The sequence below is a fragment of the Streptomyces sp. NPDC091682 genome (genome assembly GCF_044756625.1).
GTDB lineage: Bacteria > Actinomycetota > Actinomycetes > Streptomycetales > Streptomycetaceae > Streptomyces.
In genome coordinates, this window is sequence record NZ_JBIVTH010000012.1 from 1 (window position 1) to 226,619 (window position 226,619).

Annotated in this window: 199 protein-coding genes and 3 pseudogenes (1 of these 202 running past the window's edge); 90 read left to right on the top strand and 112 right to left on the bottom strand. The window is 72.7% G+C overall.

The features are described from left to right. Positions 1-89 precede the first annotated feature (89 nt). On the bottom strand, positions 90-4,856 hold the full coding sequence (locus tag ACIQK6_RS25900) for a hypothetical protein (protein ID WP_402695560.1): 4,767 nt from the start codon (positions 4,854-4,856) through the stop codon (positions 90-92). A gap of 342 nt (positions 4,857-5,198) precedes the next feature. Here ACIQK6_RS25900 and nadE point away from each other — a divergent pair, with 342 nt between their 5' ends. From nadE to ACIQK6_RS25915, 3 genes are all read left to right on the top strand, one after another. Further along, entirely contained in the window at positions 5,199-6,029 is an 831-nt protein-coding gene (nadE, locus tag ACIQK6_RS25905; protein WP_329106190.1) for an ammonia-dependent NAD(+) synthetase, read from the top strand. Positions 6,030-6,158: 129 nt separating this feature from the next. Continuing rightward, entirely contained in the window at positions 6,159-7,382 is a 1,224-nt protein-coding gene (locus ACIQK6_RS25910; protein WP_329108232.1) for a SpoIIE family protein phosphatase, read from the top strand. A 56-nt stretch (positions 7,383-7,438) separates the two neighbouring features. Then, positions 7,439-8,200 carry a GNAT family N-acetyltransferase gene (locus tag ACIQK6_RS25915; protein WP_329106192.1) on the top strand — a complete coding sequence of 254 codons (762 nt, stop codon included), beginning with the start codon at positions 7,439-7,441 and terminating at the stop codon, positions 8,198-8,200. Between the two features lie 54 nt (positions 8,201-8,254). On the opposite strand, the gene ACIQK6_RS25920 is transcribed toward ACIQK6_RS25915, so the two are convergent. Both ACIQK6_RS25920 and ACIQK6_RS25925 read right to left on the bottom strand, forming a co-directional pair. Further along, complete coding sequence (locus ACIQK6_RS25920) at positions 8,255-9,055, bottom strand: arylamine N-acetyltransferase (RefSeq protein WP_402695561.1); 801 nt, start codon at positions 9,053-9,055, stop codon at positions 8,255-8,257. Positions 9,056-9,103: 48 nt separating this feature from the next. After that, complete coding sequence (locus tag ACIQK6_RS25925; RefSeq protein ID WP_329106196.1) at positions 9,104-10,312, bottom strand: MFS transporter; 1,209 nt, start codon at positions 10,310-10,312, stop codon at positions 9,104-9,106. 144 nt (positions 10,313-10,456) lie between these two features. Here ACIQK6_RS25925 and ACIQK6_RS25930 point away from each other — a divergent pair, with 144 nt between their 5' ends. After that, positions 10,457-11,392: a LysR family transcriptional regulator gene (locus ACIQK6_RS25930; protein ID WP_329106198.1), complete on the top strand. Its 936-nt coding sequence runs from the start codon at positions 10,457-10,459 to the stop codon at positions 11,390-11,392. Positions 11,393-11,417: 25 nt separating this feature from the next. Here ACIQK6_RS25930 and ACIQK6_RS25935 read toward each other — a convergent pair whose 3' ends face one another. Together ACIQK6_RS25935 and ACIQK6_RS25940 are read right to left on the bottom strand one after the other, a co-directional pair. Further along, positions 11,418-11,930, bottom strand: coding sequence for a hypothetical protein (locus ACIQK6_RS25935; RefSeq protein ID WP_402695562.1), 513 nt, complete (start codon positions 11,928-11,930; stop codon positions 11,418-11,420). Between the two features lie 223 nt (positions 11,931-12,153). Continuing rightward, a complete protein-coding gene (locus ACIQK6_RS25940) occupies positions 12,154-13,098 on the bottom strand; it encodes a methionyl-tRNA formyltransferase (protein ID WP_329106200.1) in 945 nt (314 codons plus the stop codon). Positions 13,099-13,350: 252 nt separating this feature from the next. On the opposite strand from ACIQK6_RS25940, the gene ACIQK6_RS25945 reads away from it, so the two are divergent. After that, positions 13,351-14,685 carry a lysine N(6)-hydroxylase/L-ornithine N(5)-oxygenase family protein gene (locus ACIQK6_RS25945; protein WP_329106202.1) on the top strand — a complete coding sequence of 445 codons (1,335 nt, stop codon included), beginning with the start codon at positions 13,351-13,353 and terminating at the stop codon, positions 14,683-14,685. Positions 14,686-14,697: 12 nt separating this feature from the next. Then, a complete protein-coding gene (locus tag ACIQK6_RS25950; protein ID WP_402695563.1) occupies positions 14,698-16,257 on the top strand; it encodes an amidohydrolase in 1,560 nt (519 codons plus the stop codon). 17 nt (positions 16,258-16,274) lie between these two features. Here ACIQK6_RS25950 and ACIQK6_RS25955 read toward each other — a convergent pair whose 3' ends face one another. Next, positions 16,275-16,421: a hypothetical protein gene (locus ACIQK6_RS25955; RefSeq protein ID WP_329106206.1), complete on the bottom strand. Its 147-nt coding sequence runs from the start codon at positions 16,419-16,421 to the stop codon at positions 16,275-16,277. A 73-nt stretch (positions 16,422-16,494) separates the two neighbouring features. Beyond that, on the bottom strand, positions 16,495-17,763 hold the full coding sequence (locus tag ACIQK6_RS25960) for a YhgE/Pip domain-containing protein (protein WP_402695564.1): 1,269 nt from the start codon (positions 17,761-17,763) through the stop codon (positions 16,495-16,497). 243 nt (positions 17,764-18,006) lie between these two features. Between ACIQK6_RS25960 and ACIQK6_RS25965 the strand changes: the two genes are divergently transcribed. Continuing rightward, positions 18,007-18,507 (top strand): MarR family winged helix-turn-helix transcriptional regulator, encoded by a 501-nt coding sequence (locus ACIQK6_RS25965; protein ID WP_329106210.1) that lies wholly within the window; start codon positions 18,007-18,009, stop codon positions 18,505-18,507. Positions 18,508-18,546: 39 nt separating this feature from the next. Here ACIQK6_RS25965 and ACIQK6_RS25970 read toward each other — a convergent pair whose 3' ends face one another. Next, a complete protein-coding gene (locus ACIQK6_RS25970) occupies positions 18,547-19,890 on the bottom strand; it encodes a serine/threonine-protein kinase (RefSeq protein ID WP_402695628.1) in 1,344 nt (447 codons plus the stop codon). A 252-nt stretch (positions 19,891-20,142) separates the two neighbouring features. Between ACIQK6_RS25970 and ACIQK6_RS25975 the strand changes: the two genes are divergently transcribed. Next, positions 20,143-22,047 (top strand): FHA domain-containing protein, encoded by a 1,905-nt coding sequence (locus ACIQK6_RS25975; RefSeq protein WP_402695565.1) that lies wholly within the window; start codon positions 20,143-20,145, stop codon positions 22,045-22,047. A 23-nt stretch (positions 22,048-22,070) separates the two neighbouring features. After that, entirely contained in the window at positions 22,071-23,030 is a 960-nt protein-coding gene (locus ACIQK6_RS25980; RefSeq protein ID WP_329106214.1) for a hypothetical protein, read from the top strand. A gap of 67 nt (positions 23,031-23,097) precedes the next feature. Here the strand turns inward: ACIQK6_RS25980 and ACIQK6_RS25985 are convergent, their stop codons facing one another. After that, a complete protein-coding gene (locus tag ACIQK6_RS25985) occupies positions 23,098-23,634 on the bottom strand; it encodes a hypothetical protein (protein ID WP_402695566.1) in 537 nt (178 codons plus the stop codon). A 166-nt stretch (positions 23,635-23,800) separates the two neighbouring features. On the opposite strand from ACIQK6_RS25985, the gene ACIQK6_RS25990 reads away from it, so the two are divergent. Both ACIQK6_RS25990 and ACIQK6_RS25995 read left to right on the top strand, forming a co-directional pair. Then, on the top strand, positions 23,801-25,330 hold the full coding sequence (locus ACIQK6_RS25990) for a hypothetical protein (protein WP_329106218.1): 1,530 nt from the start codon (positions 23,801-23,803) through the stop codon (positions 25,328-25,330). Positions 25,331-25,752: 422 nt separating this feature from the next. Beyond that, positions 25,753-26,178, top strand: a complete 426-nt coding sequence (locus ACIQK6_RS25995) for an SSI family serine proteinase inhibitor (protein WP_329106222.1) — start codon at positions 25,753-25,755, stop codon at positions 26,176-26,178. Between the two features lie 59 nt (positions 26,179-26,237). Here ACIQK6_RS25995 and ACIQK6_RS26000 read toward each other — a convergent pair whose 3' ends face one another. After that, the gene (locus tag ACIQK6_RS26000) at positions 26,238-26,744 is read right to left on the bottom strand and encodes a TspO/MBR family protein (protein WP_329106224.1); all 507 of its coding nucleotides are present in this window, start codon (positions 26,742-26,744) and stop codon (positions 26,238-26,240) included. 323 nt (positions 26,745-27,067) lie between these two features. Continuing rightward, the gene (locus ACIQK6_RS26005; RefSeq protein WP_402695567.1) at positions 27,068-27,493 is read right to left on the bottom strand and encodes a hypothetical protein; all 426 of its coding nucleotides are present in this window, start codon (positions 27,491-27,493) and stop codon (positions 27,068-27,070) included. A 351-nt stretch (positions 27,494-27,844) separates the two neighbouring features. Between ACIQK6_RS26005 and ACIQK6_RS26010 the strand changes: the two genes are divergently transcribed. The 3 genes from ACIQK6_RS26010 (at position 27,845) to ACIQK6_RS26020 (ending at position 34,057) form a co-directional block, all read left to right on the top strand. Continuing rightward, positions 27,845-30,580, top strand: coding sequence for a BTAD domain-containing putative transcriptional regulator (locus tag ACIQK6_RS26010; RefSeq protein ID WP_402695568.1), 2,736 nt, complete (start codon positions 27,845-27,847; stop codon positions 30,578-30,580). A 356-nt stretch (positions 30,581-30,936) separates the two neighbouring features. Next, positions 30,937-32,109, top strand: a complete 1,173-nt coding sequence (locus tag ACIQK6_RS26015) for a 4-hydroxybenzoate 3-monooxygenase (protein WP_329106227.1) — start codon at positions 30,937-30,939, stop codon at positions 32,107-32,109. 130 nt (positions 32,110-32,239) lie between these two features. Beyond that, complete coding sequence (locus ACIQK6_RS26020; protein ID WP_402695569.1) at positions 32,240-34,057, top strand: methyltransferase; 1,818 nt, start codon at positions 32,240-32,242, stop codon at positions 34,055-34,057. A gap of 19 nt (positions 34,058-34,076) precedes the next feature. On the opposite strand, the gene ACIQK6_RS26025 is transcribed toward ACIQK6_RS26020, so the two are convergent. Then, the gene (locus ACIQK6_RS26025; RefSeq protein ID WP_329106232.1) at positions 34,077-34,961 is read right to left on the bottom strand and encodes a hypothetical protein; all 885 of its coding nucleotides are present in this window, start codon (positions 34,959-34,961) and stop codon (positions 34,077-34,079) included. Positions 34,962-35,034: 73 nt separating this feature from the next. Beyond that, on the bottom strand, positions 35,035-36,879 hold the full coding sequence (locus ACIQK6_RS26030) for an SIP domain-containing protein (RefSeq protein ID WP_402695570.1): 1,845 nt from the start codon (positions 36,877-36,879) through the stop codon (positions 35,035-35,037). A gap of 264 nt (positions 36,880-37,143) precedes the next feature. Here ACIQK6_RS26030 and ACIQK6_RS26035 point away from each other — a divergent pair, with 264 nt between their 5' ends. From ACIQK6_RS26035 to ACIQK6_RS26045, 3 genes are all read left to right on the top strand, one after another. Beyond that, the gene (locus ACIQK6_RS26035; RefSeq protein ID WP_402695571.1) at positions 37,144-37,725 is read left to right on the top strand and encodes a dihydrofolate reductase family protein; all 582 of its coding nucleotides are present in this window, start codon (positions 37,144-37,146) and stop codon (positions 37,723-37,725) included. Positions 37,726-37,824: 99 nt separating this feature from the next. After that, entirely contained in the window at positions 37,825-38,283 is a 459-nt protein-coding gene (locus ACIQK6_RS26040; RefSeq protein ID WP_402695572.1) for a MarR family transcriptional regulator, read from the top strand. Between the two features lie 137 nt (positions 38,284-38,420). Then, positions 38,421-38,885, top strand: coding sequence for a hypothetical protein (locus tag ACIQK6_RS26045; RefSeq protein WP_329106238.1), 465 nt, complete (start codon positions 38,421-38,423; stop codon positions 38,883-38,885). 142 nt (positions 38,886-39,027) lie between these two features. Here ACIQK6_RS26045 and ACIQK6_RS26050 read toward each other — a convergent pair whose 3' ends face one another. The 4 genes from ACIQK6_RS26050 to ACIQK6_RS26065 are packed head-to-tail and all read right to left on the bottom strand — an operon-like array spanning position 39,028 to position 43,086. Next, a complete protein-coding gene (locus ACIQK6_RS26050) occupies positions 39,028-40,080 on the bottom strand; it encodes an ABC transporter substrate-binding protein (protein WP_329106239.1) in 1,053 nt (350 codons plus the stop codon). Positions 40,081-40,094: 14 nt separating this feature from the next. After that, on the bottom strand, positions 40,095-40,922 hold the full coding sequence (locus ACIQK6_RS26055) for an ABC transporter ATP-binding protein (RefSeq protein WP_329106241.1): 828 nt from the start codon (positions 40,920-40,922) through the stop codon (positions 40,095-40,097). After that, positions 40,919-42,031, bottom strand: coding sequence for an iron ABC transporter permease (locus ACIQK6_RS26060; protein WP_329106243.1), 1,113 nt, complete (start codon positions 42,029-42,031; stop codon positions 40,919-40,921). Before ACIQK6_RS26060 ends, ACIQK6_RS26055 begins: the two co-directional genes overlap by 4 nt. Positions 42,032-42,036: 5 nt before the next feature. Next, the gene (locus ACIQK6_RS26065; RefSeq protein ID WP_329106245.1) at positions 42,037-43,086 is read right to left on the bottom strand and encodes an iron ABC transporter permease; all 1,050 of its coding nucleotides are present in this window, start codon (positions 43,084-43,086) and stop codon (positions 42,037-42,039) included. Positions 43,087-43,223: 137 nt separating this feature from the next. On the opposite strand from ACIQK6_RS26065, the gene ACIQK6_RS26070 reads away from it, so the two are divergent. Together ACIQK6_RS26070 and ACIQK6_RS26075 are read left to right on the top strand one after the other, a co-directional pair. Continuing rightward, complete coding sequence (locus ACIQK6_RS26070; protein WP_329106247.1) at positions 43,224-43,997, top strand: AraC family transcriptional regulator; 774 nt, start codon at positions 43,224-43,226, stop codon at positions 43,995-43,997. Between the two features lie 334 nt (positions 43,998-44,331). Then, positions 44,332-44,826, top strand: coding sequence for a hypothetical protein (locus ACIQK6_RS26075; RefSeq protein ID WP_402695573.1), 495 nt, complete (start codon positions 44,332-44,334; stop codon positions 44,824-44,826). A gap of 21 nt (positions 44,827-44,847) precedes the next feature. On the opposite strand, the gene ACIQK6_RS26080 is transcribed toward ACIQK6_RS26075, so the two are convergent. Next, positions 44,848-45,420 carry an NAD(P)H-dependent oxidoreductase gene (locus ACIQK6_RS26080; RefSeq protein WP_329106251.1) on the bottom strand — a complete coding sequence of 191 codons (573 nt, stop codon included), beginning with the start codon at positions 45,418-45,420 and terminating at the stop codon, positions 44,848-44,850. Between the two features lie 110 nt (positions 45,421-45,530). Here ACIQK6_RS26080 and ACIQK6_RS26085 point away from each other — a divergent pair, with 110 nt between their 5' ends. Next, positions 45,531-45,875 (top strand): MerR family transcriptional regulator, encoded by a 345-nt coding sequence (locus ACIQK6_RS26085; protein ID WP_329106254.1) that lies wholly within the window; start codon positions 45,531-45,533, stop codon positions 45,873-45,875. Positions 45,876-45,948: 73 nt separating this feature from the next. Here ACIQK6_RS26085 and ACIQK6_RS26090 read toward each other — a convergent pair whose 3' ends face one another. The 11 genes from ACIQK6_RS26090 to ACIQK6_RS26140 all read right to left on the bottom strand — a co-directional run bounded on the left by ACIQK6_RS26090 (position 45,949) and on the right by ACIQK6_RS26140 (position 75,961). Beyond that, complete coding sequence (locus ACIQK6_RS26090) at positions 45,949-46,398, bottom strand: DoxX family protein (protein WP_329106255.1); 450 nt, start codon at positions 46,396-46,398, stop codon at positions 45,949-45,951. Between the two features lie 58 nt (positions 46,399-46,456). Next, positions 46,457-47,113 carry a 4'-phosphopantetheinyl transferase family protein gene (locus ACIQK6_RS26095; protein WP_402695574.1) on the bottom strand — a complete coding sequence of 219 codons (657 nt, stop codon included), beginning with the start codon at positions 47,111-47,113 and terminating at the stop codon, positions 46,457-46,459. A gap of 53 nt (positions 47,114-47,166) precedes the next feature. After that, the gene (locus tag ACIQK6_RS26100; RefSeq protein ID WP_329106258.1) at positions 47,167-47,799 is read right to left on the bottom strand and encodes an isochorismatase family protein; all 633 of its coding nucleotides are present in this window, start codon (positions 47,797-47,799) and stop codon (positions 47,167-47,169) included. Between the two features lie 12 nt (positions 47,800-47,811). Continuing rightward, positions 47,812-49,539, bottom strand: coding sequence for a (2,3-dihydroxybenzoyl)adenylate synthase (locus ACIQK6_RS26105; protein ID WP_329106260.1), 1,728 nt, complete (start codon positions 49,537-49,539; stop codon positions 47,812-47,814). After that, positions 49,536-50,741 carry an isochorismate synthase DhbC gene (gene dhbC / locus ACIQK6_RS26110; RefSeq protein WP_329106262.1) on the bottom strand — a complete coding sequence of 402 codons (1,206 nt, stop codon included), beginning with the start codon at positions 50,739-50,741 and terminating at the stop codon, positions 49,536-49,538. The genes ACIQK6_RS26105 and dhbC overlap by 4 nt, the downstream gene beginning before the upstream one ends. 174 nt (positions 50,742-50,915) lie before the next feature. Then, positions 50,916-51,749, bottom strand: a complete 834-nt coding sequence (locus tag ACIQK6_RS26115) for a 2,3-dihydro-2,3-dihydroxybenzoate dehydrogenase (protein ID WP_329106264.1) — start codon at positions 51,747-51,749, stop codon at positions 50,916-50,918. A gap of 55 nt (positions 51,750-51,804) precedes the next feature. Next, entirely contained in the window at positions 51,805-52,683 is an 879-nt protein-coding gene (locus tag ACIQK6_RS26120) for a siderophore-interacting protein (RefSeq protein ID WP_329106267.1), read from the bottom strand. Positions 52,684-52,772: 89 nt separating this feature from the next. Continuing rightward, positions 52,773-59,927 carry an amino acid adenylation domain-containing protein gene (locus ACIQK6_RS26125; RefSeq protein WP_402695629.1) on the bottom strand — a complete coding sequence of 2,385 codons (7,155 nt, stop codon included), beginning with the start codon at positions 59,925-59,927 and terminating at the stop codon, positions 52,773-52,775. Between the two features lie 20 nt (positions 59,928-59,947). After that, positions 59,948-74,233 (bottom strand): amino acid adenylation domain-containing protein, encoded by a 14,286-nt coding sequence (locus ACIQK6_RS26130; protein WP_402695575.1) that lies wholly within the window; start codon positions 74,231-74,233, stop codon positions 59,948-59,950. A gap of 102 nt (positions 74,234-74,335) precedes the next feature. Further along, positions 74,336-75,682: an enterobactin transporter EntS gene (gene entS / locus ACIQK6_RS26135; RefSeq protein ID WP_329106274.1), complete on the bottom strand. Its 1,347-nt coding sequence runs from the start codon at positions 75,680-75,682 to the stop codon at positions 74,336-74,338. 39 nt (positions 75,683-75,721) lie between these two features. Next, positions 75,722-75,961 carry a phosphopantetheine-binding protein gene (locus tag ACIQK6_RS26140; protein ID WP_329106276.1) on the bottom strand — a complete coding sequence of 80 codons (240 nt, stop codon included), beginning with the start codon at positions 75,959-75,961 and terminating at the stop codon, positions 75,722-75,724. A gap of 215 nt (positions 75,962-76,176) precedes the next feature. On the opposite strand from ACIQK6_RS26140, the gene ACIQK6_RS26145 reads away from it, so the two are divergent. Then, positions 76,177-76,677, top strand: coding sequence for a GNAT family N-acetyltransferase (locus ACIQK6_RS26145; protein ID WP_329106278.1), 501 nt, complete (start codon positions 76,177-76,179; stop codon positions 76,675-76,677). A gap of 156 nt (positions 76,678-76,833) precedes the next feature. Here the strand turns inward: ACIQK6_RS26145 and ACIQK6_RS26150 are convergent, their stop codons facing one another. From ACIQK6_RS26150 to ACIQK6_RS26175, 6 genes are all read right to left on the bottom strand, one after another. Then, the gene (locus ACIQK6_RS26150; RefSeq protein WP_030386649.1) at positions 76,834-77,040 is read right to left on the bottom strand and encodes an MbtH family protein; all 207 of its coding nucleotides are present in this window, start codon (positions 77,038-77,040) and stop codon (positions 76,834-76,836) included. 53 nt (positions 77,041-77,093) lie between these two features. After that, on the bottom strand, positions 77,094-78,413 hold the full coding sequence (locus ACIQK6_RS26155) for a condensation domain-containing protein (protein ID WP_329106282.1): 1,320 nt from the start codon (positions 78,411-78,413) through the stop codon (positions 77,094-77,096). A 6-nt stretch (positions 78,414-78,419) separates the two neighbouring features. Then, positions 78,420-79,817 (bottom strand): SidA/IucD/PvdA family monooxygenase, encoded by a 1,398-nt coding sequence (locus tag ACIQK6_RS26160; RefSeq protein ID WP_329106284.1) that lies wholly within the window; start codon positions 79,815-79,817, stop codon positions 78,420-78,422. A 211-nt stretch (positions 79,818-80,028) separates the two neighbouring features. After that, entirely contained in the window at positions 80,029-80,982 is a 954-nt protein-coding gene (argB, locus tag ACIQK6_RS26165) for an acetylglutamate kinase (protein ID WP_329106286.1), read from the bottom strand. Positions 80,983-81,005: 23 nt separating this feature from the next. Next, positions 81,006-81,638 (bottom strand): isochorismatase family protein, encoded by a 633-nt coding sequence (locus tag ACIQK6_RS26170; protein WP_402695576.1) that lies wholly within the window; start codon positions 81,636-81,638, stop codon positions 81,006-81,008. A 178-nt stretch (positions 81,639-81,816) separates the two neighbouring features. Further along, positions 81,817-82,464 (bottom strand): hypothetical protein, encoded by a 648-nt coding sequence (locus ACIQK6_RS26175; RefSeq protein ID WP_402695577.1) that lies wholly within the window; start codon positions 82,462-82,464, stop codon positions 81,817-81,819. A gap of 304 nt (positions 82,465-82,768) precedes the next feature. Between ACIQK6_RS26175 and ACIQK6_RS26180 the strand changes: the two are divergent. Continuing rightward, positions 82,769-83,162 (top strand): annotated as a pseudogene (locus ACIQK6_RS26180) (GNAT family N-acetyltransferase); the annotation flags it as partial. 30 nt (positions 83,163-83,192) lie between these two features. Here the strand turns inward: ACIQK6_RS26180 and ACIQK6_RS26185 are convergent. Further along, the gene (locus tag ACIQK6_RS26185) at positions 83,193-83,588 is read right to left on the bottom strand and encodes a RidA family protein (protein WP_329108240.1); all 396 of its coding nucleotides are present in this window, start codon (positions 83,586-83,588) and stop codon (positions 83,193-83,195) included. Between the two features lie 137 nt (positions 83,589-83,725). On the opposite strand from ACIQK6_RS26185, the gene ACIQK6_RS26190 reads away from it, so the two are divergent. From ACIQK6_RS26190 to ACIQK6_RS26200, 3 genes and pseudogenes are all read left to right on the top strand, one after another. Then, positions 83,726-84,697 carry a WYL domain-containing protein gene (locus ACIQK6_RS26190; protein WP_329106292.1) on the top strand — a complete coding sequence of 324 codons (972 nt, stop codon included), beginning with the start codon at positions 83,726-83,728 and terminating at the stop codon, positions 84,695-84,697. An 80-nt stretch (positions 84,698-84,777) separates the two neighbouring features. Then, positions 84,778-85,161 carry a hypothetical protein gene (locus ACIQK6_RS26195; protein WP_329106294.1) on the top strand — a complete coding sequence of 128 codons (384 nt, stop codon included), beginning with the start codon at positions 84,778-84,780 and terminating at the stop codon, positions 85,159-85,161. A 34-nt stretch (positions 85,162-85,195) separates the two neighbouring features. Continuing rightward, positions 85,196-86,278: pseudogene (locus tag ACIQK6_RS26200) on the top strand (IS630 family transposase). Between the two features lie 7 nt (positions 86,279-86,285). Here the strand turns inward: ACIQK6_RS26200 and ACIQK6_RS26205 are convergent. Together ACIQK6_RS26205 and ACIQK6_RS26210 are read right to left on the bottom strand one after the other, a co-directional pair. Then, positions 86,286-87,071: a class I SAM-dependent methyltransferase gene (locus ACIQK6_RS26205; protein WP_329106296.1), complete on the bottom strand. Its 786-nt coding sequence runs from the start codon at positions 87,069-87,071 to the stop codon at positions 86,286-86,288. Between the two features lie 182 nt (positions 87,072-87,253). Then, positions 87,254-88,423, bottom strand: a complete 1,170-nt coding sequence (locus ACIQK6_RS26210; RefSeq protein WP_402695578.1) for an alpha/beta hydrolase family protein — start codon at positions 88,421-88,423, stop codon at positions 87,254-87,256. 397 nt (positions 88,424-88,820) lie between these two features. On the opposite strand from ACIQK6_RS26210, the gene ACIQK6_RS26215 reads away from it, so the two are divergent. Beyond that, positions 88,821-89,246 (top strand): subtilase-type protease inhibitor, encoded by a 426-nt coding sequence (locus ACIQK6_RS26215; protein ID WP_329106301.1) that lies wholly within the window; start codon positions 88,821-88,823, stop codon positions 89,244-89,246. A 132-nt stretch (positions 89,247-89,378) separates the two neighbouring features. Here ACIQK6_RS26215 and ACIQK6_RS26220 read toward each other — a convergent pair whose 3' ends face one another. From ACIQK6_RS26220 to ACIQK6_RS26230, 3 genes are all read right to left on the bottom strand, one after another. Continuing rightward, positions 89,379-92,402 carry an acyltransferase family protein gene (locus ACIQK6_RS26220; protein ID WP_402695579.1) on the bottom strand — a complete coding sequence of 1,008 codons (3,024 nt, stop codon included), beginning with the start codon at positions 92,400-92,402 and terminating at the stop codon, positions 89,379-89,381. Positions 92,403-92,416: 14 nt separating this feature from the next. Further along, positions 92,417-94,099 (bottom strand): glycosyltransferase family 2 protein, encoded by a 1,683-nt coding sequence (locus ACIQK6_RS26225; RefSeq protein ID WP_402695580.1) that lies wholly within the window; start codon positions 94,097-94,099, stop codon positions 92,417-92,419. A 242-nt stretch (positions 94,100-94,341) separates the two neighbouring features. Beyond that, positions 94,342-94,947, bottom strand: a complete 606-nt coding sequence (locus ACIQK6_RS26230) for a TetR/AcrR family transcriptional regulator (protein WP_402695581.1) — start codon at positions 94,945-94,947, stop codon at positions 94,342-94,344. A gap of 135 nt (positions 94,948-95,082) precedes the next feature. On the opposite strand from ACIQK6_RS26230, the gene ACIQK6_RS26235 reads away from it, so the two are divergent. Further along, entirely contained in the window at positions 95,083-96,021 is a 939-nt protein-coding gene (locus ACIQK6_RS26235; RefSeq protein WP_402695582.1) for an alpha/beta fold hydrolase, read from the top strand. A gap of 214 nt (positions 96,022-96,235) precedes the next feature. Next, on the top strand, positions 96,236-97,372 hold the full coding sequence (locus ACIQK6_RS26240) for a hypothetical protein (protein WP_329106310.1): 1,137 nt from the start codon (positions 96,236-96,238) through the stop codon (positions 97,370-97,372). Between the two features lie 98 nt (positions 97,373-97,470). On the opposite strand, the gene ACIQK6_RS26245 is transcribed toward ACIQK6_RS26240, so the two are convergent. Both ACIQK6_RS26245 and ACIQK6_RS26250 read right to left on the bottom strand, forming a co-directional pair. Continuing rightward, positions 97,471-98,115, bottom strand: coding sequence for a ScbR family autoregulator-binding transcription factor (locus tag ACIQK6_RS26245; RefSeq protein ID WP_329106312.1), 645 nt, complete (start codon positions 98,113-98,115; stop codon positions 97,471-97,473). Positions 98,116-98,294: 179 nt separating this feature from the next. Then, complete coding sequence (locus ACIQK6_RS26250; protein ID WP_402695583.1) at positions 98,295-99,557, bottom strand: FAD-dependent monooxygenase; 1,263 nt, start codon at positions 99,555-99,557, stop codon at positions 98,295-98,297. A gap of 98 nt (positions 99,558-99,655) precedes the next feature. On the opposite strand from ACIQK6_RS26250, the gene ACIQK6_RS26255 reads away from it, so the two are divergent. After that, complete coding sequence (locus ACIQK6_RS26255) at positions 99,656-100,393, top strand: TetR/AcrR family transcriptional regulator C-terminal domain-containing protein (RefSeq protein WP_329106316.1); 738 nt, start codon at positions 99,656-99,658, stop codon at positions 100,391-100,393. A gap of 258 nt (positions 100,394-100,651) precedes the next feature. On the opposite strand, the gene ACIQK6_RS26260 is transcribed toward ACIQK6_RS26255, so the two are convergent. Together ACIQK6_RS26260 and ACIQK6_RS26265 are read right to left on the bottom strand one after the other, a co-directional pair. Continuing rightward, positions 100,652-101,404: a restriction endonuclease gene (locus tag ACIQK6_RS26260; protein WP_329106317.1), complete on the bottom strand. Its 753-nt coding sequence runs from the start codon at positions 101,402-101,404 to the stop codon at positions 100,652-100,654. A 4-nt stretch (positions 101,405-101,408) separates the two neighbouring features. Next, positions 101,409-101,603: a hypothetical protein gene (locus ACIQK6_RS26265; RefSeq protein ID WP_329106320.1), complete on the bottom strand. Its 195-nt coding sequence runs from the start codon at positions 101,601-101,603 to the stop codon at positions 101,409-101,411. Positions 101,604-101,795: 192 nt separating this feature from the next. On the opposite strand from ACIQK6_RS26265, the gene ACIQK6_RS26270 reads away from it, so the two are divergent. Next, complete coding sequence (locus tag ACIQK6_RS26270; protein WP_329106321.1) at positions 101,796-102,164, top strand: PRC-barrel domain-containing protein; 369 nt, start codon at positions 101,796-101,798, stop codon at positions 102,162-102,164. 87 nt (positions 102,165-102,251) lie between these two features. Here ACIQK6_RS26270 and ACIQK6_RS26275 read toward each other — a convergent pair whose 3' ends face one another. Next, positions 102,252-103,151, bottom strand: a complete 900-nt coding sequence (locus ACIQK6_RS26275) for an NAD-dependent protein deacetylase (protein WP_329106323.1) — start codon at positions 103,149-103,151, stop codon at positions 102,252-102,254. Between the two features lie 116 nt (positions 103,152-103,267). Then, positions 103,268-103,693 (bottom strand): ATP-binding protein, encoded by a 426-nt coding sequence (locus ACIQK6_RS26280; RefSeq protein ID WP_329108242.1) that lies wholly within the window; start codon positions 103,691-103,693, stop codon positions 103,268-103,270. Positions 103,694-103,985: 292 nt separating this feature from the next. On the opposite strand from ACIQK6_RS26280, the gene ACIQK6_RS26285 reads away from it, so the two are divergent. The 3 genes from ACIQK6_RS26285 to ACIQK6_RS26295 all read left to right on the top strand — a co-directional run bounded on the left by ACIQK6_RS26285 (position 103,986) and on the right by ACIQK6_RS26295 (position 107,198). Further along, positions 103,986-105,158, top strand: coding sequence for an epoxide hydrolase family protein (locus ACIQK6_RS26285; RefSeq protein WP_329106325.1), 1,173 nt, complete (start codon positions 103,986-103,988; stop codon positions 105,156-105,158). Between the two features lie 87 nt (positions 105,159-105,245). Then, positions 105,246-105,842, top strand: coding sequence for an MBL fold metallo-hydrolase (locus ACIQK6_RS26290; protein WP_329106327.1), 597 nt, complete (start codon positions 105,246-105,248; stop codon positions 105,840-105,842). A 57-nt stretch (positions 105,843-105,899) separates the two neighbouring features. Next, positions 105,900-107,198: an MFS transporter gene (locus ACIQK6_RS26295; RefSeq protein ID WP_329106329.1), complete on the top strand. Its 1,299-nt coding sequence runs from the start codon at positions 105,900-105,902 to the stop codon at positions 107,196-107,198. Here the strand turns inward: ACIQK6_RS26295 and ACIQK6_RS26300 are convergent. Further along, positions 107,180-107,677: a C40 family peptidase gene (locus ACIQK6_RS26300; RefSeq protein ID WP_329106331.1), complete on the bottom strand. Its 498-nt coding sequence runs from the start codon at positions 107,675-107,677 to the stop codon at positions 107,180-107,182. The genes ACIQK6_RS26295 and ACIQK6_RS26300 overlap by 19 nt on opposite strands. A 287-nt stretch (positions 107,678-107,964) precedes the next feature. Between ACIQK6_RS26300 and ACIQK6_RS26305 the strand changes: the two genes are divergently transcribed. Beyond that, positions 107,965-109,008 (top strand): S66 peptidase family protein, encoded by a 1,044-nt coding sequence (locus ACIQK6_RS26305; protein WP_402695584.1) that lies wholly within the window; start codon positions 107,965-107,967, stop codon positions 109,006-109,008. Between the two features lie 159 nt (positions 109,009-109,167). Here the strand turns inward: ACIQK6_RS26305 and ACIQK6_RS26310 are convergent, their stop codons facing one another. The 3 genes from ACIQK6_RS26310 to ACIQK6_RS26320 all read right to left on the bottom strand — a co-directional run bounded on the left by ACIQK6_RS26310 (position 109,168) and on the right by ACIQK6_RS26320 (position 111,405). Then, positions 109,168-109,443, bottom strand: a complete 276-nt coding sequence (locus ACIQK6_RS26310; RefSeq protein ID WP_402695585.1) for a hypothetical protein — start codon at positions 109,441-109,443, stop codon at positions 109,168-109,170. Between the two features lie 140 nt (positions 109,444-109,583). Next, positions 109,584-110,075, bottom strand: a complete 492-nt coding sequence (locus ACIQK6_RS26315) for a lamin tail domain-containing protein (protein WP_402695586.1) — start codon at positions 110,073-110,075, stop codon at positions 109,584-109,586. Positions 110,076-110,505: 430 nt separating this feature from the next. Then, on the bottom strand, positions 110,506-111,405 hold the full coding sequence (locus ACIQK6_RS26320) for an aldo/keto reductase (protein WP_329106339.1): 900 nt from the start codon (positions 111,403-111,405) through the stop codon (positions 110,506-110,508). A gap of 261 nt (positions 111,406-111,666) precedes the next feature. Here ACIQK6_RS26320 and ACIQK6_RS26325 point away from each other — a divergent pair, with 261 nt between their 5' ends. Continuing rightward, positions 111,667-111,912 carry a DUF6296 family protein gene (locus ACIQK6_RS26325; RefSeq protein WP_329106341.1) on the top strand — a complete coding sequence of 82 codons (246 nt, stop codon included), beginning with the start codon at positions 111,667-111,669 and terminating at the stop codon, positions 111,910-111,912. Positions 111,913-111,957: 45 nt separating this feature from the next. On the opposite strand, the gene ACIQK6_RS26330 is transcribed toward ACIQK6_RS26325, so the two are convergent. The 7 genes from ACIQK6_RS26330 to ACIQK6_RS26360 all read right to left on the bottom strand — a co-directional run bounded on the left by ACIQK6_RS26330 (position 111,958) and on the right by ACIQK6_RS26360 (position 117,477). Then, positions 111,958-112,407, bottom strand: coding sequence for an ATP-binding protein (locus ACIQK6_RS26330; protein ID WP_329106343.1), 450 nt, complete (start codon positions 112,405-112,407; stop codon positions 111,958-111,960). Positions 112,408-112,412: 5 nt separating this feature from the next. Beyond that, positions 112,413-112,784, bottom strand: a complete 372-nt coding sequence (locus ACIQK6_RS26335) for an STAS domain-containing protein (protein WP_329106345.1) — start codon at positions 112,782-112,784, stop codon at positions 112,413-112,415. Positions 112,785-112,868: 84 nt separating this feature from the next. After that, positions 112,869-113,732: a SigB/SigF/SigG family RNA polymerase sigma factor gene (locus ACIQK6_RS26340; RefSeq protein WP_329106347.1), complete on the bottom strand. Its 864-nt coding sequence runs from the start codon at positions 113,730-113,732 to the stop codon at positions 112,869-112,871. 77 nt (positions 113,733-113,809) lie between these two features. Continuing rightward, entirely contained in the window at positions 113,810-114,319 is a 510-nt protein-coding gene (locus ACIQK6_RS26345; protein ID WP_329106349.1) for an NUDIX domain-containing protein, read from the bottom strand. Between the two features lie 85 nt (positions 114,320-114,404). Next, positions 114,405-114,935 carry a copper chaperone PCu(A)C gene (locus ACIQK6_RS26350; protein WP_329106351.1) on the bottom strand — a complete coding sequence of 177 codons (531 nt, stop codon included), beginning with the start codon at positions 114,933-114,935 and terminating at the stop codon, positions 114,405-114,407. Next, positions 114,932-117,181 (bottom strand): heavy metal translocating P-type ATPase, encoded by a 2,250-nt coding sequence (locus ACIQK6_RS26355; protein WP_402695630.1) that lies wholly within the window; start codon positions 117,179-117,181, stop codon positions 114,932-114,934. The genes ACIQK6_RS26350 and ACIQK6_RS26355 overlap by 4 nt, the downstream gene beginning before the upstream one ends. Before the next feature lie 53 nt (positions 117,182-117,234). Further along, complete coding sequence (locus ACIQK6_RS26360) at positions 117,235-117,477, bottom strand: hypothetical protein (RefSeq protein WP_329106356.1); 243 nt, start codon at positions 117,475-117,477, stop codon at positions 117,235-117,237. 281 nt (positions 117,478-117,758) lie between these two features. On the opposite strand from ACIQK6_RS26360, the gene ACIQK6_RS26365 reads away from it, so the two are divergent. Beyond that, positions 117,759-118,451 (top strand): sortase domain-bontaining protein, encoded by a 693-nt coding sequence (locus ACIQK6_RS26365; RefSeq protein WP_329106358.1) that lies wholly within the window; start codon positions 117,759-117,761, stop codon positions 118,449-118,451. A 27-nt stretch (positions 118,452-118,478) separates the two neighbouring features. On the opposite strand, the gene ACIQK6_RS26370 is transcribed toward ACIQK6_RS26365, so the two are convergent. Then, a complete protein-coding gene (locus ACIQK6_RS26370; protein ID WP_329106359.1) occupies positions 118,479-118,874 on the bottom strand; it encodes a DUF4118 domain-containing protein in 396 nt (131 codons plus the stop codon). A gap of 133 nt (positions 118,875-119,007) precedes the next feature. On the opposite strand from ACIQK6_RS26370, the gene ACIQK6_RS26375 reads away from it, so the two are divergent. Further along, positions 119,008-119,775 carry a DUF2071 domain-containing protein gene (locus tag ACIQK6_RS26375; RefSeq protein WP_329106361.1) on the top strand — a complete coding sequence of 256 codons (768 nt, stop codon included), beginning with the start codon at positions 119,008-119,010 and terminating at the stop codon, positions 119,773-119,775. Positions 119,776-119,818: 43 nt separating this feature from the next. Here the strand turns inward: ACIQK6_RS26375 and ACIQK6_RS26380 are convergent, their stop codons facing one another. Beyond that, positions 119,819-120,196: a helix-turn-helix domain-containing protein gene (locus ACIQK6_RS26380; protein WP_329106363.1), complete on the bottom strand. Its 378-nt coding sequence runs from the start codon at positions 120,194-120,196 to the stop codon at positions 119,819-119,821. Positions 120,197-120,375: 179 nt separating this feature from the next. Between ACIQK6_RS26380 and ACIQK6_RS26385 the strand changes: the two genes are divergently transcribed. Then, a complete protein-coding gene (locus ACIQK6_RS26385; RefSeq protein WP_402695587.1) occupies positions 120,376-121,290 on the top strand; it encodes a SigB/SigF/SigG family RNA polymerase sigma factor in 915 nt (304 codons plus the stop codon). A 58-nt stretch (positions 121,291-121,348) separates the two neighbouring features. On the opposite strand, the gene ACIQK6_RS26390 is transcribed toward ACIQK6_RS26385, so the two are convergent. Beyond that, positions 121,349-121,825 (bottom strand): ATP-binding protein, encoded by a 477-nt coding sequence (locus ACIQK6_RS26390; RefSeq protein ID WP_329106367.1) that lies wholly within the window; start codon positions 121,823-121,825, stop codon positions 121,349-121,351. A 135-nt stretch (positions 121,826-121,960) separates the two neighbouring features. On the opposite strand from ACIQK6_RS26390, the gene ACIQK6_RS26395 reads away from it, so the two are divergent. Further along, positions 121,961-123,049, top strand: coding sequence for a mechanosensitive ion channel family protein (locus tag ACIQK6_RS26395; protein ID WP_402695588.1), 1,089 nt, complete (start codon positions 121,961-121,963; stop codon positions 123,047-123,049). 47 nt (positions 123,050-123,096) lie between these two features. After that, positions 123,097-123,378: a WhiB family transcriptional regulator gene (locus tag ACIQK6_RS26400; protein ID WP_329106371.1), complete on the top strand. Its 282-nt coding sequence runs from the start codon at positions 123,097-123,099 to the stop codon at positions 123,376-123,378. 62 nt (positions 123,379-123,440) lie between these two features. On the opposite strand, the gene ACIQK6_RS26405 is transcribed toward ACIQK6_RS26400, so the two are convergent. Next, complete coding sequence (locus ACIQK6_RS26405) at positions 123,441-124,532, bottom strand: PI-PLC domain-containing protein (protein WP_402695589.1); 1,092 nt, start codon at positions 124,530-124,532, stop codon at positions 123,441-123,443. Positions 124,533-124,778: 246 nt separating this feature from the next. On the opposite strand from ACIQK6_RS26405, the gene ACIQK6_RS26410 reads away from it, so the two are divergent. Then, entirely contained in the window at positions 124,779-126,332 is a 1,554-nt protein-coding gene (locus ACIQK6_RS26410) for an alpha/beta fold hydrolase (RefSeq protein ID WP_329106376.1), read from the top strand. Between the two features lie 17 nt (positions 126,333-126,349). Here the strand turns inward: ACIQK6_RS26410 and ACIQK6_RS26415 are convergent, their stop codons facing one another. Beyond that, positions 126,350-127,384 carry a medium chain dehydrogenase/reductase family protein gene (locus ACIQK6_RS26415; RefSeq protein WP_329106378.1) on the bottom strand — a complete coding sequence of 345 codons (1,035 nt, stop codon included), beginning with the start codon at positions 127,382-127,384 and terminating at the stop codon, positions 126,350-126,352. 172 nt (positions 127,385-127,556) lie between these two features. On the opposite strand from ACIQK6_RS26415, the gene ACIQK6_RS26420 reads away from it, so the two are divergent. Then, complete coding sequence (locus ACIQK6_RS26420) at positions 127,557-128,225, top strand: TetR/AcrR family transcriptional regulator (RefSeq protein ID WP_329106380.1); 669 nt, start codon at positions 127,557-127,559, stop codon at positions 128,223-128,225. 208 nt (positions 128,226-128,433) lie between these two features. Here the strand turns inward: ACIQK6_RS26420 and ACIQK6_RS26425 are convergent, their stop codons facing one another. Further along, entirely contained in the window at positions 128,434-129,999 is a 1,566-nt protein-coding gene (locus tag ACIQK6_RS26425; RefSeq protein ID WP_402695590.1) for a DUF4139 domain-containing protein, read from the bottom strand. 8 nt (positions 130,000-130,007) lie between these two features. Then, positions 130,008-132,134, bottom strand: a complete 2,127-nt coding sequence (locus tag ACIQK6_RS26430) for a DUF4139 domain-containing protein (RefSeq protein WP_402695591.1) — start codon at positions 132,132-132,134, stop codon at positions 130,008-130,010. Positions 132,135-132,238: 104 nt separating this feature from the next. Between ACIQK6_RS26430 and ACIQK6_RS26435 the strand changes: the two genes are divergently transcribed. Then, a complete protein-coding gene (locus ACIQK6_RS26435; protein ID WP_329106386.1) occupies positions 132,239-132,598 on the top strand; it encodes an MmcQ/YjbR family DNA-binding protein in 360 nt (119 codons plus the stop codon). Between the two features lie 108 nt (positions 132,599-132,706). After that, positions 132,707-134,884 carry a SpoIIE family protein phosphatase gene (locus ACIQK6_RS26440; RefSeq protein ID WP_402695592.1) on the top strand — a complete coding sequence of 726 codons (2,178 nt, stop codon included), beginning with the start codon at positions 132,707-132,709 and terminating at the stop codon, positions 134,882-134,884. A gap of 71 nt (positions 134,885-134,955) precedes the next feature. On the opposite strand, the gene ACIQK6_RS26445 is transcribed toward ACIQK6_RS26440, so the two are convergent. Next, positions 134,956-135,969, bottom strand: coding sequence for an NADP-dependent oxidoreductase (locus ACIQK6_RS26445; protein ID WP_402695593.1), 1,014 nt, complete (start codon positions 135,967-135,969; stop codon positions 134,956-134,958). A 184-nt stretch (positions 135,970-136,153) separates the two neighbouring features. Between ACIQK6_RS26445 and ACIQK6_RS26450 the strand changes: the two genes are divergently transcribed. Then, positions 136,154-139,492, top strand: coding sequence for a BTAD domain-containing putative transcriptional regulator (locus ACIQK6_RS26450; RefSeq protein ID WP_402695594.1), 3,339 nt, complete (start codon positions 136,154-136,156; stop codon positions 139,490-139,492). 5 nt (positions 139,493-139,497) lie between these two features. On the opposite strand, the gene ACIQK6_RS26455 is transcribed toward ACIQK6_RS26450, so the two are convergent. Then, on the bottom strand, positions 139,498-140,046 hold the full coding sequence (locus ACIQK6_RS26455; protein ID WP_329106395.1) for a DUF4262 domain-containing protein: 549 nt from the start codon (positions 140,044-140,046) through the stop codon (positions 139,498-139,500). A gap of 200 nt (positions 140,047-140,246) precedes the next feature. On the opposite strand from ACIQK6_RS26455, the gene ACIQK6_RS26460 reads away from it, so the two are divergent. After that, positions 140,247-140,777, top strand: a complete 531-nt coding sequence (locus ACIQK6_RS26460) for a hypothetical protein (RefSeq protein ID WP_329106398.1) — start codon at positions 140,247-140,249, stop codon at positions 140,775-140,777. Positions 140,778-140,863: 86 nt separating this feature from the next. Continuing rightward, positions 140,864-141,262 carry a contact-dependent growth inhibition system immunity protein gene (locus ACIQK6_RS26465; RefSeq protein ID WP_329106400.1) on the top strand — a complete coding sequence of 133 codons (399 nt, stop codon included), beginning with the start codon at positions 140,864-140,866 and terminating at the stop codon, positions 141,260-141,262. A 10-nt stretch (positions 141,263-141,272) separates the two neighbouring features. Here ACIQK6_RS26465 and ACIQK6_RS26470 read toward each other — a convergent pair whose 3' ends face one another. Then, positions 141,273-142,262 (bottom strand): DUF1648 domain-containing protein, encoded by a 990-nt coding sequence (locus tag ACIQK6_RS26470; protein ID WP_329106402.1) that lies wholly within the window; start codon positions 142,260-142,262, stop codon positions 141,273-141,275. Beyond that, on the bottom strand, positions 142,259-142,606 hold the full coding sequence (locus ACIQK6_RS26475) for a GntR family transcriptional regulator (RefSeq protein WP_329106405.1): 348 nt from the start codon (positions 142,604-142,606) through the stop codon (positions 142,259-142,261). The genes ACIQK6_RS26470 and ACIQK6_RS26475 overlap by 4 nt, the downstream gene beginning before the upstream one ends. A 133-nt stretch (positions 142,607-142,739) precedes the next feature. Between ACIQK6_RS26475 and ACIQK6_RS26480 the strand changes: the two are divergent. Continuing rightward, positions 142,740-143,207, top strand: a pseudogene (locus ACIQK6_RS26480) (DoxX family protein); the annotation flags it as partial. A gap of 204 nt (positions 143,208-143,411) precedes the next feature. On the opposite strand, the gene ACIQK6_RS26485 reads toward ACIQK6_RS26480, so the two are convergent. Beyond that, entirely contained in the window at positions 143,412-143,945 is a 534-nt protein-coding gene (locus ACIQK6_RS26485) for a hypothetical protein (protein WP_329106409.1), read from the bottom strand. 399 nt (positions 143,946-144,344) lie between these two features. Further along, positions 144,345-145,133, bottom strand: a complete 789-nt coding sequence (locus ACIQK6_RS26490; protein ID WP_402695595.1) for a VOC family protein — start codon at positions 145,131-145,133, stop codon at positions 144,345-144,347. Positions 145,134-145,421: 288 nt separating this feature from the next. On the opposite strand from ACIQK6_RS26490, the gene ACIQK6_RS26495 reads away from it, so the two are divergent. From ACIQK6_RS26495 to ACIQK6_RS26510, 4 genes are all read left to right on the top strand, one after another. Then, positions 145,422-145,805 (top strand): PRC-barrel domain-containing protein, encoded by a 384-nt coding sequence (locus tag ACIQK6_RS26495; protein ID WP_329106411.1) that lies wholly within the window; start codon positions 145,422-145,424, stop codon positions 145,803-145,805. A gap of 150 nt (positions 145,806-145,955) precedes the next feature. Further along, a complete protein-coding gene (locus ACIQK6_RS26500; RefSeq protein WP_329106413.1) occupies positions 145,956-146,111 on the top strand; it encodes a DUF6131 family protein in 156 nt (51 codons plus the stop codon). Between the two features lie 121 nt (positions 146,112-146,232). Beyond that, positions 146,233-146,406 (top strand): CsbD family protein, encoded by a 174-nt coding sequence (locus tag ACIQK6_RS26505; RefSeq protein WP_329106415.1) that lies wholly within the window; start codon positions 146,233-146,235, stop codon positions 146,404-146,406. Positions 146,407-146,622: 216 nt separating this feature from the next. Next, the gene (locus tag ACIQK6_RS26510; protein ID WP_329106417.1) at positions 146,623-147,747 is read left to right on the top strand and encodes a glutamate--cysteine ligase; all 1,125 of its coding nucleotides are present in this window, start codon (positions 146,623-146,625) and stop codon (positions 147,745-147,747) included. 24 nt (positions 147,748-147,771) lie between these two features. Here ACIQK6_RS26510 and ACIQK6_RS26515 read toward each other — a convergent pair whose 3' ends face one another. From ACIQK6_RS26515 to ACIQK6_RS26545, 7 genes are all read right to left on the bottom strand, one after another. Continuing rightward, positions 147,772-148,596: a DUF1206 domain-containing protein gene (locus ACIQK6_RS26515; RefSeq protein ID WP_329106419.1), complete on the bottom strand. Its 825-nt coding sequence runs from the start codon at positions 148,594-148,596 to the stop codon at positions 147,772-147,774. Between the two features lie 5 nt (positions 148,597-148,601). Next, positions 148,602-149,039, bottom strand: coding sequence for an SRPBCC family protein (locus tag ACIQK6_RS26520; RefSeq protein WP_329106421.1), 438 nt, complete (start codon positions 149,037-149,039; stop codon positions 148,602-148,604). A 232-nt stretch (positions 149,040-149,271) separates the two neighbouring features. Continuing rightward, positions 149,272-149,394 carry a hypothetical protein gene (locus ACIQK6_RS26525; protein WP_329106423.1) on the bottom strand — a complete coding sequence of 41 codons (123 nt, stop codon included), beginning with the start codon at positions 149,392-149,394 and terminating at the stop codon, positions 149,272-149,274. 98 nt (positions 149,395-149,492) lie between these two features. Continuing rightward, positions 149,493-149,957 (bottom strand): ATP-binding protein, encoded by a 465-nt coding sequence (locus tag ACIQK6_RS26530; protein WP_329106425.1) that lies wholly within the window; start codon positions 149,955-149,957, stop codon positions 149,493-149,495. A 115-nt stretch (positions 149,958-150,072) separates the two neighbouring features. Next, on the bottom strand, positions 150,073-151,053 hold the full coding sequence (locus ACIQK6_RS26535; protein ID WP_329106427.1) for a sensor histidine kinase: 981 nt from the start codon (positions 151,051-151,053) through the stop codon (positions 150,073-150,075). Then, positions 151,050-151,496, bottom strand: coding sequence for an STAS domain-containing protein (locus ACIQK6_RS26540; RefSeq protein WP_329106429.1), 447 nt, complete (start codon positions 151,494-151,496; stop codon positions 151,050-151,052). Before ACIQK6_RS26540 ends, ACIQK6_RS26535 begins: the two co-directional genes overlap by 4 nt. 9 nt (positions 151,497-151,505) lie before the next feature. Continuing rightward, positions 151,506-152,432: a SigB/SigF/SigG family RNA polymerase sigma factor gene (locus ACIQK6_RS26545; RefSeq protein ID WP_329106431.1), complete on the bottom strand. Its 927-nt coding sequence runs from the start codon at positions 152,430-152,432 to the stop codon at positions 151,506-151,508. 222 nt (positions 152,433-152,654) lie between these two features. On the opposite strand from ACIQK6_RS26545, the gene ACIQK6_RS26550 reads away from it, so the two are divergent. The 4 genes from ACIQK6_RS26550 (at position 152,655) to ACIQK6_RS26565 (ending at position 160,371) form a co-directional block, all read left to right on the top strand. Next, positions 152,655-153,002 carry an STAS domain-containing protein gene (locus ACIQK6_RS26550; RefSeq protein WP_329106433.1) on the top strand — a complete coding sequence of 116 codons (348 nt, stop codon included), beginning with the start codon at positions 152,655-152,657 and terminating at the stop codon, positions 153,000-153,002. A gap of 214 nt (positions 153,003-153,216) precedes the next feature. Then, positions 153,217-157,245, top strand: a complete 4,029-nt coding sequence (locus ACIQK6_RS26555) for a HAMP domain-containing protein (protein ID WP_402695596.1) — start codon at positions 153,217-153,219, stop codon at positions 157,243-157,245. Between the two features lie 134 nt (positions 157,246-157,379). Beyond that, positions 157,380-159,746, top strand: coding sequence for a SpoIIE family protein phosphatase (locus tag ACIQK6_RS26560; RefSeq protein WP_402695597.1), 2,367 nt, complete (start codon positions 157,380-157,382; stop codon positions 159,744-159,746). A gap of 67 nt (positions 159,747-159,813) precedes the next feature. Beyond that, a complete protein-coding gene (locus tag ACIQK6_RS26565) occupies positions 159,814-160,371 on the top strand; it encodes a YbaK/EbsC family protein (RefSeq protein WP_329106440.1) in 558 nt (185 codons plus the stop codon). A gap of 3 nt (positions 160,372-160,374) precedes the next feature. Here the strand turns inward: ACIQK6_RS26565 and ACIQK6_RS26570 are convergent, their stop codons facing one another. Further along, a complete protein-coding gene (locus ACIQK6_RS26570; RefSeq protein WP_402695598.1) occupies positions 160,375-161,082 on the bottom strand; it encodes an intradiol ring-cleavage dioxygenase in 708 nt (235 codons plus the stop codon). A 228-nt stretch (positions 161,083-161,310) separates the two neighbouring features. Between ACIQK6_RS26570 and ACIQK6_RS26575 the strand changes: the two genes are divergently transcribed. After that, positions 161,311-161,835 carry a VOC family protein gene (locus ACIQK6_RS26575; protein ID WP_329106444.1) on the top strand — a complete coding sequence of 175 codons (525 nt, stop codon included), beginning with the start codon at positions 161,311-161,313 and terminating at the stop codon, positions 161,833-161,835. 101 nt (positions 161,836-161,936) lie between these two features. Here ACIQK6_RS26575 and ACIQK6_RS26580 read toward each other — a convergent pair whose 3' ends face one another. Beyond that, on the bottom strand, positions 161,937-162,920 hold the full coding sequence (locus tag ACIQK6_RS26580) for a hypothetical protein (RefSeq protein WP_329106446.1): 984 nt from the start codon (positions 162,918-162,920) through the stop codon (positions 161,937-161,939). Positions 162,921-163,708: 788 nt separating this feature from the next. Between ACIQK6_RS26580 and ACIQK6_RS26585 the strand changes: the two genes are divergently transcribed. The 5 genes from ACIQK6_RS26585 to ACIQK6_RS26605 all read left to right on the top strand — a co-directional run bounded on the left by ACIQK6_RS26585 (position 163,709) and on the right by ACIQK6_RS26605 (position 169,450). Beyond that, the gene (locus ACIQK6_RS26585; protein ID WP_329106449.1) at positions 163,709-165,280 is read left to right on the top strand and encodes a S8 family peptidase; all 1,572 of its coding nucleotides are present in this window, start codon (positions 163,709-163,711) and stop codon (positions 165,278-165,280) included. Between the two features lie 328 nt (positions 165,281-165,608). Next, positions 165,609-167,036 (top strand): rifampin monooxygenase, encoded by a 1,428-nt coding sequence (rox, locus tag ACIQK6_RS26590; RefSeq protein WP_329106451.1) that lies wholly within the window; start codon positions 165,609-165,611, stop codon positions 167,034-167,036. 103 nt (positions 167,037-167,139) lie between these two features. Further along, positions 167,140-167,505: a hypothetical protein gene (locus ACIQK6_RS26595; protein ID WP_402695599.1), complete on the top strand. Its 366-nt coding sequence runs from the start codon at positions 167,140-167,142 to the stop codon at positions 167,503-167,505. A 125-nt stretch (positions 167,506-167,630) separates the two neighbouring features. Next, positions 167,631-168,545 (top strand): AraC family transcriptional regulator N-terminal domain-containing protein, encoded by a 915-nt coding sequence (locus ACIQK6_RS26600; protein ID WP_402695600.1) that lies wholly within the window; start codon positions 167,631-167,633, stop codon positions 168,543-168,545. A gap of 155 nt (positions 168,546-168,700) precedes the next feature. Continuing rightward, positions 168,701-169,450, top strand: a complete 750-nt coding sequence (locus ACIQK6_RS26605) for an SDR family oxidoreductase (protein WP_402695601.1) — start codon at positions 168,701-168,703, stop codon at positions 169,448-169,450. A gap of 51 nt (positions 169,451-169,501) precedes the next feature. On the opposite strand, the gene ACIQK6_RS26610 is transcribed toward ACIQK6_RS26605, so the two are convergent. The 3 genes from ACIQK6_RS26610 to hemC all read right to left on the bottom strand — a co-directional run bounded on the left by ACIQK6_RS26610 (position 169,502) and on the right by hemC (position 171,819). Continuing rightward, positions 169,502-169,819 (bottom strand): hypothetical protein, encoded by a 318-nt coding sequence (locus tag ACIQK6_RS26610; RefSeq protein WP_327387663.1) that lies wholly within the window; start codon positions 169,817-169,819, stop codon positions 169,502-169,504. Between the two features lie 113 nt (positions 169,820-169,932). Further along, positions 169,933-170,496 carry a hypothetical protein gene (locus tag ACIQK6_RS26615; protein WP_329106460.1) on the bottom strand — a complete coding sequence of 188 codons (564 nt, stop codon included), beginning with the start codon at positions 170,494-170,496 and terminating at the stop codon, positions 169,933-169,935. A gap of 390 nt (positions 170,497-170,886) precedes the next feature. Continuing rightward, on the bottom strand, positions 170,887-171,819 hold the full coding sequence (gene hemC, locus ACIQK6_RS26620; protein WP_329106463.1) for a hydroxymethylbilane synthase: 933 nt from the start codon (positions 171,817-171,819) through the stop codon (positions 170,887-170,889). 261 nt (positions 171,820-172,080) lie between these two features. On the opposite strand from hemC, the gene ACIQK6_RS26625 reads away from it, so the two are divergent. Continuing rightward, complete coding sequence (locus tag ACIQK6_RS26625; protein WP_329106465.1) at positions 172,081-173,349, top strand: PP2C family protein-serine/threonine phosphatase; 1,269 nt, start codon at positions 172,081-172,083, stop codon at positions 173,347-173,349. A gap of 68 nt (positions 173,350-173,417) precedes the next feature. Beyond that, a complete protein-coding gene (locus ACIQK6_RS26630) occupies positions 173,418-174,026 on the top strand; it encodes a M15 family metallopeptidase (protein ID WP_329106466.1) in 609 nt (202 codons plus the stop codon). A gap of 21 nt (positions 174,027-174,047) precedes the next feature. Here ACIQK6_RS26630 and ACIQK6_RS26635 read toward each other — a convergent pair whose 3' ends face one another. From ACIQK6_RS26635 to ACIQK6_RS26660, 6 genes are all read right to left on the bottom strand, one after another. Next, positions 174,048-175,271, bottom strand: coding sequence for a cytochrome P450 (locus ACIQK6_RS26635; RefSeq protein ID WP_329106468.1), 1,224 nt, complete (start codon positions 175,269-175,271; stop codon positions 174,048-174,050). A 126-nt stretch (positions 175,272-175,397) separates the two neighbouring features. After that, positions 175,398-176,630, bottom strand: a complete 1,233-nt coding sequence (locus ACIQK6_RS26640) for an FAD-dependent oxidoreductase (protein WP_329106470.1) — start codon at positions 176,628-176,630, stop codon at positions 175,398-175,400. A 145-nt stretch (positions 176,631-176,775) separates the two neighbouring features. After that, positions 176,776-177,288, bottom strand: a complete 513-nt coding sequence (locus ACIQK6_RS26645; RefSeq protein ID WP_329106472.1) for a hypothetical protein — start codon at positions 177,286-177,288, stop codon at positions 176,776-176,778. Positions 177,289-177,409: 121 nt separating this feature from the next. After that, complete coding sequence (locus ACIQK6_RS26650) at positions 177,410-178,339, bottom strand: 2-dehydropantoate 2-reductase (RefSeq protein WP_329106474.1); 930 nt, start codon at positions 178,337-178,339, stop codon at positions 177,410-177,412. 44 nt (positions 178,340-178,383) lie between these two features. Beyond that, the gene (locus ACIQK6_RS26655; RefSeq protein ID WP_329106476.1) at positions 178,384-179,325 is read right to left on the bottom strand and encodes a DMT family transporter; all 942 of its coding nucleotides are present in this window, start codon (positions 179,323-179,325) and stop codon (positions 178,384-178,386) included. 70 nt (positions 179,326-179,395) lie between these two features. After that, positions 179,396-180,133, bottom strand: coding sequence for a helix-turn-helix domain-containing protein (locus ACIQK6_RS26660; RefSeq protein WP_329106478.1), 738 nt, complete (start codon positions 180,131-180,133; stop codon positions 179,396-179,398). 134 nt (positions 180,134-180,267) lie between these two features. Here ACIQK6_RS26660 and ACIQK6_RS26665 point away from each other — a divergent pair, with 134 nt between their 5' ends. After that, a complete protein-coding gene (locus tag ACIQK6_RS26665) occupies positions 180,268-181,122 on the top strand; it encodes a class I SAM-dependent methyltransferase (RefSeq protein WP_329106480.1) in 855 nt (284 codons plus the stop codon). 43 nt (positions 181,123-181,165) lie between these two features. Then, positions 181,166-181,474 carry a hypothetical protein gene (locus tag ACIQK6_RS26670; protein ID WP_329106482.1) on the top strand — a complete coding sequence of 103 codons (309 nt, stop codon included), beginning with the start codon at positions 181,166-181,168 and terminating at the stop codon, positions 181,472-181,474. Here ACIQK6_RS26670 and ACIQK6_RS26675 read toward each other — a convergent pair. Both ACIQK6_RS26675 and ACIQK6_RS26680 read right to left on the bottom strand, forming a co-directional pair. Continuing rightward, positions 181,453-182,379, bottom strand: a complete 927-nt coding sequence (locus ACIQK6_RS26675) for an oxygenase MpaB family protein (protein WP_329106484.1) — start codon at positions 182,377-182,379, stop codon at positions 181,453-181,455. The genes ACIQK6_RS26670 and ACIQK6_RS26675 overlap by 22 nt on opposite strands. A gap of 137 nt (positions 182,380-182,516) precedes the next feature. Continuing rightward, positions 182,517-182,876 carry a PRC-barrel domain-containing protein gene (locus ACIQK6_RS26680; protein WP_329106486.1) on the bottom strand — a complete coding sequence of 120 codons (360 nt, stop codon included), beginning with the start codon at positions 182,874-182,876 and terminating at the stop codon, positions 182,517-182,519. Between the two features lie 173 nt (positions 182,877-183,049). On the opposite strand from ACIQK6_RS26680, the gene ACIQK6_RS26685 reads away from it, so the two are divergent. Next, entirely contained in the window at positions 183,050-183,469 is a 420-nt protein-coding gene (locus tag ACIQK6_RS26685) for a hypothetical protein (protein ID WP_329106487.1), read from the top strand. A gap of 62 nt (positions 183,470-183,531) precedes the next feature. Here the strand turns inward: ACIQK6_RS26685 and ACIQK6_RS26690 are convergent, their stop codons facing one another. Then, the gene (locus ACIQK6_RS26690; protein WP_329106489.1) at positions 183,532-183,717 is read right to left on the bottom strand and encodes a hypothetical protein; all 186 of its coding nucleotides are present in this window, start codon (positions 183,715-183,717) and stop codon (positions 183,532-183,534) included. Between the two features lie 170 nt (positions 183,718-183,887). On the opposite strand from ACIQK6_RS26690, the gene ACIQK6_RS26695 reads away from it, so the two are divergent. Further along, positions 183,888-185,084 (top strand): aromatic acid exporter family protein, encoded by a 1,197-nt coding sequence (locus ACIQK6_RS26695; protein ID WP_329106491.1) that lies wholly within the window; start codon positions 183,888-183,890, stop codon positions 185,082-185,084. A 15-nt stretch (positions 185,085-185,099) separates the two neighbouring features. Further along, the gene (locus tag ACIQK6_RS26700; protein ID WP_329106493.1) at positions 185,100-185,486 is read left to right on the top strand and encodes a glyoxalase superfamily protein; all 387 of its coding nucleotides are present in this window, start codon (positions 185,100-185,102) and stop codon (positions 185,484-185,486) included. Positions 185,487-185,567: 81 nt separating this feature from the next. Here the strand turns inward: ACIQK6_RS26700 and ACIQK6_RS26705 are convergent, their stop codons facing one another. Further along, a complete protein-coding gene (locus ACIQK6_RS26705; RefSeq protein ID WP_329106495.1) occupies positions 185,568-185,960 on the bottom strand; it encodes a nuclear transport factor 2 family protein in 393 nt (130 codons plus the stop codon). A gap of 123 nt (positions 185,961-186,083) precedes the next feature. Between ACIQK6_RS26705 and ACIQK6_RS26710 the strand changes: the two genes are divergently transcribed. From ACIQK6_RS26710 to lgt, 6 genes are all read left to right on the top strand, one after another. Then, positions 186,084-186,527: a MarR family transcriptional regulator gene (locus tag ACIQK6_RS26710; RefSeq protein ID WP_329106497.1), complete on the top strand. Its 444-nt coding sequence runs from the start codon at positions 186,084-186,086 to the stop codon at positions 186,525-186,527. Between the two features lie 41 nt (positions 186,528-186,568). After that, positions 186,569-186,970 (top strand): hypothetical protein, encoded by a 402-nt coding sequence (locus ACIQK6_RS26715; protein ID WP_329106499.1) that lies wholly within the window; start codon positions 186,569-186,571, stop codon positions 186,968-186,970. Between the two features lie 89 nt (positions 186,971-187,059). Beyond that, complete coding sequence (locus tag ACIQK6_RS26720; RefSeq protein ID WP_402695602.1) at positions 187,060-187,410, top strand: hypothetical protein; 351 nt, start codon at positions 187,060-187,062, stop codon at positions 187,408-187,410. 394 nt (positions 187,411-187,804) lie between these two features. Beyond that, a complete protein-coding gene (locus ACIQK6_RS26725) occupies positions 187,805-188,353 on the top strand; it encodes a TetR/AcrR family transcriptional regulator (RefSeq protein WP_329106503.1) in 549 nt (182 codons plus the stop codon). Further along, positions 188,350-188,493, top strand: a complete 144-nt coding sequence (locus ACIQK6_RS26730; RefSeq protein WP_402695603.1) for a hypothetical protein — start codon at positions 188,350-188,352, stop codon at positions 188,491-188,493. The genes ACIQK6_RS26725 and ACIQK6_RS26730 overlap by 4 nt, the downstream gene beginning before the upstream one ends. A 2-nt stretch (positions 188,494-188,495) precedes the next feature. Next, positions 188,496-189,401 (top strand): prolipoprotein diacylglyceryl transferase, encoded by a 906-nt coding sequence (gene lgt / locus ACIQK6_RS26735; RefSeq protein WP_329106506.1) that lies wholly within the window; start codon positions 188,496-188,498, stop codon positions 189,399-189,401. Positions 189,402-189,672: 271 nt separating this feature from the next. On the opposite strand, the gene ACIQK6_RS26740 is transcribed toward lgt, so the two are convergent. Beyond that, positions 189,673-190,545: a helix-turn-helix transcriptional regulator gene (locus tag ACIQK6_RS26740; RefSeq protein WP_329106508.1), complete on the bottom strand. Its 873-nt coding sequence runs from the start codon at positions 190,543-190,545 to the stop codon at positions 189,673-189,675. Positions 190,546-190,705: 160 nt separating this feature from the next. Here ACIQK6_RS26740 and ACIQK6_RS26745 point away from each other — a divergent pair, with 160 nt between their 5' ends. After that, positions 190,706-192,124, top strand: coding sequence for an MFS transporter (locus ACIQK6_RS26745; RefSeq protein WP_329108246.1), 1,419 nt, complete (start codon positions 190,706-190,708; stop codon positions 192,122-192,124). Between the two features lie 146 nt (positions 192,125-192,270). Here ACIQK6_RS26745 and gap read toward each other — a convergent pair whose 3' ends face one another. The 3 genes from gap to ACIQK6_RS26760 form a co-directional block, all read right to left on the bottom strand. Then, a complete protein-coding gene (gene gap / locus ACIQK6_RS26750) occupies positions 192,271-193,269 on the bottom strand; it encodes a type I glyceraldehyde-3-phosphate dehydrogenase (RefSeq protein WP_327733177.1) in 999 nt (332 codons plus the stop codon). Positions 193,270-193,409: 140 nt separating this feature from the next. Continuing rightward, the gene (locus ACIQK6_RS26755; RefSeq protein ID WP_329106513.1) at positions 193,410-194,366 is read right to left on the bottom strand and encodes a helix-turn-helix domain-containing protein; all 957 of its coding nucleotides are present in this window, start codon (positions 194,364-194,366) and stop codon (positions 193,410-193,412) included. 53 nt (positions 194,367-194,419) lie between these two features. Next, positions 194,420-195,682: a hypothetical protein gene (locus ACIQK6_RS26760; protein WP_329106515.1), complete on the bottom strand. Its 1,263-nt coding sequence runs from the start codon at positions 195,680-195,682 to the stop codon at positions 194,420-194,422. Positions 195,683-195,911: 229 nt separating this feature from the next. Between ACIQK6_RS26760 and ACIQK6_RS26765 the strand changes: the two genes are divergently transcribed. After that, complete coding sequence (locus ACIQK6_RS26765; protein WP_402695604.1) at positions 195,912-196,871, top strand: MBL fold metallo-hydrolase; 960 nt, start codon at positions 195,912-195,914, stop codon at positions 196,869-196,871. Positions 196,872-196,903: 32 nt separating this feature from the next. Here the strand turns inward: ACIQK6_RS26765 and ACIQK6_RS26770 are convergent, their stop codons facing one another. The 3 genes from ACIQK6_RS26770 to ACIQK6_RS26780 form a co-directional block, all read right to left on the bottom strand. Next, positions 196,904-198,301, bottom strand: coding sequence for a DUF6493 family protein (locus ACIQK6_RS26770; RefSeq protein WP_329106519.1), 1,398 nt, complete (start codon positions 198,299-198,301; stop codon positions 196,904-196,906). Positions 198,302-198,402: 101 nt separating this feature from the next. Then, a complete protein-coding gene (locus ACIQK6_RS26775) occupies positions 198,403-199,314 on the bottom strand; it encodes an SDR family oxidoreductase (protein WP_329106521.1) in 912 nt (303 codons plus the stop codon). A gap of 26 nt (positions 199,315-199,340) precedes the next feature. Next, entirely contained in the window at positions 199,341-199,967 is a 627-nt protein-coding gene (locus ACIQK6_RS26780; RefSeq protein WP_329106523.1) for a helix-turn-helix domain-containing protein, read from the bottom strand. 187 nt (positions 199,968-200,154) lie between these two features. Here ACIQK6_RS26780 and ACIQK6_RS26785 point away from each other — a divergent pair, with 187 nt between their 5' ends. Together ACIQK6_RS26785 and ACIQK6_RS26790 are read left to right on the top strand one after the other, a co-directional pair. After that, positions 200,155-200,796 carry a hypothetical protein gene (locus ACIQK6_RS26785; protein ID WP_329106526.1) on the top strand — a complete coding sequence of 214 codons (642 nt, stop codon included), beginning with the start codon at positions 200,155-200,157 and terminating at the stop codon, positions 200,794-200,796. Between the two features lie 88 nt (positions 200,797-200,884). After that, positions 200,885-201,424: a GNAT family N-acetyltransferase gene (locus ACIQK6_RS26790; protein WP_329108248.1), complete on the top strand. Its 540-nt coding sequence runs from the start codon at positions 200,885-200,887 to the stop codon at positions 201,422-201,424. Between the two features lie 98 nt (positions 201,425-201,522). On the opposite strand, the gene ACIQK6_RS26795 is transcribed toward ACIQK6_RS26790, so the two are convergent. After that, positions 201,523-201,699, bottom strand: coding sequence for a hypothetical protein (locus ACIQK6_RS26795; protein ID WP_329106528.1), 177 nt, complete (start codon positions 201,697-201,699; stop codon positions 201,523-201,525). Positions 201,700-201,746: 47 nt separating this feature from the next. Continuing rightward, on the bottom strand, positions 201,747-203,192 hold the full coding sequence (locus ACIQK6_RS26800) for a tyrosinase family protein (protein WP_329106530.1): 1,446 nt from the start codon (positions 203,190-203,192) through the stop codon (positions 201,747-201,749). Positions 203,193-203,443: 251 nt separating this feature from the next. Between ACIQK6_RS26800 and ACIQK6_RS26805 the strand changes: the two genes are divergently transcribed. After that, positions 203,444-203,761 (top strand): ASCH domain-containing protein, encoded by a 318-nt coding sequence (locus ACIQK6_RS26805; protein WP_329106532.1) that lies wholly within the window; start codon positions 203,444-203,446, stop codon positions 203,759-203,761. A gap of 126 nt (positions 203,762-203,887) precedes the next feature. Here ACIQK6_RS26805 and ACIQK6_RS26810 read toward each other — a convergent pair whose 3' ends face one another. Continuing rightward, entirely contained in the window at positions 203,888-205,771 is a 1,884-nt protein-coding gene (locus tag ACIQK6_RS26810; protein WP_329106534.1) for an ABC transporter ATP-binding protein, read from the bottom strand. Positions 205,772-206,136: 365 nt separating this feature from the next. Continuing rightward, complete coding sequence (locus ACIQK6_RS26815; RefSeq protein WP_329106536.1) at positions 206,137-206,682, bottom strand: flavoprotein; 546 nt, start codon at positions 206,680-206,682, stop codon at positions 206,137-206,139. Positions 206,683-206,843: 161 nt separating this feature from the next. On the opposite strand from ACIQK6_RS26815, the gene ACIQK6_RS26820 reads away from it, so the two are divergent. After that, on the top strand, positions 206,844-207,344 hold the full coding sequence (locus ACIQK6_RS26820) for a hypothetical protein (protein ID WP_329106537.1): 501 nt from the start codon (positions 206,844-206,846) through the stop codon (positions 207,342-207,344). Between the two features lie 42 nt (positions 207,345-207,386). Here the strand turns inward: ACIQK6_RS26820 and ACIQK6_RS26825 are convergent, their stop codons facing one another. Further along, entirely contained in the window at positions 207,387-208,019 is a 633-nt protein-coding gene (locus ACIQK6_RS26825; RefSeq protein ID WP_329106540.1) for a GNAT family N-acetyltransferase, read from the bottom strand. Between the two features lie 155 nt (positions 208,020-208,174). Between ACIQK6_RS26825 and ACIQK6_RS26830 the strand changes: the two genes are divergently transcribed. Both ACIQK6_RS26830 and ACIQK6_RS26835 read left to right on the top strand, forming a co-directional pair. Beyond that, positions 208,175-209,068 carry an NAD(P)H-binding protein gene (locus tag ACIQK6_RS26830; RefSeq protein WP_329106542.1) on the top strand — a complete coding sequence of 298 codons (894 nt, stop codon included), beginning with the start codon at positions 208,175-208,177 and terminating at the stop codon, positions 209,066-209,068. Positions 209,069-209,148: 80 nt separating this feature from the next. After that, on the top strand, positions 209,149-210,159 hold the full coding sequence (locus ACIQK6_RS26835) for an AraC family transcriptional regulator (protein ID WP_329106544.1): 1,011 nt from the start codon (positions 209,149-209,151) through the stop codon (positions 210,157-210,159). A 23-nt stretch (positions 210,160-210,182) separates the two neighbouring features. Here ACIQK6_RS26835 and ACIQK6_RS26840 read toward each other — a convergent pair whose 3' ends face one another. Next, complete coding sequence (locus ACIQK6_RS26840; RefSeq protein WP_329106546.1) at positions 210,183-210,677, bottom strand: GNAT family N-acetyltransferase; 495 nt, start codon at positions 210,675-210,677, stop codon at positions 210,183-210,185. Positions 210,678-210,871: 194 nt separating this feature from the next. Here ACIQK6_RS26840 and ACIQK6_RS26845 point away from each other — a divergent pair, with 194 nt between their 5' ends. After that, a complete protein-coding gene (locus ACIQK6_RS26845; protein ID WP_402695605.1) occupies positions 210,872-211,444 on the top strand; it encodes a DUF1772 domain-containing protein in 573 nt (190 codons plus the stop codon). 54 nt (positions 211,445-211,498) lie between these two features. Here the strand turns inward: ACIQK6_RS26845 and cpt are convergent, their stop codons facing one another. Continuing rightward, complete coding sequence (cpt, locus tag ACIQK6_RS26850; protein WP_329108250.1) at positions 211,499-212,020, bottom strand: chloramphenicol phosphotransferase CPT; 522 nt, start codon at positions 212,018-212,020, stop codon at positions 211,499-211,501. Positions 212,021-212,140: 120 nt separating this feature from the next. Between cpt and ACIQK6_RS26855 the strand changes: the two genes are divergently transcribed. After that, entirely contained in the window at positions 212,141-214,312 is a 2,172-nt protein-coding gene (locus ACIQK6_RS26855; protein ID WP_402695606.1) for a TerD family protein, read from the top strand. A 179-nt stretch (positions 214,313-214,491) separates the two neighbouring features. Here ACIQK6_RS26855 and ligA read toward each other — a convergent pair whose 3' ends face one another. The 3 genes from ligA to ACIQK6_RS26870 all read right to left on the bottom strand — a co-directional run bounded on the left by ligA (position 214,492) and on the right by ACIQK6_RS26870 (position 219,055). Further along, on the bottom strand, positions 214,492-216,555 hold the full coding sequence (gene ligA / locus ACIQK6_RS26860) for an NAD-dependent DNA ligase LigA (protein WP_402695607.1): 2,064 nt from the start codon (positions 216,553-216,555) through the stop codon (positions 214,492-214,494). Positions 216,556-216,670: 115 nt separating this feature from the next. Next, positions 216,671-218,212 carry an APC family permease gene (locus ACIQK6_RS26865; protein ID WP_329106554.1) on the bottom strand — a complete coding sequence of 514 codons (1,542 nt, stop codon included), beginning with the start codon at positions 218,210-218,212 and terminating at the stop codon, positions 216,671-216,673. A gap of 105 nt (positions 218,213-218,317) precedes the next feature. After that, positions 218,318-219,055, bottom strand: coding sequence for a TetR/AcrR family transcriptional regulator (locus tag ACIQK6_RS26870; protein ID WP_402695608.1), 738 nt, complete (start codon positions 219,053-219,055; stop codon positions 218,318-218,320). 102 nt (positions 219,056-219,157) lie between these two features. Here ACIQK6_RS26870 and ACIQK6_RS26875 point away from each other — a divergent pair, with 102 nt between their 5' ends. The 5 genes from ACIQK6_RS26875 to fabV all read left to right on the top strand — a co-directional run bounded on the left by ACIQK6_RS26875 (position 219,158) and on the right by fabV (position 224,746). Then, positions 219,158-220,408 (top strand): saccharopine dehydrogenase C-terminal domain-containing protein, encoded by a 1,251-nt coding sequence (locus ACIQK6_RS26875; protein WP_329106559.1) that lies wholly within the window; start codon positions 219,158-219,160, stop codon positions 220,406-220,408. An 88-nt stretch (positions 220,409-220,496) separates the two neighbouring features. Continuing rightward, on the top strand, positions 220,497-221,624 hold the full coding sequence (locus ACIQK6_RS26880; RefSeq protein WP_329106562.1) for a saccharopine dehydrogenase: 1,128 nt from the start codon (positions 220,497-220,499) through the stop codon (positions 221,622-221,624). Next, a complete protein-coding gene (locus ACIQK6_RS26885; RefSeq protein ID WP_329106565.1) occupies positions 221,621-222,226 on the top strand; it encodes a TetR/AcrR family transcriptional regulator in 606 nt (201 codons plus the stop codon). Before ACIQK6_RS26880 ends, ACIQK6_RS26885 begins: the two co-directional genes overlap by 4 nt. An 89-nt stretch (positions 222,227-222,315) precedes the next feature. Next, positions 222,316-223,314 (top strand): helix-turn-helix domain-containing protein, encoded by a 999-nt coding sequence (locus ACIQK6_RS26890; RefSeq protein WP_402695609.1) that lies wholly within the window; start codon positions 222,316-222,318, stop codon positions 223,312-223,314. 217 nt (positions 223,315-223,531) lie between these two features. Next, positions 223,532-224,746: an enoyl-[acyl-carrier-protein] reductase FabV gene (gene fabV, locus ACIQK6_RS26895; RefSeq protein WP_329108252.1), complete on the top strand. Its 1,215-nt coding sequence runs from the start codon at positions 223,532-223,534 to the stop codon at positions 224,744-224,746. A gap of 69 nt (positions 224,747-224,815) precedes the next feature. On the opposite strand, the gene ACIQK6_RS26900 is transcribed toward fabV, so the two are convergent. Further along, positions 224,816-225,766 (bottom strand): carbohydrate ABC transporter permease, encoded by a 951-nt coding sequence (locus tag ACIQK6_RS26900; protein ID WP_329106569.1) that lies wholly within the window; start codon positions 225,764-225,766, stop codon positions 224,816-224,818. Next, a protein-coding gene (locus ACIQK6_RS26905; protein ID WP_402695610.1) for an ABC transporter permease subunit crosses the window boundary here: on the bottom strand, positions 225,763-226,619 show its 3' portion. 478 nt of this gene lie beyond the right edge of the window; only the last 857 of its 1,335 coding nucleotides appear in the window; its start codon lies beyond the right edge, outside the window — the gene reads right to left on this strand; its stop codon occupies positions 225,763-225,765. The genes ACIQK6_RS26900 and ACIQK6_RS26905 overlap by 4 nt, the downstream gene beginning before the upstream one ends.

The following is a 226,619-nucleotide window of genomic DNA, read 5'->3' on the forward strand; positions in this document are numbered from 1 at the left end:
CCGACAACGCGGCGAGGTGCGGTGCCGGGCGTCGCGGGCCCGGGGGCACCTCCCAGCGGTAGCTGGGGGAGGGACTTTGACGACAGGGCCTAGGCAGGCCTCCGCTCCCAGGCCCGCGCGAACACCTCGTGCAGGGGCTCCGTCGGCAGCACCCGGCCGAAGGGGGCGCGGACCGAGTTGCTCCACAGCGGGCGCACCTGGTGGGTCGCCAGCTTCACCGTCTCCAGCGGCAGGTTCGGGGCCTTCAGCTCGGTCCATTCCCCGGGCAGGAACACGGTCCGGCCCGCCCGTGCCCGCTTGGCCTCCATGACCGCGCCGGTGGCGAGGAGCTCCGCCTGGACCTCCTTGTGCCGCTTGGCGGACCAGCCGTTCCACCGCCGTACGTTCCGGTCGGTGGGGGCGGCCAGCGCCGCCACCTGGAGGTACAGCGCCGCCGCGTCCGCGCCGACGCCGAGCTCATCCGCTGCCCGCGTGACCAGCTCCGGGCAGGACCGCCGCGGATCCGCCTCGTACGCACCGGCGGGCACCGGTCCGGAGCGGGCCCGCAGCATCATCCGCTCCAGCCCGCCACCGGCCACCAGCGGTGCCACCCGGTCCAACTCCTCCGTGAGGTCGGTGACCTCGCGGACCCGCCGCCACACCTCGGGGTCGGTGACCGCGGCGGGCCGCAGGAACGAGGCGCCGCCCGGCGCGCACACCACCAGGGGTCCGGAGTCGTACGCGGTCACCGGGACCGGGCCCTCCTCCTTGCGGTCGTCCATCGCCACCGGCAGCAGCCCGGGCCCGAAGCGCTCCGCGATCCGCGCCGAGGCGTCCTGGACCCGGCCGCCGGGCAGCGCCAGCAGCAGCTCCGGACGGGCCAGTTCGGCGCGCAGCCGCTCGTACACGTCCATCGCGCCGGCCACCGCGGGATCCCCGACGGGCCGGTCCGTCCAGGCCCACACCAGCGCGCTCGCCATCCCGAGGAGGTCGAGTCCCACCGGTGTGCCGTACGGCAGCTCGGGTTCGGCCGGGGGTACGGCCCGGACCTCCACCCCGATGCCGTACGGGGTCGCAGCCAGCTCCCAGCCGGCCGCCTCCACGGGCGCGTTCACGGTCGTGTCCGAGGCGGCCTGCCAGCCACCCGCCAACCGCCGGGCCCATACCTCGCCGAGTCCCAGGTCGGTCTCCAGGGCGTCCGCCGCCTCGTCGTGTACGGCGGGCAGCGCGCCGAGCAGTTCCCGCCACACCCCGGCCATCCGCTCCGCGGCCGCATCGACCCCGCCCGGCCGCCACAGCTCGGCCGGGTCCTCGGGCAGGGCCGCGGCCAGGACGGCCCGCTGACCGACGCCCCCGAGCCGCGCACGCAGTTCCTCGTACGCCCCGGCCGTCAGCGCGGTCGCCCGGTACGGGGCCTTGCACGCCAGGGCGCGGTCCTCGTCCCGATGGGCCCGGCCGACCAGACCGGCCACCACGAGCCGGGCCACGGCCCGCCGGACACCGGTCAGTTCCGCGAAGCGTGCCGCTGCCGACTCGGGCACCGGGACCGGCCCTTGCGCCTCGACCGCCGCCACCAGGGCCCGCAGCCGGGCGGCGTCGTCCCGCCGCACCCGGACCGGGCGGGCCTGCGGGAGCGCCGCCGGCACCGGGTCGCCGTCCGGATCCCCGATGGCGGGCGCCACGAACCAGCACGCCGACCCGCCGGACCGCAGTGCGGCGGACGCCACGGCCGTCCCGCCCGCCCGCAGCCCGTCCAGGTCCGCGGAGCCGGGCGTCCGGCCCACCCACCAGCGGCTGCCCGCACGGGCGAACGGCTGGTCGGCCCAGGTGTCCAACAGTGCCAGCAGGGCGGCCCGATCCGCGTCCGGGGTGGGTGCCACCGCCGCCCGCCACGCCACGGCGTCGATCGAGCCCAGCAGCTGCGACCAGTCGTGCGGCGGCGCGGGCGGCGACAGCCGCCGCACTTCCTCCACGATCGTCCCGGCCAGGCAGGCGCCGTCGGCGGCCAGCGCGCCGAGCGTCGCCGGCAGGGCCACGTCCCGGGTCCGACCGCGCGCGTCCTCCTCCCCGCCCGGGACCAGCCCGAACAGCGCGGGCAGCAGCTCGGTGTCCCGCGCGGACCTGCGCAGCACGACCGGCGGGGCCTCGGCGAGCAGGGACACGCGCCGGTGCAGGGCCCGCCGTCGCTCCTCCACCCGGGCCGCCCGCCCGGCCACCGCCACGACCGCCCCGGCCAGGACCGGGTCGGTGACCTCCGGCAACTCCCGGGCCACGACCGCGCGCAGCGCCTCCTCGCCGGTGAGGGCGGCCGCCAGCAGCGCCTGCGCCGTCTGCCCGTCCACGCTCCGCAGCGCCCGGGACCCGGCCGCGTCACGCGTGCGCAGCAGGTACCAGAAGGCGGGCGGCAGGGCCACGCCCGCCGACACCGTGACCTGCCGGGCCGGCTTCACCCGCGGGTGCTTGGGGGAGTGGTGCCCGTCCAGCTCCCACAGCAGGACGCCGTCGGCGGTGTACGCGCGCACACCCGTAGGGGTCTGCGCCTCGGCCAGGACCACGTCTTCCACCGCGCCCTCCGGCGCGGCCCACAGGCCCCACGGCTCCTGCCCCGGCCGGTCGATGTCGAAGCGGGCCGTACGCCCGTCCACGCTCTCCACCAGGTAGTGGTCGGGCGCGTGGTCGCGGTGCCGGGTGCGGAACAGCACCCGGGTCCCGACCAATCCGTCCCGGCTGCCCAGCGGGGAGTCGGACAACCCGGCGGGCAGCGGTGCCAGCTGCAGCGCCTCCGAGTCCAGGCTCATTCCCGCCTCGGACGGCTCCGCGGCGGGATCGGTGCCCGGTGCGCGGCCGGGGAAGTGCGGCAGCGCAACGGCTCCCCGCCGTTCCCCGGTGACCGGGTCGACCACCTCCCACGGCTTCCGCCCGTAGATCGTGTTGGTCCAGATCCGGGAGCCGTCGCCCAGCAATAGTTCCTCGCCGTCGATGCCTTCGGTGTCCCCCGGGCGCAGCACGCGCAGGCCGCTGTGGCGACCGCCCCCGTCGGCGCTCTCGAACTGGAAGCCGTACGCCCCGTCCAGGCTGCCGCCGAACGGCACCATCCCGCCCAACTCCGCGGGCTCGAAAGGTTCCTCGGGGCGGTCCGCCCAGACTGCGGTGTCGCAGAAGTACGGGTTCGGCTTGAGGGTCCAGCTCACGAGGAAGGAGCCGCCCACGTAGTGCACGGCGAACAGGGTCGCGTCCTCGGGAACCGCGAACCGGCAGGAGCCCCGCTCCCCGTCCGGGGCGACGGCGACCGCCCGGTCCCGCCCGAACACCGTCAGCACCGGCCAGGTGCAGGTCACCCCGGCGACGCCCGGCAGCGGCGGGGTCGCCGCGGACTCGACGGAAGCGGCCGGCACGGCTGGCTCCGCGAACCCCGCGTACACCGACTCCAGGGCCGGCCAGGCCAGTTCCTCCGGCAGGCCGGCCGCCAGCGAACGCCGCAGCGTGCCCGCCGCCCCCGCCCCGGCGAGGGCGTCGACGATCCCGCCGAGGGCCGTCACCGTCGGCCGGTCCAGCAGGGTCTCCAGCTCGGCCACGGCCTCCTCGGCCCCCGCCATGCCGCCGCCCCCGACCGCGGAGACGAGCTTGCCGACCCGCCCGGCCACCTCGTGGGCGATGCCCTCGTTGCCCGGCAGCAGCGTCACCGCGGACCCGGTACGGCGCCCGCGCGCGGTCCAGTGGTCCGGGAGCAGATCGGCGTGGACCGTCCCCTCCAGGCGGGGGCCGAACACCGGGTCCGCGGCCAGCGCGACGAGGTCCCGTCGGGACCGCTCCCCCCAGAACCGCATCCGGACCTCCGGGCCCGGGTCGACCACCGCGGCCCCGGCCGCCAGGCAGGCGTCCAGCACGTCCGCGTCGAAGCCCTGGTAGTGGTACCGGGTGGTGTGCACCGCGACGGGGGTGCCCGCCGCCCGCAGCTGCGGGCCCAGCCGGACGACCAGGTCGAGGAGTTCCGCCGGCAGCGGCTGCCGGGAGACCCCGCCGCCGGACTGCAGCGCGTACTGGTACATGCGGACGAACTGTCCGACCCAGTGCGCCAGCCCGCCCTGCGGCACCAACCGCCCGGCCGCCATCGCTTCCGTCGCTCCGCAGCCGATCAGCATCCGCAGCCAGGCCCCGCCGTCGGTGACCCCGGCCGGGAAGACCTCGACCAGTCCGGCCAGGATGGCGTCCGCCGGCGGATGCGCCGTCAGGACGGCCTCGGCGGCGGTCAGCAGTGCTTCGGGCACCGACTTCCCGCGGGTGACCGACAGGATCGCGCCCACCATCCGCGCGGCCTCGTCGTCACCGTGCCCGGCCGCCTTGGCCGACGCCCGTACCCGGCGCACCAGATCCGCCGGCAGGTCCGCCCGCGAGCCGGCCCACGCGGTCAGGAACGCCTCCAGGGCCGTGTGCGCCGCCGCCGGATCGAGGGTCTCGGCGAGGAAGCGCTGATGGGCCCCGAACTCCTTGGCCGGCATGGCTCCACCCGCCGCGAACAGCAGGGCGTTGGCCCGGCGGTAGCCGGGATCCACCGGCAGCCCGTGCTCCGCCTCGGCGGCGCGCGCCGCCGCGTAGGCCCGCCCGCCCGGCCGGCTCCCGTACCCGATCAGGCGATGGCCCACCGTGTCCCAGAACCACGGCAGGTGCGCCGGCGGCAGCCGCCGCGCCCGCGCCGTCATCGTGTCGACGAACCGGCCGGGCTTCTCGTGGGACCGGCCGAGCTCGGTGTACATGTCGTCGATCAGGTCCCGCGCGACCCCGGCCGCACCCGGGTCGTGGGCGGCGACCCAGTCGGCGTACGTGGTGGAGGCGTGCGGACCGGAGGCGGGCAACAGGGCATCGAGCGAGACGATCATGCTTCGCATCGTCGCACGGACCACTGACACCACCCGGCCGAGGCGGAGCGGCCCCGGCCCGGCTTCCCGGCCCCGGCCCCAGCCCGGCTTCCCGGCTGCGGCCCCGGGCCCTGGCCTCCCGGCCCCGGCTCAGGTTCCGGCTTCCCGGCCCCAGCTTCCCGGCCTTGGCCCCCGGTTTCCCGGCCTTGGCCCCCGGTTTCCCGGCCCCGGCCCCCGGCCTCCCGGGCCACGGGCTTTCGTCTCCCGGCCTTCCTCTAGAGTGCTTCCGTCCCGTACACGTGACTGTGACCCCGGCCGGGCGGCGCGTGCCGACCCGCGCACGGGCCCGAGCGAGGAGCAACCGTGACCGACCTGGCGTCCATATCCCTGCAGCAGGAGATCGCGCGCGATCTCCAGGTGAGCGCGTCCTTCGACGTCCGGCAGGAGATCGAGCGCCGAGTGGCCTTCCTCGCCGAGCGGCTGACCTCCACGGGTCTGCGCGCACTGGTCCTGGGCATCAGCGGCGGCGTGGATTCCACGACCGCGGGCCGCCTGTGCCAGCTCGCCGTCGAGCGGGTGCGCGCCGCCGGGCACGAGGCGACGTTCTTCGCGATGCGACTGCCCTACGGGACCCAGGCCGACGAGAAGGACGCGCAGCTGGCGCTGGACTTCATCCGGGCCGACCGGGTCATGACCGTGGACGTGAAGTCCGCGAGCGACGCCGCCCTGGAAGCGGCGCTGGCCGGCGGCACGGTCTTCCGCGACGCGCACCACCAGGACTTCGTGCACGGCAACATCAAGGCCCGGCAGCGCATGATCGCCCAGTACGCGGTGGCGGGCGCGCACGAGGGCCTGGTGGTCGGCACCGACCACGCCGCCGAGGCGGTCTCCGGCTTCTTCACCAAGTTCGGCGACGGTGCGGCCGACGTCGTCCCGCTCACCGGCCTCACCAAGCGCCGGGTGCGCGCCCTCGCGCAGGAGCTCGGCGCGCCCGCCGAGCTGGTGCACAAGACCCCGACCGCGGACCTGGAGACGCTCGACCCGGGCAAGCCCGACGAGGACGCCCTCGGCGTCACCTACGACGACATCGACGACCTCCTCGAGGGCAAGCCCGTCGCGGGGACCGCCTTCGCGGCCATCGTCACCCGCTACCGCCTCACCGAGCACAAGCGACAGCTGCCGATCGCCCCCTGAGCCGCCCCGCGCCGGCCCGGCACTGAGCCGAACGGCTCAATGCCGGGCCGACGACGGGACCGCCCCGCACGCCCCCACCTATCGTGGAAGCGACCTCATGACCCGGCGGTGGCGCGCGGACAGGTGGATGTGGACGGATCAGGGATCGACTATCACGCGGTCTTCCACGCCCTTCCGGGCGCGGTCGCACTGCTGACCCCTGACCTGGTGTACCTGGACGTCAACGAGTCGTTCGTGGAGACGTCCGGCCGTACCCGCGAGCAGCTCATCGACCGCTACCTCTTCGACGTCTTCCCCGACAACCCCAACGATCCGGCGGCGAACGGCATGCGCAACCTGCGCGCCTCCCTGGAACGGGTCGTGGCCACCGGGGAGCCCGACACCATGGCCGTCCAGCGCTACGACGTCGAGTACCCCGACCGGTCCGGGGTCTGGCACGAGCGCTACTGGAGCCCCGTCAACGTCCCCGTCCTCGCCCCCGACGGCACCGTGGCACTGCTCCTGCACCGCGTGGAAGAAGTCACCGAGCTCATCCGGGCCGGCTCCCGCAACGGCGGTGACCACGCCCAAGTGCTGGAGGCCGAGATCTACACCCGTGGCCGGGAGCTCCAGGAGGTCAACGAACGCCTGCGCCGGGCGCACGCCCACGAGCGCGAGGTGGCCCTCCACCTCCAGGAGGCCCTGCTGCCCGCGCCGCGCCCGCTCGGCCACCACCACGCCGCCGTCCGCTACCGGCCCGCCACCATGGCCCTGAACGTGTGCGGCGACTGGTACGACCTCGTCGACCGGCCCGGTCGCACCGCCGTGTCCGTCGGCGACGTCGTCGGCCACGGACTCGGGGCGGCCGGCGTCATGGGCCAGCTGCGCAGCGCCCTGTCGGCCGCCTCCCACGTCGCCGAGGGCCCGGCCCAGGCCCTGGAGGTCCTCGGCCTGTACGCCCGCTCCGTCGACGGCGCCGAGTCCACCACCGCCGTGTCCGTCTTCATCGACTGGAACAGCCGCACCCTCACCTACAGCAGTGCCGGCCACCCACCGCCCCTGCTCTGCCACCCCGACGGCACGGTCACCTTCCTCGACCGGGCCACCGACCCCCCGCTCGGCGCCCGGCCCGAACACGCCCCCCGTCCCCAGGAACAGCTCGCCTTCGCCGAAGGCTCCACCCTCGTCCTGTACACCGACGGGCTCATCGAACGCCGCCGCGAGGACATCGACGTCGGTCTGGGCAGGCTGGCCGACGCCCTCGTACGGCACCGCACCGCCGAGCCCGACGCCCTCGCGGACGCGCTGCTGGCCGATCTCATTCCCGCCGTCGGCATCACCGACGACACCGCGCTGGTCGTCCTGCGCCTGTGACGGCCGCCCCGGGGAATTCGCAGGCGCCCACGGCCCCGGCTGCATAGGCTCGGCCCATGCCGAGCCCCGCACTCCAGCGCGTCAATGCCTTCCTTTCGGACTTCGCCCGCCGCCAGGCCGCGCGCACGAGGGTCCTTCCCGGAGGGTTCGCCGTGTACGACGACGCGTACGCGCAGTCCTACGCGAACAACCAGCTCGTCATCGACGCGGCCGTCGACCCCGAGGCGCTGCCCGCCCTCGCGGAGGAAGCCCTGGCGCACCTGCCGCACCGGCTGATCTCCGTACTCGACGACGAGACCGGCCGGGCGTGCGCGGGGCCGCTGGTCCGGGCCGGATACACCCACTCCACCTACCTGGTCATGCTGCACACGGGCCCGGTGCCGGACGCCGGACCCGCGCAGGAGGTGGACCTCGACGCACTGCGCGTACCGCTGACCCGCCGCTGGCGGGGGTTCCTCCCGGACGCCGACGACGAGGTCCTGCGCCAGCTCGTCGACCGGCGCGAGGCCCGCCGGCGCGGGGCGGACGTCGTCCGGTTCATCGGTGCCCGTACGGAGGCGGGCGAGGTCGCCTCATGGGCCGACCTCTACGTCGACCGGGCGACCGGCACGGCCCAGATCGAGGACCTGATCACCTCGGAGGCCCACCTCGGTCGCGGCTACGCCGACGCCGTCCTGGCGGGCGCCCTGCGCCTGGCCGCCGCCCACGGCAGCGAGTTCCGCTTCCTGACCGCCGACGCCGCGGATTGGCCGCGCCACTGGTACGAGCGCCGCGGCTTCGCCGTCATAGGCCACTCGCACGGCTTCGAACGCAGCTGACGCCGTGAGCGCCGTCCGCGCCCTCCGTGCCGTGCGCCGTCCGTGCCCGGCCTTTCAGGGGCGGGGGTGCAGGGGGACCGGGACGCGGGGCAGGTCGATGCCGAAGTGCGTGCGGTAGGCCGCCAGGACCTCGGCGTCGTCGGCCAGGGTCCGCTCGGTCCGTTCCCCGTCGGCCGTGACCGTCAGCACGCGGTCGCTGAGGGTGGTCCGGCCGGTCTCTGTCAGCAGCGAGCACACCGGCTTGCGGGTGAAACCGGACGCGGGCGAGGTGCTGTGCCACCACGCACCGGTCACGAAGTCGGACAGGACCCGGGGGCGCGTTTCCAGCCGGTACTGCGGCACGCCGTTCTGAAGGACGTCGAGGTCCCCCTCCGGGCCACCGGCCGCCGCGATCCGGAACACCCCGCCCGGGTCGGTCTGCTCGCCGCGCTCGTCGAAGGCCAGCGGGAAGTGGCTGTGGTCGCCGAAGCCCACGTCCACCAGCCACGGGCGGCCGTCCTCGCACTCCACGCGCAGCGCCAGGTGGTCGTAGGGCACGCCCTGCCCGCCGTCGGCGGAAAGCACCCGGGCCTGCAGCAGCTCCACCCGGTAGCCCAGGGAGTGCAGCAGCAGCGCGAACGCGCCGTTCAGCTCGTAACAGAATCCGCCGCGGCCGCCGTGCAGCAGCTTGTCGAGCAGTGCCGCCCCCTCCAGCACGATCTCCTGTCCCAGGTGGATGGACAGGCTCTCGAAGGGGACGGTCCGCAGGTGCCGCAGGTGCAGGTCGCGCAGGGCAGCCGCACTCGCCGCCCCGGGCCGCTGCGCCCCGATCCGCCGCAGGTACGCGTCAACGCGTGACGCGGGAAGCTCTTCCATCCCGGCAGTCTCGCAACCTGCCTCCGCCCCTGCCATACGCGGATGGACCTAGGTCCATCGGCCAGCCGTTTCACGGGCGGCCGCCGGAAGCAGGAACGGGGTGGTCAGGGCGAGCAGTCCCGCGGCCGCGAGGGCGGTGCGCGGGCCGGTGACGTCGGCGAGCAGGCCGGCGAGCGCCGTGAGGACGGCGACGGACGCTTGCTGGCCGATCGACCAGGCCGAAAGGGTGCGGGCGACGAGATGCGCGGGGGTGTGTTCGAGCCGGTAGGTGGCGAGCACCGGGGTGTACAGACTCATGTTGATGACGATCGCCAGCTGGACCGCCATCACCGTGAGGAGGCCGACGACGCCGGGGCGGACGAAGACCAGGCCGATCAGCCAGACGGCGCGCAGGGTGCCGACGGTCCGGATGACCCGGTCCCGGCCGTGTCGGGCCACGGTACGGCGGGCCAACCGCGACCCGATGAGTCCGCCGATGCAGGGAGCGGCGAAGGCGAGGGCGTACTGCCAGGGCGGGAAGCCGAGCCGGCGCAGCAAGAGCACGGCCAGCAGCGGCTCGGTGGCCATGACCAGGCCGGAGACGAGCACGTGGTTGAGGTAGAGCGCCCGCAGACCGGGATGCCCCATGATGTGCCGCCAGCCGTCCAGCAGCCCGCCGGCCCGGACCGCGCCCTTGCCGGTGGGGTGCGGCGCCCCTTCCCGGCCTCGGACCGCGGTGAGGCACAGCGCCGAGAACAGGTAGCTGAGCGCGTCGGCCACCACCGTGGTGACCGGCCCGAACAGGCCGATCGCCGCCCCGCCCAGTGGCGGCCCGACCGCGAGCGAGCTCCAGTTCGTGGACTCGAAGCGTGCGTTGGCCACGAGCAGGTCGTCCGGCGGGACGAGGGCCTTGAGGTAGGCGCCGCCGGCCGCGCTGAAAGCGATCTTGGCCGCCGCGACCACGGCCGAGACCACGAGCAGCTGGACGAAACCCAGCCATCCGAAGAAGTAGGCGACCGGGACCGTCGCCATGACCGCGAACCGCGTCAGGTCCATCGCGATCATGACCGGACGCTTGTGCCGGAACTCCACCCACGGCGCGAGCGGCACCGCGATCAGCGCGCCCACCGCGGGCCCCACCGCGGACAGCGCGGATACCTCGGCGGGACCGGCGTGCAACGCCAGCACGGCGATCAGCGGCAATGCGCCGAACCCCAGCCCGGACCCGTAGGCGCTCACCGCATACGCCGTCCACAGCCAGCCGAACCGCCGGCCCAACCGTCTCCTGCCCACCCTGCGCAGCGCTCCCACCCGAACAAACCGACGTTGACCGGGAGAGCTAACCGAGCAGCGCAGCAGCAGGTCAAACAACTGCACGGCCCCCTGCCCACAACCATCCGTTGTTCACTAAGGTGGATCGACGTGGACCTCGAAGCAGTACGCACCTTCGTCGCCGTTGCGGAAGCGGGCCAGTTCCAGAAGGCCGCTGTCGACCTGTCGATCACCCAGCAGGCCGTCTCCAAACGCATCGCCGCACTGGAGCGCAGCCTCGGCGTGCGGCTGTTCACCCGCGCACCCCGTGGCGCGGAGCCCACCATCGACGGTCAGGCGTTCCTGCCCCATGCGCGCGAGCTGCTGCGCGTTGCCGAGCGCGCGGTCACGTCCGTGCGCCCCGACCGCCGTCCGCTACGCGTCGACGTGATCGCTTCGCGCGGCGCGCAGGCGGGCCTGATGCGGGGCTTCCACCGCGCGTACCCGGAGGTCGACCTCGACGTGGTGATGCTGTTCGAGATCGAGACGGCCCTCGCCGCGATCCGGTCCGGTGCGATCGACGCGTCGTTCCGCGCCGTCGCCGCTCCCGGCCGGCCCCTTCCCGAGGACATCGAGTCCGTCCGGGTGCTCGACGAGCCGCTCCAGCTGCTCACCGGCCCCGCCCATGCGTTGGCCGGCGCCCGGTCGGTGACCGTCGCCCAGCTCGCCGGGCACCGGATCTGGATGCCCGGCATCGTCCCCGGCACCGAATGGGGCGCCTACTACGACGACCTCGTCGCCGAGTTCGGCCTCACCATCGAGGCGACCGGCCCCAACTTCGGCTCCGACGCGCTCCTGGACACCATCGCCGACACCCCGGCCCTGGCCACCTTCATGGGCGAGCACACCCGCCTCATCTGGCCCGCCGACCACGGCCTGCGCCGCATCCCGGTGACCGACCCGACGCCCGTCTACCCGCACTCGTTCCTGTGGCACCGCGACAACCCCCACCCGGCCCTGGTCACCCTCCGCGCCCATCTGGCCGCCACGGCGGCCGGCCGTGCCGCCGCCGGGACCTGGGCGCCGGGCTGGGTGATCCCGCGCTGAACGGCCCCCGCCCGCGCGCCGATCCTCAGGGGAGTGCGCTGGTCACGCCGTCGACGATCACCATCCACATGGGCTGGGCGCCCGTGCCGAACGCCGAGGCCAGGGCGTAGCCGATCGCCGCGTCCGCCGGCCGGACCTCGCGGTCCTCCCGCCATTCGGCGATGACCGTCTCGTCGCCGTCCGAGGAGAAGTCGCCCAGGTGCACGCCGTCGCGGGTCAGGCGGCTGCTGGGGACGGAGTCCGGGACCAGGCGGTACTCCGCCCCGTCGTACGTGACGTCCACCCGGTAGGAGTGCCTGGTCAGGCGGCCCTTGGCCGGCAGCAGCCCGACCACCGCGCCGTCGACCCGCAGGGTGAGGTGTGCCGGGTCGCGGGTGCCGATGGCGATCTGCGGGTCGGCTTCGGTCGCCGGGTCGCGCTCCAGGCTCACGCGGGGGATCGCCGCGCCGTCGACCTCGAGGCGGTCCTGGCCGTCCTGGCGGACGGTGATCGCGCCGAAGCGGGTGTCCTCGATGGGGGCTCGGTCTGTTTCGTTCACGGGTGTGCGTCGCTTCGGTGTGTGGGGTGTCGCATGTGCGGTGAACCGATGGATGGCATAAGGGAGTTTCCGTATCACCATACCGGTATTGATCATGATGCGGGCCGGGGCGGATCGATCGCGCCGACACCGTGGCGACGGGTTCCGAGCGATCGACGGCCGAGCGTGTCTAGCACTACGTCCCCCTCGCGAGGAGGGGGACGGAGCGGATCGACGTCGAGGATCAGCGGCTCGTCAGGTAGCCGCCCATGGTCGTGAAGTAGTCGGCTGCGGGCATCTCTTCGCCCTCCTCGGTCCGGACCCGGGTGATGGCGAGGCCGTGGTTGCGGCCGGTGCGGGCGTCGGCTCCGGCCACGATCACGACGCCTTCGCCCTCGCGGTAGAACACGCGGCCGGGCGTGCCCCCGTAGCGGCCCTCGGAGACGACGGCGGCCAGTACCTCCAGACGCTTGCCGCGGTGGAAGGTGAACGCTGCCGGATAGGGGGTCGACTGGGCGCGGACGAGGCGCTCGAGGTCCTCGGCCGGCCAGTTCCAGTCGATGCGGATGTCCTCGGCCGACCGCTTGTGGAAGAAGCTGGCCTGCGACCGGTCCTGGCGGGTGAAGTCGGTCTCACCGGCCGCGATCCGGCCCAGGGCGCCCACGGTGACCGGCGCGATCAGGTCGACCGTCTTGTGGAACAGGTCGGTGGCGGTGTCCGTCGGGCCGACCGGTACGGCGCGCTGAACCACGATGTCGCCCGCGTCGAGCTCGTCGTTCATCAGGTGGGCGGTGACGCCCACTTCGGGCTCGTTGTTGATCAGCGCCCAGATCAGTGGTGAGAAGCCGGCGTACTTCGGCAGCAGGGAGTCGTGCACGTTGAGGGTGCCGTGGCGGGGCAGGTTGAAGATGCGCGGGGGGATCCACGTGCGCCAGTTGTTCGCCACGATGATGTCCGGTTCCGCCTCCCTCAGCCGGGTGAACAGCTCCTCGTCGTCGGGGCGGTTGCGGATGAGCACCGGGACACCGTGGGCGTCGGCGAGGTCGGCGACCGAGTCGCTCCAGATCTTCTCGTACGCGTGCTCGCTCTTCGGGTGCGTCACGACCAGAACGACATCGTGTTCGGACTCCAGCAGAGCCTGCAGGGTGCGGTGCCCCCACGTCTGATAGCCGAACATGACGACCCGCATGGGGTTCCTCCTTGGAGCGGCGACAGATTTCAGAACGAGTAAAGCAAGCCTTACCTAACTGTGCAACATCCCCTATTTTGAAGAGAGTTCAGCTCGAGGTTGATGGAGGCTCGATCTGATTTGCCCATCGACAGCACCACATTGTCAGGTTAGCCTTCCCTAAGTTCTCCTCGGGCTCTGCTCCTTCGGCGTGCCCTGCCCCGGTTCCCCCCATGCATGGCAATCGGCTGCCCCCGCACGATTGGGAGTGACATGTCACAGGATCTGTCCGATGATGCGCCACTGATCCACGACCTCATCGGCATCGGCTTCGGCCCCTCGAACGTGGCCATGGCGATCGCGCTCAGCGAACACAACGCCGGCGTCGGACCGCAGGAAGCGGTCACCGCCCACTTCTTCGAGCAGCAGCCCTGCTTCGGCTGGCACCGCGGCATGCTCATCGACGACGCCACGATGCAGGTGTCCTTCCTCAAGGACCTGGTGACACTGCGCAATCCGGCGAGCGAGTACAGCTTCCTCTGCTACCTCCAGAGCAGGGGCCGCCTGATCGACTTCGTCAACCACAAGAGCCTGTTCCCCCTGCGCGTGGAGTTCCACGACTACTTCGAGTGGGCCGCGGCCAAGGTCGACGACATGGTCTCCTACGGGTCCGAGGTCGTCGCCGTACGTCCCGTCCTGCGCGACGGGGCGATCGAGTACGTGGACGTGACCGCCCGCTCCGGCTCCGAACTCGTGGTCCACCGGGCGCGCAACCTGGTGATCGGCACCGGCCTGCGGCCGCAGATGCCGGAGGGCGTGGACCGCACCGAGCGGATCTGGCACACCTCGGAACTGCTCACGCGGGTCGCCGCGTTGGGAGGCGCGGATCCCACCCGGTTCGTCGTCGTCGGCGCCGGCCAGAGCGCCGCCGAGAACGTGGCCTTCCTGCACCGCACCTTCCCCCGGGCCGAGGTGTGCGCCGTCTTCTCCCGCTACGGCTACAGCCCCGCCGACGACAGCGGATTCGCCAACCGGATCTTCGACCCTGCGGCGGTCGACGAGTACTTCACCGCCCCCGAGGAGATCAAGCGCAAGCTGATCGAGTACCACGCCAACACCAACTACTCCGTGGTGGACATCGACCTCATCGACGACCTCTACCGGCAGGAGTACCAGGAGAAGGTCCTCGGCACCGAACGGCTGCGCTTCCTGAAGGTGTCACGGCTCGCGGAGGTCACCGAGACCCCCGACCACGTGCGCGTCACCGTCGAGTCGCTGGTCACGGGGGAGAAGGAGGCCCTGGCGGCCGACGCACTGGTCTACGCGACCGGATACCGCTCGGCGGACGGCCTCGGACTGCTCGGGGACGTCGAGAGGTACTGCCGGCGCGACGGCCTCGGCCGGGTCCGCGTGGCGCGCGACTACCGTGTCGAGAGCGAGTCCGAACTGCGCTGCGGCATCTACCTCCAGGGAGGAACGGAGCACACGCACGGCATCACGTCCTCCCTGCTGTCGAACACCGCCGTCAGGGTCGGCGAGATCCTCCAGTCCATCGTCGCCCACGGCCGCGTACCGGTACCGGCCTCCCGTACGGCGCCCACCCCCTGAGGACCAGCACCCATGCTCTGCACCAGGCTGACGAACGCCACCTTCCTCACCATGGACCCCGACCACCCCGTCGCCCACGACCTGGGCATCTGGCACGGCCGGATCGTCGGCCTGGACGGGGCCGTCACCTCGCTGCCCGCCCGTGAGGTCGTCGACCTCCAGGGCGCCACCGTGCTGCCCGGATTCATCGACTCACACGTGCACCTGGCCTGGACCGGACTCAAGGCGACCACCCCCAGCGTGGCACCCTGCGAACGCGTCGAGGACGTGCTCGCCGTCGTCGCGCAGGCGGTCGCCCGGAAGCCGCACGGTGCCTGGGTGGACATCGGGGGCTACGACCAGCGGCCCCTCGGCCGCCACCTCACCGCCGCCGAGCTGGACAAGGTCAGCGACGGCCGCAAGGTGTTCATGCTGCACGACTCGGGACACGGCTGCGTCGTCAACACCACCGTCCTCGACCTGCTCCCCGGCGAACTCGCCCACGGCGAGGGCTTCCTCGCCGAGAGCGCCATGACCACCGCCCGCCGGCTGCGCCTGCCCTACGCGCAGGAGGAGATCGCCGACGCCATCGAGCACGCCGGCCGCACCTGCCTCGCCGAAGGCGTCACCGCCTGCGCCGAGGCGGGCATCGGCGGCGGCCTGCTCGGCCACAGCCCGGTCGAGCTCGGCGCCTACCAACTCCTGCGCGACCAGGGGCGGCTGCCGCTGCGGGTCCAGCTCATGGCGGCCGCCGACACCCTGCGGCCCGTGGCCGCACACGGCGCGGACGGGATCCCCCGCGCGCTCTCCCTCGGCCTGCGCACCGGTTTCGGCGACGACTGGCTCTCCCTCGGCGCGCTCAAGGTCTACACCGACGGCGGCATGATGGCGCGCACCGCCGCACTCACCCGCCCCTACGAAGGGAGCGACCGCGCGGGGGAGTTCCAGGACGACCCCGAGCGGATCGCCGACACCATCGTCGACGGTCACCTGGCCGGCTGGCAGCTCGCCGTGCACGCCATCGGGGACCGCGCCGCCGACCTGGCCCTGGACGCCATCGAACGCGCCCAGCGGCTGCGCCCCCGCCCCACCGCCCGGCACCGCATCGAACACGCCGGCCTGATCCGGCCCGACCAACTGCCGCGCTTCGCCCGCCTCGGCGTGAGCGCGGTGGTCCAGCCGCACTTCCTGCGCTCCTTCGGCGACGACTACGCGGCCGTGCTCGGCCCGGACCGGGCTCCCTGGATGTACCGGGGTCGGGGCTTCCTGGACCACGGGGTCACCCTGGTGGGCAGCTCCGACCGCCCCGTCACCGACGGATCACCGCTGCGAGCCATTCAGTTCATGGTGGAACGGGCCTCCGCCTCGGGGGCCCTCATCGGCCCGGACGAGGGCATCACCGTGGACGAGGCCCTGCACGCCTACACCGTGGCGGGCGCCCACGCCTCCCACTGGGACGACAGCGCGGGCACCCTCGCCCCGGGTCGGCGCGCGGACCTGGCCGTACTGGGCGACGACCCGAGGCGGGTCGAGCCCTCGCGGATCGGAGCCATCGAGGTCGTCGCCACGTACGTCGACGGCCGGCCCGCCTGAAAGGGGTGCGCCGTCCCTCACCGTCGCCCGCGCAGGCGGTTCAGTAGCCGTCCGGCCTGCGCGCGCTTGCGGGGGTCGGCGGCGGCCCGCCGGACCGACGCGACCGCCCGCTGCCCCTGCGGGCCGCGCGCGAACTGCTTGATTCGGGTCAACAACGCCGACATGTCGCCTCCTCGGGGTTCTCACGACCTCGTGTACCCCGGGGCGGGACGGACATGTGCACGGCAAGCTGGCGGCTCAGGCGGGCTGCGGCGTGAGCCGCTTGAGGCCCTTGCGGTCGTAGTAGGCGGTCATGGCGAAACCGAACAGCAGGGCCAGCACCGTGCCGACCACGATCATGATCCAGGAGCGGGTGAGCCCCGCGTCGCCGCGGGCGTCGAAGTAGAGGATCGCGCGCACGCCGTCGCTGAGCTGACGCATCGGTTCGAAGTGGGAGAGGAAACGGTAGAAGCCGGGGACCGCTTGCAGCGGGACGGTCGCACCCGACGACGGCAGACCCAACACGATGAACACGAACATCGACACGAGCTGGCCGATCCCGCCGAACGCGGCGTTGATGGCCTGCACGCCCAGGCCGACGGCGAGGGCCGCACAGTAGGAGTAGATCCACAGGAGCGGCAGGTGGGACGCGTCCATCCCCAGGATGCCGACGCAGGCCAGCATCACCAGGGAAACGCTGATCAGCGTGATGCCCGCGGTCATCAGCATCTTGAGGAGCAGCGTCTGGGTCCGGTCGATCGGCACCGTCGGGCGGCGGGTGTGCCAGGGGCCGATCTCGTTGTCGGCGTAGCCGAGGGCGGTGTCGACGCCGTTGCTGATGACGTTGCCGCCCATGAACCCGGCCAGCACCAGCAGCAGGGTGTAGTAGAACGCCGTCAGACCGAGGCCGCTGTGCGCGCCGATCGGGTAGCCGACCCGTGTGACGACGCCGACCGGGTCGGCCAGCAGCAGCTTCGCGGTGGCGCTCGCCCGGCCGCCGGCCGCAGCCGTGAGCTGTTCGCCGACGGTGCCCGACGCGCGGTGGGCGGCTTGCGTCGTGATCTGACTCGCCAACGAGGACCCGAGGCTGCCCTTGCCGGGGTTGGTGAGCACCGTGATGGTCGGCCGCTTCGTGGCGCCGGACGTGGGGAGCGCAGTGACGGACTCCGTGAAGCCGGCCGGGACCACCAGCGCGCCGTAGACCTGGCCGGAGTCGAGCTGGTCCTGGGCCTGGGCGAGGCTCAGTTCCCGCCAGTCCGCCTTGCGGCCCGCGGGGTCCGAGGCGATGGCGGCGGTGATCTGGGTGCCCAGGTTCTGCCGCTGCCCCGGCGGCGGCTGGCCCGTGTCCTCGTTGACCAGGGCGATGGGCAGGTCGCGCAGTTCCGCGTTGGGATTGACGATGCTGCCCATGTAGAGCAGCGACAGCAGCAGGGCGAGCAGTCCCGTCAGGATCGTGGGGACCAACCACAGCTGGGGGCGGCGCACCAGGGCCGCAGCAGTGGCTTCGGGGGCGACGGTCGGGGACATCGGTCTCCGTAGCTTCCCGGCGGGCCGGGATCGAGGGGCGGTGGCAGTATCGGGGCCGCACGGCATCCCCAGGATGGTCTCCGCACCCGGGAAGGCCGCCGTACCCCTCGCGCTCCGGCGGCGAACCCGCGTACGGGACCACCGGAACGGCCCACCCGGGGTTCGGTTACCGGGTCCGGCGGAAGCCGGCGTCCGCGTGTGCCAGCACGGGGACGGCGCCCGGGGGTGTGTAGCGTCGGGATCATGAAACCTGTGACCGGTACGACCACCACCGACCAGGCGCCGGCCGATCCGGCCGCCACCGACGACGTGCTGGCCACCCAGCCCATCGGCTACTGGAGCGGCCTGGTCCACACAGCGGTCACCCGCCAGTTGCGGGACGCCATGGCCAGGATCGACGTGACCCAGCCGCAGTACTGGGTGCTCAACCGGGTGAACAGCGGACTTCCCGCGCCCAGCCGCGAGGAAGTGGTCGCCCAGTTGACCCCTCTCGCGGAAGGACCGCACGAGATCGCCCGCGTCGTGGACCAGCTGCTCCACCGCGGCTGGCTCGCGACCGACGACAGACGGCTCCTGCACCTCACCGAGGCCGGGGAGGGCGCCCGGGCGCGACTGCGGCAGCTGGTGACCGAGCAGCGCGCCGTGGTGCACCAGGGCATCGGGGACGAGGAGTACGTGGCCGCCCTCAAGGTGCTGCGCAGGATGGTCGCCAACGTCGAGGCGGCCGGGACGGGGGCCGCTTGACGGCCCCGAACGCCCCCGCCGGCCGGGCCCGTGCGGGGTTCAGCTGGTGCAGGTGATCGAGAAGGGGACCGGGTCGGAGGTGAAGGGGGCGGGGCTCTGGAGTTCCACGGCCATGCCGGTCGTGAGGGTGCCGGTCCTCGCGTAGGTCGTCAGGCTCACGGTGTCGCGTCCCGTCGGGTTGGCCTTGTCCCCGATCGACAGGGTGCGCCAGTGCGGATCCACCACCGAGCCGTCGCCGGACACCCAGCGGTAGGAGATCAGCGTCGGCTCGGACGCGGTGAAGGTCGCGGTGAACGACGGGGCCCGGCCATCGGGGATCGGGCACCTGCCGGTGTAGGCCGTGTTCGCGCCCGCCACCGACACGCGTACGCCCGGACCGGACGCGGTGTTCCAGCCGTTGACGGTGAGCGCGTAGGCGATCCCGCCGCCGATCAGCACGCAGGCGGCCGTGCCGGCCGTGACGAAGGCCGCCGTACGTCGCTTGCGGCGCGGGGCGGCGACCGCCGAGCCCTCGGCGGTCGCCCCGGCCGCGGCGGCTTCCGCCGGGGTCGGCAGGACGCGGGACGCGGCCGGGGTGGCGTCCGGATCGTGTGCGATGCCCCGTAGGGCTTCGAAGGCTTCGGCGGCAGGGGTCCGCTCGGCGGGCTCCTTGCGGAGCAGCCCGGCGATCACCGGGGTGAGCGGGCCGGCGCGCGTCGGTACCGGCGGTTCTTCCTCCACGACGGACCGCAGGGTGTTCAGCGCGCTGTCCTGCCGGAACGGGGAGATCCCCTCGACGGCTGCGTACAGCATCACACCGAGGGACCACAGGTCCGACTCGGGGCCCGAGGAGCGGCCCAGTGCGCGCTCCGGCGGCAGGTACTCGGGGGAGCCGACCACCTCGCCGGTCATCGTGAGATGGGTGCTGCCCTCGACCATCGCGATGCCGAAGTCGCTGAGCACCACCCGTCCGTCGTCGGCGATCAGTACGTTCGCCGGCTTGACGTCCCGGTGCTCCACCCCGACGGCATGGGCGGCACGCAGCGCGCCCAAGACCTCCGCGCCGATGTGCGCGGCGTACCGGGGGGAGAGCGCCCCCTCCTCCCGCAGCAGATCGGCCAGTGACTGCCCGCGGACCAGCTCCATCACGATCCACGGTCGGCCGTCCTCCATGACCACGTCGTGGACCGTGACCACGTTGCGGTCGGGTATCCGGGCCGCCGCCCACGCCTCCCGCTGCAGGCGGCCGTACATGCGGGCGATGTCATCGCCCCCCAGGCCCGCCGGGGCCCGCACCTCCTTGACGGCGACCTCCCGGTGCAGGGTTTCGTCCAGGGCCCGCCACACGGTGCCCATGCCGCCTTCGCCCAGCCTGGACAACAGCCGGTAGCGGCCCGCGATCAGCGGTTCCCCGCCCACCGGACCCGCTGCCGGGGTGGTGGCCGCGAGCGCGGCCTCCGTCACGGTCTCGGTTTCCTCGTTGTACATGGGGGTGGTTCTCCTCTTATCGCCGGCCGACGCGAGCATCACGTACGGACCGGGCCCCCGGTTCATCAGGACTCAAAAGATTCCAAGAATTGGTTGAACCGAACACGTTCTCGACGGCGTGTTTCTGTCGTACGAGTCGTCAGCAGTGTCGTTCACAAGGGGTGTGCAGTGCCATCGGTCATCGTCGGGCGCACGGGTCCGTTCACCGGACAGAGCGTGGTTCTGGGCAGCGAGCCCCTCAGTTTCGGGCGCAAGAGCGACAACGGCGTCGTGATCGTGAGTCCCAGCGCCTCCCGGCTGCACGCCGAGATCCTCACGGAGGAACCGGGGTTCGTCCTCTACGACCGGGACAGTCGCAACGGTACGTTCGTCAACGATCAGCGGGTCACCCGGCACGTGCTGCGCCCGAACGACTGCATCCGGATCGGTGACGAAACGTTCCTCTATGAGGCGCAGGACGCCATGGAGACGGTCATGGACCTCTCCCTCCTGGACGTCCCCCGGGTCAGTGCCGCGGACCCCGGCACGCTTCGGATCACCATCACCGGCGGCGGCCCGGTGGGCCTCGCCTTCGCCCTTGCGCTCGACGAGATGCTGCCCGGCAGGACCGCCATCACCGTCTACGACGGGCGCTGGACGAGAAGGGGCTCCGCGGTCGTCTGGAAGGACGAGACCCAGGGCAACTTCCGCCGCCAGCAGGTGGTGACCGTCCAGAGCCGGCAGTACCTGGCCCTGTCCGAGGAGGTCCTCGGCGCGCTGTTCGACGACGGCGGCTCCTATTCCGAGATGTGGCCCGTCGGCCCCGACTCGGTCGACGGCCGCCCGCCCCGCAACATCCGGATCGCCCACATCGAGGACCGACTGCTGGACCTGGCGAACCGGCGGCCCGCGATCCGCCTCGTCCCCAGACGCTTCGACGTGACGGAACAGCAGAACAGGCTCACCCAGGAACACGTCCTCGTCGTCAGCGAAGGCGGCCGCTCCCGCACCCGCGAGCACTACGCCGACCGCTTCGGCGCGGCCGACGCCTCCATCTACTCCCTCGACGGCGAACACCTTCAGGACGTCGTGCTCGGGCTGCGGGTCAGGTCGAAGCTGCCGGACCCGATGAGCGTGCTGCTCACCGTGTCGCAGAACCGCTTCCTGCTCAACTCGCTGCGCAGCGAAGGCTTCTTGAACATGCGGCTCACCCGGGAGGAGGCCAAGAACGTCATCGGCATCGACCCGGTGCGCCACGTCTTCGAGGAGTGCATCGCCGCCCGCCCCTGCCTGATGAGCCGACAGGAGGAGGACAACGAGTTCCGCTGCCCCACCCACGGCACCCTCTTCCTGCCTGCCCTGCTGCGCAGTTCCCCGCTGTGGAAGGAGATCCGCCAGGGCCTGCGGCTGTTCGGCGTGGCCGAGGACGACCTGTCGGCGATCACCTCGTTCCGGCTGGACATGGTGCAGCGCCCGCGGTTCACGGCGCAGCTGCACCGACCGACCGCGACCAGCCCCGGCACCTTCGGCTTCCTGCTGGGCGACGCGGCCAACGCCATCCACTTCTGGCCGGGTCGCGGCCTCAACAGCGGCCTGGCATCGGCCACTTCGCTGGCCCGTTCGCTCAGCCGCGCCTGGCAGGGCAAACCGCTGCGGGACGCCGACTTCATCCGCCACGAGGCCGCCATGTCCATGCTCCAGTACCGGCACAAGAGCCGGGCCTGGAACGCCATGGTGACCACCGACGACCAGGGCGTCACCTGCGCCATCAGGGACGTCATCGCGCGCAGCACGGAGGCCGGCGCGGGCGCCGCCGCGGACGGAAGCGACCTGGACGCGCTGCTGGACCGGATGGCCGGCATCCGCGACCGGCTGGGATCCCGGCTGCCCGGGCTGCCCACGGACGGGGAACTCCGCTCCCACCTCGCCCCGATCGCCCCCGCGACCCTGCGCACCCTGCGGGAGAGCGGCGCCTGGGACACCCTGATCGTCGGCGGGGAGGAGGCCGACATCGACCTCTTCTACCAGTCGGACTCCCCGGTCTTCGTACCCCGCCCGGCCGACCCCCGGAGCCTCCCGCTCACGAAGGTCTAGAGCCGGGGCGTTAGCCTCGTTGGATGACTCCTGAGCAGCCTCCGAAGGTCATCACGCGACACCGCGACGGGGAGATCCACGGCTACGCGGTGGGCCCCGGCGCCTTCGGGGCGCTGGAGCCCACCGCGGTCTTCCGGCCGCGCGCCGGCGACGAGGTCGTGGAGTCCGTGGTCCGGGCCGACCTGGAGCGGGTCGTGTACGCGACGCCGAACGGAGTCGTCTGCCTCACGCGCGCCGGTGACCCGGTGTGGGCGTCGGCCTTCGAGCCGCACTCCGACGACGTCCGCCGCGGCCACCGTACGGGCGTTTCGCTGTCCCTGGACGGCCGCACGGTGTGGGTCTACCGGCCGGACGTGATGGCGGGACGCGGGCGTGCGGACCGGTGGGTCGTGTACGACGCCGACACCGGGGAGCTCCTCGCCGATTGGGAGCTGCAGACCGTCGGGCACGGCGGTTCCCACTCCGTGCACCCGGTGGACGGCAGCGTGTACCTCGACATCGGCGAGGGTCAGGACGGGTCCGTCATCCTCAGGGGCGTGATCGGCGCTGACGGCGCACCGCAGTGCGTGACGTACCCGTGGCCGGACCGCCGCCTCATCGACCTGGCGCCGGGCGGGCAGCAGTTCATGACCGTCGACCACGGGCAGGAGGACGTCGCCTTCCACCACCACCCCGGCGGGGAGGTGTTGTTCACCCTGTCCGTCGATGCCTTCGGGTACGACCCGGAGGACACCTACGTGGAATGGAGCGGCGGCTACCTGACCCCGGACACAGCCGTCGTCACCCTTGCCGGTGAACGCCCGGACGAGGAGGAGTGGTTCCGCCACCACCTCGTCGACGTGCACACGGGCGAGGTCGGCGGCGAGATCGACCTCGGCGCGGCCCACCCGTACGACGTGGTACCCCTGGGCGACGGCTCCTGGCTCACCGGATTTCCCGACGGCCACCCCGTCCGCCGCTCCCGCACCGACGGGCGGCGGTGAGGGGAGGGGAGCGGAGGGGCCGCCCACGGGCCGGAAGGGCGCCGGGCACGCGCGAAGGCGGCGCCGGTCAGTCCTGGTTCGAGCGGGACAGGGCTTCGGTGACCATGCGGGTGGCGAAGTCGTGGTCTCCGGTGAGTCGGTTGATGTGCTCCGCGAGCAACAGGGCCGTGGCTTCCAGGGGGTTCATCTCGTCGCCGGTCCAGTCCCCGTACTGCTTGCGCCACAGGTTGGGGCTGAGGCCGGTGGCGGCCGCGACGACCAGGCCGACCATGGTGGGGATGACCTCGGGGCGGACGCTCTTGGGCATCATGCGCAGCGAGGCCACGAAGCTGGGCACCACGTACTCGATGACGTCGCTGTCCTGGTCCTCGTGGGCCATCCGCAGCCACTGCACGAACATGTAGATGAGCGTGCACGCGCCGTCCACCAGGTCTTCGGCCTCCTCGGGGCCCAGTGACGCGGTGAACTGGTCGATCAGCTGCTGCTGTTCGGGGTCGGTCCCGGCCTTGCCGGAGTAGATGGACTTGAGCCGTGAGTCGATCATCATGAGCGCCGCACCCACATCGCCGACGGCAGCGTGCTTGGAGTCACAGGGCGATGGCACAGGATTCCTCCTCGGGTGACCGTGTGCAACTCTTCGTGCTCGTACAGTAGCCCCCCGGGAGGCGGGCGGTCAGCGGAATCCCGTGCGTCCCTGCAAGCCGGTGACATGCTCCGGTCCGGGGTGGAGAATCGGACGCACTGGGGTGGGCCGAGGGGCGGGGGCGCTGATGGGTCGGGCACTGCGCGTGGGGATCGTGGTTCTGCCGGTGGGGTTCGTGCTGTGGTACGCCTCGTACTACACCACGATCGTGGTGTGGGAGTTGCGCAAGCTCTTCGCCTGGTTCGCCCTGCCCCTGCTGGCCGCGACGGCCGTCGTGGTGGGCCTGCTGGTGGTCCGTGGGCTGCGCCGGCGTGCGGGGCGCACGGTGGTCGCCGAGAACGCGGCAGTCGCGCTCGGCTGCCTGGGAGCCGTGGTCGGGCTGGGGCTGACCGTCGGCTGGCTGGTGTACGGCTCGTACCTGCAGGACCGTGCCTACATGGCCACGGCGCAGGTCGTGACCGAGCCCGTTCCCGCGCTGTCGGCGCGGGTGCCGTACGTGGCCGGCAAGGCGCAGGCCGCCCCGCACCTGGGCGATGTCACCGGCGAGATCTCCGACATCACCTACCTGCCGGACTCGGACCGGTTCGCCACCCTGGTCGAGCGGCGCGGCTGGCTGGCCGGGTACGAGGTCGGCCTCGTGCAGGACGTCCCCCTCGGCGGCGAGAGCCGCAGCCAGGAGCGCTGCCCCTTCGACGTGTCCGAGGCGGACGCGAGGATCAGCGGCTGGTTCACCCACAACCTCGGCAGGAAGATCTCGGCCGCGAAGCGGTGGGTCCGGTTCGAGGCGGACGACGCCTACGTGACCTGTTCGCAGGGCACACCGGTCGTGGTCGTCCCGCTCAAGCGGCAGACCGGGCTCCTCGTGGTGACCGAGCGCCCCGCCGGTGTCGCGCTCTACGACGGGCGGACCGGGAAGCTCACCGTCACCACCGACACCTCCGCGGTTCCCGGTCCGTCCTATCCGATCAGCCTGGCGGCCCGCCAGCGGGAAGGGACGGCCGCGGTGGGCGGCTTCAGCGACTGGTGGTTCGAGCGCAGCGGGTGGGACGCCTCCGAGGACGGCGCCAACGAGGGCAACGAGTCCGAGTTCACCATGCGGTACGCCGCGGAGGCCGGGCGCAGTGCGTACGTCACCCCGCTGACCCCGCAGGGGGAGGCCAGTTCGGTCGTGGCCGTGTCGACGGTGCCCACCCGACACCAGGGCGGCGGGCTCGCGCCGATGACCGTCCACCGCCTCGATCCGGCGTGGTCGTCCCCGAAAGCGCTCGTCGCCCTGATCAAGGCGGAGTACCGGGACGTCTGCTGCTACAACGACGACCAGGTGTTCGAGGTCGTGCCCACCGGGGGCGGAACGTGGACGGCCACCGTCGGTAGTGAGCAGAACGTCCGCTACCGGGTGGAGGGGAAGGGCCAGGTGGGCGGTCGTGAGGCGACCTGTCTGAAGGCCGCCGACGGCGGGCTCATCCGGTGCGCGTACGCGGTGCCCGGATCGCCCGAGGAACAGGAGCTCAAACGCCGGGAGCAGCAGAAACAGCAGCAGGAGGGTGCGAAGCACCCTGGGGACCCCGGCGACCTGACGGGTTACACGAACGAGCAGTTGGCCGAACTCCAGCGCCGCATGACCGAGGAGATCGGCCGCCGTCTGAAGGCCGGATGACCCGGTGGCCGCGGTGGCCCCGGTGGCCCCGGTGGCCCCGGTGGCCCCGGTGGCCGGGTGGCCGGACCGGGCGCGCGGAAGCCGCCGCGCCGTCCGGGCCGGCGTGCGGGCTCGTCACCGCACCGATCCGGTCACCCTGGTCGGTTGTTCGGCGCACCGTGCGGGCCCGCGACCTGGGCCGCAGGTGCGGGAGGTCGCGTCACACCGGTCGACGCGCCGCGCTTCAGCGCGGTGCGGGCCTTGCGGACACCCGGCGGGAGCTGCGCGAACGCCCCTCGGGTTTCCGACATGCGAACGGACTGTCCGTAATTCGACCGCCCGTGTGCGACGGGCCTTCACACCTGGCAGGCTCTGGCTCGCTTGAGCGCTACATGGAAGTTCTAGCGCGCTAATCAGCCTTCGATCCGAAAGTGGGCCTTGTCATGCGCCATCGCTTAGCCGCCGTTTCCGCCGCCACTCTCCTGTGCCTCGCCGGCACCGCGGGCCTGGCGGAGGCGAGCCCCGCGAGCTCGAGCACACCCTCCGCCATGGTCCTCGCCGTCGCCCAGGGGGACGACGCCGCCACGGGCGCGGTCCTGCGGGCGGTCGTCCTCAGCTGCGGTTACGCCGCCGAGGGCACGCACCCCGACCCCCGGGCCGCGTGCGACGCCCTCAATGCCACCGAGGGCGAGTTCGACCGCCTGCTGGCCGCTCAGGATGCCGGCCGGGCGTGCCCGAGGCGCTACGCCCCCGTCACCGTCACCGCGGACGGCGTATGGGGCGGGGGTCGCATCGAGTGGAAACACACCTTCCGCAACGCGTGCGTGATGTCCGCGACCCTGAACGGCAACGCCCTCTACGCGTTCTGACGCCCCTGACCCCGCCTCCCCTCCCCTCCCCTCCCCGCCTCCCGATTCCCGCCCCCGGTCTACGGGTTGAGGTGCCAGATGGCGGCGCTGAGCGCCGTCGCGTAGGCCACCCACAGCAGGTACGGCAGGAGCAGTGCGGCGGCGGTGCGGTGCAGGGGCCGGAAGAGGGCCGCCGTGACGCCGATGGCGGCCAGGAGCAGGACGATGTCGGCCAGGGCGAATCCGTACCGGCGGGCACCGAAGAACAGCGGTGTCCACAGGAGGTTCAGGAGGAGCTGGGCGGACCACCAGGTGAGCGCCCGCCGTACGCCCGGGCGGTCCGGACAGCGCCAGACCAGCCAGCCGGCGATCGCGATCGTGGCGTACAGCACGGTCCAGACCGGGCCGAAGACCCAGGCGGGTGGTGCCCACGGCGGCCGCTCCAGCGAGCGGTAGACCTCGCCCGCGTCGGCCGAGGCGAGGGCGCCGGCGAACGCGACGCCGTACGTCGCCACGAGGAACGCGGCGAGAGCCCGTCGGCTTCCGGCCCCGTGCGGCGGTGGTGCAGGTGTTGCGGAAGATGTCACGTTCGGCCTCCCCGTGGTCTTGACGTCACCCGGCACGGGGAGGCCCCGGTGCTCGGGATCGACCGGCTGCTCGCCACGCCCCCTCTTCCGCCCGCGTGCGGCATCCGGATGCGGGCGGCGCCGATCGGAACCGGCGGGCGCGGCACGGGACCGGCGGCCACCTCGGGTGGCGGCCGGCCCCGGCGGGCCGGAGGTCGGGCAGGGGGGCGGCGGTCGGGCACGGGAGGTCGGGGTGGGGCCGCCGCGCCAGGGACACCCCCGTCACGGGCGTACCGCTCTCTCCCTGGGCGCGGCGGGTGGCGGCCCGCCGGGCGGCGTGCGGGTCAGTTCTGCCAGGGGGTCCAGCTGCCGCTGTTCAGGCGGTGCCGGGACCAGCGCTCACCGTCCATGCCGACGATCGAGATGGTCGGGTTCCAGGTGTTGTTGCCTTCGATGCGGACCCCACTGCGCACGGTCCCGCCCATGGACGTCCAGTCGCTCCACGAGCCCCCGGCGTACTGCCAGCGGGTCCACACCGCGAAGTCGGTGCCGACGATGAAGACCTGACGGTTTCCGGCCGGGTACGTCATCCAGGCCTCGCCGTACTCGCAGATGTAGTCACCGCCGAGCCCGGACACATGACAGAAACCGCCAGCGGCGGCGGGCGCCGCAGCCTGCGCCGGGGCGGCGGTGACACCGGCGAGGGCGGCCCCGGAGAGCGCGAGCGTGGTGACAGCGAGGGCGGAGCGGCGGAGGATGGCCAAGGTCATGTGGGTACTCCCCAATCGGGATGACGGAACGACTTGACGCTCCGAACACTTCCACCCGCCGCAAACGATGCTCTAACGGCCCGCTAACGCTCCGCCGATGCCGCATCGCCCCCCTGTGTTCGAGAGCGGAACGTGCGTTCCGTGTTTGGCCGAGGGTGTACTCATGCCGCCGGAACAATCCGACTTATCCTCGGGCAGGGGCCGTCACTACATGAACAGAACGGCACGAAGCAGTACGGATCGACAAGGGTGGGGTCTGTGCAGTTCCGTGTGTTGGGGCCGGTCTCCGTAACGACGGCGAACGGAGGTCCGCTCCCGCTCGGCCCTGCCAAACGACGGAGCCTGCTGGCCATGTTGCTGGCCCACCCGAACACGCCCGTCGGTGTCGAGCGGCTCACCGAGGCGCTGTGGGACGAGGAGCCGCCGCGGCACGCGCGCACCGTGCTGCAGGGACACGTCTCCCGACTCCGTGCGGTTTTCGCACAGTACGACGCGGCCGCGCACGGTGTGGAGCTCCTCACCCAGGGGCCGGCGTACCGGCTGCGCCTGCCCGAGGCGCTCGTGGACGCCCACCGCTTCGAGGAGTCCCTCCGGTTCGTCCGGCGGAGCGTGGACCCGGGGGAGGTCGTGGCGGTCCTCCGCGAAGCGCTGGGGCTGTGGCAGGGGCCGGCGTTCGCCGGGACCGTGCACCGCGCTCCGCTGGAGGCCCCGGCGCAGGCGCTGGAGGAGCTGCGGCTGACGGCGGTGGAAGCGTTGGCGCGCGCGTACGGGCAGTTGGGTGACCACGGAACGGCTGCATCCGTGCTGCGCGCCGAGGCCGCTGCGCACCCCCTGCGCGAGCCGCTCGTGGCGCAACTCATGCTGGCCCTGGCCCGGGCGGGCCGGCAGGCGGACGCGCTGGACCGGTTCCACCACACGCGGAAACTGCTCGCCGATGAGATCGGTGTCGACCCCGCACCGGTGCTCATCGACGCTTACCACACCCTCCTGCGCACGGACGCACCCGCCCGGGCCCACCCGGACGCCGACGCGTGTGCGGACGCCGGCGACCGCGCACGTGCCCACGCCCACGCGGACGCCGACAACGGGACCGCCCGCCCGCCCGCCGCCCTGGCGCACGCGGCGCACGCGGCCCCCGCCGAGCCCGCCGTCACGCCCCAGCTGCTGCCCCGCCGACCACGGGGCTTCATCGCACGGCGGGACGAACTCGCCGCCCTCGACCGCATCACGACCGCGGTGCCCGGCTCCCTCATCACCCTCACGGGCAGTGCCGGCGTCGGCAAGACCGCGCTCGCCGTCCACTGGTCGCACCGACGTCGCGCCGACTTCCCCGACGGCACGCTCTTCGTCGACCTGTGCGGCTTCAGTCCCACCCCGGGCCGTGAAACCCCCGCCGTGCTGCGCGAGTTCCTGCTCGCACTCGGCGTCCCGGTCGAGCGGATGCCCGGGTCGCCCGCCGCCCTCGGAGCCCGCTACCGCGAACTGACCGCCGGGCGGCGACTGCTGGTCGTCCTGGACAATGCCGTCGACTCCGAGCAGATCCGCCCGTTGCTGCCCGGCGGGGACGAGTGCGTCACCCTCGTCACCAGTCGCGACCGGCTCGACGGGCTGGTGGCCACCGACGCCGCCCGCCCGGTGACGGTCGGCGCGTTGCCCGCCGCCGACTCGACGGCGCTGTTGGCCGCCGTGCTGGGCCCGGAACCGGTGGCCGCCGAACCGGAAGCGGCCGCGCGATTGGCCGGCCTGTGCGACGGACTGCCGCTCGCGCTGCGCGTCGCCGCGGCCCGGCTCGCCACCCGTCCGCACCGGGGACTGGCCTCCTTCGTCGGTGAACTTGCCGACGAGCAGCACCGGCTGGACCTGCTCCGGGCGGAAGACGCCGGCGTCGCCGCGGCGCTCGGCCTCAGCCTTCGGCATCTACCCGAACCGGCGCGGTGGTTGTTCCACCACCTGGGCCCGCACATCGGTGCCACGCTCGACACCGGCACCGCGGCCGCCCTCGCCGACTGTCCGCCGCCCCGGGCCGCCCGGGCGCTGGACCAGTTGGCCGCGGCCCAGTTGGTCGTGGAGACGGGCCCGCAGTCCTACGTGCTGCACGATCTGGTGCGCCTCTTCGCCCGCAGCCTGGCACCCGATGACGAACCCGCCGGGCTGCTCCGATTGCTCGACCACTGGGTGCAGACCCTGCTCGCGGCGTGCGCGGCCGCGGAACCCGGTGGCGAGCCGTGCTGCGCCCTCCCGCCCGGCGCCCGGCGCTCGGCCGAGATCCGCCGGTTCGCCGACCGAACGGCAGCCCTCGCCTGGTACTCCGCCGAACGCGGCACTCTGCGGGCAACGGTCGACGCCGCGATCGCGGCGGGCCTTCACGACCGGGCCTGGCGGCTCGTCCTGCTCCAGTGGCCGCTCATCGTGTGGCAGGTCCGCGACGGCTGGGTGCCGCTGCTCGAACAGGGCCTGGCATCCGCGGAACTCGACGGTGATCCGGCGGCCCAGTCCCGTGCGTCGGCGCTGCTCGGCTGGGTGCTGTCCGAGGAGGGCCGGCCGGAGGAAGCCCTGGCGCGATTGGAGCGGGCCCCTGATCTGGCCGTCCGGGCGGGGGACTTCGAGGGCGAGGCGGTCGCGCGGATCAACCTGGCCGTCGCGCTGATGCGGCACGGGGACCGCCAGCGGCCCGGCGGCCTGTTGGCCGACGCGCTCGCCCTGGCCGAGCGGGAGGGGCTCACCGAGACCGTCACGCTGGCACACCAACACCTCGCCCAGCACCTGATCTCGGTCGGCGCTGCGGCCGAAGCCGCCGAACACGCGGCCCGGGGGCTGGCTCTCGCCGAGCCCCTGCTGGCGGCGCCGCGGCGGGTGGTCCTGCGCACCCTTCACGGTGAGGCGCTGGCCGCCGTCGGTCGGACCGGCGAGGCCGCACGACAGCTCCACGAGGCCATCCGGGAGGCCCGGGCCAACGCCTACGAGGAGGGGGAGGTCGCCGCGCGGTTGGCACTGGACGGGCTTCCGGAGCCGGAGCGGGGGCCGGATCCGGCTCCGGTGCCGGTGTGGAGCGCGGGCGCGCGCGGGCGTTCCCCCCTCAGCGAATAGCGCTCCGGACCGCGCCCCGGCGGATGGCGCCGAGTCGGCCGGAGGTGCCTTCCCGGACGTCCGGAGCGCTACCCCTTCCGCGATGTGCCGACGGCGCACCGTCGACGGCCCGACGGTCTCGTGCGCGCCGGAGCGTGGGGGAGAGTGCGGCCGCCTTCGTACGCCCGGAGCGCACCACCGGCCGGCTGCGGGAACCGGTCCCGGCCCCGTACCTCCGGGGCCGAAACGTCCATGGCGATTGTCACTCTATTCCCGCCTAGGGATGGTTCAGGTAGGTGTGTGGATCTTCGCATGCTTATGCTTCACCAGCTATGACGGAAAGTAACGCTCCATGCACGTTACGTGAATCGACCGACGTGGTCGTTCTCGGCGCCGGCCCTGCCGGGCTCGTCCTCGGAATCCTGCTGCACGCCGCCGGGATCGACTGCGTCATCTTGGAACGCGCCTCCCGCACTCAGGTCCAGACGCGGGCCCGCGCGGGTTTCCTCGCCCCGAACACCGTGCGGATCCTGGACCGCCACGGCCTCGCCGACGGCCTGCACCGATACGGCCGACGCCACGGCACGTGCGAGTTCCGCACGGAGGACGGCCGGTTCCGCCTCGACTACGGGGCCCTCGGCCAGGGCGGGCAGCATCACGTCTACCCGCAGCAGGACCTGGTCAAGGACCTCCTCAGCCACTACCTCGACCTCGGCGGACGCATCTGCTTCCGTACCGAGGCGCTCGTCGTGCAGGACACCGACGGCACCCGGCCGTCCGTCACGACGAGCACGCCCGAAGGCCGTCCCACCCGGTGGACTGCCCGGTACGTCGCCGGCTGCGACGGTCGGTACGGGGCGGCCCGCGGCTCACTGCCGCCGGGCGCCGTCCGTCACCACCGGTACGACCACGGAGTGACCTGGCTCGGCCTGCTCGCCGAGACCCCTGCGAGCTTGGATGCCGTCGGCTACGCCGTCCACGACCGCGGCTTCGCCGGACACATGGCCCGCACGTCGCACGTCACCCGCTACTACCTCCAGTGGCAGCGCGGCACACCCGCCGATGCCTGGCCCGAGCAGCGGATCTGGGACGAGCTCGACGTCCGGATGCGCGCCGTGGACCACGGCCCCCTCCGACGGGGCAGACTCCTGGAACGCGGGGTCTTCGACCTCGCGTGCGACGTCGTCGAACCACTGCGCCACGGCTCGCTCTTCTTGGCGGGCGACGCGGCGAGCCTGCTCGCCCCGGCCGCCGCGAAGGGCGCCAACCTCGCGGTCCTGGAGGCCGAGATCCTGGCCGAAGCCCTCGTCGACGCCCTCGCCCGGGGCGACACCGCAGGACTCGACGGGTACTCGGACCGGTGCCTGGCGCACATCTGGCGGGCGCAGGAGTTCACCGGGTGGATGACCCGGCTCCTGCACGCGGTTCCCGACCGGGACCAGGGTTCCGGAGCGCTGTTCCAGGCCGCCCTGCGGCGTTCCCGGCTCGCTTCGCTGCGCACCTCGCGCATCCACCAGGACTGGTTCGCCGAGAACTACGTCGGCGTGTGACCGGCGCGGCACCCCGCTCCCGCACCGCTCCCGCACCGCTCGCTCCACCCCGCACCACCCGGCCCGCCCGCCCACCGCTTCGCCCTGCCCGCCCTGCTCCGCCCCGCACCGGCCCGAGGACACTTCCGCGATGATGACGACCCTCCCCGATGAAACGTTGCTCCTGGACGACGTCGACGACACCGCCCGCCTGCGCGCGGCAGCCCGGTTCGTCCGCGAGCACGACAGCGCCGCCCTGCTCCCCCTCCTCCTGCCCGGCCTCGACGGTCCGGACCTGCGGGCGCTGGCCGCGCACTGCCGGTTCGCCCACGCGGGGTTGCTGCTCTTCCCGCCGGACGCGGACGGCCTGCGGTCCCAACTCGCCGACTGCGGACTGGCCGTGGACACCCCCTCCCACCCCAGCGTGGTGGTCCGGGAACGCCTCGCCCGGCGCCACCGGCGCGACCCGGCCGAGCTCGACGTCCAGATCTTGCGCCCGCACGTGCACGGCTCCATCGGCGAACGGCGTGCGGTCGAAGTGTTCGCCCTGATCGTGCCCCCATACTCCGACCTGGAACCGATCGCCGCCCACGAACGCACCCGCCGGCACGAGGCGCACCTCGCCTTCGAGATCGAGCGCCCCGAACCACTGGTCCTGCGCGGCCTGTGCGCGATCCTCGGCCGCCACGGCGCACGGCCCGACGGCGGCGGGTACAACCCGCACGAGGACGGCACGGTCCTCTACTTCACCCTGCCCGCCGACGCGGCCTGCGACTACCAGCGGCTGGAGCTCTACGCGCGGGGCGACCACCGGGACACCCTCGCCGCCCACCTGGACCACGCCGAACTGCACCACCGACCCGGCCACGACGCGCGGCAGTGCGCCGAAACGCTCCTCCACCTCCTCACCGGTGCATGGACGACACAGGCGCTCGCCGCCTTCGCCCGGCTCGGCCTGCCCGACGCCATGGACACCCGTACTGCACACCGCACCGAGGACCTCGCCCGGCTCACCGGCACCCACCCCCGCGGTCTCGCCACGCTCCTGCGCTATCTCGTCATGCTCGGCGTCGTCACACCGGGTTCCGTTCCGGCCCCGGCCCTGTCCCCGGCCTCGGATCCGGCACCGGCCCCGGAGCCCGCCGGGTTCCGCCTGACCGAACTCGGCGCCCTGCTGCGCGCGGACGCGCCCGGGTCGATGCGACCGCTGGCCCTGATGTACGGAGGCCCGTTCTACCGTTCCTTCGACGGCCTCGACCACGCGGTACGGACCGGCCGGCCGGCCTTCGACCACCTCTTCGGCGAGAACCACTTCGACCACTTCGCCGGCGATCCCGAACTCGCCGCCCTCTTCGACCAGTCCATGGCGGCGAGCTCACGGATGTTCCTTCCGCTCCCCGATCACCCGGTCATCACCGCCGCGGCCCAGGCGCCCGCGGACGCGACCGTCGTGGACGTGGCCGGAGGCAATGGAGAGCTCCTCCGCCGCATCCTCACCGCGCACCCGCGGCTGCGCGGCGTCCTCCTCGAACGGCCGCACGTCGTCGAGGCCGCCCGCCGGCTGCTCGATGCCGCGGGCTGCGGGGTGCGCTGCGACTACCGCACGGGCGACTTCGCCGACGTACCGCCCGACGCCGACGTCTACGTACTGTCCCGCGTCCTGCACGACTGGGACGACGACCGCTGCCGCGAGATCCTGCGCCACTGCGTCCGCGCGATGCCCGCCCACGCGGACCTGCTCGTCGTGGAACGCCTCCTGCCCGTCGACGGTTCCCCCTCGCTGGCCACCGCCTGGGACCTGCACATGCTGTGCAACGTCGGTGGCCGCGAACGCCGGGCCGACCACTACGCGCGCCTGTTCGCCGACGCGGGCCTCCAGCTCGTCGGCCACCGGCCGCTGCCTCTGGACGCGCACGTGCTGCACGCCCGTAGGGCGGGCGCACCGGACCCGGCCACCGGACGGAGCTGAACCGGAGCCCAGTCGTCCGTCATCGGTACGGGGCGCGCGGGGAAGGCGGGAGCGCCCGGTGGATCACGCGCAGGACGAAGGAATCCGGGGGCTGCCACACGTTCCGGTCGGCGAACGCCCAGGCGTAGACCGGGGATCCGTCGCGGACGCAGTCGAGCAGTCCGGGCGCCGCGAGTTCGTGGGCCGACCACTCGTACAGCTGCTGCAGTCTCGGCGCGATCACACCGAAGTCGAGGAGGCGGCCGAAGCCGATCTCCCGGTCGAGATGGGCCCGCACCGAATCGTGGAGCGGGTACTCGGCGGGGAGCACGCGGGACAGCTGCAAGAAGATCCCGGTCATCTCCACCCTCGGATCGCCGAGGAACGGGGCGAGCGGATGCAGCCGGCCGAGGGCGATACGGGGCGCCGCGACGAGGGCGTGGGCGTACAGGACGCGGCAGAGGACGACGTTCATGAAGAACCGCTCGGTCTCGTTCTCCGCCTCCGCGAGGTCGCGGTGCTCGAGGTAGGCGGCGACCACGCTCCCGTTGTGCGCCCGGTACCAGGCCCGGGCCGTGGGGTGGTCGGCGAAGGACAGCCAGTGGTCGACGGTGCGCGCGGAGGCGGGCCCGCCGAGCCCGCCGCTCAGGCCCACCGCCTCGCAGCCGTCACGCAGGATCCGTTCGTTCACCGCCCGCCACCACGGACTGCCGGGCCGGTCGGCGAACGCCGGCTGCAGCACGCCCCGCCGCACCTGCCAGCGCATGAACGACATCGCCGCCCGGCGGAACGGCAGGTGCCGGGGCGCCTTGCCGAACGGGCCGGAGTAGCAACGCTCCATCAGGGCCATCCGCCCGGCGGGGTCATCGCGGACCGCGGCGACCTGCTGCCCGGCCCAGGCTGCGGCCGTGACCTCAGACATCATGAGCACAGAGTGGCACAAACCGGATGGAGCGCTACGGTGCCCGGCCGGGCGGCACTCCGCGTCCGCGTCCGGGTCAGGCACTCGGCGCGAGCACCCACAGCCGGTGGTCCCAGCCGACGTCACGGCAGTCGCGCACCGCGAGCCCGGCCCGCTCCGCCAGCGCGGTCACGTCCTCCACCGAACGCAGCCCGGAGCCGAACGCCGCCGTGAGCCGCAGGTGGTGCAAGGCCGCGTCGATGTCCTCCGGGTCGGCCGCCTCGACCTGCTCGACCAGCACCAGAACGCCGTCGGCCTCCAGCGCGGCCGCGGCCTCGGTCAGGGTCAGTACCGCGTCCTCGTCAGGCAGCCACTCCAGCAGCCGGCACAGCAGGAGCGTCCCCGCACCCGACGGCACCGGGTGGGTCTGCGCTACGAGTTCCACCCGGGGCAGCACCTCCGGATCGAGGATCTCCCCGCCCAGGACCCCCAGCACCGACGGCAGGGCGGCGAGCCGAACCCGCAGCCCGGGAAACTCCTTGACCAGCGCGTTCACGACCGTGCCGGCGCCGTTGCCCGTGGCACCGAGGACGTTCACCGCCGACCAGTCGAAGGCACCGGCCACCCCGGTCGAGACCCAGCGCGCCTCGTCCTCGATCGCGGTGCGGGCCGAACCGCCGAGGCGCACATCGGTGCGCAGCGCCTCCGCCAGGGACTCACCGGAAGCGGTCCGGCAGCCGTTCGCGCCCGAGCGCAGCCGCTCGGCGAGCCCCGCCAACGACAGGTCGAAGGCGGCCTGGGCACCGCGCAGGTCGTACTCCTCCAACGAGTGGTCGTCCTCGACCAGTTCCTCACCCACCGGCGTCAGCCGGTAGCCGTCCTCGGCCTGCTCGAGCACCTCGATCTCCACGAGGTACTTCAGCAGCGCACCGAGCGAGCGCGGCTCGGTCCCGCTGCGCCGCGCCAGCTCCGCGGGCTCCCGTACGCCTTGGTAGACCAGGTCGACCAGGCCCAGGGTGACGGCCACGCGGATCGCCAGCCCCGGTGCCAGGTCGGTCAGTTCGTGGAGCCGGCCGTGCGCGTCCTCGCCCTCCAGGACATCGGGGTCGGCGGGCTCGGTGTGGCCGGGCGCGACCTCGGCCCGCCGCCAGTAGCCGGTGATGTGCGTCTGCTCGCGCGGAACGCCCCGCTCCACCGACAGGTGCCGCCGGATGCCCTTGAGGGTGACGGCCTCCCCGGCCGCCCAGACGAACACCGTGCCCGGCAGCCACTCCATGTCGCGCACCGCGCGCTCCAGCAGATCGCTGCGCCCGGCCGGCGTGCCCGCGCGCACCAGCCAGGTGACCTCGGCCTCCGCGCGCGTCGGCAGTTCCTGACGGTGGCTCTCCTCGCCGACCTCGATGAACACCCGGGCCCGGGTCCCGTCGGGCATTTCGTCGAGCCAGCGGCCGATCGCGGGCAGCGCCGTCTCGTCGCCGATCACCAGCAGCCAGTCGGCGCCCTCGGGGTGGCCGTGCGACATCTTCGGCCCGGCGATCCAGGTCACCTGGCCCGGAGCGGCCTGCTGCGCCCACGACGAGGCGATCCCGCCGTCGTGCCGGACGAAGTCGAAGTCGATCTCCCCGGCCGCCGGGTCGAACCGCACCGGCGTGTAGTCCTTGGAGATCGGCCGTCCGTCCGAGGGCCAGTCCAGGCTGCTGACGTTCTGCCGGGGCAGCACCGGATCCCGGCCTTCCTCCGCGAAGAAGAACTTCACGTGGTCGTCGAAGCCCTCCGTGCGCAGCGGCGGTAGGGTCAGGCCCGCGTGCTCGAAGGCGTGCAGCTGAGGTCCGCCCAGGGTCACCCGCCGCATCCCGGGCGTGACGTCCGAGACGCGCAACACCGTCAGCTCCCTGAGCACGATGGGGAAGGTGACGACCGGGCGGGGACTACGGGTGGACATCCGACTTGCTCCTTCACATCCGTCCGGCAGATCCGGCATGCGGCCACGCTACGGCGCCCCGGGCGCCCCGCATCCAACCCGCGGGCCACGACACTGGCACCCCGCGCGCAATCCGGACGGCCGCGTTCCCGGCACGCCTCGCGGGCCTCGAGGCCCACCTACGGCCAGCGTCCTCGGCGACCGTCCACAGCGGCCGGCCTGGTGACGAGAGCGACAGCTCACGACACGCTAATTTGGGGCACCCCCAGAGCAGAGGAGGGCCCCGTGGGCAAGGTGGTCATGTACGGCTCGGTGTCGGTGGACGGCTTCATCGCGGACGAGAGTGACCAGCCCGGGCCGCTGTTCGACTGGTTGTCCAGCGGTGACGTCCCGTTGGACGGGAGCGGCGAGCTGAAGGTTTCGCAGACGTCCTACGACCACACCCGGCCGTACTGGGACCAGATCGGGGCGACGATCGTCGGCCGCCACGTCTTCGACATGACGGACGGCTGGGACGGGAAGCCTCCGGGCGGTATCGACCACGTGGTCGTCGTGACGCACCGGCCGGAGCCCGAGGGCTGGGACCCCGAGGCGCCGTTTCACTTCGTCGACGGCGTCGAGGCAGCCGTGGCCAAGGCGCAGGAGCTCGCGGGTGACCGCATCGTCGAGGTCGCCGCCGGCGACGTCGGTGGCCAGCTGCTTGCCGAGGGTCTGATCGACGAGGTGCGCATGGACGTCGTGCCCGTCGTGTTCGGGTCGGGCAAGCGCTATTTCGGGTCGGTCCACGCGCAGCACCTGTTGGAGGATCCTGACGTGGTGATCCAGGGCAACCGGGTGCTTCACCTGAGTTATCGGGTGCGCCGTTGACCGATCCGAGCGGGGCTCGAGGGCTGGACCTCAACCGTGCTTGAGTTCCTACGGTGGTGCGCAGACGATCTCGAAGAGAGCGAACGGAGCGGATGCGCCATGGAGTACTCGCACGACGACGCCGAGTTGGTGCGGCAGCCCATCGGTTACTGGAGCTGGGCCGCCTCAGATGCGGTGGTCACCCGTATCAGGGCCGTCCTCGCCGGAATCGGCACCACCCAGCCGCAGGCGTGGATCCTGGCGCAGATCGCGAAGGCCGAGGTGCCGCCGACCCGGGACGGCGTGACCGGCGTGCTGAGCGGCTACGCGGCCGAGGGCATCGATGACCTCGACGAGGAGATCGACGCCACCATCGGCCGCGGATGGGTCACGCAGGACGCGGGCGGACGCCTCGAACTCACGGCCGCAGGAGCGGACTTCTACGCCCGGGTGGCCGCGACGCAGGCGGAGCTGTGGCAGGAACGGCACCGGGGGATCCCGGACGAGGAGTACGTGATCACGCTCAAGGTCCTCCAGCGGTTCATCCGCAACACCGGAGGCGACGCCTGGCACCACTGAAGCCGGGCGGACCGGTGGAGCGATCTGGCGCCCGCGGCGACCGTGCTGTGTAATCGACGACTGTGGACGGGAGCCTGGCAGCCATCGTCGGTGCGGCCATAGGGGCGGTCGGAGGGCTAACTGGTGGTTGGCTGTCCGTGGTCGGGCAGTCGAGGCAGCGCCGCGAGCAGCAGAGTGCCGATCACCAGCAATGGCGTGCCGAGATGAGACGCGACGCCTATGCCTCGTACCTGGCCGCCACACGCGAGTTGAACGCGGCGTGCTGGAAGGTTGCCGACCAACTGGCTGCGCAGGAGGCCACGTCGGCCGACTGGAAGGCTGCACTCGCCGAAACGCACGATGCCTGGGCCAGGTTCAGTACGGGTTCGTCGGCAGTGGCTGTCGCCGGACCGCGGGCCGCGGCGGACAGGGCAGCGGACCTGCACCGGGCGATGCGGAGGTGCGAAATGATCGTCGTGGACTGGGCGCGTGCGGCGATCAGGGACGGCGTGTCCCCCGCGGACGACCATCGGGCGCGGTTCGCGTCCGCCGCCGACGCCAAGCAGGCCCCCCTTGCCGCCTTTCAGCAGGCCGCGCGCGAGGCTCTGGGGACGGAGCGATGAGGGCCGCGTTCGTGTCTCCCATCGGCGGTGTCAGCGCGTCGTCCACCCCCGTGCGCACGATGCCGTGCTCAGCCGGAACCGCCCGGGCGGGCCCGGCTCCCGGAGGAACCGGGCCCGCCCTCGGGCCGCGCGGGCGCGGGCGTCACTGGCCGGCGGCGGCCTTCGCGAGGAGCGGGGTGAGCTGCTCGACGACCCACGGGGCGCTCAGCGCGTCCGGGTAGGCGATGGCCGAGGACAGCGAGTTGTCCGACGGGATGACCGTGAAGTGCTTGGTCTTCACCGCGTTCAGCGACTGGAACAGCTTGTTGGACTCCAGCTCGGTCGCGCTGATCACACCGCGGTCACCGAAGGGGTAGGTCACGAGGAGGACGTCGGCGTCGAGCTGGTCCAGGTTCTCCATGCTCACGGCGTTCTTGTCCGGCGCGTAGTTTTTCGCCTTGTCGGTCTTGGTGAAGCCGAGCTTCTCGAAGACGCCCGGGTCCTGGTCGGCGTAGGACATGAAGCTGACCTGCTCGGGGTGGACGACCGTGTAGGTGTACGTCTTGCCCTTGAACTCGGGGTGCGCGGCCGCGGCTTCCGACGTGGCCTTCTCGTTCGCCGCGATGACCTCGTCGGCCTTGGCACTCATGCCGAGGGCCTTCGCGGCCGTCTTCAGCCGGTCCTGCCAGGTCATGGTGTCGGCCTGTGCCTTGTCGGTGAAGGTGACCACCGGGGCGATCGGCTGCAGCTTGGCGTAGTCCGCGTCCATCTCCCAGGTGTTCATGCCGAGGATGATGTCGGGGGCCTCGGCCGCGATGGCCTCGTAGGCGGTGCCGTCGGCGTCGTCGTACGTCTTCAGCTTGCCGGCGCCGAGCTTGTCGATGGCGCGCTGTTTGTACTCGGGAACCTTGGCGCCGTCCTCGACGTCCGGGGTGATCACCGGGACGATGCCGAGGGCCAGCGCGATGGCGGTGTCTCCGTCGGAGACCGTCGCGACCTTCACCGGCTTCTTCTTGACCTCGGTCTTGCCCCACGCGTTGGTGAGGGAGACGGGGAAGGCGGCGGACGCGTCGGCTCCGGCAGCGGCCGGCTTGTCCTTGGCGGCGGTCGAGTCCTCGCCGCCGCACGCGGTGAGCAGGCCGAGACAGGCGGCGGCCGCGGTGAGGGCGGCGAGGGCTCGGGCCGGGCGACGGTGCGTTCTGTGCAGGACGGACATGATGATGGTGTCTCCTATGCGGGGATTCGACGGCCCAGGGGGAAGATCTGGGGCCGCTCTGAGCGGGGATGGGGGACGACGAGACAGTCCAGGCCGAACACTTCGGCCACGGTCTCCTCGGTGAGCACCTCTTCCGGAGTGCCCCGGCGCACGATCCGGCCGTCGCGCATGGCGACGATCGTCGAGGCGTACAGGGCTGCCTGGTTGAGGTCGTGGGACACCAGCACGATCGTCTTTCCGGCCTGCTCGTTGAGGTCGGCGAGGAGGTCCATGACCTCGATCTGGTGGGCGATGTCCAAGTAGGTGGTGGGCTCGTCCAGGAGCAGCGTCGGCGTGTCCTGGGCGAGCGCGAGGGCGATCCACACGCGTTGGCGCTGGCCGCCGGAGAGCTGGTCCACCGGGCGATCGATCAGCTCGGCGGTACCGGTTGCCAGCAGGGCGTCCGCGATGACCTCGTCATCGGCGGCGGTGCGCCGCTGTCCGAACCGGCGGTGCGGATGGCGGCCGCGCCAGACGAGGTCGCCGACGGTGATGGACTCGGGGGCGATCGGCGACTGCGGCAGGATGCCCAGGCGGCGGGCCACCTCGCGGGTGGACAGGGCGTGGATGTCCTGGCCTTCGAGGAGGACCGAGCCGGCCGCGACGGGCAGCAGCCGGGCGACGGACTTCAACAGGGTTGACTTGCCGCAGGCGTTCGGGCCGACCAGCGCGGTGATCTTGCCCGGCTCGATCCCGAGGGTGAGTTCCTCGATGATCGGCTTGCGCTCGTACCCGGCGCTGATGCCGCGGGCTTCGATCCGGAAGCCGGCGTCGGGGGAGGAGGGTACGGGTCGTGCGCTCATGTGGTGGCTCCTTGCCTGCGCCGGAGGATCAGCCAGACGAAGTAGGGGGCGCCGAGCAGTGCCGTGAGGACGCCCGTCGGAACCGGGCTGATCACGGGGCCGTGCTGGGCGAGGACATCGGCGCCGAGGACGATGACGGCGCCGATCGGAACGGCCAGGGCGACGGACCGGTCGGCGCCGACCAGCCGGACCGCGATGGGCCCGCTGATCAGCGAGACGAATCCGATCGGGCCCGTGACGCTGGTGGCGAGCGCGGCGGCCGCTGCCCCGACCAGCAGGGTCGCGATCCGGACGGCGCCCACCCGGGTCCCGAGCCCGAGGGCGAGTTGGTCGCCGAGGGACATGCTGCCCAGGGACCGGCCCAGCAGCGCGGTGCAGAGCCCGCACACGGCGAGCGCACCCGCCAGCGTGGACACCCCCTCCCAGGTGGCGTCGTTGACGCTGCCGACCAACCAGCGCATCACCTGCGCGATCCCGTGCTGACCGGCCACCGTGAACAGGTAGTTCACGTACGCGGTGCACACGGCGCTGAGGCCGATGCCCACGAGGACCAGGCGGTAGGTGTCCACGCTCCCGCCGTGCCTGCTCAGCGCGAGCACCGTCGCCACGAGGGCGAATGCCCCAGCGATACCGGCCAGGGAAGTCCCGAAGGGAACGGCCGGGGCGAACAGCAGCACCGTGGTGGCGCCGGCTCCGGCGCCCGCCGAGATGCCGACCATGTCCGGGGTGGCCAGCGGGTTGCGGATGAGCCGCTGGTACAGGGCGCCGGAGAGGCCGAAGAGGGCTCCGGCGAGCAGCGCCGCCAAGGCGCGCGGCAGCCGGATGCGGAAGATCACGTAGTCGGCCAGTCCGGTGCGCAGCCCGAAGGCGGCGGGCAGGACGTCGCCCGCCGGGATCTTCTTGACCCCGCCGAGCAGGATCGAGGCGACGAGCAGCGCGAGCAGCATCAGGACGAGTACGCAGGCGACGAGGCGGGCCCGGCGGATGCCCGCCCGGTGGGCACCGCGCAGCCGGGCCGCGGTGGCGGCCCTGAGTTCGGCCGCCGTGTCCCGGGAGGCCTGTCCGAGGCTGCGCGCCCCGTCCGCCCGTGGCGCGTGTGTCTGTGGCATGTCATTCACATCCGGACCAGGTCGCGGCGGCGCGCGAGCCACACGAAGAAGGGGGTGCCGACGAAGGCGGTCATCACCGACACCTGGACCTCGACGTGGTCGATCACCAGCCGTCCGGCGGTGTCGGCGCCGACGAGCAGGACGGCTCCGCAGGCCATGGACAGCGGCAGCGACCAGCGGTGGTCCGCGCCCACCAGCATCCGGGCGGTGTGCGCGGCGACCAGTCCGACGAAGGCCACCGGCCCCACGGCCGCGGTGGCGGCGGCGCACAGCAGCACCGCCACGGCCGCACTCGCCAGCCGGTCCCGCTCCACCCGGATGCCGAGTCCGCGGGCAGTCTCGTCTCCGAGGCTCAGCAGGTTCAGGGTGCGCCCCAGGGGCAGCGCCAGCACCAGGCCGGTGAGCGCGAACGGGAGCACCTGGCCCAGGAACTGGCCCCGGCCGGTGAGTTGGCCGACGGACCAGAAGCGCAGGTGGGCGTAGACGGCCTCGTCGCGCACCACGAGCAGGGTGATGAGCGAGGACATCACCGCGGCGACGGCGACGCCCGCGAGGACGAGGCCGATCGTACTGCTGCCCGCGTTGGTACGGGTCCCGATCAGGAAGACGAGGACCGCGGTCACCGCCGAGCCCGTCAGCGCCATCCAGAAGTACCCCTGCACGCTTGACGCGTCGAGGAAGAGGATGCCGAGGACGACGAACACCGCCGCGCCCTGCTGCACGCCGAGGACGCCCGGCTCCGCCAGCGGGTTCATCGTCAGTGCCTGCATGATGAGCCCGGAGGCGCCGAGGGCGGCCCCGACGGTCAGGCCGAGCAGCGTGCGCGGTATCCGCTCCGTCCACAGGACGTCGCCGTTGTAGCCCTCCGCGCCGGGGTGCAGCAGGATCCGCACGATTTCCAGCGGGGATATGTCACGCGCGCCGAGGCCGATGCTCGCGATGGTCACGGCGGCCAGCATCAGGCCGGCGAGCACCACGACCACGGCTGTGCGCGGGGCACGGGGCCGCGCGGGCGTCGGGGTCGGTGGTGCGGCCGGCGAAGCCGATTGCTTCATGGGTCTTCGGGTACTCCTCACCTGCTCAAGCTCGAAGTTAGGTTAGCCTTACCGAAGCGGGGTCCGGTCCAATGCCGGAGTCGAACCGCTCACAATCAGGGGTCAAGAACGCTGACCCTGCGGTAGGGGAGGATGTTGTGGCCGAGACGGGACTGCGCAGCGTGTGGTTCGAGGAGACCCGCGCGGAGGACGTGATCATGGCCGATGACGACTTCATCGCCGAAGGCGGACACCCGCTCCACGTCCACGAGTTCCACCAGTTCCTGCACGTTCCGGTCGGCCGGATCGTGGTCACCGCCCTCGGTCGGGACTACGAGCTGTCCGCCTCGGTGGCCCTGTGGATCCCGGCGGGCATCGCGCACAGCGCACGGTTCGGAGCCGACTCCGTCATCGCGGTCGAGTCCTTCGATGCGGATCGGTTCGAGCTGCCGTACGAGGACGTCACCACCATCAACATCACCGACGCCCAGCGCAGACTGGTCCTCGGGCGGATGCGCAGCACCTGCGCCCAGGAGGAGGACCCGGAGGTCTTCGCGGCGCTGTCCGCGGGGCACCGCAACTGCCTGCCGCTGCCCCAGCCCACCAGCCACACCGCCGGCGCCGTGGCGCGCGAGCTGGCCCGGACGCCGAGCGACCCGCGCACCGCGACGGAGTGGGCGGAGAACCTCTACACGAGCTCGACCAGCCTGCGTCGGGCCTTCCGCGCGGAGACCGGGATGGCGTTCTCCGAATGGCGCACCCGGCTCCGCCTCAACCATTCGCTGGGCCTGCTGGAGCAGGGCCAGTTGGTGAGTTCCGTGGCCGCCCGGGTGGGCTTCGTCAGCACCAACGGCTACATCCTGGCCTTCCGACGCCACTTCGGGCAGACCCCGGGCGCGTACGTGCGCAGCTCGCTGGACCGGTCCGCGTAGGGCCTAGAGGCGGCCGCCGGCCGACGGATCGCCACGGTCCTGGCGGGCGGAAACGGACCTGCCCCGTACCCGGGGGTCACGACCCGGGTGCGGGGCAGTCGGGTGTCTGGGTCAGCCGCCCCGGCCGGCGTTTCCCACCGGGCCGAGCGACCAACCGGTACGGCGGCCGAATCGCTCTCGGACACCCGTACGAGGTCATCGTGCGCCGGGACGGACTCGTGCCCCGGCAGATCTTGACCTCGACCCCGGCGGTTGGTGCGGACACCTGCCGAAGTGATCTCATGGGCGGTCACGAGGTTCGGCGGAGCGGCCGAACGCGCGGGAAGGACATGTGGTGGTCGAGCGGGAAGCCGTGGGTGTCACGGTGACGGGATTGGTCGAGGCGGCCACGGACGACCAGAGCGGCGCCCTGTGGCGACTACGGAACAAGGGCCGACAACTCGACGCGAATCTGGTGCGCCTGCTGCCCGGCGGCGAGATCGCCGTACACCGGGAGCCCGAGGTGGACGTCCTCCTCACCGTCGTGCAGGGCGGCGGTTCGCTGACCCTGGACGGTGCCGGGATCGAGGTCGTGCCCGGCTCCCTCACCCTGCTGCCGCGCGGCTCCGCCCGCTCGCTCCGAGCCGGCCCCGAGGGACTGGTCTTCCTCACCGCCCACCGCAGGCGGGCCGGCATGGCCATCGGCCGGCCGCCCCGCACCGAACCCCGCACACCGCAGTGCCCGCTCCACCTCGTCTGCGAGCAGTGCCACCGGCACGCCATCGAGGCCGACGCCCGCTACTGCAGCCGCTGCGGTACCCGCCTCGTCCCCCGGTCCACCACGGGCTGACACCGAGGAGCGACGGACCCCCTACGGGAACCGGGCGAGGGGGGCGTCCTGCGCGAAGAAGGTCTTGGCCCGGACCATTGCCCGCTCGTCGTCACGCACCTGGCCCGGTCGGGAGCCGTTGCCGAGCAGCACCCCGCCGAACCCCATCTGCAGGTAGGCCGCGGTGTGGTGAAGGCTGGTCACCAGCCCCTCGGCACGGACCTCGTCGTGGTCCGCCATGGCCGTCACGCCCCACAGGGTCCGGCCCGCCATCCGCTGCTTGAAGTCCGAGCCGGGGGTCGTGAGCCACCCCGACCAGTAGTCGAGGTAGCGCTTGGTGTGCGCGGAGAGCGCGTACCAGTACAAGGGCGAGGCGATCACGACGTCGGTCGCCTCCAGCGTGGCCAGCCGCAGGGCCTCCTCGCCCTCCGAGGGCGTCCAGCCCTCGGCCTCGTGCCGCCCGTCCTGGAAGTCGGGCAACGCCGCCCCGGCCAGGTCGACCCACCGCTGCTGGACACCGGCGGGCAACTGCTCTGCGGCCGCCCTCGCGAGCAGCTCGGTGTTCCCGTCCGCACGGGAGCTGCCGAGGACGAAGAGGAACGAGCGGTCGGACATGAACATCACTCCAGCGGTGCGCGGTTCGAGCCGGCGGAATGCCCGCCGGTGGGGCCGACGTTAGACGTTGACATCAATGTGAAGGTCAACCGGATGCAGAGGTACGGCACATGCTGATCGGCGAACTGTCCCGGCGCACCGGCGTCAGCTCCCGGCTGCTGCGCTACTACGAGGCGCAGGGGCTCCTCGACGCGGAGCGCGGCCCGAACGGATACCGCGACTACACGGCGGATTCCGTGGCCGCCGTGCGCAAGGTGCGCGCCCTGCTCGCGGCCGGCCTGTCCACCGAGGTGATCCGCGCGGTGCTGCCGTGCGTGCGGGGCGAGGGGGTGCGCTTCGCCTGGTGCGAGGAGATCCGGGCCGTCCTCGACGGGGAACTGGCCGCCATGGACGCGCGCATCGAGGGCCTGCGGCACAGTCGAGCCGCCCTGGCCGGCTACCTGGAGCAGCCCTGAGCGCCCCTGAGCAGCCCTGAGCCCCGCCCCCGGGGAAGTGGGGCGGGGCTCAGGGGGAGCGGGGGGCACGGCCTCAGGCGGCGGCTGGCCGGGGTCGCTGCTCGTTCTCCGCGGTCCGGTTCCCCCGGGCGGGCAGGAGCCGGTCCAGGGCGAAGGCACCCGGGCCGGTGAAGACGAGCAGGAGGAAGGCCCAGCAGTACATCGCGGAGGACTCGCCGCTGTTCTGGATCGGGAAGAGGGCGTCCGGCTGGTGGGCCGTGAAGTAGGCGTACGCCATCGAGCCGGAGGCGAGGAAGGCCGCGCTGCGGGTCCCGGCGCCGAGCAGCACCAGGGCGCCGGCGACGAGCTGGATCACCGCCGCGTACCAGCCCGGCCAGGTCCCGAAGGGGACCGTACCGCCGCCGTGCGCGCCGCCGAGGACGCCGAAGAGGGAAGCGGCGCCGTGGCAGGCGAACAGGAGGCCGGTGACGATCCGGAAGAGGCCCAGGGCGTAGGGCCGGGCGGCGTTCAGACGTTCCGTCATGGGGAGACCCTTCTCAGGTAACGGGGACGTGGGGCGGGGAGCGAGCGGGAGAGGACCGTCAGCCGGTCCACAGGGCCAGGGCGGCGGCCTCGCCGGTGGACACCGGCAGGTCGTACACCTGGGGTTTGGCGGTGGGCGCCGGTTCCGCGGCCGTGCCCACGTGGGGCTGGCGCGTGCCGTGCGCCGGGCCCTGCCCGGTGGACTTCAGCACGGCCTCCTTGCGCGTCCAGCAGCGGGCGAAGGCGGCCGCCCGGGCGGGCCGGGGCAGGGCCAGCAGTGCGGCGCGTTCGTCCTCGTGCAGGTCGGCCATGGTCTCGTGCACCAGGGCGTCCGAGGGCAGGCCCTCCACGTCGACGCCCACGGGTACGGGAGCGACCGCGACCAGGTCGCCCGCGCGCGCCAGGGAGAAGTGGACGGGGCGGCCCGGCAGGTAGGGGCGCCCGTGCGGACCGCCGCACGTGGCGCACGGTTCCCGGTCGATGATGAGGCGCGCCGGCGGAGTTCCGAGCACGGCGCCCAGGACGTCCCGCAGGCAGACGTGCGCGACCAAGAAGCGGTCCACGTCCGCGAACCGCCGGAAACGGTCCGCCCGCAGGGACTCGGTACGGTCGAGCTCGCCCCGCCGGGCCGTGGCGGCCGCCGCTTTCTCCGCCACCGAAGCCGCCCACACGCGGGTCTGCCCGGGCAGGGCCACCGGCAGCGGCACGGGATACACGGGCGGTACGTGCGCGGCGGCCACCCGCGGTCGGGCCCGGAGCGGGGCCGGTCTCACAGCTGCGCGCAGACCCGGTCGGCCGTGGTGACCACGGCGCAGCGGCCCGCCGCCCACTCCAGGGCCATCCGGTGCTCGCGTTCGGAGAAGTCGGCGACGGCGTCGGCGACCACGAAGGCCTGGACGTCCTGCATCCAGGCGTCGCAGGCCGTCATCAGCACGCCGATGTGGGCGTACACGCCGGTGATCACCAGCTGGTCCCGGCCCGTCGCGCGCAGCCGTTCCAGGAGGTCGGTCCGGACGAAGGCGCTGTACTTCCACTTCGTGAGCACCGTGTCGTCCGGCCCCGGCGCCACGGCGGCGGGGATCGCGGCGGCCGTCGGGTCGGCGGGCAGACCGGGTCCCCAGAAGTCCTGCTGCAGCCCGCGCTCGGCCGGGCTCTGACCGCCGGGCTGCGCGGTGTACAACACGGGCACCCCGGCCCGGCCCGCCTCCTTCTTCAGCCGCGCGACCTGCTGGAGCATGCCGGTGACGGGCTGTGCGTCCGTGTCGAAGGCCGACAGGAAGTAGTTCTGCAGGTCGTGGACGAGCAGGACCGCACGGTCCGGATGCACCGTCCAGTCGACGCGGTTGGCCGGCAGCTCCTCGGCGGTCGGCAGCGGGTAGGGGGCGATGGCGGGCAGGGCCATGGGTTCATCCGTTCAGTGCTGGTGGGGCGGTACGGGGACGGGGGCGGCGGCGGCCGGGGTGGCGGGTGCGGCGGTGCGCAGGTCCCGTTTGGAGACCTTGCCCACGCCGGTCTTGGGGAAGGCGGCGACGAACTCCACCCGGTCCGGCACCTTGTACGCCGCGAGGCCGCGCTCCCGAACGAACTTCTTCACTGCGGCGGGCCGCAGTTCTCCTGCGCCCTCGCGCAGGATCACGTAGGCACAGGTGCGTTCGCCGAGATAGGGGTCCGGTTCGCCGACCACGTTGGCGTCGTGGACGGCCGGATGCGCCAGGATGTGGTTCTCCACCTCCTCCGCCGCGATCTTCTCCCCGCCCCGGTTGATCTGGTCCTTGGCGCGTCCCTCGACGACCAGGTGCCCGGTGGGCGTCATCCGGACGATGTCTCCGGTCCGGTAGAAACCGTCCGCGGTGAACGACCGGGCGTTGTGCTCGGGCGCGTTCCAGTACCCGCGGATGGTGTAGGGGCCGCGGGTCAGCAGGTGGCCGGACTCGCCGGGGAGCACCTCGCGGTCCTCGTCGTCGACGATCCGGATCTCGTCGTCGGGGGAGATCGGCCTGCCCTGGGTGGTGACGACGGTCTCCTCGGGGTCGTCGAGGCGGGTGTAGTTCACCAGCCCCTCCGCCATCCCGAACACCTGCTGGAGGGTGCAGCCCAGGCCCGGCCGGACCCGGCGGGCGGCCTCCTCGCTGAACTTTGCGCCGCCCACCAGCAGGACGTCCAGGCTGCCGAGGTCCCGGTCGGTGCGCGCGGCCGCCTCCGTCCAGAGCAGGGCCAGCGGAGGTACCAGGCCGGTGATCGTCACGCCCTCGGACTCGATCAGCGGGAAGGCGACGTCGGGTACCGGCTGCGGGCACAGCACCACCCGGCCCCCCGCGTACAGGGCGCCCAGTGAACCGGGCGAGGACAGCGGAAAGTTGTGGGCGGCGGGCAGGGCCACCAAGTACACCGAGTCGGCGTCCACCGCGCAGATCTCGTTCGAGGCCCACAGCGAGTAGATGTAGTCGTCGTGGGTGCGCGGGATCAGCTTGGGCACACCGGTGCTGCCGCCGGAGAGCTGGAGGAAGGCGAGGTCGTGCGGGGCGGGTCCGGGGCCGAGCCCTCCGGCGGGTACGTCCAGCGGGACCTCGGACAGCGCCGTGAAGTCACCCGGGTCGGCGGCCGCGACGAACACCTCGCGCAGTCCGGGGACTTCGGCGCGGACGGCGGCGGCGAGCTCGCGGTAGTCGTAGCCGCCGTGCACCGCGGGGATCACGTACGCCGCCGCCCCGGTGAAGGAGCAGAAGTAGGAGATCTCGGTGCGGCGGTGCGCCGGCAGGGCGAAGACGGGCAGGGCGCCGATCCGGAAGAGCGCGAAGACGACCTCGAAGAACTCGGCGGTGTTGGGTAGTTGTACGACCACCTTGTCGCCGGGGGCGATGCCGCGCGCGGTGAGGCCCGCGGCCATCCGGTCGGCCCGCGCGTCGAGTTCGCCGTAGCTCCAGGTGCGCCGGCCGCCGTCCGGGCCGCCGTCCGGGCCGCCGGCCGGGTCCACGAGGGCGATCCGGTCGGGGTGGGCCGCGGCCCGCTCCCGCAGTACGGATCCGAAGGTCTCGCCCCGCCACCAGCCGGCCGCCCGGTAGCGCTCGGCGAACTCGGCGGGCCAGGGCCGCCACGCGGCGGCCGCTGCTGCGGAGCCGTGGTCGTCGTGGGGGTGGCTCACAGTTCGGCTCCGACGGCCTGCAGGAAGGTGCGGAACTTCGCCGCGGTCTCCGCGGTCTCGGCATCGGGATCGGAAGCGGAGACGATCCCCGCCCCGGCGTACAGGCGCAGCCGGTTGTCCTCGGCCTCGGCGCAGCGGATCGTGACGACCCACTCGCCGTCGCCGGTGCCGTCCTCCCAGCCGATCATGCCGGTGAAGAAGCCGCGGTCGAAGGGCTCGGTCTCTTCGATGACCTTGCGGGCCACGTCGGTCGGACTGCCGCAGACGGCCGGGGTCGGGTGGAGGCTGGAGGCGATCTCCAGAGCGGAGACGTCGGGCTGGGCGAGCACTCCGGTCACGGTGGTGGACAGGTGCCACATGGTGGCCGTACGGAGCAGGGTGGGGCGCTCCGGGACGTCGAGGGAGCTGCAGTACGGGGCCATGGCCTGGTGCACCGCGTCGACGACGACGGCGTGCTCGTGCAGGTCCTTGGCGGACTGGAGCAGGGCGGCGGCCCGGCGGACGTCCTCGGCGAGGTCCGCGCTGCGCGGGGTCGACCCGGCCAGCGGATTGGAGATGAGCCGGTCGCCCCGGCGGGACAGCAGCAGTTCGGGGCTGGCGCCGAGCAGGTTGCGGCCGGGGCCGGTGGGGAGCGCGAAGGTGTAGCCGGAGGGGTCACGGCGGGCGAGCCGCTGGACCATGGCGGGTATGTCCAGTGGTCTGTCGGAGGCGAGTTCCAGGGTCCGGGCCAGTACGACCTTGCTGAACTCCCCCTGCCACATCCGGTCGACGGCCGCGGACACGCCCTTGGCGTAGACGTCCGGCTCGGGGACGGAGGCGATGGCCCAGTCGGCGGGCGCCGGCCCGGCGGCGGGCAGGGCGATCAAGGGGTCCGAGGCCAGCGGCGGGCCGCTGCGCAGGGACTCCGGCACGACGAGGGCGGCGCGCGCGTCCGGGGCGAAGGGGATCGCGCCGATCACCACGGGGTAGGGGTGCCCGGCCCGCCGGGCCTCGGCCAGGGCCTGGGCGACGCGGTGCGGCAGGGGTTCGGCGGAGTGGGCGACCTCCTGACGGATGCCCTGGGCCAGCAGCGTCCGGGTGGGCGTCGCGAGGAACCGGGCTCCGCCGCGGTAGGCGTCGAGCAGCGTGGTGGCGGCGCCGACGGAGGGGTGTACCGGATCGGCCGGTGCGGGGGGCGTGGCGACTTGGTGGACCGTCGGCACGGTGACTCCTCTTCAGGGTGGGGGCAGGTGCGGGGCAGGTGGGTGCGGCCGGGCGGTCGCCGGCTGCGGGGAAGTGCGCAGGTGCGGGGCGGTGCGCGTGGCGCGGGTGGTGCGGGTGGTGTGCGTGGCGCGGGGATCGTGCGTGGTGCGCGGGCCGGAGGGGCTGCCGCGGGGTCAGCGCAGCGTGGCTCCGCCGTCCACGTAGAGGTCCTGCATGGTGATGTGGCGCGCTTGGTCCGAGGCGAGGAACACGACGGCGTCGGCGATGTCCTGCGGGTCGGCGATCCGGCCCAGCGGGATTCCCGTCCGGTAGCTGGCGAGGTCCCCGTCCAGCACCCGGGCGGGCGCCTGCGGGTCGGTCCAGAGCCCCCACTGCATGGGGGTGTCGGTGGAGCCGGGTGCCACGATGTTGCAGCGCACCCCGCTGCGGGCGTACTCCAGCCCCAGACACTTGGTGAACATGACGGCCGCGGCCTTCGAGGCGGCGTACGCTGCCATGCCGGTGCGCGGGATCCCGGCGGCGTTGGAGGCGACGGTGACCACGCTGCCGCAGCCGCGGGCCGCCATGGCGGGGACGACGGCGCGGGAGGTGAAGAAGACGCCCTGGACGTTGACCGCGAAGGTGGCCGCCCAGTCGTCGTCCGTCAGTTCCGCGACCGGTGCGGTGCGCAGGACCCCGGCCACGTTCACCAGGATGTCGATCGGGCCGAGTTCCCGCCCGATCTGCCCGACGGTCCGGTCGACGGCCGCCGGGTCGGTGACGTCGAGTTCGTAGGCGCGGACGGCCCCGTCGCCGGAGGCCGGCGCCAGCCCGGCCTCCGGGTCCAGTTCAGCCGCCAGTGCGATGACGGCCTTCGCCGAGACGTCCGTCGCCGCGACGGTGGCGCCGAGGCGGAACAACGTACGGACGACGGCCTCGCCGATGCCCTGGCCCGCACCGGTGACGAGCGCGACCTTGCCGGTGAATCCGCTGGTCCCGGAAATGCCGGGCGCACGGTGGTCGGACATGCCGCCCCCTCCTCAATTCTTAGGTAAGCCTAACCTAATTAAATGCTGAACGGCACTACGTGGCGGCTGCGTTGTCCGCGGGGGCCGCGTCCTCGTCCTCGTCGTCCAGCGGCTCGTGGTGGTCGAGGCCCGCGACACCGCGCTTCCAGAAGCCGTCCACGTCCGTGTACTGACGGTTCAGGCCCAGTTCCCGGTGCAGGTAGCGGCGGATCGGCCGCAGCTCCCCGGCCTCCCCGGCGATCCAGACGAAGGGCAGGCCCGGCAGGAAGTCCACGCCCCGTACGGCCTCGTCCAGGAAGTCGCCCTCGCCGTGCGCGAGGCCGTCCCGGTGCAGCCAGACGATCTCGGCGTCGGCCCGGGTCGGCAGTTCCTCCTCCTCGCCCGCGTCGTCGACGAGGAGGAAGACCTTGGCGGGAACCCCTTGCGGCAGGTCCTCCAGCATCCGGGCGACGGCCGGCAGGGCCGTCTCGTCGCCCGCGAACAGGTACCAGTCGAACTCCCACGGAACCACGATCGAACCGCGCGGCCCCGCCACACCGAGCCGCATCCCCGGCTCCGCCCGCTCCGCCCACCGCGCTGCCACGCCGTGGCAGTGCAGGACGAAGTCCAGGTCCAGCTCACCGGCCACGGGGTCGAAGCAACGGGTGGTGTAGTCGCGGGAGATCGCGAACGGCGGCTCCGCCGGGAACTCCAGCCCGTCGCCGTCGTCCGCCACCCGTGGCAGTACGAGCCGTCCAGTGCCCGGCTCGGGGAAGAACACCTTCACGTGATCGGCGGGGGAGCGGTCGACGAAGCCGTCGAGCTCCGGTCCGCCGAGGGTGACGCGGACCATCCGCGCCGTCACCCGGCGCACGCGCAGCACCTCCAGGGTGCGCACCGCGATGTCGTGGTGGACGACGTCTATGCGGGGCCCGGGGCGGGGGCCGTTGGTCATGATGACGCTCTCTCTTCCTCGAAGGGGACGTGGAGGGGAGGGGTGCGGGTGGGGGCGTCGCACAGCGCCCCCACCCGCACCCCGGCGGGTCAGTCCCGGGCGGTCGGACCGGCCGACGCCAGCGCACGCGCCAGCACCGGGCCGATCTGCGCCAGGACCGCGGGCGACATCAGGTCGTCGTGCGAGCAGTCCAGGACGTGCTCCTCGATCCGCCCGTCCAGGTACGCGGGCCACACCAACCCCGGTGCCTCCGCCGCCGGAGTGGACCGGGACGCGGTGAAGAACAGCACGTCACCCCGGTAGCGCAGGGTCCGGCTGCGCGACAGCAGCCGTACGCAGTGCACGTTCGTGTCGACGATCGCCCCCAGCAGCGCCTCGTCGAAGCCGGCCAACAGGCCCTGGCTGTCGCGGATCGCGCCGACCGCCTGCGCCCGGTCCACCGGAGCGTCTGCCTCCGGCGGGTTGAGCCCGGCCACCGAGAGCAGGAAGCCGCTCTCCTCGCGCTCGAGGCGCTCGCGCCAGTCCGGGGCGTCGATGTACGACCAGTCCTCGATCTCCGGCGGGTAGGCGTCCAGCAGACCCAGGAAGGCCACCTCCTCACCGCGCTCCTGGAGCAGCGCGGCCAGTGTCTGCGCCACGGTCCCGCCGAAGGAGTAGCCGAGGAAGTGGTAGGGACCCTCGGGCTGCACCGTTCGGATCTCCTCCAGGTACAGCTCCGCCAGGGCGGCCACGTCGGCCACCTCGGGCTGCTCTCCCGCCAGCCCCGGCGACTGGAGCCCGTACACCGGTCGGTCCGCGTCCAGGTGGCGCAGCAGGCCCGTGTACTGCCAGGCGAAACCGGACGCCGGGTGGAAGCAGAACAGCGGCGCGGCCGTGCCCCGTTCGCGCAGCGGCATCAGCACCCGCAGCGCGTCCCGGCGGGCGTCCGAGCCGATCCGGGCGGCCAGGTCGGCCACCGTGGGTGCGGCCATCACGGCCCCGACCTGGACCGGGGTGCCCAGTTCCGTGCGGATCCGGCCGACCAGCCGCATCGCCAGCAGCGAATGGCCGCCGAGCTCGAAGAAGTTGTCCTCGGCGCCGACCCGCTCCAGGCCCAGCACGTCCGCGAAGATCGCGCACAGCAGCTCCTCGCGCGCGTCCTTCGGCGCGCGGCCGCCGCCCGCGTCCCCGAAGTCCGGGGCGGGCAGCGCCGCCCGGTCCACCTTGCCGTTCACCGTCAGCGGCAGCGCCGACAGCTCCACGAAGGCCGACGGAACCATGTACTCCGGGAGCGCGGCCGACAGCCGGGCCCGCAGGGCGGCCGGCTCGGGGGCCTCCGCGGCCGACGCCACCGTGTAGGCGACCAGCCGCTTGACCCCGGTCGGCCCGGTGTGGACGACCACGGCCGCCGCCGCGATGCCCGGCTCGGCCGCGACGGCCGACTCGACCTCGCCGAGCTCGATGCGGAAGCCGCGGATCTTGACCTGGTCGTCGGCGCGTCCGAGATAGTCGATCTGCGCGTCCCCGCGCCAGCGCACCAGGTCGCCCGTGCGGTACATCAGCGTCCCCGGCTCGCCGAACGGGTCGGCGACGAACCGCTCCGCCGTCAGCGACGGCCGGTCGAAGTAGCCGCGGGCCAGACCCGCGCCCGCGAGGTACAGCTCACCGGCCACACCCACCGGGACCGGCCGCAGCGCGCCGTCGAGCACGTAGGCCCGGGTGTTGTAGATCGGCCGTCCGACGCACGAGCTGATGCTGTCGTCGACGTCGGCGCCCAGTGCGTTGATCGTGTATTCGGTCGGGCCGTACAGGTTGTAGCCCATGGTGCCCTCGGTGTGCTTCAGCAGTTCCCAGAGCCCGTCCGGCACCGCTTCGCCGCCCAGCAGGAACAGTGCGGGCCGGTGCCGGTCCGCGTCCAGCAGACCCGCCTCGACCAGCTGGAGACCGTACGAGGGCGTCACGTTGACGACGTCGATGCCCACCCGGTCGTAGTGCGCCGTCAGGGCCGCCGGGTCCAGCCGCAGTTCCTCGCCGATGACGTGCACCTCGTGCCCGTCGACCAGCCAGAAGAACTCCTCCCACGACATGTCGAAGGCGAAGGACACGGTGTGCGCCACCTTCATCCGGCGCCCGCCCGCGAGCGCCACCGCCGGAGCGAAGATCCGCTCGCGGTGGTTGAGGAGCATGTTGGTCAGACCCGAGTAGGGGACCACGACCCCCTTGGGCCGCCCGGTGGAGCCGGAGGTGTAGATGACGTACGCCGGGTGCCGGCCGTCCCTTACCCCCGTCAGCTCCGACTCGCCCAGGGGCCCGTCCGGCAGTGCCGCCAGCTCGGCCAGCACCGCCGGATCGTCCAGCAGCAGCGCCGGTACGCCCTCCACCACCGGCACCCGGTCCGTCACCGGGGCCGTCGTGACCAGGCACAGCGGAGCCGCGTCCGCCACCATCGCGCCGAGGCGGTCCACCGGGTGGTCCAGGTCCAGCGGCAGATAGGCCGCGCCGGTCTTCAGTACGGCGAACAGCGCGACCACGAAGTCGGCCGACCGGGGCAGACCGAGGGCCACCACGGTCTCCGGCCCGGCACCGCGCGCCACCAGGGCCCGGGCCAGCCGGTTCGCCCGGGCGTCGAGCTCCGCGTAGCTGAGCCGCTGGTCCTCGAAGACCAGGGCCGTCTCCCCGGGGGTCCGGGCGGCCTGTTCGGCGAACAGGTCGATCACCGTGGTGTCCGGGACCGCGTGGCCGGTGTCGTCACCGGTCGCCAGCAGTTCGGCCCGCTCCACCGGGTCCAGGGTGACCAGCCGGCCCACCGGGACCGACCCGCCGTCGGCGAGCTGTTCCACCAGCAGCGCGAGCCGGCCCGCCAGGTGCCGGGCGGTGGGCTCGTCGTACAGGTCGGGCTGGTAGCCGAGGCTCAGCTCCAGGGCCGGGCCGGGGGTGACGGCGAGGGTCAGCGGGTAATGGGTGCCGTCGACGCTGTGCGTCCAGCCGATCGCGTGGGTCGCCACCGCCTCCTCGCGGGCGGCATCGTTCAGCGGCGTGTTGCGGAACACGTACAGGGTGTCGAAGAGCTGGCCGAGACCGGTCAGCTGCTGGATCGGGCCGAGTCCCACGTAGTGGTGCGGCAGCAGCGCCGCGTGCTCGCCCTGCACCCGCACCATCAGCTCGCGCAGCGGCTCGTCGGGGCGCAGCGCGACCCGGAACGGCAGCGTGTTCATGAACATGCCGATCATCTGGTCGACGCCGGCGAGGTCAGCGGGACGGCCGGAGACGGTGGCACCGAACACCACGTCGTCCCGGCCCGTCATCCCGGCCAGCGCCATCGCCCAGGCCGTGCTGAGCACGGTGTTCAAGGTGACCCCGCAGCCGCGCGCGAAGGACCGCAGCCGGTCGCTGGTCGCCTCGTCCAGCGACAGGTCCACCACCTCGGCGGTCACCGGCTGCCGGTCCGGATCGGCCCGCGCCACCAGTGTCGCCTGGTCCAACCCGGACAAGTGGGTGCACCAGGCCTGCTCGGCGGCCTCCCGGTCCACGGCCGACAGCCAGCGCAGGTAGTCCCGGTAGGGGGTGACGGGCGCCAGCACGTCACCCGAGCCGCCGTGCCCGTACAGGGCGAACAGCTCCTCGAAGAACAACGACTCCGACCAGCCGTCGGTCAGGATGTGGTGCTGCGTCACGCACAGCATCCAGCGCTCCGCCGAGAAGCGGATCAGCGCCACGCGCAGCAGCGGCGGGGCCGCGAGGTCGAACCGGGCCGCCGCGTCGGCGAGGGAGAACTCCCGCAGCGCCTCGTCCTGCGCCGCCCGGTCGAGGTGGCTGAGGTCGATCTCCCGCCACGGCAGCTCCCACTCGCCCGGGACCACCTGCACCGGGCCGTCCAGGCCCTCGTGCCAGAAGCCGGACCGCAGGTTGGGGTGGCGGCGCAGCAGCGTGTCGAAGGCGGCGCGCAGGGCGGGCCCGTCGACGGCGTGCAGCAGCTCGACGAAGTTCTGCATCAGGTAGACGTCGAGGGCCCGGTCGTCGTAGACGGCGTGGAAGTACAGGCCCTCCTGCAACGGCGCCAGCGGCAGCACCTCCTCGACGTGCGGGAACACCGAGGCCAGCGCGGCCTCCTGCCCGGCGTCGAGGGTGACGAGCGGACCGGACGACGCCAGGAAACCGCCCTCCTGGTCGCCGGCGTTGCGGGCCGCCGCGGCCATCCGCTCCACGGTCCGCTGCTCGAAGACGTCGCGCGGGGTGAGGACCAGACCCGCCTTGCGGGCCCGGGTCACCAGCTGGATGGAGACGATGCTGTCCCCGCCCAGCGCGAAGAAGTCGTCGTCGATCCCTGCCGAGGCGAGCCCCAGCACCTCCGCGAAGACGGCGCACAGCGCCTCCTCGCGGGCGTCGCGCGGCGGCCGCGACAGCTCCGCGCCGCCCAGCTCGGGCGCGGGCAGGGCGCCCCGGTCCAGCTTGCCGCTGACGTTCGTCGGGAGCGAGTCCAGGGCCACCACGGCCGCCGGGACCATGTAGTCGGGCAGTACGGCGGTCAGCGCCTCGCGCAGCGCCGCCGGTTCGACGGAGCCGGTCACGTAGCCGACGAGCCGCTTGACCCCGGGGGTGTCCTCGCGGACCACCACGGCGGCGGACCCGACACCGGGCAGCGCGGCCAGGGCCGACTCCACCTCACCGAGCTCGATCCGGTAGCCGCGGACCTTCACCTGGTCGTCGGCCCGCCCCAGGAACTCCAGCTGCCCGTCGGTGCGCAGCCGTACGAGGTCGCCCGTGCGGTACATCCGCGAGCCCGCGGGCCCGTACGGGTCGGCCACGAACCGCTCGGCGGTCAGCGCGAACCGGCCCAGGTAGCCGCGGGCCAGTCCGTGACCCGCCAGGTACAGCTCACCGGGGGTCCCGGCCGGCGCGGGCCGCAGGGCGGAGTCCAGTACGCGGGCGCAGGTGTTGCCGATGGGCCGGCCCACGATCGGGGTGGCCGAGTCGGCCAGGTCGGCGCCGAGGGCGTCCACCGTGTACTCGGTGGGCCCGTACAGGTTCACCGACATGACCCCGGGGGCCGCGCGGACCTCGGTCCACAGCGCCTCGGGGACCGCCTCGCCGCCCAGCAGCAGCAGCCCCGGCCGGTGGTGCGAGCGGCTCAGCAGCCCCCACTCCAGCAGGGCGCCGGCGTAGGTGGGCGTCACGTCCATGGCGTCGATCCGGTGCTCGCGGACGTAGCCGACGGTGAATTCGGCGTCGCGGCGGCCGATCTCGTCCAGGACGTGCAGCTCGTGGCCCGAGACCAGCCAGAACAGCTGCTCCCACGAGGTGTCGAAGCTGAAGGAGGCGGTGTGCAGGGCCCGCAGCGGCCGCCCGCCGGCCGCCGCGACGGCGGGGGCGAAGACGTCCGCGATGTGGTTGGCGTACAGGTTCGACAGACCGCCGTGGGTCAGGACGACACCCTTGGGGCGGCCCGTGGATCCGGAGGTGTAGATCACGTAGGCCGGGTGCCCGGACTCCGTGCGCGGCGGCCGGAAACCCCCATCGAGCGAGGCGAGTTCCGCGGTGGTCCGCGCCGAGTCCAAGACGATCCGGGCCGGTCCGCCCGCCGCCCCGGCGGGCAGCAGCGCGAGCGCCGCCTCCGTGGTCAGCACGCACACCGGCGCCGCGTCGTCCAGCATCAGGGCGATCCGGTCGGCGGGGTAGTCCAGGTCCAGCGGCAGGTAGGCGGCCCCCGACTTCAGGACGGCCAGGATGGCCACCACCGATGCGGCCGAGCGCGGCACGGCCAGCGCCACCACCGATTCGGGTCCGGCGCCGTGCGCGGCCAGCAGCGCGGCCAGCCGGTGCGCGCGGTCGTCGAGTTCCGCGAAGGTCAGCCGGTCGGGTCCCGCGACCACGGCGCACGCGTCCGGCGCCTGGGCGGCCCGCTCGGCGAACCGGTCGGCGACCGTACCGTCGGCCACGTCCCGCGCGGCGCCCGCCTCCGCGGTGCGCAGCTCCGCGCGGTCGGCGGCGGTCAGCGGCTCCAGCGTGCCCACCGGGCGGCCCGGGTTGCCGGCGACCTGGTCCAGCAGGGCGGTGAACCGCTCGGCCACCCGGGCGGCGGTCCGGGCGTCGAAGAGGTCCGGCCGGTACTCCAGGGCCAGTTCGGCCCGCTCGTCCAGGGACACGGACAGGGTGAGCGGGTAGTGCGTGCCGTCCCGGGCCTCGACCCCCGTCACCCGCACCCCGTCGGAGAGCGGCGCACGGGCGGAGGGGTCCACCAGATAGTTCTCGATGACGACGAGGGTGTCGAACAGCTCGCCGCCGCCCGCCCGCTTCTGGATCAGGCGCAGGCCCAGGTGGTGGTGGGCGAGCAGGGCGTTCTGTTCGTCCCGGAACCGCCTCAGCAGGTCCCGGGCGCTCTCCCACGGCCGCGCGGTGAGCCGCACCGGCACGGTGGTGATGAACAGCCCGACCATCGACTCGACGCCGGGGATCTCCTCGGGCCGCCCCGCGACCGTCAGGCCGAAGACCACGTCCCGGCGGCCCGTCAGGCTGCCCAGCAGCAGCCCCCAGGCCGCCTGGATCACCGTACTGGGCGTGGTGCCGAGCGAGCGTGCCGCGGCCGTCAGCCGGGCGGTGGCCGCCTCGGACAGCTCCACGCGGTGCACGCCCGGCCGCACCGCCGTGCGGGAGGCGTCGGCCGGGGCCACCAGCACGGCCTCGTCCAGCCCGGCCAGCGAGGTCCGCCAGGCGCCCTCGGCGCCCGGGACGTCCTGCGCCTTCAGCCACTTGAGGTAGTCGCGGTAGGGGCGCACCGGCTGCTGGGCCGAGGGGTCGCCGTCGCTCTCGTAGAGCGCGAGGAGGTCCCCGACGAGCAGCGGCATCGACCAGCCGTCGACCAGGATGTGGTGCACGGTGACCACCAGGAGGTGGTCGCCCTCGCCCCGGCGCACGAGCAGCAGCCGCAGCAGCGGCGGCCGGTGCAGCTCGAACCGACGGTTCAGCTCGGCTCGTTCCACCCGCCCCACCGCGGCCTGCGAGGGGTCCGCCGACAGGTCCGCGCGGCCGAGCACGAAGGTCACCTCGGCCGGCACGAACTGCACCGGCTGCGGTACGCCCTCGTGCCAGAAGCCGGCCCGCAGGTTGGGGTGGCGGCGCAGCAGTGCCGCGCCCGCCCGCTCCATCCGGTCCGCGTCGACGGGGCCGGCCAGCGACACGGAGACCTGCACCGTGTACACGTCCGGCGCGCCCGCGTCGTAGACGGAATGGAACAGCATGCCCTGCTGCAAGGGGGACAGCGGAAGCATGTCCTCGATTCGAGCCTGCGTCACTGCTGGGCCCTCCACATTTCTTCGAGCATGGTGATCTGGTCCTGGTCGAGATCGACCAGGTCGAGGTCCGAGGGGGTGTGCCCCGCGGACGTGCCGCCGTCGGCCCAGGCGGCGAGGGCGTCCACGGCGGCCGTCCAGCCGTCCGCGAGCTGCCCCACGGTGTCCTGGGAGAGCGCCCCGCCCGCCCAGGTGAAGTGGGCGGTGAGCTCCGGCCCGCCGTCCCCGTCGGTGATCTCCGCGGTGATCTCCAGTACGTGGGAGAGCGGCATCGCCGGGTCGGGGCGGGCGGACAGGGCGTCCGCCTCCGGGGCCGGGCCCCAGGCGGAATCGGCCCGGCCGGTCTGCCGGCCCAGGTAGTTCCACAGGATCTCGGCCCGGGCCGCCGGGTCGAACAGGCGTGCCGTGGCCGGGTTGTTGTACCGGAGCAGGCCGGCGCCGAGCCCGCCGTCGGGCACGGCCCGCAGCAGCTCCTTGACCTCCTTGAGCAGCGCCCCGGCGTCCGCGCGGCCGGCGGCGACCGCCGCCGGGTCGTAGGTGCCCACCGGCAGCCGCAGCGGGTGGATGCTGGTCAGCCAGCCCACCGTGCGGGTCAGGTCGGCGCCCGGCAGCAGTTCCTGCTCCCGGCCGTGACCCTCCAGGTCCACCGTGAACCCGTCCGGCCGGGGCCGGCCCGAGCGGGCCGCCCAGTCACCGACCGCCAGCGCCAGCGCGCTCAGCAGGGTGTCCCCGACCGTGCCGTGGAAGGCCGCCGGAACGGCCTGGAGCAGCGGGGCCGTGCGCTCCGCGGAGATCCGTACGGACAGGCGGCGCGCGGTGGCCGCCGTGTCGGTGGCCGGGTCCAGCGGACGTTCAGCGAGCAGCGGCCCACCCGGGGCGGCTGCCAGCCAGCGGTCCAGCTCGGCGGTGCGGCGCGGGCTCTGCGCCTCGGCCAGCAGGTGCGTGGTCCAGGCCCGCAGCGGGGTGCCGACCGGCTCCAGGACGGGCGTCCGGCCCGCGGCGGCGGCCTCGTGCGCCGCCTGGAGGTCGGGCAGCAGGATCTGCCAGGACACCTCGTCCACCGCGAGGTGGTGGGCGACCAGCAGCAGCCGGCCCGGCTCGGCCGGACCCCGGTCGAGGTGCACGGCGCGCACCAGCGCCCCCGATTCGGGATCCAGCAGCCGCCAGACGCGCTCGGACTCGGCGGTGACCAGCTCGCGCAGGGCGGCCTCCGACAGGCCCGCCGCGTCCACGCCCTCCAGGACGGCGGCGGCGTCCACCGCACCCGCCGGCCGGATCTCCGCGCTCCACACCCCGGGGCGGGGCACGGTCAGCAGTTGGCGCAGCCCGTCGTGGTGGTCCAGTACGGCCTGCAGCGCGGCGGCCAGGTGCGGGCGCCGGGCCCCGGCGGGCAGTCGGACCAGCCGGGCCTGCGCGAACGAGGCGAACGGGCCGCCCCGTTCGGCCAGCCAGGAGGCGACCGGGGGCAGGGGCAGCGGGCCGGGACCGGCATCGGTCGTGCGGGCGGCGGGCGCGGCCGCGCCCTCGGGCACCGTGGCGACCGAGGCCAGCGCCGCCGGGGTCGGGTGCGTGAAGACCTGACGCGCGGAGACGGTCAGCCCGGCCTTGCGGGCCAGCCCCACCAGCCGGATGGAGACGATGCTGTCGCCGCCGAGCTCGAAGAAGTTGGCGTCGGGGCCGACCCCGGGCAGGCCCAGCACCTCACCCATCAGGGCGCTCAGGATCTGCTCGGGGGTCCCGGCGGGGACCTGAGCGGCTTGCGGGAGCGGTGCGGCCGGTACGGCGATCACCGGCGCGGGCAGCGCCCGCCGGTCCAGCTTGCCGTTGGCCGACAGCGGCAGCTGCTCCAGCACCGTGAACACGGCCGGGACCATGTACTCGGGCAGCCGGGCGGCGGCCAGGGCGCGCAGGGCGGCCGGGTCGACGGTGGCGCCGGGTACGGGGACCGCATAGGCCACCAGGCGGCGCACGCCGGGCTGGTCCTCGCGGACGACGACCGCGGCCCGGTCCACCTCGGGCGCGCCGGTCAGGACCGCCTCGATCTCGCCGAGTTCGATGCGGAACCCGCGCAGCTTGACCTGGTCGTCGGTGCGGCCGAGGTAGTCGAGCCGGCCGTCCGCGAGGCGGCGTACGAGGTCGCCGGTGCGGTACATCCGGGTGCCGGGGGCGCCGTGCGGGTCGGCGACGAAGCGTTCGCCGGTGAGCGCGGGGCGGCCGAGGTAGCCGCGGGCCAGCTGGACGCCGGCCAGGTACAGCTCGCCGGGTACCCCGACGGGTACCGGCCGCAGCCGCTCGTCGAGCACGTACACGCGGGTGTTCCACACCGGCAGGCCGATGGAGGCCGAGGCCCGTCCTTCGGCGGCGGTGAGCGCCGTGCAGGCACCGGAGGTGACGTCGACGGCCGCCTCCGTGGGGCCGTAGAGGTTCTCCAGCGCCACCGGGGCGCCGGCGGCCGAGGCGTGGAAGCGGGTGACGAGCTCGCTGGGCAGGGCCTCGCCGCTGCACACGACCAGGCGCAGGGACGAGCAGTCGGCCACGGCGCTCTCCCCGAGGAAGGCGGCGAGCATGGACGGGACGAAGTGCAGGACCGATACGCGCTGTTCGCGGATCAGCTCGGCGAGGTACAGCGGGTCCTTGTGCCCGTCCGGACGGGCGATGACCAGCGGGACGCCCTCGGCGAGCGGCCAGAAGAACTCCCACACCGACACGTCGAAGCTCGCCGGGGTCTTCTGCAGCACCCGGTCTCCCGGGCGCAGGGCGTAGGCGCCCTGCATCCACTGCAGCCGGTTGACGATCGCCTCGTGCTCGACCAGCACGCCCTTGGGCATGCCGGTGGAGCCGGAGGTGAAGATCACGTAGGCGGGATGGCGGGGCAGCAGGGGCTCGCGCCGCTCGGCCTCGGCCAGGTCCGAGCCGTCCAGCTCGGTCAGGCGTGACCGGACGCGGGGGGAGTCCAACAGGACCCGCTCCCTGCCCACTTCGGGGGAGAGCAAGGTTCCCGACAGTGTGTCGGTAAGTATCAGGACGGGCTCGGCGGTACGGGTCATGTACGCGAGGCGGTCGGTCGGCAGGCCGAGGTCGAGCGGCAGGTAGGCACCGCCCGCCCGGACCACCGCGTGCAGGGCGACCACCAGGTCGAAGGAGCGCGGCAGGGCCACTGCCACCACCGACTCCGGGCCGACCCCGGAGCCGATCAGCAGCCGCGCCAGCCGGTTCACCCGCTCCTCGAAGTCGGCGCGCGACAGCTCGCGCCCCTCGAAGACCAGCGCGGGGCCGGTCTCCTCCTTCGAGCCCGCCGCCACCAGGGCGGCCAGCGTCCGCGGTCCGCACGGGGCGCGGTCGGTGTCGTTCCAGCCGTTCAGCGCGAGCTCCCGCTCCGCCGGGTCGAGCACCTCGACCGCCGAGACCGGCCGGTCCGGCGCCGCCACGACCGCGTCCAGCAGCAACAGCAGCCGCCGGGCCAGCAGTTCGACGGTCGCACGGTCGAAGAGGTCGGTCGCGAAGCGGATGCCGCCCGCGATCGCCCCGTGCTCCTGGGAGGCCCCGAAGGCGATCTCCAGATCGAACTTGGCGCCGCCGGTCTCCACCGTGAACTCCCGCGCCGGCAGCCCGAACAGCTCCGGAACGGCACTGTCGGTGGAGTGGTAGGTCACCATCGTCTGGAACAGCGGGTTGCGCGAACGGGAGCGCTCCGGATCCACCGCCTCGACCACCGCCTCCAGCGGCAGATCGGCGTGGGCGAAGGCCGCCAGCCCGGTGTCCCGCACCCTCGCCACCAGCTCGGCGAAGCTCGGGTCCCCGGACAGATCGGCGCGCAGCACCAGCGTGTTGAGGAAGAAGCCGACGAGCCCGTCGACCTCCTCGCCCTCCCGCGCCGACACTGGACTGCCGAGCGGGATGTCCGTACCCGCACCCAATCGGTGCAGCAGCGCCGCGACGGCCGCGTGCGCCACCATGAACAGCGTCGCCCCACCCTCCCGGGCGATCCTCGCCAGCCCGGCCCCGGTCCGCGCCGGGACCTCGAAGGTCACCACGCCGCCCCCGTACGAGGGGACCGCCGGCCGCGGCCGGTCGGCGGGCAGTGCCAACTCCGCGGGGGCGCCGGCCAGCGCCCGCTGCCAGTACGCGGCCTGCCGGCCCGCCACCGACTCCGGGTCGCCGGCGTCACCGAGCAACTCCCGCTGCCACAGCGCGAAGTCGGCGTACTGCACCGGCAGCGGGGCGAAATCAGGCTCAGCGCCCGCCGACCGGGCGGCGTACGCCCGGTCCAGGTCCGCCAGCAGGGGGCCGGCCGAACCCTCGTCCGTGATGATGTGGTGCACCAGCACCACCAGCAGGTGGTCGTCGGGCGCGGCCCGCAGCAGCGTGACCCGCACCGGGGGCTCGGCGGCCAGGTCGAAGACGTGCCCGCCGGCGCGGACCGCCTCCTCCTCCAGCCGGTCCGCCGGCACGTCGCGCACGGTCAGCGCCACACCGGACCGCTCGGCCGGCAGGACCACCTGGTACGGCTCGCCCTCGTGCTCACGGAACACGGTCCGCAGGCTCTCGTGGCGGGCGACCAGATCGCCCACCGCCGCCTCCAGGGCCTCCGCGTCCACCGGACCGTGCAACCGCACCGCGAGCGGCACGTTGTAGGTGGTGTCCGGACCGCGCACGCTGTCCAGCAGCCACAGCCTGCGCTGCGCGAAGGACAACGGCAGTCGCTCGGGCCGCGTGGCGGCCGCCGCGAGGCGCGGGCGCCCCGCGCCGGTGCGCTCCGCGAGGAGGGCGGACAGCGCGGCGACCGTCCGCGTCTCGAAGAGGTCGCGGACGGCGCAGTCCACGTCCAGGGCGGCCCGGAAGCGACTCACGGCGCGGGCGGCGAGCAGCGAGTGGCCGCCGAGGGCGAAGAAGTCGTCCTCCACGCCGACCGGGTCCAGGCCCAGCACGTCGCCCAGGATCCCCGCGAGGATCTCCTCGCGGGCGTTGCGCGGCGCCCGCGAGGCACCCGCGACCGGCGCGGCGGGCGCCGGCAGCGCCCGCCGGTCCAACTTGCCGTTGGCCGTCGTCGGGAGCACCGCCAGCGGCACCACCACGGCCGGGACCATGTACTCGGGCAGGCGGGCGGCGGCCAGGGCGCGCAGGGCGGCCGGGTCGACGACGGCTCCGGGTACGGGGACCGCATAGGCCACGAGGCGCTGCACGCCGGACTGGTCCTCGCGGACCACGACGGCGGCCTGCGCCACGTCCGGCGCGCCGGTCAGCACGGCCTGGATCTCGCCGAGTTCGATGCGGAACCCGCGCAGCTTGACCTGGTCGTCGGTGCGGCCGAGGTAATCCAGCCGCCCGTTCCGGCTCCAGCGCACCACGTCGCCGGTGCGGTACATCCGGGTGCCGGGGGCGCCGTGCGGGTCGGCGACGAAGCGTTCGCCGGTGAGCGCGGGGCGGCCCAGGTAGCCGCGAGCCAGCTGGACGCCGGCCAGGTACAGCTCGCCGGGGACCCCGACGGGCACCGGCCGCAGCCGCTCGTCGAGCACGTACACGCGGGTGTTCCACACGGGGCTGCCGATGGAGGCGGAAGCGGTACCCGCCCCCGCTCCGGGCGTCGGGCAGTCCGCGGCGGTGACGTCGACGGCCGCCTCGGTGGGGCCGTACAGGTTGGCCAGGCGGGTCGCGCCGCCGGGAGCGGAAGCGTGGAAGCGGGTGACGAGCTCGCTCGGCAGCGCCTCGCCGCTGCACACGACCAGACGCAGGGACGGGCAGTCCGCGACGGCGGCCTCACCCAAGAAGGCGGCGAGCATGGATGGGACGAAGTGGAGCACGGACACGCGCTGTTCGCGGATCAGCTCGGCGAGGTAGCGCGGGTCCTTGTGGCCCTCGGGGCGGGCGATGACCAGCGGGACGCCCTCGGCGAGCGGCCAGAAGAACTCCCACACCGACACGTCGAAGCTCGCCGGGGTCTTCTGGAGCACCCGGTCGGTGGAGTCGAGACCGTACGCGTCCTGCATCCAGCGCAGCCGGTTGACGATCGCCTCGTGCTCGACCAGCACGCCCTTGGGCATGCCCGTGGAGCCGGAAGTGAAGATCACGTAGGCGGGGTGGCGGGGTAGCAGCGGCGCGCGCCGCTCCGCGTCCGCGACCGGACCGCCCGGCAGCGCGGCCAGCTCGGCCGCCCGCTCGGGAGCGTCCAGGACGAGGATCTCGGTGTCGGGCAGCTCCGGCAGCGCCCCCAGCGAGGGCAGGTCAGTCAGCAGGCAGACCGGCGCGGCGGTTTCCGCCATGTACGCGAGGCGGTCGGTCGGCAGGCCGAGGTCGAGCGGCAGGTAGGCACCGCCCGCCCGGACCACCGCGTGCAGGGCGACCACCAGGTCGAAGGAGCGCGGCAGGGCCACTGCCACCACCGACTCCGGGCCGACCCCGGAGCCGATCAGCAGCCGCGCCAGCCGGTTCACCCGCTCCTCGAAGTCGGCGCGCGACAGCTCGCGCCCCTCGAAGACCAGGGCCGGGGCCAGCGGATCGCGCCGGGAGCCGGCCGCGGCCAGGGAGTCCAGGGTCTGCGGCGCCACCGGCCGGACGGTGTCGTTCCACCCGTCCAGCACCCGGGCCCGCTCGGCGGGGTCCAGCAGCTCCAGCTCGGCCAGCGGGACCTCCGGGGCCGCCGCGGCCGCGCCGAGCAGCCGCAGCAGCCGGGCCAGCAGGGAGCGTACGGTCTCCGCGTCGAACAGGTCGGTCGCGTACCGCACCCCGCAGTTCATCGCAGCGGGCGCGCCGGCCGTGCCCGGAGTGCGGCGGAACAGGATCTCCAGGTCGAACTTGGCGTCTCCCGCGGCGACCGGGAACTCCTCGGCCGCCAGGGAGCCGAGGGCGCGCAGCGGCTCGGCTCCGCCGTCCTCGTAGGCCACCATCGTCTGGAACAGCGGATGGCGCGACAGCGAGCGCTCCGGGTTGACCGCCTCGACGACCGCGTCGAAGGGCAGCTCGGCGTGGGCGAGGGCGGCCGCTCCGAAGGCGGCGGTCCGGCGCAGCAGTTCGGCGAAGGACGGCCCGCCCGCCAGGTCGGCCCGGATGACCAGGGTGTTCACGAAGAACCCGACCAGCTCGTCCAGGGCCTCCTCGCCGCGCCCCGCCACCGGACTGCCCAGCGGGATGTCCGTGCCGGCGCCGAGCCGGTGCAGCAGCGCCGCCACGGCCGCGGTCACCACCGTGTACATCGTGGTGCCCCGCTCCCCGGCCAGGGCCTCCAGCTCCGCCACGAGTTCGGGCGGCAGGGCCGCGCTCACGGTCCGGCCCTCGTGCGTGGGGCGGGCCGGGCGCGGGCGGTCGGCCGGCAGCTCCAGCTCCTGCGGCAGCCCCGCCAGGGCCTCGCGCCAGAACTCCGCCTGGCGGTGCGCCACCGAACCGGGGACCGCGGGGTCGCCCAGCAGATCGCGCTGCCACAGCGCGTAGTCCGCGTACTGGACCGCGGGCGGTGCGGTCTGAAGGATCCCGCCCGCGCACCGGGCCGCGTAGGCGGCGGCCAGGTCGGCGAGCAACGGGCCGGCCGACCACTCGTCGCCGGCGACGTGGTGCAGCAGCAGGAGCAGCACCTGCTCGTCGGCGGCGGTGCGCAGCACGGTCACCCGCAGCGGAGCCTCGGTCGCCAGGTCGAAGGCGTGCCCGGCCGCCGCGTCGATGCTCCGGCCCAGATCGGCCGGTTCGACGTCGGCCACCTCGAAGGGCACGACCGCCTCCGAAGGCTCCAGCACCTGCTGGTACGGACCCTCGGAGTCCTCCGCGAACACGGTGCGCAGCGCCTCGTGCCGGGCCGTCACCTCCCGCACGGCCGCCTCCAGCGCGGCCGGGTCCAGCTCCCCGCGCAGCCGCAGGGCCAACGGGATGTTGTACGTCGCGTTCGGGCCCTCCATCCGGTGCAGGAACCACAGCCGGGCCTGGGCGTACGACAGCGGCAACCGCACCGGGCGCGGACCCGCCGCGAGCACCGGACGGACCGCCGCACGGCGGTCGGCCAGTCGCTCGGCGAGCGCCGCGACCGTGCGCAGCTCGAACACGTCCCGCACCGAGCACTCGATGCCCAGCGCCGTCCGGATCCGGGCCACCACGCGGGTGGCCAGCAGGGAATGCCCGCCGAGCCGGAAGAAGTCCTCGTCGGCGCCGACCCGGGAGACGTCCAGCACCTGGGCGAAGACCTCGGCGATCCGCTCTTCGGCGGCCCCGCGCGGGGCCCGCCCGGAGGCATCGGCCGCCACGACCGGAACCGGTAGCGCCGCCTTGTCGAGCTTGCCGTTCACGTTCGTCGGCAGCACCGGCAGCACCATCACGGCGGCCGGGACCAGGTGTTCGGGCAGCCGCTCGGCCAGTTCCGCCCGCAGCCGGACCGGATCGGCCGGGCCCGTGACGTAGCCGACCAGTCGCGGCAGACCCGGGGTGTCCTCGCGGACCACCACGGCGGCGGAGGTCACCCCGTCCAGGGCGGCCAGCTCGGCCTCCACCTCGGCCGGCTCCACCCGGAAGCCGCGGATCTTGACCTGGTCGTCGACCCGGCCGAGGAACTCCAGCAGGCCGTCGGCCCGCCACCGTACGAGGTCACCGGTGCGGTACATCCGGAACCCGGAGGCATCGAACGGATCTGCGACGAAACGTTCCGCCGTGAGCGCGGGCCGGCCCAGGTAACCGCGGGCGCTCTGCTCGCCCGCCAGGTACAGCTCACCCGGCACGCCCACCGGCACCGGCCGCAGCCGCCCGTCCAGCACGTGCGCCCGGCTGTTGTCGAGCGGCCGACCGACCACCGGCGTGACGCAGTCGTCCACCCGCGCCACCAGGGCGTCCACGGTGAACTCGGTGGGCCCGTAGTAGTTGACGACCTCCACCCCGGGGACGGTGCGCAGCTCCTCCCACAGCGCGGGCGGCACGGCCTCGCCGCCCAACAGGAACAGCGGCGGGCACCACTCGCCCGCCAGCAACCCGGCGTCCACCAGCTGCCGGCCGTACGAGGGGGTGACGTCGAGCGTGTCGATCCGCTGCGCGCGCACGTACGCCACGACCGCGTCGGCGTCCCGGCGCCCGTACTCGTCCAGGACGTGCAGCTCGTGACCGGCCACCAGCCACAGCAGCTGCTCCCACGAGGAGTCGAAGGAGAAGGAGGCGGTGTGCAGCGCCCGCACCCGGCGCCCCAGCCGCTGGGCGACCGGCAGGTACAGCTCCCGCTCGTGGTCGCGGAAGAGCCGGGTCAGACCGGCGTGCCGCAGCACGACCCCCTTGGGTCGGCCGGTGGAACCGGAGGTGTAGATGACGTACGCGGCGTGCTCGGGGTCCACGGCGACGTCCGCCCCGGGCACGGCGGCGGCCAGCGCCTCCACCGTCGCCGGGTCGTCCAGGACCACCAGGTCCGTGCCGGGCAGCCGATCGGCGACCGCCCGGGTGGTCACCGCGCACACGGGCGAGGCGTCGCCGAGCATGAACGCGATCCGCTCGGCGGGGTGGTCCAGGTCCAGCGGCAGGTAGGCGCCGCCCGCCTTCAGTACGGCGAGCGTGGCCACCACGGAGTCGGCGGAGCGCGGAACGGCCAGGGCCACCACCGCGTCCGGTCCGACACCGTGTTCGGCCAGCACGGCCGCCAACCGGCCCGCGCGGTCCTCCAGTTCCGCGAAGGTGAGGCGCTGCTCCCCGGCGACCACGGCCACCGCTTCCGGAGCCGCGGCCGCCCGGGCCGCGAACACCTCGGTGACCGCACCCGGCTCCACCGGCCGGTCCGTGTCGTTCCAGCGGGCCAGCCGGGCCCGCTCGGCCTCGTCCCGCAGCTCCCACCAGGACACCGGGTCCGCCGGGGCCGCCACCGCCGCGGCGAGCGCGCGCAGCAGCCGCCGGACGAAGGTCTCCACGGTCGCGCGGTCGAACAGCGCGGTCGCGTAGAACACTTCCAGTTCGAGGTCCTCGCTGTGGGCCGCGTCCGAGAAGGTGATGTCGAGGTCGAACTTGGTGACCCCGGGGTCCACCCGGTCCACCCGGGCCGGCTGCCCGAACAGGTTCGCCACGTCCTGGGTCACCGTGCTGTGCGAGACCATCGTCTGGAACAGCGGATGGCGGGAGAGCGAGCGCTGCGGGTTGACCTCCTCCACGACCGTGTCGAAGGGCAGGTCGGCGTGGTCGAGCGCGGCCAGGTCGGCCGTGCGCACCCGCTCCAGCAGATCCCTGAAGGACGGGTCGCCGGACAGGTCCGTGCGCAGCACCACCGTGTTGACGAAGAAGCCGACGAGCTCGTCGAGCGCGCTGTCGCTCCGCCCGGCGACCGGGCTGCCGAGCACGATGTCCTCGCCGGCACCGAGCCGATGCAGCACCGCGGCCACGGCCGCGTGCACCACCATGAACACGCTGGTGCCGGTTTCGCGGGCCAGCGAGCGCACCGCGGTCGCCAGTTCGCGCGGCACCGCCTTGAAGACCATGGCACCGGCGGGGTCGGCCACCGCCGGGCGCGGCCGGTCGGCCGGCAGCCCGGCCTCCGGAGGCAGCTCCGCCAGGGCCCCGCGCCAGTACGCCGCCTGCGTCGCGGCGAGCGAACCGTCGGTCCGCGCCTCGCCCAGCAGCTCCCGCTGCCACAGCGCGAAGTCGGCGTACTGCACGGTCGGAACCCCGAGCTGCGGGTCCTCGCCGGCGCACCGGGCCGCGTACGCCCGCTCCAGGTCGTGCAGGAACGGCCCCATCGACCACTCGTCGCTCGCGATGTGGTGCAGCAGCACCACCAGCGCGTGCTCCCCGCGCGCCCCGTCGCGCACCAGCGTCACCCGCAGCGGGGCCTCCCCGGACAGGTCGAAGAGGTGCCCCAGCGCCGCCGCGACCGCAGCCTCGAACGCGTCGGCGGCCACGTCGTGGACGTGCAGCCGCACTCCGGCCTCCGCCAGGTCCAGCACCCGCTGGTACGGCTCCCCGGCCCGCTCCCCGAACACGGTGCGCAGGGTCTCGTGGCGGCCCGCCACGTCGCGCAGGGCAGCGTCCAGGGCGTCCGCGTCGAGCGCCGTGTCGAACCGCACCACGAACGGGATGTTGTAGGTGGCGCTCGGCCCCTCCACCTGGTGCACGAACCACAGGCGCTGCTGGGCGTACGAGAGCGGCAGCGGGTCGGGGCGCGGACCCGCGACGGGCGCCGGACGGGCGGCGGCCGTGCGTCCGGCCAGCCGCACGGCGAGCGCGGCCACCGTGCGCGCCTCGAACACGTCCCGGATCCCGCACTCGGTGCCCAGGGCCGTCCGCACCCGGGCGATCACCCGCGCGGCGAGCAGCGAATGGCCGCCGAGGGTGAAGAAGTCGTCGTCGGGGCCCACGGTTTCCAGGCCGAGCACGTCGGCGAAGACCCCGCAGAGGATCTCCTCGCGGGCGCCGCGCGGCGCCCGCGCCCCGCTGCCCGCCAGCGCCGCGAGATCGGGGGCGGGCAGGGAGCGGCGGTCGATCTTCCCGTTGGCGGTCAGCGGGAAGGCGTCGAGGACGACCACGGCGGACGGGACCATGTACTCGGGCAGCCGCTCGGCCAGCGCCCGGCGCAGGCCCGCCGCGTCGGGGGCGGGGCCCTGGGCGGCCGGGGTGACGTAGCCGACGAGGTGCGGGAAGCCGGGAAGGTCCTCGCGGACCAGCGCGACTGCCCGGTCCACGCCCTCACCGGCGGTCAGCGCGCTCTCGATCTCGCCGAGTTCGATGCGGAAGCCGCGCAGCTTGACCTGGTCGTCGACGCGGCCGAGGAAGGCGATCCGGCCGTCCGCGTGGCGGCGCACGAGGTCGCCGGTGCGGTACATCCGGCTGCCGGCCGGGCCGTACGGGTCGGCGACGAAACGTTCCGCCGTCAGCGCGTGCCGGCCGAGGTAGCCGCGGGCCAGCTGGTCCCCGGCGAGGTACAGCTCCCCGGGACGGTCGACGCCGACCGGGCGCAGGGCCCCGTCGAGGACATGGGCGCGGGTGTTCCAGAAGGGCACCCCGATGTCCGGGACCCCGGTGTGGGCGGGGTCGAGCCGGCGGGAGGTCGCCCAGACGGTGACCTCGGTCGGGCCGTACACGTTGGTGACCGAGCGCGCGGTGCCCGCGAGGCGTTCGGCGAGCGCGGCGGGCAGCGCCTCCCCGCCGACGAGCACCCGGGTGCCGCCGAGCGAGGCCGGACGGCCGTCCTCCAGGAGGGCGTGCCACAGCGACGGCGTGGCCTGCATGACGGTGGGGCGGTGGGCATCGACGAGCGTGGCCAGCGCGGCCGGGTCCCGTACGGTGTCGCGGTCGGCCAGGACCACCGTGGCGCCGCTGATCAGCGGGGTGTGGATCTCCAGGGCGGCGATGTCGAAGGAGATGGTGGTGACCGCGACGAGCCGCTGTCCGGCGGCCAGTTCGAGCTCGTGGGCCTGCATGCGCAGGAAGTTGGCCAGGGCCGCGTGCGGGACGACGACCCCCTTGGGGCGGCCCGTGGAGCCGGAGGTGTAGATCACGTACGCGGGGTGGTCGCCGGTCAGCGACGCGGTCCGGTCGGCGTCCGCGGGGGCGTCGGCGGCGGCGTCGGCGAGCTCGGTGAGGGCGTCGGGGGCGTCGAGGACGACGGTCTCGACCCCGTCCACGACCGGGGCCGCGGCCGCGTGGTCCAAGGTGGTCAGGACGCACAGCGGGCGGGCGTCCTCGACCATGAACTCCAGCCGGTCGGCCGGGTAGTCGAGGTCGAGCGGCAGATAGGCGGCGCCCGACTTCAACACGGCGAGCAGGGCCACCACGAGGTCGGCGGTACGGGGCAGCGCCAGGCCGATGATGCTCTCCGGGCCGGCGCCGCGGCCGATGAGCAGCCGGGCGAGCCGGTTGGCGCGCTCGTCCAGGGCGGCGTAGTCCAGGGTGTCGGCGCCCGCGATCACGGCGGGCACCTCGGGGTGCAGCCGGGCGGCGTGCTCGAAGGCGTCGACGACGGTGCCGGCCGGTACCGGGTGGTCGGTGTCGTTCCAGTCGAGCAGCAGCGCGTCACGGGCGGCCGGTGCGATCAGGTCCGGGCGCCCGACGGGCGCCTGCGGCCCGGCCGCCGCGGCCTCGTGCAGGAAGTGCGCGAACTCGGCGCGGCGCGCGGCCAGCGCCCGGGCGTCGTACGCCTGCGGGTTGGCGTCGAGCTCGAAGCGGATCCTGCCCTCGGCGGCGTCGTGGTAGACACCGAGCGTCAGGTCGTCCACCGGGCCGGCGGCGACGTTGTGCACCGAGCCGGCCGATCCGGCGAAGTCGAGGGAGTTGTCGAAGGCCTTGATGTTGACCATGGGCCCCAGCAGGCCCTGCTCGCGACCGGACAGTCCGAGGTCGCGGCGGATGTCCTCGGCGCGGTAGCGCTGGTGGCGGCGCAGGTCGCGGACGTCGGCGGCGACCGCGGCGACCAGCTCCGCCAAGGGGGTCTGCGGGCGGACGGCCACGCGCAGCGGCAGCACGTTGACGACCATGGACGGCACCTTGAGGGCCGCCGAGCCGAGCCGCGCCATGGCGGGCACGGACAGCAGCACGTCCCGGCTGCCGGTGGCCCGGTGCAGGTAGGCGGCGAACGCGGCGGTCATCACATCGGCCCAACTGGCCCTGGCCGCACGGGCGATGGCGAGCAGGCCCGCCGTCTCCTCTTGGGTCAGCGCGGCGCCGTCGCGCAGGAAGGCGTGCGCCGCGGGGAAGCGGGCACCGCTCAGCGGCTCCGGCTCGGGGTGGTCCGCGAGCCGCTCCAGCCAGTAGGCGCGGTCCTCGGCGAACCGCGGCGAGGCGCGGTAGGCGCGCTCCTCGGCCAGGATCACCTCGAGCCCGCCGAACGGGTCGGGCGTCGGCTCCTCGTCCGCGACGAGGGCCGTGTAGATCTCGGCGGTGCGGCGCGAGAGCAGGGAGAAGCCGAAGGCGTCCAGCACGATGTGATGGGCCCGCTGGTACCAGAGGGTGCGGTCCGGGCCGACCTTGTGCAGCGTGAACACGTACAGGGAGTCCCGGACAGGGTCCACCGGGCGGGCCATGTCGGCGCGCATGAGGGACAGTGCGGTGCCGTACGGGTCGTCCTGGCCGGTGTGGTCGAGCACGGCGACCAGCGGTCCGGCGGCCGGGCCGCTCCAGGCGACCTGGTACGGCTCGCCGTCGGGGTCCTCCGCGAAGCGCGCCGTGAGCGCCTCGCTCTCGGCGACCGTCTGCCGCAGCGCGCTCACGAACAGACCGGCGTCCAGCGGGCCGTCGATCTCGACGTACTGGCCGACGTTGTAGACCGGGGAGTCGGGATCGAGCCGCTGGCCGTACCAGACACCGGTCTGGGCCCCGGTGAGGGGGAGGCGCTGGGAGGGACGCTCGGTCATGGACATCGTGCTCCAGATTCGCTGCGGGTCCCCGTCCGGTGGCGGGACCGGCGGGGGAGGTCGACGGGATGCGGGGGCCTGCGGGCAGGCGGGGGAGCCCCGTTAGACGGCGGGGGCGGCGGGGGCTGCGGGCTTCAGACCGGCGGTTCCGGTGTCGGTGCCGGTTCCGGGCCCGCCGTCGTGACCGCCCTCCTCCTCCTGCTCCTCGCGGGGAAGGGTGGCCCTGCGCAGGCCGGGTACGGCGATCGCCACGGCGACGGCGGCCACGGCGCAGATCGCGCCGTTGACGACGGCCGCCCCGCCGGGGCTGAACCAACGGGCGAGGGCGGCGACCTCGACGTCGCCGACGACGCCTCCGGTGGTGCCCTGCGTGGTGATGACGCTGACGATGCGGCCGCGCAGCCGGTCGGGGGTGCTGTGCTGGACGAGCGCGTACTCGAGGATCTCGTACACCGTGCCGGCGGCGCCGCCCAGGGCGAGCAGCGCGAAGGCGACCCAGATGTTGCCGCTGAGTCCGAAGCCCACGGCGGACAGGCCGCCCGTGAAGGCCGCGATGATCAGCAGTCGGCCGGGCCGGGCGGCCCGGGTCAGCCAGCCGCTCGTGGCGGAGACGGCGACCGCGCCGACGGCGGGGGCGGTGTAGAGGAGCCCGAGCATGACCTCGCCGCCGTGGAACTGACGGTCGACCATCTCGGGGAAGAGCACCACCGGGAGGTTGAAGAGGGCCATCACGCCGCCGAGGGCGAGCAGGCCGCCGACGACGCGGTTGCGCACGGCGTACCTGAAGGCCACCAGCAGCGATCCGCTGTCAGCGCCGTACTCCTCGTCGTCCTCGTCGTCCTTGACCGGGGGCAGGGGCCGGATCCGGGAGATCAGGAGGGTGGTGACGGCCGTGGTGACGGCCGTGAAGGCGAAGACCGGGCCGGGCCCCCACAGTGCGAGGAGCAGGCCGCCCAGGAACGGCGCGCTGACGGAGCCGATCTCACCGGTCAGCGAGATGAGGGCACCCGCGGCGGGAAGTTGGTCGGGGCGCACGAGCGTCGGGGCGACGGCCATCAGGGCCGTTACGCTGACGCCCGTGGCGAGGCCGTCCCAGGCGACGCACACGTAGATGCCCCACAGGGTCGGGTCCGGCAGCATCGCGTTCACGGCGAGGCCGGCGAAGGCGAGGGCGGCGGCGCCGCGGGCGCACACGATCAGCCGCCGGCGGTCGGTCCGGTCGGCCATGACGCCGCCCCAGAGCGAGCCGAGCAGCACGGTGACGCTCATGATCATGCTGACGACGGCGACGTTGAAGGTGGACCGTGTCAGTCCGTACACCTGGGCGGACAGGGCCACCGTCGCCATGCCGAGGCCGAACAAGGACACCACGCGGGCGATGAAGATGGCGCGGAAGTCCCCACTGGCGCGCAGGGGTTCGATGTCTATGACGAAGTCACGCAGAGGCACGGCAGGCTCCGGGGCGGGCAGGTGCGGGGGAGGGTGGGGTCAGGGCGCTGCGGTGAGCAACTCGGCCCACCGGCGCAGCGTCGGCCGTTCGGCGAGGTCCACGAAGCTGATGCGGGCGCCTTCGGCCCGCCATTTCTCGACGAGTGACATCAGGCGGATGGAGTCGAGTCCCTGGTCCAGCAGGTCCTCTTCCAGGGAGACGTCGGCGGGCTCCGTGTAGAGCACGTCGGCGACGTCGCGGACCAGTCGGTCGAGCGTGAAGGGCGGGGAAGCGGACATGGCGGGACTCTTTCCTCGGGATCGGCGGAAGGGCGGGCGACGGCAGCACGTCAGCGTTCCATTAGGTAAGGCTTACCTAACTAAATGCAAAGGTGCACGTCAAGCCGGGTGTGACGAAGAGGCGGCCGCCGCTTTGATGAACTGGCCTCTGGGTGTGATGCGTTGGGTCGAGAGGCGGAATTGTGGCTCAATTTAGGGAAGGCTAACCTAAGTTCGTGATTACTGCCGCCACCCCCCGTCCCCCGCTGTACGTCACGGACGGCCTCCCGCCGCTGGTCCGGCGCGCGCGTCTGCACGACGCTCCCGCCCTGCACGCCCTCTCACTGGCCTTCATCCGCTCCGGCGCCCTGCGGCCCCGCAGCATCGACCACTACCTGGCGCACGCCGGGGAGTTCCTCCTCGCGACCGGTCGCGGTCGCACCTCGGTCCTGGGCTGCCTCGCCCTGAGCGACGAGGGGGAGGGCGCCGCCGTGCTCTACAACTTCTGCGTCGCCCGGGGGAACCAGGGCCAGGGGCTGGGTGCCGCGCTGCTGCGCGCCGCGCTCGCCGACGCCCGGAGCCGCCTCGTGCGGGAGGTCTTCACGGCGACCACGAGTGGTGCAGCCTTCTTCCGGCGGCACGGCTTCGTGCCGGCCGGCCCGGGGCGGGCGCCCGCCGCCTGGGCCGGGGCGCTGGACCCCGCACGCGGCTCGGAGGTGCTCTCCAGGAGGCTGTGACCCCCATGGGGGTGTCGTGACGATGAGGCCGGGCTCGCCGATCCGGCCTCATCGACAAGGCGCCTCCTACGGCCCGCACGCGCGCGGGGCCGGACCGGAGGACGTGCTCCGGTCCGGCCCCGCCCACGGGTCTACGGGGCCGGGCGGCCCCGGGGATCAGCTCCTGGCGACCAGGCTGGCGGGCCGCATGTCGGTCCAGTGCGTCTCCGTGTACGCGGCGCAGCCCTCTCGGCTGTCCTCGCCGTGCACGACGGTCCAGCCCGCGGGAACCTCCGCGAAGGCGGGCCAGAGCGAGTGCTGGTTCTCGGCGTTCACGAGCACGAAGTAGCGGGCGTCGTCGTCCTCGAACGGGTTGGTGGCCATGGTGTCTCTCCTTTGGATGATGACCGGGACGGTCGTTTCGGGGATGGGATGGATCAGGGGTGGACGGGCGAGGCCAACAGGGAGGCGACCGGTACGTCGGGGGCGCGGCAGAGGGCTGCGAGGTCCTCGGTGAACAGACGGGCGAACCGGGCCGGTTCGGCCTCCTCGTAGAGTGCCGGGTTCGCGTCGAAGTCCAGGCGCAGCCGCCCGTCGGGGTTCGCCGCGGCGGACACCGACAGGTCGTCCACCGGCCCCGAGGCGAGGCTGACGACCCGGCCGCGGATCGCGGCGAAGGCCAGCTCCGTCTCGAACGGCCGCAGGTTGACCAGCGGCCCGGGGACGCGGCCGCCCCCGTACTCCGGCCACACCTCGCGCGCCAGTTCCTCGCCGCGCAGCCGCTGGTGCCGGCGGAGCAGGGCCAGCTCGCCGGCCGCCGTGCCCAGCAGTGACCGGAAGGTGTCCGCCCCTCGGACGGGCAGCCGCACCGGCAGGACGTTCACGGCCGTCGCGGGCACCCGTAGCGTCCCCGGGGCGGTCCGTGCCGCCGCGTACACGGCGAGGACCGCCTCGCGCGCGCCGACCTGCGCGGTCACCCGCACCGCGGTCGCGGCGAGCACGACCTCGGCCCAGGTGACGCGCGCGGAACGGGCGACGGCCCGTACGGCCGCGCCGTCCGCCGCGTCGAGGTGGACGGTGTGGCGCCGCGCGGTGTCCTGGGCCGGTGCCGCCCGTCCGGCGGGGGACGCGGGGGCGGGGCGGTCGGCGTACCGCCCCGTCCAGTACCGCCGGTCCGCGGCCTGCGCCGCCGAGCCGGTGTAGGCGCGGTCCGCGTCGGTCAGTACGGAGACCGGTGCGAAGGGAGTCGGGCCGGGCGGGCGGCCCTGCACCAGGGCCGTGTAGACCTCGGCGATCCGCCGGCTCAGCAGCGCCACCCCGTACCCGTCGACCGCCAGCAGGTGGAAGTACTGCACCAGCAGGTGGTGTTCGGGGCCGACCGTGACGAGCAGGGTCCCGGTGAGGTCGGGCGCGAGGCCGGTGCCCGACGGGGCGGTGAGCAACTCGGGCCGGGGTGGACAGGCCAGCTGGCCCCGTACCAGGTCGACGGCGGCACCCACCGGGTCGGCCGCCGCGGAGGTGTCCAGGCGCGGCAGGCCGCTCCGGGTCATCAGGTGCGAGCGGAGCCAGGGGGCCTCGTCGAGGGTGCGCAGCACGGCCTCGTCGAGCGCCGACGTGTCGAGCGGGCCCACGAGCTCGATGTACTGGCCCACGTTGTGGCCGGCGTACGAGGGATCCGCGTTCTGCGCCGCCAGGACGTGCGCCTGCGCCGCCGTGAGTCCGGCCGGCCCGGCAGCCGGGGGATCGGTGCGCGGCACGGCCGCTCAGCCCCGGTGGGCGGGGACGCCGTCGGCGACGGCCGCCGCCCTGGTCGCCCGTGCGGCCCGCACCTCGCGCTCGGCGACGCGCAGCAGCAGGGAGTCGCAGATCTCGCCCGAGCGCACGGCCAGCGTGGACAGCAGCGAGGCGGTGATGCCGTGGGAGTGCTCGGCGGCGGCGCCCTGGACGTAGATGCCGGCGCGGACGCGGTCGGTGGTCTCCACCCGGTGGTCGCGTCCCACGCGCAGCCTGCCCTGTCCGTCCGTGAGGCACTCCCCGGCCAGGTCGCCGAGCAGCTCGGCCGGCTCGGTGGGCCGGTAGCCGGTGGCCAGCACCACCGCGTCGCAGTCGAGGGCGAGGGTCTCTCCCGTGGTGAGGGAGCGCACCACGGCCCGCGCCCCGTCGGGGAGTTCCTCCACGGCGGTCAGGGCGGTCGCGTTCAGTATGCGCAGCCGTTCGGTGCCGGCGACCTTCTCCTGGTAGACGGTCCGGTACAGCTGCTCGATCAGTTCGCCGTCCACCACCGCGTAGTTGGTGTTGGCGTGGTAGCCGATGAGCTGCTGCTTGACCTCCTCCGGGGCGCTGAAGAACTCGTCGACGGCGGCCGGGTCGAAGATCCGGTTGGCGAACGGGCTGTCGTCGGCCGGGCTGTACCCGTACCGGGTGAACACGGCGCACACCTCGGCGTCCGGGAACGTGCGGTGCAGGTGGTCGGCGGTCTCGGCGGCGGACTGTCCGGCGCCGACGACGACGAACCGGCGGTGGGGACGGACCGTCAGTAGCGGTGCGCGGTGCAGCAGGTCGCGGTTGTGCCAGACGTGCGGGCCGGTGCTGATCCCGTCCGGGACGCGGGGGCGCAGCCCGGTCCCGAGCACGAGGTTGCGGGTGCGGGTGGTGCGCGGCGTCCCGGCGCCGGCCGTGGGCCGGGTGATGACGTCCAGCAGGTCTGCGGCGCCGTCCGGACCTGCCGGGCGTACCTCCACGGCCTCGGTGGCGTAGTCGACCAGCCCGCCGAAGGAGGCGGCGCACCACCGGAAGTAGTCGTGGAATTCGAGGCGGGTGGGGAAGAAGGACTTCTGGTTGATGAAGTCGGCCAGCCGGTCCCGGTCCTGCAGGTAGTGCAGGAAGCTGAAGGAGCTTCCCGGATTGCGCATCGTCACCAGGTCCTTCAGGAAGGAGACCTGCATGGTGGCCCCTTCGAGGAGCATGCCCCGGTGCCATCCGAAGTCGTCCTGGCGCTCGATGAACGAGGACCGGATCGCCTCGCCGGGGGCGCATCGGCCGTTGTGCTCCCGGATCGCTATCGCCAGGGCCAGGTTGGCCGGCCCGAAGCCGATGCCCACCAGGTCCCTGATGTCCGGGAGAGCGTCCCCGGGTGTGGAGCTCGCGTGCGGTGCGGACATGCCCATCCTTCCTCGGTCCTACCCTATTTAGTTAGGTAAGGCTGGCCTAACATCTCTGACGGGCCGGAAGCTGTCAAGTTGGACCCGGGGCTCTCTCGATCCGCACCAACCCGGTTTGCTGCCGGCGGATTTGGGCACGCAGAGGGCCCCGGAGCCGCAGTGGCTCCGGGGTGGGGCGGGAGGGGGCCGGGCAGGTCGACCTCCTCCCGGTTCAGTGGGGGCGGTGCTCCCTGTGCGGTGCGCCGCGCGTCGAACCGTGCGTCGAACCGTGCGGCCAACCGTCCCGAGGCGCGTCGGGCACGACCGTGGTGCCGGTGTGCTCGTCGGCGAAGACCTCCAGGACCAGGGCGTGCGGAACTCTGCCGTCCAGTACGTGCGCCATCCGTACCCCGGAGCGCACCGCACGCAGGCAGCCCTCCATCTTGGGCACCATGCCGCCCGCCATCGAGGGCAGCAGTTCCGCCAGCTCGCCGGCCGTGAGCCGGTCGATGATCTCCGTGCTGTGCGGCCAGTCCGCATAGAGGCCCGCGACGTCGGTGAGCATCACCAGCTTCTCGGCGTCCAGGGCCTCGGCGAGGGCGGCGGCCGCGAGGTCCGCGTTGATGTTGTAGACGTCGTCGTCGTGGGCTCCCCGGGCGATGGGGGAGATCACGGGGATGCGCCCCCGCTCCAGGAGCCCCCGTACGGTGTCGGGGTCGACGTGCACGATGTCGCCCACCAGGCCGATGTCCACCTCGACGCCGTCCACCACGGCCGGCCGCCGGACGGCGGACAGGGTGCGGGCGTCCTCGCCGGTCATCCCCACGGCAAAGGCTCCGTGACGGTTGATCAGCCCGACGATGTCCCGTTGGACCTGCCCGGCCAGCACCATGCGGACGACTTCCATCACGGCGGGGGTCGTCACCCGTAGCCCCGCCGCGAACCGGACCTCCAGCGAGAGCTGTTCGAGCATCGCGCTGATCTGGGGGCCGCCGCCATGCACGACGACCGGCCGGAGCCCCGCGTAGCGCAGGGAGACCACGTCCTGGGCGAAGGCCGCCTTCAGCTCCTCGTTCACCATGGCGTTGCCGCCGAACTTGACCACGACGGTGCGTCCTTGGAACCGCTCCAGCCACGGCAGGGCCTCGATGAGTGTGCGCGCCCGTGGCGCCGCCCGTCCGCTCATGGGGTGGGGTGTGCGGTCGTCATTCAAGCTTCCAGTTCGTCGATGAGGGTCGTGGTGGTGTGTACGACGGCGCCCCGTGCGGCCGTCCAGCGCAGGGCCAGCGCGTGTTCCTCCGCGGAGGTGTCCGCGACCGCGTCGGCGACGACGAACGGCTGGATGTCGTTCATGAACGCGTCCGCGGCGGTGAGCAGCACGCCGGCGTGCGCGAACACGCCGCACAGGATCAGCTGGTCCCGGCCCGTGGTGCGCAGGATGCGCTCCAAGTGGCTGCGCAGGAAGGCGTTGTGCCGCACGTTGGTGATCACGTGCTCTCCCCGGTGCGGGGTTAGCTCCTCGATGATGGCCGCGTCGGGGTCGGCCACCGGTTCGGTCTCCATCTCGGCCGCGAGACCCCGCTGTTCGGGGCGCTCGCCCGCCGGTACGGTGCTGAAGACGACCGGGAGGCCGAGCCGCCGTGCGGACCTGCGCAGGTCGGTGATGTTGCCGATCAGGTCCACGAGGGGTGAGTGATCGCGGGGGAAGGGCCGCAGCAGATGGTTCTGCATGTTGTGTATCAACAGGGCGGCCCGGTCGGGGTCGACGGACCAAGGTGCCACGGAGTGCGGCACGAGGTCCGGGGTGGGCATGGGGTAGGGGTCGATGGTCACAGGGCCCACGGCTGGATCTCCTTGTCACCGGCGCTGCGCGGAGCGTCGGTGGTGAACGGGCGCGCGGAGCTCGACGGGGGTGGAGGACACCCCGACCCCCATCGTCTAGTTAGCTTAGCCTAACCTAAATTTGTCGTGGGGAGGGTGGGCGGGGCCCTCCGAATTCGTTCCTCGTGCGATCGGGTGTTCAGTCCTGTCGCGTCGCACGGTCGCCCAATCCGCCCGAGGCGGCGTCCGATTGGCTGTCCGGGGACAGGAGGGGGTCGTCGAGCTGCACGATCCGGTACCCGACCCGCCGGCTCGCTGCTTTGGGGGGTCTGTGCCGCCGACCCGCGCCGGCCTGCATCGAGCGTGCCCGCTGGGCCGCCGCGATCAGGGCGCCCACCGGCGGCGCCTCGGCGCGCAGGCGGTTGAACCCGCGCACGGAGATGCCCACGAGGGTCGCCGCGGCCGGCCAGGCGGCCCCTTTGCGGATCGCGTTCAGCATCAGCTGTAACGCGGCCGGGGTGGGCGTCGCCCCCGGGTTCAGCCCGTGCGCCTCGGCCAGTGCGTGCGCGGCGCGGAGCGCCGTGGTGAAGCTGGCGTCGATCTCCAGCCACTCGCGCAGGATGCGCTCGGGGACGCCGGCCGCCGCCGCGCATCCGGGGATGGTCAGTCCCTGTGCCGCCCCGCGGAGGGCGTCCGCCATTCGGGCGATCGTTTCCTCCCGCTGACTGGGCGTGCGACGCAGTGCGTCGCGCAGTGCCCGGTCCATCTCCTCCTGGGAGCTCATCCACGCCAGTACTTCATCGGCCCACTCGTCCTGCTGCGCTTGGTCGCGCGCTTTGTCCTGCATCCCCACACCCCCAGTCTTAGGTAAGCCTAACCTAATAGTGAAGTGCAAGGGGAGATGTGCGACCGTAGTCGTGGGATTCCCGGGACGCGTAGGCCCCGCCCCAACTCGGCCAGGCAGTAAGGTGGTTGAACATTGAACCGACCCCGTCGACCGGTAGGTGCATCACTCATGGCCGAACAGTGTGCCGTAGGCGACGGTCGACGGTGCGCGGATCGTCTATCTCGCCTGATAAGAGGCTGAAACCGGCCAAAGGTCGCGGCGCGGATCGCCGCAGCGGAGACGCTCGCCGACGGTGGCTGCCGGGGCGTTCCCGGAAGTACCCGGGCGACGCCCCCGGCCTCTTCGTGGTCGCCGTCGACGGAGCGATGATCGGCATGATCACACTTGATCGGCGCGCCGCGGAGCGTTCGGGGCACGTCCGCCCCGAGGCCGGGGAGACCGAACTCGGCTACATGTTCCTCCCGGAGGCGTGGGGACACGGGTACGCCACCGAGGCGTGTGCGGCGGCACTCGACTGGTTCGCCGACGCCCATCCGCGCGAGCCGTTGGTCCTCTGCACCCAGAGCGCCAACGACGGCTCGATGCGCCTCGCGGCGAAGCTGGGTTTCACCGAGGTGGAGGGGTTCGAGGACTACGGCGCCGAGCAGTGGTTCGGCGTGCGGTCCCCGCTCCCGCCGTCCGGCCACCGCAGGGGCTGAGCCGCGGCGCACGCCCCCGCGCCGGTCGGATCAGGCGACGGCGGTCCCTTCGAGCTCGACCAGCTGGCCGGGGACGGCCAGTCGGGTCACCCCGAGCATCGTGGTGGTCGGCGCCACGCCGGCGGCTCCCAACCGGGCCGCCAGCCCGCCGTAGTGCGGGAAGAGCCGGTCGACGTCGGTCGTGTACACGTTGAGCCGCACGAGGTTCGCGAGGGACATGCCGGCTTCACCGAGCACGGCCTCCAGGTTGTCGATGCTCAGCGCCAACTGCGCCGCCATGTCACCTTCGTGCCGGGGCGTGCCGTCGTCGCCCATCGCCGTCTGCCCTGAGACGTACAGGGTCCGCGCGTGCCCGGAGACCACCTCGCCCTGGTTGAACCCCAGCTCCACCGACCAGGTCACCGGGTTGATCGCCGTTCGTTCCATCGCCACGTCAGCTCCATTCGATCCATCGGGAGTACGTACGCCCACCGGCTCGGCAGCAACCGGTCCTCGACGTCGTGTGGACGACCCTTCCAAGAAATCACGACACCCTTGGTCAGGTATTCCGTTACGGTTCCCGCATGCGCGCCGACCGATTGGTCTCCCTGGTGCTGCTCCTGCGCCGGCGCGGTCGGTTGACCGCGGACACGCTGGCCCGCGAGCTGCAGGTATCCACCCGCACCGTGTTGCGCGACATCGAGGCACTGTCGGCAGCCGGCGTCCCGGTCTACGCCGAACGCGGTCGGCACGGCGGATTCGAGTTGTTGCCCGGTTTCCGGACCGAACTCACCGGACTGAACCACGACGAGGCCCTGGCCCTGCTGGCCGCCGGACCGGGGCGCGGCGAGCAGGCGTTCGGCCTCGGCTCGGCGCTCGCTTCGGCCCTGCGCAAGGTGGTCGACGCGCTGCCCGAAAGCCACCAGGCCACCGCCAGCGACGCGGCCCGCCGCCTTCTCGTCGAGCCCGAGACCGACCTGCTCTCACGCAGACGGGTCGCGGAGGAGGTGCCCGGCGCCACCATGATCGAGGTACGGCGCGCGGTGCTCGCCGGACACAAGCTGCGCATCCACTACGCGGCCGCCGGCCAGCCCCCGCAGTGGCGCACGGTGGACCCGATCGGCCTGGTCACCGTACGCGACCGGGCCTACCTGCTGGCCACGCGATCCGGCGCGGACCGTACCTACCGGCTGTCGCGGGTCCTGGCCGCCGAGGAACTCCCCGAAACCGCCCAGCGCCCCAACCGGGTCGATCTGGACCGGATCTGGCGGGAACGCGCCGCGCGGTTCCTGAGCGACGACCACATCACCGTGCTGGTACGGGTGAACGCGGCGCGGCGGGAGGACCTGCTGGACACCGCGCTGACCGTGCGCGCCGAAGAACCCGACCCGGACGGCCGGCTGCGGCTGGAGCTGACCTTCCAGGATCCACGACACGCCGAATGGGCCGTGTGGCAGCTCGGCACGGACGCGGAAGCCCTGGCCCCGCAGTCGTTGCGCACCGCCCTGCGCGAGCGTGCCGCCGCCCTCGCCGCCCGCTACGAAGACCCTTCCTGAGCGCTAGTGCCACATCAGGCAACGTTTGCCTCGGTCTTGCCGGTCGCGTGCGGATCACATGGGGCACGTAGTCTCGCGGGATGCACTCTCATCTGAGCTTTGAGAACCCTCCCGCGCTGCCTCACGAGGTGGTGGTTGAGGTGTTGGAGCGGGCCCTGCGTGACCGCTCGGCAGAGGGCGAGGCGGCGAGCGTTCTGGTCGGGAGCGCGTTGAACGACGACGATCGGGAGTTCATCGAGCACTGGTGCATGGAGGTCGGAACGCGGGCTGTGCCGGGCAGTCCTCTGCTCGGGCTGGCGGGCCTGTGCCTGGGGCATACGGCTCGGCGCTTCGGGCGTCTGAGCAATGAGGCCCTTGCGCTGGCGGAGTCGCTGACGGTGCGGGCCGAGGCGGATGCCTCGGATGTGGACGGGCGGGCTCTGGACGGCTTTGACGACATCCGGAGTTTCCTGCACCTGTGGTGAGGCTGGTCGCTGCGGCGATGACGAGGGGCGGCGACTGCTGCGGATCATCCGCAGGGGCACCGGGTCGGTGGTGACCTGGCGGCGGGCCCAGATGGTGCTGCTGTCCGCGCAGGGCATGCCGGTGGCGAGGATCGCCGAGGTGTCGTTCACCAGTGACGATCGTGTCAGAGGCGTGATCCACAACTTCAACACGGACGGCTTCGACTCGCTGTATCCGAAGTACAAGGGCGGCCGACCGAAGACGTTCACACTGCCTGAACGCCGCGAGATCAAGAAGATCGCCAAGTCCAAGCCGACCGAGCATGACCTGCCGTTTTCGACCTGGAGCCTGACCAAACTGGCGGACTTCCTGGTCTCCGAGGGGGTGGTCGACGACATCAGCCACGAAGGCCTGCGCATCCTGCTCCGCGAGGAAGGCGTCTCCTTTCAACGCCTGAAGACCTGGAAGACCTCCCGCGACCCGGACTAAGCGGCCAAGAAGGCCCGCGTCGAGCACCTCTATGCGATCGCCGGCGGCGAAGTCATACCAGAGGACAGCGAGCCCGAAGTCATCTTCTGCATGAACGAGTTCGGACCTCTCCATCTGATGCCGCACCCGGGCCGGCAGTGGGCCGAACGCGGAGGCAAGCACAAGGATTCCGACCGTGAGCCCCGCAGACGGCGCCGGGCGACCTACAACCGCTACGGCGGAGTGCGGCATCTGTACGCCGCCCTGGACCTGGCCAAGGACAAGCTCTACGGCCACATCAAGCCGGTCAAGAAGCGGACACAGTTCCTGGAGTTCTGCCGCTACCTGCGGACGCTCTACCCGCGAGAGGTCCGGATCGCGATCGTCAGTGACAACTTCTCCCCGCACTTGACCACGAAGAGGGGTCAGCGGGTCGGCACCTGGGCTACGGCGAACAACGTCGAGATCGCCTACACCCCGACCAACAGCTCCTGGCTCAACCGCATCGAGGCCCAGTTCACGGCCTTGCGCTACTTCACCCTCGACGGCACAGACCACGCCGACCACAAAGAACAGGGCAGCATGATCCGCCGCTACATCATCTGGCGAAACCGCCACGCCGACGACCGACGCCTACGCGCCGTCGTCGACAGGGCAAACGTTGCCTGAGACGGCACTAGCTCGTGGCGCGCAGCCGGGCCGCGGAGTAGGCCGGGGCGCCGAGCGCCAGCAGACGGAAGAGGCCCGCGGCCGCACGGTGGCCGATGCTGATGCGTTCCATCACCCGGTGGTCACCGATCCACTCCCAGCCGGGTGCCACGGCGGCGAGCCCGCGGCCGCCCCGGGCGCCGGAGCGGAACTGCGCCCCCGTCGCCTTGACGATGGGATGCCGGCCGCTGAGCGCGACCTTCGGGTGGAAGAAGTCCGCCACCAGCTCGGCGGCGGGGAAGGCGGACCGGCAGGAGGTCAGGAAGGCCTTCAGGCCGGCCGGGTCCAGGTACATCAGGACGCCCTCGGCCAGGACCAGTACGTTGCGCCGCTCCCCGACGAGGGGCAGCAGCTGATCCGCCCAGCCGGGCTCGGTGACCGAGGCGGCGAACACGCGGGAGTGGTCCCCGGGCAGCAGTTCCGCCCGCAACCGCACGACCTCGGGCACGTCGACGCCGAGCCAGGTGACGGAGGCCGGCAAGGCGCCCGCGAGCCGCTCGGCGCGGGTGTCGAGACCGATGCCCACCGAGACGACCACCGCGTCGGGGTGTTCCCGACAGAAGGCGGCGGTCAACTCGTCGAAGACGATGGCCCGGTGGACGGAGCCGAGCGCATTGCTCCGGTCGGTCAGGACCTCGGGCGCGCGGTATCCGGTCGAGGCCAGTACGGAGGCGGCGGCCGGGTCGCGGAACGCCGTGCCAGGGAGGAGCTCGGCCGCGTGGGCACGGCCGTAGAGGGGGGTCAGCAGGGTCATGGCCACCCCGCTCAGGCATGGGCGGCGCCGCCGCCCTCGGAGGTGTTCGACATGCGCGTGGACTCCTCGGTTCGACTCGGTTCAACTCGGTTCAACTCGGTTGTACGGTTGGACGGTTCGACTCAGAACGGTGCGGGTGCGGGGGCGCCCGCCGGGGCGGGCGGGCGCCCCCGCACAGGGCGTCAGCTGCGGTGGAACACGACTTCAGGGTCGGCCGCCGTCGGACCGTCCAGGCGCGGCGCCGGCTTCCCGCGCAGGTGCAGGTCGAAGAAGTCGCCGACGTACGCCCGGGTGATCTGCTGGGAGCGGGTGCCCGACAGCGGTGTCTCCGGGTGCGGGTACCCGACCTGGTCACCCAGTACGGGCCAGTCGGTGAAACCGGGATGTCCCGCCCCCGTGACGGTCAGCCAGCGCTTCCAGCCGTTCAGCCGGGGCCAGGTGTCCTCCCAGGAGGTGTCGGGGAAGTCGGGCGACAGCAGGGCGGGGTCACCGGCGAGCATCAGGAAGGGGCGCCCGCCGAGCCCGGTCTGGGGTACGGGCGTGAAGAAGGTGCCGTCCATGTTGACCCCGGCGTCCACGCGCGGGTCGACGGCCATGGTGGCCGATGCGGCCGCACCGCCGATCGAATGCCCGGCCATGCCGATGTGCCGGGGGTCGATCAGCCAGGAGTACCGCCACGCCGGGTGCGGGCCGGTCAACCGGTCCAGGACGAACGGGACGTCACGGGCCCGGCCGTCGGAGACCCGGTGCAGCGACCCGTCGGGGAACACCTGCTCGCACGCCTTGCAGGTGAGTATCCGGCCGCCGGGGAAGACGGTGCCGTCCGACTCGTAGGCGTGGTCCACCGCCGCGACGACGTACCCGCGACTGGCGAGCTCCTCCGCCAGGGTGGTCAGCGAGGAACGGGGCATGGTGAAGCCGGAGGAGAGCATGATCAGGGGGTAGCGGTTCGCGGCGGGCCGGGGCAGCGCGTCCGTCCGCGCGTTCGTGCGGGTGGCCGCGACGCGTTCGGGGGTGACGTACTCACCCAGTTGCCCCCGGTCGGTCAGCAGTGCCTTGGCCTCGGGAGCGCTCATGTAGGGAGCCGGACTTCCGGTGTTCGCGAGCGCCGGGTAGTAGAGCGACAGGAGTAATTCCCGATCGGCCGTGGGAACCCAGGGGTCCTTGCGCTCCCGGTCCACCAGGTGGAGGGTGTCGCGTCCCACGGCGAAGCCGCCGGTGGGGCGCGGGAGTTCGAGTCTGGAGACGCCGGCCGGGGCGGACGCGGCCGCGGCCGGCGTGACGAGTGTGCCGGGCGCGGCGAGGACCAGGCCGGTCGCCACCGCCGTCAGCACGCGGATGATCTTCTTCATGCCGGCATCGTAAGGCATTTTTAGGCAAGGCTTACCTAACTTTTCCGAGATGTCGTCGAGTTGGTTCGCCGGACTGCGACGCTCTGGGTGTTCGAGCGTGCACATTCGGTCAAGCTGAGTGGCCGTCGGGTGAACCGTGCGCGGCCGGTAGCAGGTCAGAGAGGGGTGGGGCCGCACGTCGCGGGCGGCGTGACCGGGGTCGGGGTGTGGTGGTGGAGCGGACGGGATGCCCGTGAGCAGCCCGAACGGCCATTCGCTCGCCGATATGCGGACGCCATGTCCGTAAATCGGTGGTGGATGTGCGACTTGGCTTCACGTCAGACAGTCTGAACCCGCAACGGCGCGATATCGAAACCAAATATCGCGTTCAACCTTTGAATCGAAAGAGAGTTTTGTCGTGCGCCACCGCATCGCAGCTGCCTCCGCCGCCACGCTCCTTTGTCTGGTCGGCACCACTGGCATGGCAGCCGCCCAGCCCTCCAGCCTGTACGCCCCGTCCGCCCTGGTGTTCACCGTCGCGCAGGGCGACGACGTAGCCACCTCCACCATCCTCCGGGCCTCCACCCTCAGCTGCGCCCCGACCGCGCAGGGCACCCACCCGGACCCGCAGGCCGCCTGCGCCGCCCTCAACTCCACCGGCGGAGCGCTGGACCGTCTGCTGGCTTCACCGAACCCGGACCGCGCCTGCCCGATGCACTACGCCCCGGTCACCGTCACCGCCGACGGCGTGTGGAAGGGCAGCCGTGTCGCCTGGAAGCACACCTTCTCCAACACCTGCGTGATGTCCGCGACCCTGGGCGGGAACTCCGTCTTCGCGTTCTGATCCCACATCCGACCTGTGCCGCGCAGGCGCCGGGCGTGCTCCGGGTCTCCCGTGGAGCGCGCCCCGCTCACGGACCGTCAACCGGACCGGAGCGAGGCGCTCCCCCCTCTACAGGTCTGTACCCCGACGCGTCTACGCGGTCCGCTCCCGGGTGGAGACGGTGACGTGGTCCACCCGCATCGCACGGCCCGGCTCGGTGGCCGGACCTGGGCTCGCGCCGTCGGCGAGCGGCAGGTTGCCACCGATCGCCACGTTGAGGATCAGGAACAGTCCGTGGTCCACGGCCGCCTGCCACGTCGCGGGGTCCATCCGGTCGGCGGTCACCCGGTGGTGCGCGCGCCCGTCCAGGTACCAGCGCACCTCCTGCGCGCCGGGCGCGAGGTCGACCTCGACGGCGTACGAATGGAACGCCGTACGGCAGCCGGCGCACGGCTGCGGACCGGAGGTCAGGCCGGCGGGCTCCCGGCACGGACCCCCTTCCAGGACACCGCAGTGCATCGTGGCGAAGACGGTGTCCCGCCCGTTCACGGACTCCATGACGTCGAGCTCCCCGACGCCCGGCCACCCCGTGTACCCGTCGCGCAGCGGCGCCCCCAGGGTCCAGAAGGCCGGCCAGTATCCCGCCCCCTTCTCCCCGGTCACGTCCGGCAGGGCGATCGACGCCTCGATCCGCAGGACCCCGCCGGGCGGGGGCGCGAAGTCGGAGCGCCGCGTCTCGATCCGCCCCGAACTCCACCGCCCGTCCTTGCGGGTGGGCACGATCTCCAGCGCGCCCTTCCCGTCGAGGCGGACGTTGTCGGTCGAGTCGGTCATGGTCTCGATCTCGCCGGTGCCCCATTGCGGCGCGGGGCAGCCCGGGTAGCAGGTGCCGATGTCGTGGATCCAGTCGGCGGCGGACGGAGGGGTACCCGCCGGGCCGTCGAAGTCGTCGCGCAGCAGCCGCGTCCACCCGTCCGCTCCCGGCGCCGTCCCCGGTGTCGCTCCACCCGTTGCGGGCAGCAACCCGGCCTCCGCGAGCAGCCGTTCCAGCCGGTCGGTCAGGACCACGGCCGCCGCGTTGGTTAGGTGGGCGTCGTCCCGGTAGAGCAGGATCCGGTCGAGCACGGCCGGGCAGGTCGGCCCGTCGCCCGGGCACAGGACCTGGTTCACGCCGACGCTCCGTACGCCGGGCAGGGCTCCGGACGCGATCCGCTGCGCCAGCGGATCCGGCAGCTGGGCGTCCGCGCGGCTGAACGCGCAGTCGGCCGGCGATCCCGGACTGCCGGACACACACGCCGGGATGTCCCGGCCGGGTACGGGCGTGTCCTCGACGTAGACGATCGGCGCCCCCAGGGCCCGGAGCGGCGTCAGCGTCTTCTCCCAGGCCTCGGCCAGCAGCTCTGCGTCGGCGGTGTACCGGTTGAGCGAAGAGATCACGATCAGGCGCGGCTTGGGCTGCTGCCGCAGCCGCTCCAGGGAGTCCGCCCGCCAGGTGTCGCACTCTCGGTAGGCACGCCCGAGCTGCGGGCTGTCCACCGTCAGTTCCGGCAGCGGGCACCCCTGCTTCACCAACTCCTGCAGCGCCCAGCCCCGTTCGGCGGCCAGCGCGAGCATCGGGGAGAACCACTGCCCCGCGTGCGAGTCCCCGAGCAGCACGATCCGGTCCGGGCTGTCCACCGCGCCGAACAGGCAGTCGGGGCTGCGCGTCTCGGCCGGGGCGACCTCGCAGGCCCCGTCCGGCGGGAAGTCCCCCCGTGCCTGGGCGGGACTGGGCACCACCGGTCCGTCGGCGAGCGGCGCACCGGCCGTGCGGGCGAGCAGGGTGGGGCCCGAGGCGGCGCCCGGGGGCAACCCCCGGGTGTCGACCGGGCCGGCCGGACCCAGCACGCGCAGGGTCGTCGTACCCACCACCAGCGCGAGGGCCACCGGCAGCACGATCGCCGACACGCCCACCGACAGTCCGCGGCGGGGGAGTTCGGAGACCGTGCGGCTGCGGCGCAGCGGCTGCTCCACCCAGCGCATGGTGGCGAGGGCGGGCAGTACGGCCGCCAGTGTCAGCGCGGTCTTCGCGGGCCAGCCGAGCGTGCCGAGCCGGGCCTCGGCGAGGACCAGCACCGGCCAGTGCCACAGGTACAGGGTGTAGGAGAGCCGCCCGACGGCCCGGGGCGCCCGCCCCGCCAGCAGCCGCCCCACGTCCCACGGCCCTTGCGCGTGCCGTTCGCCCCGGCCGGGTATCGCGGCGAGGATCACGGCGGCGGTGGCCAGGGTCGGTACGAGCGCCGCGTAGCCCGGGTACGGGGTCCCGGCGTCGTACGACACGACGCACCAGCCGATCGCCGCGGCCCCGGCCCAGCCGCACAGCAGCCGCAACGGGCGCGGACCGCGCATCAGGTGCCAGGGCAGCAGGGCGAGCAGCGCCCCGACACCGAACTGCCAGACCCGCGAGGCAGTTCCGAGGTACGCGAGCGATACGGAGTGCTCGGTCCAGAACACCGCCAGCGCGAACGAGGCCAGGGTGAGCGGGGCGGCGGCCAGCACCACGAGGAGCCGGACCGCCCGGCCCCGGCGGACCGCCCGGGCCGCGCTCAGCACCAGCACCGCCAGCAGCGGGGCCCAGAACAGGTAGAACTGTTCCTCGACGGCGAGGGACCAGAAGTGCAGCAGCGGGCTCTGGTCGTGCCCGGCGGCGAGGTAGTCGGTCTGCTGCGCCACGAACCGCCAGTTGGCGAAGGACAGGGCCGCCGCGACGACGTCGTGCTCCATGTCGGTGCGGCGCAGCGGTACGGTCAACCAGGCGCCGGCGACGGCCACCACGGCGAGCACCACGGCGGCGGAGGGCAGCAGCCGACGGGCCCGCCGGGAGAAGAAGTCACCGAGGTGGATCCGGCCGGTGGTGATCGCCTCCCGGACCAGCAGGCCGGTGATGAGGTAGCCGGAGATGACGAAGAAGACGTCCACGCCGACGAAGCCACCGGTCGCCCCGGGAATGCCGGCATGGAAGGCCAGCACCGCGAGGACGGCGACCGCGCGCAGACCCTCGATGTCGGGCCGGAAGGCGGATCGGTGCGGGCTCGGCCCGGACTCGTTGCCCGAGCGGGATCCGGACGGCATCTCTGCGGCCCCGGGAGCGACGCTCCCGCGGGGCCTGCGCCGGCCGGGTGTCACGAGGAAGGACATGCGGACGGTGCCTTTCAACTCAGCCAGGGGAGCATCGGGTCGACCCACCCCGAAGCCAGCAGTCCGGTCAGGAGGAGGACCGCGGAAGCGGCGACGGTCTCGGGCCAGCGGCGCGGCAGCACGCCGCCGCGCGGGCGCAGCGCGGCACGCACCCGGGCGCGCACCGGCCCCGCCTCCGGGTACAGCTCGGCCACCAGGTCCCGGATCAGCGGGACGTTGATCTGGCACTGCACCAGGAGGTAGAGGAGCAGCCCCCAGTTGGGCTCCCAGCCGCCCCGGGCCACGGCCAGCGCGAGGCCGATGGCCGCGGCGCCGTTGGAGAGGACGAGCCAGACGAGCGAGACGGTCACCACCCGGCGGGCCATCCCGCCCGGAGCTCCCGCACTCCGCGCGCCGGTGGGCACCCAGGCGGCGGTCCGCCCCCGCAGCGTGTGCACGAACGCGGTCGCGGCGGCCACGCTGGTCAGGACGTTCGCCCGGATGACCTCCACCCGCCAGCGGGTACGGCTGATCCGCGGCAGCAGCACGTGCCACAGCCACAGCGGGGCGAGCAGGGGCAGTACGTGCCAGGGCCGGATCTGGTCCGGGAACCAGAACATCATCACCAGCGGCGGCAACGGCGCAGCGAAGGTGTTCACGGCGGTGGTCAGATAGCCGACGATGCCCTCGTAGAAGCACAGCCGCATCCGCCAGGGCGCGCCCATCCGCCGCAGCACGGGCGTGCCGAGCAGGTGGAGGTTGCCCATCGCCCACCGGTACTGCTGGTTGACGAAGGAAGTGACCCGGTCGGGCGAGGTGCCCTTGGCGACCAGCACCGGTACGTACAGGGTGCGGAACCCCTGCTCGTGCAGGGCGAGCCCGGTGTACAGGTCCTCGCTGTGGTCGAGCCGGGCGAAGCCGCCGGCCAGGTCGATCGCGCTGCGCCGGTACACGGCGTTGCTGCCGCAGCAGATGGCGGCGTCGCTCGCGTCCCGGGACGGCTGGATCCAGCGGAAGAACCACTCCTGCGCGGAGCCGGCGGCCCGCTGGATCCACCCCATGTTCTCGTCGGTGTCGAAGCACTGCGGGCTCTGCACGATGCCGACGGCCGGGTCGGCCAGGTAGGGCACGAGGTGGCGCAGGAAGTCCGGCCGCGGGGCGAAGTCCGCGTCCAGGATCGCGATGAACTCGGCGCTGCTCAGGGTGAGCGCGTGGTTGAGGTTGCCGGCCTTCTTCAGGTGCCCCCGGTCGGGCCGTACGACGTACTCGTAGCCGTACGAGGCGGCCAGCGCAGCGACTTCGGGCCGGTCGGCGTCGTCCAGGACCCAGACGGTCAGCGCGCCGGGCCAGTCGACGGCCGCAACCGCGCGGTAGGCGTTGCCCAGGACGTCGAGCGGCTCGCCGCAGGTGGGCAGGTACAGATCGACGTCCGGCAGGCTCGCGGGCTGCCAGGCGTGGACGAGCACCTCGTGCGACTGCCGGGTGAGCCGGCGCTGGCGCAGGCTGTTGACGCTGGACAGGGCGAGGGCGACGAGGTTGAGCCCGAGGACGGCGAGGAACGCCCATAGGGCCGGTGTCCGCAGGGCGAAGGTGAACATGGTCACCGCCGTGAACACGAAGGCGAGCGAGGTACTCACGAGGACCCAGCGGCGCTGCGGACCGAAATACCAGAAGAGTTCTTCGTCGGATGGTGGTTGCGGAAGATGATGAAAGGTCATAAAGCCCCCCACGGCCGTGCATGTACCCGTTTCAGGTGGCCCATCCTAATGCCAAAGGTATAGACCAGTTGTTGCGAGAGTGTGGCACCGGAGTCAATGCGCCACGGTTTGGCGCGACTTCAATGGTCCAGACCTCTCGGTCCACCATTCGACCGGCCGTGTCCGGCGGCTCCGGGAAGGCGCGGGTCACGTAGGGGTGAACAGTCCTGGAACTCGCCGGGGCGGGCCGCGGCCGGTCGGGGTCAGGTGGTGGTGAAGATCCGGTCGAGGTGGTGGTGGAGCACCGCGACGGCCGACTCGGGCTCCCGTTGGCCCACCAGGATGCTGGTGCCCATGGTCGCCGTCATGGCGAGCAGGCTGATCGCCTCCGTGCGCGCGTCGACGCCCGGGTCGGCCGCGCCGCTCTCCTGAGCCTGCCGGAGCAGGCCGGCGACGGCGTTCTCCGCGGCGTCGGGGTTGTCGATGAACGGCTGGGCGGCGAGCGCCTCGTCGGTCACGGACAGGATCGAGTACGAGCTGTAGAGGAGGTGGAAGGTGCGGCCCTCCTCGTCGGTGGGGAGGGAGGCCAGGAGCAGTGCCTCGATGGTCGCGCGGGGGCCCGGGTTCGGGCCGACGGCGCGCAGGCGCTCGCCCACGCGTGCGGTGAAGCGGTCCGTGAGGTGCTGGAGTCCGTAGAAGAGCAGCTTCTCCTTGGTCTCGAAGTAGTACTGCACGAGTCGCAGCGACACCCCCGCCTCCGCTGCGACGTCGCGCATGCCGACGGCGTGCAGTCCGCGCCGCCCGGCCACCCGGATGAGCGCCTCGGCGATCTGGGCCCGCCGTTCCTCGTGGTCCACGCGCTTCGGCATGTCCTGTCTCCGCCCGTCCGTGTGCGCTCGCGTTCGCGGTCCGGACCGCCCGGACCCTTTCATGGTACCGCTGTACCATCTTTATGGTACGTTCGTATTACGAAGAATGGATCTTCGAAGAACCGGAGGTGCCCCGTGCCTGAGAACCCCACCCGAACCCGTCCGCGCCGCGACGTCGGCCGCTACGTGAGCGACGAGCTGCGCGACCGGTACTTCGCCGCGGGCGACGCGCTCTACGCGATGGGTGCACCCGCCCGCTACGAGACGGACGTCGAGACCAGCTTCGGCACCACGCACGTCTACCGCTACGGCCCCGACGACCCGGCCGCGGAGTCCCGTACTCCGGTCGTTCTGATCCACGGCGCCGGCTACTCCTCGGCCATGTGGTACCCCAACACCCCCGCGCTCAGCGCCGAACGCCCCGTCTACGCGCTCGACACCCCCGGTGACGCCGGCCGCAGCATCCACCGCGAACCCATGTGGCAGCCCGAGCGCGCGGCCCAGTGGCTCGACGAGGCGCTGGAGGGACTGGGCCTCGACCGCGTACACGTCGTCGGCTCCTCCTACGGGGGCTGGCTCGTGCTCAACCAGGCGCACCGCCGGAGCGGTCGACTCGCCTCCGTCACGCTCCTCGACCCGGGCGGCCTGGAGAAGGTGGGCCTGCGCTTCTTCGCCTGGGTCTTCGTCAGCCTCTTCGCCAGCTTCGCGCCCAAGGCGCTGCGCCCGCGCCTCGCCGCCTGGCTTGAGCAGCCGGTCATCGTCGTGCCCGAGCTGCGCAAGTGGGTCCAGCTGGGTGCCCGGGCCTTCCGGATCCGGCGCCCGGCGCCCCTGCCGCTGGCCGAGGACGCGCTGCGCTCCATCCGCACCCCCCTCTACCTCGTCCTGGGCAAGCGCAGCCTGCTCGTCCACCCCAAGCGCCAGCTGGAACGCGTACCGCGCCTGATACCCGGCGCTCGCGCCGAGATCGTCGCCGCGACCGGCCACGGACCGCAGATCGACCACCCCGACCTGGTCAACGCGCGGATGCTGAGCTTCATGGAGGACGTCGACTCCCTCGCCCCGGCCGGCGCCTGAGCCGGGCCCGGCGGCTCCGGATCGCGTGGGCAGGTCCGGAAGTGACGTGCCGCTTGTCCGGATCGTCGCTGTTCATCCCGGTCCGGCGGGGCAAGGATGTCTCCCTGCGGTTCGGCTTTCCACGTGACGTGATCCGGGGGGATCCATGGCGACGAGAACGCGACGCACCAGGAACACGAGGGGCCCAGGACGTACGAGGCGTACGGGCTTCGCCGTGGCGGGCAGTTTCCTCGCCGCCCTCGGCATGACGGCTCCCGCGCAGGCGGCCGCGGGGTCAACGGCCGCATCCTGCACGCCGTCCATCCAGGTCCTGCAGAAGCTGCCCGCCACCGACGATCCGCATCCGAGCCCCTGGGTGCGCCACACCCAGGTCTCGGCCATCGCACCGGGGCACTCGCGCCTGGCGGTCGGCATGTCCGGCATGAAGCCGGTGTACTGGATCGGGGAACAGGTGTACGCGGTCCCGGTGCCCGAGGGCTCCAGCACGGGCCGGGTCAAGGACGTCAACCGGTCCGGCCTCATGGTCGGGCAGGTGACCACCCGCGACGGCAGCCTGGCGTTCAGCTACCGGCACGGCGACGCCGCCATCACCGTACTGCCCGGCGGGGACGAGGCGAGCGGGGTCAACGACCGCGGCGTCATCATCGGCAGCCTCTGGGACGCCGCCCAGAACCGGATCATCGGCGTGGAGTGGTCGCACGGCAGGCCGCGCCGCGAACTGCCCCGGCCCGCCGGTTACATGCTCTCCCAGATGTCCGGCCTCAACAACGCCGGGCAGGTATCGGGCAACGCCTGGGAGCTGGAACGGCGCCCCGGCCGCCAGTTCCAAGCCGTCCCGGGGCTCTACTGGCCCGCGTACCCGGACTCGACGCCCGTGGTGCTGGCGCCCTTCGACGACACGGGGGACCAGCACGTCACCCGGGGGATCGACGACTCGGGCCGGATCGTCGGCTACGCGCGGCGGGGCAGCGGGCCCGACAGCGCGGAGTACGCCGTGGTGTGGAACCGACCCGACGGCCCTGCGGTGTACGCACCTTGGGCGCCCGGAGCGATCGGCGGAACGTTTGACGCGATCAGCCCGAACACCGGAGTCGCGGTCGGCCTGGCCGAGTTCAGGTACCCGTCGCCGCCCCCGCCGGACAGCCCGCCGGCCCGGGCGCAGTACTGGACCGGCAAGGGGCCGATGCGCGTCCTGCCGGGGCTGGGTCCGTCCCTGTTCACCGCCGCGTTCGCCGTCACCGACGACGACCGGGTCGGCGGAGCCGCGCTGGACGCGCAGAACCGGGTCCTGCCGGTGATCTGGACCTGTGCGTCCAAGCAGGCGTACGTCTTGAAGGGCTCCCGGCCCTAGGGCCGGTTCGGTTCCGTTCGTTCGGGGCAGGGCGGTCTCGGGCACGCCGTGGCGAGCACCCCCGTGGATCGCCACGGCGTGTGCGGGGCCGTCCTGCGTCAGTGGGTGGGGGCGGGCGGGGCCGCCTCCGGCGTGCCCGTGGGGTGGAAGCGGGTGAGGTGTTGCGGGGGGACGATCGCGGGGAGGAGGAATTTCCACAGGTCGGTGACGCGCGTGTGGAGGTCTTCGCGGCGGGTGCGGACGTGCGAGGTGACCTGGATGCCGGTGAAGGCTCCTACCAGCAGGGTCGAGAGGTCCCGGACGTCGAGCGACGGGTGTATGTCACCGCGCTGCTGAGCGGGGGTCAGGCAGCTGCGGCAGGTGTCGATCCAGGCGTCGTAGGGGGTCGGGTCGGGGTGGGAGAAGGAGCCGAACTCGATGACCAGACGGATGCCGGCCCGGATGCGGACGTCGGTGCGCAGGCCGTGGGCCATCTGGTGGGTGAGGTCGATGACGGTCTGCAGGCCCGGGTTCTGGATGGCGGGGACGTGCTCGGAGACCTGGAACTGCTCGTCCATCAGGGTGCGGGCGAGGGCTTCCTTGGACGGGAAGTGGAAGTAGAGGGCGCCCTTGGTGACTCCGGCGTGCTTGACGACGTCGCTGAGGCTGGTGCCCTCGAACCCGCTGAGGTCGAAGGCGGTCGCCGCGCCGTTGAGTATGGCTTGGCGGGTGATCTCGGCCCGCCCCTGTCTGGCCCTCGCCACGTTCTGCTCGTCCCCTTGATCACTGCCCGAGCGGTGTTCGCCGCGGTGTCCCGTCAATCTAGTCGGGCCGCGCGAATGGAAACCAGTCGGCAGGTACTTTCTTGCGGCGGCGGGGAGCGGTTCGGGGAGTTGTGTGGTTCTTTGCGTGATTCTTTTTCGGTGGCGAGCCCGCTCGGAGGTCAATCAGCTTGCCTCGAAGGGAAGTTGACCGGTCGCTCCGGATAGTCCGGGAGCGCGAGTGCGGTGGCGTCCTTCGCCGCGTTGAGCATCCAGGCGAGGATGCGGGGTCTGCTGAGCATGGTGTTGCGCAGGTGCAGGCCCCATTTCGACGCGGGGGCGAGGAAGCGGCCCGTGCGGTCCCCGCCCTTCTGGCGGTCCTGGGCGTAGGTGCGCAGTAGGGATTCGTAGCGGGTGAAGGCGGCCCGATGGTCCCCGGGCGAGCGGGAGAGTTCGCCGGCCAGGACGGACGCGCCCAGGACCGCGGTACCGGTGCCCATCCCGCCGATCGTCGCGCCGCAGGCGGCGTCACCGAGGAGGGCGATCCGGCCGGCGGACCAGGCGGGGGCGTCGGCGCGGCTGATCGAGTCGAAGTAGAGGTCGTCGGCCGTGTCGAGGGAGTCGAGGAGGCGGTTCACCTTCCAGGGCAGGCCCGCGAACGCCCGGCGCAGGAGGCGTTTGTGGGCCTCGGGGTCATGGCGGTCGTACGCGAGCTCGGGGGAGGCGAAGACGAAGAGCGCGCGGGCCCGGGCGGGGTCGGTGTGGTCCACGGCGACACTGGCGAGGCGCCCGGGGGTGTTGTGGCCGATGGAGCCGGCGCCCGGCCGCAGGTCCAGGCCCAGGCCCGAGTGGTGGGGCAGGCTCCAGGTGGCGGCGTAGTGGCCGAGGTGGGTGACGTGATCGGCATCCGGGCCGAAGGCGAGGCGCCGGACGTTGGAGTGGAGGCCGTCGGCGCCGATGACGAGGTCGAAGGTGCGGGGCGGGGCGTGGCGGAAGGTGACGTCGACGCCGGTGGCCGTTTCGGTCAGGGAGGTGAGGGAGTCCCCGAAGGCGTACTCGGCGCCGGCGGCGAGCGAGGCCTCGTAGAGGATCCGGGAGAGGTCGCCGCGCAGGACCTCGATGTCGCCGCCCGCGAACTCGGCGGGCAGGCGCAGGAGCGTGCGGCCGCCGGCGTCGACGAAGGTCATCGGGCTGCCGCCGGTCCGGACGCGGTGGAGCGCGTCGAAGATCCCCATCTGCCGCAGGACGTCGAGCTGGGTCCCGCCACGGAAGTCGACGGCCTGGCCGCCCGGGCGCAGGGCGGGGGCGACCTCGACGACGGTGGGCCGCAGGCCGTGGTGGGCGAGCCGGTGGGCGAGGGCCGGGCCCGCGATGCCGGCGCCCGAGATGAGGACGGTGCGGGCGGCGGGGCGCGGGCGGTCGGCCCGCGCGAACGATGCGGTCATGGAGGACTCCTGGCCTGAGGATTAACTGTGTCCGTCGGACACTGATTCGATACCGTGTACGGTAGACGCAGTTTTGGGGCGAGCGCAAGGTGAGGGCGATGACGAGCGATCAATGGGGCCCGGCCGTGCGGTTGTTGTGGGGGCCGCCGCCGGCCGGGCCCGCGCGCGGACCGAAGCGGGGGCTCACGCTGGAGGGGATCGCCCGGGCCGGTATCGAGATCGCCGACGCGGAGGGCCTGGGCGGCGCGTCGATGCAGCGGGTGGCCGCGGAGCTGGCCGTTACCAAGATGGCCCTGTACCGGTACGTGCCGGGCAAGGCCGAACTGGTCGCGCTGATGGTGGAGGGCGCGCTGCCCGCGGCGGCGCAGTCGCCGGGCGGCCCGTGGCGCCAGCGGCTCGAAGAGTGGGCTCGGGGGCTGCTGGAGGGCCTTCGGCTCCACCCGTGGCTGGTGGAAGCGACCGTCGGCGTACGGGTCATGGGCCCGCGGGAGCTGGAGTGGATGGAGCGGGCGCTCGCCGCGCTGGACGGGTGCGGACTGACCGGGGCCGAGGCGATGGACGCGGTGGTGCTGCTCGCCGGACACGTACGCGGCATCGCCGAGCAAGAGCGGGCCGCAGGCGCGGGACCCGGGTCCGGGGCGGCCGGCCCGGACGCCCAGCTCGCGGCGGTGCTGGGCGAGGTGATGCGCGAGCACGGGGAACGGTTCCCCGCACTCGGGGCGGCGCTGGCCTCGGCAGCGGCGCACGGCGGGCGGGACCAGGCCCTGGAGTTCGGGCTGAGCCGGATCCTGGACGGGCTCGAACTGCTGATGGCCCACCGCGCGGACGGGAACTGACGTCACGCGCGGGCCGCTCGGGGCGGTGCGGTGACGCCCGGAGGTTCGAGGGCGTCAACCGGCGGTTCGGGACGGGCGTGCAGTGGTGGGGGCGCCGGGGAGTCCGGCGGTTGGTCGACCGTTCACCACCTCCGCACCCGCACCCGCGCCCGGAGGCTTCGAGCATCCCACCCGGTGGCGTCGCTCAGCCGGATGCGCCCCACGGCCGGAGGACCATGAGCGAGCATGCCCGACCCGAGGGCGCCCGAAGTCGGAGACTCACCGCAGCGCCCGGCCGCCGGGCGCTGCGGTCAGGCCGGAGCAGGTCGTGTCGGACGCCCACGGCGGCGGCCGTACGCCCGGCTCGGTCCAGGCGGCCAAGGCCTCGCCGTCGACACAGACGATTCCGCACGCCGCGGCGTACTCGAGGGCGGGCGCCGTGAACTGACTCGTCGTGACGACGATCGCGACATCGGCGTCGTGGACGGCGAAGCAGGTCCCGCCGAAACGCTGCAGGTCCTGCGAGCCGACCCGGTTGTCCTCGGCATAGTGCTTGCACTGCACGACGACGCGCAGCCCGTCCGGGGTCGTGGCGATCACGTCGGCGCCCAGATCACCCGCGCCGCCCACCACCTCCACCGGGGTGCAGCCGTCGCGTACGCAGAGAGCGGCGATGGTGTGTTCAAAGCCGTCGGCATCGACCGCGGCATGGTCGAGCGCCTCGGCTCCGACATCCGGCAGTTCCGTCGCGGGCCGCACGCCCGTCGCGGAGTACGCGCCCGGGTCGGGCGGTGCCGGGGAGCGGCGCCTCACGGGGGACGCGCTCCACGCGGCGAACGCCACGCCGATCAGCAGCACCACCGCCGCGACCACCGGTAGGGCCGGCAGCCGTGTCCCGGCCGCCGAGGTGGCCCTGACGAAGGCGGCCAGGCCGCCCATGACGGCCCCGGCCAGCCCCACGGCGAGCACCAGATCGCGCCCGAGCGTCGCGCCGCTCCGCGGGACCCCGCTCCTGTTTCCCCTCCGTGTCATGGGGTCAGCTCCTCCGGCCCCGGCCCCGGCCCCGCCCGCGGGCCGCCCACCCGTGGCCGACGCCGGCGACGTGGAGCGCGAGAGCGGCGAGGCCGAGCAGCGTGAAGTTGGTGGAGCTGAACACTTCGTTCGTGCTGATGGTGGCGGCGTTGATCAGGAACGCGACGAAGAACAGCACTGCGGCGGTGATGCCGAGCATGTCCATGCCCCTTTCGTTCGGTGACCGCCGTGTTCCCCGTGGGGGCCGGATCATGAGCGGCCCCTTCCGCAGGATCGTCCGCCGGTGGGCCGGGCCGAGGGGGAAGCGTGCGTTCACAACGGGAAAGCCGGGGCAGACGCCGTTCAAGAGGTTGGTCGATCCTTTCACTCGAACCGGAGGAGTTGTTCTCACGTGACCGAGCATGCGTGGAGTTACAAGTCGACGTCGGGCCACCTGGCCGGTACCGATCTCACCGGCTACAAGGTCGAGGCGGTCGACGGAAGCATCGGCAAGGTCGACAAGCACTCCGACGAGGTCGGTGACGCCTACCTGGTCGTCGACACAGGGGTGTGGATCTTCGGGAGGGAAGTGCTCCTGCCGGCCGCCACCGTGATTTCGATCGACCCGGAGGAGCGGACGATCCACGTGGAGCGCACCAAGGAACAGATCAAGGGATCCCCGGAGTTCCACCGGGACGAGCACCTCGGCGACGCGGGCTACCGCGAGCAGTTGGCCTTCTACTACGGTCCCGCCGGTCCGTTCGGCGGCCCGTTCGTCTGACCCGCGAGGGGGGAGGGGCTCGGACTCGTCGAGTCCGGGCCCCTCCCGGCTGCCCTCGTCGGTGCTCGGTCCGGGCAGCTCACCGGTTCAGTCCGCCGTCCGGCCGTCGACGGGGACGTCCAGTCCGTCGGCGAGGGCGGCGAGGGTCGCCCCCAGGGGGAGCGCGACGCGGGCGGCGGCGTGCCGGTCGCCCCGGGTCGGATCCCTGTTGACGATCAGTACGGGTTTTCCCGCCTGGGCTGCTTGGCGGACGAACCGGAGTCCGGACATCACCGTGAGCGAGGATCCCAGGACCAGGAGCGAGGTCGCCGCATCGACCAGTTCGCGGCAGTGCTCGACCCGGTGCGGGGGAACGTTTTCGCCGAAGAACACCACGTTCGGTTTGAGGATGCCGCCGCACTCCGCGCAGGGCATGACGGTGAAGTCTCCGACCTGTTCGTCGGTGAGGTCCGCGTCACCGTCCGGATTCAGCCGGGCTGACGCGGGCGCGAAGCCCGCATTGGCCCCTTCCAGCCGCTGGGCGAGCTCCTGGCGCGTGCTGAAGGCGCCGCAGGAAAGGCAGACGACCCGGTTCAGACCTCCATGGAGTTCCACCACGTCCTTGCTGCCGGCGGCCTGGTGCAGGCCGTCGACGTTCTGCGTGATCACCGCCGAGAGCAGACCGTGCTGCCCGAAGGCGGCCACGGCCCGGTGCCCGGCATTGGGCCGGGCACGGCCGAAGGTGTGCCAGCCCAGGTGGCTGCGCGCCCAGTAGCGGCGCCGGGCGTGGATGCTCGTGGTGAATTCCTGGTAGGTCATCGGGGTGTGCCGGCGCAGGCTGCCGGCCTCGCCACGGTAGTCGGGGATGCCCGACTCCGTGGAAAGGCCCGCCCCGCTGAGCACCAGCACGCCTCCGGTCCTCAGCGCGTCGGCGACCGGCTCCGGATCCGTGGTGCCCGGCCGTAGGTCCCCGGTGGGGGTCCAGCTCAGAGTGGGGCGCGTACGCATGCAGCCAGCGTACGGAACGGGCCCGAGCGCGGCACGGGGGGTGGCACAGGGCCGTGCCCCGGTACCGCCCCCGCCCCCCGCCCCACCGAGCCGTAGCCCGACGAACCGCCGGGCCGTCACGCGTCGGGTGCTTCGTCGACGTGCGGGGCGGGTGTCATCCGGGGACGGAAACACGCGGTGATCGTCTTGCCGCCGTGGAAGGAATGGGCGTCCCAGGCATCGGCGAGGGCGTCAATGATGGCGAGTCCCCGCCCGGAGGTCGCCCCGCGTGAGGGGGCGCGCGGGGCCGGCAGCTGCGGGTCCGCGTCGGCAACACTGACGTGCAGGCACCGGCCGTCCCAGGTGAGGACCAGCCCGGCGCCGCTGCGGGCGTGGATGTGCGCGTTGGTGACGAGCTCCGACACCGTCAGCAGGACGGAGTGCGCGGTGTCGGGGGCGTCCGTCGTCCACTGGAGGGAGTCCAGGCGTTCCGCGGTCCACCGGCGGGCCTCGCGCACGCCTCGGTGGACGGGGAAGGAAGTGGCCCAACCCTTGGCACGCATGGACACCGCGTTCACCTCGCTCGCGCTCTCGTGTGACGCCGGACCGGACGGGCCGAGACGCTCGTCAGAAACGGCTCGCCCGGTGCCGGGCACGGTGTCCGCCCCTGCGGTGGACGAGCAGCAGGGCCAACGCCATCGGCGCGATCAGCAGGACCATCGTCGTCATGGGAGCGATCCTTCCGTCGTAGTCGCGTTCCTCCTGCGCGTGTGGCCGCTATGAGGCCCTTGAAACCCCGTCCGGTCCCGCCTCCCTCGAGATTCCCTCCCGCAGGTGACCCTTAGCATGCGCGGCATGAGTGATCTTGACGAGCGGTTGCACCGGTTCCGGATCGATGTGGGTCAGGGGGAGCTGGACGACCTGCGCGAGCGGCTGGGCCGGGTGCGGTGGCCCGACGAGCTGCCCGGGGTCGGCCGGGCGTACGGGATGCCGCTCGCCCCGATGCGGGAGCTGGTCGACTACTGGCGCGAGGAGTACGACTGGCGGGCGGCCGAGGCCCGGCTGAACGAGTGGCCGCAGTTCACCACGGTCATCGACGGCGCGCAGGTGCACTTCGCACACCTCCGCTCGCCCGAGCCGGACGCGACCGTGCTGCTGATGACCCACGGCTGGCCGGGCTCACCGGTGGAGTTCCAGCGCGTCGTGGGCCCGCTCACGGATCCCCGGGCGCACGGCGGCGACCCGGCGGACGCCTTCCACCTGGTGCTGCCGAGCATCCCCGGCTTCGGCCTCTCGGGACCCACGACCGACACGGGCTGGGAGTTCAAACGGGTGGCCCGGGCCTTCGGCGTGCTGATGGACCGCCTCGGCCACCGGTCGTACGGGGTGCAGGGCGGCGACTGGGGCGCCGCGATCTCGCGGGAACTCGGGCTGATCCGGCCGGACCACGTGATCGGAGTGCACCTGAACCTGCTGCCCGGCGGCGGGGCCACCGCCGAACCCCGGCCCCAAGAGCTGGCCGCACTGTCCCCCGCCGAACGTGAGCGGACGCTGGCCTCCTGGGAGCGGTACCGGATCTGGGCGCGCGAGCGACAGGGGTACGCCGACATCCAGGCGACCCGGCCGCAGACCCTCGCGTACGGGCTCAACGACTCGCCGGTCGGTCTGCTCGCCTGGATCGCGGAGAAGTTCACCGAGTGGAGCGACCCCGCGTGCCCGGTCGACCGGGACCAGATGCTGACCAACGTGACGCTGTACTGGCTCACCGGAACGGCCGGCAGCGCGGCCCGCCTCTACTACGAGCGGGCCCACGCCGCGTACGCCGGCCGGCCGCCCGAGGTGTCGCGGACCCCGACCGCACTGGCCGACTTCCCCCGGGACAACTTCATCCCGCTGCGCCACGTCGCCGCGCGCACCGACTCCATCGTCCGCTGGACCTCGTACGACCGGGGCGGCCACTTCCCCGCCATGGAGGTGCCCGAGCTGCTGGTGGGGGACATCCGCGCCTTCTTCCGGCAACTGCGCTGACCAGCACGTGAAAACGCGTGGCCGGGTCCCGACACGATCCGGAAATGACGGGGCCGTGGCGGGTCCCGCACGGTACGGTCCGGAGCCATGAAGATCACGAAGTACACCCATGCATGTGTGCGGATCGAGCAGGACGACCGGGTTCTCGTCATCGATCCCGGTACGTGGAGCGAACCGGCCGCCCTGGCCGGGGCGGACGCCGTGCTGGTGACCCACGAGCACGTCGACCACGTCGACGTACTGCGTCTGGCGGGGCTCGGCGTACCGGTCTACGCCCCCGCCGAGGCGGACATTCCGCAGCTGGACGTCATCGGAGTGTCCTCCGGTGCGGAGTTCACCGCCGCGGGCTTCCACATACGGGCGGTCGGTGGCCGCCATGCCTTCATCTACGGCGGGCAACCCGACTGCGCGAACCTCGGGTACGTCGTCGACGACGCGGTGTACCACCCGGGAGACTCGCTGCACGTGCCCGAGCAGGGGATCGAGACGCTGCTCGTGCCGGCGCAGGGGTCGTGGCTGAAAATGGCGGAGGTGATCGATTTCGTCAAGGCCGTGGGGCCGCGGCGGGCGTTCGCCATTCACGACGCGCAGATCAACGACCGCGGTCTCAGCAGCGTCAACGGCTGGCTCGGTGAGGAGACTTCGCACGGCTACCGCTATCTGAGGCCCGGCGAATCGCTCTAAGGCGCCCGCCCCCTCCCGGCTCCGCCACCTGCGCAGGGGCAGGTTAGTGTCCCTCGAATGGTTCGACACGGATCCCTCTCCACACTGCGGCACAAGCCGTTCAGATTATTCCTCCTGGCGCGTCTGACCTCGATGAGCGGAACGGCGATGGCCCCCGTGGCCCTGGCCTTCGCCGTGTTCGGATTCGACAGCAGCCCGGCGTCCCTGGCGATCGTCCTCGCCGCCAACACCGCCCCGCAGCTCGTCCTGCTCCTCGTCGGAGGAGTGATCGCGGACCGGTTCTCCCGCCAACGCGTCATCGTCATCGGCAATGTGCTGCCTGCGGCCACCCAGGGCTGCGTCGCACTGCTCGTGGCGACGGGAACGGCCACCACCGGGCGGATCGCCCTGTTCGCGGCACTGGCGGGCTGTGCGTCGGCACTGACCCAGCCCGCCATGAACAGTGTGCTGCCGCAGCTCGTCGAGCCCGGCGAGCTGCAGCAGGCGAACGCGCTGATGCGGTTGCCCATCAACATCGTCCGCGTCCTCGCGCCGGCGGTCGGCGGCGTCCTCGTCGCCTTCGTCGGACCGGAACTGACCCTGGGCTGGGACGCCGCCAGTTTCGCGGTCGCGGCCTTCCTCTGCAGCCGTCTTGGCGTGTCCGGACCCGCCAAGACCACGGCCTCAGTCTTCCGCGACTTCAAGGACGGCTGGAAAGAGTTCTCCCGTCTCTCCTGGATCTGGTCCTATACGTTGTCCGGCACCGTGGTCGTCGCCCTCTGGCTCGGCGGCTATCAGCTCCTCGGTCCGGTGATGGCCCAGAACAGTCATCTGGGTGCCGCTTCCTGGGGAATCGTCCAGGGGGCATTCGCGGCGGGCCTGCTCCTGGGTGGAATCGTTTCACTCAAATGGAAGCCGTCCAGGATCATGGTCGTGTGTGTATGCGCCAACCTGCCCCTGGCGCTTCCCTTCCTCGCACTCGCCTGGGGCGCGCCGCTGGCGGTGCTGGCCGGGGCGAGCGTCATGGCGGGCATCGGCCTCGACATCGCGATCGTGTGTTGGAACACCGCCGTGCAGGAACAGCTCCCGTCGGAGGTGCTCGGGCGGGTCAGCTCCTTCAATTCGGTCGGTGAGCTCATGTCCGTGCCGCTGGGCTACCTCGTCGTGGGCGCTGCGGCGACCTCCCTCGGTACGGAATCCGTCCTTCTCTGGAGTGCCGTACTGATGGTCCTGACGAGCCTGGTGCTGCTGCTCGCCCCGAGCATGTGGGCGGTGCGCAGGCTGCCCGCGGACCCGGGTCCGGCCGCCGTCGCGGCGGGGGACCTGGACCGAGGGGCCCGGACCGGCCGGGTGCCCGATCAGGTGGCCCGCCCGTAACGGACCGCTGTGCTCCAGATCCGCTCCAGGCGCACCCGGGTGCCGGGACGTGGAGCGTGCCAGATGCGGTCGTCGCCGGCGTAGATCCCGACGTGGGTCATGGTCGCGCCGCTGGGGAAGAAGACCAGGTCCCCGGCCGCGCGATCGGCCTCGGGAATGTGGACGGTGTGCTCGTACTGCTGCTCGGCGGTGCGCGGGAGCCGTTTGCCCGCCTTCTTGAAGGCGTAGAGGGTCAGGCCCGAGCAGTCGAAGCGTTTGGGACCGGTGGCGCCGTAGGCGTACGGCGAGCCCTGTTTGGAGGCGGCCACCGCGACGGCTCTGGCGCCGTACGGGGCGGCGGCGTGCGCCGGGGCCGCCGGGCCGGTCGTTACGGCGGCCGTCAGGAGCAGCAGGGAGAGTATGGCGCGGGCCCTGGGGCAACAACACGTGGGGAGAAGGCCCTTGGGGGCCTTTCGGAAGTCGGTCCTGGGGCAGGACATCGTGATACCTCCGCAGTCGGTTGGCGGGTAACAGTCAGATCAGTGGAAGGAGTCCTGTTCTCGGTCGGATGCGTCGGGGCTCTGACGGCGGACCAGTTTTCTCCGACGGGATCCACCGAACAGCGCGGGACACAGTCTCATTTGTCTCGATTTTGCATTCGATTCGAGATCATATGCCTGAATGATTGCCGGATGGGCACGCCCGGCACGCCGGCCCGCGGCGCCATCGCGGGCTCGCCCCGGATAATTGACGGGAGGTCGGGGCCGCCGACTTTTAAGATCATCGGATGGAGTATCCCCGCTATCCCGCGAAGCCCCGCCCCGGTGACCAGGTCGCCGTGATTTCACCCTCTTCCGGCCTCCCCGGCCTGTTCCCGCGCCCCTACGAGTTGGGGCTGAGCAGGCTCCGGGACGACTTCGGACTGAAGGCGGTGGAATACCCGACGACCCGGACGATGGGTGCGACGCCCGAGGCGCGCGCCGCGGACATCCACGCGGCCTTCGCGGACCCCGACATCAAGGCGGTGATCGCCAGCATCGGCGGCGACGACCAGATCACCGTCCTTCCCCACCTCGACCGCGACCTCCTGCGCGCCAACCCCAAGCCGTTCTTCGGCTACAGCGACAACACCAACCTGTTGCTGTTCCTGCGGGGCTTGGGCATCGTCGGCTACCACGGCGGTTCGGTCATGGTCGGGTTGGGACGGCCCGGCGCGATGCACCCGTCGACCGCCGACTCCCTCCGGGCCGCGCTGTTCACCTCGGGCGCGTACGAACTCACCGCGGCGAGCGCCTGCGGGGACACCGACAGGCCCTGGGACGACCCGCTGACCTTCGATTCCGAGCCGGACATGGAACCCGCAGACGGCTGGTCCTGGCACAACGCCGACCGGGTCGTCGAAGGCATCAGCTGGGGCGGCAACCTGGAGATCATCTCCTGGCTGCTGATGGCCGACCGCGTGGCGGGGCCGGTCGACGCCTACGCCGGCAACGTGCTGTTCCTGGAGACCTCCGAGGAAATGCCGGCTGCCGAAGAGGTCTACCGGATCCTGCGCGGCATGGGCGAACGCGGGCTGCTGCGGCAGTTCCCCGCGCTGCTCATGGGCAGGGCGAAGAGCTGGTCGTTCGAGAACCGGCTCGATGCCGGGGCGAAGGCCGAGTTCCGCCGGCAACAGCGCGAGGCCGTCCTCCGGGCCCTGCGCCAGTACGCCCCCGACACCATGGCGGTGTTCGACGTCGACTTCGGCCACACCGACCCGCAGGTCGTGATCCCGGTCGGAGGCCGCATCCGGGTGGACGGCCCGGCACGCCGGATCGTCGTCACGTACTGAGTCCGGCCCGGCGGTCGTCGGAGCAGTGGGCGCGCATCGCCGGGGGCCATGAAGGCCGCGGTGATGCCCGCCGCCCGGAGAGCGCCCCCGGCGGGCGCTCTCCGGGCGACCGGGGAACCCCTGCCCGCGGGCCCGCCCGTTGACCGGGGGAGGACGGTCCTACGGCGCTCCGCAGGCGACCGGGACCGCGGCCCGGGGAGCGATCCGCATCCGGTCCCGCGCGTACTCCACGGTCTCGCCCGGCAGGATCAGCAGCCCGGGCTCCCCGTCCTGACCCGCCCCGCCGATCGGCTGCACCTGGACGGCCGGGCCGAGCCCGCCGGCCATGAACACCGTCGGGTCGACCTCCCAGCCACGTGCGGCGAGCCACAACTCCAGCGCCGCCGTGTCCCGTTCCCCCGCGCCGCGCGGCCACTCGAACGTCGTGCTCCCCATCCCTGCCCCCTGTAGGTGGTCGGATCACCGCCGACGATCCTGCCACCCCCCTCTGACAGTTGCAGCCCGATATCGGCGCGCGCCCGCACCCCCGCCGGGCGGGGAGTGCGGGCGCGCGTCAGGCCGGTGACCCGTCGGGGTCAGCCGTTGCGGTGGTGCCGGCGGCCGTCCCAGGAGTCGGTGTCGAGGACGTTGCCGCGGTTGTCGCGCAGGGTGGCGGTGTCGCGCTCGTCCCAGATCTGGTGGCGGCGGTCCTGGTAGATGTCGCGGCGGGTGTCGCGGCCCTGACCGGTGTGGACCCGCACGGTCGACCGGCCGTCCAGGCGGAAGTCGCCGAAGCGGTAGCGGTTGCCCTGCCGGTCGGTGAGGGTGAAGCCGCGCAGGTTGACGCTCCTGCGCCCGGTGTTCTCGACCTCGACCCACTCCCGGTTCAGTGCCCGGTCGGAGCGTTCGCGGTCGCGGCCGCCGGTGCCGTACTGGACGTCGCTGATGACGATCGAGGAGTGCGGAGCCCGGTGGTCGCGGTCGCGCCAGTGGTCGTCGGCGGAGGCCGGGAGGGCGGCGGCGCCGACGAGGGCGCCCGCGGCCAGGAACGCGGCGACGAACCGGCGGGTGGCGAGAGAAGCAGACATGAAATGACCCCTTCAACAGACAGCAGCCCGGTCCCGCCTCGTGTGCGGCGGATGGGCCTGGAACGTTCCCGGCGTCCTGCCGAGGAGCCACACTCTGACCCCCAACCACCATCAAAAGCCACCAATTCGGGGCGTGTTGCAAAATGCGGATGTATCGGTGACTCTCCCGTGTATCGGGCACATATCAATGCCGTGCTGATGTGAACGGCCGGAGCGCGCCGAACAAGCCTTGGCAGGCCCGGAGACGGAGGCGTTCGCGTACCGACACGCCGCCCTCGCGACCCCCCCCGCTCTGCGCCGAACGGGTTCAGGCTCCTGTAACGACTGCTCCGACCGTTTCTTCGGACACCCTCTCGTCGATGGTTCTGGTGTTCTGTCCTTCGGAGCCGCCGGCGGGCGTCAAGGTGCTCTCAGGCGGCGTCGGGCAGCGTCAGGCCGCGGAGCCGCCGATCGAATCGAGGAGCTTCAGCTCGTCCGCCGTCAGTCGCAGTGCGCCCGCCGCCACGTTGTCGGCGAGGTGATCCGGGTTGCCGGTCCCGGGGATGGCCAGCACATGGGCGCCCTGCCCCAAGATCCAGGCGAGCCGCACTTGTGCCGGTGACGCTCCGTGGGCCCGGGCGACGGCGAGGACCTCGTCGTGCTCGGTCCGGACGGCGCCGGACTCGCGCCCCTCTCCGGCTATGGAGAAGAAGGGCACGAAGGCGATGCCGCGCACCGCGCAGGCGTGGAGCATCCCCGTCCGGTCGGGCGCGTCGATGCCGAAGCGGTTCTGAACGCACACCACCGGTGCGATCGCCTCGGCCTGGGCCAGGTGGTCCGGGCGGGCGTTGGAGATGCCGAGGTGACGGACCAGTCCGGCGTCGCGCACCTCGGACAGGGCCCCGAAGTGCTCGCTGACGGACTCCTGGCCCATGATGCGGAGGTTCACCACGTCGAGGTGGTCCCGGCCGAGTTGGCGCAGGTTCTCCTCGACCTGGCCGCGCAACTGGTCGGGCCGGGCCGACTCGGCCCACCCGCCGCAGGCGTCCCGGGCGGGGCCGACCTTGGTGGAGATGACGAGGTCGTCCGCGTAGGGCGCCAGCGCCGAGTTGATCAGCTCATTGGCCGAACGCAGCCGCGAGAAGTAGAACGCGGCGGTGTCGATGTGGTCGACGCCGAGTTCGACCGCCCGGCGCAGGACGGCGATCGCCCGGCCGCGGTCGCTGGGAGTGCCCTCGTGGAAGGCCGCGCTGCTGGTCAGGCGCATGGCGCCGAAACCGATCCGGTTGACCGCGAGGTCACCGAGCACCCATGTGCCCGAAGCTGCTGCGGCAACCGTGTGCGACGTCATCTGATTGATCAACTCCATCCGATGGGCCATCGTCCCCCGATGGTTCGGGGCGAGGCGGGTCCTGGAGTATGCGCAGGTGGACGCCGTGCCGGAAAGGCGTGCAGGGGCGCGGGAAGATCACATCGCGAGTCGGAATCCTGAGGGTGCGCGGGGCGTTATTCCTACTGAAGCTTCCTGCCCCCGCCCGTGCCCGGGAGCGTGCAGTCGAGTCGCTCTACCCGATAATGGTGGTGACGGTGCATTTGTGCGGAGGAGGCCGGAATGGGACGAGACAGCAGGTACGAACTGGTATTCGCCGGCCCTGACCACGTGGTACCGGGCGGCGAGGAATCGGTCCTCGTGCACCGCACCGACCGGACCGGCCCCGGCGGCCATCCGATCTACGCCGACGAGACGGGAATCGTGCAGGCGGAGATCAGCGATCAGGGCGACGTACGCATGATCGCGAGCGGCGGTCACCAGGAACCGGCATCGCGGGTGAGCGTGCGGGCCGTGCCCAGCGCGTGACACGGAGTGGTCCGCCGGCGCGGGTGCGCCACTGGTCAGCCACCGTCATCCGGAAACGTCGATCCCGGGTGGGCACGGAACCTCGCACCAGACGCGCTTGCCGTCCACCCCCGGTTCGGAGCCCCATTCCCGGGCCAGACGTTCCACGATCAGCAGTCCGTGACCCACCGGCCCGCCCCGGTCGCCCGGCCCGCGCGCAGGCACCCGCACCGGCGGGGCCGGGTTGGAGTCCGTGACCTCGATCCGCAGCCGCTCGGCCGAGCAGTCGAGGACGAGCGCGCGGGGTCCGCCACCGTGCAGGCAGGCGTTGGCCACCACCTCCGACACCAGCAGGAGCACGTCCTCGGCGCTCTCGCGGTCGTTCTCCCCCGTCCCCGGGAGCCAGCGCCAAGCGGTCAGTGCCTGGCGGGCGAAGTCACGGCTGCGCGAGACGACATCGGTGGTTCCGGACAGCACCAGGCTCCAGATCCGGTCGGACGGCCCGCGCTGCTCCATGACGCTCAGGCTCCCCCGCCGCGCGGCGTCCTCAGGGCTTCCGTCACATCGGAGTGGACGGGGAACACCCCGTCCGCACCGGTGATCCGGAACATGCGGGCGACAGGTCCGTGCAGACCGGCGAGTTCGAGGCCGGCTCCGGCCTCCTGTGCCGCGAGGCGCGTGTTCAGCAGCACGTTCAGCCCGGTGGAATCGCAGAATCCCAGGCCCGCCATGTCGACCAGCAGTCGACGGCCCGGGGCGAGTGCCCCGTCGAGCGCGTCCCGCAGCGGCTGCGCCGTGTCGTGGTCCAGTTCTCCCGCGAGCGTGAGGACAACCGCTGCGTCCACCGTCCTCACCGCGACGGTGAAGCGTTCACTCCCCGCTTCCGGCGCCATCCGGCATCACCCTTCCTCATGCACTTCTGCACCTGCCCGGGTTCCGGCGCGATATGCCCGTCCGTCCCGTGCGGAAGGGGCGCCTCAGGCCGCCCCGGCCCCCGGTTCTTCCGCGAGCAGTCCCTCCCGCAGCCGGCCCAGGATGCGGCCCAGCAGCCGGGAGACGTGCATTTGCGACATGCCCAGGCGTTCGCCGATCTCGGCCTGGGTCAGCTCCTCCCCGAAGCGCAGGGCAAGGATCGTCCGGTCCCGTTCGGACAGTTCTCCCAGCAACGGCCGCAGCGATTCCAGGTCCTCGACCGTCTCGAAGCGACCCTCCTCGATGCCGAGGCTCCGGGGCGACACGCCGGGGGTGTCGTCGTCCTCCGCCGTTACGGGGGCGTCGAGGGACAGGCTGGCGAAGCCGTTGGCCGCGAGCCGCCCCTCGTGGACCTCCGCCACCGTGATGTCCAGCCGCTCGGCGAGCTCCCGCGCACCCGGAGCGTGGCCCAGCTCCTGCTCCAGGGCGTCGTTCGCCTTGGCCAGATCGATGCGCAGCTCCTGTAGCCGGCGCGGTACGCGGACGGCCCAGGCCGTGTCACGGAAGTAGCGCTTGATCTCTCCCACGATGGTGGGCAGGGCGAACGACATGAACTCGAACCCGCGCTCCGGATCGAACCTGTTGATGGCCTTGATCAAGCCGATGGTGCCGACCTGCAGGACGTCCTCCCACGGCGCGCCGACGTGACGGACGCGCGTGGCCGCGTACTTCACCATGCTCAGGTTCAGCTCGACCAGGGTGTTGCGCACGTACGAGTACGCTGCGGTCCCCTCGTCCAGTTCGAGCAGCCGTCGGAAGAGCGTGACCGACAGGTCGTGGGCGTCGGCGGTGCTCACGGACCGCGGATCGCGCACCTCGCGGGGATCCTGCGGCGCGGAGCCGGCCCGGCTACGGAGAGTGGCAAGCATGAGGCCTCCTCGGGGAGTTCCCTCAAGCCCCATACCCGCTCACGAGGGGTTGAAGCTGTGCGCGCCGTGGCCGTGCGTCACTCTTCGTGAGCGGGTGCGCGGCCCAGGGCGCGGTACCGGTCGAACGCCTCGCGGGCGTCCGGTACGAACGCGGGGCTGCGGACGAGCTCGTCGAGTTCGGGCTCGGTCAGCCAGTCGTACCAGGCGACTTCCGTGGGGTCGGGCCGGACCGGCTCTGTGATCACGACTTCGTGGAGGCCCAGCCAGTAGGGGCTGATCGCCCCGTCGCACGGGAACTTGAGCACGAAGCGGGGAACGCCGTGGACCCCGAGCTCCTCCGCCAGCTCCCTGGCCGCGGCCTCCCCGTACGACTCGCCGACGTCGACGGCGCCACCGAGCATCCAGTTGAACTGCCCGGGGAACCGCGACGCGTCGTCCGGGCGACGGTGCACGAGGATCCGGCCGTGTTCGTCGCGGCACACGATCGTCGCGACGCGGTGCGGCCAGCGCTCCCGGATCGCCTCCGCCCGGTCCACGACGGCCACGACGTGATCCCGCTCATCGACCCGCTCGACCAGTTCGCCCATGGGACAGATGATCGCAGGGTCCTCGCCCCCGGTCCCGTACGGGTGTCCGCCCGGCCGCGGGGCCGGGCGGACACCCGACAGCGGGTCAGCTGCCGGGCCGGACCACCACCGCCACCACCTCGACCGGCGCGCTGTAGCGGAAGTGGAGGACGAACGGCACCATGTCGCCGGCCTCCCAGCGGGTCTCCTTCGCCCGCGTCGTGATGCTCAGGTCCAGCGGGGACATGGTGACGGTGCCGCCCGCGGGCACCCGCACTGGAGCCGCCGTCCGTACGAGGTCGGGCCCGAGCCCGGAGCTCTCCCGCCTGCTGAGCAGCGTCTTCTCGACGCCGGACGACGTCACCTCGATCAACTGGTCGTCCGCGCCACCGATGTTGGTGATGTCGAAGAAGGCGGCCGTGTCCCGGCCGCTGCCGTCGGGCAGCAGCACGCGGCCGTTCCCGGCGGCGATCTGCGGCGGGCTGCCCGCGGCGCCGGTCGAGGTCCATGCCGTCAGACCGGCCAGCGCGAGCGCACAGGCCACCACCGGGACGATCGCGGCGCGCAGACCCTCGCGCACGCGTCGATCGATCGGGAGGCGGCCGCTCGGGATCCACTTCGAAAGCGAACGCGTCATCGCCCCGTACCTCCCGTCCGGCTGCCCGTCCCCGCCCGACGTACGTGCGGCGCCGGCCGCCAGCTGCGCAACCGGAGGCTGTGGGCCACCACCATCAGGGAACTCACCGACATCGCCGCGGCCGCGACCATGGGGTTGAGCAGCCCCACCGCGGCGAGCGGCACGGTGACGACGTTGTACCCGAAGGCCCAGACGAGGTTGGCCCGGATCGTCCCGAGGGTCCGCCTGGCCAGCTCGACGGCGTCGGCGACCGCCTCGATGTCGCCGCGCACCAGCGTGACGTCGGCCGCGCCGATGGCCACGTCCGTTCCGCTCCCCATGGCGATGCCGAGGTCGGCCCCGGCCAGGGCGCCGGCGTCGTTCACCCCGTCGCCGATCACGGCGACCCGTCGCCCCTGACCGCGTAACTCCCTGACGAGCCGCGCCTTGTCCTCGGGCGAGCAGTGCGCGTGCACGTCCCGGATCCCGAGCGTGGCGGCGACCCGGTCCGCGGTGGCCCCGCGGTCACCGGTGGCCAGCACCGGCTCCACCCCCAGCCGTCGCAGTCGGTCGACGGCCCGGTAGCTGCCGGGGCGCAGGACGTCCCCGAGGGCGATCAGGGCCTGGTCGGCGCCGTCCACCCGGACCAGGACCGGCGTGTGCGCGGCCGCCTCCGCCTCGGCCAGGGCCCGGTCCAGCGACGGATGGAGGTCCGCACCGGCGGCGCAGACCTCCACGCGGTGCCCCTCCACCATCCCGGTCACACCGATGCCCGCGGTGGCCCGGAACTCGGTCACCTCGGGCGGCGGCAGCGGGCTACGGTGCGGCTCCTGCCGGGAGTACGCGACCACGGCGCGGCCCAGCGGGTGCTCGGAACCCTGCTCCACCGCCGCGGCCAGCCACAGGGCCCGCTCCCGGCCCATCCCGGCGGGCACGGCCGTCACGTGCGCGACGGTCATCCGGCCGGTCGTCAGCGTCCCGGTCTTGTCCAGGACCACGGTGTCGACGTGCCGCAGGGTTTCCAGCGCCCGGGGGCCGCTGACCAGCAGACCCAGCTGCGCGCCGCGGCCGGTCGCCGCCAGCAGGGCGGTGGGGGTGGCCAGCCCCAGCGCGCAGGGACAAGCCACCACCAGGACGGCCACACAGGCCGTGACGGCTGCCTGCGGCTCGGCCCCGGCACCGAGCCAGAAGCCGAGAACGGTGACGGCCAGGGCCAGCACCACCGGTACGAACACCCCCGCCACCGCATCGGCCAGGCGCTGGGCCCGGGCCTTGCCGGACTGCGCCTCGGTCACCAGGCGGGTGATCCGGGCGAGCTGGGTGTCCGCGCCCACAGCGGTGGCCCGGACGGTCAGCAGACCGCCCGCGTTGACCGCACCGCCGACCACCGCCCGGCCAGGGCCCACCTCGACGGGTTCGCTCTCGCCGGTGACCAGGGAAAGGTCAACGGCCGAACCACCGGAGGACACCACCCCGTCCGTCGCCACCCGCTCGCCCGGCCGGACGACGAATTCCTGCCCCACCCGCAACTGCCCGATCGGGACGAGCCGCTCGCGGCCGTCCTCCCGTACGGTCACGTCCTTGGCGGCCAGACCGGCGAGCGAGCGCAGTGCCTCACCCGTACCACGGCGGGCCCGGGACTCGAGGAATCGCCCGGTCAGCACGAACAGCGGGACCCCGACCGCGGCCTCCAGGTAGATGTGTGCCACATCGCCGCCGGCCGAAGGCAGCAGGCTGAACGGCATCCGCATCCCCGGATCGCCCGCCCCGCCCAGGAACAGCGCGTACGCCGACCAGGAGAAGGATGCGATGACGCCCAGCGACACCAGGGTGTCCATGGTCGCCGCCGCGTGCCGCAGCCCCCGTGCCGCCCGGGTGTGGAACGGCAGCGAGCTCCAGACGGCGACCGGCGCGGCCAGGACGAAGCACAGCCACTGCCAGTTGCGGAACTGAAGGGCGGGCGCCATCGACAGTGCCAGAACCGGAACGGACAGCAGGGCGGTGATCAGCAGCCGCTGCACCTCCGCGCCGCCCGCGGAACCCTCCGTTCCCGCTGGCGGCGGCGTCCGGTCCGCCACGGGCTCGGGCGGCGCCGGCACCTCGGCGCTGTAGCCCGCCCGCTCCACCGCCGATACGAGGTCCTGCGCCGTCACGTGCGACGGATGCAGGACCCGGGCCCGCCCGGTGGCGAGGTTGACCGTGGCGCTCACGCCCTCGATCCTGGCCAGCCGCTTCTCCACGCGGTTCACGCAGGCCGCGCAGGTCATCCCGCCGACGATCAGATCGGTGGTGCCCACCACCACCTCCGTCCGCTCGGCCGTCACCGCGTGCCACCCGTAGCGCTGCCGTGCCCGTGCGGTCGTCCCAGGTCCCCGACGAAGGCCGGACCCTCGACTTCGGTGGACCGCATGCCGGGGGCCACCGGTCCGGCGCCCGCCCCCACCGCGTACGCCGCGCCGAACATCACTATGAGCAGCGCCACGAAGCCGGCGAGGGCGGGCGGGGGCGCCCACCGCTTCAGCGCGGTGATCGCCGGGGTCGGGTACTCAAGCCGGTCCGTCATCGTCACTCCGGAGTCTTGTACTCGGTTCCAGACGGACGAGGTGCCGATCGGGCCGTGCCGGAGCCGGGACGGCACTTCCTCCGGCGAGGTAGTCGCAGAGGAGCGGACGGTAGTTCCCGCGACGTCCGATTCCGTGGTTCCGCCCCCGCGAGCGTCGGGAGCGAGGTCACAGGGCCGGACCCTTATGGACCTCTTGCTCCGTATGTCAGGCTGGCCGGGCGCGTCGGGTCACCCGCCCGGCGCACGCCCGGCCGCCCGATCGACCGACAGGGAAAACGCCCATGTCCTTGCCGTTCCCGTACCGAGCCGCCCCGGTCGTGCTGGTCGGTGCCGTGACCGCCCTGCTCGCGGCGTGCACCCCCTCGACCGCCGCAGGCGCCGCGGTATCGGCTTCCGTCCCGGCCGCCGCGCCCCAGGCGGTCGTCACCCCCGCCGCTGCTCCTGCACCCGCACCCGGGGCCTCCACGCTGTCCATACCCGCCGCAGGTATCACCGGGCTGCGCGTGGTTCCGTACGAGGGCACCACCGACGACGTGGCGGGAACCCGTATCCAGGACCTGGGCGTGGCGGCCAGCCCTCATGGGAAGCGGGGCGGGGTCGGGCCGGGCCAGGTGGGCAACTTCCTCGTCACCGCGCACCGCCTGTCGGCCGGTGGCCCGCTGGGGAGACTGCCCGCCGTCGGACCGGGCGACACGGTCCTCGTGACCGTGGGCGAGGTGGTGTACACCTACGAGATCACCACGACCCGCAAGACGTCCTTCCGGTCGGAGCGCTCGCTGAGCGAACAGCGCGCCGCCGTGCCCGGGGCGCCCGGGGCGGCCCCCACCCAGGCGATGATCACGATCTCGACCTGCGCCACGCCGGAGGACCACGCCGAAGGCAACTTCTGGAGCGACGCCCAGGGCAATCCCGAGCACCGCATCGACAAAATAGGCGTGCTGCGCAAGACCTCCGCGGCCACGCCCGCCGGCTGACGCACGGCAGCGGGCGCCGCCGCACCGCTACGGCGTGATCCGCCGGTGCGCGGCGCGCGCGTGGAGGAGACGGGCGATGACGGTTCCGGTGCCTGCCGAGGCGAGGAGGCAGACGAGGCGCAGCAGGTCGTAGGGGGTCTCCCAGCTGAGCTCGCCCACGGGCGCGGTCGCGAAGACGTTGAGCACGAGCCAGCAGAGCAGGGCGGTCCCCGGGGCGGCGGTGAGGCGGGCTCCGGTGCTCACCACGGCCACGGCGAGGGAGAGCGCCATGAGGTCGACGGTGGGGTCGTCGGGTCCGTCCAGGAGGTTGAGCACGGCGATCAGGGTGATGGCTGCGACGGCCGCCGCGGCCCAGACCGAGGTGGTCGCGGCAGGGCTGGGTATGGGACGAACGCCCGAGCTGATCCGTTTCCACTCGACCATGCGACGCCTCCTTCGCGTGATGCCCCGCCGTCGGGGCTCTCGGAGATGATGCACCACCGGGGGAGGGCACCCGGCGCCGTGAGCGGGGCCGTTCGGCGGCGTCGGCGTTCCGCGCGCGGGGAATACTGGCCGAATGCGCCAGACGCCGCCGCCCGCCGCCGCCGTGGTTCCGGAGCCGGTCACGGCCGACCCGCCGCACCCGGTGCGCCGCCCCCTGCTCACCCAGTCCTGGCTCGACCTGGCGTTCCTGCACTGGGCCGTCGACCCGGCCCGGGTCGCCCCGCTGCTGCCGGCCGGCACCGTGCCGGACACCCTGGACGGGGTCACGTACGTCGGGCTGGTGGCCTTCCGCATGCACGAGGTCGGCTGGTTCCGCCTTCCCGGCGTCCCCTACCTCGGTTCCTTCCCCGAGACCAACGTCCGCCTCTACTCGGTCGACGCCCGGGGCCGTCGGGCCGTGGTCTTCCGCTCGCTGGACGCCTCCCGGCTGATCCCGGTGGCCGTCGGTCGGGCCGCGTTCCGACTGCCGTACGTCTGGTCCCGGATGACGGTCCGCCATGACGGTGACACGGTCACGTACACCAGTGGCCGGCGCCTGCCCGGCCCGCGCGGCGCGCACAGCCGGATCGCCGTACGCGTGGGCGGGCGCATCGCGGAGCCGACGGCCCTGGAGCACTTCCTGACCGCCCGCTGGGGCATGCACACGGAGTTCTTCGGCCGACCGCTGTACGTCCCGAACGCGCACCCGCGCTGGCCGCTGCACCGTGCGGAGCTCCTCGACTGCGACGAGGACCTGGTGGCCGCGGCAGGCCTGCCGGCCCCGGCCGGGCCACCCGTGAGCGTGCTCTACTCGCCCGGGGTCCCCGTGCGGTTCGGGCGACCGTCCCTGGGGCGCCCCTGACGCCGCTGCGGCGGCCTCGAGGAGCGACCCGGCGATGGGTGGTCTAGACCGCGGTGCGGGGCTCGTCGTGGCCGGGTGCGTCGTCCGCCACCTCGGCGGTCGGCGTCGTCGGCGCGGCCAGCGGGGCGGTGAGGTAGGCCAGCAGTCCGGCGATCTCGTGACCGGCCTCCGCCGGGTGCCGGAAGCGGGCGCCGGGGGCGACGACGTAGCGGTTGCGCCGCCCGTCCCGGGTCTTGTTGAGGTACCCGTCCGTCTGCAGGTCCGTGACGATCGCCTGTACGGTGCGCTCGGTCAGACCGCACTCCACCGCGATGTCGCGCAGCCGGATGCCCGGGTCGCGCGCGATGGCGATCAGCACCCGGGCGTGGTTCGTCAGGAAGGTCCAGCCGTTGCGTCGGGGGCCTGTGTGCTCGCTCTCCACAGCGTCATTCTTGAGGGATGACTCACGAAATGCAATTCCAGAACCAGTTTTCCGGTATTACTTGACGTGTGTCCCCGGCCCCGACAGGGTTCAGGGGAAGCGGAAGCAGAGTTCCGCATGACCACAGCCAACGAGCGACGCACCGCACCGCAAGCAGACGTGCCCAAGGAGCGAAGACGATGACCTTCACGGACACGGCCGAGGCCATGACCCCGACGACGGACACCCCCGGCGGTGGCACCGGCGGAGCCCCCGCACCCGGCGGGCTGCCGGACGTCCCCTGCCCACGGGAACTGTCGACCGGCGACGCCCGGGAGCTCACCCGGGTCTTCTTCGAACGGCTGCAGGGCCTCGAAGAGGGGACCCGCGAGTACCAGTACGTGCGCAACACACTGATCGAGATGAACATCTCACTGGTGCAGTTCGCCGCCCGCCCGTTCCGCGACCGCCCCGGCGGCCCCGAGAACGAGGACATCGTCCAGGTCGGCATCATCGGACTGATCAAGGCGATCGACCGCTACGACCCGGAGCGCAACACGCAGCTCACCACGCTCGCCCTGCCGTACATCACGGGCGAGATCAAGCGCCACTTCCGGGACACCACCTGGGCCGTACGGGTGCCGCGCCGCCTCCAGGAGCTGCGCCTGGAGCTCGCGAAGGCCACGGAGGAGCTGACCGCCGAGACGGACCACGCGCCCACCCCCGCGGAACTCGCCGAGCGGCTGGACCTCACCGAGGACGAGGTCCGCCAGGGCCTGGTCGCGGCCAACGGCTACTCCACGCAGTCCCTCGACGTCCCCCAGGACGGTGCGGCCGGCGGCACCCAGGTGTCCGCCGCCGCACGGACCACGCGCAGCCTCGCCGAGACCATGGGCGACATCGACCCCGCCCTGGAGGCGGTCGAGGACCGGCACGCCCTCGCGCCCCTGCTCGCCGACCTCGACGAGCGCTCCATCCAGATCCTGGAGCTGCGCTTCGGCCAGGAGATGACCCAGGCGGAGATCGGCGAGGAGATCGGCCTCTCCCAGATGCAGGTCTCCCGCCTGCTCACCCGCACGCTGGGCTCCCTGCGCGAGGAGCTGCTGCACGCCTGAACGGCGCGCCCGACCCGGGCAGACCCGAAACCGAACCCGCCGGGCCGGCCCGGCGGGTTCAGGCACACCCGGGTCGGCCCGTCCGTAGGCGCTCGGCGTCGAACTCGGCCCAGACGACCTTGCCCCGTCCGATCGCCTGGACGCCCCAGCGGTCGGCGAGCAGGTGCACCAGGCGCAGACCGTGCCCGCCTGGTCGGCCCGGTCGGCCCGGACGCAAGGCGGGCAACGGCCGCGGGAGCTCACCGCGCCCGTCGTACACCTCGACGCGGAAGACGTCCCCGGCGCGGAGCATGAGCTCGTGGCAGCCGCCGGCGTGCAGCTTGGCGTTGGTGACGAGTTCGGACACGACCAGGACCGCGTCCTCGGCGGTGTCCCGACCGTCCCACCCCCAGTCCTCCAGCGCCTCGCGGGTGAACTGGCGGCCGCGCGCCACCTGCCGGAAGGCGTCGCGCAGGGCGAGCCGGCGGAGCTGGGGGAAGGCCGGCCCCCGCGCGTCCGGTACGGGCCCGCCGGTGTCCGGTCCGATGGTCTGCACTGCGCACTCACCTCGTCCTCGGCTGTCGTGTCGTGGTCGCTTGTACCCGCCTTTGCGAAACGGACGCCCCGTTTGTCCGGGCGAGGGCCGGGCACGCGCGACGGGACCCGTCCCCGAGACCCATCCAGAGGAGTCATGAACAGCCTCGTGCACGTACTGGCCGTCATCGGCGGCTCGATCCTGCTGACCTTCGCCGCGGGCAGGCTGACCGACCTGCTGCTGCGGCGCGCGGATGCCCGGCACCCCGAGACACCGCTCTGGAACATGCTGCGCCGCTGCCGTACCTCGGTACGGGTGCTGCTGTTCGCGGCGGTGCTGCGCGCCGTGTACCGGCAGATCGCCTGGGAGCCGCTGCAGGAGCACGAGGCGGCCGTGGGCAGGGCCCTGACACTGGTGCTCATCGGGGCGAGCGCGTGGTGCGTCGTCCTCGTCACCTCCGCCGTGGTCGAGTCCTCCTACGCCCGCTACGCGCTCGGCACGCGCGACCCGTCACGCGTGCGCAGGGTCCGTACCCAGGTGACGCTGATCATGAGGATCGTCACCGCCGTGGTCGCCGTGGTGGCCGCGGCGGCGATGCTGCTGACCTTCCCCGACCTCCGCGCCGTCGGGACCTCGCTGCTGGCCTCGGCCGGGATCATCGGCATCGTCGCGGGCGTGGCCGCCCAGTCCACCCTCGGCAACCTCTTCGCCGGATTCCAGATCGCCTTCGGCGACATGGTGCGGATCGGGGACACGGTCGTGGTGGCCGGCGAGTGGGGTGTGGTCGAGGAGGTCACGCTCACCTTCCTCGCCGTGCGCACCTGGGACGAACGCCGGATCACCATGCCCGTCTCGTACTTCACCGGGCGCCCCTTCGAGAACTGGTCGCGCGGCGGGGTCCAGATGACCGGCACGGTCTTCCTGCACTGCGACCACACCACCCCCGTCGCGCTGATGCGCGAGAAGCTCCGGGAGATCCTGGACGGCTGCGAGGCGTGGGACGGCAGGGGCTGGGACCTGGCCGTCACCGACACGACGCCCAGCGCCATCGTGGTGCGGGCGATCGTCACCGCGAAGGACGCGGACGATCTGTGGACCGCCCGCTGCACGGTGCGCGAACATCTCGTCGCCTGGCTGACCGAGAAGCACCCGTACGCCCTGCCGCGGGTCTCCACGTCCGCGGCCGCCGTCCCGTCGGCGTACGCGGACGGCGTTTCGAAACGCGCACCCGGGTCAGACGCGTGAGCAAGGAGTCGAAAGACATCAGCAAGGCGGATGAGAGGAGTCGGGACATGTCGAAGGTGGCACGCCTGCCGGGCCGTGCGGAGCACCGGTGGGAGTGGCAGGAGGCGGCGGCGTGCCGGGAGCTCGGTACGGACCGGTTCTTCCACCCGGCGGGGGAGCGCGGTGAGGAGCGCTCCGTGCGGGAGCAGGAGGCCAAAGAGGTCTGCGCGTTCTGCCCGGTACGGACGGAATGCCTGAGCCACGCGCTGCGCGTGCAGGAGCCGTACGGGGTGTGGGGCGGACTGACCGAGGACGAGCGGAGGGCGCTGGGTGCGCGCAAGGCGGGCTGACCGACCGGGAGACCCCGCGCCGTACGCGGCGATCCCCCCGGCCGGCGGCCCGACGGGCGCGTTCAGCGACGCGCGCCCAGTTCCGCGACGATCGAGGCGGGCGTATGGCCGCTTCCGTCCGACAGGCGGTGGAAGTCGACGGAGACGTAGTTCGGGTCGCGGCCCCCGGTGGCCGACCTGCACTGCTGGGCGATGCGGTCCCGCAGCCTGGCGCCGTTGTCCAGGGCCGCCGTGAGGACGGTGGGTACGTTGCGGTGGTGGCTCATGGTGAACAGGCGCCGGAATCCGGGCTCCTGGCGGTCGAGCGGCACGTCCGGCCAGCGGCTGACGCAGGAGAGGTCGTTGCCCAGGTCTCCGAGGCTCCAGAAGTTGCTCACGGTCCAGGACTTGTCGTACATGACGCCCAGGTGTTCCCGGTCGGAGCGGTCGGAGAAGATCAGCAACCGCTTGCCGGAGGTGACGAGGTCGGCCACCTTGGGCCAGCCCTGCTGCCGGACGCCCCACTGGTCGGGCCGGAACACCATGTCCTGGAGCCCCCTGACCCGGCCGAGGGACGCCTGCAGCTGATCGGCGCCGACGTAGTCCTCGAGGAAGACGGTCACGACCTCCTGCGGATGGGCGGCGAGGAAGTCCACCACGGTCTGCATCGTGCCGTGGAAGGTCTGCCGCGGCAGGGCGTACGTGGCTCCGGCGAAGGTCTTGCAGTCGCCGTGGCACAGGTACACGTCGCTCGGGTAGCAGTCGCTGCCGAAGCTGATGATGCACAGCCAGGTGCTGCGTTCGTACCAGTGCGTGTCCAGGCTCAGGCCGCGCACGCCGCCTTCGAGCTGGGCGCGCACGGACTCGGACTGGTTCACCGAGCTCCAGCGGGAGTCCTCGTAGTTGGTGAAGGCGTTGTGGGTGGTCAGGAAGGCAACCTCGTCGAGCCGCCGGTCGCCCCAGCGGGCGGTTGCGGCCGCGGCGGCCGTGCTCGCGGTGGCCGGAGAGGACTTCTCGGCCGTGGCCGTGGCCGTGGTGGCGGCCGTGGCGGGAGCAGGGGCCGCGGCCCGCGGCGAGGCGGCCGCTGTGGTCACCGTGCCCAGAAGGGCCAGCAGGAGGAGGCACACCAGGGCCCGCGACCGCATCCGTAAGCGCATGTCCATGTCAATCAACATGGCGCGGAGGATAGCGCGCGGGCCGTGGATCCGCCCCCTGTGAACGGCAGCGGTCGTGGTCCGACGCGCCCGGCTCGCGCGCGTCGGCGAATGGGGGTTTGGTTGAACCATGAGCAGGCGGCGCGTGCCGGTGCGAGCGCACCGGTCGCCGCACCACGCCCCCGACGTGCCGGAGGAGGGCGGAGCATGCCCGGACCTGGAGCGGTACCTGGACCCGCACCTGTACCTCGACCCGCACCCGGACGGATGCCCGGCCGCCGCCGGTGCGCAGCAGCGATCGCCGTCGCGGCGGTCTGCTCCTCGATGCTGGTCGCCCCGGAACTGGCCGCGGCGCGCGCACAGCCGTCGCCCTCGCAGACCGTCCCCCGGCTGGACTGGAGCCCCTGCAAACCCGGCAGCCCGTACGACTGCGCGACGGCCCGGGTGCCGCTGGACCACGCGGCCCCCGCCGGCCGCACCATCGACCTGGCCGTCGTCCGCCACAAGGCGGGCGACCCTGCCAAACGCCTGGGCACGCTGTTCGTCAACCCCGGTGGCCCCGGCGGCCCCGGGACGGTGCAGGTGCCGCAGAACTACGACTCCTTCCCCAAGGACCTGCGCGAACGGTTCGACATCGTCAGCTGGGACCCCAGGGGCATCGGCAACAGCACCGCGGTGAACTGCTTCGACAGCCCCGAAGAGGCCCGGGCCTGGGGTGCGTCCAAGCCGGGCGGATTCCCCGTGGGCGAGAAGGAGCGCACGACCTGGATCGACGCGTACGAGGACCTGGGCCGCCGCTGCGAGAAGCGCGACCCCGACCTCCTGCGCCACGTGTCGACCGCCGACACCGCCCAGGACCTCGACCTGCTCCGCCGGGCGGTGGGGGAGCCGCAGCTCAACTACCTCGGCGTCTCCTACGGCACGATCCTCGGCGCCACCTACGCCAACCTGTTCCCCGACAAGGTCCGCGCCATGGTCCTCGACAGCAACATCGACCCGCTGGCCTGGACGAACAACGCCTCGACGGGCGAACCGCGGACCACGACCCTGCTGCGCATGGGCTCGGACCGCACTGCGGCGACGACCCTGAACAAGTTCCTCGACCTCTGCGGATCGGCCACCACCGCCCGCTGCGCCTTCTCGGCCGGCAGCCCGCAAGCCACCCGCGACAAGTTCGACCGACTGATGGGGCGCCTGCGCGAGCACCCGGTGGGCCCGTGGACGTACGCCAACACCGTTGCCGACACGGTCAGCAGCCTCTACATCGTCCGCCCGGGCTGGACCGCTCTCGCCGCCCGGCTCCAGGACCTCTGGCAGGGCCGCACCCCGAAGCCGCCCCAGTACCCGCCCCCGCCCCCGGTCGCGAACCCGAATCCGTACCTGGGCGAGGAACAGGCGGGAGCCGTGTGGTGCGGCGACAGCCCCAACCCGCGCGACCCGGCCGTCTACCACGGTCTGGAGGAGGACAGCGCCCAGCGGGCCGGCGACGCCGGACGCTACTGGACCTGGTCCGGTGAACCGTGCGCCACCTGGCCGGCCCGGGCCGCCAACCGGTACGAGGGCCCCTGGAACAAGCCCACGGCCAACCCCGTCCTGGTGGTCGGCACCACGTACGACCCCTCGACGCCCCACTCGGACGCCCAGGCCATGGCCGAGGAACTGGCCGACGCCCGGCTGCTCACGAACAACGGGTTCGGCCACACCGCACTGTTCAACAACAACAGCACCTGCATCAACACCCACGAGAGCCGCTACTTCATCGACGGCACGCTCCCGCCGCCCGGCACGACCTGCCAACCGGACCGGCTGCCCTTCTCCTGAAGTGACCGGCGACCGGGTCACGGGACGAGGACGACCTTCCCGGCGACCGTGCCGGACTCGGCGAGGCGCATCGCCTCCGCGGCGCGCGCCAGCGGGATCTCGGCCGCGACCTTGGCGGTGATCTCGCCGCGCTGGAGGGCGGTGAACACCTGGGTGAGGTCGGCGCGCAGGCGTGCCCGGAAGCGGTCCTTGGCGTAGGCGCGCCCGGCCCACACGTTGAAGAAGTACGCGCGGCGGCCGTTGGGCAGCGCGTTCCACACCCACACCCGGCCGAGCAGCTCCAGCACCGGCCACGAGCCGGAGCCCTCGTCGTCGCGGGTGGCGGCGCTGCCGTAGGAGACGAGCGTGCCGCCGGGAGCCAGGAGCCGCCAGGACTCGACGATGCCGTCGCCGCCCACGTGGTCGAACACCGCGTCCACTCCGCCGGGCGCGAGGGCCCGTACCCGTGCGTGGACGTTCCCGGAGCGGTAGTCGACGGGGGTCACCCCGAGAGCGAGCAGTGCGTCGTGGTGGCGGGTGGAGGCGGTGCCGATCACGTGGGCGCCCGCGGCCAGCGCCAGTTGGACCAGGATCGAGCCGACCCCGCCGTTGGCGCCGTGGACCAGGACGGTCTGGCCGGCGCGCACCCGGGCCTTGCGGTGGAGCATCTGCCAGGCGGTGATGCCGTTGACCACGGCGGTCTCGGCGTCCACCGGGCTGACGCCCTCGGGCACCTCCACCACGTCGGCGGCGGTGAGCGCGACATGGCTCGCCCAGCCTCCGGTCTTGGTCAAGGCGGCGACCCGCTTGCCGAGCAGCGCCGGGCCGACGCCCTCGCCCACCGCCAGCACCGTGCCGACCAGGTCGTACCCGGGGACGAAGGGGAACGGCGGCTGGTCGTAGTACCGGCCGCGCCGCATCTGCTGCTCGGCGAAGGACACGCCCGTCGCCTCCATGGCGACGACCACCTGGCCGGCCGTCGGCACGGGGACGGGGCCGCGGTGGAACTGCAGGCCCTCCGGCTCGACCTTGCCCGGCAGAACGACCTCGACCCGCTCGACGGTGTTCGTCATGATGACCTCCAGTGAGTTCCTGCTTCTCGTGTTCGTTAGAAGCTATAACAAGAGTGATCGGCTATCTCGGCAATGTCAAGGGAGTGGCACGTCCGATCGAGAGTGGTTGTGTCGATGGTGATAGCCTCTAACTGATCTGGTGGTGTTGGGCGAGCGGTGAGAGGCGGCGGGCATGACCGGCCATACGAAATCCCCCCGGGAGCGGTACCGGCAGCAGGTGCGCGAGGAGGTCAAGGAGAAGGCCTGGCAGCAGATCGCCGGCTCCGGCGCCTCGGCGCTCTCCCTCAACGCGATCGCCAAGCAGATGGGCATGAGCGGACCGGCGCTGTACCGGTATTTCGCCAACCGCGACGAGCTGATCACCGAACTCATCCGTGACGCCTACCGCAGCCTCGCCGACGCCTTTGTCGCCGCCGCCGGCGGGGGAGCGGGCCGGCCCGACCCCGCCGGGCTGGCGCAGGTGCTGCGCACCTGGGCCCTCGCGGACCCGCACCGCTACTTCCTCGTATACGGCACCCCGGTGCCCGGCTACCACGCACCGCCGGACGTCACGGTGATCGCCTCGGAACTGATGTCGGTCCTGCTGGACGCCTGCGTCGCAGCCCTACCGGCCGTGCACCCGGGCGCGGAGCCGGACGCCTTCGAGGAGCACCTCGACGCGCACCGCGCATGGGCGGGCAGCCACCCGGACGCCCCGCCGTCGGCGCTGCACCTGGCCCTGACCTTCTGGAGCCGTCTGCACGGCGTGCTGTCCCTGGAACTGGCGGGCCACTTCACCGGCATGGGCCTCGACCCGGCCCTGCTCTTCGCCGCCGAGGTCGACCGCCTCGTGACGCCCTGAGCCGCGTCAGATCCAGAAGAAGAACCGGTCGAGCGAACACCTAGCGTGGGAGCGGAGGTTCAGCACGCCGTCGTACTCCGCCCACAACAGGTGCTCGGGAACGGTGACGTAGCGGAGCCTGTCGAGGATGCCGCTGATACGTGCCAGATCGGTGGCGTCCAGCAGGTACTCGACCGCCGGTGGCCGTCGGGCGCCGCCGCCGCTCCGCTCACAGGCCGGTGACCTTGGCGCTCGCCGACAGCTCGTAGACCAGCGTGACCGTCCGTCGGCCGCCCGGCGCGAGCGGGACGTCCCAGCGGGCGATGCCTTCGGCATCGACCGAGTCCGGGGCCGGCGCGCAGGCCTCCTTGCGCAGGCGCACCTCCACTGCAGAGACCTCGGAGACCGGGATCCGCTCCCGGACGACGACCACCCGTTCGCCGTGGTCCCCGGGGGCGGAGAACCGGGACAGGTGCAGCCGGACCGTGCGGGTGACCACCGTCCGCTGGCTGAAGCCGGCCGAGTCCCGGGACTCCTCGGCGGACCGGACCACCCGGTGGTCGTCGCAGCTGCCGAAGGCCAGCTCGACCGGGGCGCCCGGGGCGGTGAAGTCCAGCGTGCCGCGGCCGCTGAACCCGCTGCCGCGGACCAGGTCCACGGGACCGGCCAGCAGCGCGTGACCGGACCGGTTGTCGAAGGACACCACCCGGGTGACCAGCGGGGACAGCTCGGGCGAGCAGGCGTATTCGCTGCTGGCGGCCGTGCTGAAGGCGGAGAGCGGCACCCGGTGGGCGCGGCCGTCCCCGCGTACGGAGACCGGTACGGGGGAGTGCAGCACCCGCGCCTCGCCCCCGTCGTCCACCCCGGGCAGGCCGAGCACCGGGGCCGCCGGACCGAGGTCCCCGATCTCCTCCTCGCGCAGTTCGACGTCGACCGTGCGGCGCTCCGCCGGCGTGCGCTCACCCAGCGTGAGGCGGTCCTCGCCCAGCCGGGGCGGCTCGGTGGCCAGCGCCGACCGGGCCGTCGACAGGGTCAGGCGCACGTCGGACCAGTCCTCGCCGGTGCGCTGCCAGACCATCGCGTCGGACTCCAGCGTCAGCGCGTCCCCGTCCAGGACGGCCCGGTAGGCGGGCCGCCACAGCGCGCACGGGGTGAGGTGGCCCAGGCGCAGCCGGACCGGACCGGCGGCCGCGCTGTCCACGGTCAGCTCGATGTGACCGACCAGTTCGGCGGGCTCGGTCTCGGAGCGTTCCATGGCCTGCCGGGTCTCCCCGAGTTCGACGGCGAGGGCGGCCAACCGGGCGTCCACGGAACGCAGTCGCTCACCGTACGCATCGCGCTCGCCGTCCACCCGGTCCATCTCGCGGGCCCAGCGGGGCCCGTCGGTCTCCCCGGAGCCGGCGCCCTCGCCGATCTCCCGCAGCAGATCGGCGGCGAGGCGGCCGAGCACGTCGAGCCGGCCGTGCAGCCGGTCGCGCCGCTGCCCCAGGGCGAGTTGCTCCTCCTCGAGGGCGTGCACGCGAGTGCGCAGGGCGGAGTCCTCGTCGGCGGACGGCAGCGGTCCGCGCGGCTCCCAGCTGCGGACGATCCGTACGTCGAGCACGGTGGCCCGGTGTTCGGCGGCCAGCTCTGCGTGCAGGGTGCGGTCGACGGCCAGCGCGCTGACCGGACCGAGCCGCAGCCGCTGGACCCCCGCCTCCAGGTCCAGTACGGCGGCGCGTTCGACGTGGGCGCGGTCCTCCAGGCAGGTGACGGCGGTGACGGGAAGGGCGATCGGCTTCGGGGCCGTGGACATGATGGGTGTCAGCTCCTGCGGTTGCCGCCGACCAGGGCCTTGCCGGCCGGGATGCGGATCTCGTAGCCGCCGTCGAGGGCGGTGGTCCCCCCGGCGGGCAGGTCCACCCGCCAGATGCGGGTGCCCGGGGCGTGGTGTTCCGGCCCGGCGCCGTCCTCGGGCGTCGTCCAGCCGGCGCGTTCCTCGATCCGGACATCCGGATCGGAGGTGACGGGCACCCGCTCGTGGACCTCGACGGTGACGGGTCCGGCGAGCCGGTTGGCCAGTTCCACGTGGACCTGGTGGTCGAGCACCGTGATGTTGTTGCGCAGGCCCGCGGTCGACTCGCGCAGGTTCGTACGACGGGTGACCCGGACGCCCTCGGCGGGTCCGAGCCCCACCCGGCGCACCCCACCGGGTGCGAGCGTGGGCAGGGCGGCGGTCAGTAGGAAGTCCTCACCCATGGTGACCTCCACCGGGCCGGCCAGCAGTGCCTGGTCGGTGGCGTTGGAGAGCACCAGCGTCGCGTACACGGTCTGCTCCACGGACGGCACGCAGACGTACTCGGTGCGCAGACCGACCGGGATCTCCCCGACGGTGACGGTGTGCCAGGTGCCGTCCGACGGAATGTCGGCCCGGGCGGCGGCGTCGAAGCGGTGGTCGAAGGAACCCGCCGATTCCCGGGGCCGCACGGCGTGTCCGGGCAGCGGCAGCCCGTCCACCCGCTCGGCGAGGCGGCGGTGCTTCGCCGCCACCGGGTCGGCGGGGGAGTCGGCGAACAGCCGGCCCCGGCGACCACCCTGCTCGTCGGGGCCGCACAGGACGAGCGCGGCGTAGTCGAGCTCGGCGCCGCTCGGCTGCGGCGGACCGGCCACCGGCTGCGGAGCCGGCGCGGGCGCAGGCGGAGCCGCCCGGCCGGGAGCAGCAGGAGCCGCGGGAGCGGGGGCCCCGCCGAAGGCCGCGCCGCCGCCCCGCGGCCTGCCGGCCGGCCGCGGGCGGGCCGGCTGGGCGAGGGCGGGCATCGCGCCGGCGACGTCCCGGGAGGCGTCGAACGCGCCGCCGGGCACCGGGAGGGCGCCGTACGCCTGTGGCGCGGGCGCGGGCGCGGCCGCGGCTGCCGGGGCGGGTGGCGGCGGAGGGGGCGGAGGGGGCGGCGGTACGGGACCGGCCGCGGAGCCGACCCGGACGGCCGGCGGCAGCACGGTCGGGGCCGGGCGGCGGGCGCCGGCCGCCTCGTAGCCGGCGAACAGGTCGGAGAGGCCCACCGGAGGCTCGCGCCAGCCGGACGGCGCCAGGGCGGGCTGCCGGCGCCCGATCCGGACCGAACGGAGCTTCGGCAGGTCGGTGCGGCGCCGGAGGTCGGCGGTGGCCAGGGCGATGTGCACACCGGTCCAGTCCTCGCCGGTGCGCTGGGCGACCGAGGCGCGCAGCACTAGCTGGCCGTCGCCGTCGCCCTGACGGTGCGTGAGCCGGTACGCCGGTACCCAGACGGCTCCCGGAACCCCGTACTCCAACTCCAGCTCGACCTCCCCGTCGGCGCCCTCCGCGTCCGCCGCGGCGTCGAGGGTCAGGAGCGCGGAGACCGTGGTCTCCACGTGCGCCTGCGGAGCGTCGGTGGAGGCGCGGGCGAGCCGGTCCGCGGCGACACCGAGCTCGTGCCCGGCGAGACGCAGCGCGTCCTCCAGCTCGACGAGGCGGGCGTGCAGCCGCGTCAGCCGCTCCTCGGCGAAGTCGGCGAGCTCCAGCCACGCGTCGACCGGGGTGCGGCGGTGCGGCGCCTCGGGGTCGGGAGCCGGGGGCACCGGCCGCAGGGCCCTGACCTCGTCGATCAGCACCCGTTGCCGGTCCCGGCGGCCCTGCGCCGCAGCGTATGCGTCGCGCAGCCGCTCGACCTCGCGCCGCAGGGCATCGGGCGCGCCGGTGGTGCGCGGTTCGGCCCCGACCTCCACCCGGGCCTCGGTCACGCGGACCCCGGGGGCACCCAGCACGTTCGCCCGGAGCGACCCCGGGTCCAGCGAGCGGGGCAGCCCCGTCACGCGCACCCGTCCGTCCGCCGGCAGGCTGCCCCGGACCAGCCGGCGGCAGACCGCGCCCTGCGCGTACACCACGACCGAATCGAGCGTCGAATTCCACCGTCGTACCGTCTGCGCCGTCATGTGCTCCGCCCCCCGATGCGTCCGTGCCGGTCGAAGCCTACGCCCGAGCGGTCCGCGCATCCGTGCCGAGCCCCGATGTCAGTGGCCTGTCGTACGGTCAGGGTGTGTGCACGTCCGACGAAGTCCGTGAAATCGCCCTCGCCCTCCCGGAGACGACCGAGAAGGAAGCCTGGGCCATGCCCACCTTCCGGGTCGCCGGGAAGATGTTCCTGACGCTGCCCGACGACGAGACGTCACTGGCCGTCCGCTGCCCCAAGGAGGAACGCGACGAGCTCGTCCGCGCCGAGCCCGAGAAGTTCTGGGTCGCGGACCACGAGGCGTCCTTCGCCTGGGTACGGGCGCGCCTGGCGGCCCTCGACGACACGGACGAGCTGCGCGCCATCGTCGTGGACTCCTGGCGCCAGGCCGCTCCGCCCGGCCTGCTCAAGGACCACCCCGACCTCGGGCCCCCGGGACCGGCCTGAGGCCCGGGGCGGGGCCGCCGCCGGCCCGTACGGGTCCGCCGGCCCGTACGGGCTCGCCGGGACGGGCGGGTACCGACGGGAGGGGGGATATGGAGAGACCATGGTCAGGTGCGAAACGTTCCGGGGCGTGATCAGCAAGCCGACCAGCGTGCGCTGAGAGAGGCACTGGTCAGGGCCTGTGCCGACGCGGGAGCGTCCATCGGCATGCTCTACCTGCCCGACCCCGACCCCACCCGGCGCGTACTGCACCTGACATTGGTCTCCGGACTTTCCCGCGAGTTCGCGGGCCCGTGGTCGCGGGTCGCCCTGGACGATCCCATTCCGGTGGCCGACGCGGTCCGTGAAGGCCGGCTCGTCTGGCTCGGCGGCCAGGAGGACACGGCCCGCCGCTATCCGCGCCTCGGTCTCGTCCTCCCGTACGACTTCGCGCTCGCCGCCACCCCTCTGACCGGGGAAGCCGCCGGGCGGGCCGCCGAGCCCACCGGGGCCGGCCTGGTGTTCCTGTGGCCGGGCTCGCACGGGCCCGACCTCGACGAGCGGGAACTCAAGGCCCTGGAATCGGCCCGAGGCCTGCTGGCGCGCATCCTGCTGCGAGCCGCCGGCGACGGCCTGCCACTGCGGCCACCACCGCGTCCGATCGTCCTGCGACCGCTCCCCTCACCCACGCCGGGCCCGGCCGAGGCGGCGGCCACCATGGCCTTCGTCCGGCGCCTCCCCGGGGGCAACTGCGCGCTCGACCTGAACGGCACCATCACCTTCATCACCCAGGAGGCGGCCGACCTGCTCGGCGCGCCCGTTTCCGGGCTGCTCGGGGCCCTGCCCTGGGAGGCCCTTCCCTGGATGGACACCCCCGCCATCGAGAACCACTACCGGGCCACCGCGATGAGCCGGCTGCCCCGGAGCTTCACCGCCGGACGCCCCACCGGACAGCAGCTGTGCTTCGACCTCTACCCGGACAACACGGGCATCAGCGTCCGCATCACCCCGGTCGGCTACCGGGCCGGCTCACCGGTCCCCCTGCCGCCCGCGGACCCCGAGCAGGCTGCACCGAGCCGGGCCACCGCGCTCTACCCGCTCATGATGCTGGCCGTCACCCTCACCGAGGCCGCGCACGCGCAGGACGTCGTGGAGAAGGCCGCGGACCAGATCGTTCCCTCCCTAGGAGCCCACGCCCTGGCCCTGCTGGCCGAACAGGACGGGCGGGTGCGGATCGTCGGCCACCGCGGGTACTCCGCCGATCACCTGGCGGAGCTCGATGGCACCCCCGTCTCGGCCGACACCGCCATCACCCACATCCTGCACACCTCCACCCCGCTGTTCTTCGGCGACGTGGGCGAGCTCCTGGCCGCCCACCCCGACGCGGTGGTCGAGGAGGGCATGGCCGCCTGGGCGTTCCTGCCCCTGATCGCCTCCAACCGCCCCATCGGCTCCCTCGTCCTCGCCTATGCACACCCCCGCGTCTTCGCCCCCGGCGAGCGCGCCGTCCTGACCTCGATCGCCGGGCTCATCGCGCAGGCCCTGGACCGCGCCCGCCTCTACGACGCCACCCACCAGCTGGCCCGCAGCCTGCAGACCGGCCTCCTGCCCCACACCCTGCCCCGCGTCCCCCGTCTCGACGTGGCCGCCCGGTACCTGCCCGCCGCACACGGCCTCGACATCGGTGGCGACTTCTACGACCTCATCCGCATCGACGACACCACCGTCGCGGCTGCCATCGGCGACGTACAGGGCCACAACGTGAATGCCGCCGCCCTCATGGGCCAGGTCCGCACCGCCGTCCACGCGGGCGCCGGCGCGCCACCGGAGGAGGTCCTCGCCCGCACCAACCGGCTCCTGACCGACCTCGAACCCGGACTGTTCACCAGCTGCCTGTACGCCCACATCGACCTCGTCGGCCATACCGTCCGCCTGGCCTCCGCCGGCCACCCGCCACCCCTGCTGCGCCACCCCGGCGGGACGACCGAGATGCTGGAGCCGCCGGCCGGCCTCCTCCTGGGCATCGAGCCCGGGGCCTCGTACACGGCCGTCGAGATCCCCTTCAGCCCCGGAACCCTCCTCGCCCTCTACACCGACGGGCTCGTCGAGGCCCCCGGCCGGGACATCGAGGACGCCATCGGCGCGGTCGCGGGCCTGATCGCAGACGCACCCGAGCACCACCCGCTCGATGACCTGGCGGACGAACTCATCGAGCACGCCCACCGCGACGGCCCCCGCCCCGACGACATCGCCCTCCTACTGCTGCGCACCGAGGGCCGGGTCCCCTCCACGGGCGCGCACCGCACCTGAACCGTCCCCGAGCACGCCCGGGGGCTGCCCGGGACGACGGCGTCCGGCGGTCCGCGCTCAGCGGTCCGCGCTCAACGGTCCGTGCCCAGGCGGACCAGCATCTTGCCGGTGTTGGCACCGGCCAGTACCCCGAGCAAGGCGTCGGCCGCCCGCTCGATCCCGTCGGCGACGGTCTCCTCCGTACGCAGGGTCCCGCCGGCCAGCCAGCCGGCCGCCTTGCCGATCCACTCGGGGAACAGGTGGAAGTGGTGGGAGACCAGCATTCCCCGCAGGGTCACTTCGTGGGCTGCGGCCCGGAAGAGGTTGTCGGGACCCGGCGCCGGCCGCAGGGCGTTGTAGCCGCTGATCGCACCGACCATGGCGATCCGCCCACCGGGACGGATCGCGCCGATGGCGGCCTGGAGGTGGTCGCCGCCGACGGCGTCCAGGTAGACGTCGATGCCCTCGGGGGCGGCCTCCGCGAGCTGGCCGGGGAGATCCCCCCGGCGGTGGTCGAGAGCCGCGTCGTAGCCGAACACGTCCAGCAGCTTCTTGGTCTTGTCCGGACCGCCGGCCGAGCCGATGACCCGGGACGCGCCCAACTGGCGTGCCAGCTGCCCGGCGATGCTGCCCACCGCCCCGGCCGCTGCGGAGACGAGGACGACATCGCCCTCCTTGACCGGCGCGGTCCGGGTCAGCGCGGTGTACGCGGTCAGGCCCGTGGCGCCGAGCGCCCCGAGGTAGGCGGTCGGCGGGGCGATCGAGGTGTCGACGACGGTGGCGGCACCGGCGTCCAAGACCGCGTACTCCCGCCAGCCGAGGAAGTGCGAGACGGTCGCCCCGACCGGAACGGACGCGGCACGGGAGGCGACCACCTCGCCGATCGCGCTGCCTTCGAGGGCGGCGCCGAGGGCGAACGGCGGCATGTAGGAGGGAACGTCGTCCATCCGGCCCCGCATGTACGGGTCCACCGACATCCATGTGTTGCGCACCAGGATCTGGTCCTCGCCGAGCTCCGGCAGCGGGACGGCAACGAGCTCGAAGTCCTCGGGCTTCGGGGTACCGGTGGGGCGGGAGGCGAGGTGGACCTCACGGGAAACGGTCATGGCGTCTTCCTTCGGTGTGGACGGGGACCGCTCGGTCGCGGTCACAGGAACACCCTGCAAGGGGCGACGCACGGGCCACGCACGGGCGGCGCACGGTCCGCGCACGCGCTGTGGACCTGCGGGGTCCGGAGACCACCGGCGCTCTGCTCACGGCCTGTTGACGAGGAAGAAGTAACGTTGCGGCATGCGTTTCGAGGTGCTGGGACCCCTGACCGTGCGAACCGACGAGGGGATCCCCGTCCCCGTGCCCGAGGCGAAGGTCCGGGCGCTGCTGGGCGCCTTGCTCGTGCGCTACGGGCGGCCCGTGCCCGCGGACCGGCTGATCGACGAACTGTGGGGCGAGGACCTGCCGGGCAACCCGGGGAACACCCTGCAGACCAAGGTCTCCCAGCTGCGGCGCATCCTGGCACGGGCCGAGGAGGGCGGCAGAACCCTGGTCGGGTTCGGTCCGGCGGGCTATGCGCTGCGGGTGGCCGACGAAGCGGTGGACGCCGGCCGGTTCGCCGAACTGACCGCGCTCGCCCGCAAGGAGGCCGGAGCGCGGGCGCGGACCGCGCTGCTGTCGGAGGCACTCGGGCTGTGGCGGGGTCCCGCATACGCGGACTTCCCGGACGCCGCCTTCGCGCGGACGGAGGCAGTCCGGCTGGAGGAGCGGCGGATCACCGCGCAGGAGGACCTCGCCGAGGCACGGTTGGAGTTGGGCGAACACGTCGTACTGGCCGATGAACTGGGCGCCCTGATCGCGGAGCATCCGCTCCGGCAGAGGCTGTACGCGGCCCGGATGCGGGCGCTCTACGGCGCGGGGCGGCAGAACGAGGCGCTCGCGGCCTACCGGGAGCTGACGGCACGGTTCGTGGAGGAGCTGGGCATTGACCCGGGCCCCGAACTCGGCGCGCTGTACGGGGCGATCCTGCGACAGGATCCGGAACTGACGGCCGGGCCGGTGCCGGTGCCGGAACCAGCGACGGCAACGGAGCCGGAGCCGGAGCCGGAGCCGGAGCCGGAGTCGATGCCGGTGCCCGCCGTGGGGGAGGCGCGGCCGTTCCCGCCCGGGACGAACCTCCCCACCCCGGTCAGCTCGCTCGTCGGGCGCGAGGAAGCCGTCGCCCGGGTGTGCGCGGCGGTCGGGGCCGGCCGCCTGGTGACGCTCACCGGGCCCGGTGGCGTCGGCAAGACCCGCCTCGCGCTCGCCGCCGCGGCCCGCCTCGCCGATGCCGGGCCCGGCCCGTGCCCCGACGGAGTCCGTTTCGTCGAACTCGCGGGCGCGCGGGGCGACGTGGCCTCGGTGATCGCGGCCGCCCTCGGGGTGCGCGAGGACGCCGACGGCGGCGCCGGCCCCGGTTCGGGGGGCGGGGCCGCAGCCCGGGACCGGTTGGCCGCGGCGCTCGGAACGCGACGGCTGCTCCTCGTACTCGACAACTGCGAACACGTCGTCGCATCCGTGGCCGCTCTGACCGGGCAGCTCTTGCAGCGGGCCCCCGGGCTGCGCGTCCTTGCCACCAGTCAGGAGCCGCTCGCCCTCGCCGGCGAGACACTGGAGGCGGTGGCCCCGCTCGACGGGGCCGAGGCGATGGAGCTCTTCGCCGCCCGCGCCGCTGCCGGCACACCCGGCTTCACCCTGGGCCCGCACAACACCGAGGCCGTGGCCCTGGTGTGCCGCCGCCTCGACGGACTCCCGCTCGCCCTGGAACTCGCCGCCACCCGGGTCAGGGCGCTCGGCGTGCACGCGCTCGCCGAGCGGCTGCACGACCGGTTCCGGCTGCTCAACCAGGTGCGGCGGGACGCGCCGGCCCGGCAGCGCACCCTGCGGGCGATGATCGACTGGAGCTGGGACCTGCTGGCCCCGGCCGAGCAGGCGGTGTTGCGCCGACTGGCCGTGTTCTCGGGCGGGTTCACCCTGGAGTCGGCGGAGGCGGTGTGCGCCACCGGGGACACGGCTGCCGAAGACGTGCTGGACCTGGTTACACGCCTGGTGGATTGTTCACTGGTCGTCGCTCCCTACGGTGGTGGTGGCGATGCGGAGCCGCCGCGCTACCGGATGCTGGAGTCGGTGACCGCGTACGGCCTGGAACGGATCGAGGAGGCGGGCGAGGCCGCGGCCGCACGGCTACGGCACGCCGAGCACTTCGCCGACTTCGCCGAGCGGGCCGCGCCCCACCTGCACGGTCCCGAACAGCGTGCTTGGCTGCGCCGTTTGGACTCCGAGGGCCTCAACCTGCGTGCCGCGCTGGACGGGGCGGTCGCGGCGGGAGCGGCCGGTGCCGCACTGCGGCTGGTCAATGCGTCGGCCTGGTACTGGTGCCTGCGCGGCCGGATCGGCGAGGCGCGTACGGCGTTGGGGTCCGCACTTGCGTGCGCGTCCGCCGCGTCCGCCGAGTCCGAACAGGCCGGACCGGCCGTCACCGGTGCGCGGGCCCGGCTGGCCGCCTTCGCCGTGTTCGCCGGGGACGACAGCCTGCTCGGTGGCGACTTCGACGGCGCCGACCCGCGGGGCAGGTGGCTGCTGGAGTTCGCCCGCCTCGGCTTCGCGAACGGGCCCGCTGCCGATGCCGCTGCCGATGCGTGCGTTGCCGTCACCGCCGCGGACGACGGTGTCCTCGAAGGACTGCCGGCGGTGTTCCGGGACCTCGGCGACCGCTGGGGCGAGGCGGCCGCGCTCAGCGGCCTCGCCACCCGGGCCCTGTACCGCGGCGACCTCGTAGAGCTGCGCCGCAACGCCGAGGCCGGGGCGGGGCTGTTCGCGGAACTCGGCGACCAGTGGGGCCGGCTGCAGTCCTCGGAACAGTTGGGCGTCCTCGCCGAGATCAGCGGCGACTACGCGCAGGCCGCCCGGCTCCACGAGGACGGCGTACGGAGCGCGCGGGAACTGGAGCTCTTCACCCAGGTCTCCTTCCGCCTGGCCCAGCAAGGCCGCATCGCCTTGTTGACGGGGGACACCGCGCGGGCCGCGGACCTCCACGAGCAGGCCCGGCGGCTGGCCGACGAGCAGTCGCACCGGCCGGCCCAGCAGTTCGCGGAGATCGGCCTGGCCCTCGGTGCCCGCCGGGACGGCGACCTGGACGCCGCCGAGGCCCGGCTGCTGCCGTGGCTCGACTGGAGCCGCAGGCTCGGCGTGGACATCAGCGTCGCACTGATCCTGGCGCAGCTGGGGTACGTGGCCGAATTGCGCGGTGACGCCCCGCTCGCGCGAACCCTGCACCGGGACGGCCTCGCAGCGGCCCGCCGGTCGGGTGATCCGCGCGCCCTCGCCCTGGCGTTCGAAGGGCTGGCGGGCGCCGGGTCGGTGGCCGACGTCTCGGGTGACCGGGCCGCCGGGGCGGTGGAGCTCCTCGGTACGGCCGCCGCACTGCGGGAGTCCCTCGGTACCCCGCTGCCGCCGGCGGAACGGCACGACGTGGACCGGGCGACGGCCCGACTTCGCGCGCGGCTGGGCGAGGAGGCCTTCGCCACCGCGTTCGCGCGCGGCCGCGCCCTGTCGCCGCAGGAGCAGGCCGCCGCCCTGCTCGAGTGCGCCGGGCCGTGACCGCGTCAGAGTTCGGCGGTCCAGACTCCCGCGGGGTGGTCGTCGGGCCGCAGCCACAGCCGGGGCTGAGACTCCCGGTGGTCCTCGCCGGCCTGCTCATGCCAGTGGAAGCGCCCCTCCGCATCGGGCCACGTGACCTGGAGGAAGGGGAGCGGGGGCCGCCGGTAGAACCCGATGGCCCGGCCGAAGAAGGTCCGGAACCAGCGCATGTCGACGCTCCGGAGTCGTACCGGCCCACCGTCCCACACGCCCCCGTGCTCCTGCCCGTCCGCCGGTACGGCGGGGGTGGCGGCCAGATCGCCGAGCGCGTTGAGCACGCGGTGCATCTCGTGGACATCACGTCCGAACGTGCACAGTTCGGGGGCGCCGTACGTGTGGGCGAGGCCGATCGTGTAGGCGAACCCGGGCCCGATCTCGTCCTCGGGGACCATGACCACGTGCCAGCCGTGCCGTCGCACGTCGCCGACGATGCGACCGTGTATCTGGTCCGCCTCGGCGCGGTCGCCGTAGTCGTGGCAGAGGACGCAGCGGCATTCGAAAGGATCACGGTGCATGCGGCGAGGCTACGGGGCCCGCGGGGCGTGCGACGCGGCGGGCCGCCGGCTCGGCATTTTCGGCCATTTCTGCGCAGCAGACTGACATGCTCCTGACAGTTCAGGGCGGCTGTGGGACTCTCCGGGCACGCACTCCGCACACTCTGTGAGGCCCCACGCCTCGCCCACCCCCACCAGTACGTGGCATGGAGGAGCGAACCATGAGGCACATCACGCACGGCACCCGCATCTCACGCTTCGCCGGTATCGCAACGCTGGTCGTCGCGGCCGCGTTCACCGGCACCGGTACCGCCCTCGCGCACGGCACCGGCCCCTCCGCCGTCGACCAGAAGGTCGACGGGGTGATGGTGGTCGCCGGCAACAGCTGTAGCTGGACCAATGCGAGCACCAGCGCAGTTCCCCCGAACGCCCTCACCGTCGACCGTACGACGATCAACACCCCGGGTGGCAACCTGGCCTGTGGCGGCGGCATCGCCGCCACGCTCAACAACAACCCCGCCTTCACCTTCGACGACGCCGCCGGCACGGCACGGACCGACCTGATCGACATCACCGGCAAGCAGAGCTTCATCTCCTGCCGCTACAAGGCGACGGCCATCGTGTGGGACCGCGACGCGACGAGCCGGAAGTACGTCAACCGGGCCTTCACCGCCACCAAGACCTCGGGCAGCTTCCTGTGTCCGGGATCGGTCACCACCCCGGCCGGGGACGCCTCCATGCTGTTCCACTGAACCGCAGTCCGGCTCCAGGTCGGACCGGGCCGGGCGGACGCGTACCGTCCGCCCGGCCCGCTCGCTCGATCCACGAGGATGGGCACATGACCCGTCTCCTCCACCTGGACCGCACCCTCGACGAGCTCGACGGACCTCCATGGCCCCCGCCCCCCTCGCCCACCACCAACCTGGTCACCAAGGTGTACGCCCTGCGCCGCAAACGCCTCGGTGACCTGACCCCGGCCGACCTGCGCGCGCTGATCACCCAAGAGGTGGGCCTGCCTTACGTATTGCCCCTCGCGGTGCGCCTGCTCCTCAACGACCCTTTGCTGGACGCGTACTTCTATCCGGGAGACCTGCTGCTCGCCGCCTTCGGCCGACCCGAACCGGCCTGGGCGCTCTTCCCGGACCTGCGGGAGCAGCTGGTGGCCGTCGTCGCGGATCTGCCGGAGGAGGAACTGGCTCGGCTCAGGGCCTACGGGCTGGCCGGGCAGTGGGGCTGAGCGGCCGGTTTCAGGGCTGCTCGACGTGCGCCCCTGCCAGGGAGTTCAGCAGGGCCGCGCCCCGCTCGGCGTCGTCCACGCTGACCGCGAAGTCCTTGCCCTTGGCCCGGATCACCAGGCACGCACCGCTCCGCAGCATCACCGTCGTGCCCAGCCCGCTGAGCCGGTAGCCCCAGCCGCCGACCTGGGCCGGTGACCGGTTCTCGGCCCGCGCCCACTCGATGTCCGCCGCCTTCCAGCGCCGCACCGGCCACCCGAGGGGCCCGAAGGCCACGTCCATACCGCGCTCCGTGACCCGTACGCGTACCGAGGAGAAGGCCAGCAGTGATATCGAGGCGAACAGGAACGGCGTCATCAGCAGCCACCTCGGCTCCGACGGATCGCCGAGCCCGATGAGCAGGGTGGCCAGTGCGCCGACCCCGGTGACGGCCGAGAGCAGGTACAGCCACGGGTTCTCCGTGGAGGCGAGCCATACGCGGCGCTCACCTGCTGGGATGACCATCCGGGGGCCCTGCCCCCGGGAGGCGGTGGACGCGCGGCGACCGTTCACCAGTACTCCCACCAGCCCGGCCGCGCCCGCCACGACGACCGTGACCACGGCACCGCCGGTGACCGGGTCCGCGTCGTGCCAGTCCGCGTGGGAGAGGTTCGCCCGCACGATCGAGACCTGCTCACCGGCCAGCAGCACCCCGCACGACACCAGAACCGTCCCGCGCCAGCGGCGGGCCGCCCGCCAGAACACCGCACTCGTGACGACCACGATCCAGATCGCGACCGGCACCAGCACGACCGCCCAGAGCCGATGCGCACCATCCGGCTCCCCGGAAGCGTTCCAGTGCGTCGCCAGCAGGTCCTCGAACCCCCTGCGTGCCGCCAGCGGCAGCCCCACGAGCAGTGCGAGGATCCCGGCCGCCCAGGCCGCCATCCCCCATACGGGCCCGCTCCCAGGCCCCGCTAAGCCGCCCGGCCCACGCTCTCCACGGTCCTTGCTGCCGCTCACTGCGCCTCCTTGATCATCTCTATGAGATCGGCCCTGCCGTATCCCAGGCGCGCCCCGTCGGCCACCAGTTCCCGCACCCGCTCCAGCAACGCCGACCGCCCGTCCGCCCCACGGGCCACGGTCACCCCGCGGCCGCGCCGGAACTCCAGCAGCCCCTCGTCACGCAGCGCGCGCAGCCCCCGCAGCACGGTGTTGGCGTTGACGCCCAGCGCCAGTGACAACTCCCGCGCCGACGGCAACCGGTCACCTGGCCCGCATTCCCCCTCGGCGATCGCACGCCGAACGGCCCCGGCCACCTGCTCGTGCAGGGGACGGTCGTCCGCGATGTTCAGCCTCAGCAACATGGTACCAATGAAGCTAGCACCATTCACTTCATCAGTCACCCGTCGTGATCCGGACGGGCCCGGTGACCTCCGCGACCGCCAAGAGCGCGGTCCGACGGTCGAACCGGACGGCGGGGGCCCTCGTGTGAGGGTCATGAACACGCCTTCTGCCGGCCTCCGTGCGAGAGCCTCCGAGTACGCACTCCTGCCGCTGCGCCTCTTCCTCGGCGTCACCTTCGTCTACGCCGGTCTGGACAAGCTGACCGATCCGGCGTTCCTGTCCGCCACCGGCGACGGCTCGATCGGTCAGCAGATGGAAGCGGTGCGGGACGCCGCGGGCATTCCCGCGCTGATCGACCTTTCCCTGACCAGGCCGGTCGCCTTCGGCATTGCGATCGCCGCCGGCGAGCTGGCCGTCGGACTGGGGGCCCTGGTGGGCCTGCTGACCCGGATCGCGGCTCTCGGAGGTGCGCTGATCTCACTCAGCCTGTGGCTGACCATGAGCTGGTCGACCACCCCGTACTACTTCGGCGCGGACGTGATCTACCTGCTGGCCTGGACTCCGCTGATCCTCGCCGGCGCGCCGGTCCTGTCCCTCGATGCGCTGCTCCACCGGCGGCGCGGTGCTGCCGCCGGGGTGCGTGCCGACTCCGACCCGACCGTGACGCCCGTGGGATCCCGCGCGGGTGCCCGGCGGGCCCGGGGTCGGGCCCGGGCTCGGGTGAGTCCGTGATCCGCTCGAGCGCATGGACCGCCTCCGTCCGAACATGACGGAGCCCCCGCTCCAACGGTCCAGGAGAGGGGGCTCCGCTCGATCAGGAACAGCTCACAGGGCGCTCTTCGACGCGCTGTCGACGACGCATTCCTTGTACTCGCTGCCGTCGCCCTTGCCCGTGTACGCCGTGGTCGCCTCGGCCTGCTTCGACGCGCCCGCCTTGACCGTGAGCGCGGTGACCTTGGCCTGGGCGGGGGTCGCCGCCGAGGTGGCGCCCCCGCGGAACTTCATGGTGATGTTGTACGTGTAGTCCACCGAGCCGCTGTTGGTGACGGTGATCTTGGCGACGAGGTTCTTGCCCGACGCGTCCATCGTGCACGCGTCGATCTTGATGTCGCGCTCGGCCTTGTTCTTGCCGGACCCGCCGGTGGCCGAGGAGCTGCCCGAGCTGGTGCTGCCGCTCGTGCTGTCACTGCCGTTGCTGCCACTGCTGGTGCCACCGCTGGAGCTGCTGGAACCGCTGGAGCCCGAGCCGGAACTGTGGCTGCTGCCCCCGCAGCTACCGCCGTGGGAGCCACGGGCTCCGGTGAGTGCGAAGATTGCGATACCGAATACGGCTACCGCGCGGACATGGCGAAGCTTCACGTCAACCCCGTTGAAATATCAGTGTGCGAGAGCCCGACTTGATGGGCGCATGACACCCTAGCAGTGGATGGGCGGCCTCTATCCATCCTTCTGTCGCGTGTCGACCGCACGGCGCCGGGCGGTCCGTCAGACGAGCCCGGGCTGCGGCTACTCGGATGTGACCCGGCTCCGGCGCTTGATCGACCGCGCCGCAACAGGGCCGTACGGCGGTGTCGTTGACGCTCGCTACGTCGGGCGGGCAGGGAGCCTTCTCCGAAGTCACCCGGACGGTCCACCCCTTGGTGTCCCGGGGTGAATGCTGTGCATCAGACCCGTTGCAGTCGTACAGGTCGTAGGTGTTGCTGCGGCAGGACTCGCTGTCGGGCAGTCATCGGCACGCCCACCGCCGTCCCGAGCGGGTCAGGCCGGGCCGTCCTGCGGTGTCACCACGGTGAAGAGCGCCCCCTCGGGATCGGCGAGGACGATCGACCGGCTCACGTGGGACGTCTGTACGGGGGATGCGGTTCTGCCGCCCAGCCGGAGCGCGGCCTCGACCACCGTCTCCAGGTCGGGCACGCGGAAGTGGACGTGCCATCGGGGACGGACCTCGGGGTCCGGTGCCTCTTCGAGTGCGCCGCCGCTGATGCGGGCCACGGTGTCGTGGCCGTGGCGCAGTACGACGTGGGCGTGCTCGTAGGAGACCGCGCAGCAGCCGGGACGCGAACCGGCCCAGTCGAGGACCTCCCCGTAGAAGATGGCGGCCGCGAAAGCGTCCCGCGTCCGCAGTTCCAGCCAGGCGGGTGCACTTCCACGGCCGACCGACCAGTCGGGTACGACCTCGCCCTGCCAGAAGCCGAAAACGGCCCCGGCGGGATCCGCCGCCAGGGCGATGCGGCCGGTGCCGAAGGCCACGGGGCCGACCGCCATGGTGGCGCCGCGTTCGAGGATCCGGGCGGCGGTCACGTCGGCGTCCTCGACGGCGAAGTACGGCGTCCACAGCACCGGCGCGCCGGCGCGCCCGGCGAGTGCGCCGATGCCCGCCACGGGTGCTCCGTCGCGGAAGGCGACCATGATGCCACCGCCGAGGTGGGTGGGGCGGAAGTCCCAGCCGAGCACCCCGGCGTAGAACCGCTGTGTGGATTCGAGATCCCGGGCCAGCAGGCTGACCCAGCACGGGGAACCGAAGATCTCGTGGCTCGAAGTCGACACAGCTGTCAGCCTCATCTGCCGTTGACGGGGGACGGGACCCTTCCACCGTAGACCGGGCGGGGGCGCTGGGCCGCGAGGCGCGGTTCGAACCGGGCGATGTCCCTCTCGGGCACGCGGCGGGCCCCGGCCCGGAACTCCCCGCGCCGGTGTTTGGCCGACGACAGGGCGGGCAGCCGCGTCAACACGTAGGGCCCCACGACGGCGGTCCGGCGTGTCGTGTGCGGTCCGTGACCGGTCGGTCCGGAACGCGGCGCGGCGGGTCAACCCCACCGGGAGGAGTTGTTTCGCGTGACTGAGCATGTGTGGAGCTTCCGGCCGCCATCGGCTCACCTGACCTGGGCCGATCTCACCGGATACACGGTCGAGGCGACCGACGGTCACATCGGGAAGGTCGACAAGCACTCCTACGACGTGGGTGATGCCTACCTGGTCGTCGACACCGGGGTGTGGATCTTCGGCAAGGAGGTGCTCCTCCCGGCGAGCACCGTGTCCCGGATCGACCTGGAGGAGGAGAAGGTCTACGTGAACGCCGACAAGGACCGGATCAAGAACGCCCCCGAGTTCCACCGGGAGAAGCACCTCCGGGACCGCGGCTACCGGGAGGAAGTCGGTAGCTACTACGGCATCACGTGGCTGCCGGGCGAAGGCCCGGTCGGCAGCCACCGCGGATGAGAACCGTGCCCGCGACGCGGCGGGAATTCCCGTCGTTGAAAATCGGCCGGCAGAGAACCGGTAAAGGCAGAATTCGAGGGTAGACGCCCTATGAGACGCCCCGGCGGACCCAACTGTTCCGTCGAATTCCGAATCGGGAACGAGGACACCATGATTCTTGTCGGGCTTATCCTACTGCTCGTCGGATTTTTCACCGGGATCTCCATTCTGTGGACCATCGGCATCATCCTGCTGGTGGTCGGTGCGGTGCTGTGGATCCTCGGCTCGGTCGGGCACGCCGTCGGCGGCCGACGCCACTACTACTGACCGGGAGGCCCTACGCCGCACGAGGGACGCCGGGGCCCGGACTTCGGCCCTCGCCATTCCGGTCGGATGAAAAACGCACGTAGTCCCATTTCCGTTCCGATTCCCCAGGGAGTGATCAGCCGTGTCGGACAAGGAGAAGAGCCGCTCCAAGGTTGAACAGGCCAAGGGAAAGCTCAAGGAGACAGCAGGACGCGCGGTGGGTAACGAACGCCTGACCGCGGAGGGCCGGGCCGAAAAGGCCAAGGGCGATGCCCGTCAGGCCAAGGAGAAGATGAAGGATGTCTTCAAGCGCTGACGCGCACCAGGTTTTCGCCGAGGTCCCGCACCCGTGGTTGGGGTGCGGGACCTCGGCACGTGCACGGCGCTGCGTCCGTGACGGCGGATGCATGGAACCGCGTTACGTGTGAACGTGAGACGGCAAGGTTTCCGCGGGTGCGTGCGGCATCGGGGTGCTCACCTCGAACGCGGCCACCTGTATCGATCTGAACCCGGGAGCGATGGGCGGCGGCGGATGCGAAGCGTGGGAGTGGAAGAAGAGCTGTTGCTGGTCGACGCTGCCACCGGTGAGCCGCTGGCAGTCTCGGGCACGGTCCTGGCAGCGGCGGACCACTGTACGGGGGAGTGCTCCAAGGGCGGGGGAGCGAAGGAGCACGTCTTCGAGAAGGAGCTCCAGAGGGAGCAGGTGGAGTTCGGCACCAAACCGGTGACGGAGATGGGCGAGCTCCGGGAAGAGATCGTCCGGTGGCGCACGGAGGCGGCCCGGCACGCGGCCTCCGCCGGAGCCCTCGTGGCGGCCCTCGGCACGTCGCCCCTACCCGTACGGCCCTCACGGAGCGCCGGGCAGCGGTACGAATGGATCGCCGAGCAGTTCGGCCTGACCGCGCAGGAACAGCTCACCTGTGGATGCCACGTCCACGTCTCGGTCGAGTCGGACGAGGAGGGCGTGGCCGTCCTGGACCGGATCCGACCCTGGCTCGCCGTGCTGATCGCGATGAGCGCGAATTCCCCCTTCTGGCAGGGCACGGACAGCGGCTACGGAAGCTACCGGAGCCGGGTGTGGAACCGGTTGCCCTCGGCCGGGCCGGTGGACGTCTTCGGGTCCGCCGACCGCTACCACGCGCAGGTCCGCACGATGGTGGACACCGGCGTGCTGCACGACGAAAGAATGATCTATTTCGACGCCCGCCTGTCGGCCGTCTACCCCACGGTGGAGATCCGGGTCGCGGACGTGTGCCTGGAGGCGGGGACCACGGTGCTCCTGGCCGCCCTCGTCCGCGCGCTGGTGGAAACGGCCGCCCGGGCTTGGCGGGCGGGGGAACCGCCGCCACGGATCGATACGGGCCTGCTGCGACTGGCCGGCTGGCGGGCCGGGCGGTCGGGGCTGGATGGACCGCTACTGCATCCCCTGACGATGCGGGAAACCGCTCCCGCCACCGCCGTACGGGCCCTCCACGAGCACGTCCGCCAGGCGCTCGTCGATCACGGCGACGAGGAACGGGTGAGTGCGGAGATCGCCACCCTCCTGGAACGGGGCAACGGGGCCCGTGCCCAACGCGCGTTGTTGACCGAGCGGGGCGATCTCGCCGGCGTGGTCCTGGGCTGCGCGGACACGACGACGGCCACACCCGCCTTCTGAGACCAGCGGCCCGCCCGCACGGGATCAGACCTCGCGCCACCGGGCCATCGCCCAGGAGAAGGCCCCGAAGAGCATCAGCCCGAGGGCGACCGCGACCAGTAGCCACGGCCCCGCCGGCGTCAGGGCGAAGGACCTGAGGGTGTCGTCGGTGCCCTTCGCCTGCGCCGGGTCGTAGCGCACGGCGGCATGCACGACGAAACCGCCGGCCGCCGCGAACAGGGTGCCCCGGGCCAGGCCGCCGGTCACCCCGAGCAGACCGACGGCCGCGCGCCAACGCGCCGAGACCCCGCCCATGGCGAGGTGCTTGCGGAAGCTGCGCCGCGCAGCCTGCACCGCGATCACCGCGCCCGCGACGGCGATCCCGAGCCCGGCCGCGCCCACCAGCCACTGGCCGGCGGGCAGGTCCAGCGCCCGCGCCGTCGTGTCGCGGGACTGCTGGTCCCCGGAGCGCCCGTCCCCGCCCGCCGCGTACGACAGGACGGAGAAGGCGACCGCGGCATAGAAGACGGTCCGGCCCGCCGAGGCCAGCCGCTTCACCGGCTTGTTCCCCTCGGGTCCGGCCGCGCCGAACACCGCCTCCGACAGGCGCCACAGCACCATGCCGACCAGCCCGATGCCCACGGCCCAGACCAGGACGCCGCCGAAGGGCCTTCCCATGAGCTCCTCGAGGGCGCCCTGGCGGTCGGCCTCCTTGCCACCGGGATCACCCGAGGCCACGCGCAGGGCCAGCATTCCGACCAGCGCGTACAGCACCCCGCGGGCCAGCAGCCCGCAGCGCGCCGCGACTTCCCGGCCCCCGCCACCGCGGGACGCGGCCCGGAGGCCGCTGCTCGGTCGGCCGCTCCCCATCGCGGTCAGACCTCGCCCCGCCAGGCACCCGTCTCGGCTCCGCGGGACTCGATGAACAGCTTGAACCGCTTCATGTCCCCGGCGACCCGGCGCTTGACGAAGCCGAGTTTGTCGGCGGCGCCCTCGGGCACCCAGTTCATGTGCAGGACGATCTTGGTGGTGGTCGCGTCGATCGGCTCGAAGGTCACCAGCCCGGCCTGGCGCGGCTCCCCGCCCACCGTCATCCACGCGACGCGGCGGTCCGGGAACTGCTCGGTGATCTGCGCGTCGAACTCGCGCCGCACGCCGTTCACGTTCGTCACCCAGTGGGTGAGCGTGTTCGTGCGCTGTTCGATGCGTTCGACCCCCTCCATGAACGCGGGGAACTCCTCGAACTGCGTCCACTGGTTGTAGGCCGTCCGTGCCGGAACGTTGACCTCGACGTACTCCTCGACGTGCGACATGCGTACCCCTTCCGTGTCGTCGGCGGCCCCGCTCCGCGTCCCGCGATGCCGGTCACCGCCGCCAGGACCCTGTAGGACCGCGGCCGCACGCGGTGCCCGGGGGGACGGGACACCGGCGTGCGGCCGCGGATCTCGGCGGGTCGCCGCCCCGCTCGAAACGGCGACCCGCCGACATCTACGCGTCTGGCCCCGAATCGAAGGCTCAAACAGAGCCGGGGGAACGAATTCAGGCCTACCGGTGCCGGGCCAGGCTGTGGAGCAGGACGAGGAGGGCGAACGCGATGACGGCCAGATGGAGCCAGGCGGGGCCGGGTGCCACGGTCAGGGCCAGCGAGTCGAGCGCGTGGGATGTCATACCGCACGCCTGCCCCCGTCAGGTGGAACGAAGCTCGGGCACGGGGACGGGGCGCGGGGCGGTCCGGTGGTACGGGCGGCCCTCGCGCATCGGCCGGGTCAGAGCCCCGCGGATCTGCCCGAGGTCAGCCGTGACGCCTCGATCTCGGCCCAGACGGCCTTGCCCTCCGCGTGGGTGTGCGTGCCCCAGCGATCGGAGACGCGCTCCACGATGTAGAGGCCGTGGCCGCCCGGCAGGGCACGCTGCGGGGACGGGTGGCGGCGGGGCGGCGTCGTCGTGCCGTCGAACACCTCGATCCGCAGGACCTCGCCGGCCGAGAGCGCGAGCTCGATGCAACCACCCGCATGCAGGGACGCGTTGGTCAGCAGCTCGGACACCAGGAGCAGGGCGTCCTCGGACGTCTCGGTCCCGCCCCAACCCCAGTCGAGCAGGGCCTGGCGCGTGAAGTCGCGGCCCTTGGCCACGGGTCCGCGTACGCCGGCCAGGGCGAGCCGACGGCGCTGCCCCGCGACGGAAAGCCCGGCAGGCCTACGATCGCCGGTTTCCGGCCCGATCGTTTCCACTGTGGTCTTTCACCCCCACCGTTGACATTGGTCTCTGTTCGCGGGAACGAACAGGCCCCGTGGGGCCGAGGACGCCCGAATGCGCGAGTGACAGTCTAAGGGGACCGCCGGCCACTCAGAAGATTGTCATGTGCAGTCTCAGAGTGAAACCGGCGTCCGAGGCGCGGATCTCCACCAAGTCGCACAGTTGGTGGATCATCCACAGGCCGCGGCCGCCGTCGACCGATGCCAGGGAGGGACGGCGGCGCCCCGCCAACGGGTCGGCGAGGTGACCGCCGTCGCGGATCTCCGCGACGACCTCGGTCCCGGCACCCGTACTGGCACCCGTACCGGATCCGGCGGTGCTCCACAGCCGGAGCGCGCCGCTCCCGCCTCCGTGGGAGAGGGAGTTGGCGGCGGCCTCCCCGACCGCCAGGACGAGGTCGCCGCGCCGCGCCGCGCTCAGGGCCGTGCCGAGGGCGAAGGCCTCGGCGTACGCGCGTACCTCGCCCAGCTGCCCGTGGGCGTAGGCGAGCCAGGGCGCACCGCCGTCGGGCTCGGGCAGGGGGGCGTCGCAGTCGGCGCCGACCGACGGGGCGTCCGCGTAGTCCGGGCTCGGCAGGGCCTTGCCGTCCTCCAGCAGCGTGGGATGCGTGCGCCGGGCATCGGACACCACGGCGGCCGATAGGCCGAGGACGTCGTACGGGCACAGGACGGTGGCCCGCCTCCCCGCGAAGGCGGTGTTGATGAGCGCCTCGTGGCGCGTGGCCTCCAGCACCTCGGCCCGTGAGCGGCCGGGCCAGATCGGCTCGCCCACGATCCGGGCCGGTCGGTCCGGGTGTCGGTCGGCGAACTCCTGCAGGGCGGCCAGGATGCGGCCGGGATTGCGGCCCAGGTCCGTCATGTCCGTCCAGGTCACCTCGGACGCGGCGATGCCGAGGTCTTCGCGCAGGACGTCCAGCAGCGGGCCGGGCACGGCCACGAGCACCGGCTCGTCGGCCGCGAGGGCGGCCCGTACGAACCCGCCCACGCCCGCCAGGTAATCCGCCTGACCCCGGTAGAAGAGGGCGGGGTGGACGAAGGCCCCGGAGGCGCCGGACGCAGGAAAACGGATCATGCTGCGACCTCCAGCGCGGCGCATTCGTCCGGGAACATCTCCACGAGCTTGCGGAGCGAGTATGGCGGGTGGTGGAGCAGCAGGCGACGCCCCTGGCCGGTCACGGTGGCGTTGGCCTGCACCAGGGCGGCGACGGCGGCCGTGTCCAGGAAGGCCACGGCGGAGAGGTCGAGATGGACGACCGGGCCGGGGATCCGGGTGACGACGCGGAGCGCCGCGCCCAGGATCGCCCGGGTGTCGAGGTCACAGCTGCCGCTCAGCAGGGCACCGGGACGGTCGCGCAACGGGTGGGCGGTCAGCGTCGCCGCCGTACCCGTTGCGGCGTTGGCGCTCCGCACGACCGCGTCCGCCCACATCCCGTCCTCGTAGAGCGCTTGTGCGCCGACGGACGGGACGAGAGGGACGGACGGGACGGGTCCGTCGTGCCGGTGGGGTGAGGGCATGCCCGCGGCCTACACCGAAAGCATTCCGGCGCGCAGCCGGGCCAGGGTCCGCGACAGCAGGCGCGAGACCTGCATCTGGGAGATGCCCAGTTCCGCGCCGATCTCCGCCTGCGTCCGGTCCTCGCCGAAGCGCATCCGCAGGATCGTCCGGTCGCGCTCGTCCAGCTGCTCCAGGAGGGGCGCGAGGGTGTGGAACTCCTCGAAGAGCTCCATGGCGGGATCGACCTCACCGAGCCGGTCCGCCAGCGGACGCGTCGTCCGGCTCGTCGTCGTCGACGGCTCGTCGCCCTCGGCGCAGGTGTCCAGGGAACCGCTCGTATAGCCGTTCGCGGCGACCAGCCCTTCGACGACCTGTTCCTCGGTCAGCTCGAGGTGCTGGGCGACCTCCTTGACCGTGGGGGACCGTCCCAGCAGCTCGGTCAGGGCCTCCTGGGCCCTGGCGAGCTCCGTACGCCGTTCCTGCAGACGGCGCGGGACGTGCACCGCCCAGGTCGTGTCACGGAAGTAGCGCTTGATCTCGCCGGTGATGTAAGGCAGGGCCAGGGTGGAGAACTCGACCTCGCGTTCGGGCTCGTAGCGGTCGATGGCCTTGATGAGACCGATGGTCCCCACCTGGATGATGTCGTCCATGTCCAGACCCCCGCCCAACACACGGGAGCGGAAGCGCCGCGCGGCGAACTGAACCAGCGACAGGTTCATCTCGATCAGGGTGTTGCGGGCGTACTGGTACTCGCGTGTGCCCTCTTCCAGGACGCCGAGCTGGAGGAAGAAGAGCTTCGACAACTCGCGCGCGTCGGCGGGTGCCATCTCCCGGGCGTTCTTCACCTCGGGCAGTTCCACGTCCTGCCGTGGCGCTTCCACGGCGCCGGGCACAGCGGGCGTCAGGTACGCGTCTGTTGCACGAATGGGGCCTGCGACGGTGGCCGAGCGAGACATGGTGGCCGTTCCCTCCCGATTGACTGACGGCTGCTCGGGCGCTTGTGCCCCGACTTCACGCCCTTACTCGTCCCTCGCCGAAAAACTTCTCCGCGACTGCCGCCGATGAGGTGGCGCCGGCCTCCGGGTAGGTGTGCCGTGGGGCTCGGCGTCCTCGATCGGCCGGCGAGCAGGCATACTCCCTTGCGGAAGCCGTACAGGTGACGATCCGGGGAGGCGGACATGACCGGAGCAGGGGACGCGAACCACCAAGGCGTCGTCGGGGACGGCTACCTGGCCGGATCCGGGTGGGTGGTGGCGGCGCACGGGGAGCTCGACCAGGACACGCTGGCCCCGCTCCAGGAGGCGCTCGCCTCGGCCGCGGACCGGCACGGGTTGGTGGTCCTGGACGCCGGTTCCATCACCTTCGGAGACTCCTCGTTCCTGAACCTGCTGCTGCGGATGCACCACCTCACCACGCTGCGCATCGCCGCCCCGGGCGAACAACTCCGCCGGCTCTTCGCCCTGACGGGCGCCGACACGGTCCTCTCCCTCCACCCGAGCGTCGAGGACGCCGTCGGCGTGACGTGAGGGCACGTTCGGCCCGCACCCCGCCGATCGTCGCCCGCCCTGCCGCCCTGCCGCAGCACTGCCGTACTGTCGTCCCGCCGTCCGTCACCCGCGACCGGGTGATCAGGCGCGCTGCCGTCGACGATAGCCTTCGTCACCGGTCGTGCGGCGATGGCGGATCCCATCACGTCCCGTCCCGTGCCGGCACGGTCGTTGTCTAGAGTGAGGTTGACGGATGGCTGGGCGGACGGTCACGCAGGCACCGGGCGGGTCACCGGCGTTCCCCGGCGAGGCCGGGATCGGCGAATCGGAACTGCGCCAGCTGCTGGCCGGACTGACGGCCGTACGGGACGGGGACTTCCGTACCCGGCTGCCCGATTCGGCGGACGGGCTGCTCGGCGAGATCGCCACCGTCTTCAACGGGATGGCCGACCAACTGTCGCTGTTCACGTCCGAGGTGACCCGGGTCGCCCGTGAGGTGGGCACCGAGGGAACGCTCGGCGGCCAGGCGGACGTGCCGGGAGTCGGGGGCGCCTGGCTGGACCTCACGGATTCGGTCAACTTCATGGCCGGAAACCTCACGGCCCAGGTCCGCTCCATCGCCCAGGTCGCCACGGCCGTGGCCAAGGGCGACCTCTCGCAGAAGATCAACGTCACCGCGCGCGGGGAGATCCTCGAGCTGAAGGAGACCATCAACACGATGGTCGACCAGCTGTCCGCCTTCGCCGGAGAGGTCACCCGGGTTGCCCGGGAGGTCGGCACCGAGGGGCGGCTCGGCGGTCAGGCGGACGTCAAGGACGTGTCCGGCACCTGGAAGGACCTCACCGAGTCGGTCAACGTCATGGCCGACAACCTGACCGCCCAGGTGCGCTCGATCGCCGAGGTCACCACCGCGGTGGCCCAGGGCGATCTGACGCAGAAGATCCGGGTGGACGCGCGGGGCGAGATCCTGGAGCTGAAGGAGACCATCAACACGATGGTCGACCAGCTCTCCGCCTTCGCCGACGAGGTGACCCGGGTGGCCCGCGAGGTCGGCACCGAAGGCAACCTGGGCGGCCAGGCCACGGTCCGCGGGGTGTCCGGCACGTGGAAGGACCTCACCGACAACGTCAACGTCATGGCGTCCAACCTGACGGGCCAGGTACGTTCCATCGCCCAGGTGGCCACCGCCGTCGCCCGCGGAGACCTCTCGCAGAAGATCATGGTGGAGGCGAAGGGCGAGGTCGCCGCGCTGGCCGGCGTCATCAACACGATGGTCGACACGCTGTCCGCGTTCGCCGACGAGGTGACCCGCGTGGCCCGTGAGGTCGGCACCGAGGGCCGGCTCGGCGGCCAGGCACAGGTTCCCCACGTCGCGGGCACCTGGAAGGACCTCACCGACAACGTCAACTCCATGGCGAACAACCTCACCGGCCAGGTCCGCAACATCGCGCTCGTCACGACTGCCGTCGCCAACGGAGACCTGTCCAAGAAGATCGACGTGGACGCGCGCGGGGAGATCCTGGAGCTGAAGACCACCATCAACACGATGGTCGACCAGCTCTCCTCCTTCGCCGCCGAAGTCACCCGCGTCGCCCGCGAGGTCGGCAGCGAGGGGCGACTCGGCGGCCAGGCCGAGGTCGAGGGCGTCTCCGGCACGTGGAAGCGGCTGACCGAGAACGTCAACGAGCTGGCCGGCAACCTCACCCGCCAGGTCCGGGCCATCGCCGAGGTCGCCAGCGCGGTCGCCGAGGGCGACCTGACCCGCTCGATCACCGTCGACGCCTCGGGCGAGGTCGCCGAGCTCAAGGACAACATCAACTCCATGGTCGGTTCGCTGCGGGAGAGCACCCGGGCCAATCAGGAGCAGGACTGGCTCAAGTCCAACCTGGCCCGGATCTCCGGCTTGATGCAGGGCCATCGGGACCTCGCCGCCGTCGCGGAACTCGTCATGGACGAACTGACGCCGCTCGTCGCCGCCCAGTACGGGGCCTTCTACCTCGCCGAGGACGGCCCCGCCGGCCCCCTGCTCATCCTGGTCGGCTCCTACGGCCGCCCCGCGGGCACCGGTGAGGGCACCGGCTTCGCCCTCGGGGAGTCCCTCGTGGGGCAGGCCGCGCGCAGCCACCGGACCATCGCCACCGACCAGGTCCCCGCCGGCTACGTCATCTCCTCGGGGCTCGGCCACACCACCCCGGGCAGCTTGATCATCCTGCCCATCGTCGTGGAGGACCAGGTCCTCGGGGTGATCGAGCTCGCCTCCTTCTCCGCCTTCACCCCCGTGCACCGGGACTTCCTCGGCCAGTTGATGGAGACCATCGGCGTCAACCTCAACACCATCGTCGCCAACGCCCGCACCGACGAACTCCTGGAGGAGTCCCAGCGCCTGACCGGGGAGCTCCAGGCACGTTCCGAGGAACTGCAGGTCCAGCAGGTGGAACTGCAGCGCTCCAACGCGGAGCTGGAGGAGAAGGCGGCCCTCCTCGCCAGCCAGAACAGCGACATCGAGGCCAAGAACCTGGAGATCGAACAGGCTCGGCAGGAACTGGAGGACCGGGCACGGCAGTTGTCGCGCGCCTCCACCTACAAGTCCGAGTTCCTGGCCAACATGAGCCACGAGCTGCGGACCCCGCTCAACAGCCTCCTCATCCTCGCCCAGCTGCTCGCCCAGAACCCGACCCGCAACCTCTCCCCGAAACAGGTCGAGTACGCGGGCATCATCCACTCGGCGGGCTCGGACCTGCTCCAGCTGATCAACGACATCCTCGACCTCTCGAAGGTCGAGGCGGGGAAGATGGACGTCAACCCCGAGCGGGTGGACCTGCCGCAGCTGCTGGAGTACGTCGAAGCCACCTTCCGCCCGCTGACCACGCAGAAGAGCCTCGACTTCACCGTCACCACCGCCCCCGACGCCCCGGCCGACCTGCTCACCGACGACGCGCGCCTGCGCCAGATCCTGCGCAACCTGCTCTCCAACGCGGTCAAGTTCACCGAGCGCGGCGGCGTCGAGCTGCGGATCGAACCCGCGGGGCCGGCCGAGGTCCCCGCCGGGCTCCCCGGCCGCGCGCCCCTGCTCGCCTTCCGGGTACGGGACACGGGCATCGGCATCCCGGAGCAGCAGCTGGAGTCCGTCTTCGGCGCCTTCCAGCAGGCCGACGGCACCACCAGCCGCAAGTACGGCGGCACCGGGCTCGGGCTCTCCATCAGCCGCGAGATCGCCCAACTCCTCGGCGGCGCCGTCATCGCGGAGAGCACACCGGGCCAGGGCAGCACCTTCACCCTCTACCTGCCGGTCAGCCGGGCGGACTACGAGGAGGAACCCCTCCCCGAGGACCCCGCGGCGGCCCGACACGCCGGCGTCACCGGACGTCCCGTACCGGCCGACGCCATCAGCGCCGCAGCCGCGGTCCCGCCGCAGCGCCGGGCCCGACGCCTCCTGGTGATCGAGGAGCGCCCCCACGGCCTGCTCTCCCTCGTCGCCGAGAGCGCCGACCGGGACCTGGCCCCCGATCACCTGCCACCGGGGGGACACCGCGAGGGCGTCCAGGTGGTCAACGCCACGAGCTCGAGGGAAGCCGCCGCCGCGCTGGCCTCGCACTCCTTCCACTGCGTCGTCCTCGAACTCGACATGCCCGGCGGCGAGGCCCTGCGCTTCCTCGACGCGCTCGACGGAGACCCGGCGCTCTCCTCCCTCCCGGTCCTCGCGCACAACAACCCCCGCCCGAAGACCGGGCAGGACCGGGCCTTGCGGGACCGGGCCGCGTCGCGCCGGCTGGAACTGCTGTCGAGTCTGGACGAGCTCAGGGAACGCATCGTGCTGCACCTGTCCGCCGAGCGACCGGGGGACGTCCTGCCCCTCGTCCACGAGGAGGCACAGGACCGGCAGACCGCCCATCCCCTCGACGACGACCTGGCCGGCCGCACCGTCCTCGTCGTCGACGACGACGCGCGCAACCTGTTCGCCCTCAGCGGGGTGCTGGAACTGCACGGTGTCCGCGTCCTGCACGCGGAGGACGGCCGCAAGGGGATCGACACCCTCATCCGCAACGAGGGCGTCGACCTGATCCTGATGGACGTGATGATGCCGGAACTGGACGGCTACGCGGCGACCGCCGAGATCCGGCGGATGCCGGCCTACGCGGGGCTGCCCATCATCGCGGTCACCGCCAAGGCGATGCCGGGCGACCGCGAGAAGAGCCTCGCGGCCGGAGCGAGCGACTACGTGACCAAGCCGGTCGACGCCGACGACCTCATCGCCCGCGTCCGGCACTGGCTCACCGGATGACCCCGGGCACACGACGGCACGACGACGCCCGCCCGCCGGGAACGGCCGCCGGAACGGCTGCGGGAACGGCCGCGGGAACGGTTCCGGGAACACCCGTGGGACCGTTCCCGGGAGGAGTCCCGGGAACAGCCGCCATGGAGCCGTCCCAAAACCCGGCCCCGCACCCTGCGCCGACCCCCCTCGGACGCCTGGTCGCCACCGTCGAGCGGCTGCGCCGCGAGGTGCGGGCGGCGCACGCCGCCGCGGACGGCAGGGCCTTGATCGAGCTGGCCAAGGGCATCCTGATCGGACAGTTGAGCTGCACCCCCGCCGCGGCGGCACGCCAGCTCGACGAACTGTCCCGCGAGACCGGGCTGTCCGCGCTCGAACTCGCCGCCGACATCGTCAACCAGGCCTCCCGCGACCATGTCAGCGAGGTCGCCGCCGCGTTCACCCGGCGCACCGGCGTGCCGGAACCGGCCGAGGGGTCCACCACGGTCTCCGTACGGCTGCGCACGGCCGAGAGCGGGGTGCTGGCCGCCGCCGACGACACCCAGGCGGTGGCCGAGTCCCTCCTGACGAACGCCCTCGGGCCCCTGGGCGCCGTCGCCGTCGCCGTCTGGAGCGCGGCCCCCGACGGCTCCCTGGCCCTCGCGGGCCACGCCGGCTTCCCGCCCGGGGAAGCCGCGCGCTGGCGCCACGTCCCCCCGGGCGTCTCCACCGTCGCCCGACTCGCCCTGAACGAGCGCCGACTGGTCACCCTCACCCGGCTCCAGCAGAACGGACCTCCCTCGATCGGACACCTCCAGCGGCCCGACGGCGGACGGATGGCCGTACCGGCCGGGACCGGCGGACGGATCCACGGCGTCCTCGAAATTTGCTGGCCGCAGCCCCTGGCGCCGCAACCCCCGCAGATCGAGCGCCAGGTCGAGGCCCTCGCCGAACTCTGCGCCCGCACCATGGACGCCCCGCCCACCGGCGATCCCGGCACGCTCGACACGGTGCTCCCGGACGTTGCGGAGCTGATCGACCTCTCCGAGGGCCTGCACGACCCCGCCGTGGTCCTCACCCCGGTGCTCGACCACGAGGGACGGCTGACCGACTTCCGCATCCGCCACGCCAGCAGCCGGTTCGTCGATCCCGCCGGGCGGCCGCGCGGCGACGTGAACGGCGCGCTGCTGCTGGAGGCCTATCCGATGGCCGGGGGCGAGAGCGGGCTCTTCGACATCGTCGAGCGCGTGCACGCGACGGGCGAACCCTTCCGCGCCGAACGCATGAGCCTGACCGCGCTCGTCGACCAGATCCCCCTCACCTCGGTCGCGGACATCAGCGTCAGCCGCCACGGCGCCGCCGTCCTGCTGATCTGGCGCGTCGAGGACGAGACGGCACGACTGGCCGACCTCCTCCAGCACGCCCAGCGGCTCGGCCGGATCGGCGGCTTCGAGGAGAACCTCGTCACCGGCGCGATCACCTGGAACGCGGAGCTGTACGCGCTGCACGGACTGCCGGCCACCGCCCCGCCCGTGCGGCTGCGGGAACTGCCCGGCTACGCCCACCCCGACGACTCCGTCGCCCTGGACCGCTTCCTTCGGGCCGTGCTGCGCTACCGCCGCCCGTCCTCCGTCAACCTTCGCCTGCGCAGGCCGGACGGCATCACCCGGCACATCCGCGTCGTCGCCGAGCCCGTCCTGGACGCCGACCAACGGCTCCACGCCGTCCGCGGCGCCTACCAGGACATCTCCGCACAACACTGGACCGAGGTCGCCCTGGCCGCGACCCGGGACCAACTCGCCCACACCGAGGCCGAATCCGCCGAACGCAACCGCCTCGCCCTGCAGCTCCAGCACGCGATCATGCCCCCCACCCCGCCGGCCGTCGAAGCACCCGGTCTGCGCGTCGCCGTCCGCTACCGGCCGGCGGAGACCGAGTCCCTCGTCGGCGGCGACTGGTACGACACCGTGGTCCTTCCCTCCGGACTGGTCCTGCTCTCCGTGGGCGACGTCGCCGGACACGGCATCGAGGCGGCCACCGGCATGGTCGTCCTGCGCAACGCGCTGCGCGGCCTCGCCGTCACCGGAGCGGGCCCCGCCCAGCTGCTGTCCTGGCTCAACACGGTCACCCACCACCTCGCCAAACACGTGACGGCCACCGCGGTCTGCGGGATCTTCGACCCCAGCACCAGGGTGCTGCGATGGGCACGAGCCGGGCACCTGCCTCCCGTACTCGTCCGCGGTGGCGAGGCCGAAGCCTTCCCGCTTATCGGGGGCCTGCTCCTCGGTGCGCTCCCCGAAGTGACGTACACCGAGCGGGAGGTGCGGCTCGAACCGGACGACACCCTGCTGATGTACACGGACGGGCTGGTGGAGCGGCGGGACTCCTCGGTGCAGGACTCCCTCGGCCACCTCATGAACGCGGCGGCCGCCGGCGCCGGAGACCTGGACCGGAAGCTGGACCGCCTCCTCGCCGAGAGCCGGTCCGACACGGACGACGACACGTGCGTCATCGGAATCCAGGTCGGCTGACGGCACGGGCCGCGCACGGGCTGACGACGCCGGCCGCCGGGCCGTGGACGGGTGCTAGCGTGCGGACATGCGCGCTCCCCTCGGGTCCTTCGACAACGCGGTGCCGGCTCCGGACTGCCTCGCGGAACTCGCCCCGCCCGTCGCCGAAGCGGTCCGCCGCTGGGCCGGTGACGTGCCCGCCGACCAGATCGTCTACGTGGACACCGACCCCGCGATCGCCGACACCAGTGCCTTCGTCGCCCACTACGGGCCGGAGCTCATCGACCGGTCGGCGAACTGCGTGGTCGTCGCCGCCAAGCGCGGGGGCGCGGTCACCCTCGCAGCCTGCCTCGTGCCCTCCGCCGGCCGGGTCGACGTCAACGGCGCCGTCCGGCGCCACCTGGGCGCGCGCAAAGTGTCGTTCGCGCCGATGGAGACGGCCGTGGAGCTGACGGCCATGGAGTACGGGGGCATCACCCCGCTCGGCCTGCCGGAGGGCTGGCCGCTCCTGGTGGACGCGGCGGTCGCCGACATGCCGTACGTACTCGTCGGCAGCGGACGTCGGCGAGGCAAGTTGATCGCACCCGGGAAGCTGTTCGCGCAGATCCCGGGGGCCGATCTGATCGAGGGCCTCGCGCTCCTGTGACGCTCAGGCGATCCCCACGGTGTACGCGGCGCGGTAGCCGTCCCCGTCGGGGACGAGGGCCAGTGTCATCGCGGACCCCGAGGCGCGGTAGCGGCTGTCGCGGGCATTGGGGTGCTTGGGCGCGCGGCGCTGCGCGTACGGCGGGCGCGCGTACACCCGGACCAGGAGGTCCTCGGGGAAGAAGAACTGCGAGGTCGTCTCGGTGCGGCGGTCGGGACGCACCTTGAAGTGGATGTGCGGAGCCAGCCCCGCGTACCAGCCGGGCACGATCGTGCGGAACGTACTGCGGCCGGCTCCGTCCGTGACCTGCGTACCCCGTAGGAAGGTGGCTCCGCCGGTGGAGTAGGCGCCCGAGGCGTCGGCGTGCCAGATGCCGACCGCGGCGTCGGTGACCGGCCGACAGCCCGCCGAGGCCCGTACGACGGTCAGGTCCAGCCGGAACGGCACGCCGCCACGGCCCTCCGTGATGTCGGAGCGGACCCGGTCCAGGTCCAGGTAGTAGGGGCCGGCGCCGGCCTCCACGGCGAGCACGCAGGGCGGCGTACTGCCACCGGGCGACGGCTCGGGGGACGGTGACGCGGAGGGCTGTCCTGCCGCTCCCCGCGTCCCGGTCGGGCCGGAGCAGGCCGCCGCAAGGGCCGCGACCCCGGCCGATCCGGCGGCCAGCAGGAGGCCCCGGCGGCTGGTCGGGGAACTGCCGTTCTCGGTCATGCGAACCTCTCCCGCGCGCTGCGCGACCGACGCACGGGCGCACGGGCGCACGACGGCCACCGATCGCGCCCACCGTGCCGGACCGAAGGCGTCCCGGCCACCACCGACACGCCCGGCCGGGCAGACCGCACCGCCGTGGGGGATCGGAGCGCGAACGAGGACGAGAACCGGCCTCGTTCGCGCCTACGGTGGTGCCGTCACCAGGAGCGACAGGAGAGGAAGGGACCGATGGACCACTTCGCCCCCGAGGGGTACACCAGCGTCGCGCCGTGGGTCGTCACCGACGACACGGGCGCGCTGCTCGACTTCATCGCCGCGGCGTTCGACGGCGAGGAGATCGCCCGGGTCGCGGTCGCAGACGGCAGCATCGGCCACGGAGAGATCCGGGTCGGCGACACGGTCGTGCTGGCCTTCGACCGGCGGCCCGACTGGCCGGTGACGCCCTCCATGCTGCGGATCTACGTGCGCGACGCGGACGCCGCCATGGCCGCAGCCGTCGCCCACGGAGCGCGCGTGGTCACCGAGGCCTCCGACAGCGCGTGGGGGGACCGAGGGGGCCGGGTGAGGGACCCGTTCGGCAACATCTGGTGGGTGATGAGCCGGGTCGAGGAGGTCGCGCCGGACGAGGCCTGGCGGCGCATGTCCGAGCCGAAGTACGCCGCATCCATGCGCACGGCCCAACAGACCCTGGACGCCGAACTCAGCGGCCGAGCCTCCGGCGTGGCCAGCACCCCGCAGCGGCCGACCAGCTAGGCCGTCTCTTCCGGATCTTGTCGGCCTAGCCCGCACCCGGGCCGGCCGGTCAAGGCTGTTCGGCCGCGGGGACCGGCGGCGGGAGACCGTCCAGCACGCACTCAAGTCCCCGGCCGGGCAGCGGCGTCGCCCCGGGCACGGGGCTCGGCGGCTCGGGACCGGGGGCGGACGAGCGTCCGCAGCATCGTCGCGCCCGCCACCACCGCACACGCGTGCAGCGTCACTGCGACGGCGAGGTTCTCGGGCGGGCGCGCGCCGACCGGTTCGGCCCACGCCAGGTACAGGGTGATGGGCACCTTCCATCCGCTCCATGCGAACAGCGAACCCGACCCGACCCAGCCGAACACCAGGGGCAGCCAGCGCGGCAAGCGGGCGGGTCGTGCCCGGGCGATCATCCCGACGGCGGCCGAGGCGGCCAGTGCCCAGAACCCGGAGACCGCCCCCAGCACGTACCAGTCGGCGTTCCGTTCGACCGGGTGCGCGAGGCCCGCCGTGCCGCCGGCCGCCCAGTACAGCCAGAGCAGCCCGACCACCGCACCGACGACGGCAGCCCGGGGCAGGGCCGTGCGCGGACCCTCGCCGACCCGCCCGGTGAACGCGTCCGGCCAGCGGCGCCGCAGGTACGCCGGGACCGCGAGGGTCAGCCCCAGCCCCATCCCCACGAAGCCGAACTGGACCAGTACGCCCTCCCAGACCGGCATGGCCGGATCGGCCGGATCGCCAGGACTCCCGCCTCCGCCGCCCGGTGCGTCGCCGCCCGTGTCCAGGAGCGCACCGAGCACGCCGAACGGGAGGATCGAGACGAGGAACCCCGACCCCACCCACGCGCAGAATGCGACCAGCGCCCCCGGTATCCGCATGCCCCACGGTCGTACCAGCGCGAGCGCCAGGGCGATTCCGATCGCGGCCATACCGATCGTGACGGTGTTGAGCACCACCCACTCCGCCTTGCCGAACCCGCTGCCGACCGGCAGCAGCCCCATGAGCGACCCCACCACCCAGGACACCTTGATCAGCAGGTACGGCAGCAGCGCCAGTGCCGCCCCGTACGCGGCTCGCCGCCCGACCCGGTCCCACCGTTCCACCCGAACTCTCCTTCCACCAGCTGGAGTCCCATCCTCGAAGGCGGCTCCGGGCCGCCGCATCGGCCGCCCGTCGCACCCGCCTCCCCCGTCCGGGGGAGGCGGGGGGATACCACGGGACCACCGGGCCGGACCGGGCGATGACCGCGGGCACGAAAATTTCACAACTCGCCGCAGACCGTCCGCGGTAGGCGGCCGGGCGCATTCCCGCGGGGTCGCCGCCGCCCGTCGGGTCCGGCTCCGGAGCCCGGCCGCAGGGGCGGATCCGGGAGCGGCGGGCCCCCGGCCGTCGCTCGGCGGCCTCGGCACGAGGAGTTCCCGATTGGCGTGAACCCGCCCGGTCTGCGGCGCGGCCGAGGCGGGCCCCTCCTCCAGGGCCGCCGAGAACGTCCCAGGCCGCGGCGGCCGGTTCCGTGCTGCGGCAGCGAGTCCGCCCCCGCGGCCGGTCCGGGCCCCGCGGCCGGGTCCGGCGGGAAATCGCAGTCCTGGGCGGAGCCGTGTACCGGGCGGGACCCGGGCGCCGTCCTCGGGCCGGTGTGCAGGCCCGGCTCGAGGACGGCCCGACCGGGCCGTGCCTACGTCATGTGCGGAGCACCTTTGCTCAATCATGACCGGCGCATGGCGGGGATGTTACGCGTCCGTGGGCCCCCTTGTGGGTGCGACAGGGCTGGGTCAACCTTTCGTAGGCGACAGCCAATCGGGCTTCGCATTGTCATGGCCATGCCTGAATCCATGACTCCGTCAGGTCGCTGCTCCACCCCGCAGCGTCCACCCAGAGGAGGACCCCCCACATGTCCGTGATGCGTCACACCCGCCGGAGGCTCGCCGGCATCAGCGCGACCGCAGTCGCCGCCCTCGCACTCGGTGCGGCCGCTGCTTTACCCGCCTCGGCGGCCGACCACGGCGCGCAGGGAGTGATCGAGAACGCCGGTGCCGCCGGAACCGTCTCCGGCAGCTACATCGTGACCTTGAAGGACTCCGCAGCACGCTCCACCGCCGACAGCGGCAAGGCCGTCGCGAAGCGGTACGGCGCGAAGATCGACAAGACCTACAGCGCCGCCCTCAACGGCTACTCCGTCGAGGTCTCCGAGGTCCAGGCGAAGAAGCTCGCCGCCGACCCGGCGGTCAAGTCCGTCGTGCAGAACCGCGTCTTCACCGTCGACGCGACCCAGCCCAACCCGCCGTCGTGGGGCCTGGACCGCATCGACCAGCGCGCGCTCCCGCTCAACCAGAGCTACACCTACCCGGACAAGGCCGGCGAGGGCGTCACCGCCTACATCATCGACACCGGTGTCCGCATCACGCACCAGGACTTCGGCAGCCGCGCCTCCTACGGCTACGACGCCATCGACAACGACAACACCGCCCAGGACGGCCACGGCCACGGCACGCACGTCGCCGGAACCGTCGCGGGCGGCGCGTACGGCGTGGCCAAGAAGGCCAAGATCGTCGGCGTCCGCGTGCTCGACAACAACGGCAGCGGCACGACGGCCCAGGTCGTCGCGGGCATCGACTGGGTGACCCGCAATGCCGTCAAGCCGGCCGTGGCCAACATGTCGCTCGGCGGCGGAGCGGACTCCGCGCTCGACACGGCCGTGCGCAACTCCATCGCCTCCGGCATCACCTACGGCGTTGCCGCGGGCAACGAGTCCACCAACGCCTCGACGAAGTCCCCGGCGCGCGTGGCCGAGGCCATCACGGTCGGCGCAACCACCAACACCGACGCCAAGGCCAGCTACTCCAACTACGGCACCGTCCTCGACATCTTCGCGCCGGGCTCCTCCATCACCTCCTCGTGGGGCACCGGGGACTCGGCCACCAACACCATCTCCGGAACCTCGATGGCTACCCCGCACGTGGTCGGCGCGGCAGCGCTGTACCTGGCGCAGAACCCGGCCAGCACGCCCGCCCAGGTCCGCGACGGCCTGGTGGCCGCAGCTACCCCCAACGTGGTGACCAGCCCCGGCACGGGCTCCCCGAACCTGCTGCTCAACGTGGGTGAAGGCGGCACCGTCCCGCCCGGCAAGCGGTTCGAGAACACCGCCGACTACGCGATCAACGACAACGCCACCGTCGAGTCCCCCGTCACCGTGGCCGGGGTCGAGGGCAACGCCCCGGCGTCACTGGCCGTCGCGGTCGACATCAAGCACACCTACATCGGTGACCTCAAGGTGGACCTGGTCGCGCCCGACGGCACCGTCTACACCCTGCACAACCGTACCGGCGGCAGCGCGGACAACATCATCAAGACCTTCACGGTCAACGCCTCCGCGGAGGTGGCGGGCGGGGTGTGGAAGCTCCGCGTGAACGACAACGCGAACGTCGACACCGGCAAGATCGACTCGTGGGCGCTCCAGTTCTGAGACCGGGGAACGGCGCGTGACTTCTGAGCCGCGATGAACGGGCGGGGGCGACCACAGGGCGGTCGCCCCCGCTGCGTTGCGTCTCCGCCGCGTTTCGTCCGTGCGGCAAAAAGAAAAGGCAAGGAGGTTGAGCACTCCTTGCCACTCTCAAGATATAGCGCACCGGGGGCCTTGCGGCAAGACCCTGGTCATGGAGCAGAATCTCCGATCGACGCCAGAACCTGCCGAGATCAGGGATTCGTGACGTACGTACGGCCGGGCCGACGTACGGGCCCGCGGGGACGCGGGGCGGCTGGCGGGACACCACCTTGTCTCATGGGGGATATTGATGATTGACGTGATCGTCGTCGGCGGCGGACCGACCGGTCTGATGCTGGCTTGCGAGTTGCGGCTGCACGGTGTGAACGTGCTCGTGCTGGAGAAGGAGACGGAGCCGACTCCGCAGGTCCGCGCGCTCGGCCTCCACGTGCGCAGCATCGAAGTGTTGGCCCAGCGCGGCCTGTTGGACCGGTTCCTCGCGCACGGCCAGCGCTACGAGGTCGGCGGCTTCTTCGCCGGCCTCGGTACGTCGTGGCCCGAGCGGATGGACACCGCCCACTCGTACGTCCTCGGCATCCCCCAGACGATCACCGATCGCCTGCTGGCCGAGCGCGCCGCCGAGCTCGGCACCGAGATCCGGCGCGGCTGCGAACTGGTCGGGCTGAGCCAGGACGAGGACGGGGTGGGCGTCGAGCTGGCCGATGGTACGCGGCTGCGCTCGCGCCACCTCGTCGGTTGCGACGGCGGCCGCAGTACGGTGCGCAAGCTGCTCGGCGTCGGCTTCCCCGGCGAGCCCTCCCGGGTCGAGACGCTGCTGGGCGAGATGGAGTTGACCGCCGACCCCGAGACGCTGGCCGCCGTGATGGCCGAAGTGCGCAAGACGCAGCAGCGGTTCGGCGCGGCGCCCTTCGGGAACGGGGTGTACCGCGTCGTCGTGCCCGCCGAGGGGGTGGCGCAGGACCGGGCCGTTCCACCGACCTTCGCGGAGTTCAAGCAACGGCTGCGGGACGTCGGAGGCACCGACTTCGGCGCGCACTCACCGCGCTGGCTGTCGCGGTTCGGCGACGCCACCCGGCAGGCCGAGCGCTACCGGGTCGGCCGGGTGCTGCTGGCCGGAGACGCGGCGCACATCCACCCGCCGACCGGTGGCCAGGGCCTCAACCTCGGCGTCCAGGACGCCTTCAACCTCGGCTGGAAACTCGCCGCCGAGGTGGGCGGCTGGGCGCCGGAGGGGCTGCTGGACAGCTACGAGGCCGAACGGCACCCGGTGGCCGCTGACGTGTTGGACAACACCCGCGCGCAGATGGAGCTCATGTCCACGGAGCCCGGCCCCCGGGCAGTGCGCCGACTGCTGTCCGAGCTGGTGCAGTTCGAGGACGTCAACCGGTACCTGATCGAGAAGATCACCGCCATCGGGCTCCGCTACGACTTCGGCGAGGGCCACGAACTGCTCGGCCGGCGGATGCGGGACCTCACGCTGAAGCAGGGGAGCCTCTACGAGCTGATGCACGAAGGCCGCGGACTGCTGCTGGACCAGACGGGCCGGCTCTCGGTGGCGGGTTGGACGGACCGCGTCGACCACGTCGTCGACGTCAGCGAGGAACTGGACGTGCCCGCGGTGCTGCTGAGGCCGGACGGCCATGTGGCGTGGGTCGGCGACGATCAGCAGGACCTGCTCGACCGGTTGCCCACGTGGTTCGGCACCGCCGCGGACTAGGTTCTGATGCGGACTGGTCATTTTCGGCCATGCGTGCCGAGAATGACCGTCCGAGATCGACCGTCCCGACATCCGGGCGTCCAGACACCCCGTGGAGAAGTGCATGGCAGTGAACCAGAGGCAGCGCCCGGTCCGGCAGCTGCCCGTCGGCTGGGCCCTCACCCTCTCCCTCGACGTCCTGGCCACTGTCCTGGCATCCCTCGTACTGTGCGGTCTCGGCCTCCTGCTGCCCGGGATCGAGGAGGACTACGGTCCCGCCACCGGGCCCACCTCGCCCACGGCTCTCGCCTTCTTCGCGGCCGCCCTCGGGCTGATGGCGTCCCTGGCCGCGACGGCGACACTGCTGTCACGGGCCAGGGCCGAACGGGCCCGACTCCTCCCGCTGTGGCTCTCGGCCGGCCGCCTCGCACTGCTGCTGCTCGCCGCGGCGACCTTCTTCGGGTACGGCATCCTCGTGATCGAGCCGTGAGGCAGGGAGGGAGCTGATCCGTCCGACACCGCCGACCTGCGAGAACGTAGAACGATGCGCGCTGCTGCTTGCACGATCCTCGCGCTCGCGGGATGTACGAGTGCACAGGGTGCTGCAATGGAGGCATGTGCCTGGAAGAGCTCCGCACCCTGCTGGCGCGGCACGCCCGCCCCGACTGGACCACTGCCGTCGACGGCGTCCTGATCTCGAAGGTCGACCGGCCGGATCCGCCCGCGCCCTCCATGTCGGGCACCGTCCTGGCCGTCATCGCCCAGGGCGCCAAACGCATCGCGCTGGGCGAACGGGTCTACGAGTACGGGGCCGGGCAGTACCTGGTGGCATCCGTCGACCTGCCCGTCACCGGGCAGTTCGCCCGGGCCGCCCCCGACCGGCCGGCCCTCGGCTTCGGCCTCGTGCTCGAACCGTCCGCCGTCGCCGAACTACTGCTGCAGGCCGGTCCCGGGGACACCCCCCGCACCACCTCGGGCGCCGCGCCGTCGGGCATGGCCGTCAGCGACGCCCCGCCGGCCCTGCTCGACGCGGTGGTCCGGTTGCTGCGCCTGCTCGACGAGCCCCGCGACCGGGCCGTGCTGGCCCCGCTGGTCAAGCGGGAGATCCTCTGGCGTGTGATCACCGGCGAGCAGGGGGCGGCCGTGCGCCAGCTCGGCCTGGCCGACAGCGGCCTCAGCCACGTGTCCCGGGCCGTGCGCTGGATCCGCGAGCACTACGCCGAGCCCTTCCGGGTCGAGGACGTGGCGCGCCTGTCCGGCATGAGCGTCTCCGCGTTCTACCGCCACTTCCAGGCGGTGACCGCGATGAGTCCCATCCAGTTCCAGAAGCAGATCCGGCTCCAGGAGGCCCGGTTGTTGCTCGCCACGCACCCGGGTGACGTCACGGGGGTCGGCCACCGCGTCGGCTACGACAACCCGTCGCAGTTCAGCCGCGAGTACTGCCGGCAGTTCGGCGCACCCCCGAGCCGGGACGCGGCCCGTCTGCGGGACACCGTACGGGCCCCGGCCCCGATCGGGGCCTTGCCCTGATAGAGGCCGTGATCGGGGAGGATCGTGCAAGGGGAGGCGAGGATACGTCTACTGTTCGCGCAGGTCAGAGCGATTCAATGGGATCAGAAGTTCTTCCGGGGAGCAGGAAAATGCCTGTCTGTCCACGAATCTCGACCCATCCCGAGGGGCACACCATGAAGACCGTTCTGATCACCGGCACCTCCTCCGGCTACGGCCGGGAAACCGCCCGCTACTTCCACGAGCAGGGGTGGAACGTCATCGCGACCATGCGGACGCCGCGTGCGGGCGTCCTGCCCGAGTCGGACCGGCTCCGCGTCGTCGAGCTCGACGTGACCGACGCCGCGAGCATCAGTGCCGCCCTGGCAGCGGCGGGGCCCGTCGACGTCCTGGTCAACAACGCTGGCGTGCCCTCGATCGGAGTGTTCGAGGACACCCCCATGGCCCGGGTGCGGGAGGTCTTCGAGACCAACACGTTCGGCGTGATGGCGATGACACAGGCCGTACTGCCCCGGTTCCGCGAACGCGGATCCGGCGTGGTCGTCAACGTGACCTCCAGCGTGGTGCTGGGCCACATGCCGCTCTCGGCCGTCTACAAGGCCAGCAAGATGGCCGTAGAAGGGTTCACCGCGTCCCTCGCACTCGAACTCGCGCCCTTCGGCGTACGGGCCAAGACGGTCGAGCCGGGCGCCTGCCTGACGACGAACTTCGGGCGCAGGGCGACGAACGGCGAGTCGCCGGTCGAACTGGTGCCGGAGCCCTACGCGGCCTTCGCGAAGCGGGCCATGGAGGAGTTCATGGGCCAGGACCTCTACACCAGGGAGAGCGACGTCGCCGAGACCGTGTGGCGGGCCGTCCACGACACGACCGGCCAGCTGCGCTTCCCGGCCGGTGCCGACGCGGTCCGGCTCGCCCAGGCGAAGTGACCGGCCCGCCCCCGGCGGCCGGTGACGGCAGCCCCGCCGCGGCGGGGGCGATCAGGGGGCCGGCGCGCGCGGGACCCGGCGGGCCTCCTCCGGCAGGTCCTGAGGGACCGTGGCGGCCCCGTCGGCGCGCACGGCGTCCACCACGGTCTGATGCAGGAGGCGGCTGAACTCCTCGGACTCGCAGCGCACCGGACTGCCGGTCACGGTGAACCAGTCCGATCCGCCGCTGTACTGCACCGCCACATGGGCCTCCGGGTCCGACCAGGTGGTGTGCACGGTCAGGTCGCCCGTGAGGACTCCCGCCTCGTCGGTGCGTACTCCGCCCCGTCCGGCGAAGACTCCTGTCGTCGTCCACGAAGCCCAGGTCATGGCGCATCGCCCCTCACCGCGGAGTGCCTCTGATGCTTCCACGCTACGGCGGCTCCGGGATTCTCGCGTCCCCGCGGCAGCGCGGGACCGCCAAGCGGCCCCGATGGCGGTGATCAGTGGCCTGCGGCGGCCTTGACCAGGGCGACCGCGGTGCCGATGGCCGCGTCCAGGGCGCCGGCCAGCAGGGCCAGGCCCGTGCCGCCACCCATGCGGATGCCGCCGTACCACCCCCAGGTGAACAGTCCGGCGATGCTCACCCCGACCGACACCAGCAGGGCGGTGTCCACCGCCATCAGCCCGAGCGCTGCCGCACCGATCAGGACCAGCGGTCCCGCGGCGGACAGCAGCAGAGGGCTACTGACGGACAGCATGCGGCGCAGCTCGTGACCGGTCGCCAGACGGCCGTGGACGACGCGGTGGGCCTGCTGGTCCGCGACGAGCGCGGCCAGCCAGAGACCCACCGCGGCGGTCACAACGGTCGCGGCGGCTCCGGCGGCGCCGATGTGATCCGAGCCCGCGAGCCCGATCACCACCGAGATCATGACGATGGTCGCGTACAGGCGCTCCTTCAGCCGCGCGGCGGCGAAGTGCGGATCGCGACGGAAGACCTGCTCGTCGTCCGCGCCGGGGCTGGCACCGCCGGGGGACCCGGCCGGGGGCGTCTCGTCAGGGGCCATGCCGCCTACGGTAGGGCCGGCCGGCGATCCCGCCCCGCAGGCGAGCGGACAGCGCGCCGTCCGGACCCGGTCACGTCAGGTACCGGGCCACCGGGCCGCGGCCTTCCGGCGCGGGCTCCCCGGACGTCCTCAACTCGACCTGTGGAGTACCGCCGTGGCGCGGACGGTCCCCTGGCTGGCGTGAGCTGCCCTGGGCCGGGCCGTTTGCGCGGCCATAGCGTGGTGATCGTTCTCGCGGGGTTGCGGACGGCCGGCCCGCCGGCCGGGTGCCCCGGCGAACGCACTGCCCCGGACGGGGGTCTGGGCAGTGCGTGTCACTGACGCGGGCCGGGCCCGGCCGTCGGCCCGCGCCGGGTTCGTCCGGACGCACCGACCCGCACGGGGGTGGGGTCAGTGCGCGATGCTGTCGATCAGTTCTCGGGCACCCTGTCGGAGGAGAGCGACGGCGACGGACGTGCCGAGGGTGGCCGGGTCGAGGCGGCCCGCCCACTCGTGCGCGTTCAGCACCTCCTTGCCGTCCGGCGAGAACACGCAGGCGCGCAGGGAGAGGTCCCCTCCGCGTTCCGCCCGCGCGTACCCCGCGATCGGGCTGTTGCAGTGGCCCTGGAGGACATGGAGGAGCATCCGCTCGGCGACCGTCTCGCGGTGTGTGTCCGGGTGGCCGAGGGCGCTGACGGTGTCGATGAGCTCGGCGTCGTCCTGCCGGCACTGCAGTGCGAGGACGCCGGCGCCGATCGGTGGCATCAGGGTGTCCACCGCAATGATCTCCGTGATGGCGTCCGCGCGGCCGATGCGGTGGAGGCCGGCGACGGCCAGGAGGAGCGCGTCCGCCTCACCGGCGGCGAGCTTCTCCAGGCGCCTGTTGGCGTTCCCGCGCATCGGCACGCATTCCACGTGCGGGTACGCGGCGGCGAGTTGGGCCACCCGGCGCACGGAGGAGGTCCCGATGCGGGTGCCGGGCGGGAGCCGGTCGAGGGTGAGCCCCTGCGGGTGGATCAGGGCGTCGCGGATGTCGTCGCGTTCCAGGAACGCGGCGAAGACGGTTCCGGCGGGCAGCGGACGGTCGGCCGGGACGTCCTTGACGCAGTGCACGGCGAGGTCGGCCTCACCGGCGAGGATCGCGGCATCGACCTCCTTGGTGAACGCGCCCTTCCCCTCGACCTGTGAGAGGTCTCCCATCCACTTGTCGCCGGTGGTCTTCACCGGCAGGACGGTGGTCCTGACCCCCGGGTGGAGTGCGGCGAGCTCGGCGCGGACGCGCTCCACCTGGGCGAGGGCCATCGGCGAATCGCGGGAGACGATGCGGATCAGATCAGCGGGCATGCGGGCACGATACGCCCTCGGGCCCGGCCGGCGGGCATCGGCGCCGAGGTCCATCGGCCGTGCGGGGTAAGCAAGTTGGCTGCCTCGGGAACATGTTCGAGGAGCCCGGTGCGCCACGCCTCGTCCCTGCGGAGCGGGCGGCCCGCGGAGTCGAACTACCCCGCCCCGTGAGCTCGGGGGCCCGCGGGGCGCGGCGTGCGCGCCTGTGACCGGTACTCCTGCTGGAATGGCTGCTTCGGCGGTCCGTGGCGAGGAGGTCCGTTGCCGGAGCGTGGCGGGAAGCGGGCCCGGTCCGCGGGTGGGCCCGAGGGGTTGTGGGCACGTGTCCGGGCGGCCGAAGCCGCCGTCGGACAGATCGGTACGACCCTCGATGCGGTGATCACCTGCCAGGAACTGGCCGGTTTCCTGTCCCGGAACGTCTGCGACGCGGTCGCCGTGGACCTCCTGGCGCAGGACGGTGGTTCCCACCGCGCGGCGACTGCGGGAGCCGTCGGGCTGTTGACGGCGAACATCGACGCACCGCCCTCGGTACGGGCGTCGGACGGCGGACACCCGCTCTCCGAGTGGGCGACGGTCGCCGACGGCGTTCCGGTCCACGTCCTCTCCGTCCCGCTGCCGGACCGGGAACGGGTTCACGGAATGCTGACCGCCGTACGGGCCCGGGCGGGGTTCGGCGACCACGAGGCGGCGACCGTCCACTTCGCGGCCCGGCTGGCGGCGGTGCACCTGGGGCACGCGCGGCAGTTGGCCGCCACCGAGGACACCGTCTCGCACCTCCAGCGGGCGCTGGTGTCGGAACCGGGTCGCCCGCATCCCAACCTGGAGGTGGCCAGCCGTTATCTGCCGGCCGGTTCCCGGGCGCTGGTGGGAGGCGACTGGTTCGAGACGATCCGCCTCCACTACGGCCGTACCCTGCTCGTCGTCGGCGACGTGATGGGCCACGGGCTCGATGCGGCCGTGGACATGAACGCGTACCGCTCCACCCTGCGCGACGTGGCGTCGACGGACCTCGCCCCGCACCGCGTCCTGCGCCAGCTCGACGTCCTGGCCGCCGGCGACGCGGCCCGCAGGCCGGCGACCTGCCTGCTCGTGCGCGTCGATCCCGCGCGCGGTGTGGCGATGTTCGCCAGTGCCGGCCACCTGCCGCCGGCGGTCTTCGGGGCGGACGGCTCGGCCTCGCTGGTCGACGTCCCGGTCGGCCCGCCGCTGGGCACCGGCATCGGCGGCTACGAAGCCGTCACGCGCGCGATCACACCCCAGGAGACCCTGCTGATGTTCACCGACGGGCTGGTGGAGCGGCGGGGCGAGGACATCGACGTCTCGCTGGCCCGGCTGGTGGGAGTGCGGCCTCCGGTGGGGGCGGGAGCCAACGCGGTGGTGGACGCCGTCGTGCAGGGCCTCGACGCCCAGCACGCGCAGGACGACGTCGCCGTCCTCGCCGCCCGGGCCCGTCCCCGTCCGCCCGCGGACCCCGGGGCCGTCCCCTCCGGCATGCCCGGAGGGCCGGGCCGACCTACGGTGGAACGGTGAGCCATCGCCTCGCCTGCGTGGCCCTGACCGGCACTCTGTGCGCGACGGCTTTGTCTTGCACAGGGGCAATGCCCGAGGCGCGCTTCCAGGCCGCGCGCCAGCCCGTGGTGAAGACGCTGTCCGCGCACGTCACCACCGTCCCCCCGGAGAAGCTGGCCGCCACCCACCACCCCGGTTGCCCCGTGCCACCGGAGCGGCTGCGGCTCGTCCGGATGAACCACTGGGGCTTCGACGGCACGGTGCACCGGGGCGAACTCGTGGTCCACGAGGACGTGGTCGCCCCCGTGTTGCGGGCCTTCGGGAAGGCCTTCGCCGCCCGCTTCCCGATCCGCCGGATGCGGGTGATGGCCGAGTACGGCGGCAGCGACGCCGCAGCGATGGCCGACGACAACACCTCCGCCTTCAACTGCCGGCAGGTCACCGGAGACCCGAGCCGCAGGTCCCGGCACTCCTGGGGCGACGCCATCGACATCAACCCGGTCGAGAACCCCTACGTCGACGTCCGGGGCACGTGCCATCCCCCGAGCGGCCGCACCCATCTCGACCGCGGCCGCGCCGGCCCCGGGACGATCACCCCCGACGGGGTCGTGGCCCGGGCCTTCCGGGAGATCGGCTGGTACTGGGGCGGCCGCTGGAGCCCTCCGGACTACCAGCACTTCTCCGAGGACGGCGGTTGAACCGGCCGGGGGGCGCAGGCCTCAGCCGCCCGGGGTGAAGGTCACCGGCAGGCTCTCGGGTCCGCGCAGCCCGCCGGGGCGCCGGCGGATCCCGTCGGCGTCCGCATCGAGGGCCAGCCCGGAGAGCCTGCGCAGGACCGTTCCGATGGCGATCTGACCCTCCAGCCGGGCCAGCGGAGCCCCGAGGCAGTAGTGGATGCCATGCCCGAACGCGAGGTGGGCGTTGTCCTGCCGGGTGATGTCGAGGCGGTCGGGATCGGGGAACCGCTCCGGGTCGCGGTCGGCGACGGCCGAGCCGATCAGGACGGTCGCGCCGCGCGGGACGGCCACCCCGGCGATCTCGACGTCCTCGCGCGCGAACCGCGCGATGCCGGGGCTGACCGGGCCGTCGTAGCGGAGGAACTCCTCGATCGCGCCCGGCAACAGTCCGGGGTCGCGGCGCAGCAGCTCGAGCTGGTCCGGGTGCGCCAGTAGCGTGGCGATGCCCGTGCCGATCAGGTTGACCGTGGTGATGTAACCGGCGACGAGCAGCAGGAACACCATGGCGATCAACTCGGCCTCGCTCAGCCGCTGCTGCGCATCGCGGGCGGTGATGAGGCCGCTGAGCAGGTCGTCGCCGGGTTGCGCCCGTTTGGCGTGGACGAGCCCCGTCAGGTAGGCGCGCATGTGCTGCCACGCCTCGTTCACCACGGCAGGATCGGGCGGCTCCGCGCCCCGCCTGAGCATCCGGTCGGCCCAGTGCTGGAAGTCGTGGCGGTCGTCCACCGGAATCCCGAGGAGCTCGCTGATCACCGTGACCGGGAGCGGCAGCGCGAAGTCCGCCACCAGGTCGGCGCGACCGGCCGGGACGACCGCGTCCAGCAGGCCGTCGGTGATGGCCTGGATGCGTGGCCGCATCTGAGCGACGCGGCGGGCGGTGAACGCCTTGGACACCAGGTGGCGCAGGCGGGTGTGGTCGGGCGGGTCGCTGCGGAGCATGTTGCTCAGCATCGAATCGCGTTCCGTATCGGGCAGTTGCCGCAGGATCCGGCTGTCCGAGGCATCGCGGACGTCGCTGCTGAGGCGGGAGTCGGACAGGGCCGCGAGACCGTCCTCGTAGCGGGTGACGAGCCAGGCGTCCAGTCCGCCCGCGACGATGACGCGGCGCACGGGGCCGTCCTCGCGCAGTTGCCGGTACAAGGGGAACGGATCCGCGACGAAGGCGGGGTCGGCGTAGGGCAGAAGGGTCGGCTGCTGCTCACTCATGGGGCCTCCCGGAGCGTGTCGTCCTCGCTGTGAAGAGCGAGGTTATCCGCCTGAACCTCCTGGTACGTCGCTTTTCGGTCTCCGGCGAGCTCGGGCCGAGACGGGTCGGGGCCGACCGGGACGAGGTCAGCGGAGTGATTCCCCCGGGGGCCGCTCGCGCAGGGCTCCGTAGGCGAGGAAGTAGGCCGGCAGCCGGTTCAGCCGGCGCGAGTCGGTGAGGAGCTCGGTCAGCCGCTTCGCCCGCCGGGGATCTCCGAACGCCGCACGGCCCGCCAGCAGCGGCCCGATGACCTTCGCGTGCGCGAGGCGCTGGAGCCCCTGGGTCGCGATGGTGGTGGGCAACCGCCGCCACTGCACGCGGCGTACGTCCCGCAGCCCCACCGAGCCCCCGCGCAACGGGCCCACGAGGTGGCGTGCAGCAGCCACCGCGTCCTGCACGGCGAGGTTGATCCCGATGCCGAACACCGGCGACATGGCATGGGCGGCATCGCCGATGCACAACAGCCCTGGGCGGTGCCAGCGGCGCAGCCGGTCGAGCCGTACGTCGAGCAGCTTGACCTCGTCCCAGGAAGTGACGGCACGGGCCCGGTCGGCAAGCCAGGGGACGGCCTCCGTGAACTGCGCCATGAACGACGCCAGGCCCTCGGCGCGGCGCCCGGCGTCGGACCCCTTGGGGATGAGCGCCGCACACTGCCAGTAGTCGCCGCGGTCGATGAGGGCGACGAACAGCCTGTCCCCGAGGCCGCCGACCAGCCCGCTGGGGTCCTCCTCGTGGCGCGGCACCCGGAACCACCAGGCGTCCATGGGGCACGGAAAGTCCTCCAGCCCCAGCTCGGGCAGGGCTCTGGCCAGCGAACCGCGGCCGTCGCAGGCCACGGTCAGCGAGGCCCTGAGCTCGCCGGTGCCGCCGTCCGAGGTCCGGTACCGCACGCCCATGACCCTTCCGCGCTCGATCAGGAAGGAGGTCGCCTCGGTGTTCATGCGCAAGTGGAAGGAGGGCTCCCGGCCCGCTTCCTCGGCGAGCAGGTCGAGCAGGTCCCACTGCGGCACCATCGCGATGTAGTTGTACTTCCCCCGCAGCGCCCCGATGTCCCCGACCGTGACGAGGGACCGGTCCGGCCCGATGGGCAACTGCACCGTGCTGACCCGTCGCTGCGGCAGCCGGGCGAAGCGTTCCGCCAGGCCGATGTCGTCCAGCAGCGACAGGGTGGACGGGTGCACGGTGTCGCCGCGGAAGTCGCGCAGGAAGTCGCCGTGCTTCTCGAGCACGGTCACCTCCACCCCGGCCCGGGCCAGCAACAGGGCCAGCACCATCCCGGCGGGCCCTCCTCCCACCACACAGCAGGTGGTCCGTTCCACGCGACCCACTCCCTCCGCCGGCATCAGGTCACCCCCGGAGGACATATACCGCACCCGGGGCGCCGTCGGCGACAACGGCGAGGGCGAGGACGAGGGGAGACGACTACAACGGCTGCTCCGGTGCGCTGCCGGGGGCGGACCGGGCTCAGTAGCGCAGGGCCGTACCGGTCTCGGCCTTGACCGTGCCGGACAGTTTGTGCGTACTGCGGGCCGTTCCCTGCCCCGTGCCCTTCCCGGCGACGTCCGTGATCGTCACGACCACGGTGTCGACGAGATTGCCGCTCTCGTCCTTGAACTCGACCTGCACGGCGAAGGACTTCGTCGCGTCGTCGGTGTTCCGTGCCGTCACGGGGGCCGTCGCGTACCCGTCGCCGTCGGTGGTCACCGCACCCAAGGAAACCTCGTCCTTCGCGTCGACCCCGTCCTTCACCTCGCCGAGCTTGCCCTTCGCGACGGCAGCCGCCGATTCGGCGGCCTTCGAGGCCTCGGCGGCGGCCGACGAGACCGCCTCGCCGGCGGACTTCACCGCCGACGCGGCGCTCGACACGGCGCCGGCCGGGTTGCCGTCACCGTCCGAACAGCCTGCGGCGCCGAGCGCCACCACCGACAGCGCCACCGCACCTGCCGCACCACGCATCCACGCGACCGTCGCCACCATGCCTCCACGGGTGTTCCGGACCTCCGGACCTCCCAGTCAAAGGGCCCGGCGGCCCGGATGCCCCATGGGCGCGGCATCCGGGTGACCGCGGACGGACAGGGCCGCGAGGGCCTCAAGGGCGTCAAGGGCGTCCTGCGGCGAGGCGGTGTTCGTGGACGCGCAGCTGGAGGGCGGCGAGGTCCAGCAGGGGAGTGGCCACGCCCAGCGCGCGGGCGCGGAGGGTGAGGTCGGTCAGGACGTGGTCGGCCTCCGTCGGCGCCCCGGCGACGAGGTCGCGGTACAGGGACGGGGTGAGCGGGGAGCCGGGGCTCGTGACGGTCGACATGGTGAAGGCGAGCTCCGCCCCGGTCACCGGGTGGCCCGCGGCCTCCGCCACCGCCGCGGTTTCGGAGACCAGTGCCGCGGCCAGGTCCGCGCCGCCCGGAACGGCGTTCACCTCTCCGACCGTGCCGCGCATCAGGCAGGTCAGGGCGACGAGCGTGGAGATGAAGACCCACTTGTGCCACATGGCCGCGACGATGTCCTCGGTGGCCGGCGAGTCGATGCCGGCCTCGGCCAGTGCGTCGCGGATCGCGTCCACCCGGGCCGACGGGCGCGCGTCGAGTTCGCCGGTCAGGATGACCGCGGGCGGAGCCATACGGAGGATGTCGCCGTCGTCGTTCAAGGTGGTGACCACCTTCGCGACGCCGCCCAGGACCGCCGTGGCCCCCAGGCGCGCGACGAGCACCTGGAGGTGGGCGACCCCGTTGAGCAGGGGGACGACGGCGGTGTCCGGGCCCACGGCGGGTTCGATGTCCGCCAGGGCCGTGTGCAGGGCGGTCGCCTTCACCGAGAGCAGGACGAGATCGTACGGTCCGCCCACGGCGCCGGCCGTCACCAGCTTCGGCGCGAGGTGGAGTTCCTCACCCTGTCCCGCCACGCGCAGGCCGCGGGCTTCCAGGGCCTTCGCCCGACCCGGTCGGACCAGGAAGGAGACGTCCTGGCCCGCCGTGGCGAGCCGGGCGCCGAAGAACCCGCCGACGGCGCCGGCGCCGACCGTGAGGATCCGCATCAAGGGGTTCCTTTCGAGGGAAGGGGAGCAGGAGACGGGGGCGGTCAGGTCCGACCCGCACCGAGCGGGCTGTCCTCGACGGGAGTCCGCGGGGCGCGCGGCGCGTACCGGGAGACGGCTACGCCGGCCAGGCAGAGGACTCCGCCGAGGAGGGTCAGCCAGGCCGGTACCTCACCCAGGAGGGCCCAGCTCAGCAACACGACGATGGCGGGGACGGCGTACGTGGTCGCCCCCAGCTTGCCGGCGGGCATGCGGGCGAGGGCGTAGGTCCACGTGGTGAAGGCGAGGGCGGTGGGCACCACACCCAGATAGACCATGTTCAAGGTCGCGGACACCGGCGCCCCGGGCACCTCCGCGAGCAGTCGGCCCGTGAAGGGCAGGCAGGCGACGGTTCCCGTCAGGCAGGCGAAGGTGGTGACCTGTAGGGGAGTACCGGAGGAGAGCGCGGGCTTCTGGGCGATGACGCCGGAGGCATAGGCCACTGCCGCGAGGAGGCAGAGCACGACCCCGAGCAGCGAGGTGGAGCCGCCGTCCCCGGACGACATGGACAGGCCCACGACCACGGCTCCGGCGAAGGAGACGGCCATGCCCACCAGGAGCCGCGGGGGCAGCGCCTCACCGAGGATGCGGGCCGCGAGGAGCGCCATGAGGATGGGCCCGGTGTTCACGAGCAGCGATGCCGTGCCCGCGTCGACCAGGCGTTCGCCCCAGTTCAAGGCGATCGTGTAACCACAGAACCACACCACGCCCGACACCAAGATCCCGCGCCAGGCCTCGCGCGGCGGTAGGCCCTGGCGGCTGATCAGGAGCAGCACCACGAGCACCAGCGAGGCGGCCAGCAGTCGGCCGAGCGCCAGGGCGCCGGGCGAGTACGCGGCCCCCGCACTGCGGATGGAGACGAAGGCGGAGGCCCAGGCGAACACCGTGAAGGTGACGGCGCCGACCGTGAGGGCGCCGGGCGGGATCGAGCTCGAGCGGAACGTCATGAGCCCACCCTACGACCGCAACATTTCGGTGTCGACCGAATTGATGCCCGCTCCTATGGGGAGGTGGGGATCAGCTCCACGCCTCCGGTGTGAGTCCCAGTAGATCGCTGAAGGCCCGCTCCCCAGCATCGGTCACCTCCAACGCCCGGCCGCCGCCCGCCGGGCGGACCACCCAATCCTCCTGCGAGGCCCGCGCGCACAGCCGCGCCCCGGCGAGGCCGCCCAGGTGGCGGCGCCGCTCCGTCCAGTCCAGGCAGGAACTCGCCAGCGGCCTGCGTCCCTCACCGGCCAGACTGATGCCCGCTTCGGCGCACCATGCCCGGCCGGCCTCCGTCAGTTCGAACACGTCCTGCGTGCGCAGCAGCCCGTGCCGCTCCATCGCGTCGGTCACCGCCATGCCGAGCCGCCCGGCGAAGTGGTCGTAGCAGGTCCGGGCGCGGGCCAGCGGGTCCGGCGCGGCCACCACGGGCACGGCGTGCGCCGCGTCCCGGTCCGGAATGGCGTGCGAGGCGAGCTCGTCGAGCAGGCGGGCGGTCGCGCCGTCGGCGATGCGCGCGTAGCTGTGGCGGCCCTGCCGCTCGGTCACGCAGATGCCCGCGTCGAGCAGCCGGGTCAGGTGGCCGCTGATGGTGGAGGGTGCCACCGCGGTGATCCGGGCCAACTCGCCCGCGGTCCAGGCGCGCCCCTCCAGCAGCGTCATGCAGATCGCGGCCCGCGTCTCGTCGGCCAGGGCGGCGGCGAAGGCGGCCAGCAGGGCCGCGGGGGCCGCTGAGCCCGCGGACGTCGATCCGGGATGGGTCTCGTTCATACGTCCAGGATGCCCCATGATTTCGGTAAACAGCGAATGATCCGTGGCGGCCCGAGGTCCACTGTCGCGACCGGGGCTCGCCCGCCACACTGGGGGCCGCGGGGCACGACGCCCCGTCACGAGGAGGTGGTCGGATGGTGTTGTTGGATGGCCCCAAGGAGCAGCCGTCCCCGGAGCAGCCGTCCCCGGTCGTACGGCCCGAGGTGTGGGAGACGTACGGGCCGGCCGATCTCAGTGCCGTTCCGGTCTTCGCCGGAGGGTTTATCAACTTCGGCTACTGGAAGGCCGTCGATCTCGGGCGGTCCCTGTCGCAGGGCGACCGGATCCGCAGCGAGCAGGACCTCTACCGGCACGTACTGGATGCGGTGGCCCCTGAAGGCGGCCGGGCCGTCGAGGTCGGCTGCGGGCTCGGCCTCGGGTGTGCCCTCACGCTGGAGGAGTACGGGCCCACAGCCGTTACCGGGGTGGACATCCACCCCCAGCAGCTCCAGCGAGCCCGTGAAGCCAACTCCCCGCTCCTCGCGGCACGGCCGCACCGGATCGGCTTCGTGCTCGGGGCCGCGGAGGACCTGCCGCTCGGCGACGCGGAGTTCGATTGCCTCTACAGCGTGGAGGCGGCCCAGCACTTCTCGGACCTGAGCGCGTTCGCTCGGGAGGCGGCGAGAGTGCTGCGCCCGGGCGGCCGGGTGGCGGTCACCAGCTTCTTCACCGTGGAGGGAGCGCGGGAGCCCGCGGAGCGGCTCGCGGGGTTGCTCGACTCGTTCGCCAGCGGCCTGGACATCGCGCGACCGGTGAACCGGCTCGCTGATGCCCTCGGCGAAGCAGGCTTCGCCGACGTGCGGGTCTCCTCGATCGGCCCGCAGGTCTGGCCCGGCTGGGACCGCTGGCTGTCCCGCCTCTGGGCGCCGGGGACTTGGCCACGGAACTTCCTGGCCGCCTGGGAACAGCGGATCCTGGACTACTACCTCGTGACCGCCACCCGCCCGTAGCCGGGACGATTCCGGTGTCAGTGGCCCCGCCTATTCTTCCGGCATGTCAGTGAACATCGATCTTGCTTTCACCGTCACCCGGGTCGCCGACGAGTCGCAGGCCTGGGCGATCGTCCGCGCCCTGCAAGAGCTGATGTACGAGGAGGACATAGCGAACCAGGTCACCATCGGCGTGGCGGTGGACGACGCCGGCGCGCACTTCGTCTCCGGGGACTCCGACTTTCCGCTCGGCATCTCCCGCTTCTACCTGTGGCAACCGCACTTCGAGGGGGCCTTCGCGGCGACGGTCGCCGCAGTGGCGGCGGGAGCCGAGCCGGAGGTCCGTTGGGGCTACCCGGACGAGGAGTACTGAGAGGTCCGCCCCCAGCCGGGCGGGGCGGGCGGGGCGGGCGGGGGAGCCGGCTGTAGCGCCCAGCGGATGGCGCGGGTCACGGCCCGGCCGCCCGCGCGAGCGGCGAGGGGCGGCATCCGGGCGGCCGCGGGCAGTTCGGCCGCCACGGCCGACTTCGCCCAGGGTGGCAGCAGGTCCACGGCCGCCGCCGCCAGCAGGGCGTACGGCAACCGGGCGGCCCCCGGCAGCGGGGGATCGGTCAGCAGGAACCGGGCGGTGTCCCGGGAGGCCGCCGTCGGCCTCAGGTCGGGCCGGTACCGCGCCATCCGCAGAGCCAGCTCGTGCTGGCTCTCCGGCGGCCGGTCCGCGCCCAGCGCGCGGGCCACACGGGCCGTGTCGGCGAGGTACGCGTCGCAGCCCGCGGGATCCAACGGGTTCCTGCCGTACCGCTGGTGGGCCCGCAGGAAGCAGTCCGCTTCGGCGATGTGCACCCAGGTCAGCAGTTCCGGATCGTCGGCCCGGTACGGGATGCCGTCGGCCGTTCGACCCCGGATGCGCGCGTGCACCTCCCGTACGCGGGCCACCGCTGCCTCGGCATCGGAGCTCGTACCGAAGGTGGTGACGGCCAGGAAGGTGCTGGTGCGGTGCAGCCGCCCCCACGGGTCGCCCCGGTACCCCGAGTGCGCTGCCACGGCGGCCATCGCGAGGGGGTGCAGGGATTGGAGCAGCAGGGCGGCCAGCCCGCCGACGAACATCGACGCGTCCCCGTGGACCCGCCGCACCGGCCGTTCCGGTGCGAACCACCGGGGTCCGGGGGTCGTGTGGATCCGTGCCCTGTTCCGGGGCCCGTCCGGCCCGGCGACGCGCAGGAAGACCGCCTCGCCGGCGTGCCGCCTGATCCGCTGGACCGTCGTCGCCCTTGCCATATGCCCAGTATGTGCCGGGTCCGGTCCCGGACCACTTCCGGACCACTTCAGAAGCGTGCCGCACCGGGGGCGCCGGGGGCGCCGGGCCGCGCGTACGGGCCGGCGCCTCCGTGACCGGTGTGCCTCCCGGCCGTGGATCACAGCCAGCGCGGCGGGATGATGCCGTAGTAACCGCCCAGCAGCTGCCGGTAGTCAGTGCTCTCCAGGTGCTCGTCCCGGATGAACGCCGGTGCGTCCTTGACCTGTTCCTTGGTCAGCCCGACGCGGATCCGCTTCTCCTCCACGTCGATCCCGGTGACGGTGCCCGCGGGGAGGAGGACCTCCTTGCCGAAGATCCACGGGCCGGTGTCCACCACCAGATAGGCCGATCCCACCTCGTCGGAGTGCTTGTCGACCTTTCCGATGCTGCCGTCGGCCGCCTCCACCTTGTAGCCGTACAGGTCCACGTCCGTGATGCGGTCAACGGTGACGCGATAGGCCCAGACGTTCTCAGACATGAGCGGAACAGCTCCCTCGATCGATCCGTGTCGTCACGGCGCGCCTGCCCGGTGCGGGCGCAGTTACACGTCCGCCCCCGATCCGAGCTGACGGCCCGTGAGGCGGGGGCGGAGCGGGGCCCGGCGGGGGCGAACTCCGGCGCCGGCCCGGGGCTCGGGGCTACGCTCCGCAGATGGAACGCGCCGAGGTACTCAAGCGAGTGATCGCCATCCTCACCGACGCCCAGGACATCCGCCGGGCCGCCGAGGCGGGGGAGAGCGACGAGAACGGCGAGAACGGCGAGGCCGGGGGAATCGGGGGGATCGGGGAAGGAGGCGCCGGGTCGCCGCCGACGGCCGGTGTGGCCACTCTGCTCCTGAACGAGATGCTGCCGTCGATCAGGGTGCCGGCCGACGCGTCCCCGCAGCAGGTGGCCGCCCTGGTGGCGGAGGCGCTCGGGCCGGCCCTGCACACCATGGTCTCGGGCTTCAGCCTGGCGTTCACCAGCCTCGCGATGGTGCACGACAGCGGGCGGACGGACATCTCCTCGATCGGGGTGCTCCAGGAGCTCGCCCTGGAGATCGAGGCAGGGACCTACGACGAGGGCCCGTAGGCCCCCGTCGCCGCTCCCTGCCCCGCGGCCGTCGGGCCGTTCCGCCGTCCGGCCCGGCGACGTTACTCCGCGTCGTCGTCGCTCGTACGGGTCGTCTTGCGCTCCTGCCGCCGCCTCAGTTCCTCGGGGCTCTTGCCTTCGACCCGCTTGCTGGCCTCGGGGTGCACCGGGTCCGGACCGGGGTGCTCCTGAGCCTGCTCCGCACGCCCCTCTCCCGACTTCTTGCGCTTGTCCTCCGTACCCTCCATGGCCTTCTCTCCCTCGTACTCGTGGATCTTGCTGACCGGGGCTGCCCCGGATGCCCACCTCCTGCCCGCGAACGGCCGGGTCGCCCTCCTCGTGCGGCCCATCTTCGGTCGATCGGGACCGAGCGGCCACGCCATGCGTCATCCGGCCCAGCAGCGGGAAGGCGCCCCGCATGCCGGAAACGATCACCAGCCTCGCCACCCGTGTCGCACGCCGCCGCCGTGAGCCGGTCGCCGTCCAGGCCCTGCGTTCCACCGCCGCGGCCGTGATCAGCTACGTCGTCGCACTCCGCCTGAGCAGCGAGCCGCTCCCGCTGACCGCGCCACTGACCGCCCTGCTCGTCGTCCAGGTCACCCTGTACTCCACCCTCACCACCAGCATCCGCCGGGTGAACTCGGTGGTCGTCGGCGTCCTGATCGCGATCGGCTTCAGCGCGCTGGTGGGTCTGACCTGGTGGAGCCTCGGGCTGCTGATCCTCGCCTCGCTGGTCGTGGGCCACTTGGTGCGCGTCGACGAGTTCGTGCCCGAGGTCGCGATCAGCGCCATGCTCGTCCTCGGCGTCACCCAGGTCACGGACACGGCTTGGGACCGGGTCCTGGAAACGGTCATCGGTGCGGCGGTCGGGCTGCTGGTCAACCTGCTGGTGGCACCACCCCTGTGGGTCGGCCCGGCCGGCGCCGCGATCACCGACCTCGCCCGGCGCATGAGCCGGCTGCTCGACCACCTCGGCGAGGAGCCCTCCGGACCGACCAGGCTCGAGCAGGCCGCGGCCCGGCTGCACGAGGCGCGCCGCCTCGACAACGACATCGCCCAGGTCGACGCCGCCCTCCGGCAGGCCGAGGACAGCCTCCGGCTCAATCCGCGGGTCAAGGAGGGGCTGCTCTTCAGGCTGGTGCTGCGGACCGGTCTGGACACCCTGGAGATCTGCGCGGTCGTGCTCCGGGTGGCCTGCCGGACGCTGACCGACCTGGCCCGGGCCCGCCCCGACGGTCCGCTGTTCGACCCCGGGACCGCGACCGCGCTGCGGCAGGTGCTCCGCCACACGGCCATCGCGGTGGAAAGCTTCGCCCAGCTGATCACCGCGCAGGTCAGCGCCAACGCGGAGGAGGCGGAGGCCCGGCTGACCGGCGAACTGGCCGTCGCCCGGGCCCACCGCGACCGGCTCGCGGTCCTGCTGCTGGCCTCCGCCCGCGAGGATCCGGCACACTGGCAGCTGAGCGGGGCGCTGCTCACCGAGATCGACCGGGTCCTGGACGAGCTGGGCGTGGACAAGCGTTCCCAGCGCCTGTTGGAGGAACTCGATCAGCACACCGGCTCGCGGCGCCGGCGCTGGAAGTCGCTGAAACGGCCGCGGCAAGGCCGTGGGTGAGGGGAGGTAGGGGCCATGGTGCACGTACTGGGCAGCAGGGTTCTGTTGCGCCCCACGGACCCCGAACGCTCGCGCGCCTTCTACGGCGACACCCTCGGGCTCGCCGTCCACCGCGAGTTCGGCACCGGCCCCGACCGCGGGACCGTCTACTTCCTCGGCGGCGGCTTCCTCGAACTGTCCGGCCGGGCCGAGGCACCACCCGCGCCGGGCCTGCGGTTGTGGCTCCAGGTGGCGGACGTGCAGGCGGCGTACGAGGAACTGCTGGGCCGGGGCGCCGAGGTGCTGCGGCCGCCCGAGCGCGAACCCTGGGGTCTGATCGAGATGTGGATCGTCGACCCCGACGGCGTCCGGATCGCCGTGGTGGAGGTCCCCTCGGATCACCCCTTGCGCTTCCGCCCTTGACCCGCGCTGCGGGCACCGGCCTTCCGGTGCACCGGCTGACGGGGTCCTCGCTGATCGGATCGGCGATCCGAAGGACAAGTCCTAGCGGGCGCTGCCGAGGTCGCGGTCGGACTCGGATCCTTCGAGCATCAAGGTGGTCTCCTCTATGCGGCTGAAGCGGCCGTCGGGCGCGAACTCACCGAACAGGTAGACCTCGGTGCGCACCGTCGAACCGTCCGTCTTCGTGACGTGGACGGTGTGCCGGTCGGCGTAGTTGCGGCCGTCGTACAGCTCCTCGTGGACCTCGACGCTGCCGTGGTCGACGACGCTGCGCACGTGGGTGATGTGCTCGATGAAGCCGGCCCGGTCCGCCCACTCGCCGTCCGTGCGCTGACGGTATTCCGGGGCGAAGTGGCGGTCGGCGGCCTCTTGGACGGTGAGGTCGCGGTTGAGGAGCAGGTCGGTGAGGGCGGCGGTGATACCGGTGCGAGTCATGGGACTGCCTTTCGATGCAGATGGAGATGTACACGCAGTTGCGGATCGATAGTGCGTGCGCGGCGCACGCACTTCGTTCACCATAGCAGCGATGCGTGCGCGACGCACGCTATTCTTTTGGGCGTGGACAATGAGATCGGACATGAGATCGCCGACGCGCTGGGCATCCTGCTGAAGCGCACGACCCGTATGCACCTGCACCAGCGGCTCACGGAGGGCATGGGCGAGGCCGTGGACGAGGTGACCTACCCCGTGCTCAGCGCCCTGGCCCGGACCGGCTCCCGCAGCGCGGCGGACTTGGCCCGGGACGTGGGGGTCGACCGCTCCGGCGTGACCCGCCGCGCCTCCCGGCTGGAGGCCGCCGGTCTCGTCCGCCGCGAACCGGACCCCACGGACCGGCGCGCACACCTCCTGGTCCTGACCGAAGAGGGGCGGCTCGTCGTCGCAGAACTGCGTGCGCGCCTGGCGGACCACATCACGGCGAGCCTGTCCGCCTGGCCCCCGGGCGAGGCCGAGACGTTCGCCCGACACCTGCGCCGCTTCACGGCCGAGGGCCCGTTCTCCTAGGCCCTGTCCAGGTCGATCGGCGCCGGTGCTCGCTTCCCCTCGTGGTGGACCATCAGGACGTGACCGGGGCGGCCTACGACGGGGTCGTCGAGCTCTATGCGTCGATGTTCGCCGACCGGTTGGAGACGCAGCCGTTCGCGCGGGCCGTGGTCGCCACCTTCGCCGAGCAGGCGCGCGTCCTGGCGCGAGGGGGTCTGCTCCTGGTCTCGTTCTTCGCGACCGACGGACCGGACCCGGTCCGCTTCGACCACAAGGTGGCGCCCGCCTCCAGCTGGCCGGCGGACCGGTTCGCCGAGTTGCTGGCCGGGGCCGGGCTCACCACCTTCGCCCGGCTGCTCCACGACCCGGCCTCCGAGCGGGGCTTCCTCGAAGCCCACGTGCTGGCCCGCCTCGAACCGGAGCCGGGAGTCGATCCTGGACGGACCGCGCGCCGATGTACGTGAGGCCGGGCGCATCAGCGTCCGACTACTCACGCAGTTCTGAGTAGCTGCGCCCAGGTGCGGCCGCCCGCCGCCCGACTAGCCTCCGTTCCATGAGCTGTGTGGAGCAGGCGGCCGGGGCGGAGCAGCAGGCGCAAGAGGAGCCGGTGGCGGAGTCGGAGCGCAGGGGCGCGGCGTCGCTCGCGCTGGGGGTCACTGCCGTGGCGATGATGGGCTGTCCGTTCCTGCCGGAGGGACTCCCGCCCTGGATCCGGTACTTCCCCGTCTACCTCGTCCTACCCGTCGGGATCATGGCGGTCGTCTGCGGTCTCCCCGACCTGTGGGCCGTGCGGGGTGACGCGGGAGCGGCCCGCGGTCGGGCGTGGATCGGGGTCGCGCTCGGCGCGGTGGCCATCCTGGTGCCACTGGCCGTGTTCCTCTACATGTTCCTTCTCCTGGGCTGAAGGGCGCCCCGCTGAGCTCCCACGAGTAGTGGCTCCGTGGCCCCACAGTCGCCGGGTCTCCTTGTCGCGTGCGCGGTGCTGCGGTCGGGCGGAGCCCGCCGACTTCAGGTTCAGGCCCCTGCCGGTCATGGTTCGGTAGCCTCCGACCCTTGACGGCTAACGCTGTTAGCCCTAGCGTGATGTCACGCCTGGCTAACGCTGTTAGCCGCAGGGGATCGGTCGCGAGGCGAGAGGGTCGCCGTGAACACCGCTACAGCCAGCAGCACCCCGCTCGGTAGCGACCCGCCCCATCCCTGCCGGGGTGCACGGAAGGCGTCGAAGCTCCGGTCCGGGTCGTTGTCGGTTCCCGGGGAAGGGTGCCCACGCCACGCCGTTGCCGTGGGGGCGGACTGCCATGGCTGACCGCGCACAGCAGATCATGGCCGCTGCGCGGGAACTGCTCGACGCGGAAGGGGCGGATGCGTTGTCCATGCGGCGCATCGCCGAGCGTGTCGGCATCCGGGCGCCTTCCTTGTACAAGCACTTTCCTGACAAGGCCGCTGTCGAGGCTGGGCTCCAGGCCCAGGGGATGACCCGGTTGGCGCAGGATCTGGAGGCTGCCGAAGCAGCGACGGGCGTCGAACCACCCCTGCTCGTGCTCGCCCGCGCCTACCGACAGCATGCGCTCGCCAGCCCGCACCTCTACCGCATCACCCACGGTCGGCCGCTCGCCCGCAACGCACTCCCCGAGGGACTCGAAGATCGCGCAGCGATGCCGCTGGCCCGCGCGGTGCGCGGCGACATCGACATCGCGCGCTCGTTCTGGGCATTCGCGCACGGCATGGTCGTGCTCGAACTCGACGGCCGCTTCCCGCCCGGCGCGGACCTGGACGCCGCATGGCGTACCGGCTGCGAGGCGTTCGCCCGTGCGATCCGGAACGGGACCGGGGGAGAGCGCACGTGACCACCACGGCCAAGGGGCCCGTTGCCGGTGTGACCGTCCGCGCCGCCGGATACGCACGCGCCGCGGCACGGATCCTCGCGCTCGCCGCCTGCGCAGCGGCTGCCTGCGCAGCCCGCTTGATTGAGACCTTCACGGAGTGACCATGGATCTCGCCTACCTGCCCAGTCCTTCGACCGGGGTCCTTCACCTCGGCCCGGTTCCGTTAAGGGCGTACGCCTTCTGCATCCTCCTGGGCATATTCGTCGCCGTCTGGCTCGGCAACCGGCGCTGGGTCGCGCGGGGCGGAGACCAGGGCGTCATCGCAGACGTCACCCTCTGGGCAGTGCCGTTCGGCATGGCCGGAGGACGCATCTACCACGTGATCACCAGCCCCGATGCGTACTTCGGCGACCACGGCGAACCCATCCGGGCCCTGTACGTGTGGGAAGGCGGGCTCGGCATCTGGGGCGCCATCGCCCTCGGCGGGGTCGGCGCGTGGATCGGCTGCCGCCGCCACCGCATCCCCTTCCCCGCCTACGCGGACGCTGTGGCCCCCGGCATAGCCCTGGCCCAGGCCGTCGGCCGCTGGGGCAACTGGTTCAACCAGGAACTCTACGGCAGCCCCACCACACTTCCCTGGGGCCTGGAGATCGACCGCGCGCACCGTCCGTCCGCCCTGCTCGACACCGCGACCTACCACCCGACCTTCCTCTACGAGTCCCTCTGGAACGTCGGCGTCGCCGCACTGGTCCTCTGGGCGGGCCGCCGGTTCGCGCTCGGTCACGGCAGGACCTTCGCCCTGTACGTCGCCGCCTACACGGTCGGACGGTTCTGGACCGAGTACCTGCGCATCGACGCGTCCCACACGTTCCTCGGCCTGCGCCTGAACGGCTGGACCTCGGTCGTGGTCTTCCTCGGCGCCATCGTCTGCCTCGTCGTATCGGCCCGCCGCCACCCAGGCGTCGAGGACGTGTCGAGGCCCAAGGGCGAGGGCGGTCACGAGATGGCCGGCGGGCCGCGCCGGGGAGTCGCCGTCAAGGCAGGAGGGGCGACGCGCGAGGACACGTGAGACCGCCGGCACCACCGTGGCCGGGCTGGCGGGCGCGAGCGTCCGCACGCTGCATCACGACGACGAGATCGGCCTCGTGCACCCGTCCGCGCGAGCCGCGTCCGGGTGCCGGGCCCACTCGCCCGACGACGTGGAGCGGCTGCGGAGGTGCTCGCCCACCGGCGGCCGGCCCGGGCCGGCATGCCCCGCCGCGATCGGGGGCCGCGCGGAGCCGGTGCTCGGTTCCGTACCGACCAGGTCGGTCGGGAGCGCCGACGAAGGCGACGTTGCGTCAGCCGCGGGGCGCCGCACCGACCGGTCGCGTCAGTCGCTCGAGCTCCTCCAAGCGCTCCCGCGTCCGCTGGTCCAGCGGTACGTACGTCACGAGCCTCGGCCCGGTGCGCGGTCCGAGCCACAGGTTGGTGTGTTCCAGGTGCAGCAGGCCCACGTGGGCGTTGCGGATGTACTTCGACTTCGCGAGCTGCCCGCCCACCACCTCGTGACGGGCCCACACCTCCCGGAACTCCGCCGACGCCCCCTCCAACCGGGCCAGCAGCGTCTTCCACGCGGGCTCCGCCAGGTGTTCGGCCATCGCCGCCCGGAACCTCGCCGCCATGAGCCGGTGCGTACTCGGCAGGTCGACCACCGACTCCCGCCACTGCGGATCGGTGAAGGCGAGCCACATGCAGTTGCGGTCCTCCGGACGCTTGCCGTCCAAGTCGCCGAGCAACTGCCCGTACGTGGCGTTGTACGCGACGATGTCGTACCGGCTGTTCTGGACGCACGCCGGGATGTGGCCCAGCTGGTCGAGCATGGCCCGCACGGCCGGCGTCACGCTGGGGCAGACCGCCGGCGGCGCCGGATCCAGGCTCCCGGCCAGCGCGAACAGGTGCTCCCGCTCGCTCACGTCGAGCAGCAGCGCCCGCGCGACCGCGTCCAGGACCTGTGCCGAGACCTGGATGTCGCGCGCCTGCTCCAGCCACGTGTACCAGGTCACGCCCACCGACGACAGGTGCGCGACCTCCTCGCGGCGCAGCCCCGGGGTCCGCCGGCGCGGCCCGCGCACCAGCCCCACCTGCTCGGGGGCGATCCGCTCGCGGCGGGTGCGCAGGAACTCTGCCAGCTCGTGCCGGCGGACATCGCTTCCAGGGGCGACAGTGGTCATGCTTCCAGCCTGCCGCACCGCCCATCCCGTTGCCAGGTACTCCTGGTACCCGGATAACGACACTCTGGTACCCGTCTGACGGCTGCGAGATCGTCGGAGGGTGACTCAGATCCCCGTACGCAGCAACCCCGTACGCAGCAACCCCGTACGTACCGGCTCCGTGCCCACCAACCCCGTGCACGGTGCTCCCGCGTCCGCCGCGCCCCACCTGGGCGGCCTCGGCCTGTTCACCGTGCTCCTCGGCGCGGCCCTGCCCCTGATCGACTTCTTCATCGTCAACGTCGCGCTGCCGTCCATCGAGCACGACCTCGCCGCCGGCCCCGCCCTCCTGGAACTCGTCGTAGGCGGCTACGGCGTCGCCTACGCCGTCCTGCTGGTCCTCGGCGGGCGCGTCGGTGACAGCCTCGGCCGCCGGCGGCTCTTCCTCATCGGCATGGCTGCCTTCGGGGTCACCTCGCTCGCCTGCGGCCTCGCCCCGACCGCCTGGACCCTCGTCGCCGCCCGCGTCGCCCAGGGCGCGGCCTCCGCCCTCATGCTGCCGCAGGTGCTCGCCACCATCCAGGCCACCACCGAGGGCCCGCGCCGGGCCCGGGCCATGAGCCTGTACGGGGCCACCGGGGGCCTGTCCATGGTCGCCGGGCAGATCCTCGGCGGCGTCCTGGTCGCCGCGGACCTCGGCGGAACGGGCTGGCGCGCGGTGTTCCTGGTCAACGTACCCGTGGTGGTCCTCGGGCTGGTCCTCGCGGTGCGCACCGTCCCGGACACCCGGGCCGGTCGGCCCGCGGCCGTGGACGTACCCGGCACCCTGCTGCTCGCGCTGTCGCTGGTCTCGCTGCTGCTGCCGCTGACCGAGGGACGGGCCGCCGGTTGGCCACTGTGGACCTGGGTCTCGCTCGGCGTGTTCCCCGTCGCCGCCGCGGCGTTCTACGTCACCGAGCGCCGGGCCGACCGGAAGGGCCGCACACCGCTGGTGCCGCCGAGCCTGCTGAGGCTGGAGTCGCTGCGGCGCGGCTTGGTGCTCTTGTTGCCGTTCTCGGTCGGCTTTAGCGGCTTCATGTTCGTCCTCGCCGTGACCCTCCAACAGGGCCTGGACATGGACCCGGTGACGGCCGGCCTGGCGCTGGTGCCGATGGCCGTGGCCTTCTTCGGGGCAGCGCTGGCCGGACCACGTCTCGTCTCCCGCTTCGGCAGCCGGATCGTCACCGCCGGAGCCGTCGTCCAGGCGGCCGGGATCGGCCTCCTGCTGGCCACGCTCCGCCACGGCTGGCCGGACCTCGGCGTGGCCGAACTCGCTCCGGGCGTCGCCCTGGCGGGACTGGGCCAGGGCTTCCAACTGCCCGTGCTGATGCGTCTGATGCTGTCGGACGTTCCCGCCGAACGGGCCGGGGTGGGCGGCGGCGTCATGATCACCGCCCAGCAGTCCGCCCTGGCACTCGGCGTCGCCACGCTCGGAAGCCTCTTCCTGGCCCTGGTCCCGACGGAAGGCCTGCGCGCGGCGGTGTCCACCACACTGCTCGTCCAACTCGGCCTGATCGCGCTGACCGTACTGCTCAGCCTCCGCCTTCCGCGCATGCGCTGAGCGGGCCGCAGGAGTACGGAGCACCGGTGCGGCCGGGCGGAAAGGCCGAAGCGCCCGCGCGCGGCCGGTCCGGTTCACCGGGGTCGATGAACCGGACCTACCGTGCGCGGGCGCCGGGCCCGCCCCCACCGGGGACCGCTGTCGGTTCAGCCCGCGGCGAGGAGCGTGAGCGTGTCGATCACGCGGTTCGAGAAGCCCCACTCGTTGTCGTACCAGGCGACCACCTTGACGTGGCGGCCGTCGACGCGGGTGAGCTCCGAGTCGAAGATCGAAGACGCGGGGTTGCCCGTGATGTCGGAAGACACCAGCGGGTCCTCGGAGTACTCGAGCACGCCGGCCAGCGGTCCCTGCGCCGCGGCCCGGTAGGCCTCCAGGATCTCCTCGCGCGTCACGTCGCGGGCGACGGTGGTGTTGAGCTCGACGATCGAGCCCACCGGGACCGGCACGCGGATGGAGTCGCCCGACAGCTTGCCGTCGAGCTGCGGCAGTACGAGGCCGATCGCCTTCGCGGCACCGGTCGAGGTCGGCACGATGTTGACGCCGGCGGCGCGGGCACGCCGGGGGTCGCGGTGCGGGCCGTCCTGCAGGTTCTGCTCCTGCGTGTAGGCGTGCACGGTGGTCATGAACCCGTGCTCGATGCCCGCGAGCTCGTCGAGCACGGCGGCCAGCGGGGCGAGCGCGTTGGTGGTGCAGGACGCGTTCGAGACGATCGTGTGCAGGGCCGGGTCGTAGGCGTCGGTGTTGACACCGTACGCGAGCGTCACATCGGCGCCGTCGGACGGAGCGCTGACGAGCACCTTGCGCGCACCGGCCTTGAGGTGGCCGCGGGCGGCCTCGGCCGAGGTGAAGCGGCCGGTCGCCTCCAGCACGAGGTCGACTTCGAGCTCGGCCCAGGGCAGCTGCTCGGGCTCGCGCTCGGCCAGCACCGTGATCCGGTGTCCGTCGACGACGAGAACGTTGCCCTCGACGGTCACCGGGCGGCCGAGCCGGCCGGACGTGGTGTCGTACGCGAGCAGCCGCGCGAGGGTGGCGGGCTCCGTCAGGTCGTTGACGGCCACGACCTCGAGGTCGGTGTCGCGCTCGAGGAGCGCACGCAGCACGTTGCGTCCGATGCGGCCGAATCCGTTGATGGCAATGCGAGTCATGACGATGTCCCTTTCGTTCGCCATCAGGTTCGCTGCCGATCACCGTCCGCGACAGCGGCGAGATCGCCATGGTTCGTAAGGATCTCGCCAGGAACTCGCCGAGCGGCGTTCCCGGACCGTTCGCCCTGGTCGGCGCCGGATCATTCGCCCTGGGTGAAGGTGCGCCGGTACTCGGTCGGGGTGGTGCCGAGGATGCGGTGGAAGTGCAGACGAAGATTGGCGCCGGTGCCGAGGCCGACATCGTCCGCGATCTGCTCGACACTGCGCTCCGAACGCTCCAGCAGCTCACGTGCCACGTCGATCCGGGCCCGCATGACCCACTGCATCGGCGTGTACCCGGTGTCCTCGGCGAAGCGCCGCGAGAAGGTGCGCGCCGAGACCCCCGCGTGCTGCGCCAGCGCCTCCAGCGTGAGCGGTTCGCCCAGCTGGTACAGGGCCCACTCGCGGGTGGCGGCGAACCTTTCGCCGAGCGGCTCGGGCACGCTGCGCGGCACGTACTGCGCCTGGCCGCCGCTGCGGTAGGGCGCCGCGACCAGGCGCCGGGCCGCGTGGTTGGAGGCGGCCACGCCGAGGTCGCGGCGCAGGATGTGCAGGCACAGGTCGATGCCCGAGGCGGCGCCGGCAGAGGTGAGCACACTGCCCTCGTCGACGAACAGGACGTTCTCGTCGAGCCGGACGAGCGGATGCTTCGCGGCGAGGGCCCGCGCGTAGTGCCAGTGGGTCGTGGCGCGCTTGCCGTCGAGCAGACCGGTGGCGGCGAGCGCGAACGCGCCCGTCGAGATGGCCGCGAGCCGCGCCCCCCGGCCGTGGGCGGCGATCAGCGCGTCGATGACCGCCTGCGGCGGGTCCTCACGGTCGGGGAAGCGGTAACCGGGGACGAAGACGATGTCGGCCCAAGCGAGCGCGTCGAGCCCGTGGGTGACGTGGTACGACAGGCCGTCGCCGCCGGTGACGAGGCCGGGAGCGGCACCGCAGACCCGTACCTCGTACGGCATGCTCGCGCGGGTCGTGAACACTTGCGCGGGGATGCCCACGTCAAGGGGCTTCGCGCCCTCGAGGACGAGGACGGCTACGCGGTGGAGGCGGGAGGGCGGCACGGGTTCAGGGTACGGCGGGGGAGGGCGCGGCCCGTGCGCTCCCCCGGCCGGCGCTACAGCTGCCCGGCGATGAGGTCGAGGTCCCCGCGGGTGAAGCCCGGACCGTCGGAGCCGTCCGGGGCGAACGACTCGATGACGGCCTCGACGTCGGGAGCCGCGTCCGTGCCGTTCACGTCGGTGAACTGCACGTTGTAGAAGATGATCCTGCCGTCGACGTCCGCGTTGGAGATCTCCAGGACCACGTCGAGCCACTCGGTGGCGTCGTCCACGTTGCCCTGCGTGCGGTCCAGTTCGCGCAGAGCGCTCCGGCCGATGCCCGGCAGCAGCGCGGCGGCGAGGGCCTTGGCGTCGGCGAAGGTGCGTACGTCGGGCCACAAGGTGTTGATGGGCCGGGGCCGGGAGGCGTCCGTGAAGTCGAAGAACGTGAGCGTGTGGCGCACGCACACGTGGTGCACGTTCTTCTCGGCCGCCGTCAGCCGCAGGGTGACCTCCCGGTCGCCCACGGTGCCGCGGACCGTGGCGGTCGCGGCGGCGGCTGCGGAGGCGGCGTAGGCCGCGATCGACGGCGCGTTCGCCCGGGCCCCGGCGAAGAGGCGCCGGCCCTGCTCGGGCGTCGGGAACGGGGTCAGACCCTTGCGCAGGTTCTGCTTGGTGGTGGAGTCGTACACCCACTGCTCGCGCAACGGCGGATACAGCACCCGCTCACCGCGCGCGACCCGTTCGGCGGCGACGTGCGCCGTCTGCAGGTGCCGGTGCAGGGTGGTCCAGAGCGCCGCGTCGTACACGCCGCGCCCGTCGTCCGCGTCGGCCGCGGTCAGCCAGGCGGTCTCCAGTTCCTTGAGCGCGATCGACACGGCGTCCATCCGTCGGGTGCCCGGGCCGCCCGGCACCGGCTCGGTGTCGGGGTCGAAGTTCATGCCCGGGTCATTGGCCGGGCTCTGCGGGCCGAGCGACACCATCAGCGGCAGGTTCCACAGCAGCCGGTGCGGGTTGGGGCTGCCGCCCGGCCCCGCCATGGCCACGGCGTCGGCGACGCTCTCGCCGGCCACCGCCCAGCACAGGTTCCAGAACGCCCGCGCCGCTCCCTGGAGCCGGGGCTCCTTCGCGTTCCAGGCCGGCGTGAGCCGCTCGGCGATCGAGCTGAGCCGCTCCTTGGAGATCTTGTGGTGCAGGGCCCCGGATTTCCACTCGGTGGGTAACGCGTAGGCCAGCTTGCCGTCGTTCAGCGGTTTGACGGCCCAGTTGCCCTTGCCCGGGACCTCTCGGGCGGTGCTCGGTGGTGGCGCCGGCCTGCCGGCCACCGGTGACGTCGTCATGGCACTCCCTCCGCGGCCACGGGCGCGGGCCGGCCCCATCTTCGTGCCCTCGGGGAACGGGCGTCCACCGGTTCCGGCGCATTGGGAAGGGTGGGACGAGGGACCACGGGCGGGAGGAGGCGGACCAGTCCGCGTCGTGTCCGGCGCCCGGAAAACGGCGGGCCGCGGCCGGGCACGGCCCGTTACGATCGGGCCTCCACCCGATCACGGCGGTCCGACGGAGGCACCGATGACACTGGCCCCTTCGCGGACACCCGCCCATCCCGAACGGCTGGAGCAAGGACACCCGTTCCGCCAGTGGAAGACCTGGCGCATACCCGGCACCGAACTGACGCTCACCGGATACTCGCGCGCCAACGACAAGACGTTCTTCCACGTCCCCGAACTGCGCTGCGCGCTCGACGCGGGACTGGTGGAAGGACGTCAGCCGGAAACCGTCTTCCTCACCCACACCCATCACGACCATTCCAAGGACCTCGACCACCTCGCGGCCAGGCCCGACGGGGTCGACATCCACCTGCCCGCCGCGGCGGTGCCGTACGTGGAGACCTTTCTGCGGGCCTCCGCCGAACTGAACCACGGCACGGCCTACGATCCGGCCCTCGCCGCCGGTTGCCGGCTCCACGGGGTGCGCGGCGGCGACGAGTTCGCCTTCGGGCGCCGCGGCCACCACGTACGGGTGGTGGAGTGCGTGCACAAGGTGCCCTGCGTGGGATACGCCTTCGCCGAACGACGCAAGGCCCTGCTGCCGGAGTACGAGGAACTGCGCCACGACCTCGCCGCACAGGGCCGGGGCGCGGAGTTCGGCCGCATCCTGGCACAGCGGCGCAAGGCGGGCGCCGAGGTCGAACGCGAGGTCCGCAGGTCGTTGTTCGCCTTCCTCGGCGACACCCACGTCAGCGTCTTCGAGGACAACCCCTGGCTCTTCGAGTATCCGGTGATCATCACCGAGTGCACGTTTCTCGACGACGCCGAACTGGAGCGGGCCGACCGGGTCGGGCACACCGTCTGGAGCCGGTTGAAGCCCGTCGTCGAGGCCCACCCGGACACCCGATTCGTCCTCACCCACTTCAGCCTGCGTCACTCGGACCAGGACGTCCTGGACTTCTTCCACGACGAACGGCCCGACAACGTACTGCTGTGGGTGCACCCGGACAGCCGACTGCCCGAGCAGCACCAACACGGCTGACCGCCGCGGGCCGCCGTTCCCCGGGCCCCGGGTCAGACCCCCGCCAGCGCGTCCCGCAACCTCCGGGCCTGTCTGAGCAGTTGGGACGAACCCGGTCGCTGCGCGAGCGCCGTCACCTCGGGCAGCTCGCCGCGCGCGCCCGACAGCAGTGCAGAGTCCGCCGCGACGGCCAGCAGCACCCCGTGCGCCTGGGGCCGGGTGCGGGCCAGTAGTCCGGGCAGGGAGGCGGCCAGGACCGCCCAGACCGCCCCGGCGCCCTCCGGTACGGCGACGGCCGCCCGCAGTGACTCGGTCAGCAGGGGCATCCTCAGCGTTCCCAGCCCGACGAGCTCGGTCAGCTCCCGGCCCAGCAACTCGCCGTCCAGCTGGCCCCGCGAAGCCAGCAGCACCAGCGCCCGCCCGGCGGCCTGCCGCTCGGGCTCGGGTACGGCGGCGAGCCCGTAGGCCACGGCCAGGTGGACGGCGGGGCCGGCAGGGCCGTCGGTCCCGGCCAGTGCCTCCAGGAAGGCGGGGGAGCCACGGCCGTCCTGGTCGGCCGCCGACGCGACACCCGTCAGTAGCCGGGCCGCGGCTATCTCCGGGTGCCAGGGCAGGGTCGCGACGGTGTGCGCGTCCCGGTAGTCCGGCAGGGACCAGTGCGGACAGGAGATGGCCGGCTCGAAGACGCGGAACAGCGACCAGAACTGCCGCGGGAACGCGCCGCGGCCCTCGATGGCCTCGTGCCCCACCAGGATCCGACGGCCGATGCGTGCTCCCCGGCGCCTGCTGGGACGCTCGGCCTCACCCGCTTCGCGCTCCCGCCACCACGTCGGCCGGGGCAGACCGCCCTGTCGCAGCCAGGCGGCCACCCGGGTCCCCTCCGCCAGCCCCAACCCCTCCGCGGCACGCACCGCTTCGGGGTCCACCCGGCCGCCGCAGCGCAGCAGTGCCTGCCCCAGGTCCGCCGGTCCGGGCCGGACACCGAGGCGTTCGTACTCGGCGAGGCGCTCGACCAGCTCGTACGGCTCCACCGCGCCCGTCGGCCGGCTCGGTACGGAGAGCAGGAAGGGCACGGAGTCCCCGGCCCGCAACCGGGCGGCGATCTCGGCGGCGCGCGCACCCGCTATGTAGTCCAGCGCCACGTGCTGGCACAGTTCGAGCCAGCCCGCCCGGGTGTTCTCCCAGGACTCCTCCGCCCGTACCGGACCGACCGCAGCGCCGACGACGCCCGCTATGCACCGCACCTGTGCGTGCGGTTTCACCTTGAACTCGCGCGGGACGGAGCCCAGCGCGGCGGCCAGCGCCTCCCGGTCCCGGAAGTCGTGGCTCACCACGGCATTGAGCACCCGTTCGAACGGCACCACGCCGGGGTCGTGGCGACCCGCCAGCACGGCCACGACCTCGTCGGCGAGCGCATCCAGTGACGGTACGGCGAATTCCCCCTTGATCATGTGATGAAGGCTAGACCCTGCCACTGACATTGATACTCGTAGCGGGTTCCGGTGGTCGTGGCTCTGCCACTGACTGACAGCGCCCTGTCGGCGTGGTGGGATCAGAGCGGGTCGCCGAGGGGACCGTACTGCGCCTCCAAGTTCCTGGCCCAGTGCGCGGCGAAGTCGGGCTGGGTGCCGTCGGCATCCGTGAACCCGTACTCCTTGTAGAGGTCCCAGGTGGCCAGCGCCCGGCCGCTCCTGGCGATGACGTCCGGGTCGGCCGCCAGGGCCACGACGGCCCGTCCCAGATAGGCGGGAGTCTCGGAGTGGGCGAAGTTCGGGTCCTCGGCGGCGCCGTCGCGCCAGTTGGCCTCGGTGACGCCGAAATGGTCCAGCAGCGCCTCCGAGCGCAGGAAGCCCGGTGTCAGGGAGACGGCCGCGACGCCGTGCGGCCGCAGCTCGGCGGCCTGCGCGACGGCCAGCCGGATCACCGCCGACTTCGCCATGTCGTAGAAGAAGGAGCCGCGGTAGCGGGCGGTGTTGCCGTCGGTGACCTCCACGACCAGGCCGCTCCCGCGGGCGACCATGAGGGGCAGTGCGTACCGGCTGGTGATCACGTGGGTCTCCACCGCCCGTCGCAGGAGGCGCAGACCCTGGTCCAGGTCCTGTTCCCACAGGGGGTGTTCCCAGTCGGTGAGCGGGTCGCCGCCCCAGACGGAGTTGACCAGGACGTCGAGCCGGCCGTCCTGCTCCGCCGCGATCCGCGCCACGAGGGCCCGGACCTGTTCCGGGTCGCTGTGGTCGGTGCGGACCGGGATGCCCGCACCTCCGGCGGCGGTGATCCTTTCGGCCGTCTCCTCGATGGTCTCGGGGCGGTCGAGGTCGGAGCGCGCCGTTCCACTGCTGCGGCCGGTCACGTAGACGGTCGCCCCGGCGGCTCCGAGCTCGATGGCGATTCCCCGCCCGCCACCCCGGGTGCCACCTGCGACCAGCGCGACCCTCCCGGCGAGCCGTGGTGTCTTCGTCGTCATCTCTTCCTCCAGGTCTTCCAGCGGATTCACTCGGTGCAGGAGCCGGCGTCGGTGGCGTCGGTGGCGGCGGAGACATGGGGGGCCAGCACGGCGTCCAGCCCGTGCCGGACGCGCTGCACGAGGGTGCCCTCGCGGTCGAGCGCCCAGATGAGACCCGCCCCGGAGGTGACGGCCTGCACGGTGGCGGTCAGCGCCCCGACGTCCGTCGCGGCACGGAGCTCGCCCGTGGAAACGGCCTCCGCCAGGAGCGCCCCGACCGCCCGACGCTGGGCCTCGTGCACGGCGCGGGCCCGCTCGTGCAGTTCGGGGTCCGTGAGGTCCATGCACAGGAACGCCAGGTGGTTGGCGAAGGTCTCCGGCGAGACCATCGGTGCCATCCACTGCGCGAACAGGGCGGCCAGGGCCCCGAGCGCCGAGCCCTGCTCCCCGCGGATCCGGTCGGGCAGCGCGTCCGTGTCCCGTACGGACTGATCGGCCAGTGCCAGGACCAGGCCGCGCTTGGAGCCGAACCGCTGCACGAGCGTGCCGGGGACCAGGCCGACCTCGCGGGCCACCGCCGCCAGGGTCAGGCCGGACGGCCCCACCCGTCCCATCACCTCGGCCGCCGCACGCAGGATCACCTCGTCTTCCACCCCGCGGGGACGTCCGGCCACAGTCGCTCTCCTTAATAAATGCACGTACATTTATTAAACCATCCGCGCGGGCGGCCCGGGACGATCCGGAGTACCCGGCGGGGCGACGGGCCGGCGGAGGGCTCTTTGCCCACCCGCGCCGCGCCTCCCGCATGCGATGATCCCCTCGACGGGCGGGAGCCCGCCGATGTCTGGCCGGGGGGCTCGAATGAACACGTGGCGGGAACTCATAGCGCTGGTGGATGCGCGGGTGGAGGCCGCGTCGCCCAGCGAGCGCGGCGTTTTCGCCGCAGGTGTCGCCGAGCGCCTGATGAGCTGGCACGAGGCCCTGCCCGAGGACGAACGGGCGGACTTCACCCTGGGTCTGCGACCGCTCCTGAACTCGGTGTGGGAGGGCGTCCTCGGCGATTCGACGGTGTACACCGCCGTCAACCGGGGCCTAGCGGAGTACATGCTCAGCGACTACTGCCACAACGACCGCCTGGTGGGACCCGAGGACGCGTACGAGCCCGCCGCCGCAGCGACCCTCCATGCCGCGCGCGCGTATCTCTTCGGGTGCACCGACTTCGCGGTCTGGGCCAGTCGCCGGGCCATCGACGATCTGCACCTGGAGCATCTCGCCGGCGCCGTGGTCGACTGGGGAGACCCCCTCGACACCGACAAGGCGCTGATCGACGAGCTCGAACGCCAGCTGCGGGACCTCGACCGCATCACCGCGCGCTCGAAAGAACTGCGTCACGCCCGCTTCGGACTGCCCGTCCCCGCGTCCGACCGGCTCCAGGCGGAACTCCGCACGCCCCTTTCCGCCAGGGACCGACCGGGTGATCCGCCCTGCCAGTCGCCCCGCTGACGGCAGGACGCTCCGGCGTACCCGGCCGATGAGGTCCGGGCGGCCCCCGCGCGACCCGCCCTGGCCCTAACGTTGACCCGTGATCAATATGCCGTCACGGGTCGAACTGCGCCCGCTCACCGCCTCCGACCAGGACGAGTTCTGCACGCTCGTGCGGGCCAGCTCCGAACTGCACCGGCCGTGGATGCAGCTACCGTCGACCGCGCAGGAGTTCCAGGTCTGGACGCGCCGCTTCGACGACGGCACCAACCTGGGCTTCCTGGTGCGTCTCCGGGAGACCGGCGCAGCCGTCGGCATGGTGAACATCAACTCGATCATCCGGGGCCGATACCAGGGCGCGTCCCTCGGCTACGCGGCCTTCGCCCCGTCAGCAGGGCGCGGGTACCTGACCGAAGGGGTCGCCGCCACCCTGCGGTACGCCTTCACTGACCTGCGGCTCCACCGGCTGGAAGCCAACGTCCAGCCGGCGAACGCGGCATCCCTGGCCCTGGTCAAGCGGCTGGGCTTCCGCTACGAGGGGCTCTCGCCCGCCTACCTCTACATCGACGGGGACTGGCGGGACCACGAACGCTGGGCCATCACCGCACCGAGCCCCTGGACACCCGATCCGTCCCTTCCCGAGGTCTGAGTCGTACGGCGCCGCCCGTACAGCACGTCCTACGACGACCCCGAAGCGGAGGACGACGTCCATGGGGACCAGATCGTGGTCGAACCCCAGGGCCGGCTTCATCGCCCGGCGGCCGCCGCGAGGGCGACCACCAGGGCGGCCGCGGCGAGTGCCGCCGCGGCGAGGCGCGTGGGGCGCCGCGGCTTGCGGGCCAGCCGCTCCGTCAGGGCGATCCAGGCGGCGACGGCCACCAGCTCGTAGGCGAGCGAGACGCGCGGCCGCAACAACCGCCGCACGGGCGCCGTCCGTGGGGACCGCACCCGCGCCGCACCCCGAACCGTCATCAGGTGTAGCCGAGGCTGACCCGCCCGATCTCGACCGGTGGGTCCTCGGTCTCCGCGTCGACCGCGTCCACCGGGCCGAGCGCGCCGAGCGGAAGGAACGTCACGCGCAGCGCACGGTCGTCCCAGGCGTTCTCCGCCACCAGCCTGCGTACGAGCGGGGTGATCTCGACGGTCACCCGCAGACCGTGCGGGTGCTCGTCGCCGCGGGGATCCTGGGCCCTCTCGATACCGAAGAAGGACAGGTTGCCCACGCGGTGGCCCTCCGCCCGTTCGCGGGAGGCTCCGTCGGGCAGGTTGACGTAGATGCCGTAGACCGTGTCCGGGTTCTGCTCGCCCTCGATGTCCTCGACGTTGAGGTACACGCGGCGGTCGGCCTCGGGGACGGGGACGCCCAGCGCCGTGCCCAGCGACCGCGTGGTCCGTTGGTCGATCGGTACGGTGACGCTCGCCGCGCGACCGACGAGCTGCACGGTCTGCTGTGATGCGCCGGCCATCTCGCGCCGCTTGGGCGGCACCGGCCCGGACTCGTTCGGACCGCTCATCGACGCCTCGGGTACGGGGGACGGTAGTGGGGACGGGGACGGGGGAGGAGCCGGAGGCGGCGCGGGAACCGGTACGGGCGACTCGTACGTGTACCCCAGCTGACCGGCGATGTCGACGATGGCGGACGCCGCCAGATTCCGTTCGCTCCCGTCGGCGTCGAAGAACCGGTACTCCTGGGTGATCCAGCGCGGGTCCGTCGGGTTGCCGTGTCCCGGGCGGCTCGCCCATGCGAACCACAGGCGGTCGATGTTGGCGTGGTGGAGCCAGAAGATCGGGTCCAGCGCCGCGGTGTCGGTCCTTCCCATCCAGTGGCCGATGTGGCTGTGCACGGCGTTGTGCGGCGTGCTCTCGACCGCTCCGTCCCGGTTCCAGAAGGCATCGCCGTCCGGTGTGATGCCACCGCCGAACTCGGCTTCGCCGACGAACTGGGTGCGCCCCATCGCGTAGGCCGGGGAGGTGATCTCGAAGGGCAGGGGTGCACCCAGGTTGAGGCCGTGCGCCCGCTCGGCGAACAGCGGGTTGGCGCCGTCCTCCTGCTCGCGGAAGGCCGGCGGGATCCGGGCCTGCGAGGGGTCGGCGTCGTAGTCCCAGAACGGCAGCGCCCAGTCGGCCGGACCACCCAGGTCCACGACCGCGGCGCGGACGATCCGTTCGAAGTACCAGAGGTACATGCGGTGCCAGGAGAGGAAGTACCACGAGCCGTGCTTGCAGCTGTTCCACAGGGGCTTCGGCGGTGTCTCGGCCGTCCCGTGGATGGCCGCCTGGTAGGCCCAGCTCGTGGGGTCGTCCGCGTCCCGTCCCTTCATCTCGGCGACGGCTGCCGCGTAGTGCGCGAGCGTCAGGTCGTCTTCCGGCAGGGTCCACACGTTCCTGCGCACGTGCACGACCGGCTGAGGGCTCACCGCGTCCGCCTTCCGTCACGCCGGCCGTGATGCGGTTCCTGCGGTCCCGTTCCCCGCGGCCCCGTTCCCCACATCGCCGTGCCGCCAGTTCTCCATCGAGTCAGGTCGGGAAGAAATTCGGGATGAACCCTACCCAAACGTCTTCGCGTGATCGTCCAGGCGCGCGGGCCGCGGGCCGCGCGCCCGGTCGGGATTCGCCCGCCGCGACGGGGATGGGGCAAGATCCAAAAGAAACGACCTGAGGTGTGCCGATGAACCCGCAGTCCCTGTACTTCCATCCCGACTACCTCGACGCCGTGCGGGCCGGCCGGAAGACGACCACCGTCCGTTTCCGTGACCCGGTGGAGGTGGGCCCCGTCAGCCTGGTGTTCGAGCTGGACGAGGAGGTGGCCCTGCCGGGTGTCGTCACGCAGGTCACCGAGACGACGGTCGCCCGGCTCAGCGAGGCGGACGCCAGGGCGGACGGCTTCCGTGACCTGGCCGAGCTCCACGACAGGCTCCGGTACCACTACCCCGGCATCGGGCCGGCCGACGCCATCGCGGTCGTGCACTTCCGGCCGGTGCGATGAGCCCCGTTGCAAAGGGTCCTACTCCAACGAGCCGGTGGCCCCGGGCGAGCACGCCGGGAGGCGCCCTCGTCCGGGCCGGGGATCCGGGGGACGCGCGGCGCGACGCGCCCCCCGGACGTCACCGGGCTACCGGTCCTGGGAGAGCCGGACCAGCTCGGCGAAGGAGCCGTCCAGTCGCACCAGCTCCTCGTAACCGCCCTGCTCGGTGATCCGTCCCGCATCGAGGACGATGATCCGGTCGGCGAGGCGGCAGTTCTCCATCCGGTGGGTGACGATCACCGTGATCCGGTCGTCCTTCATGTCCCGCAGCCCGGAGAACACCATGTGCTCACCGCGCGGGTCCATGGCCGACGTCGGCTCGTCCATGACCAGCAGCCCGGGCTTGCGGTGGAACGCCCGCCCGCACGCCAGCCGCTGCCACTGGCCGCCGGAAGGCTCGTGCCCGCCCCAGATCGAGCGGGCCAGCAGGGTGTCCAGGCCGTCCGGGAACTCCTGGACGGTCGCCCGCATGCCGACCGCGTCCAGGGCGTCCCACACGGCTTCCTCACCGCGCGGGTCGGGCTGGCCGAGCGTGATGTTCTCCCTGGCGGAGAAGGGCCAGTACCCGTACGACTGGGTGACGAGGCCGACGTGCTGCCAGGCGGTGCGCTGGTCGGCGTCGGACGTCGGGATCCCGTCCCAGGAGACGACGCCGGACGTCGGGGCGGTCAGTGAGGTCAGCAGCCGGATCAGGGTGGACTTGCCCGCGCCGTTCTCCCCCACGACGGCGATCACCTCGCCCCGGGACAGGGTCAGGGAGACCGGTCCGAGCGAGGGGGTGTCCTTGCCTGGGTAGGTGTAGGTGGCTTCCTCCAGGCGGATCTTCTCCGGCGCGGCCTCCATGACCTGCGGGCCGCGCGGACCGGACTTTTCGGCGGCCTCAGCGACGAAGGCGGTGTAGTCGCCGAGGTAGAGGGCGTGCTGGAACATGGCGGCCCCGTACACGACGAGCTGCGAGAGGGCGGCGGTGGAGGTCCGCATGGCGACGATCGCCGTACCGGCGGCGGCGATCGCCATGTACCCGCCGATGACCAGCCCGGCGAGGGCCCCGTAGGTCGCCACGACGAAGACTCCCGAGGCGGTGGCCGCGATCAGGTAGACGGTGAGGTAGCGGGGCGCGGAGCTGACCATCCTGGAGTCGATGCGCTCGCAGACCGCCGCGTACCAGTGGTGGGCGTAGGGACGCATGCTGTTGCCGCGCAGCTCGTCGGCGAGCTTCGGGGTGGTCAGGTGCCAGCGCATCATGTGCTTGATGTTGCGGGAGGCGATCGTCTGGTTGTGGAGGCGGTAGTCGAGGCGGGCGGCATAGACCGAGCCGAGGCCGCGCGGGACCACCGACAGCAGGAGCAGCGGCAGCAGCACGGGGTGGACCACGGCGAGGACGGACGCCACGGCGACCATGTCGATCAGGCCGCCGGTGAAGCCGAGGGCGTCCTGCAGCAGCATGGCGGAGCGGGCGGATCCGGTCTCGGCGGCCTCGGAGCGTTCGGTGAAGTCGGGAGCGTCGTACGCGGCGAGTTCGACGTCCATGTGGGCGTCGACCATGGCGAGGTCTGCGAGGGTGGCCATGCCGGGATTCAGGCGGCGGGCCGCGCTGCCCGAGGTGATGGAGGCCAGTGCCCCGAGCGCGGTCATGGCGGCCGCGACGACCAGCGGCCAGGCCGCCGCCGAGATCCGTTCCTCGATGCCGTCGCCGGTCAGGAGCGGCACCATCGCCCGCGAGATCGCCGCGAGCGCTGCCGCCGTGCAGATCCCGCCGAGGATCTGGGCGCCGACCAGTACGTGGAACGCGGTGCGGTTGACGGCGAGCGCGAGCCGCGCGGTCTGCCGGAGGGCGGACGGAACGCGGCGGGCCATCTGCCCGAGCGACAGCGCCTCCATGGTCTCGTTGTGCTGGCCCCAGGTGTACTTGAACTCCGGTGGGGCGGGTGGTGCGGCCGTCTTGCGGTGCTCGGTCTGCTGCTCGGACATCCTGCGTCTCCTTCAACTGGGTTGTTTTGGAGGCCGGTTCGACGCTCGCAGCGCATGCCGGAGGAGCCCGTCTGCGCGGTGTGCGCAGGGGCGGCTGCGTGGTCGCGGGAACTGGAAGCAGTGAGTACAGCGCAGGCCGGAGGCCGGAGCAGCGGGATCTGGCCGACCTCGCGGCGACGGTTCCCTAGCCGTGGCCGCTGATCGTGTTCGGGCGCCGCCGGGCTCCCGGGCGCGGACGCACGGGAGGTTGGCCGGAACCCGCCGGTCCGGGGGTTAGCCCCCGGAAATCGCTTGCGCGCCCGTGGCGCGGCCCGCTTCCGCCGGGTCCGGGGCGCGGGGGACGGCGAGCAGTGCCGGAACGTGCTCTAGAGCTGGGGCACGGCGCGGTCGAGGGCGCCCAGGGCGTTGATGGCGGCGGGCCAGGGGAAGTGGACCGGGGCATCGGGGTCGGGGGCGTATCCGGTTTCGCCCTGGAGGAGTTCGACTCCGGCGTTGCGCAGGGTGTTCAGCGAGACTTCGAACTGCGGGTGGGCCGCGAGGGCGGTGTTGGTGCACGGCATCGCAATGACGGGCGTGCGCTTGCCCGTCGCTTCGGCGGCGAGGCCGACCACGAGGTTGTGGGTCAGACCGAGCGCCCACGCGTTGATGGTGTTGAAGGTGGCGGGTGCGAAGAGGAGGGCATCGGCCGCGGGCCAGACGTCGGGCTGGCCGGGGAGCTTGTACTGCCAGCGAACGGGATGGCCGGTGAGAGCGGCGAGTCCGTCGAGGCTTTCGGAGAGCCAGTGCGCTGCGGTGGGGGTGAGGCCGAGGCACACGTCCCAGCCGCGGGCCTGGGCGTCCTCGATGACCCGGGCGACGTCGAAGACGGGCGGGGCGGCGGAGCAGAGCAGGTGAAGGGTCTTCGTGGTCATGCCGCAATATGATCACATGGTTTGAGCTGGATCACGCTCCCGGGAGCCGGTACGGCTGCGGCGGGCGGCCCCCGCGGCTGCGCGTGCGCGGCCCGCCCGGATGGGGGAAGCTGGGTTTAGCCGCACCGCCGACAGCGGGACAGAAGGGCGAGGAGGGCCTCGTGGATACCTCAGAAGACGGCCGGCTCATTCGTGCACCCCGTTCCCGGTTCCGGTTCCGGTCCAGGGTGCGGACCGCCACCGTTCTGTGTGCGGCGGCGGCTCTTGCAGCGGCCGCCGTTCCGGCCTCCGCCCAGAGCCCCGGGGCCGTCACGGCTCCTGCGGAACCCCTCGTGGTCGTGGATTGCTTCTCGCAGTCCCAGGTACGCCCCGAGGAGTACCTGCTGGCCTGCGGGGACGGCAACAACCGCCTCGTCGAACTGACCTGGGACACCTGGGGACCGAAGACCGCGACGGCCACGGGCACCGACATGGTGAACGACTGCGTCCCCTACTGTGCCGCGGGCCGCTTCCGGTCCTACCCGGTGACGGTGACCCTGAGCGCTCCGGAACCCTGGCCGGGCCACCCGGACGTCGAGCGCTTCACCACGATCCGGCTCCTCTACACGGACACCGCTCCGGCCCCGGTCCCGAAGGACGTCACGTACAAGCTCGTGTACTGACCTGACCGTCCCAGCACCGGCTGGCAGCCCGTGGGCCCCGGTTCACCGTTCCACCTCGACCGGTCCGCGGGCTTCCGCCCGTCCCACTGACGACCCGGGCCCGCAAGCCCGCGCCCGTACGGGCCGCAGAGCCGCGGCGGGCGGCTCCGGGTCCGTCGCCAGACGGGCGTGGAGCTCGACGTCGTAGCGGACGCCGTCGTACGCGAGCTTCTGGCGCTCCCGTCCTTCCACGGCGAACCCCGCAGCACGGGCGACTGCGCACGAGCCGGGGTTGTTCACCCGGTGCCCGAGCTCCAGCCGGAACAGTTCGGCTTCGTCGAACGCCCAGCGGGCGAGGGCCCGACAGGCCTGAGAGGCCACGCCCCGCCCCCGGGCCGCAGCCGTCGTCCAGTAGGAGACCCACCCGACGGAGTGCCGCCGGTTCACCGCGCCGACCGACACGTGTCCGAGGACCGTGTCGGCCCCGTCCACGACGGAGAAGGCGTAGGCGGAAGCTGCCTCCCACTCGGCGGTGCGCTCCGCGATCCACCGCTGCGCGTCCTCCGGCGAAGCGATGGGCCGGCTGGTCTGCTCGCGCATGAGGGGATCCGCGAACGCGGCCGTCACCGGTGCCGCATCGCGGGCCGCCCATCTTCGCAGCACCAAACCCGAGGAAAATTCGATCCGTTCGCGCATGGCGCGAGTCTTCCCCTCCGCCCGCCGCCCTGTCCTCCCGTTTTCGGACCCCCAAGCCGAACGGGTACCGGTCGGCCGGGGCCGATGGACGCTCGCGCATGCAGGTGAGCTCTTCGACTATGTCGCGTCTCGTGTCGTTGGATTTGACTGGGGTCATGACGAACACGACGAAGAACGAGAACGCTACGCAGGCCACCGACCGGAGCACCGACACGCACGTGCACACCGACGCCGGCGGCATCACCCTGGTGATCGGGGGCACCGGCAAGACCGGCCGGAAGGTTGCCGAAGGGCTCACCGCTCAGGGCCGCTCCGTCAGGGTCGGATCCCGCCGCGGCGAGCCGGCTTTCGACTGGAACGACGCAACGACCTGGCTACCGGCGCTCGAAGGCGTGGACCGGGTGTACGTGACGTACTACCCCGATCTGGCCTTTCCCGGGGCGGCCGTTCAGGTGACCGCTTTCGCGGAGGTGGCGGTGGCGGCCGGGGCGCGGCGCCTGGTGCTGCTGTCGGGGCGCGGTGAAGAAGCAGCGCGGACCAGCGAGGAAGGGTTGAAGGCCACCGGGGCGGACTGGACGATCGTCCGGTCGAGTTGGTTCAACCAAAACTTCGACGAGAGCTTCTTCCTCGACTCCGTTCGGGCGGGCGAGATCGTCCTGCCGACGGCGGACGCGGTCGAGGCGTTCGTCGACACCTCGGACATCGCCGACGTGGTGGTGGCCGCGCTGACCGACGACCGGCACATCGGCAGGACGTACGAGCTGTCGGGGCCGCGCCTGATGGGTTTCGAGGACGTGGCCGCGGAACTCTCGAAGGTGACCGGCCGTGAGATCGCCTATGCGCCGATCCCGATGGAGGACTATCGTGCGGTGCTGCGTGAGAACGGGCTGCCGGAGGAGTTCGCCGAACTCTTCACCCTGATCCTGGACGGGCGCAACGCGCACCTCGTGAACGGGGTCGAGGAGGTGCTGGGGCGGCCGCCCCGGGATTTCTCGGACTTCGCCCGGGAGGCGGCGGCCACCGGAGTGTGGGACGTCCGGGCCGTCTGATGCGGACCGCTCGCGCCCGTGCCCGGGTTCGTGCCCGGGTTCGTGCCGGGGTGTCGTTCCGTCGTGGTGAGGATGTGCGCATGGACATGGTGGCCGGTCTCCTGGCGGGCCCGCAGGCCCGGGGCGCGTTCCTGCTGAAGTCGGTGCTCGACCCTCCGTGGTCGGTGCGGATCGAGGACCGCGCCCCGCTGTCGGTGGTGACCATGGTGCAGGGCTCAGCCTGGCTGCTGCCCGACGACCGGGGCGCCGAGCCGGTACGGATCGGCCCCGGGGACGTGGCCGTCGTACGGGGGCCCGTGCCCTACACGGTCGCGGACCTGCCGGACACCCCCGTCCAGATCACGGTCGGGCCGGACCAGCGGTGCAGTACGCCGCAGGGGGAGGACGTTTCGGAGTCGATGGCTCTGGGCGTGCGGACCTGGGGCGTCGCCCGCCCGGGCGCAGGGGCGGCGGTGATGCTGAGCGGTACCTACCAGGCGCCGGGCGAGGTCGGCGGCCGGCTGCTGAGCGCGCTGCCCACGATCCTGGTGAGGCCGGCCGGAACCGCCGACGCCACCCTGATCACGCTCCTCGGCTCGGAGATCTCCAGCGAGGAGCCCGGCCAGGAGGTGGTCCTGGACCGGCTGTTGGACCTCTTGTTGATCGGGGTGTTGCGGGCGTGGCTCGCGGCACCCGGGTCCGGGGCCCCGGGCTGGTTCCGGGCGCAGGGCGATCCGGTGGTCGGGCCGGCGCTGCGGCTGCTGCACGAGAGTCCGGCGCACGCGTGGACCGTGGAGGAGCTGGCCCTGAAGGTGGGCGTCTCCCGGGCGTCGCTGGCGCGCCGGTTCACGGAGGTCGTCGGCGAGCCGCCGGTCGGCTATCTGACCGGCTGGCGCCTGGCGCTGGCGGCCGATCTCCTGCGGGAACCGGACGCCACGGTCGAGAAGGTGGCCCGCAAGGTCGGCTACAGCAGTGCCTTCGCACTGTCCGCCGCCTTCAAGCGGGTCCGCGGGGTCAGCCCGCGGGAGTTCCGCTCGGGGACGACGGCGCCGGCTGCGGCGATGGCGCAGGGGCCGCGGGGCACGGTCGTGCTCGGCCGGTCCGTTTCCTGACGGCGGATCCGCACGACACCCCCTCAGGGGGTGAAGGAGAGCTTGGCGACGCGCTGGTCACCGCTGAGTTCGCCGGTGGGGCGGAAGCCGAGGCCGAGGTAGAAGGGCTCGGGGCTGTTCGCGCCGGTGTTCCAGCTGACGTACACGTCGTGGATGCCACGGGCGCGGATCTCTTCGGTGGCCGCCCGGACGGCGAAGCGGCCGTAGCCCTTGCCCTGGTGGCGGGCGTCGATGTTGAGGCGCCAGATGCCGCTGCGCCGGTCGTTCGGGTCGGCGGCCGGGTCCCAGACGACGTCGTGGAAGGCCATCACGAAGCCGACGGTCTCGTGGCCGTCGACGATGGCCCGGGGCCAGGCCGTCGCGGTGTGCACGTAGGCCTCGGCGAGCGACTTCACCACGGGGGAGACCAAGTGGGCCTGGTCGGGGCGGACCTGTATCGCGCAGACCGCGTCGAAGTTGTCGCTGGTGACGGGCTCCAGGCGCAGCGGGTTCGGTCCGGGGGTGTTCGGGGCTGACATGGCCCCAGCGTATCCCCGGCTCCGGCGCTCCCCGGGAGTGCGCAGCAATGGCTAAAGATTCACCCAAGGGGTTGGCGAACCCCAGCGGGAGATCGAACAGGTGATGTCACGATCGGGCGTTCGTGTTCAGAACGCGTCGCACCGCACTGCATCGCACCGTGCCGTATTGACTGTTGGAAGAGGACGAGAGTCGAATGACCATCAACCCGACGCCGCACGTTCCGAGCCCGCCGCCGACCTCGTCGACGACGCCGGACCGACCGCAGAGCACCCGGCTCGCCGCCGTCCTGATCACGCTGTCCACCGTTCTGGTGGGTCTGATGGCCGGACTGTTCTTCGCCTTCGACGTCTCGGTGATGCCGGGGCTGGCGGCCGGCGACGAGCAGACGTACGTCACCGCGATGCGTGCCTTCAACCGGGCCATCGACGGCAATCCGCTCTTCGGCTCGGTGTTCCTGCTGGCCCTGCTGGCGGCCGCCGCTTCGACGGTGGTGGAGCACCGCGGCGGCCGCCGCGCCACCGCCCTGTGGGTGGGGGTGGCCGCGGTCGCGTACCTCGTCGTCCTCGTGATCACCTTCGGCGTGAACATCCCGCTCAACAACGAGTTGGCCGACGGGGGCGCGGTCGAGCAGATGACGGACTTCTCGATCGTCGAGCGGTTCAAGACCACCTGGGTCACCACGAACATCGTCCGCACCCTGCTCTGCACCGCGGCCCTCACCGCCCTCGCCCGCGCGACACTGCTCCACGGACGCGCCACGCGCTGATCGGGCCGGGCGCATCCGCCGGGGAGTCCCTTCACCACGGAAGGGACTCCCCGGTCAGCCGGTGTGGGAGGCGATGATCCGTGCGCACTCCAGGGGTTCGGTGTGCGCGGTGTCCACCTCGAGGTCGTAGGTCACTCCCCGGTGCACGGCGTCCGCTTGCGCTGCGGCCATTCCCCTGACGCGGTCCCCCCGCGCGATCTCCCGGCCCGCGGCCACCGCCTCGTCGCACCGCACGCCGACCCACAGGACCGGCACGTCGCCCAGCGCGTTCCGCCACCGTTGCTGGGACGCCGCCCCACCGAGGAACACGTCGTCGACGATGATCCGCGCCCCCGCCCGGGCCATCGTCACGATCCCCTCGGTCCAGGCCGCCTCCAGCGCCCGGAAGGTCTTCCCGACGCTCACCGTGCCGTCCGACGCGATCTCGATCCCCGCCTCGGCCGCCTGCATCGCGGCGGGCAGGGCGTCGACGAACGCATCGCACCCGAACGACAGCCACGGGTCGGGCAGCACGGCCTGCAGACACCGTACGATCCCGGACTTCCCCGAGCTGGAACCACCGTTGAGAATGATCATCTGAGTCACCGCGCCACAGTAGGACACCAACCGTCCGGTACGGAACGGGCTCGGGCGGACCCCGATGCGCCCCGGGAAAACCGGGTGCGGCGGCCCGTACGGCCTTGGGATCATGCGGGAATGGTCCACCGACTCGACCCTCTCGTACTCCGGCACACCCGCCGCCTTCCCCGACCCGCGGGACCCGTCGGGGAAGGCGCCGTCGCGGCGCGGCAGTTCGACGCCGCCCTGATGTCCGTGGGCTTCAAGCTCTCGGCGGAGCTGCTCGAGCACCTGTCGGGACTGTCCGGGCCGGCGGTCGTCGACACCGCCGTACGGACGTTGGGCACCGTCCGCGAGATGGTCGGCGACCACGTCCGGCACAACGCGTACTTCATCGACTTCCCGGCCAACGTGCCGGACGCCTTCGACTTCTGGATGCAGTGCATCGCCGGGGCGCTCGCCGACGACGACGCGCGCGCGAGCACGCTGGAGCAACTGAGCACCGGCGTCGTCAACCTGCTCACGCTCCCCTCGTACGGGAACTACCGGCACACGTACGCCGAGATGCTGACCCACCACGACGAGCTGATCGCCGCGGCGGGCGACCGCATGACGGTCCTGCACCTCGGGGCCGACCCGGGCGACGAACTCACCTCCCTCTACCTGGCCTTGGCGGGCAGCACCACACCCCTGGGCGAGGACGGCCTGCGGGACCTGCGGGAGCTGGCCGGCCACTGCGCGGACGGACCGCAGCCCGAGGAGATCCCCGTACGGGAGAACCGGGCCGTGGTCAACGAGGCCCGGCTGAAGGCCGGTGCGAGCCTGCTGCTGAACACGGTCACCGACGTGCTCCGGCTCGCCTGCGCGCTCGCCGGTGGCGACGTCGGCCTGCAGGAGCCGACGCGGCTGCGCGGCCTCTCCCGTCCGGTGCGCCGGGCCCTGCTCGCGGGCCTCGACGCGGTCGTCGGCGCGGCGCCCGCCAAGCTCGCCGACGTGCACGCGCACCGCGAGATGTGGAAACGGCTCGGCGAACGGCTGCACCCGCACGAGTACCCGCAGTGGCCGCACGCGGCCGACGTGTTCGCCGTCGCCCGCGGCGAGAAGACGGTGCGCACTTTCGACAGCCGGGTGGAGGAACTCCACGCCCGGCTCGACCCCACCGGCGCGGCCGAACTGCTGAAGGCCGCGCCCGGAAAGCTGCTGCGCTCCCTGGACCGGCTGCTGCGCTCCGCCCCCACCCAAGGCGAGCGCGACGCGGTCGCGGCCGCCGCCGAGCAGGCCGTCCCCGACGCCTCCGGGCGGGTCCTGCTGTCGGTGCGCGAGCACCTGCACAACCGCGCGAAGGAGACCGGGGAGCAGCGGGTGTTCGTCAACCGCTCCGGCCGGGCCTGGGTGACCGCGGACACCCGTCCGCCGGTGTGCGCACCCGAGCGGGGGCGGATGATCGCCGCGATCGACGCGGAGTTGCGGCGCCGGGTGCCCGCCGTGGACCACCTGCTGATCGACCCGGACGTCCTGGACGTCGCCCTGCCGCTCAGCAGCAGGGCGACCGCGCCCGGGTTCGGCGTGCTGCCGCGCGGCTCGGTGTCCGCGGTCGACGGCGAGCTGCTGCGCTTCTTCGTGTACTGGAAGCAGGCCGCGCGCAGCACCGACTACGACCTGTCGGCGGTGCTGCTCGACACTGACTACTCGACCGTCTCCTGGCTGTCGTACACCAACCTGACCGAGATCGGGGGCGCGCATTCCGGTGACATCACGGACGCGCCCGACGGTGCCTCGGAATTCATCGACCTGCGACTGGACGCGGTGCGCGCCACCTGCATCGTCCCGCAGGTCAACATCTACTCCGGGGAAGGCTTCGAAGAGGTCGAGGAGTCGTTCTTCGGGTTCATGCTGCGCGGGGCCGAGCAGCAGGGACGACCCTTCGAGCCGCGCACGGTGCGCATGAAGTCGGACCTGCGCGGTCCGGGCCGGATCGCGCTGCCGCTGGTGTTCCTGCGCGGGTCCGACGGCCGGTGGCGCGCCAAGTGGCTGCACCTGTACCTGACGGGCTCTCCGTCGTACAACCGGGTCGAGGACAACCGCGTGAGGGTCGCGACGCTGATGCGTGCGGTCGCCGATCGCGAGCAGCTCACCGTCCGCTACCTCATCGAGCTGATGACCGGCAGCGCGACGACCGTCACCGTGTGGGACGGCAAGACCGTTCCGGCGGGTCCCGTCACCTACGTCGGCCTGGAGCGGCCCGAGAAACTGCACCCGGGATCGCGGATCGTCACCCCCGAAAACCTGCGTGACCTGATCCCCGCCTGACTGTTAGCGTGACCGTGGCGAGGCCATGAAGGGGCTTCCTTCTCAACACTCCTAAAATAGCCCCTTCGCTTTCCTCGCCACCGACTTGAGACCTCCGGCCGTCTCCGCAGCACGCGGGACGGCCGGAGGTCTTTTCCGTGTCGGACGCCGGGCCGCCGGCCGGGCGGGATCAGCTCGGCTCAGCCCAGGAAGTCGGCGACCAGCTCGGCGAAGGCCTCCGGGGTGAGGACCTCGACACCCAGCTCCGCGGCCTTGACCGCCTTCGAACTGGGCTTGCCGCTCGCGGAGGGCGCGGAGACCAGGATGGTGGTCTTGGCGCTGACGCTGCTGCCCGCACGCCCGCCCGCCTTCTCGATCAGTGCGTTCATCGCCTCCCGCCCCTGGCCCTCGAGCGCTCCGGTCATTTTCCCGGTCACCACCACGACCTTGCCGGCCAGCGGACCCGACTCCTGCGCCGCCGCCGCTTCCTGCGGCTCGCTCATGTTGACGCCCGCCGCTGCGAGCTTGTCGATGACCGGTGCCAGGGCGGCGATCTGCTCGACGATCACCGGTGCCTTCTCCGGACCGATGCCGTCCACGGCCTGCATGGCCAGGGCATCGGCCCGCCGGACGGCGTCCATGGTGCCGAAGTGCCGGGCGATGCGGCGCGAGATGCTGCGCCCGGTGCCCAGAACGCCCAGCGCGCAGACGACGCGGCTCAGTGGCCGGGTCTTCGCCGCCTCGATCTGCTCGGCGAGCTTCGCGGCTCGCTTGGCGCTGCCGGAAGCAGCGGTGAGCTGGTCGAGGGAAAGGGTGAACAGGTCGGCGACGTCGGTGACGTCACCGGTGTCGACCAGGGCCTTGACGTACGTCTTGCCCAACCCGTCGATGTCGAGCATCTCGCGCCCGGCGGCGTACTCGATGAGGGCCGGCAGCGCGCAGGCAGCGCCCTGCGCGCAGCGCCACCGCTCCTGGGTCTTGTTGATCTCACCGCCGCAGTGGGGGCACGCGTCGGGCAGCGGCACCTCCGTCGCTCCGTCCGGGCGCAGCGCCACCACGGCGGCCTGGACCCGCGGGATGATGTCGCCCGCCTTGTAGACCGTCACGGTGTCGCCCAGGTGGAGGTCACGACGCCGGATGTCGGCCGGGTTGTGGAGGGTGGCCCGGGTGACCGTGGACCCGTCGATCAGGACCGGGGCGAGTACGGCGGTCGGGGCGAGCACCCCGGTCCTGCCGACCTCCCACACCACGTCCTCCAGTACGGTCTGCCGCTCGACGGCCGGCAGCTTGAAGGCGACGGCGAAGTAGGGGAACCGGCTGCCCAGTCCCACGGCTTCCTGCTCGCCCGCGTCGTTGAGCTTGATCACGACGCCGTCGATCCCGAACGGCAGCCCCGCCCGCAGGGCGGCGATCTCGTCCACCCGCTGCTGGGCCTCGGCGAGGGTGGCGACCACGTGCAGTCCGACCGGGGTGTCCGCGGTCGTCCGGACTCCGGCGCGAGCGACGGCGGCCAGGGCCTCGTCGTGCGTGGCTCCGGCGGGAAGGAACGATTCTCCGTCCAGTTCGACCGCGCCGTACGTCCAGAAGGTCATCATCAGCCGGTACGGGCGGTCCTTGGCCCGCAGCGTGCCGGCCGTGCCGTTGCGGGGGTTGGCGAAGACCTGCGCGCCGTGCGCCGTACGGACCGCGTTCGCCGTCTCGAACTGCTCCTGGGTGAACAGCACCTCGCCGCGCACCTCGAAGGTGGCCGGTACGGGCAGCCGCTCGGGCAGGCCCTCGATCTGCCCGATGACATGGCTGACGTCCTCACCGGTGCTGCCGTCGCCGCGCGTGATGATCTGCACCAGCCGACCGGACCGGTACCGGGCCGCAACGGCCGCGCCGTCCAGCTTGGGTTCGACGGTGAACCCGCCGGCCGGGGCCTTCCCCAACCGCCGCTGGAGGGACTCGCCCCACGACAGCAGGCCGTCCGGGTTGAACACGTTGTCCAGGCTGAGCAGCCGGGTGGTGTGCGCGACGTCGCCGGCCGGGGCGGCGCCGTCGCCGACCAGCCCGGTGGGGGAGTCGGCGGCGACGTCGTCGGGGTGCTCCGTCTCCCACGCCAGCACGGCGAGCCGGAGCCGGTCGTAGGTGGCATCGTCCATGGAGCTGTCGCCGTCGGCGTAGTACGCCCCCGATGCCTCGCGCAGGAGCCCGAGCGCGGCCTCGTACTCCGTGCGGCTGGACGTGCTGGACAGCGCCTGATCGGCGGAAAGGTTCATCATGGGAGTGATCCTCTCGCGAGCCACTGACAATCGCCCCGGCCCGCTTTGGCCCGCTCACCGCCGCCCCCTCGCGGTGGGCGTGCGGGCCGTCACGACCGGCACGCCCACCGCGTGTTCAACCTTGTACGACGGGCTCCGCCGCCCGGGCCGCGGGGCTTCGCGCCGACCGCTCCGCCGGGTCCACCGGGCCTTCGTGGACGGTCGGGCGCTCCGCCCAGAACGCCCCGGACGCCGCGCGCCGGGCGAGCATCACCAGCAGCCCCGCGAGGCTCAGGCCGAGGGCGATGACCAGCGGCGGGCCGAGACCGAACCACGACGTCCCGCCGGAGGAGTTGGCGGGGTCCGCCATGTCGACGACCGCCTCGACGAGCAGCCAGATCAGCATCCCCGCTCCGATGAGGGGACCGGCGCCGATGAACAGGAACGCGCGCACCCCCGTGGTCAGCAGGCGCCGGTGGTAGATCGCGCAGGCGATGCCGGTGAGGGCGTAGTAGAAGGCGATCAGCAGGGAGAGGGCCGTCAGCGAGTCGGCGAGCGCGTTCTCGCTGACCTGGTGGATGAACAGGTACCAGACGGTGGCCGTGCCGGCGACCCACCAGGTGCTGACGGCAGGGGTGCGGTACCGGTCGTGGATCAGACCGAACCGGCGGGGGAGGGCGTGCCTGCGCGCCATGGACAGGGCGGTGCGGGACGCCGGGATGATCGTCGTCTGGGTCGAGGCGAGCGCCGAGGTGGCGACGGCGACGAGGACGATCCAGTCCCAGCCGCCGAGGGCCTCGCGGGCCAGGGAGGCGAAGACGGCCTCCTCGTCGTCGGCGTGCGCGGCGAGGTACCCGGTGCCGGCGTACGCGACCACCGCGAAGGCCACGGAGACATAGGTGGCCAGCAGGACCACGGTCGACCAGATGCCGGCCCGGCCCGGGGCGGACGAGGGGTCCTTCGTCTCCTCGGTGAGGTTGACCGCCGACTCCCAGCCCCAGTAGACGAAGACCCCCAGGAGCAGCCCGCCGGTCAGCGCCGTGCTCCCGGCCCCGAACGGGTCGAGCCAGTCGACGGACGGGCGCAGCGCGCCCGGGGATCCGGATCCGGCGTACACCCGGTACAGGGCGACGGCCGCGAACACGAACAGGCAGACGGTCTGCAGCAGTACGAGGACGTTCTGCAGACGGGCCGCCGCCTGGGTGTCCCGGACGCACAGCGCCGCCATCGTCACGATCACCAGCACGGTGAGCGCCTGGCGGATCAGGGTGTTCCCGGCCCAGCCGTCCAGACCGACGGCCAGCAGACCGAAGTTGACGGCGACGTCGGCGAGCGAGCCGACCACCAGCACCCCGGTCATGGTGATCGCCCAGCCGCCCAGCCAGCCGGTCGTGGGCCCCAGTGCGCGCGTCACCCACGAAAAGGTCGTGCCGCAGTCGGGGTCGGCCCGGTTCAGGTAGTAGAAAGCGGAAGCGATGAGCACCATGGGAACGAACGACGCGAGCATCACCCCGGGGGCGTGGACGCCGACCAGGGCGACGATCGGCCCGATCACGGCGGCAAGGGAGTACGCCGGCGAGGTCGCGTTCAGCCCGATGGCGAGGGCGTCGACGAACCCGATCGCGTTCGGTTTGAGCGTGGCGGTGGCGGCGGGCGTCCGCGGGGTGTCTTCGACCATGGTCCCTCACTGGTGCACGGTGAACGGGGCGTGAATGCGATGAGGAAACCCGTGCTCCGCGCAAGGGGTCAATGGTGTTGGCATAAGCGCGGGCGGAAGGCCGGGTCAGCCGCGCCCCGCTGCGCCCCCGCCCCCGGCACCCGCCGCCCCGGCGAGCTGTCTCTCGGCGGTGTCCAGCAGCATGTCCAGCGCGACCGGGTACGCGCTGTGGGGCATCCGTGCGGCCAACAGCCCCGCGGTGGCCGCGATGTTCGGGGACGCGTCGGCCGGCAGCCGGGCGTACGTGGACTCCCACCGCTCCTCGTCCGACTCGCGCGCCTTGTCCGTCAGCGCGAGGGGTCCCGCGTCGAGCGCCGCGAAGGCCAGGGCCTGGTCGATGTAGGCGTGGTAGATCCGTACGGCGTCCACGTCCGCGAAGCCCGCGGTGCGCAGGCTGCCGAGGATCGCCTCGTCGGCCGCGATCTCGCGCGGCCGGCCGCTCACCCGGCTCGCGGTCAGCAGGGCGGCCTGCGGGTGGGCGAGATAGGCGCCGTGGATGCGCAGCCCGAGTGAGCGCAGGTCGTCGCGCCACCGCCCGGTGGGGACCCAGCCGTCGAGCGCCCGGCCGATCAGCTCCTCGCCGATGGCGAGGGTCAGACCGTCCATGCCGTCGAAGTACCGGTACAAGGTGCTGGGGTCCGCCCCCAGAGCGGCGCCCAGCCGCCGGGCGGACAGGCCCGCGCTCCCGTGCTCCCGCACCATCCGCAGGGCCGTCTCGACGATCAGCCGCTCGGAGAGCACCGTCCCCTGCCGGGTCGGGCGCCGCCGCCTGCGGGCCTCCTCCGGGACCACGTCCTTCGCCATCGTCCGCCTCCCATCCTTATGCCAACACCATTGACCTTAACTCGGACGGAACGGTTCCATCAGCCCCCTGAGGCGCACGCCTCACAGAGAAAGGACCTCGCCATGCGTGTTCTGCTTGTGGGTGCCGGCGGTGTCGGGAGCGCGATCACCAAGATCGCCGCCCGCCGCGACTTCTTCGACCACTTCGTCGTCGCCGACTACGACCCGGCCCGCGCCGAGGCCGCCGTCGCGGCCCTGGGCGCGGACGAGCAGAGGTTCAGCGCCTGCCGCGTCGACGCCTCCGACGAAGAGGCGGTCACCCGGCTGCTCACCGAGCGCGGGTGCGACGTCCTGATGAACGCCACCGACCCGCGCTTCGTGATGCCCCTGTTCAACGCCGCGCTCGCGGCGGGCAGCCACTACCTCGACATGGCCATGTCCCTCTCCCGCCCGCACCCCGACCACCCGCACGGCGAATGCGGGGTGAAGCTCGGCGACGAGCAGTTCGAAAAGGCCGAGGAGTGGGAGAAGTCGGGCCGCCTCGCCCTCGTCGGCATGGGCGTCGAGCCCGGACTCTCGGACGTCTTCGCCCGCTACGCCGCCGACCACCTCTTCGACGACATCGAGGAGATCGGCATCCGCGACGGGGCGAACCTGGCCGTCGAGGGCTACGACTTCGCCCCGTCCTTCAACATCTGGACGACGATCGAGGAGTGCCTGAACCCGCCCGTGGTCTACGAGCGCGAGCGCGGCTGGTTCACCACCGAGCCGTTCAGCGAGCCGGAGGTCTTCGACTTCCCCGAGGGCATCGGCCCCGTCGAGTGCGTCAACGTCGAACACGAGGAGGTCCTCCTGGTCCCGCGCTGGGTCGGAGCCCGCCGGGTCACCTTCAAGTACGGCCTCGGCGACGACTTCATCGGCAAGCTCAAGACCCTCCACGCCCTCGGCCTGGACTCCACCGAACGGGTCGCGGTCCGCGCGGAGGACGGCAGCACGGTCCGGATCTCGCCCCGCGACGTGGTCGCGGCCTGCCTGCCCGACCCGGCGACCCTCGGGGACCGGATGACCGGAAAGACCTGCGCCGGCACCTGGGTCAAGGGCACGAAGGACGGCCTGCCCCGCGAGGTCTACCTCTACCACGTGGTCGACAACCAGTGGTCCATGCGCGAGTACGGTTCCCAGGCCGTCGTGTGGCAGACCGCCGTCAACCCGGTGGTGGCCCTCGAACTCCTGGCCACCGGCGTTTGGTCGCAGCCCGGCGTCCTGGGCCCCGAGGCCCTTGCGCCGCTCCCCTTCCTGGACCTGCTCACCGCGTACGGCTCCCCGTGGGGCATGCGGGAACACGGCGCCGGGGGCGGGGTCGCGGCACGCTGACCACCGGGCGCACCGCGGCGGGGCGGGCGGCACCGCCGGGTGGCCGCCGCCACTCGCATTTTTTGGTCATCTGACCTAAACTTTGGTCATGATCACCGAATCGCACGACGAGCTGCGCCCGGACCCCTCCGGCCCTGTACTGATCACTGGCGGATACGGCACCGTCGGCGCCGAGATCGCCCGCATGCTGGGTGCGGACACCCCGACCCTGCTCACCGGCCGCAACCCCGACCGGGGCCAGGCGCTGGCCGCAGAGGTCGGAGGCGAGGTGCGGGCCTGGGACCTGGCGGACACGTCCCCCTTCCGGGCGGGTGTCCGGGCCGTCATCAGCTCGGTCAACGACCCCGAGGACCGGGTGCTGGTCGCCGCCGCGGCGGCAGGCGTGCCCTACGTGGACATCACCCGGTGGACGGGCCGCATGCAGCGGGCCGTTACTGTTGCCGCCCTGCACCGGCCGACCGCCCCGGTGCTGTTCTCCTCCGCCTGGATGGGCGGGGTCAGCAGCCTGGTGGCGGTCGCGCTGGCCCAGGAGCTGGGCGGCGCCGAGCAGGTCGAGATCGCCGTCCGGTGGGACATGGCCGACCGGGCCGGGGCGGATTCCGTCGAGTTCATGGACCGGCTGGGCGTGGCGTTCGAGGTGGTGGACGGCGGAAGGCGCCGACTGGCCTCCCCGATGACGGAGTCCCGTACGGTCCGCATCGACGGAACACCCGTACGCGTCGCCCGCATCGACACCCCGGAGCAGTTCACCCTGCCGCTGACCCTCGGCACCACCACCGCGGCCACCCGCATCGGGTTCAGCTCCCCGGCCGCGACCCGGGCGATCCTCGCCCTGCGCGGTACGGGATTCTTCCGCTGGGCCGCCGGGGAACGCTGGGCCCCCGCGCGGCGCGCCCTGCTCCACTCGCCGGGAGACGGCGGGACGGCCCGGCTGCGCGTGGACGTCACCCATCGCGGGCGCACCCGTACCGCGACCGTCACCGACCCGCTGGGCCAGCACCATCTGACGGCGGTCGGTGCCGTCGTGGGCCTCCACCGCGTACTCGGCACCGACGGATCTCCCGCTCCACGGGGCGTGGTCTTCCCCGAGCAGCATCCGGATCCGGCCCGAGCTGTGGAGTTGCTCGCCGCGCACGGTGTCGGCCTCTCCTTCGACGAGGGCGACGCCGCCGTCGTTACGGGCCAGGGGCGGGCTGGAACGCGGGCCGCCGCATGAGCGCCGCAGGCGGACCGACCGCCAAGGGCCGGCAGCGGCGTACGGACCTTCTCGACGCGGCCGAACGCGTCCTCACCGCCTCCGGAGGGGCCGAACTGACCCTGCGGGCGGTTGCCGAGGAGGCCGGTGTCCGGTTGGGCCACCTCCAGTACTACTTCCCGGCCCGGTCCGACCTCCTTTCGGCGCTCCTCGACCGCATCCTCGCCGCGTCCTTGGAACGGGTCGGTGCCCTCACCGTCGGGCAGCCGCACGACATCGACCACGAAGCCCTGCTCGACGCGATCCTCTCCGATCACGACGACCCGCGCCTGGTAACGCTGTTCACCGAGGTGTGGGCACTGGCCGCCCACGACGAGGCCGCGGCCGCGGCGGTCCGCTCCTTCTACGACCGGTACGCCATGTATGTGGCCGCGTTCGTCCAGGACCACGAGCCCGGTCTGAGCGTCGCCGAAGCGCGCCACCGGGCCGAGGTGTTCGTCATGCTGATGGAGGGTTCCGCCCTGTTCCGCTCCGGCATCACCGGCCGCCGTACGGTCGGCACGGACGCCCGGCTGCGCAAGGCCGCGCTCGCGCTGCTCGCAGGCGCGGGCGAAACGGCGTAGGCAGGCGACACGGCACAGAACCATGCGCCACCGTCGGCGCCCCTGTTGCATCCTGGCCTCTGCCAGGGATGTCGAGTCGGGGGTGCGGCATGTGGTCAGTGGTGTCGGCGAGTGACCTGCCCGTGGGGGAGCGCTTCGACTGGTTCTCCGACACGCTCTCGCGGGAAGTGGTGCCCACCGCGCTGAGCACCGAGCGGCCGGCCGAATTCCAGGCCGAGGCCGCTGTCCTGGAACTCGGCGAACTCCGCGTGGCGCGGCTGGAGTTCTCCCCCCTCAACTCGCGGCGCACCCCCGCCTTGATCCGGCGCGGGGACCCGGGGCAGTACCAGCTGGGCCTGATGCGAGGGGGACGCGCGTTCCTGGCCCAGCAGCGCAACGAGTGCCGTGTCGGCGCCGGGGACATCCTGCTCTGGGACACCTCCCGCACCTCCGACGTGCAGACCGCCGCCGATGACGGCCTGGTGCGCCTCGCCATGCTCCAACTTCCCCAAAACGCATTGCCGTTGAACTTGGACCGACTCGGGCGACTGCTCGCCCACCGGATCCCGGGAGACCAGGGCGTGGCCGCGGTCCTGACCGCCTTCGTGGACGCACTCGAAGGCCGCGGCGGTCAGTGTTCCCCGGCGGAACTGCACCGGCTCGGTACGGTCGCGGTCGACCTCGTGGCCGCCTGCCTCGCCCAGCATCTCGACGCCGAGGCCGAACTCCCCCCGGAAGTCCGAACGCAGGCGCTGCTCCAGCGCGTCTACGCCTTCATCGACCACAACCTCGCCGACCCGGCCCTGACCCCGTCGGCGATCGCCGCCCGCCACCACGTCTCGGTGCGCACCCTCCACCAGCTCTTCCGGCGACAGGACGACGCCGAGACGGTTCAGGCCCGGATCCGCCGGCGCCGCCTGGAGCGGTGCCACAGCGACCTCGCCCGCCCCGAGCTCATGGGCCACCCCGTGAACGCGATCGCCGCGCGCTGGGGGTTCAGCGGTCCGGCGGTCTTCAGCCGCTCCTTCCGCGAGAGGTACGGCCTCACCCCGACGGAGTTCCGGGCGCTGAGCGTCCAGCGCGACCGCGCCGTGTGCGCGTCGTCGTGACCGTCCCTTCCGAGGCCATCGGACGCCCACGGCAGGCTACTTCGCAGCCACCACGTGCGCTGCCGGAAGTGGCCGAACACTCCAAGACCGACTCGCGATCCTTGTCGCCGGTGGGGCCACTGTCCGTGTCCGGCCTGTCGCAGACTTGCGGGACGCGGCGCCCCGACCAGCCGCCGCGACCTCGGCCCCCGTCGACCCAAGGACCACGACCATGACCATGACCGAGCGCGTTCTCACCCCCCGCAACCGGGGCTTCCTCTTCCTCGACTCCCACCCGACGGGCTGCGAGCGGGTGGTGGCCGACATGTGGCGGGCGTGCCCCGACCCCGCTGACAGGCCCGCAGGGGCCGGGCCGGTGGCGCTGGTCATCGGCTCCTCGGCCGGATACGGCCTTGCGGCCACGGTCGCCGGACTCAAACGCGCCGGCATCCGTGGCATCGCGGTCTCCTTCGAGAAGGCCCCCACCGCACGGCGCACCGCAACGGCCGGCTGGTACCGCACCGCCGCCACCGCCGACATCGCCCGTACCGCCGGGCGGGACCTGGTCTTCCTCAACGGCGACGCGTTTTCCGACACGATGAAGGACGAGGTCGCCGACCTCATCGAGCAGCGGTTCGACGGCAGGTTGGACTACCTGATCTACTCGGTCGCCGCGCCCCGGCGCACCGACCCGGACACCGGCACCACGTACGCCTCCGCCCTCAAGCCGATCGGCCGGGCCAACCGCACCAAGACCCTCGTCTTCGACGACCAGGGCGTTCCCGAGGTGCGCGAGGTCGAGACCGGGCCGGCCGAGGGCGACGACGTCGAGCAGACCGTGGCCGTGATGGGCGGCGCGGACTGGGAACGCTGGATCGACCACCTGGCCGGTCGGGGACTGCTCGGTGAGCGCTTCGCCACCGCCGCGCTGTCGTACATCGGATCGCCGCTGACCGCGGCGATCTACCGACAGGGCACCATCGGCGCGGCCAAGGCCCACCTGGAAGCCACCGCCCGCACCCTGAACGAGCGGCTCGGCAAAGAGTTGGGCGGGCGGGCCGTGACCTCCGTCAACGGCGCCGCCGTCACCCAGTCCTCCACCGCCATCCCCGGCATCGCCTTGTACACCGGCCTGCTGCGCGGTGTCCTCGGAACGGACCTGGTCCCGCCGGTGCGTCAGCTCGCCGACCTGTGGGACCAACTCACCGGTGCCGCGCCGCTCGCCCTGGACGACGAGGGCCGGGTCCGCCTGGACACCTGGGAACTCACCGACGACGTCCAGGCGGCCGTCGCCGAACGCTGGGAGACCGCCACGACCGACACCATCGCCTCTCTCGCCGACCTCGACTGGTTCCGCGCCGAAGTCCAGCGCCTGTACGGATTCTCCGTGCCGGGCATCGACTACACGGCCGCGGTGGCCACCGACGTACCCTGGCCCGTTCCCACCCGCTGATCCCGGCGCGGGCCCCGCCGTCGGTCCCTCGACCAGCAGCGGGGCCCGCGGTCCGCGCAGCGCGTGCGGCTACTTCACCGAGCCCGCCATCACCCCCTGGACGAAGTGCCGCTGGAAGGCGAAGAAGACGATCAGTGGGACCACCAGGGACAGGAACGCCCCGGGCGCGAGGACACCGATGTTGCTCCCGAACTGCCGCATCTGGGACTGCAGCGCCACCGTGAGCGGCTGGGACCCGCTGTCCGCGAAGAGCAGCGCCACGAGCATGTCGTTCCAGACCCAGAGGAACTGGAAGATGGCCAGGCTCGCGATGGCCGGGCGGCCGAGCGGCAGCACCAGCCGGGAGAAGATCCGCCACTCGCTGCCGCCGTCCATCCGGGCCGCTTCCAGCATCTCGCGCGGTATCTCGGCGAAGTAGTTGCGCAGCAGGAAGACCGCGAACGGCAGCCCGTAGGCGACGTGGAAGAGGATCACGCCCGCGACCGTGCCGAACAGCCCCACCGCACCGAAGAGTTTGGCCACCGGCAACAGCCCGATCTGCACGGGTACCACCAGCAGTCCGACGACCACCAGGAAGACGGCGTCCCGGCCGGGGAACTCCAGCCACGCGAAGGCGTATCCGGCGAGTGCCGCTAGGGCGACCACCAGGGCGGTGGTGGGCACGGAGATCAGGACGGTGTTGCCGAAGGCCGCCGCGATGCCGGAGTCCTTCAGCAGGGCGCCGTAGTTGTCCAGGGACAGCCGGGACGGCTCGGTGAGCGCGGTCCACCAGCCGCCGGCGGCGTTGTCGCCCTCGGAACGCAGGGAGGAGACGAGCAGGCCCGCCAGCGGCGTGATCCACACCAGGGCGACCAGGATCAACGCACCCTGGACGAGGGAGTTGCCGAGCAGGCGCGACAGCCGCTTCCCGCCCCGGCGTCCGGGATCCCGTGCGGGCCCCTGCGCCGACGGTCCGGGCAGGGGGCGGATCGCCGCCGTCCGCCGGGACGGTCGGCGCTCGATGGTGCCGTGGCCGCTCATGCTCCACTCCTTCGGAAGCGCCGGATGTTGAAGACCATCGCCGGGACGACGAGCAGGAGGAGCACCACGCTGAGCGCGCTGCCGAGCCCCTGGTCGTTGCCGCCGCCGAAGGAGACCAGCCACATGCGGGTGGCCAGCACGTTCGCCTCTTCCTGGACCGGTCCGGGCGCGATGATGTAGACGAGGTCGAAGACCTTCATCACGTTGATCACCAGGGTCACGAAGACGACGGTGAGTACCGGAGCGAGCAGCGGCACGGTGATCTTGCGGAAGATCTGGCCCTCGGAGGCACCGTCCATCCGCGCGGCCTCCAGGGCGTCCCGCGGGATGGCCGCGAGGCCGGCGCCGATCAGGACCATCGCGAAGCCGGTCCACACCCACAGATAGGCGCCGATGATGGCGGGCGTCACCAGCGCCGGACCGAGCCAGTTCACCCCCTGGTACGGGGCCGCGAAGTTGGCCGCGGGCAGCCTGACCGTGTACGGGGCGTCGGCCAGCCCGGTGAAGCGGAAGGACCCGTCCTCGGCCGTGACGGCGGTGGCGGCCACCCGGCCGTCCCGTACGGCCTCGACCGTCATGCCGGGCAGCCCGTTCTCCCCCGGGTCGATGCGGCCCGGGGTGCCGGCGCCGCCGGGGGCGAAGTCGAGGTAGACGACACCCCCGATGTCGTCCGGCCGGGGCGCCGCGGGGGCCGCGGCCTTCGCTCGGGCCGGCATCGCGTCGGGTGCCACCCCGATGAAGCCGAGACCGACGGAGTGGCCCGGACGGACGGCCTCCTCGGTGGTGTAGGGGCCGCCCGGCCCGCCCGCCAGGCCCTGGCCCTCCCGGGCACGGGCCGTCGGATAGGCGGCGG

Bases quoted from the DNA above. Each gene is read 5' to 3' on its own strand.
- ACIQK6_RS25900 (WP_402695560.1), bottom strand. From the start codon at position 4,856: ATGATCGTCTCGCTCGATGCCCTGTTGCCCGCCTCCGGTCCGCACGCC.
- ACIQK6_RS25915 (WP_329106192.1), top strand. From the start codon at position 7,439: ATGCCGAGCCCCGCACTCCAGCGCGTCAATGCCTTCCTTTCGGACTTC.
- ACIQK6_RS25920 (WP_402695561.1), bottom strand. From the start codon at position 9,055: ATGGAAGAGCTTCCCGCGTCACGCGTTGACGCGTACCTGCGGCGGATC.
- ACIQK6_RS25940 (WP_329106200.1), bottom strand. From the start codon at position 13,098: ATGCGGGTCGTCATGTTCGGCTATCAGACGTGGGGGCACCGCACCCTG.
- ACIQK6_RS25945 (WP_329106202.1), top strand. From the start codon at position 13,351: ATGTCACAGGATCTGTCCGATGATGCGCCACTGATCCACGACCTCATC.
- ACIQK6_RS25950 (WP_402695563.1), top strand. From the start codon at position 14,698: ATGCTCTGCACCAGGCTGACGAACGCCACCTTCCTCACCATGGACCCC.
- ACIQK6_RS25955 (WP_329106206.1), bottom strand. From the start codon at position 16,421: ATGTCGGCGTTGTTGACCCGAATCAAGCAGTTCGCGCGCGGCCCGCAG.
- ACIQK6_RS25960 (WP_402695564.1), bottom strand. From the start codon at position 17,763: ATGTCCCCGACCGTCGCCCCCGAAGCCACTGCTGCGGCCCTGGTGCGC.
- ACIQK6_RS25965 (WP_329106210.1), top strand. From the start codon at position 18,007: ATGAAACCTGTGACCGGTACGACCACCACCGACCAGGCGCCGGCCGAT.
- ACIQK6_RS25980 (WP_329106214.1), top strand. From the start codon at position 22,071: ATGACTCCTGAGCAGCCTCCGAAGGTCATCACGCGACACCGCGACGGG.
- ACIQK6_RS25990 (WP_329106218.1), top strand. From the start codon at position 23,801: ATGGGTCGGGCACTGCGCGTGGGGATCGTGGTTCTGCCGGTGGGGTTC.
- ACIQK6_RS25995 (WP_329106222.1), top strand. From the start codon at position 25,753: ATGCGCCATCGCTTAGCCGCCGTTTCCGCCGCCACTCTCCTGTGCCTC.
- ACIQK6_RS26005 (WP_402695567.1), bottom strand. From the start codon at position 27,493: ATGACCTTGGCCATCCTCCGCCGCTCCGCCCTCGCTGTCACCACGCTC.
- ACIQK6_RS26010 (WP_402695568.1), top strand. From the start codon at position 27,845: ATGTTGCTGGCCCACCCGAACACGCCCGTCGGTGTCGAGCGGCTCACC.
- ACIQK6_RS26020 (WP_402695569.1), top strand. From the start codon at position 32,240: ATGATGACGACCCTCCCCGATGAAACGTTGCTCCTGGACGACGTCGAC.
- ACIQK6_RS26025 (WP_329106232.1), bottom strand. From the start codon at position 34,961: ATGATGTCTGAGGTCACGGCCGCAGCCTGGGCCGGGCAGCAGGTCGCC.
- ACIQK6_RS26030 (WP_402695570.1), bottom strand. From the start codon at position 36,879: ATGTCCACCCGTAGTCCCCGCCCGGTCGTCACCTTCCCCATCGTGCTC.
- ACIQK6_RS26040 (WP_402695572.1), top strand. From the start codon at position 37,825: ATGGAGTACTCGCACGACGACGCCGAGTTGGTGCGGCAGCCCATCGGT.
- ACIQK6_RS26050 (WP_329106239.1), bottom strand. From the start codon at position 40,080: ATGTCCGTCCTGCACAGAACGCACCGTCGCCCGGCCCGAGCCCTCGCC.
- ACIQK6_RS26055 (WP_329106241.1), bottom strand. From the start codon at position 40,922: ATGAGCGCACGACCCGTACCCTCCTCCCCCGACGCCGGCTTCCGGATC.
- ACIQK6_RS26060 (WP_329106243.1), bottom strand. From the start codon at position 42,031: ATGCCACAGACACACGCGCCACGGGCGGACGGGGCGCGCAGCCTCGGA.
- ACIQK6_RS26065 (WP_329106245.1), bottom strand. From the start codon at position 43,086: ATGAAGCAATCGGCTTCGCCGGCCGCACCACCGACCCCGACGCCCGCG.
- ACIQK6_RS26080 (WP_329106251.1), bottom strand. From the start codon at position 45,420: ATGTCCGACCGCTCGTTCCTCTTCGTCCTCGGCAGCTCCCGTGCGGAC.
- ACIQK6_RS26085 (WP_329106254.1), top strand. From the start codon at position 45,531: ATGCTGATCGGCGAACTGTCCCGGCGCACCGGCGTCAGCTCCCGGCTG.
- ACIQK6_RS26090 (WP_329106255.1), bottom strand. From the start codon at position 46,398: ATGACGGAACGTCTGAACGCCGCCCGGCCCTACGCCCTGGGCCTCTTC.
- ACIQK6_RS26100 (WP_329106258.1), bottom strand. From the start codon at position 47,799: ATGGCCCTGCCCGCCATCGCCCCCTACCCGCTGCCGACCGCCGAGGAG.
- ACIQK6_RS26115 (WP_329106264.1), bottom strand. From the start codon at position 51,749: ATGTCCGACCACCGTGCGCCCGGCATTTCCGGGACCAGCGGATTCACC.
- ACIQK6_RS26120 (WP_329106267.1), bottom strand. From the start codon at position 52,683: ATGACCAACGGCCCCCGCCCCGGGCCCCGCATAGACGTCGTCCACCAC.
- ACIQK6_RS26125 (WP_402695629.1), bottom strand. From the start codon at position 59,927: ATGCTTCCGCTGTCCCCCTTGCAGCAGGGCATGCTGTTCCATTCCGTC.
- ACIQK6_RS26130 (WP_402695575.1), bottom strand. From the start codon at position 74,233: ATGACCGAGCGTCCCTCCCAGCGCCTCCCCCTCACCGGGGCCCAGACC.
- ACIQK6_RS26140 (WP_329106276.1), bottom strand. From the start codon at position 75,961: ATGTCCGCTTCCCCGCCCTTCACGCTCGACCGACTGGTCCGCGACGTC.
- ACIQK6_RS26150 (WP_030386649.1), bottom strand. From the start codon at position 77,040: ATGGCCACCAACCCGTTCGAGGACGACGACGCCCGCTACTTCGTGCTC.
- ACIQK6_RS26160 (WP_329106284.1), bottom strand. From the start codon at position 79,817: ATGTCCGCACCGCACGCGAGCTCCACACCCGGGGACGCTCTCCCGGAC.
- argB (WP_329106286.1), bottom strand. From the start codon at position 80,982: ATGAGCGGACGGGCGGCGCCACGGGCGCGCACACTCATCGAGGCCCTG.
- ACIQK6_RS26175 (WP_402695577.1), bottom strand. From the start codon at position 82,464: ATGCAGGACAAAGCGCGCGACCAAGCGCAGCAGGACGAGTGGGCCGAT.
- ACIQK6_RS26185 (WP_329108240.1), bottom strand. From the start codon at position 83,588: ATGGAACGAACGGCGATCAACCCGGTGACCTGGTCGGTGGAGCTGGGG.
- ACIQK6_RS26190 (WP_329106292.1), top strand. From the start codon at position 83,726: ATGCGCGCCGACCGATTGGTCTCCCTGGTGCTGCTCCTGCGCCGGCGC.
- ACIQK6_RS26195 (WP_329106294.1), top strand. From the start codon at position 84,778: ATGCACTCTCATCTGAGCTTTGAGAACCCTCCCGCGCTGCCTCACGAG.
- ACIQK6_RS26205 (WP_329106296.1), bottom strand. From the start codon at position 87,071: ATGACCCTGCTGACCCCCCTCTACGGCCGTGCCCACGCGGCCGAGCTC.
- ACIQK6_RS26210 (WP_402695578.1), bottom strand. From the start codon at position 88,423: ATGAAGAAGATCATCCGCGTGCTGACGGCGGTGGCGACCGGCCTGGTC.
- ACIQK6_RS26220 (WP_402695579.1), bottom strand. From the start codon at position 92,402: ATGTCCTTCCTCGTGACACCCGGCCGGCGCAGGCCCCGCGGGAGCGTC.
- ACIQK6_RS26225 (WP_402695580.1), bottom strand. From the start codon at position 94,099: ATGACCTTTCATCATCTTCCGCAACCACCATCCGACGAAGAACTCTTC.
- ACIQK6_RS26230 (WP_402695581.1), bottom strand. From the start codon at position 94,947: ATGCCGAAGCGCGTGGACCACGAGGAACGGCGGGCCCAGATCGCCGAG.
- ACIQK6_RS26250 (WP_402695583.1), bottom strand. From the start codon at position 99,557: ATGACCGCATCGTTCGCGCGGGCCGACCGCCCGCGCCCCGCCGCCCGC.
- ACIQK6_RS26255 (WP_329106316.1), top strand. From the start codon at position 99,656: ATGACGAGCGATCAATGGGGCCCGGCCGTGCGGTTGTTGTGGGGGCCG.
- ACIQK6_RS26260 (WP_329106317.1), bottom strand. From the start codon at position 101,404: ATGACACGGAGGGGAAACAGGAGCGGGGTCCCGCGGAGCGGCGCGACG.
- ACIQK6_RS26265 (WP_329106320.1), bottom strand. From the start codon at position 101,603: ATGCTCGGCATCACCGCCGCAGTGCTGTTCTTCGTCGCGTTCCTGATC.
- ACIQK6_RS26275 (WP_329106323.1), bottom strand. From the start codon at position 103,151: ATGCGTACGCGCCCCACTCTGAGCTGGACCCCCACCGGGGACCTACGG.
- ACIQK6_RS26280 (WP_329108242.1), bottom strand. From the start codon at position 103,693: ATGCGTGCCAAGGGTTGGGCCACTTCCTTCCCCGTCCACCGAGGCGTG.
- ACIQK6_RS26285 (WP_329106325.1), top strand. From the start codon at position 103,986: ATGAGTGATCTTGACGAGCGGTTGCACCGGTTCCGGATCGATGTGGGT.
- ACIQK6_RS26290 (WP_329106327.1), top strand. From the start codon at position 105,246: ATGAAGATCACGAAGTACACCCATGCATGTGTGCGGATCGAGCAGGAC.
- ACIQK6_RS26295 (WP_329106329.1), top strand. From the start codon at position 105,900: ATGGTTCGACACGGATCCCTCTCCACACTGCGGCACAAGCCGTTCAGA.
- ACIQK6_RS26300 (WP_329106331.1), bottom strand. From the start codon at position 107,677: ATGTCCTGCCCCAGGACCGACTTCCGAAAGGCCCCCAAGGGCCTTCTC.
- ACIQK6_RS26305 (WP_402695584.1), top strand. From the start codon at position 107,965: ATGGAGTATCCCCGCTATCCCGCGAAGCCCCGCCCCGGTGACCAGGTC.
- ACIQK6_RS26310 (WP_402695585.1), bottom strand. From the start codon at position 109,443: ATGGGGAGCACGACGTTCGAGTGGCCGCGCGGCGCGGGGGAACGGGAC.
- ACIQK6_RS26315 (WP_402695586.1), bottom strand. From the start codon at position 110,075: ATGTCTGCTTCTCTCGCCACCCGCCGGTTCGTCGCCGCGTTCCTGGCC.
- ACIQK6_RS26320 (WP_329106339.1), bottom strand. From the start codon at position 111,405: ATGACGTCGCACACGGTTGCCGCAGCAGCTTCGGGCACATGGGTGCTC.
- ACIQK6_RS26325 (WP_329106341.1), top strand. From the start codon at position 111,667: ATGGGACGAGACAGCAGGTACGAACTGGTATTCGCCGGCCCTGACCAC.
- ACIQK6_RS26330 (WP_329106343.1), bottom strand. From the start codon at position 112,407: ATGGAGCAGCGCGGGCCGTCCGACCGGATCTGGAGCCTGGTGCTGTCC.
- ACIQK6_RS26335 (WP_329106345.1), bottom strand. From the start codon at position 112,784: ATGGCGCCGGAAGCGGGGAGTGAACGCTTCACCGTCGCGGTGAGGACG.
- ACIQK6_RS26340 (WP_329106347.1), bottom strand. From the start codon at position 113,732: ATGCTTGCCACTCTCCGTAGCCGGGCCGGCTCCGCGCCGCAGGATCCC.
- ACIQK6_RS26345 (WP_329106349.1), bottom strand. From the start codon at position 114,319: ATGGGCGAACTGGTCGAGCGGGTCGATGAGCGGGATCACGTCGTGGCC.
- ACIQK6_RS26350 (WP_329106351.1), bottom strand. From the start codon at position 114,935: ATGACGCGTTCGCTTTCGAAGTGGATCCCGAGCGGCCGCCTCCCGATC.
- ACIQK6_RS26355 (WP_402695630.1), bottom strand. From the start codon at position 117,181: ATGACCTGCGCGGCCTGCGTGAACCGCGTGGAGAAGCGGCTGGCCAGG.
- ACIQK6_RS26360 (WP_329106356.1), bottom strand. From the start codon at position 117,477: ATGACGGACCGGCTTGAGTACCCGACCCCGGCGATCACCGCGCTGAAG.
- ACIQK6_RS26365 (WP_329106358.1), top strand. From the start codon at position 117,759: ATGTCCTTGCCGTTCCCGTACCGAGCCGCCCCGGTCGTGCTGGTCGGT.
- ACIQK6_RS26370 (WP_329106359.1), bottom strand. From the start codon at position 118,874: ATGGTCGAGTGGAAACGGATCAGCTCGGGCGTTCGTCCCATACCCAGC.
- ACIQK6_RS26375 (WP_329106361.1), top strand. From the start codon at position 119,008: ATGCGCCAGACGCCGCCGCCCGCCGCCGCCGTGGTTCCGGAGCCGGTC.
- ACIQK6_RS26385 (WP_402695587.1), top strand. From the start codon at position 120,376: ATGACCTTCACGGACACGGCCGAGGCCATGACCCCGACGACGGACACC.
- ACIQK6_RS26395 (WP_402695588.1), top strand. From the start codon at position 121,961: ATGAACAGCCTCGTGCACGTACTGGCCGTCATCGGCGGCTCGATCCTG.
- ACIQK6_RS26400 (WP_329106371.1), top strand. From the start codon at position 123,097: ATGTCGAAGGTGGCACGCCTGCCGGGCCGTGCGGAGCACCGGTGGGAG.
- ACIQK6_RS26405 (WP_402695589.1), bottom strand. From the start codon at position 124,532: ATGTTGATTGACATGGACATGCGCTTACGGATGCGGTCGCGGGCCCTG.
- ACIQK6_RS26410 (WP_329106376.1), top strand. From the start codon at position 124,779: ATGCCCGGCCGCCGCCGGTGCGCAGCAGCGATCGCCGTCGCGGCGGTC.
- ACIQK6_RS26415 (WP_329106378.1), bottom strand. From the start codon at position 127,384: ATGACGAACACCGTCGAGCGGGTCGAGGTCGTTCTGCCGGGCAAGGTC.
- ACIQK6_RS26420 (WP_329106380.1), top strand. From the start codon at position 127,557: ATGACCGGCCATACGAAATCCCCCCGGGAGCGGTACCGGCAGCAGGTG.
- ACIQK6_RS26425 (WP_402695590.1), bottom strand. From the start codon at position 129,999: ATGTCCACGGCCCCGAAGCCGATCGCCCTTCCCGTCACCGCCGTCACC.
- ACIQK6_RS26430 (WP_402695591.1), bottom strand. From the start codon at position 132,134: ATGACGGCGCAGACGGTACGACGGTGGAATTCGACGCTCGATTCGGTC.
- ACIQK6_RS26445 (WP_402695593.1), bottom strand. From the start codon at position 135,969: ATGACCGTTTCCCGTGAGGTCCACCTCGCCTCCCGCCCCACCGGTACC.
- ACIQK6_RS26450 (WP_402695594.1), top strand. From the start codon at position 136,154: ATGCGTTTCGAGGTGCTGGGACCCCTGACCGTGCGAACCGACGAGGGG.
- ACIQK6_RS26455 (WP_329106395.1), bottom strand. From the start codon at position 140,046: ATGCACCGTGATCCTTTCGAATGCCGCTGCGTCCTCTGCCACGACTAC.
- ACIQK6_RS26460 (WP_329106398.1), top strand. From the start codon at position 140,247: ATGAGGCACATCACGCACGGCACCCGCATCTCACGCTTCGCCGGTATC.
- ACIQK6_RS26465 (WP_329106400.1), top strand. From the start codon at position 140,864: ATGACCCGTCTCCTCCACCTGGACCGCACCCTCGACGAGCTCGACGGA.
- ACIQK6_RS26475 (WP_329106405.1), bottom strand. From the start codon at position 142,606: ATGTTGCTGAGGCTGAACATCGCGGACGACCGTCCCCTGCACGAGCAG.
- ACIQK6_RS26500 (WP_329106413.1), top strand. From the start codon at position 145,956: ATGATTCTTGTCGGGCTTATCCTACTGCTCGTCGGATTTTTCACCGGG.
- ACIQK6_RS26510 (WP_329106417.1), top strand. From the start codon at position 146,623: ATGCGAAGCGTGGGAGTGGAAGAAGAGCTGTTGCTGGTCGACGCTGCC.
- ACIQK6_RS26515 (WP_329106419.1), bottom strand. From the start codon at position 148,596: ATGGGGAGCGGCCGACCGAGCAGCGGCCTCCGGGCCGCGTCCCGCGGT.
- ACIQK6_RS26520 (WP_329106421.1), bottom strand. From the start codon at position 149,039: ATGTCGCACGTCGAGGAGTACGTCGAGGTCAACGTTCCGGCACGGACG.
- ACIQK6_RS26525 (WP_329106423.1), bottom strand. From the start codon at position 149,394: ATGACATCCCACGCGCTCGACTCGCTGGCCCTGACCGTGGCACCCGGC.
- ACIQK6_RS26535 (WP_329106427.1), bottom strand. From the start codon at position 151,053: ATGATCCGTTTTCCTGCGTCCGGCGCCTCCGGGGCCTTCGTCCACCCC.
- ACIQK6_RS26540 (WP_329106429.1), bottom strand. From the start codon at position 151,496: ATGCCCTCACCCCACCGGCACGACGGACCCGTCCCGTCCGTCCCTCTC.
- ACIQK6_RS26545 (WP_329106431.1), bottom strand. From the start codon at position 152,432: ATGTCTCGCTCGGCCACCGTCGCAGGCCCCATTCGTGCAACAGACGCG.
- ACIQK6_RS26550 (WP_329106433.1), top strand. From the start codon at position 152,655: ATGACCGGAGCAGGGGACGCGAACCACCAAGGCGTCGTCGGGGACGGC.
- ACIQK6_RS26555 (WP_402695596.1), top strand. From the start codon at position 153,217: ATGGCTGGGCGGACGGTCACGCAGGCACCGGGCGGGTCACCGGCGTTC.
- ACIQK6_RS26560 (WP_402695597.1), top strand. From the start codon at position 157,380: ATGGAGCCGTCCCAAAACCCGGCCCCGCACCCTGCGCCGACCCCCCTC.
- ACIQK6_RS26565 (WP_329106440.1), top strand. From the start codon at position 159,814: ATGCGCGCTCCCCTCGGGTCCTTCGACAACGCGGTGCCGGCTCCGGAC.
- ACIQK6_RS26570 (WP_402695598.1), bottom strand. From the start codon at position 161,082: ATGACCGAGAACGGCAGTTCCCCGACCAGCCGCCGGGGCCTCCTGCTG.
- ACIQK6_RS26575 (WP_329106444.1), top strand. From the start codon at position 161,311: ATGGACCACTTCGCCCCCGAGGGGTACACCAGCGTCGCGCCGTGGGTC.
- ACIQK6_RS26585 (WP_329106449.1), top strand. From the start codon at position 163,709: ATGTCCGTGATGCGTCACACCCGCCGGAGGCTCGCCGGCATCAGCGCG.
- rox (WP_329106451.1), top strand. From the start codon at position 165,609: ATGATTGACGTGATCGTCGTCGGCGGCGGACCGACCGGTCTGATGCTG.
- ACIQK6_RS26595 (WP_402695599.1), top strand. From the start codon at position 167,140: ATGGCAGTGAACCAGAGGCAGCGCCCGGTCCGGCAGCTGCCCGTCGGC.
- ACIQK6_RS26600 (WP_402695600.1), top strand. From the start codon at position 167,631: ATGTGCCTGGAAGAGCTCCGCACCCTGCTGGCGCGGCACGCCCGCCCC.
- ACIQK6_RS26605 (WP_402695601.1), top strand. From the start codon at position 168,701: ATGAAGACCGTTCTGATCACCGGCACCTCCTCCGGCTACGGCCGGGAA.
- ACIQK6_RS26610 (WP_327387663.1), bottom strand. From the start codon at position 169,819: ATGACCTGGGCTTCGTGGACGACGACAGGAGTCTTCGCCGGACGGGGC.
- ACIQK6_RS26615 (WP_329106460.1), bottom strand. From the start codon at position 170,496: ATGGCCCCTGACGAGACGCCCCCGGCCGGGTCCCCCGGCGGTGCCAGC.
- hemC (WP_329106463.1), bottom strand. From the start codon at position 171,819: ATGCCCGCTGATCTGATCCGCATCGTCTCCCGCGATTCGCCGATGGCC.
- ACIQK6_RS26630 (WP_329106466.1), top strand. From the start codon at position 173,418: ATGCCCGAGGCGCGCTTCCAGGCCGCGCGCCAGCCCGTGGTGAAGACG.
- ACIQK6_RS26635 (WP_329106468.1), bottom strand. From the start codon at position 175,271: ATGAGTGAGCAGCAGCCGACCCTTCTGCCCTACGCCGACCCCGCCTTC.
- ACIQK6_RS26645 (WP_329106472.1), bottom strand. From the start codon at position 177,288: ATGGTGGCGACGGTCGCGTGGATGCGTGGTGCGGCAGGTGCGGTGGCG.
- ACIQK6_RS26650 (WP_329106474.1), bottom strand. From the start codon at position 178,339: ATGCGGATCCTCACGGTCGGCGCCGGCGCCGTCGGCGGGTTCTTCGGC.
- ACIQK6_RS26655 (WP_329106476.1), bottom strand. From the start codon at position 179,325: ATGACGTTCCGCTCGAGCTCGATCCCGCCCGGCGCCCTCACGGTCGGC.
- ACIQK6_RS26660 (WP_329106478.1), bottom strand. From the start codon at position 180,133: ATGAACGAGACCCATCCCGGATCGACGTCCGCGGGCTCAGCGGCCCCC.
- ACIQK6_RS26665 (WP_329106480.1), top strand. From the start codon at position 180,268: ATGGTGTTGTTGGATGGCCCCAAGGAGCAGCCGTCCCCGGAGCAGCCG.
- ACIQK6_RS26670 (WP_329106482.1), top strand. From the start codon at position 181,166: ATGTCAGTGAACATCGATCTTGCTTTCACCGTCACCCGGGTCGCCGAC.
- ACIQK6_RS26675 (WP_329106484.1), bottom strand. From the start codon at position 182,379: ATGGCAAGGGCGACGACGGTCCAGCGGATCAGGCGGCACGCCGGCGAG.
- ACIQK6_RS26680 (WP_329106486.1), bottom strand. From the start codon at position 182,876: ATGTCTGAGAACGTCTGGGCCTATCGCGTCACCGTTGACCGCATCACG.
- ACIQK6_RS26685 (WP_329106487.1), top strand. From the start codon at position 183,050: ATGGAACGCGCCGAGGTACTCAAGCGAGTGATCGCCATCCTCACCGAC.
- ACIQK6_RS26690 (WP_329106489.1), bottom strand. From the start codon at position 183,717: ATGGAGGGTACGGAGGACAAGCGCAAGAAGTCGGGAGAGGGGCGTGCG.
- ACIQK6_RS26695 (WP_329106491.1), top strand. From the start codon at position 183,888: ATGCCGGAAACGATCACCAGCCTCGCCACCCGTGTCGCACGCCGCCGC.
- ACIQK6_RS26700 (WP_329106493.1), top strand. From the start codon at position 185,100: ATGGTGCACGTACTGGGCAGCAGGGTTCTGTTGCGCCCCACGGACCCC.
- ACIQK6_RS26705 (WP_329106495.1), bottom strand. From the start codon at position 185,960: ATGACTCGCACCGGTATCACCGCCGCCCTCACCGACCTGCTCCTCAAC.
- ACIQK6_RS26720 (WP_402695602.1), top strand. From the start codon at position 187,060: ATGAGCTGTGTGGAGCAGGCGGCCGGGGCGGAGCAGCAGGCGCAAGAG.
- ACIQK6_RS26725 (WP_329106503.1), top strand. From the start codon at position 187,805: ATGGCTGACCGCGCACAGCAGATCATGGCCGCTGCGCGGGAACTGCTC.
- lgt (WP_329106506.1), top strand. From the start codon at position 188,496: ATGGATCTCGCCTACCTGCCCAGTCCTTCGACCGGGGTCCTTCACCTC.
- ACIQK6_RS26740 (WP_329106508.1), bottom strand. From the start codon at position 190,545: ATGACCACTGTCGCCCCTGGAAGCGATGTCCGCCGGCACGAGCTGGCA.
- gap (WP_327733177.1), bottom strand. From the start codon at position 193,269: ATGACTCGCATTGCCATCAACGGATTCGGCCGCATCGGACGCAACGTG.
- ACIQK6_RS26760 (WP_329106515.1), bottom strand. From the start codon at position 195,682: ATGACGACGTCACCGGTGGCCGGCAGGCCGGCGCCACCACCGAGCACC.
- ACIQK6_RS26765 (WP_402695604.1), top strand. From the start codon at position 195,912: ATGACACTGGCCCCTTCGCGGACACCCGCCCATCCCGAACGGCTGGAG.
- ACIQK6_RS26770 (WP_329106519.1), bottom strand. From the start codon at position 198,301: ATGATCAAGGGGGAATTCGCCGTACCGTCACTGGATGCGCTCGCCGAC.
- ACIQK6_RS26775 (WP_329106521.1), bottom strand. From the start codon at position 199,314: ATGACGACGAAGACACCACGGCTCGCCGGGAGGGTCGCGCTGGTCGCA.
- ACIQK6_RS26785 (WP_329106526.1), top strand. From the start codon at position 200,155: ATGAACACGTGGCGGGAACTCATAGCGCTGGTGGATGCGCGGGTGGAG.
- ACIQK6_RS26790 (WP_329108248.1), top strand. From the start codon at position 200,885: ATGCCGTCACGGGTCGAACTGCGCCCGCTCACCGCCTCCGACCAGGAC.
- ACIQK6_RS26805 (WP_329106532.1), top strand. From the start codon at position 203,444: ATGAACCCGCAGTCCCTGTACTTCCATCCCGACTACCTCGACGCCGTG.
- ACIQK6_RS26810 (WP_329106534.1), bottom strand. From the start codon at position 205,771: ATGTCCGAGCAGCAGACCGAGCACCGCAAGACGGCCGCACCACCCGCC.
- ACIQK6_RS26815 (WP_329106536.1), bottom strand. From the start codon at position 206,682: ATGACCACGAAGACCCTTCACCTGCTCTGCTCCGCCGCCCCGCCCGTC.
- ACIQK6_RS26825 (WP_329106540.1), bottom strand. From the start codon at position 208,019: ATGCGCGAACGGATCGAATTTTCCTCGGGTTTGGTGCTGCGAAGATGG.
- ACIQK6_RS26830 (WP_329106542.1), top strand. From the start codon at position 208,175: ATGACGAACACGACGAAGAACGAGAACGCTACGCAGGCCACCGACCGG.
- ACIQK6_RS26835 (WP_329106544.1), top strand. From the start codon at position 209,149: ATGGACATGGTGGCCGGTCTCCTGGCGGGCCCGCAGGCCCGGGGCGCG.
- ACIQK6_RS26840 (WP_329106546.1), bottom strand. From the start codon at position 210,677: ATGTCAGCCCCGAACACCCCCGGACCGAACCCGCTGCGCCTGGAGCCC.
- ACIQK6_RS26845 (WP_402695605.1), top strand. From the start codon at position 210,872: ATGACCATCAACCCGACGCCGCACGTTCCGAGCCCGCCGCCGACCTCG.
- cpt (WP_329108250.1), bottom strand. From the start codon at position 212,020: ATGATCATTCTCAACGGTGGTTCCAGCTCGGGGAAGTCCGGGATCGTA.
- ACIQK6_RS26855 (WP_402695606.1), top strand. From the start codon at position 212,141: ATGGTCCACCGACTCGACCCTCTCGTACTCCGGCACACCCGCCGCCTT.
- ligA (WP_402695607.1), bottom strand. From the start codon at position 216,555: ATGATGAACCTTTCCGCCGATCAGGCGCTGTCCAGCACGTCCAGCCGC.
- ACIQK6_RS26865 (WP_329106554.1), bottom strand. From the start codon at position 218,212: ATGGTCGAAGACACCCCGCGGACGCCCGCCGCCACCGCCACGCTCAAA.
- ACIQK6_RS26870 (WP_402695608.1), bottom strand. From the start codon at position 219,055: ATGGCGAAGGACGTGGTCCCGGAGGAGGCCCGCAGGCGGCGGCGCCCG.
- ACIQK6_RS26875 (WP_329106559.1), top strand. From the start codon at position 219,158: ATGCGTGTTCTGCTTGTGGGTGCCGGCGGTGTCGGGAGCGCGATCACC.
- ACIQK6_RS26880 (WP_329106562.1), top strand. From the start codon at position 220,497: ATGATCACCGAATCGCACGACGAGCTGCGCCCGGACCCCTCCGGCCCT.
- ACIQK6_RS26885 (WP_329106565.1), top strand. From the start codon at position 221,621: ATGAGCGCCGCAGGCGGACCGACCGCCAAGGGCCGGCAGCGGCGTACG.
- ACIQK6_RS26890 (WP_402695609.1), top strand. From the start codon at position 222,316: ATGTGGTCAGTGGTGTCGGCGAGTGACCTGCCCGTGGGGGAGCGCTTC.
- fabV (WP_329108252.1), top strand. From the start codon at position 223,532: ATGACCGAGCGCGTTCTCACCCCCCGCAACCGGGGCTTCCTCTTCCTC.
- ACIQK6_RS26900 (WP_329106569.1), bottom strand. From the start codon at position 225,766: ATGAGCGGCCACGGCACCATCGAGCGCCGACCGTCCCGGCGGACGGCG.